The sequence below is a fragment of the Cupriavidus sp. H39 genome (genome assembly GCF_050271075.1).
Classification (GTDB): domain Bacteria; phylum Pseudomonadota; class Gammaproteobacteria; order Burkholderiales; family Burkholderiaceae; genus Cupriavidus; species Cupriavidus necator_B.
The window spans coordinates 2,818,171-3,043,024 of sequence record NZ_CP189848.1; the positions used below are offsets into that span (position 1 = coordinate 2,818,171).

At 67.7% G+C, this 224,854-nt stretch carries 202 protein-coding genes, 2 tRNA genes and 1 riboswitch (2 of these 205 running past the window's edge); of the genes, 107 read left to right on the top strand and 97 right to left on the bottom strand.

The window, feature by feature from the left end; translation table 11 throughout:
* The 3 genes from ACOCMH_RS28435 to ACOCMH_RS28445 form a co-directional block, all read left to right on the top strand.
* Nucleotides 1-760, top strand: partial view of an aromatic ring-hydroxylating oxygenase subunit alpha gene (locus ACOCMH_RS28435; protein ID WP_427310625.1) — the 3' portion only. 344 nt of this gene lie to the left of the window's left edge; 760 of the gene's 1,104 nt are visible here — the last part of the coding sequence; the start codon falls outside the window, past its left edge; its stop codon occupies nt 758-760.
* Between the two features lie 174 nt (nt 761-934).
* Nucleotides 935-1,858: a DMT family transporter gene (locus ACOCMH_RS28440; protein WP_427310627.1), complete on the top strand. Its 924-nt coding sequence runs from the start codon at nt 935-937 to the stop codon at nt 1,856-1,858.
* Between the two features lie 65 nt (nt 1,859-1,923).
* On the top strand, nt 1,924-2,781 hold the full coding sequence (locus ACOCMH_RS28445; protein WP_427310629.1) for a sulfurtransferase: 858 nt from the start codon (nt 1,924-1,926) through the stop codon (nt 2,779-2,781).
* A gap of 5 nt (nt 2,782-2,786) precedes the next feature.
* On the opposite strand, the gene ACOCMH_RS28450 is transcribed toward ACOCMH_RS28445, so the two are convergent.
* From ACOCMH_RS28450 to polA, 4 genes are all read right to left on the bottom strand, one after another.
* Nucleotides 2,787-3,668, bottom strand: a complete 882-nt coding sequence (locus ACOCMH_RS28450) for a ZIP family metal transporter (protein WP_427313388.1) — start codon at nt 3,666-3,668, stop codon at nt 2,787-2,789.
* Between the two features lie 120 nt (nt 3,669-3,788).
* Nucleotides 3,789-4,667 carry a dienelactone hydrolase family protein gene (locus tag ACOCMH_RS28455; protein ID WP_427310631.1) on the bottom strand — a complete coding sequence of 293 codons (879 nt, stop codon included), beginning with the start codon at nt 4,665-4,667 and terminating at the stop codon, nt 3,789-3,791.
* Between the two features lie 117 nt (nt 4,668-4,784).
* Complete coding sequence (locus ACOCMH_RS28460; protein WP_427310633.1) at nt 4,785-6,110, bottom strand: NAD(P)/FAD-dependent oxidoreductase; 1,326 nt, start codon at nt 6,108-6,110, stop codon at nt 4,785-4,787.
* Nucleotides 6,111-6,279: 169 nt separating this feature from the next.
* Complete coding sequence (polA, locus tag ACOCMH_RS28465) at nt 6,280-9,108, bottom strand: DNA polymerase I (protein ID WP_427310634.1); 2,829 nt, start codon at nt 9,106-9,108, stop codon at nt 6,280-6,282.
* A gap of 4 nt (nt 9,109-9,112) precedes the next feature.
* On the opposite strand from polA, the gene ACOCMH_RS28470 reads away from it, so the two are divergent.
* The 4 genes from ACOCMH_RS28470 (at nt 9,113) to ACOCMH_RS28485 (ending at nt 12,654) form a co-directional block, all read left to right on the top strand.
* Nucleotides 9,113-10,060, top strand: a complete 948-nt coding sequence (locus ACOCMH_RS28470; RefSeq protein ID WP_252675780.1) for a TIGR00730 family Rossman fold protein — start codon at nt 9,113-9,115, stop codon at nt 10,058-10,060.
* A 207-nt stretch (nt 10,061-10,267) separates the two neighbouring features.
* Nucleotides 10,268-10,702 carry a hypothetical protein gene (locus tag ACOCMH_RS28475; protein ID WP_427310637.1) on the top strand — a complete coding sequence of 145 codons (435 nt, stop codon included), beginning with the start codon at nt 10,268-10,270 and terminating at the stop codon, nt 10,700-10,702.
* Nucleotides 10,703-10,831: 129 nt separating this feature from the next.
* Nucleotides 10,832-11,836 (top strand): homoserine kinase, encoded by a 1,005-nt coding sequence (locus ACOCMH_RS28480; RefSeq protein WP_427310639.1) that lies wholly within the window; start codon nt 10,832-10,834, stop codon nt 11,834-11,836.
* Nucleotides 11,837-11,841: 5 nt separating this feature from the next.
* Nucleotides 11,842-12,654, top strand: a complete 813-nt coding sequence (locus ACOCMH_RS28485; protein WP_171516017.1) for a BPSS1780 family membrane protein — start codon at nt 11,842-11,844, stop codon at nt 12,652-12,654.
* Nucleotides 12,655-12,724: 70 nt separating this feature from the next.
* Here ACOCMH_RS28485 and ACOCMH_RS28490 read toward each other — a convergent pair whose 3' ends face one another.
* The gene (locus ACOCMH_RS28490; RefSeq protein WP_427310641.1) at nt 12,725-13,483 is read right to left on the bottom strand and encodes an IclR family transcriptional regulator; all 759 of its coding nucleotides are present in this window, start codon (nt 13,481-13,483) and stop codon (nt 12,725-12,727) included.
* Nucleotides 13,484-13,691: 208 nt separating this feature from the next.
* On the opposite strand from ACOCMH_RS28490, the gene sauS reads away from it, so the two are divergent.
* The 3 genes from sauS (at nt 13,692) to ACOCMH_RS28505 (ending at nt 18,201) form a co-directional block, all read left to right on the top strand.
* A complete protein-coding gene (gene sauS / locus ACOCMH_RS28495; protein ID WP_427310643.1) occupies nt 13,692-15,176 on the top strand; it encodes an acylating sulfoacetaldehyde dehydrogenase in 1,485 nt (494 codons plus the stop codon).
* A complete protein-coding gene (locus ACOCMH_RS28500) occupies nt 15,173-16,699 on the top strand; it encodes an acyl--CoA ligase (protein WP_427310645.1) in 1,527 nt (508 codons plus the stop codon). Before sauS ends, ACOCMH_RS28500 begins: the two co-directional genes overlap by 4 nt.
* A gap of 209 nt (nt 16,700-16,908) precedes the next feature.
* The gene (locus tag ACOCMH_RS28505) at nt 16,909-18,201 is read left to right on the top strand and encodes an MFS transporter (RefSeq protein ID WP_427310647.1); all 1,293 of its coding nucleotides are present in this window, start codon (nt 16,909-16,911) and stop codon (nt 18,199-18,201) included.
* Nucleotides 18,202-18,243: 42 nt separating this feature from the next.
* Here the strand turns inward: ACOCMH_RS28505 and ACOCMH_RS28510 are convergent, their stop codons facing one another.
* Nucleotides 18,244-20,592: a UvrD-helicase domain-containing protein gene (locus ACOCMH_RS28510; protein ID WP_427310649.1), complete on the bottom strand. Its 2,349-nt coding sequence runs from the start codon at nt 20,590-20,592 to the stop codon at nt 18,244-18,246.
* 253 nt (nt 20,593-20,845) lie between these two features.
* Here ACOCMH_RS28510 and ACOCMH_RS28515 point away from each other — a divergent pair, with 253 nt between their 5' ends.
* Nucleotides 20,846-23,713: a valine--tRNA ligase gene (locus ACOCMH_RS28515; RefSeq protein ID WP_427310651.1), complete on the top strand. Its 2,868-nt coding sequence runs from the start codon at nt 20,846-20,848 to the stop codon at nt 23,711-23,713.
* A gap of 138 nt (nt 23,714-23,851) precedes the next feature.
* Nucleotides 23,852-24,742, top strand: coding sequence for a UTP--glucose-1-phosphate uridylyltransferase GalU (gene galU / locus ACOCMH_RS28520; RefSeq protein WP_171516024.1), 891 nt, complete (start codon nt 23,852-23,854; stop codon nt 24,740-24,742).
* Between the two features lie 98 nt (nt 24,743-24,840).
* On the opposite strand, the gene ACOCMH_RS28525 is transcribed toward galU, so the two are convergent.
* From ACOCMH_RS28525 to ACOCMH_RS28550, 6 genes are all read right to left on the bottom strand, one after another.
* Entirely contained in the window at nt 24,841-25,068 is a 228-nt protein-coding gene (locus ACOCMH_RS28525; RefSeq protein ID WP_010813669.1) for a sulfurtransferase TusA family protein, read from the bottom strand.
* 51 nt (nt 25,069-25,119) lie between these two features.
* A complete protein-coding gene (locus tag ACOCMH_RS28530) occupies nt 25,120-25,704 on the bottom strand; it encodes an NUDIX domain-containing protein (RefSeq protein WP_427310654.1) in 585 nt (194 codons plus the stop codon).
* 57 nt (nt 25,705-25,761) lie between these two features.
* Complete coding sequence (locus tag ACOCMH_RS28535; RefSeq protein WP_115704169.1) at nt 25,762-26,793, bottom strand: threonine aldolase family protein; 1,032 nt, start codon at nt 26,791-26,793, stop codon at nt 25,762-25,764.
* Between the two features lie 28 nt (nt 26,794-26,821).
* Entirely contained in the window at nt 26,822-27,010 is a 189-nt protein-coding gene (locus ACOCMH_RS28540; RefSeq protein WP_111521985.1) for a 4-oxalocrotonate tautomerase, read from the bottom strand.
* A 57-nt stretch (nt 27,011-27,067) separates the two neighbouring features.
* Entirely contained in the window at nt 27,068-27,841 is a 774-nt protein-coding gene (locus ACOCMH_RS28545; protein WP_427310657.1) for a class II aldolase/adducin family protein, read from the bottom strand.
* Nucleotides 27,842-27,998: 157 nt separating this feature from the next.
* Nucleotides 27,999-29,246, bottom strand: a complete 1,248-nt coding sequence (locus ACOCMH_RS28550) for a YbfB/YjiJ family MFS transporter (RefSeq protein WP_427310659.1) — start codon at nt 29,244-29,246, stop codon at nt 27,999-28,001.
* Between the two features lie 130 nt (nt 29,247-29,376).
* Between ACOCMH_RS28550 and ACOCMH_RS28555 the strand changes: the two genes are divergently transcribed.
* The 3 genes from ACOCMH_RS28555 to ACOCMH_RS28565 all read left to right on the top strand — a co-directional run bounded on the left by ACOCMH_RS28555 (nt 29,377) and on the right by ACOCMH_RS28565 (nt 32,591).
* On the top strand, nt 29,377-30,276 hold the full coding sequence (locus ACOCMH_RS28555) for a LysR substrate-binding domain-containing protein (RefSeq protein WP_427310661.1): 900 nt from the start codon (nt 29,377-29,379) through the stop codon (nt 30,274-30,276).
* A gap of 90 nt (nt 30,277-30,366) precedes the next feature.
* On the top strand, nt 30,367-31,824 hold the full coding sequence (locus ACOCMH_RS28560) for an NfeD family protein (protein ID WP_427310663.1): 1,458 nt from the start codon (nt 30,367-30,369) through the stop codon (nt 31,822-31,824).
* 2 nt (nt 31,825-31,826) lie between these two features.
* The gene (locus ACOCMH_RS28565; RefSeq protein WP_427310664.1) at nt 31,827-32,591 is read left to right on the top strand and encodes a slipin family protein; all 765 of its coding nucleotides are present in this window, start codon (nt 31,827-31,829) and stop codon (nt 32,589-32,591) included.
* 70 nt (nt 32,592-32,661) lie between these two features.
* Here ACOCMH_RS28565 and alaS read toward each other — a convergent pair whose 3' ends face one another.
* The gene (alaS, locus tag ACOCMH_RS28570) at nt 32,662-35,286 is read right to left on the bottom strand and encodes an alanine--tRNA ligase (RefSeq protein WP_427310666.1); all 2,625 of its coding nucleotides are present in this window, start codon (nt 35,284-35,286) and stop codon (nt 32,662-32,664) included.
* Between the two features lie 293 nt (nt 35,287-35,579).
* Here alaS and ACOCMH_RS28575 point away from each other — a divergent pair, with 293 nt between their 5' ends.
* The 3 genes from ACOCMH_RS28575 to ACOCMH_RS28585 all read left to right on the top strand — a co-directional run bounded on the left by ACOCMH_RS28575 (nt 35,580) and on the right by ACOCMH_RS28585 (nt 38,397).
* Entirely contained in the window at nt 35,580-36,800 is a 1,221-nt protein-coding gene (locus ACOCMH_RS28575; protein WP_427310668.1) for a CaiB/BaiF CoA transferase family protein, read from the top strand.
* Nucleotides 36,801-36,920: 120 nt separating this feature from the next.
* The gene (locus ACOCMH_RS28580) at nt 36,921-37,376 is read left to right on the top strand and encodes a DUF2214 family protein (RefSeq protein ID WP_171516034.1); all 456 of its coding nucleotides are present in this window, start codon (nt 36,921-36,923) and stop codon (nt 37,374-37,376) included.
* A 25-nt stretch (nt 37,377-37,401) separates the two neighbouring features.
* A complete protein-coding gene (locus ACOCMH_RS28585; RefSeq protein WP_427310671.1) occupies nt 37,402-38,397 on the top strand; it encodes a tripartite tricarboxylate transporter substrate binding protein in 996 nt (331 codons plus the stop codon).
* A 53-nt stretch (nt 38,398-38,450) separates the two neighbouring features.
* Here ACOCMH_RS28585 and ACOCMH_RS28590 read toward each other — a convergent pair whose 3' ends face one another.
* Nucleotides 38,451-40,232, bottom strand: coding sequence for a potassium/proton antiporter (locus tag ACOCMH_RS28590; protein WP_427310673.1), 1,782 nt, complete (start codon nt 40,230-40,232; stop codon nt 38,451-38,453).
* Nucleotides 40,233-40,610: 378 nt separating this feature from the next.
* On the opposite strand from ACOCMH_RS28590, the gene ACOCMH_RS28595 reads away from it, so the two are divergent.
* Both ACOCMH_RS28595 and ACOCMH_RS28600 read left to right on the top strand, forming a co-directional pair.
* Complete coding sequence (locus ACOCMH_RS28595) at nt 40,611-41,072, top strand: tripartite tricarboxylate transporter TctB family protein (RefSeq protein WP_171516037.1); 462 nt, start codon at nt 40,611-40,613, stop codon at nt 41,070-41,072.
* Nucleotides 41,073-41,085: 13 nt separating this feature from the next.
* Nucleotides 41,086-42,588 (top strand): tripartite tricarboxylate transporter permease, encoded by a 1,503-nt coding sequence (locus ACOCMH_RS28600; RefSeq protein ID WP_427310675.1) that lies wholly within the window; start codon nt 41,086-41,088, stop codon nt 42,586-42,588.
* An 89-nt stretch (nt 42,589-42,677) separates the two neighbouring features.
* On the opposite strand, the gene ACOCMH_RS28605 is transcribed toward ACOCMH_RS28600, so the two are convergent.
* A complete protein-coding gene (locus ACOCMH_RS28605) occupies nt 42,678-43,562 on the bottom strand; it encodes a LysR substrate-binding domain-containing protein (RefSeq protein ID WP_427310677.1) in 885 nt (294 codons plus the stop codon).
* Nucleotides 43,563-43,724: 162 nt separating this feature from the next.
* On the opposite strand from ACOCMH_RS28605, the gene ACOCMH_RS28610 reads away from it, so the two are divergent.
* The 4 genes from ACOCMH_RS28610 to ACOCMH_RS28625 all read left to right on the top strand — a co-directional run bounded on the left by ACOCMH_RS28610 (nt 43,725) and on the right by ACOCMH_RS28625 (nt 48,232).
* Nucleotides 43,725-44,702 (top strand): Bug family tripartite tricarboxylate transporter substrate binding protein, encoded by a 978-nt coding sequence (locus ACOCMH_RS28610; protein WP_427310679.1) that lies wholly within the window; start codon nt 43,725-43,727, stop codon nt 44,700-44,702.
* Nucleotides 44,703-44,736: 34 nt separating this feature from the next.
* Entirely contained in the window at nt 44,737-46,362 is a 1,626-nt protein-coding gene (gene ggt / locus ACOCMH_RS28615) for a gamma-glutamyltransferase (protein ID WP_427310681.1), read from the top strand.
* Between the two features lie 333 nt (nt 46,363-46,695).
* Entirely contained in the window at nt 46,696-47,556 is an 861-nt protein-coding gene (locus ACOCMH_RS28620) for a PhzF family phenazine biosynthesis protein (RefSeq protein ID WP_427310683.1), read from the top strand.
* Nucleotides 47,557-47,614: 58 nt separating this feature from the next.
* Nucleotides 47,615-48,232 (top strand): pyridoxamine 5'-phosphate oxidase family protein, encoded by a 618-nt coding sequence (locus ACOCMH_RS28625; protein WP_427310685.1) that lies wholly within the window; start codon nt 47,615-47,617, stop codon nt 48,230-48,232.
* On the opposite strand, the gene ACOCMH_RS28630 is transcribed toward ACOCMH_RS28625, so the two are convergent.
* Complete coding sequence (locus tag ACOCMH_RS28630; RefSeq protein ID WP_427310687.1) at nt 48,229-49,665, bottom strand: CoA transferase; 1,437 nt, start codon at nt 49,663-49,665, stop codon at nt 48,229-48,231. The two genes, ACOCMH_RS28625 and ACOCMH_RS28630, sit on opposite strands and share 4 nt — an antisense overlap.
* A 245-nt stretch (nt 49,666-49,910) precedes the next feature.
* Between ACOCMH_RS28630 and ACOCMH_RS28635 the strand changes: the two genes are divergently transcribed.
* The 7 genes from ACOCMH_RS28635 to ACOCMH_RS28665 all read left to right on the top strand — a co-directional run bounded on the left by ACOCMH_RS28635 (nt 49,911) and on the right by ACOCMH_RS28665 (nt 54,438).
* Nucleotides 49,911-51,668 carry a glutamine--tRNA ligase/YqeY domain fusion protein gene (locus ACOCMH_RS28635; RefSeq protein ID WP_427310689.1) on the top strand — a complete coding sequence of 586 codons (1,758 nt, stop codon included), beginning with the start codon at nt 49,911-49,913 and terminating at the stop codon, nt 51,666-51,668.
* On the top strand, nt 51,668-51,910 hold the full coding sequence (locus ACOCMH_RS28640) for an RNA-binding S4 domain-containing protein (protein WP_427310691.1): 243 nt from the start codon (nt 51,668-51,670) through the stop codon (nt 51,908-51,910). The genes ACOCMH_RS28635 and ACOCMH_RS28640 overlap by 1 nt, the downstream gene beginning before the upstream one ends.
* Nucleotides 51,911-51,973: 63 nt before the next feature.
* Nucleotides 51,974-52,357 (top strand): MAPEG family protein, encoded by a 384-nt coding sequence (locus ACOCMH_RS28645; RefSeq protein ID WP_427310693.1) that lies wholly within the window; start codon nt 51,974-51,976, stop codon nt 52,355-52,357.
* Between the two features lie 5 nt (nt 52,358-52,362).
* Complete coding sequence (locus ACOCMH_RS28650; RefSeq protein ID WP_427310695.1) at nt 52,363-52,950, top strand: YceI family protein; 588 nt, start codon at nt 52,363-52,365, stop codon at nt 52,948-52,950.
* 112 nt (nt 52,951-53,062) lie between these two features.
* Entirely contained in the window at nt 53,063-53,371 is a 309-nt protein-coding gene (locus tag ACOCMH_RS28655; protein ID WP_427310697.1) for a hypothetical protein, read from the top strand.
* Nucleotides 53,372-53,482: 111 nt separating this feature from the next.
* Nucleotides 53,483-54,031, top strand: coding sequence for a YaeQ family protein (locus ACOCMH_RS28660; protein ID WP_427310699.1), 549 nt, complete (start codon nt 53,483-53,485; stop codon nt 54,029-54,031).
* 59 nt (nt 54,032-54,090) lie between these two features.
* Nucleotides 54,091-54,438, top strand: coding sequence for an FKBP-type peptidyl-prolyl cis-trans isomerase (locus ACOCMH_RS28665; protein ID WP_010813699.1), 348 nt, complete (start codon nt 54,091-54,093; stop codon nt 54,436-54,438).
* A gap of 81 nt (nt 54,439-54,519) precedes the next feature.
* On the opposite strand, the gene ACOCMH_RS28670 is transcribed toward ACOCMH_RS28665, so the two are convergent.
* Nucleotides 54,520-54,840 (bottom strand): hypothetical protein, encoded by a 321-nt coding sequence (locus ACOCMH_RS28670; protein ID WP_171516049.1) that lies wholly within the window; start codon nt 54,838-54,840, stop codon nt 54,520-54,522.
* Between the two features lie 255 nt (nt 54,841-55,095).
* On the opposite strand from ACOCMH_RS28670, the gene ACOCMH_RS28675 reads away from it, so the two are divergent.
* Together ACOCMH_RS28675 and ACOCMH_RS28680 are read left to right on the top strand one after the other, a co-directional pair.
* Entirely contained in the window at nt 55,096-55,824 is a 729-nt protein-coding gene (locus ACOCMH_RS28675) for a gamma-glutamylcyclotransferase (RefSeq protein ID WP_427310701.1), read from the top strand.
* A 17-nt stretch (nt 55,825-55,841) separates the two neighbouring features.
* A complete protein-coding gene (locus ACOCMH_RS28680; RefSeq protein WP_427310703.1) occupies nt 55,842-56,642 on the top strand; it encodes an ankyrin repeat domain-containing protein in 801 nt (266 codons plus the stop codon).
* Between the two features lie 71 nt (nt 56,643-56,713).
* Here the strand turns inward: ACOCMH_RS28680 and ACOCMH_RS28685 are convergent, their stop codons facing one another.
* Nucleotides 56,714-58,429, bottom strand: coding sequence for a long-chain fatty acid--CoA ligase (locus ACOCMH_RS28685; RefSeq protein WP_427310705.1), 1,716 nt, complete (start codon nt 58,427-58,429; stop codon nt 56,714-56,716).
* 195 nt (nt 58,430-58,624) lie between these two features.
* On the opposite strand from ACOCMH_RS28685, the gene trxA reads away from it, so the two are divergent.
* A complete protein-coding gene (gene trxA / locus ACOCMH_RS28690) occupies nt 58,625-59,470 on the top strand; it encodes a thioredoxin (protein WP_427310707.1) in 846 nt (281 codons plus the stop codon).
* Nucleotides 59,471-59,487: 17 nt separating this feature from the next.
* Nucleotides 59,488-59,865: a cupin domain-containing protein gene (locus ACOCMH_RS28695; RefSeq protein ID WP_427310709.1), complete on the top strand. Its 378-nt coding sequence runs from the start codon at nt 59,488-59,490 to the stop codon at nt 59,863-59,865.
* Between the two features lie 27 nt (nt 59,866-59,892).
* Here the strand turns inward: ACOCMH_RS28695 and ACOCMH_RS28700 are convergent, their stop codons facing one another.
* Nucleotides 59,893-60,333, bottom strand: coding sequence for a bacteriohemerythrin (locus ACOCMH_RS28700; RefSeq protein ID WP_427310711.1), 441 nt, complete (start codon nt 60,331-60,333; stop codon nt 59,893-59,895).
* A gap of 138 nt (nt 60,334-60,471) precedes the next feature.
* Between ACOCMH_RS28700 and ACOCMH_RS28705 the strand changes: the two genes are divergently transcribed.
* Nucleotides 60,472-61,050 (top strand): AAA family ATPase, encoded by a 579-nt coding sequence (locus tag ACOCMH_RS28705; RefSeq protein WP_427310713.1) that lies wholly within the window; start codon nt 60,472-60,474, stop codon nt 61,048-61,050.
* Nucleotides 61,051-61,071: 21 nt separating this feature from the next.
* On the opposite strand, the gene tcdA is transcribed toward ACOCMH_RS28705, so the two are convergent.
* Entirely contained in the window at nt 61,072-61,938 is an 867-nt protein-coding gene (gene tcdA / locus ACOCMH_RS28710; RefSeq protein ID WP_427310714.1) for a tRNA cyclic N6-threonylcarbamoyladenosine(37) synthase TcdA, read from the bottom strand.
* A 180-nt stretch (nt 61,939-62,118) separates the two neighbouring features.
* Between tcdA and ACOCMH_RS28715 the strand changes: the two genes are divergently transcribed.
* From ACOCMH_RS28715 to ACOCMH_RS28735, 5 genes are all read left to right on the top strand, one after another.
* Nucleotides 62,119-64,458, top strand: coding sequence for an AsmA family protein (locus ACOCMH_RS28715; protein ID WP_427310716.1), 2,340 nt, complete (start codon nt 62,119-62,121; stop codon nt 64,456-64,458).
* A 359-nt stretch (nt 64,459-64,817) separates the two neighbouring features.
* The gene (locus tag ACOCMH_RS28720) at nt 64,818-66,029 is read left to right on the top strand and encodes an MFS transporter (RefSeq protein ID WP_427310718.1); all 1,212 of its coding nucleotides are present in this window, start codon (nt 64,818-64,820) and stop codon (nt 66,027-66,029) included.
* Nucleotides 66,030-66,173: 144 nt separating this feature from the next.
* Nucleotides 66,174-66,812 carry a pyridoxamine 5'-phosphate oxidase gene (pdxH, locus tag ACOCMH_RS28725; RefSeq protein WP_427310720.1) on the top strand — a complete coding sequence of 213 codons (639 nt, stop codon included), beginning with the start codon at nt 66,174-66,176 and terminating at the stop codon, nt 66,810-66,812.
* 233 nt (nt 66,813-67,045) lie between these two features.
* The gene (locus ACOCMH_RS28730; protein WP_427310722.1) at nt 67,046-68,287 is read left to right on the top strand and encodes a class I SAM-dependent methyltransferase; all 1,242 of its coding nucleotides are present in this window, start codon (nt 67,046-67,048) and stop codon (nt 68,285-68,287) included.
* A 15-nt stretch (nt 68,288-68,302) separates the two neighbouring features.
* Complete coding sequence (locus ACOCMH_RS28735; RefSeq protein ID WP_427310723.1) at nt 68,303-69,367, top strand: DUF72 domain-containing protein; 1,065 nt, start codon at nt 68,303-68,305, stop codon at nt 69,365-69,367.
* Nucleotides 69,368-69,400: 33 nt separating this feature from the next.
* Here ACOCMH_RS28735 and msrA read toward each other — a convergent pair whose 3' ends face one another.
* The 5 genes from msrA to ACOCMH_RS28760 all read right to left on the bottom strand — a co-directional run bounded on the left by msrA (nt 69,401) and on the right by ACOCMH_RS28760 (nt 74,780).
* Nucleotides 69,401-69,943, bottom strand: a complete 543-nt coding sequence (msrA, locus tag ACOCMH_RS28740) for a peptide-methionine (S)-S-oxide reductase MsrA (protein WP_427310725.1) — start codon at nt 69,941-69,943, stop codon at nt 69,401-69,403.
* Between the two features lie 78 nt (nt 69,944-70,021).
* Nucleotides 70,022-71,554: a class I adenylate-forming enzyme family protein gene (locus ACOCMH_RS28745; RefSeq protein WP_427310727.1), complete on the bottom strand. Its 1,533-nt coding sequence runs from the start codon at nt 71,552-71,554 to the stop codon at nt 70,022-70,024.
* Entirely contained in the window at nt 71,551-72,804 is a 1,254-nt protein-coding gene (locus ACOCMH_RS28750) for an acyl-CoA dehydrogenase family protein (RefSeq protein WP_427310729.1), read from the bottom strand. Before ACOCMH_RS28750 ends, ACOCMH_RS28745 begins: the two co-directional genes overlap by 4 nt.
* A gap of 87 nt (nt 72,805-72,891) precedes the next feature.
* Nucleotides 72,892-73,713, bottom strand: a complete 822-nt coding sequence (locus ACOCMH_RS28755) for an alpha/beta fold hydrolase (RefSeq protein WP_427310731.1) — start codon at nt 73,711-73,713, stop codon at nt 72,892-72,894.
* Nucleotides 73,710-74,780 (bottom strand): peptidase M29, encoded by a 1,071-nt coding sequence (locus ACOCMH_RS28760; RefSeq protein ID WP_427310732.1) that lies wholly within the window; start codon nt 74,778-74,780, stop codon nt 73,710-73,712. The genes ACOCMH_RS28755 and ACOCMH_RS28760 overlap by 4 nt, the downstream gene beginning before the upstream one ends.
* A gap of 172 nt (nt 74,781-74,952) precedes the next feature.
* On the opposite strand from ACOCMH_RS28760, the gene ACOCMH_RS28765 reads away from it, so the two are divergent.
* Both ACOCMH_RS28765 and ACOCMH_RS28770 read left to right on the top strand, forming a co-directional pair.
* Nucleotides 74,953-75,513: a flavin reductase family protein gene (locus ACOCMH_RS28765; protein ID WP_427310734.1), complete on the top strand. Its 561-nt coding sequence runs from the start codon at nt 74,953-74,955 to the stop codon at nt 75,511-75,513.
* 17 nt (nt 75,514-75,530) lie between these two features.
* A complete protein-coding gene (locus ACOCMH_RS28770) occupies nt 75,531-75,989 on the top strand; it encodes a MarR family winged helix-turn-helix transcriptional regulator (RefSeq protein WP_427310736.1) in 459 nt (152 codons plus the stop codon).
* On the opposite strand, the gene ACOCMH_RS28775 is transcribed toward ACOCMH_RS28770, so the two are convergent.
* Nucleotides 75,986-76,462, bottom strand: coding sequence for an Lrp/AsnC family transcriptional regulator (locus ACOCMH_RS28775; protein WP_427310738.1), 477 nt, complete (start codon nt 76,460-76,462; stop codon nt 75,986-75,988). The genes ACOCMH_RS28770 and ACOCMH_RS28775 overlap by 4 nt on opposite strands.
* A gap of 156 nt (nt 76,463-76,618) precedes the next feature.
* Here ACOCMH_RS28775 and kynB point away from each other — a divergent pair, with 156 nt between their 5' ends.
* From kynB to kynA, 3 genes are read left to right on the top strand one after another with little or no spacing between them, the layout of a single operon-like run.
* Entirely contained in the window at nt 76,619-77,269 is a 651-nt protein-coding gene (kynB, locus tag ACOCMH_RS28780; RefSeq protein ID WP_427310740.1) for an arylformamidase, read from the top strand.
* Nucleotides 77,270-77,304: 35 nt separating this feature from the next.
* The gene (gene kynU, locus ACOCMH_RS28785; RefSeq protein WP_427310742.1) at nt 77,305-78,561 is read left to right on the top strand and encodes a kynureninase; all 1,257 of its coding nucleotides are present in this window, start codon (nt 77,305-77,307) and stop codon (nt 78,559-78,561) included.
* A 13-nt stretch (nt 78,562-78,574) separates the two neighbouring features.
* Complete coding sequence (gene kynA, locus ACOCMH_RS28790) at nt 78,575-79,453, top strand: tryptophan 2,3-dioxygenase (protein ID WP_427310744.1); 879 nt, start codon at nt 78,575-78,577, stop codon at nt 79,451-79,453.
* A gap of 37 nt (nt 79,454-79,490) precedes the next feature.
* Here the strand turns inward: kynA and ACOCMH_RS28795 are convergent, their stop codons facing one another.
* Nucleotides 79,491-80,345 carry an IclR family transcriptional regulator gene (locus ACOCMH_RS28795; RefSeq protein ID WP_427310746.1) on the bottom strand — a complete coding sequence of 285 codons (855 nt, stop codon included), beginning with the start codon at nt 80,343-80,345 and terminating at the stop codon, nt 79,491-79,493.
* A 223-nt stretch (nt 80,346-80,568) separates the two neighbouring features.
* On the opposite strand from ACOCMH_RS28795, the gene ACOCMH_RS28800 reads away from it, so the two are divergent.
* The 4 genes from ACOCMH_RS28800 (at nt 80,569) to ACOCMH_RS28815 (ending at nt 83,531) form a co-directional block, all read left to right on the top strand.
* On the top strand, nt 80,569-81,762 hold the full coding sequence (locus tag ACOCMH_RS28800) for an acyl-CoA dehydrogenase (protein WP_427310748.1): 1,194 nt from the start codon (nt 80,569-80,571) through the stop codon (nt 81,760-81,762).
* A gap of 366 nt (nt 81,763-82,128) precedes the next feature.
* Nucleotides 82,129-82,455: a DUF883 family protein gene (locus ACOCMH_RS28805; protein WP_010813729.1), complete on the top strand. Its 327-nt coding sequence runs from the start codon at nt 82,129-82,131 to the stop codon at nt 82,453-82,455.
* A 192-nt stretch (nt 82,456-82,647) separates the two neighbouring features.
* Nucleotides 82,648-83,028 (top strand): phage holin family protein, encoded by a 381-nt coding sequence (locus ACOCMH_RS28810; RefSeq protein WP_427310750.1) that lies wholly within the window; start codon nt 82,648-82,650, stop codon nt 83,026-83,028.
* On the top strand, nt 83,025-83,531 hold the full coding sequence (locus tag ACOCMH_RS28815) for a DUF3318 domain-containing protein (RefSeq protein ID WP_171516077.1): 507 nt from the start codon (nt 83,025-83,027) through the stop codon (nt 83,529-83,531). Before ACOCMH_RS28810 ends, ACOCMH_RS28815 begins: the two co-directional genes overlap by 4 nt.
* Before the next feature lie 31 nt (nt 83,532-83,562).
* Here the strand turns inward: ACOCMH_RS28815 and ACOCMH_RS28820 are convergent, their stop codons facing one another.
* From ACOCMH_RS28820 to ybgC, 11 genes are all read right to left on the bottom strand, one after another.
* On the bottom strand, nt 83,563-86,463 hold the full coding sequence (locus tag ACOCMH_RS28820; protein ID WP_427310752.1) for an EAL domain-containing protein: 2,901 nt from the start codon (nt 86,461-86,463) through the stop codon (nt 83,563-83,565).
* A gap of 118 nt (nt 86,464-86,581) precedes the next feature.
* Nucleotides 86,582-86,657: transfer RNA gene (locus ACOCMH_RS28825), tRNA-Lys, on the bottom strand.
* A gap of 70 nt (nt 86,658-86,727) precedes the next feature.
* Complete coding sequence (locus ACOCMH_RS28830) at nt 86,728-87,843, bottom strand: YeeE/YedE family protein (RefSeq protein ID WP_427310754.1); 1,116 nt, start codon at nt 87,841-87,843, stop codon at nt 86,728-86,730.
* A 25-nt stretch (nt 87,844-87,868) separates the two neighbouring features.
* Complete coding sequence (gene queC / locus ACOCMH_RS28835) at nt 87,869-88,552, bottom strand: 7-cyano-7-deazaguanine synthase QueC (RefSeq protein WP_427310756.1); 684 nt, start codon at nt 88,550-88,552, stop codon at nt 87,869-87,871.
* A gap of 122 nt (nt 88,553-88,674) precedes the next feature.
* A complete protein-coding gene (gene ybgF, locus ACOCMH_RS28840; protein ID WP_427310758.1) occupies nt 88,675-89,433 on the bottom strand; it encodes a tol-pal system protein YbgF in 759 nt (252 codons plus the stop codon).
* A gap of 15 nt (nt 89,434-89,448) precedes the next feature.
* The gene (gene pal, locus ACOCMH_RS28845) at nt 89,449-89,958 is read right to left on the bottom strand and encodes a peptidoglycan-associated lipoprotein Pal (protein ID WP_427310760.1); all 510 of its coding nucleotides are present in this window, start codon (nt 89,956-89,958) and stop codon (nt 89,449-89,451) included.
* Nucleotides 89,959-89,973: 15 nt separating this feature from the next.
* Complete coding sequence (gene tolB, locus ACOCMH_RS28850; RefSeq protein ID WP_427310762.1) at nt 89,974-91,347, bottom strand: Tol-Pal system beta propeller repeat protein TolB; 1,374 nt, start codon at nt 91,345-91,347, stop codon at nt 89,974-89,976.
* Between the two features lie 205 nt (nt 91,348-91,552).
* The gene (tolA, locus tag ACOCMH_RS28855; protein WP_427310764.1) at nt 91,553-92,641 is read right to left on the bottom strand and encodes a cell envelope integrity protein TolA; all 1,089 of its coding nucleotides are present in this window, start codon (nt 92,639-92,641) and stop codon (nt 91,553-91,555) included.
* Between the two features lie 36 nt (nt 92,642-92,677).
* Nucleotides 92,678-93,121, bottom strand: coding sequence for a protein TolR (gene tolR / locus ACOCMH_RS28860; protein ID WP_427310766.1), 444 nt, complete (start codon nt 93,119-93,121; stop codon nt 92,678-92,680).
* 60 nt (nt 93,122-93,181) lie between these two features.
* Entirely contained in the window at nt 93,182-93,865 is a 684-nt protein-coding gene (gene tolQ / locus ACOCMH_RS28865) for a protein TolQ (protein WP_012353556.1), read from the bottom strand.
* A complete protein-coding gene (ybgC, locus tag ACOCMH_RS28870; RefSeq protein WP_427310769.1) occupies nt 93,862-94,266 on the bottom strand; it encodes a tol-pal system-associated acyl-CoA thioesterase in 405 nt (134 codons plus the stop codon). The genes tolQ and ybgC overlap by 4 nt, the downstream gene beginning before the upstream one ends.
* A 165-nt stretch (nt 94,267-94,431) precedes the next feature.
* Nucleotides 94,432-94,555: riboswitch (ZMP/ZTP riboswitch) on the top strand.
* A gap of 126 nt (nt 94,556-94,681) precedes the next feature.
* On the opposite strand from ybgC, the gene glyA reads away from it, so the two are divergent.
* Both glyA and nrdR read left to right on the top strand, forming a co-directional pair.
* The gene (glyA, locus tag ACOCMH_RS28875; RefSeq protein ID WP_427310771.1) at nt 94,682-95,929 is read left to right on the top strand and encodes a serine hydroxymethyltransferase; all 1,248 of its coding nucleotides are present in this window, start codon (nt 94,682-94,684) and stop codon (nt 95,927-95,929) included.
* A 150-nt stretch (nt 95,930-96,079) separates the two neighbouring features.
* Nucleotides 96,080-96,544 carry a transcriptional regulator NrdR gene (gene nrdR, locus ACOCMH_RS28880; protein ID WP_012353559.1) on the top strand — a complete coding sequence of 155 codons (465 nt, stop codon included), beginning with the start codon at nt 96,080-96,082 and terminating at the stop codon, nt 96,542-96,544.
* 21 nt (nt 96,545-96,565) lie between these two features.
* On the opposite strand, the gene ACOCMH_RS28885 is transcribed toward nrdR, so the two are convergent.
* From ACOCMH_RS28885 to ACOCMH_RS28910, 6 genes are read right to left on the bottom strand one after another with little or no spacing between them, the layout of a single operon-like run.
* Entirely contained in the window at nt 96,566-97,036 is a 471-nt protein-coding gene (locus ACOCMH_RS28885; RefSeq protein WP_427310773.1) for a type IV pilin protein, read from the bottom strand.
* The gene (locus ACOCMH_RS28890) at nt 97,036-100,413 is read right to left on the bottom strand and encodes a pilus assembly protein (RefSeq protein ID WP_427310775.1); all 3,378 of its coding nucleotides are present in this window, start codon (nt 100,411-100,413) and stop codon (nt 97,036-97,038) included. Before ACOCMH_RS28890 ends, ACOCMH_RS28885 begins: the two co-directional genes overlap by 1 nt.
* The gene (locus tag ACOCMH_RS28895) at nt 100,410-100,997 is read right to left on the bottom strand and encodes a pilus assembly PilX family protein (protein WP_427310777.1); all 588 of its coding nucleotides are present in this window, start codon (nt 100,995-100,997) and stop codon (nt 100,410-100,412) included. Before ACOCMH_RS28895 ends, ACOCMH_RS28890 begins: the two co-directional genes overlap by 4 nt.
* On the bottom strand, nt 100,994-101,728 hold the full coding sequence (locus ACOCMH_RS28900) for a PilW family protein (protein WP_427310779.1): 735 nt from the start codon (nt 101,726-101,728) through the stop codon (nt 100,994-100,996). Before ACOCMH_RS28900 ends, ACOCMH_RS28895 begins: the two co-directional genes overlap by 4 nt.
* Nucleotides 101,729-101,733: 5 nt before the next feature.
* Nucleotides 101,734-102,294 (bottom strand): type IV pilus modification protein PilV, encoded by a 561-nt coding sequence (pilV, locus tag ACOCMH_RS28905; protein WP_427310781.1) that lies wholly within the window; start codon nt 102,292-102,294, stop codon nt 101,734-101,736.
* On the bottom strand, nt 102,285-102,929 hold the full coding sequence (locus ACOCMH_RS28910; RefSeq protein ID WP_427310783.1) for a GspH/FimT family pseudopilin: 645 nt from the start codon (nt 102,927-102,929) through the stop codon (nt 102,285-102,287). The genes pilV and ACOCMH_RS28910 overlap by 10 nt, the downstream gene beginning before the upstream one ends.
* 514 nt (nt 102,930-103,443) lie before the next feature.
* Here ACOCMH_RS28910 and ACOCMH_RS28915 point away from each other — a divergent pair.
* The 8 genes from ACOCMH_RS28915 to ACOCMH_RS28950 are packed head-to-tail and all read left to right on the top strand — an operon-like array spanning nt 103,444 to nt 110,029.
* Nucleotides 103,444-103,764: a hypothetical protein gene (locus ACOCMH_RS28915; protein WP_427310785.1), complete on the top strand. Its 321-nt coding sequence runs from the start codon at nt 103,444-103,446 to the stop codon at nt 103,762-103,764.
* Complete coding sequence (locus ACOCMH_RS28920) at nt 103,761-104,699, top strand: PilW family protein (protein WP_427310787.1); 939 nt, start codon at nt 103,761-103,763, stop codon at nt 104,697-104,699. The genes ACOCMH_RS28915 and ACOCMH_RS28920 overlap by 4 nt, the downstream gene beginning before the upstream one ends.
* Nucleotides 104,693-105,298, top strand: a complete 606-nt coding sequence (locus ACOCMH_RS28925) for a pilus assembly PilX family protein (RefSeq protein ID WP_427310789.1) — start codon at nt 104,693-104,695, stop codon at nt 105,296-105,298. The genes ACOCMH_RS28920 and ACOCMH_RS28925 overlap by 7 nt, the downstream gene beginning before the upstream one ends.
* Entirely contained in the window at nt 105,295-107,160 is a 1,866-nt protein-coding gene (locus tag ACOCMH_RS28930; protein ID WP_427310790.1) for a pilus assembly protein PilY, read from the top strand. The genes ACOCMH_RS28925 and ACOCMH_RS28930 overlap by 4 nt, the downstream gene beginning before the upstream one ends.
* On the top strand, nt 107,160-107,612 hold the full coding sequence (locus tag ACOCMH_RS28935; RefSeq protein ID WP_427313389.1) for a type IV pilin protein: 453 nt from the start codon (nt 107,160-107,162) through the stop codon (nt 107,610-107,612). Before ACOCMH_RS28930 ends, ACOCMH_RS28935 begins: the two co-directional genes overlap by 1 nt.
* Nucleotides 107,613-107,625: 13 nt before the next feature.
* Nucleotides 107,626-108,180 (top strand): GspH/FimT family pseudopilin, encoded by a 555-nt coding sequence (locus tag ACOCMH_RS28940; protein ID WP_427310792.1) that lies wholly within the window; start codon nt 107,626-107,628, stop codon nt 108,178-108,180.
* A gap of 52 nt (nt 108,181-108,232) precedes the next feature.
* Nucleotides 108,233-109,348 carry a bifunctional diaminohydroxyphosphoribosylaminopyrimidine deaminase/5-amino-6-(5-phosphoribosylamino)uracil reductase RibD gene (gene ribD / locus ACOCMH_RS28945; protein ID WP_427310793.1) on the top strand — a complete coding sequence of 372 codons (1,116 nt, stop codon included), beginning with the start codon at nt 108,233-108,235 and terminating at the stop codon, nt 109,346-109,348.
* A 57-nt stretch (nt 109,349-109,405) separates the two neighbouring features.
* Nucleotides 109,406-110,029, top strand: coding sequence for a riboflavin synthase (locus ACOCMH_RS28950; protein ID WP_427310795.1), 624 nt, complete (start codon nt 109,406-109,408; stop codon nt 110,027-110,029).
* Nucleotides 110,030-110,038: 9 nt separating this feature from the next.
* Here the strand turns inward: ACOCMH_RS28950 and ACOCMH_RS28955 are convergent, their stop codons facing one another.
* Nucleotides 110,039-110,281: a hypothetical protein gene (locus ACOCMH_RS28955; RefSeq protein WP_427310797.1), complete on the bottom strand. Its 243-nt coding sequence runs from the start codon at nt 110,279-110,281 to the stop codon at nt 110,039-110,041.
* 394 nt (nt 110,282-110,675) lie between these two features.
* Between ACOCMH_RS28955 and ACOCMH_RS28960 the strand changes: the two genes are divergently transcribed.
* The 6 genes from ACOCMH_RS28960 (at nt 110,676) to ACOCMH_RS28985 (ending at nt 115,098) form a co-directional block, all read left to right on the top strand.
* Nucleotides 110,676-110,954 carry a hypothetical protein gene (locus ACOCMH_RS28960; RefSeq protein ID WP_427310798.1) on the top strand — a complete coding sequence of 93 codons (279 nt, stop codon included), beginning with the start codon at nt 110,676-110,678 and terminating at the stop codon, nt 110,952-110,954.
* A 69-nt stretch (nt 110,955-111,023) separates the two neighbouring features.
* Nucleotides 111,024-111,275 carry a hypothetical protein gene (locus ACOCMH_RS28965; protein ID WP_427310799.1) on the top strand — a complete coding sequence of 84 codons (252 nt, stop codon included), beginning with the start codon at nt 111,024-111,026 and terminating at the stop codon, nt 111,273-111,275.
* Between the two features lie 304 nt (nt 111,276-111,579).
* Nucleotides 111,580-112,689, top strand: a complete 1,110-nt coding sequence (gene ribBA, locus ACOCMH_RS28970; RefSeq protein ID WP_427310801.1) for a bifunctional 3,4-dihydroxy-2-butanone-4-phosphate synthase/GTP cyclohydrolase II — start codon at nt 111,580-111,582, stop codon at nt 112,687-112,689.
* A gap of 67 nt (nt 112,690-112,756) precedes the next feature.
* Nucleotides 112,757-113,257, top strand: a complete 501-nt coding sequence (gene ribH, locus ACOCMH_RS28975) for a 6,7-dimethyl-8-ribityllumazine synthase (RefSeq protein ID WP_171516103.1) — start codon at nt 112,757-112,759, stop codon at nt 113,255-113,257.
* Entirely contained in the window at nt 113,250-113,780 is a 531-nt protein-coding gene (gene nusB, locus ACOCMH_RS28980; protein ID WP_427310803.1) for a transcription antitermination factor NusB, read from the top strand. The genes ribH and nusB overlap by 8 nt, the downstream gene beginning before the upstream one ends.
* 136 nt (nt 113,781-113,916) lie before the next feature.
* Entirely contained in the window at nt 113,917-115,098 is a 1,182-nt protein-coding gene (locus ACOCMH_RS28985) for a pyridoxal phosphate-dependent aminotransferase (protein ID WP_427310804.1), read from the top strand.
* Between the two features lie 80 nt (nt 115,099-115,178).
* Here the strand turns inward: ACOCMH_RS28985 and ACOCMH_RS28990 are convergent, their stop codons facing one another.
* Nucleotides 115,179-116,279: a transglycosylase SLT domain-containing protein gene (locus ACOCMH_RS28990; protein ID WP_427310806.1), complete on the bottom strand. Its 1,101-nt coding sequence runs from the start codon at nt 116,277-116,279 to the stop codon at nt 115,179-115,181.
* 650 nt (nt 116,280-116,929) lie between these two features.
* On the opposite strand from ACOCMH_RS28990, the gene ubiD reads away from it, so the two are divergent.
* The 3 genes from ubiD (at nt 116,930) to ACOCMH_RS29005 (ending at nt 121,538) form a co-directional block, all read left to right on the top strand.
* Entirely contained in the window at nt 116,930-118,456 is a 1,527-nt protein-coding gene (ubiD, locus tag ACOCMH_RS28995) for a 4-hydroxy-3-polyprenylbenzoate decarboxylase (protein ID WP_427310808.1), read from the top strand.
* A gap of 128 nt (nt 118,457-118,584) precedes the next feature.
* The gene (locus tag ACOCMH_RS29000; protein ID WP_427310810.1) at nt 118,585-120,609 is read left to right on the top strand and encodes an acetoacetate--CoA ligase; all 2,025 of its coding nucleotides are present in this window, start codon (nt 118,585-118,587) and stop codon (nt 120,607-120,609) included.
* A 26-nt stretch (nt 120,610-120,635) separates the two neighbouring features.
* Nucleotides 120,636-121,538, top strand: coding sequence for an aldose epimerase (locus ACOCMH_RS29005; RefSeq protein ID WP_427310811.1), 903 nt, complete (start codon nt 120,636-120,638; stop codon nt 121,536-121,538).
* Between the two features lie 36 nt (nt 121,539-121,574).
* Here ACOCMH_RS29005 and ACOCMH_RS29010 read toward each other — a convergent pair whose 3' ends face one another.
* The gene (locus ACOCMH_RS29010) at nt 121,575-121,952 is read right to left on the bottom strand and encodes a DUF5594 family protein (RefSeq protein WP_427310813.1); all 378 of its coding nucleotides are present in this window, start codon (nt 121,950-121,952) and stop codon (nt 121,575-121,577) included.
* Here ACOCMH_RS29010 and ACOCMH_RS29015 point away from each other — a divergent pair.
* The 3 genes from ACOCMH_RS29015 to trmB all read left to right on the top strand — a co-directional run bounded on the left by ACOCMH_RS29015 (nt 121,881) and on the right by trmB (nt 123,353).
* Entirely contained in the window at nt 121,881-122,369 is a 489-nt protein-coding gene (locus ACOCMH_RS29015) for a hypothetical protein (RefSeq protein WP_427313409.1), read from the top strand. The two genes, ACOCMH_RS29010 and ACOCMH_RS29015, sit on opposite strands and share 72 nt — an antisense overlap.
* A 60-nt stretch (nt 122,370-122,429) precedes the next feature.
* Nucleotides 122,430-122,504: transfer RNA gene (locus ACOCMH_RS29020), tRNA-Gly, on the top strand.
* A 66-nt stretch (nt 122,505-122,570) separates the two neighbouring features.
* Entirely contained in the window at nt 122,571-123,353 is a 783-nt protein-coding gene (gene trmB, locus ACOCMH_RS29025; protein ID WP_427310815.1) for a tRNA (guanosine(46)-N7)-methyltransferase TrmB, read from the top strand.
* A gap of 70 nt (nt 123,354-123,423) precedes the next feature.
* Here trmB and ACOCMH_RS29030 read toward each other — a convergent pair whose 3' ends face one another.
* The 3 genes from ACOCMH_RS29030 to ACOCMH_RS29040 all read right to left on the bottom strand — a co-directional run bounded on the left by ACOCMH_RS29030 (nt 123,424) and on the right by ACOCMH_RS29040 (nt 125,282).
* The gene (locus ACOCMH_RS29030) at nt 123,424-124,305 is read right to left on the bottom strand and encodes an undecaprenyl-diphosphate phosphatase (protein ID WP_427313390.1); all 882 of its coding nucleotides are present in this window, start codon (nt 124,303-124,305) and stop codon (nt 123,424-123,426) included.
* Nucleotides 124,306-124,384: 79 nt separating this feature from the next.
* Nucleotides 124,385-124,945, bottom strand: a complete 561-nt coding sequence (locus ACOCMH_RS29035; protein WP_427310817.1) for a DUF1439 domain-containing protein — start codon at nt 124,943-124,945, stop codon at nt 124,385-124,387.
* A 40-nt stretch (nt 124,946-124,985) separates the two neighbouring features.
* On the bottom strand, nt 124,986-125,282 hold the full coding sequence (locus ACOCMH_RS29040; protein ID WP_427310819.1) for a YkgJ family cysteine cluster protein: 297 nt from the start codon (nt 125,280-125,282) through the stop codon (nt 124,986-124,988).
* A 260-nt stretch (nt 125,283-125,542) separates the two neighbouring features.
* Here ACOCMH_RS29040 and ACOCMH_RS29045 point away from each other — a divergent pair, with 260 nt between their 5' ends.
* The 6 genes from ACOCMH_RS29045 (at nt 125,543) to ACOCMH_RS29070 (ending at nt 133,415) form a co-directional block, all read left to right on the top strand.
* Entirely contained in the window at nt 125,543-126,367 is an 825-nt protein-coding gene (locus ACOCMH_RS29045) for a TetR/AcrR family transcriptional regulator (RefSeq protein ID WP_427310820.1), read from the top strand.
* Nucleotides 126,364-127,473, top strand: a complete 1,110-nt coding sequence (locus ACOCMH_RS29050) for an efflux RND transporter periplasmic adaptor subunit (RefSeq protein WP_427310822.1) — start codon at nt 126,364-126,366, stop codon at nt 127,471-127,473. Before ACOCMH_RS29045 ends, ACOCMH_RS29050 begins: the two co-directional genes overlap by 4 nt.
* A 20-nt stretch (nt 127,474-127,493) precedes the next feature.
* Nucleotides 127,494-130,730 (top strand): efflux RND transporter permease subunit, encoded by a 3,237-nt coding sequence (locus tag ACOCMH_RS29055; RefSeq protein WP_427310824.1) that lies wholly within the window; start codon nt 127,494-127,496, stop codon nt 130,728-130,730.
* 113 nt (nt 130,731-130,843) lie between these two features.
* On the top strand, nt 130,844-131,497 hold the full coding sequence (locus ACOCMH_RS29060) for a protein-L-isoaspartate O-methyltransferase family protein (protein WP_427310826.1): 654 nt from the start codon (nt 130,844-130,846) through the stop codon (nt 131,495-131,497).
* 12 nt (nt 131,498-131,509) lie between these two features.
* Entirely contained in the window at nt 131,510-131,833 is a 324-nt protein-coding gene (locus ACOCMH_RS29065) for a rhodanese-like domain-containing protein (protein ID WP_306853572.1), read from the top strand.
* A 76-nt stretch (nt 131,834-131,909) separates the two neighbouring features.
* A complete protein-coding gene (locus ACOCMH_RS29070) occupies nt 131,910-133,415 on the top strand; it encodes a TolC family outer membrane protein (RefSeq protein ID WP_427310827.1) in 1,506 nt (501 codons plus the stop codon).
* A gap of 77 nt (nt 133,416-133,492) precedes the next feature.
* On the opposite strand, the gene ACOCMH_RS29075 is transcribed toward ACOCMH_RS29070, so the two are convergent.
* A complete protein-coding gene (locus ACOCMH_RS29075) occupies nt 133,493-134,317 on the bottom strand; it encodes a DUF4377 domain-containing protein (protein ID WP_427310829.1) in 825 nt (274 codons plus the stop codon).
* A gap of 398 nt (nt 134,318-134,715) precedes the next feature.
* On the opposite strand from ACOCMH_RS29075, the gene ACOCMH_RS29080 reads away from it, so the two are divergent.
* Nucleotides 134,716-136,005, top strand: coding sequence for an O-antigen ligase family protein (locus ACOCMH_RS29080; protein ID WP_427310831.1), 1,290 nt, complete (start codon nt 134,716-134,718; stop codon nt 136,003-136,005).
* A gap of 50 nt (nt 136,006-136,055) precedes the next feature.
* Nucleotides 136,056-137,093 carry a glycosyltransferase family 4 protein gene (locus ACOCMH_RS29085; RefSeq protein ID WP_427313391.1) on the top strand — a complete coding sequence of 346 codons (1,038 nt, stop codon included), beginning with the start codon at nt 136,056-136,058 and terminating at the stop codon, nt 137,091-137,093.
* An 8-nt stretch (nt 137,094-137,101) separates the two neighbouring features.
* On the opposite strand, the gene waaA is transcribed toward ACOCMH_RS29085, so the two are convergent.
* Genes waaA through ACOCMH_RS29100 form a run of 3 tightly spaced genes read right to left on the bottom strand, consistent with a single transcriptional unit; the run spans nt 137,102 to nt 140,863 of the window.
* Nucleotides 137,102-138,391: a lipid IV(A) 3-deoxy-D-manno-octulosonic acid transferase gene (waaA, locus tag ACOCMH_RS29090; RefSeq protein WP_427310832.1), complete on the bottom strand. Its 1,290-nt coding sequence runs from the start codon at nt 138,389-138,391 to the stop codon at nt 137,102-137,104.
* Entirely contained in the window at nt 138,391-139,497 is a 1,107-nt protein-coding gene (gene waaC / locus ACOCMH_RS29095) for a lipopolysaccharide heptosyltransferase I (protein WP_427310833.1), read from the bottom strand. The genes waaA and waaC overlap by 1 nt, the downstream gene beginning before the upstream one ends.
* Nucleotides 139,478-140,863, bottom strand: coding sequence for a phosphomannomutase/phosphoglucomutase (locus ACOCMH_RS29100; protein ID WP_427310835.1), 1,386 nt, complete (start codon nt 140,861-140,863; stop codon nt 139,478-139,480). The genes waaC and ACOCMH_RS29100 overlap by 20 nt, the downstream gene beginning before the upstream one ends.
* Before the next feature lie 334 nt (nt 140,864-141,197).
* Between ACOCMH_RS29100 and ACOCMH_RS29105 the strand changes: the two genes are divergently transcribed.
* The 4 genes from ACOCMH_RS29105 to ACOCMH_RS29120 are packed head-to-tail and all read left to right on the top strand — an operon-like array spanning nt 141,198 to nt 145,940.
* Nucleotides 141,198-142,232 (top strand): glycosyltransferase family 4 protein, encoded by a 1,035-nt coding sequence (locus tag ACOCMH_RS29105; RefSeq protein ID WP_427310837.1) that lies wholly within the window; start codon nt 141,198-141,200, stop codon nt 142,230-142,232.
* A complete protein-coding gene (locus tag ACOCMH_RS29110; protein WP_427313392.1) occupies nt 142,232-143,551 on the top strand; it encodes a sugar transferase in 1,320 nt (439 codons plus the stop codon). The genes ACOCMH_RS29105 and ACOCMH_RS29110 overlap by 1 nt, the downstream gene beginning before the upstream one ends.
* Nucleotides 143,551-144,684 carry a glycosyltransferase gene (locus ACOCMH_RS29115; protein ID WP_427310839.1) on the top strand — a complete coding sequence of 378 codons (1,134 nt, stop codon included), beginning with the start codon at nt 143,551-143,553 and terminating at the stop codon, nt 144,682-144,684. Before ACOCMH_RS29110 ends, ACOCMH_RS29115 begins: the two co-directional genes overlap by 1 nt.
* Nucleotides 144,684-145,940, top strand: a complete 1,257-nt coding sequence (locus ACOCMH_RS29120; protein WP_427310840.1) for a lipopolysaccharide biosynthesis protein — start codon at nt 144,684-144,686, stop codon at nt 145,938-145,940. Before ACOCMH_RS29115 ends, ACOCMH_RS29120 begins: the two co-directional genes overlap by 1 nt.
* A 19-nt stretch (nt 145,941-145,959) precedes the next feature.
* On the opposite strand, the gene ACOCMH_RS29125 is transcribed toward ACOCMH_RS29120, so the two are convergent.
* Genes ACOCMH_RS29125 through rfbB form a run of 13 tightly spaced genes read right to left on the bottom strand, consistent with a single transcriptional unit; the run spans nt 145,960 to nt 159,453 of the window.
* On the bottom strand, nt 145,960-147,063 hold the full coding sequence (locus tag ACOCMH_RS29125; protein WP_427310841.1) for an MraY family glycosyltransferase: 1,104 nt from the start codon (nt 147,061-147,063) through the stop codon (nt 145,960-145,962).
* A gap of 19 nt (nt 147,064-147,082) precedes the next feature.
* Entirely contained in the window at nt 147,083-147,865 is a 783-nt protein-coding gene (locus ACOCMH_RS29130) for a glycosyltransferase (protein WP_427310843.1), read from the bottom strand.
* Nucleotides 147,849-148,841 (bottom strand): glycosyltransferase family 2 protein, encoded by a 993-nt coding sequence (locus ACOCMH_RS29135; protein WP_427310845.1) that lies wholly within the window; start codon nt 148,839-148,841, stop codon nt 147,849-147,851. Before ACOCMH_RS29135 ends, ACOCMH_RS29130 begins: the two co-directional genes overlap by 17 nt.
* Entirely contained in the window at nt 148,838-150,073 is a 1,236-nt protein-coding gene (locus ACOCMH_RS29140) for a glycosyltransferase (protein ID WP_427310847.1), read from the bottom strand. Before ACOCMH_RS29140 ends, ACOCMH_RS29135 begins: the two co-directional genes overlap by 4 nt.
* A 50-nt stretch (nt 150,074-150,123) precedes the next feature.
* Nucleotides 150,124-152,763, bottom strand: coding sequence for a glycosyltransferase family 4 protein (locus ACOCMH_RS29145; RefSeq protein ID WP_427310849.1), 2,640 nt, complete (start codon nt 152,761-152,763; stop codon nt 150,124-150,126).
* Nucleotides 152,764-152,798: 35 nt separating this feature from the next.
* Complete coding sequence (locus ACOCMH_RS29150) at nt 152,799-153,533, bottom strand: ABC transporter ATP-binding protein (protein ID WP_427310851.1); 735 nt, start codon at nt 153,531-153,533, stop codon at nt 152,799-152,801.
* Between the two features lie 8 nt (nt 153,534-153,541).
* Nucleotides 153,542-154,351: an ABC transporter permease gene (locus ACOCMH_RS29155; RefSeq protein ID WP_427310853.1), complete on the bottom strand. Its 810-nt coding sequence runs from the start codon at nt 154,349-154,351 to the stop codon at nt 153,542-153,544.
* Nucleotides 154,338-154,847, bottom strand: a complete 510-nt coding sequence (locus ACOCMH_RS29160; RefSeq protein WP_427310855.1) for a GNAT family N-acetyltransferase — start codon at nt 154,845-154,847, stop codon at nt 154,338-154,340. The genes ACOCMH_RS29155 and ACOCMH_RS29160 overlap by 14 nt, the downstream gene beginning before the upstream one ends.
* Nucleotides 154,844-155,971 (bottom strand): DegT/DnrJ/EryC1/StrS family aminotransferase, encoded by a 1,128-nt coding sequence (locus ACOCMH_RS29165; RefSeq protein ID WP_116600699.1) that lies wholly within the window; start codon nt 155,969-155,971, stop codon nt 154,844-154,846. Before ACOCMH_RS29165 ends, ACOCMH_RS29160 begins: the two co-directional genes overlap by 4 nt.
* A 33-nt stretch (nt 155,972-156,004) precedes the next feature.
* Entirely contained in the window at nt 156,005-156,556 is a 552-nt protein-coding gene (rfbC, locus tag ACOCMH_RS29170) for a dTDP-4-dehydrorhamnose 3,5-epimerase (protein ID WP_427310856.1), read from the bottom strand.
* Nucleotides 156,553-157,434: a glucose-1-phosphate thymidylyltransferase RfbA gene (gene rfbA, locus ACOCMH_RS29175; RefSeq protein ID WP_427310858.1), complete on the bottom strand. Its 882-nt coding sequence runs from the start codon at nt 157,432-157,434 to the stop codon at nt 156,553-156,555. The genes rfbC and rfbA overlap by 4 nt, the downstream gene beginning before the upstream one ends.
* 2 nt (nt 157,435-157,436) lie before the next feature.
* Nucleotides 157,437-158,399 (bottom strand): dTDP-4-dehydrorhamnose reductase, encoded by a 963-nt coding sequence (gene rfbD, locus ACOCMH_RS29180; protein WP_427310860.1) that lies wholly within the window; start codon nt 158,397-158,399, stop codon nt 157,437-157,439.
* The gene (rfbB, locus tag ACOCMH_RS29185) at nt 158,389-159,453 is read right to left on the bottom strand and encodes a dTDP-glucose 4,6-dehydratase (protein WP_427310862.1); all 1,065 of its coding nucleotides are present in this window, start codon (nt 159,451-159,453) and stop codon (nt 158,389-158,391) included. The genes rfbD and rfbB overlap by 11 nt, the downstream gene beginning before the upstream one ends.
* 231 nt (nt 159,454-159,684) lie before the next feature.
* Between rfbB and ACOCMH_RS29190 the strand changes: the two genes are divergently transcribed.
* Nucleotides 159,685-160,533 (top strand): symmetrical bis(5'-nucleosyl)-tetraphosphatase, encoded by an 849-nt coding sequence (locus tag ACOCMH_RS29190; protein ID WP_427310863.1) that lies wholly within the window; start codon nt 159,685-159,687, stop codon nt 160,531-160,533.
* Between the two features lie 35 nt (nt 160,534-160,568).
* Here the strand turns inward: ACOCMH_RS29190 and ACOCMH_RS29195 are convergent, their stop codons facing one another.
* The 7 genes from ACOCMH_RS29195 to ACOCMH_RS29225 form a co-directional block, all read right to left on the bottom strand.
* Complete coding sequence (locus ACOCMH_RS29195; RefSeq protein WP_427310864.1) at nt 160,569-161,402, bottom strand: lysophospholipid acyltransferase family protein; 834 nt, start codon at nt 161,400-161,402, stop codon at nt 160,569-160,571.
* Nucleotides 161,399-162,682 carry a dihydroorotase gene (locus tag ACOCMH_RS29200; protein WP_427310866.1) on the bottom strand — a complete coding sequence of 428 codons (1,284 nt, stop codon included), beginning with the start codon at nt 162,680-162,682 and terminating at the stop codon, nt 161,399-161,401. Before ACOCMH_RS29200 ends, ACOCMH_RS29195 begins: the two co-directional genes overlap by 4 nt.
* Before the next feature lie 67 nt (nt 162,683-162,749).
* Complete coding sequence (locus ACOCMH_RS29205) at nt 162,750-163,724, bottom strand: aspartate carbamoyltransferase catalytic subunit (protein WP_427310867.1); 975 nt, start codon at nt 163,722-163,724, stop codon at nt 162,750-162,752.
* Nucleotides 163,725-163,810: 86 nt separating this feature from the next.
* Nucleotides 163,811-164,347, bottom strand: coding sequence for a bifunctional pyr operon transcriptional regulator/uracil phosphoribosyltransferase PyrR (gene pyrR, locus ACOCMH_RS29210; RefSeq protein ID WP_427310869.1), 537 nt, complete (start codon nt 164,345-164,347; stop codon nt 163,811-163,813).
* Nucleotides 164,344-164,769, bottom strand: coding sequence for a Holliday junction resolvase RuvX (ruvX, locus tag ACOCMH_RS29215; RefSeq protein ID WP_012353630.1), 426 nt, complete (start codon nt 164,767-164,769; stop codon nt 164,344-164,346). Before ruvX ends, pyrR begins: the two co-directional genes overlap by 4 nt.
* Entirely contained in the window at nt 164,762-165,334 is a 573-nt protein-coding gene (locus ACOCMH_RS29220) for a YqgE/AlgH family protein (protein ID WP_171515699.1), read from the bottom strand. Before ACOCMH_RS29220 ends, ruvX begins: the two co-directional genes overlap by 8 nt.
* 102 nt (nt 165,335-165,436) lie before the next feature.
* Nucleotides 165,437-166,144, bottom strand: a complete 708-nt coding sequence (locus tag ACOCMH_RS29225; RefSeq protein ID WP_427310871.1) for a pseudouridine synthase — start codon at nt 166,142-166,144, stop codon at nt 165,437-165,439.
* Nucleotides 166,145-166,284: 140 nt separating this feature from the next.
* On the opposite strand from ACOCMH_RS29225, the gene ACOCMH_RS29230 reads away from it, so the two are divergent.
* Nucleotides 166,285-167,847, top strand: a complete 1,563-nt coding sequence (locus ACOCMH_RS29230; RefSeq protein WP_427310873.1) for a cryptochrome/photolyase family protein — start codon at nt 166,285-166,287, stop codon at nt 167,845-167,847.
* 9 nt (nt 167,848-167,856) lie between these two features.
* Here the strand turns inward: ACOCMH_RS29230 and ACOCMH_RS29235 are convergent, their stop codons facing one another.
* From ACOCMH_RS29235 to hemC, 3 genes are read right to left on the bottom strand one after another with little or no spacing between them, the layout of a single operon-like run.
* On the bottom strand, nt 167,857-169,047 hold the full coding sequence (locus ACOCMH_RS29235; protein ID WP_427310875.1) for a heme biosynthesis protein HemY: 1,191 nt from the start codon (nt 169,045-169,047) through the stop codon (nt 167,857-167,859).
* Between the two features lie 4 nt (nt 169,048-169,051).
* Nucleotides 169,052-171,193 (bottom strand): fused uroporphyrinogen-III synthase HemD/membrane protein HemX, encoded by a 2,142-nt coding sequence (hemDX, locus tag ACOCMH_RS29240; RefSeq protein ID WP_427310877.1) that lies wholly within the window; start codon nt 171,191-171,193, stop codon nt 169,052-169,054.
* A 9-nt stretch (nt 171,194-171,202) separates the two neighbouring features.
* A complete protein-coding gene (gene hemC / locus ACOCMH_RS29245; protein WP_427310879.1) occupies nt 171,203-172,216 on the bottom strand; it encodes a hydroxymethylbilane synthase in 1,014 nt (337 codons plus the stop codon).
* Between the two features lie 75 nt (nt 172,217-172,291).
* Between hemC and ppc the strand changes: the two genes are divergently transcribed.
* Nucleotides 172,292-175,318, top strand: coding sequence for a phosphoenolpyruvate carboxylase (gene ppc / locus ACOCMH_RS29250; protein WP_427310881.1), 3,027 nt, complete (start codon nt 172,292-172,294; stop codon nt 175,316-175,318).
* 264 nt (nt 175,319-175,582) lie between these two features.
* On the opposite strand, the gene ACOCMH_RS29255 is transcribed toward ppc, so the two are convergent.
* Entirely contained in the window at nt 175,583-176,194 is a 612-nt protein-coding gene (locus ACOCMH_RS29255; RefSeq protein WP_427310883.1) for a ferritin-like domain-containing protein, read from the bottom strand.
* Between the two features lie 144 nt (nt 176,195-176,338).
* On the opposite strand from ACOCMH_RS29255, the gene ACOCMH_RS29260 reads away from it, so the two are divergent.
* The 7 genes from ACOCMH_RS29260 to ACOCMH_RS29290 all read left to right on the top strand — a co-directional run bounded on the left by ACOCMH_RS29260 (nt 176,339) and on the right by ACOCMH_RS29290 (nt 182,809).
* Entirely contained in the window at nt 176,339-176,938 is a 600-nt protein-coding gene (locus ACOCMH_RS29260; RefSeq protein ID WP_427310885.1) for a sigma-70 family RNA polymerase sigma factor, read from the top strand.
* Nucleotides 176,935-177,687, top strand: coding sequence for an anti-sigma factor (locus tag ACOCMH_RS29265; RefSeq protein WP_427310887.1), 753 nt, complete (start codon nt 176,935-176,937; stop codon nt 177,685-177,687). Before ACOCMH_RS29260 ends, ACOCMH_RS29265 begins: the two co-directional genes overlap by 4 nt.
* Nucleotides 177,688-177,820: 133 nt before the next feature.
* Nucleotides 177,821-179,239 carry an argininosuccinate lyase gene (gene argH, locus ACOCMH_RS29270; protein WP_427310889.1) on the top strand — a complete coding sequence of 473 codons (1,419 nt, stop codon included), beginning with the start codon at nt 177,821-177,823 and terminating at the stop codon, nt 179,237-179,239.
* Between the two features lie 293 nt (nt 179,240-179,532).
* A complete protein-coding gene (locus ACOCMH_RS29275; RefSeq protein WP_427310891.1) occupies nt 179,533-180,132 on the top strand; it encodes a TRAP transporter small permease subunit in 600 nt (199 codons plus the stop codon).
* Nucleotides 180,133-180,144: 12 nt separating this feature from the next.
* Complete coding sequence (locus ACOCMH_RS29280) at nt 180,145-181,863, top strand: TRAP transporter large permease (RefSeq protein ID WP_427310893.1); 1,719 nt, start codon at nt 180,145-180,147, stop codon at nt 181,861-181,863.
* A gap of 306 nt (nt 181,864-182,169) precedes the next feature.
* A complete protein-coding gene (locus ACOCMH_RS29285) occupies nt 182,170-182,406 on the top strand; it encodes a FitA-like ribbon-helix-helix domain-containing protein (protein ID WP_427310895.1) in 237 nt (78 codons plus the stop codon).
* A complete protein-coding gene (locus ACOCMH_RS29290; protein ID WP_427310897.1) occupies nt 182,393-182,809 on the top strand; it encodes a type II toxin-antitoxin system VapC family toxin in 417 nt (138 codons plus the stop codon). Before ACOCMH_RS29285 ends, ACOCMH_RS29290 begins: the two co-directional genes overlap by 14 nt.
* Before the next feature lie 64 nt (nt 182,810-182,873).
* Here the strand turns inward: ACOCMH_RS29290 and ACOCMH_RS29295 are convergent, their stop codons facing one another.
* The 14 genes from ACOCMH_RS29295 to apbC all read right to left on the bottom strand — a co-directional run bounded on the left by ACOCMH_RS29295 (nt 182,874) and on the right by apbC (nt 198,146).
* Nucleotides 182,874-185,144 (bottom strand): arginine/lysine/ornithine decarboxylase, encoded by a 2,271-nt coding sequence (locus ACOCMH_RS29295; protein WP_171515714.1) that lies wholly within the window; start codon nt 185,142-185,144, stop codon nt 182,874-182,876.
* Nucleotides 185,145-185,292: 148 nt separating this feature from the next.
* Nucleotides 185,293-185,859 carry a dCTP deaminase gene (gene dcd / locus ACOCMH_RS29300; RefSeq protein ID WP_018008077.1) on the bottom strand — a complete coding sequence of 189 codons (567 nt, stop codon included), beginning with the start codon at nt 185,857-185,859 and terminating at the stop codon, nt 185,293-185,295.
* A gap of 92 nt (nt 185,860-185,951) precedes the next feature.
* Complete coding sequence (locus tag ACOCMH_RS29305) at nt 185,952-186,782, bottom strand: formate dehydrogenase accessory sulfurtransferase FdhD (protein WP_427310900.1); 831 nt, start codon at nt 186,780-186,782, stop codon at nt 185,952-185,954.
* A gap of 55 nt (nt 186,783-186,837) precedes the next feature.
* Nucleotides 186,838-187,197: a hypothetical protein gene (locus ACOCMH_RS29310; RefSeq protein WP_427310902.1), complete on the bottom strand. Its 360-nt coding sequence runs from the start codon at nt 187,195-187,197 to the stop codon at nt 186,838-186,840.
* Nucleotides 187,198-187,230: 33 nt separating this feature from the next.
* On the bottom strand, nt 187,231-188,451 hold the full coding sequence (locus ACOCMH_RS29315) for a formate dehydrogenase subunit gamma (RefSeq protein WP_427310904.1): 1,221 nt from the start codon (nt 188,449-188,451) through the stop codon (nt 187,231-187,233).
* 49 nt (nt 188,452-188,500) lie between these two features.
* Nucleotides 188,501-188,737 carry a hypothetical protein gene (locus tag ACOCMH_RS29320; RefSeq protein ID WP_427310906.1) on the bottom strand — a complete coding sequence of 79 codons (237 nt, stop codon included), beginning with the start codon at nt 188,735-188,737 and terminating at the stop codon, nt 188,501-188,503.
* The gene (fdh3B, locus tag ACOCMH_RS29325; protein ID WP_427310908.1) at nt 188,734-189,417 is read right to left on the bottom strand and encodes a formate dehydrogenase FDH3 subunit beta; all 684 of its coding nucleotides are present in this window, start codon (nt 189,415-189,417) and stop codon (nt 188,734-188,736) included. The genes ACOCMH_RS29320 and fdh3B overlap by 4 nt, the downstream gene beginning before the upstream one ends.
* A gap of 15 nt (nt 189,418-189,432) precedes the next feature.
* Nucleotides 189,433-192,465, bottom strand: coding sequence for a molybdopterin-dependent oxidoreductase (locus ACOCMH_RS29330; protein ID WP_427310910.1), 3,033 nt, complete (start codon nt 192,463-192,465; stop codon nt 189,433-189,435).
* 73 nt (nt 192,466-192,538) lie between these two features.
* Nucleotides 192,539-192,754, bottom strand: coding sequence for a formate dehydrogenase (locus tag ACOCMH_RS29335; protein WP_427310912.1), 216 nt, complete (start codon nt 192,752-192,754; stop codon nt 192,539-192,541).
* A 178-nt stretch (nt 192,755-192,932) separates the two neighbouring features.
* On the bottom strand, nt 192,933-193,565 hold the full coding sequence (locus ACOCMH_RS29340) for a TorD/DmsD family molecular chaperone (protein ID WP_427310914.1): 633 nt from the start codon (nt 193,563-193,565) through the stop codon (nt 192,933-192,935).
* Between the two features lie 37 nt (nt 193,566-193,602).
* Entirely contained in the window at nt 193,603-195,768 is a 2,166-nt protein-coding gene (locus tag ACOCMH_RS29345) for a 4Fe-4S binding protein (RefSeq protein ID WP_427310916.1), read from the bottom strand.
* A 100-nt stretch (nt 195,769-195,868) separates the two neighbouring features.
* Nucleotides 195,869-196,477 carry a DUF3306 domain-containing protein gene (locus tag ACOCMH_RS29350; protein ID WP_427310918.1) on the bottom strand — a complete coding sequence of 203 codons (609 nt, stop codon included), beginning with the start codon at nt 196,475-196,477 and terminating at the stop codon, nt 195,869-195,871.
* A 30-nt stretch (nt 196,478-196,507) separates the two neighbouring features.
* Nucleotides 196,508-197,041, bottom strand: coding sequence for a DUF3305 domain-containing protein (locus ACOCMH_RS29355; protein ID WP_427310920.1), 534 nt, complete (start codon nt 197,039-197,041; stop codon nt 196,508-196,510).
* Between the two features lie 16 nt (nt 197,042-197,057).
* Entirely contained in the window at nt 197,058-198,146 is a 1,089-nt protein-coding gene (apbC, locus tag ACOCMH_RS29360; protein ID WP_427310922.1) for an iron-sulfur cluster carrier protein ApbC, read from the bottom strand.
* A 328-nt stretch (nt 198,147-198,474) separates the two neighbouring features.
* Here apbC and ACOCMH_RS29365 point away from each other — a divergent pair, with 328 nt between their 5' ends.
* The 10 genes from ACOCMH_RS29365 to ACOCMH_RS29410 all read left to right on the top strand — a co-directional run bounded on the left by ACOCMH_RS29365 (nt 198,475) and on the right by ACOCMH_RS29410 (nt 213,424).
* Nucleotides 198,475-199,113: an OmpA family protein gene (locus ACOCMH_RS29365; protein WP_427310924.1), complete on the top strand. Its 639-nt coding sequence runs from the start codon at nt 198,475-198,477 to the stop codon at nt 199,111-199,113.
* A 287-nt stretch (nt 199,114-199,400) separates the two neighbouring features.
* Nucleotides 199,401-201,461 (top strand): methionine--tRNA ligase, encoded by a 2,061-nt coding sequence (gene metG, locus ACOCMH_RS29370; RefSeq protein ID WP_427310926.1) that lies wholly within the window; start codon nt 199,401-199,403, stop codon nt 201,459-201,461.
* A gap of 358 nt (nt 201,462-201,819) precedes the next feature.
* A complete protein-coding gene (locus ACOCMH_RS29375) occupies nt 201,820-205,161 on the top strand; it encodes a carboxyl transferase domain-containing protein (protein ID WP_427310928.1) in 3,342 nt (1,113 codons plus the stop codon).
* Between the two features lie 48 nt (nt 205,162-205,209).
* Nucleotides 205,210-206,943 (top strand): AMP-binding protein, encoded by a 1,734-nt coding sequence (locus ACOCMH_RS29380; protein ID WP_427310929.1) that lies wholly within the window; start codon nt 205,210-205,212, stop codon nt 206,941-206,943.
* 112 nt (nt 206,944-207,055) lie between these two features.
* Nucleotides 207,056-207,844, top strand: a complete 789-nt coding sequence (locus tag ACOCMH_RS29385; protein ID WP_427310931.1) for an IclR family transcriptional regulator — start codon at nt 207,056-207,058, stop codon at nt 207,842-207,844.
* Nucleotides 207,845-207,902: 58 nt separating this feature from the next.
* Nucleotides 207,903-209,516, top strand: coding sequence for an ABC transporter substrate-binding protein (locus ACOCMH_RS29390; RefSeq protein WP_427310932.1), 1,614 nt, complete (start codon nt 207,903-207,905; stop codon nt 209,514-209,516).
* A gap of 78 nt (nt 209,517-209,594) precedes the next feature.
* Nucleotides 209,595-210,506 (top strand): ABC transporter permease, encoded by a 912-nt coding sequence (locus ACOCMH_RS29395; protein ID WP_427310934.1) that lies wholly within the window; start codon nt 209,595-209,597, stop codon nt 210,504-210,506.
* Nucleotides 210,499-211,392, top strand: coding sequence for an ABC transporter permease (locus ACOCMH_RS29400; RefSeq protein ID WP_427310936.1), 894 nt, complete (start codon nt 210,499-210,501; stop codon nt 211,390-211,392). The genes ACOCMH_RS29395 and ACOCMH_RS29400 overlap by 8 nt, the downstream gene beginning before the upstream one ends.
* The gene (locus ACOCMH_RS29405; protein ID WP_427310937.1) at nt 211,389-212,435 is read left to right on the top strand and encodes an ABC transporter ATP-binding protein; all 1,047 of its coding nucleotides are present in this window, start codon (nt 211,389-211,391) and stop codon (nt 212,433-212,435) included. Before ACOCMH_RS29400 ends, ACOCMH_RS29405 begins: the two co-directional genes overlap by 4 nt.
* Before the next feature lie 23 nt (nt 212,436-212,458).
* Nucleotides 212,459-213,424 (top strand): ABC transporter ATP-binding protein, encoded by a 966-nt coding sequence (locus ACOCMH_RS29410; RefSeq protein WP_427310938.1) that lies wholly within the window; start codon nt 212,459-212,461, stop codon nt 213,422-213,424.
* Nucleotides 213,425-213,445: 21 nt separating this feature from the next.
* On the opposite strand, the gene bamE is transcribed toward ACOCMH_RS29410, so the two are convergent.
* From bamE to ACOCMH_RS29425, 3 genes are read right to left on the bottom strand one after another with little or no spacing between them, the layout of a single operon-like run.
* Nucleotides 213,446-213,994, bottom strand: coding sequence for an outer membrane protein assembly factor BamE domain-containing protein (bamE, locus tag ACOCMH_RS29415; protein ID WP_427310940.1), 549 nt, complete (start codon nt 213,992-213,994; stop codon nt 213,446-213,448).
* 43 nt (nt 213,995-214,037) lie between these two features.
* Nucleotides 214,038-218,156, bottom strand: a complete 4,119-nt coding sequence (locus tag ACOCMH_RS29420; protein WP_427310942.1) for a translocation/assembly module TamB domain-containing protein — start codon at nt 218,154-218,156, stop codon at nt 214,038-214,040.
* A complete protein-coding gene (locus tag ACOCMH_RS29425) occupies nt 218,156-219,967 on the bottom strand; it encodes an autotransporter assembly complex protein TamA (RefSeq protein ID WP_427310944.1) in 1,812 nt (603 codons plus the stop codon). Before ACOCMH_RS29425 ends, ACOCMH_RS29420 begins: the two co-directional genes overlap by 1 nt.
* A gap of 189 nt (nt 219,968-220,156) precedes the next feature.
* Between ACOCMH_RS29425 and ACOCMH_RS29430 the strand changes: the two genes are divergently transcribed.
* The 3 genes from ACOCMH_RS29430 (at nt 220,157) to panC (ending at nt 222,260) form a co-directional block, all read left to right on the top strand.
* Nucleotides 220,157-220,348: a DUF3460 family protein gene (locus ACOCMH_RS29430; RefSeq protein ID WP_427310946.1), complete on the top strand. Its 192-nt coding sequence runs from the start codon at nt 220,157-220,159 to the stop codon at nt 220,346-220,348.
* A gap of 31 nt (nt 220,349-220,379) precedes the next feature.
* The gene (locus ACOCMH_RS29435; protein WP_427310947.1) at nt 220,380-221,273 is read left to right on the top strand and encodes a segregation and condensation protein A; all 894 of its coding nucleotides are present in this window, start codon (nt 220,380-220,382) and stop codon (nt 221,271-221,273) included.
* A 138-nt stretch (nt 221,274-221,411) separates the two neighbouring features.
* Entirely contained in the window at nt 221,412-222,260 is an 849-nt protein-coding gene (gene panC / locus ACOCMH_RS29440; RefSeq protein WP_427310949.1) for a pantoate--beta-alanine ligase, read from the top strand.
* Between the two features lie 63 nt (nt 222,261-222,323).
* Here the strand turns inward: panC and ACOCMH_RS29445 are convergent, their stop codons facing one another.
* On the bottom strand, nt 222,324-223,517 hold the full coding sequence (locus tag ACOCMH_RS29445; protein ID WP_427310951.1) for a PepSY-associated TM helix domain-containing protein: 1,194 nt from the start codon (nt 223,515-223,517) through the stop codon (nt 222,324-222,326).
* A gap of 140 nt (nt 223,518-223,657) precedes the next feature.
* A protein-coding gene (locus ACOCMH_RS29450; RefSeq protein ID WP_427310953.1) for a cobyric acid synthase crosses the window boundary here: on the bottom strand, nt 223,658-224,854 show its 3' portion. 327 nt of this gene lie beyond the right edge of the window; 1,197 of the gene's 1,524 nt are visible here — the last part of the coding sequence; its start codon lies beyond the right edge, outside the window; it ends in the stop codon at nt 223,658-223,660.

Below are 224,854 nucleotides of genomic sequence, written 5' to 3' on the forward strand. Positions count from 1 at the left end.
CGCGCCGCATTTCGACCAGCAACCCTGCCTGCACCTGAAGCGCTCGCCGCTGCAGAACTGGAACGGCCTGCTGTTTGAGGGCCCGCGCGACGTGCGCGCCGACCTGGCCCGGCTGGGGGTGGCCAGGGACCTGAACTTCGACGGCTACATGCTCGACCACGTCGAGGTGCACGAGTGCGACTACAACTGGAAGACCTTCATCGAGGTCTACCTCGAGGACTACCACGTCGTGCCGTTCCACCCGGGGCTGGGCAGCTTCGTCTCGTGCGACGACCTCAAGTGGGAGTTCGGCGAATGGCACAGCGTGCAGACCGTTGGCCTGCACGCCGGCCTGAAGCGCCCCGGCAGCCCGACGTACCAGAAATGGCACGACGCCGTGCTGCGCTTCAACAACGGCGTGCTGCCCAAGCACGGCGCGATCTGGCTGACCTACTACCCCAACATCATGGTGGAGTGGTACCCCAACGTGCTGGTGATCTCGACGCTGCACCCGGTGGGGCCGCGCAAGACGCGCAATGTGGTGGAGTTCTACTACCCCGAGGAAATCGCGCTGTTCGAGCGCGAGTTCGTCGAGGCCGAGCGCGCCGCCTACATGGAAACCTGCATCGAGGACGACGAGATCGCCGAGCGCATGGATGCCGGCCGGCTGGCGCTGCTCAAGCGCGGCACCAGCGAGGTCGGCCCGTACCAATCGCCGATGGAAGACGGCATGCAGCACTTCCATGAGTGGTACCGCCGGGCCATGGCCTACGGCGGGTAAACCGCGACGCGTGCGATCACCGCACAGCGCCAGCCGCAACGGACCGCCACTGCGGTCCGTTTTGTTTTGGGACGCGATGTGCGCTGCTAGAATCATTGTCCGGTGCCGGCAGCGCATGCCGCCGCGCGCCGCCCCCCTCTTTTCGCTCCCTGCCCGCTTCACCGCGCCCTCGCCATGCAATCGCTCTGGATGCTGTTCGCCGCCTTCGCTTTTTCGCTGATGGGGGTTGGCGTCAAGCTGGCGTCCGATCTCTACACCACCGGCGAGATCGTGTTCTACCGCGGCCTGATCAGTGTGGTGATCATGGGGGTGCTGTTGTCCTCGCGCGGGATCCCGGTGCGCACGCCGTACATGCTGTCGCATATCAAGCGCAGCGTCTTTGGCGTGACCTCGCTGATGCTCTGGTTCACCTCGATCTCGCTGCTGCCGCTGGCCACCGCGATGACGCTGAACTACATGTCGCCGGTGTGGATCGCGCTGATCCTGGGCGCCAGCGCGGCGCTGGCCGGCACCGGCGGCAACGCCGACCGCCGGCTGGTGCTGGCCATCCTGCTGTCGTTTGCCGGGGTGATCTGCCTGCTGCAGCCGTCGGTGGGCAAGGACCAGCTGACCGGCGGCCTGGTCGGGCTGATCTCGGGCATGTTCACCGCGCTGGCCTATGTCGAGGTACGCCAGCTGGGCCAGCTGGGCGAGCCCGAGGGCCGCATCGTTTTTTATTTCTCGCTGGTCGGCATGATCGCCGGGCTGGTCTGGATGCTGCTGGGCGGCACCAGCCCGCACACCTGGTACGGCGCCGGCCTGCTGCTGGCGATCGGCATCCTGGCCACGCTGGGCCAGACCGCGATGACGCGCGCGTACAAGCGCGGCAACACCCTGCTGACGGCCAACCTGCAATACGCCGGCATCGTCTTTTCCAGCGTGTGGGGCATGATGATCTGGTCGGATCGGCTGAACTGGCTGTCGTGGCTGGGCATGGGGCTGATCATCGCCAGCGGCATCGCCACCACGCTGATGCGCGCGCGCCAGGGCACCGACGCCAAGCCCACGCCCGCCACGCCGGTCAAGTCGCCGGAGGCGGAAGTCCACCCGGAGGTGTAGCCGCGGTGTAGCATTCTGAAAGCCGAACTGCCTTAGATTTCTTCCTCCGATCGCACAGGATTCCCATGCAGAAACCGCTGATTTCCGTCACCGCACTGCAGTCTCTGCTGGCCGGGCCCGGCCGCTGCGTCGTCATCGACTGCGGCTTCGACCTGGCCGACCCGGCGGCCGGCCGCGAGGCGTACCGCACCGGCCACCTGCCCGGCGCCTTCTACCTGCACCTGGACAACGAGTTGTCCGGCCCCACGACCGGTCGCAACGGCCGCCATCCGCTGCCGGACGCCGACGACCTGGTCGCGCGCCTGCAGGCACTTGGCATCGACGATGACACCCTCGTAGTCGCCTACGACGCCCAGGGCGGCATGTTCGCCGCGCGGCTGTGGTGGCTGCTGCGCTGGATCGGCCACGACGCGGTGGCGGTGCTCGATGGCGGCAAGGAGGCCTGGGTCAAGGCCGGCCTGCCGCTGGAGCACGATGCAGCCGAAGAGCCGGAATTCCCGGGCAAGATCCGCCGCGGCAAGTCGCTGGTCCCGACCGTCGATGCGGACGCGCTGGTCGCCAATCTCGACAGCGGGCGGCTGCTGGTAGTGGATGCGCGCGCGCCCGACCGCTTCCGCGGCGAGAACGAGACGCTGGACCCCGTCGGCGGCCATATCCCGGGCGCGGTCAACCGTTTCTTCAAGGACAACCTGGACACCGATGGCCGCTTCAAGCCGGCCGAGACCCTGCGCGCGGAATTCGGCGCCGTGCTGGGCCCGCACGCCGCGGGCCAGGCGGTGATGCAGTGCGGCTCGGGTGTGACAGCGTGCCACAACCTGCTGGCGCTGGAAGTGGCCGGCCTGGGCGGCGCGGCGCTGTATCCGGGGTCGTGGAGCGAGTGGTGCGCCGACCCGGCACGGCCGGTGGCCACCGGCGCGGCCTGAGCCGGCTAGTGTGACGCGGCGACGGGCGCGGCGTGGCCGTGCCCGCGGTGGCTGTGCTGCTCGTGCACGCCGTTGGTGATGAAGACGATGGCCGCGATGCCCGCCGCCACCAGCACCACCTGGATCGCTGATTCGCGCCAGCGCGGCTTGCGCTGCATCTGCGGCATCAGGTCGCTGACGGCGATATAGACGAAGCTGCTGGCAGCGATCACCAGCACGTAAGGAATCCAGCCGCTCAGCTGGTCCAGCAAGAAGTAGCCGACCACCCCGCCGGCAATCGCCGCCAGGCTTGACAGCAGGTTGAAGGCGAAGGCGCGCGCCTTGGAAAAGCCGGCGTTGAGCAGCACGATAAAGTCGCCCACCTCTTGCGGGATCTCGTGCGCCGCGATCGCCAGCGCGGTGACCACGCCGATATGCGGGTCCGCCAGGAAGGCCGCCGCGATCACGATGCCGTCAGCGAAGTTGTGGAAGGTATCGCCGACCAGGATGGTCAGGCCGCTGCGGCCCGCTTCCTCGCGGTCATGGCCGTGGTGGTGGTGGTGCCCGTCACCTTCGTGATGGTGCGAATGGCGCAGCAGCGACAGCTTTTCCAGCAGGAAGAACCCCAGCAGCCCCGCCAGCAAGGTGCCGAACAGCGCGCGCGGATCGGCGCCGGACTCGAACGCCTCGGGCAGCGAATGCAGCAGCGCGGTGGCCAGCAGCACGCCCACCGAGAAGCTCACCATGCGCTCGACCACGCGGGACGCCACCGTCAGCGACAGCAGCGCCGCCCCGAAGATGCTGCCCACCCCCGAGATCGTGGCGGCGAGCAGGATGTACAAAAGCGTCGAATGGATGATGGGCTCCCGGGGTGGCGGTGCCGGGCGGCGCCGCCGTTCCGCCCGCATCGCGCCGGGCGGCAAACGCAACAATGTTGCAATAAGTCAAAGGCCGCATTGTACGTATCCGCCGGGACTTTGCAATCCTGCCATGGGGAGGCAGGCACCGCGAAGATGGCGCTGCCGGTCTCAGGCCACGCCGTGCTGCCGCAACCAGTCCAGGCATTTCTGCCAGCCGTCCTTCGCATCGGCCTCGCGGTAGCTGGGCCGGTAGTCCGCATGGAAGGCGTGGCCGGACTCGGGATAGACGATGAAGCGCGAGCCCCTGGCGTTGGCATTGGCCGCCGCCGCCAGCGCCGCCTTCATCTTCTCGACGTGCTCGTGCGTGATGCCGGTGTCCTTGCCGCCGTAGAGTCCCAGCACCGGCGCCTTCAGCTGGCCGGCGAGATCCAGCGGGTTCGTCGGCTTGAGCGGGGTCGGCTCGCCCACCAGCTGCCCGTACCACGCCACCGCCGCCTTCAGCCGCTTGCTGTGCGCGGCGTAGAGCCAGGCCATGCGCCCGCCCCAGCAAAAGCCGGTGACCGCCAGCCGCGACAGGTCGCCGCCGTTGGCGCCGGCCCAGGCTGCGGCGGCATCCAGGTCGCCCATCACCTGCGCGTCGGGCACCTTGTTGACGACTTCGCGCTGCAGTTCCTGGATCGAGCCGAAGCTCTGCGGATCGCCCTGGCGCGCGAACAGTTCCGGCGCGATCGCCAGGTAGCCCAGCTTGGCAAAGCGCCGGCACACGTCGGCGATATACTCGTGCACGCCGAAGATCTCGCTGACCACCAGCACCACCGGCAGGTTCTTCTTGCCTTCGGGCTGGGCACGGTAGGCCGGCATGCTGAAGCCGCCCGAGGGGATGGTGACCTCGCCCGCGCTCAGGCCGGCAAAATCGGTCTTGATGGCCTGCTGCGCCATCACCGGCAGCGCCGCCGCCGCAAAGGCGGAACCCAGCGCCGTCTTGACAAAGCCGCGGCGGTCAAAGGTCTGGCCGGGGACCAGGCTATCCACTTCTGGTTTGAGCATGCGCATGTCTCCAGGATCGTTGGTGGCTGGGCCGCCACGCGGCGCCAGCGCAGATTTTAAGCAGACATGGAGGAAACATGCGCGCCGACGCCCCGACCGGAGCGGGCGGGCGGTGCGTCAGTGCAGCTTGACGCGCGGACTGGTCTTGCTGCGCAGCCAGTGCGAGACGGTATCCAGCGCCATCCCCACCGCGCCGTGCAGCGCCATCACGTGCATCCGGTACAGCGAGGTGTACATGAAGCGCGCCATCAGCCCTTCGATAAACATCGAGCCGCCGATCAGCCCGCCCATCAGGCTGCCCACCGCGCTGAAATGCCCCAGCGACACCAGCGAGCCGAAATCCTTGAAGCCGAACCGGGGTAGCGGCCGTCCCGCCAGCCGCGCGCACAGCGCCTCGAAGAGGAAGGTGGCCTGCTGGTGCGCGGCCTGCGCGCGCGGCGGCACCGAGGTCTGCTTCTCCGGCCACGGGCAGCTGGCGCAATCGCCAAAGGCGAAGATGTCCGGGTCGCCCTCGCTCTGCAGCGTCGGGCCGACCACGATCTGGCCCTGGCGGCTGACCGGCAGGTCCAGGCTGGCCAGCACCGCGGGCGCGGTGATGCCGGCGGCCCACACCGTCAGGTCGGCATCGATGGTCTTGCCGCTGGCGGTCAGCACGGCCTGCGGCGTGACCTCGGTCACGCGCTCGCTGGTGAAGACGTCGACGTCCAGCTTGCTGAGCAGCTTGGCGGTCTCGGCCGAGACCCGCTCGGACAGCGCCGGCAGGATGCGCGGACCGGCCTCGATCACGTGAATGCGCACGTCGCGGCGCGGGTCGAGGCGGTGCAGGCCATAGGCGCTGAGCACGTGCGCGGTGTTGCGCAGTTCCGCCGATAGTTCGACGCCGGTGGCGCCCGCGCCGATGATGGCCACGTCCACGCGCGGACGGCCGTCCCCGTCCACCCGGCCACGCCCGTTCTGGGCGCGCACGCAGGCCGCGATCAGCCGCTTGCGGAAGCGCTCGGCCTGGGCCACGGTGTCGAGCGCGATGGCGTGCTCGGCGGCGCCCGGCACGCCAAAGAAATGCGTGACGCAGCCGATCGCCAGCACCAGCGTGTCATACGGCAGTTCGCGCGCGGGCAGCAGCTCGGCGCCGTCCTGGTCCAGGCAGGCCGATACCGAAATGGTCTTGCGGGTGCGGTCGACCCCGGTCAGCTCGCCCTGCTGGAATTCGAAATGATGCCAGCGCGCCTGCGCCGCGTATTCCAGCTGGTGGGTGTTGGGATCCATGCTGCCGGCTGCCACCTCGTGCAGCAGCGGCTTCCAGATATGGGTGGGCAGGCGGTCCACCAGCACCACCTGCGCCGCGCCCTTGCGGCCGAGCTTGTCGCCCAGCTTCGTTACCAGTTCCAGGCCCCCTGCCCCTCCGCCGACGACGACGATGCGGTGCGTCCTTGTTTCTGTCATGGTCTACCTGATGCGTTTTTGTGAATGCTTGCCTGAGGCGTTTGCCACAGTCTGCTGCATTGCAGCATGACTGGCAAGCGGGGCACGCTGACTCAGCAGTCGCTTCATTCGATACCCCCACGCAGGGGCTACGAGCCGGAGGGGGCGCCGGCTCGTCATGGCAAAGGCTTCAGTGGGCCTCTTCCCAGTTGGCGCCGCTGCCCACCTCGGCCACCAGCGGCACGCGCAACTGCGCCACGGTGCACATGAGCTCGGGCAGGCGCGCCTTGACCAGGTCCAGCTCATGCTCTGGCACCTCGAGCACCAGTTCATCGTGCACCTGCATGATCTGGCGGGTCTGCAGGGCGTCGCGCTCCAGCCAGTCCTGCACCGCGATCATCGACAGCTTGATCAGGTCGGCCGCGGTGCCCTGCATCGGCGCGTTGATGGCGGCGCGCTCGGCGGCCTGGCGGCGCGGGCCGCTGCCGCCATTGATATCGGGCAGCCACAGCCGCCGGCCGAACACGGTCTCGACATAGCCCTGCTCGCGCGCGGTCTGCCGGGTTTCTTCCATGTAATGGGCCACGCCCGGATAGCGCATGAAATAGCGGTCGATGTAGTGCCTGGCGGCGTCGCGCTCGATGCCCAGGTTGCTGGCCAGCCCGAACGCGCTCATGCCGTAGATCAGGCCGAAGTTGATCACCTTGGCGTAGCGGCGCTGCTCGCTGCTGACGGCCTCGCGCTCGACGCCGAATATCTCAGCGGCGGTGGCGCGGTGGATGTCCTCGCCGTTGGCAAAGGCGCGCAGCAGGTTCTCGTCGCCCGAGATATGGGCCATGATGCGCAGCTCGATCTGCGAATAGTCCGCCGACACGATCACGCTGCCGGGCTCGGCGATAAAGGCCTCGCGGATACGCCGGCCTTCCTCGGTGCGCACCGGGATGTTCTGCAGATTGGGCTCGGTCGACGCCAGCCGCCCGGTCACCGCGGTGGCCTGGCCGTAGCTGGTGTGCACGCGGCCGGTGCGCGGGTTGACCATCTTCGGCAGCTTGTCGGTGTAGGTGGACTTGAGCTTGGACAGGCCGCGGTAGTCCAGCAGCAGCTTGGGCAGCGGGTAGTCCTCGGCCAGCTTCTGCAGCACCTCTTCGTCGGTCGAGGGCGCGCCGCTGGCAGTCTTCTTCACCACCGGCAGCTTCATCTGGTTGAACAGGATCTCGCCGATCTGCTTGGGCGAGCCCAGGTTGAAGGGCTGGCCCGCGGCTTCGTAGGCGGACTGCTCCAGCGCCAGCATGCGCTGGCCCAGCTCGGCGCTCTGCGCGGCCAGGCGCTCGGCGTCGATCAGCACGCCGTTGCGCTCGACTTTCTGCAGCACCACCGAGACCGGCATCTCGATCTCTTCATAGACGCGGCGCAGCCCCGCCGCGGCCTCGACCTGCGCAAACATCTTGCGATGCAGGCGCAGCGTCACGTCGGCATCCTCGGCGGCGTACTCGGTGGCGCGGGCCAGGTCGATCTGGTCGAAGCCGATCTGGCTGGCACCCTTGCCGCACACTTCCTCATAGGTGATGGTCTTCAGGCTCAGCAGGCGCTCGGCCAGGCTGTCCATGCCATGGTTGCGGTGCGAGGCCAGCACGTAGCTCTGCAGCATGGTGTCATGCGCCACGCCGCGCAGCTGGACGCCGTGGTTGGCGAACACGTGGACATCGTACTTCAGGTTCTGGCCCAGCTTGGCGCGGCTGGCATCTTCCAGCCAGGCGCGCATCCGTTCCAGCACGAACTCGCGCGACAGCTGGCCGTGGTCGGGCAGGCCGGCCACGTCGGGACCGCGGTGCGCCACCGGGATGTAGCAGGCCTCGCCCGGCGCCGCCGACAGCGAAATGCCGACCAGTTGCGCCTGCATCGGATCCAGCGAGGTGGTCTCGGTGTCGATCGCCACCAGCGGCGCGGCTTCGATACGCCGCAGCCAGTCTTCCAGCATGCCCTCGGTGGTGACGGTCTCGTAGCGGATTTCGGTGGGCGCCACGTCCTCGGGCGCCGCACCGGCGCCCGGCGCGGTGGCAGGCGCGGCGGCAGGCGCATCGAACAGGCCGCCCTGCGCGGGCGCGCTGGCCGCGGCGCGGGCGCGGGCCTGGGCGCGCGCATCGGGCAGGCTTTCGCCGGTGGCCTCGCGCAGCCAGGTCTTGAAGCCATAGCGCTGGAAGAACGCCACCAGCTGGTCCTTGTCCTCGCCGGTCTCGCGCAGCGCGTGGAAATCGGCCACCGACTTGCTCAGGTCGCAGTCGGTCTTGACCGTTACCAGCCGGCGCGCCATCGGCAGCCATTCCAGCGTGTTGCGCAGGTTCTCGCCGACCACGCCCTTGATGCCTGGCGCGGCCGCCATCACGCCGTCGAGCGAGCCATGCTCTGCCAGCCATTTGACGGCGGTCTTGGGGCCGACCTTGGGCACGCCGGGCACGTTGTCCACGGCATCGCCGATCAGCGACAGATAGTCGATGATGCGCTCCGGCGGCACGCCGAACTTGGCCACCACGCCGGGCGGATCGAGCACCTCGCCGCTCATGGTATTGACCAGCGTGACCTGCTCGTTGACCAGTTGCGCCAGGTCCTTGTCGCCGGTGGACACCACCGTGCGCACGCCCTGCGCCATGGCCTGGCGCGACAAGGTGCCGATCACGTCGTCGGCTTCGACGCCGTCGACCACCACGATCGGCCAGCCCAGCGCGCGCACGGCCTCGTGGATCGGCTCGATCTGGCGCGCCAGGTCCTCGGGCATCGACGGCCGGTGTTCCTTGTACGCCGGATACAGGTCGTCGCGGAAGGTCTTGCCCTTGGCGTCGAATACGCACGCGCTATACTCTGCCGGGTAGTCGTTGCGCAACTTGCGCAGCATGTTGATCATGCCGTAGATTGCCCCTGTGGGCAGACCCTCCCCATTCCTCAGGTCCGGCAAAGCGTGATAAGCGCGATACAGATAGCTCGATCCATCGACGAGCAAGAGTGTTTTTGGACTATCCGACATTCCCATGGACTCAAAATTGACTGGTGCCGCTGCAGGCGGTGCCTCGACCGCCCCCCTTGCTGACCCGGATGTTGCTGATATCTCCGGCGATACCGTACAACCCCCGCCGGAGGCTGCCGCCGAGCACGCCGCGGCGATCGCCGCCGCGGCCGATGCCGCCGCCGCGGGCAATCCACCAGAAGTTGCTGCTGAAAAGGCTGCTGCGGCGGCGGCGCGCGCCAATCCGCGCAAGATGATCCCCAGCCTGCGTGCGCTGGCCGACGAAGACCGCGCTACCGCTAAGAAGGCGCGCGCCTCGTGGCAAATGTTCACGATTATGGCAGAGTTCATCGAGGCCACCGAGTACCTGTCCGAGATCCGCCCGGCGGTGTCGATCTACGGCAGCGCGCGCCTGCGCGAGGATTCGCCGTACTACCAGCGCACCATCGAGATCGCCCGGCTGTTCTCGGACGCCGGCTTTGCCGTGATCTCCGGCGGCGGCCCCGGCATCATGGAAGCGGCCAACAAGGGCGCGCACGCCGGCAAGTCGGCCAGCGTCGGCCTGAACATCGAACTGCCGCACGAGCAGCAGGGCAATCCGTACCAGGACATTGCCATGCGCTTTCGCCACTTCTTCACGCGCAAGGTCACCTTCGTCAAGAATTCGGACGCCTTTATCGTGATGCCGGGCGGTTTCGGCACGCTCGACGAGCTGGCCGAGGTGCTGACACTGGTGCAGACCGGCAAGTCGCGCTCGGTGCCGGTGATCATGTTCGGCAGCCGCTTCTGGAAGGGCCTGCTGGACTGGTTCCGCTTCACGCTGCTGCCGATGGGCCTGATCGCCGAGCACGACCTGGACCTGATGAAGATCGTCGACGAGCCGCACGAAGTGCTGGAAGCGGTCTACGACTACTATGAGCAGCGCGGCGGCGACAAGCCGATTCCGCCAAAGGAAGAGATGTTCTACCTGTAAGGCCGCCGGGGCACCGTGGCAACGCATGCGCCACCTGGCACCGTCGCGCAGGTGCCCCCCGGGGCACGGCGGCGGCCTGTGCGGGGCAGGAATTGCTAGAATGGAACCTGTCCGTCTGCCAAGCCCGGCGCCGCCGGGTTGCAGTCCAACCGCCGCACGCCGCGGCGCTGCGCGCCTGTCATGCCGCAGCCCGCACAGGAGCACCTGATGACCTCCCCCTCTTCCGTCCGCCCGGTCCGGTCCACGCGGTCAGCCGCCGTGGCCGGCGAGCCTGAACTGCCTGCCAGGCGCTCCGTGTCCGGCCTTGCCGCGGCAGTGGCGGCGGCGCTGGCGCTGGCATCCGGCTGGGCCCTTGCGCAGGAAAGCAGCGCGCTGACCCAGCAGGAGCTGAACCAGATCAACAACCGGCCGATCGCCCCGGCCGCCAAGTCGCAACTGAACCAGCCGCGCGAGCCGAGCTTCCAGCTCAATGAACGCGATGGCACCCAGGTGCGCGAGTACCGCGACAAGGGCCGGGCCACAGATATCCAAGTCCGGTCCGGCTTCGGCACCAGGTACGAGATGAGCAAGCCGGAAGACAGCTCGCCCAAGATCCGCGAGCACGACGTCAACCGCGTGCCTTCGGTCAACCTGAAGTTCTGAGCCCGCTTGCCCACGGCCTGGCATGAGCGCCAGGCCGCGCCGGCCCTCCGGCAGTCATGCCGCGGCGGCGGCCCGGACTTTGTCCGAAACCGGCCCCCGCCGCTTTCCGATTCGCTTCACACAACGAGTATGGCCGTATTCACCACGGTCTCGCAGGACGAGATCGCCCGCTGGCTGCTGGATTTCGACCTTGGCGAAGTGCGCGAACTGCGCGGCATCGCCTCGGGCATCGAGAACAGCAATTTCTTCCTCACCACGGAGCACGAGGGCCAGACGCGCCAGTACGTGCTGACCATCTTCGAGCGGCTCTCGTTCGCGCAGCTGCCCTATTACCTGCACCTGATGGCGCACCTGGCCGGGCGCGGCATCCGCGTGCCCGCGCCGATCCCGGCGCGCGACGGCGAGATCCTGCGCCCGCTCAAGGGCAAGCCCGCCACCATCGTCACGCGCCTGCCCGGCGCGTCGCAGCTGGCGCCCGACGCGCAGCACTGCGCCGAGGTCGGCGACATGCTGGCGCGCATGCACCTGGCGGGCGTCGATTACCCGCGCCGCCAGCCCAACCTGCGCAGCCTGCCCTGGTGGCAGCAGACCGAGCGCGAGATCCTGCCGTTCCTCGATGCCGGCCAACGCGCGCTGCTGCAACGGGAACTCGCGCACCAGGCAGCGTTCTTCGCCAGCCCGGCGTACGCCAGCCTGGGCGAAGGCCCGTGCCACTGCGACCTGTTCCGCGACAACGCGCTGTTCGAGGAAGACGGCAGCGGACGCCACCGGCTGGGCGGCTTTTTCGATTTCTACTTTGCCGGCCACGACAAGTGGCTGTTCGACGTGGCGGTCACTGTCAACGACTGGTGCATCGACCTGGCCAGCGGCGAACTGGATCCGGCGCGCGCGCAGGCGCTGCTGCGGGCTTATCATGCGGTCAGGCCGCTGACCGGTACCGAGGCCGCGCACTGGCAGGACATGCTGCGCGCTGGCGCGCTGCGCTTCTGGGTGTCGCGACTGTGGGACTTCTACCTGCCGCGCGAGGCCGACATGCTGCAACCGCACGATCCGACCCATTTCGAACGCATCCTGCGCCGGCGCCTTGACGCCCACCCCGCGAACCCCGAGAGCGCCCCGCTCCCCTGGATCTGACCCGTATGCAACTACTGGAAGTCCCCGCCAAGGAAGGCTACACCTGGTTCCGCCAGGGCATCTGGCTGTTTCGCAAGAACCCGCTGACCTTCCTGATGCTGCTGTTCGTCTACCTGATCGCCGCGCAGCTGGCCATCGTGGTGCCGCTGATCGGCATCATCGCGCTGCTGGTGGTCACCCCGGGCCTGTCGGTCGGCGTGATGACCGCCTGCCGCGACGTGATCCAGAACAAGCGGGTGCTGCCCACCGTGCTGCTGGCAGGCTTTCGCGCCAACGGCAAGGAAGCCACGCGCAACCTGCTGGTGCTGGGCGGCATCTACGCCGGGCTGGTGTTCGTGCTGGGGCTGATCGCCGGCGCGGTGGTCGACATGAGCGCGCTGGTGCCGATCGTGCTGAAAGAAGAGGCGCCGACCGCCGAGGCGGTGCGCCAGCTGTACTACGCCATGCTGATCGGCGCGCTGCTGTACACGCCGATCGCGATGATGTTCTGGTTCGCACCGTTGCTGGCAGCCTGGCACGGCGTGCCACCGGTCAAGGCGCTGTTCTTCAGCTGGACCGCATGCTGGCGCAACCGCGGCGCCTTCTTCACCTATGCGGTGCTGTTCGCGATGCTGCTGGTGGCGATCCCGTTCTTCCTGGAAGCGGTGTTCAGCGCCTTCGGCGCCGAGACGGTTCTGTCGTTCCTGGTGACGCCGTATTCGCTGCTGATGCTGGCGATCCTTTACTGTTCGTTCTATGCCACCTATCGCGGCTGCTTCAACGTGACGCCGCCGGGGGTGGAGCCGGCCGCGCCGATGGCGCCGGGCGCTGGCACCTGAGAGCCTCCCGAACGCCGATTGTGTGCTCCCACTCCCGCAAGCGGGAGTGGGAGCACACCGCCCTCACGGGTTATTCGCAGAACGTCTTCACCATCTCTGCCGCGGCCAGGCGCAGGTCCGGCACGAACGCCATCAGCTGCGCCATCGTCATGCGCGCCATCGGCACCTGCACGGCAATCGCCGCGCAGGCGCGGCTGCGGTTGCGCATCACCGGCACCGCGAGCGCGATCATCCCCTCAAGGTTTTCCTGATTATTCACGCCCAGGCGCCGCCGCCGCGTCTCGGCCAGCTCCGCATCCAACGCCTCGGCGCTGGTGATGGTATGCGCGGAATGCGCGCGCAGCGGCAGGCTCGCCACCAGGCGCTGGCGCTGCGCGCTCGGCAGGAACGCCAGCAGCAGCTTGCCGCTGGCGGTGCAATGCAGCGGTACCCGCGAACCTGGCTGCAGATGCATGCGCAGCGGCCATTGCGTCTCCACCCGGTCCAGGTAGACCACGTCGTCGCCGGACAGCATGGTCAGGTTGCAGGTCTCGCCGACCTTGTCGACCAGTTGCTGCAGGATCGCGTGCCGCGCCGCCGCCGGCCCCGCCTGCATCAGCACATTGACCGCCAGTTGCCGCACGCGCGATGAGCACTCGTAATGGCGGTTGCCGGCCGTGCGCGACACCAGCCACGTGCTTTCCAGCTGCTTGAGGATCCGATGCACGGTCTGCTTCGGCAGCTCGATCGCCTCCACGATGGCCGCCAGCGACAAGGGCCCGTCGGCCGCCGACAGGATCTCGAGAATGCGGAAGGCGCGCACCGCGGCGGCATTCGAGTGATTGCTCATGGATCAAATTTAAGGGATTCCGGGACGCCTGGGCGTCCCGAAAACTGAATTCTGATTCGCACCCGCGCGGTGCGCTCGCGAAAGCGCACAAATTGGGACGGAGCGCCTGCCCCGCTTCACTAGATTCGATCCAGGGCCGCCGGCCGGTGCCGCGAAGTGCACGGCAAAGCGCGGCGGCCCCCACCGTTCAAACCGCGGAGTCGAATTCATGAGTGTGCAATTACTGCATCGCCGGCAGTCCAACAATTCCGATTTGTCCCTAGCGGCGCCGTCGCTGCCCACGCAGGCACCCGACCCTTGCGCCAGCGCAGCCGTGGCCGCGGTGGTGGCCCGGGCCAGGCAGGCGCAACACGACTTTGCGCGCGCCGGACAGGCCACCGTGGACATGGCGGCCGCCGCCGCCGCGTGGGCCATCATGGAGCCCGCGCGCAACCGCCAGCTGGCCGAGCGTGCCGTCGCCGACACCGGCCTGGGCAATGTCGACGACAAGATCCGCAAGAACTACCGCAAGACGCTGGGCCTGCTGCGCGACCTGCACGGCCGCAACACCGTGGGCGTGATCGCGCACGACGCGGCAACCGGCATCACCGAGATCGCGCGGCCGGTGGGCGTGGTGGCGGCGATTACGCCGTCGACCAATCCGGCGGCGACGCCGGCCAACAAGATCATCAACGCGCTCAAGTGCGGCAACAGCGTGGTCGTGGCGCCGTCGCCGAAGGGACAGGACACGTGCGCGCTGCTGCTGTCGTTCATCCACGCCGAGCTGGCCCGCGCCGGCCTGCGTGCGGACCTGGTGCAGATGCTGCCCGCGCCGGTCTCGAAAGCCGCGACCGCCGCGCTGATGCAGCAGGCCGACCTGGTGGTCGCGACCGGCTCGCAAGCCAATGTCCGCATGGCCTATACCTGCGGCACGCCGGCCTTTGGCGTGGGCGCCGGTAATGTCGCCTCCATCATCGACGCCAGCGCCGCGCTGGCTGACGCGGCGGCCAAGGTCGCGCGCTCCAAGACCTTCGACAACGCCACCAGTTGCTCGTCGGAAAACAGCCTGGTCGTGCTCGACGCCGTCTACCTGCCGATGCTCGACGCGCTGGCGTCGGTCGGAGGCGTGCTGCTCACGGCTGCGGAGAAGGCGCGCCTGCAGGCGCTGATGTGGCACGACGGCAAGCTCGCCGGCACCTTCACCGGGCAGAACGCGACGCGCATTGCCGAACTCGCCGGGCTGGAACGTGTGCGCGCGCTGCGGCCCGCCATGCTGCTGGTGGAAGAAACCGGCGTCGGCAGCGACTACCCCTTCTCCGGAGAAAAACTCTCGCCGGTGCTGACGCTGTACCGCGCCGCCGACTTCGCGGCGGCGCTCGAGCGGGTTGCGGGCCTGTACGCCTATATGGGCGCCGGGCATTCGGTCGGCCTGCATTCATCCGATCCGCGCCAGGCGCTGCAGCTCGGGCAGGAACTGCCGGTGGCGCGGGTGATCGTGAACCAGGCGCACTGTTTCGCCACCGGCGGCAATTTCGACAACGGCCTGCCGTTCTCGCTGTCGATGGGCTGCGGCACCTGGGGCGGCAACAACTTCTCGGACAACCTCGGCTGGCGCCAGTACCTCAACATCACCCGCATCGCCGTGCCCATCGCCGAACACGTGCCCGACGAAGCGGAGCTGCTGGGCGACTACTTTGCGAGGGTCGGCCGATGAACGCGCGCACCGAACCCCAGGTGTTCGACACCCTCGCCGCGCTGGTGGCCGTGCGCGCGGCGCAGTGGCCCGACAAACCCTACCTGCTGTCCCCGGACAGCGGCAATGTGCTGTCCTTCGGCGCACTGGCGGCCGATGCCGACCGGCTGGCGCGCCGCTATGCGGCCGCCGGGCTGGACAGCGGGCAGACGGTCTCGGTGTACCTGCCCAACGGCGAGCAGACCGCGCGGCTGCTGCTCGGCACCATGGCCTGCGGGCTGTTGGTCAACCCGATCAACCTGCTGTGCCAGCCGGCGCAGCTGCGCTACATCGTCGCGCATTCGGATACGCGGCTGGTGTTCACCTGGCCGGACGGCGAAGCGGCCATCCGCGCGGCACTGCGCGAAGCCGGACGGGACGTGCCGGTGATCGTCACCACGCCCGACGCCAGCAGCGTGCCGGCGCTGCCCGTGCTGCGGGAAGCGGCGCCATGGCCCGCGCCGCGCCCGGACGCGCCCGCGCTGCTGATGTACACGTCCGGCACCACCGGCACGCCCAAGGGCGTGCTGCTGACGCAGCGCAACCTGGTAGCCAATGGCACCAACGTCAGCCGCGAGCATGCGCTGGGGCCGGCCGACCGGGTGCTGGCGACGCTGCCGCTTTATCACATCAATGGGCTGGTCGTGACCGCTATCGCGCCGCTGGTGCACGGCGGCTCGGTGGTGATGCCAATGCGCTTCTCGGCCAGCGCCTTCTGGCACGACAGCGCGCGTTACGGCTGCACCTGGCTGAACGTGGTGCCGACCATCATCGCCTACCTGCTGAACGACCCGCACGGCCAGGCGCCCGCCGGCGTGCGCTTCTGCCGCTCGGCTTCGGCCGCGCTGCCGCCGGAGCATCACCGCGCCTTCGAAGCGCGCTTCGGCATCGGCGTGATCGAGACCATGGGCATGACCGAGACCGCCGCCCCCGCCTTCAGCAATCCGCTCGATCCCGGCCGGCGGCGCATCGGCAGCATCGGCCGGCCCTCGGGCACGCGCGCCCGCGTGCTCGGGCGCGACGGCAAGCCGGTGTCCGACGGACAGGTCGGCGAAATCGTGCTGCAGGGCGAGAACGTCATGGCCGGCTACTACAAGGCCCCGGACGTCACGCGCGAGGCCTTTACGGAGGACGGCTGGCTGCGCACGGGCGACCTTGGCTACCGCGACGCCGATGGCTATTTCTACATCACCGGGCGCGCCAAGGAACTGATCATCAAGGGCGGCGAGAACATTGCCCCGCGCGAGATCGACGAGGCGCTGCTGCGCCACCCGGCCGTGCTCGAGGCCGCGGCGGTCGGCGTGCCCGACCCCGCCTACGGGCAGGAGATCGTCGCCTACGTGGTCATGCGCGAGGCGGCGCGCTGCGATGACGCCGCGCTGCGCGCGCATTGCCTGCGCGAGCTGGGCCGCTACAAGACGCCCAAGGAGTTCCGCTTTATCGCCGAGCTGCCGCGCGGCCCGTCGGGCAAGGTGCAGCGGCTCAAGCTGCTCGACCACGCCTGACGCTTCGCCCTTCTTCCACCACGATCGCCAAGGAGCCTGCCCGACCCGCATTCACGACACCTGGAGACACGATTCGACAGACAGATGCTCAAGGACGGGGCAGCGCGGCCGGTGCCGCGCCCCGGCGCGCCGCAAGCGCATGGCGACAGACCATGCGCCGGCCGCCGCCCCGTCGACGCCACGCGCGCTCGCCGCGCACAGGAGGTGGTATGAAGCAACGCATCAAGACCCGGCACATGATCCTCGGCGTCATGTGCCTGATGTATTTCATCGCCTATATCGACCGCGTCAACATCTCGGTCGCCGCGCCCCTGATCCGCGAAGAAATGGGGCTCACCGCATCGCAACTGGGGCTGGTGTTCTCGGCCTTTGCCTACCCCTATGCCGCCATGCAGATCCTCGGCGGCTGGATGTCGGACAAGTTCGGGCCCAAGCGGGTGCTGATTGTGCTGTCGCTGATCTGGGGCGTGGCCACGGTGCTGACCGGCTTCGCCGGCAGCGTGCTGATGCTGGTAGCGTTGCGCTTCGCGCTGGGGATCGGCGAAGGCGGGGCATTCCCGACCGCCACGCGCGCCTTCACCTACTGGATGCCGGTGGCGGAGCGCGGCTTCGCGCAGGGCATCACCCACAGTTTCGCGCGGCTGGGCGGCGCGATCACGCCGCCGATCGTGCTGGCCATCGTCGCCACCGCCGGCTGGCGCGAGGCCTTTATCGTGCTGGGCGCGGTCAGCCTGGGCTGGACCTTGCTGTACGCCTTCGTGTTCAAGGACTCGCCCGACCAGCACCGTCGCGTCAGCGCGGCGGAACTGCAGGAGATCGGCTACCGGCGCGGTGATTGCCAGCAGGCCGCGAAAGCGCCCACGCCCTGGCGCCGTCTGTTCCGGCGCATGTGGCTGGTGACCTTCGTGGACTTCTGCTATGGCTGGTCGCTGTGGGTCTACCTGACCTGGCTGCCGTCGTACCTGAAGGAAGCGCGCGGCTTCGACCTGAAGCAGCTGGCGCTGTTCACCGCGCTGCCGCTGATGGCGGGCGTGGTCGGCGACACGCTCGGCGGCGTGCTGTCGGACCGGATCTACCGCCGCACCGGCAACCTGCGCCTGGCGCGCGGCGCAATCCTGTTCGTCGGGCTGGCCGGATCGCTGATGTTCATCGTGCCGATGACCTACACCGCCGATGCCGTCAACGCCGTGATCCTGCTGTCGCTGTCGTTCTTCTTCCTGGAGCTGACCAACGCCGTGCTGTGGAGCCTGCCGCTGGACATCGCCGGCAAGTACGCCGGCACCGCGGGCGGCATGATGAACACCGGCTTCGGGCTGGCCGGCATGGTCTCGCCGGTGGTGTTCGGCTACCTGATCGAGCGGACCGGCAGCTATGACCTGCCGTTCATGATCTCGGCGGCACTGCTCGGGGTTGGCGCGCTGGCTTCGCTGTTCATCAATCCGCTGCTGACGGTGGACAGCCCGGACCCGAAGCCCGGCGAGGTGCGGCACGCCTTGTCCTGAGCCAGGCCTGGCCGCCTGGCGGCGGGCGCAGCCGGACCGCGCTCAGTCGATCGTGTCCAGCTTCGCCACCGACAGCGCCAGCCACTTGGCCCCGTGGCGCTTGAAGTTGATGTTGGCGCGCGCATCGGCGCCCTCGCCTTCCAGCGCCGTGATCACGCCTTCGCCGAACTTGTTGTGGAACACCGACTGGCCGACGCGGAAGCCGGTGCCGGCCTCGCGTTTGGCATCGGCATAGCCGTTGCCGTTGTCCATGCCGCCGGTAGGCTTGGTACCGGTATAGGGCACGTCCTCGGGCTTGCGGAACCAGTCGCGGCCCCAGGCGTTGTCGCGCTCCTGGCGGCGCACGCCGCCGTAGCTCTGCGCCGGCGGGGTCAGCCACTTGAGCGAGGGCTCGGGCAGTTCCTCGAAGAAGCGCGAGCGCACGTGGTAGCGGGTCTGGCCGTGCAGCATGCGGCTTTGCGCGAACGACATGTAGAGCCGCTTGCGCGCGCGCGTAATGGCCACGTACATCAGCCGGCGTTCTTCCTCCAGGCCGTCGGGATCCATCATGCTGTTCTCGTGCGGGAACAGCCCTTCTTCCATCCCGCTGATGAAGACCACGTCGAACTCCAGCCCCTTGGCCGCGTGCACGGTCATCATCTGCACCGCGTCCTGGCCGGCCTGGGCCTGGTTGTCGCCGGCCTCGAGCGAGGCGTGGGTCAGGAACGCGACCAGCGGCGTCATCACCACCGGCAACGCCTCGGGGTCGAGCAGTTGCTGGGCCTGGTCGCCCGCGGCCAGCGCCGGCGCGGCGGGCGTGCGGTCGGCCGGAATCACCGCGGCGAGCGCGTCGAGCCCGTAGCCCTCTTCCGTCACGAAGGCCTGCGCGGCGGTCACCAGTTCCTGCAAGTTCTCGATGCGGTCCTGGCCTTCCTTCTCGCCCTGGTAGTAGGTGATCAGGCCGCTGTTGTTGATCACGTACTCGACGGTCTCGGGCAGCGTCAGGCGGCGCGTTTCTTCGCGCATCGCGTCGATCAGGCGCGCGAACGCCGCCAGCTTGCTGCCGGCCGCGCCGGGCACGTACGCCACCGCCTCGGACAAGGCGCAGTCGTACTGGCGCGCCATGTCCTGCAGCACTTCGAGCGAGCGCGCGCCGATGCCGCGCGCCGGGAAATTGACCACGCGGCCGAAGGCGGCGTCGTTGCGGGGGTTTTCCAGCAACTGCATGTAGGCCAGCGCGTGCTTGATTTCGGCGCGCTCGAAGAAGCGCAGGCCGCCATAGACGCGGTACGGGATGCCGGCCGAGAACAGCGCGTGCTCGATCACGCGCGACTGCGCGTTGCTGCGGTACAGGATGGCGATCTCGGCGCGGCTCGCGCCCTGCGCGATCTGGTCGCGGATCTCTTCGATGATCCAGGCCGCTTCCTGGCCGTCGGTGCCGCCCTGGAACACCCGCACCGGTTCGCCGTGGCCGGCGTCGGTGCGCAGGTTCTTGCCCAGGCGGCGCGCGTTGTGCGAGATCAGGTGGTTGGCCGAATCGAGGATATGCCCGTGCGAGCGGTAGTTCTGCTCCAGCTTGATCATCCGGCGCACGCGGAACTCATGCTCGAAGTCGCGCATGTTGCCGACGTTGGCGCCGCGGAAGGCATAGATGCTCTGGTCGTCGTCGCCCACGGCAAACACCGCCGCCGGGTTCTGCGTGCCGTGGCCGGCCAGCAGCTTGAGCCACTGGTACTGCAGCACGTTGGTGTCCTGGAACTCGTCGACCAGCACATGGCGGAAGCGGTGCTGGTAGTGCTGGCGGATGGCGTCGTTGTAGCGCAGCAGTTCGTAGCAGCGCAGCAGCAGCTCGGCGAAGTCGACCACGCCCTCGCGCTGGCACTGCATGTCGTAGGCGGCGTAGAGGTCGACGAAACGCTTGTTGAAGTCGTCGTTGGCCTCGACATCGGCCGGGCGCAGGCCCTGCTCCTTGGCGTTGTTGATGAAGTACTGCAGGTTCTTGGCCGGGTACTTCTCGTCGTCGACGTTGAGCGACTTGAGCAGCCGCTTGAGCGCCGAGAGCTGGTCCTGGCTGTCCAGGATGGCAAAGGTTTGCGGCAGCCCGGCGTCGCGGAAATGCGCGCGCAGCATGCGGTTGCACAGGCCGTGGAAGGTGCCGATCCACATGCCGCGGGTGTTGATCGGCAGCATCGACGACAGCCGCGACTGCATCTCCTTGGCGGCCTTGTTGGTAAAGGTCACCGCCAGGATGCCCGCGGGCGAGACACGGCCGTTCTGGATCAGCCAGGCGATGCGCGTGGTCAGCACGCGCGTCTTGCCGCTGCCCGCGCCCGCCAGGATCAGCGCCGGTTCGTCAGGCAGGGTGACGGCGGCTAGTTGTTCGGCGTTCAGGTTGGCGAGCAGGTCGGACATCGGAAGGGCCTAGTGGAGTCGCCGCAATTATACCGGGGGGCCCTGTTCCATCAGTCACATCCGGCGCGCCGCCGACGGTCCCCTCGCCGCTCGCGCGCGGCGGCGGCCGGCCACGAAATAGGCACCGGCCGCCCGCCCCCGTATAATTTGGCGTTTCACTGGCGCCAGGCCGGCCATCGTCGGCTGCAAGCGGCAGCCAGGCGCAGGCCACCGCACCTGCGACGCATCCAGACGCCAACCTCGACATCCCAGCATGACCGCCCAAGACCAATCGCTTGCCAAGAGCTTCGAACCCGCCGCCATCGAGGCGAAATGGGGCCCCGAGTGGGAGAAGCGCGGCATCGCCCAGCCGACCTTCGACCCCGCCCGCCCGGACTTCGCGATCCAGCTGCCGCCGCCCAATGTGACCGGCACGCTGCATATGGGCCATGCCTTCAACCAGACCATCATGGATGGCCTGGCGCGCCATGCGCGCATGGCCGGCGCCAACACGCTGTGGGTGCCGGGCACCGACCACGCCGGCATCGCCACGCAGATCGTGGTGGAGCGCCAGCTGGAGGGCCAGGGCGTGTCGCGCCATGACCTGGGCCGGGAAAAGTTTACCGAGAAGGTGTGGGCCTGGAAGGAAGAGTCGGGCTCGACCATCACTCGCCAGGTGCGGCGCATGGGCGCGTCGATCGACTGGAGCCGCGAGTACTTCACGATGTCGCCGGAGATGTCGACGGCGGTCACCGAAGTGTTCGTGCGGCTGTACGAACAGGGGCTGATCTACCGCGGCAAGCGCCTGGTCAACTGGGATCCGGTGCTGGGCACCGCGGTGTCCGATCTGGAAGTCGACAGCGTCGAGGAAGAAGGCTCGCTGTGGCACATCCGCTATCCGCTGGTCGAGGCTGACGCCAAAGGCGGCCTGACCCACCTGACCGTGGCCACCACCCGTCCCGAGACCATGCTGGGCGACGTCGCGGTGATGGTGCATCCGGAAGACGAGCGCTATGCGCACCTGATCGGCAAGTCGGTGCACCTGCCGCTGACCGGCCGCCAGATCCCGGTGATTGCCGACGAGTACGTCGACCGCGAGTTCGGCACCGGCGTGGTCAAGGTGACGCCGGGCCATGACTTCAACGACTATGCGGTGGGCCTGCGCCACGACCTGCCGCAGCTGTCTATCCTCACGCTGGACGCGAAGATCGTTGCCGACGCCCCGGCCGCCTATGCCGGCCTGGACCGCTTCGAGGCGCGCAAGGCCATCGTCGACGACCTCGACAAGCAGGGCCTGCTGGAAGACGTCAAGAAGCACAAGCTGATGACCCCGCGCAGCGAGCGCACCGGCAGCGCGATCGAGCCGATGCTGACCGACCAGTGGTTTGTCGCGATGAGCAAGCCGGCGCCGGAAGGCACCTTCTACCCCGGCCGCTCGATCGCCGAGGTGGCGCTCGAAGCCGTGCAGAGCGGCGAGATCAAGCTGGTGCCGGAGAACTGGATCAGCACCTACAACCAGTGGCTGGGCAATATCCAGGACTGGTGCATCTCGCGCCAGCTGTGGTGGGGCCACCAGATCCCGGCATGGTACGACGACGCCGGCAACTGCTTCGTCGGCCGCACCGAAGAGGAAGTGCTCGCCAAGGCCCGCGCCGCCGGCAGCACCGGCGCGCTGCGCCGCGAGGAAGACGTGCTCGACACCTGGTTCTCGTCGGCGCTGGTGCCGTTCTCGTCGCTGGGCTGGCCCGCGGAGACGCCGGAGCTGAAGCACTTCCTGCCGTCGTCGGTGCTGGTCACCGGCTACGACATCATCTTCTTCTGGGTGGCGCGCATGGTCATGATGACCAAGCACTTCACCGGCAAGGTGCCGTTCCATACCGTCTACGTGCACGGCCTGGTGCGCGATTCGGAAGGCAAGAAGATGAGCAAGTCCGAGGGCAACACGCTCGACCCGGTCGACCTGATCGACGGCATCGACCTCGACACGCTGCTGAAGAAGCGCACCACTGGCCTGCGCCGGCCCAAGGACGCGCCCAAGATCGAGAAGAAGACGAAGAAGGAATTCCCCGACGGCATTCCGGCCTTCGGCGCCGACGCGCTGCGCTTTACCTTTGCGTCGCTGGCCACGCTCGGCCGCAACATCAATTTCGATACCGGCCGCTGCGAGGGCTACCGCAACTTCTGCAACAAGCTGTGGAACGCCACCCGCTTCGTGCTGATGAACACCGAGGGCCATGACTGCGGCATGGGCCCGTGCAACCAGGACTGCGGCCCGGACGGCTACCTCGATTTCTCGCAGGCCGACCGCTGGATCGTGTCGCTGCTGCAACGCGTGGAGGCGGACGTCGAAAAGGGCTTTGCCGAGTACCGCTTCGACAATATCGCCAACGCCATCTACAAGTTTGTCTGGGACGAGTACTGCGACTGGTACCTGGAACTGGCCAAGGTGCAGATCCAGAACGGCACCCCGGCCCAGCAGCGCGCCACCCGCCGCACGCTGCTGCGCGTGCTCGAGACCGTGCTGCGCCTGGCGCATCCGATCATCCCGTTCATCACCGAGGAACTGTGGCAGAAGGTGGCCCCGCTGGCCGGCCGCGCCAGCGCCGATGGTGCGGAAACGATCGCATTGCAGCCGTATCCGCTGCCCGCCGTTGCCAAGATCGACGAGAATGCGGAGCAATGGGTCGCGCGCCTGAAGGAAGTCATCGACGCCTGCCGCAACCTGCGCGGCGAAATGAACATCTCGCCGGCGCAGCGCATTCCGCTGTACGCGCAGGGCGACAGCGCCTTCCTGAAGGCGGCCAGCGCACATATCCAGGCGCTGGCGAAACTTTCAGAGGTGCGCGTCTTCGAAGATGAAGCCACCCTGCAAGCGGAAGGCGCCGGTGCGCCGGTCGCCATTGCCGGGGGCAACCACCTGCTGCTGAAGATCGAGATCGATATCGCCGCCGAGCGCGCGCGCCTGTCGAAGGAAGTCGAACGCATCGGTGGCGAAATCGGCAAGTGCCGCGCCAAGCTGTCGAACGAGAGTTTTGTCGCCAAGGCACCGCCCGCGGTAGTGGCGCAAGAGACGCAGCGCCTGTCCGATTTCGAGCAGACGCTGGCCAAGCTGCAGGGCCAGTTGCAGCGGCTGCCGGCCTGACCAAAGGTCAGTCAGGCGGCCTGCATCACGTCCCCGCCAGCCGTGGGGTTCTGTGCGACATCGTCGGACAGAACCGGACAGACGGCGCCCACGCTGGCTGGCAGGGTTATGGACTGGAATCTGAGAGGTACACCTGATATGGAAAATCGCGTCACCAAGGCTGTGTTCCCGGTTGCGGGCCTGGGCACCCGCTTCCTGCCAGCCACCAAGGCCAGCCCCAAGGAAATGCTTCCGGTGGTGGACAAGCCGCTGATCCAGTACGCCGTGGAAGAAGCCATGGCCGCCGGCATCACCGAGATGATCTTTGTCACCGGCCGCTCCAAGCGCGCGATCGAGGACCATTTCGACAAGGCCTTCGAACTGGAGGTCGAGCTCGAAGCCAAGAACAAGCAGGCGCTGCTGGACGTGGTGCGCTCGATCAAGCCGGCCAACGTGGAGTGCTACTACGTGCGCCAGCCTGAAGCGCTGGGCCTCGGCCACGCGGTGCTGTGCGCGGCCAAGCTGGTGGGCGACACCCCGTTCGCGGTGATGCTGGCCGATGACCTGATCGACGGCAAGCCGCCGGTGATGAAGCAGATGGTCGATGCCTTCAACCACTACAACTGCTCGGTGCTGGGCGTCGAGGAAATCACCCCCGACCAGAGCCGGTCCTACGGCGTGATCGACGGCCGCGAGTGGGACGAGGATGTGATCAAGGTTTCGGGCATCGTCGAGAAGCCGGCACCGGAAGACGCGCCGTCCAACCTCGGCGTGGTCGGGCGCTACATCCTGACGCCGCGCATCTTCGACCACCTGCGCGAACTGAAGCCCGGCGCCGGCGGCGAGCTGCAGCTGACCGACGCGATCCAGTCGCTGCTCGGCCAGGAACAGGTGCTGGCGTACCGCTACCAGGGCCGCCGCTATGACTGCGGCAGCAAGCTGGGCTACCTGAAGGCGACCGTGGAGTTCGCGCTGAAGCACCCCGAAGTCGGCACCGATTTCAGCGCCTACCTGGAATCACGCGAGCACCTGACCGGCATTGGCCGCTGACCGCCCTGCCGACCGGCACAGGCCGGACGAAGAAAAAGCCGCTTCAAGCGGCTTTTTCTTCGTCCAGGCCCGCCCGGTGCGGACCCACCTGCCGCCGGTCAGCGGCGGCGCATGTAAAACACGAACACCTTGTCGACTTCCGAGTGCGACAGCAGCTCATTGCCGGTCTGCTTGGCAAAGGCCTGGAAATCGCGCGTGGCGCCGGGATCGGTGGCCAGCACCTTGAGCACGTCGCCGCTGGCCATGTCGGCCAGGGCTTTCTTGGTGCGCAGGATCGGCAGCGGGCAGTTCAGGCCGCGCGCATCCACTTCTTTCTGGAACTCCATTCGTCTCTTCCTTTGATGCCTGGGGGCGGGGGGCCGGCGGGAACACCGGCCTTACCAGCGGTATTGTAGCGAAGCCCCGACCTGGCTGAAGTCGTGGGGGCGGCGCGGGTCCGGAATGTCAGCGCCGCTCTGGCGGTCAAAGAAGCGCACCGGGTAGCCGCGCGCGGCCAGCCAGTCGGCCACCGCAAAGCCGGTCCCGGCCGTCCATACGCGCACGTCCTCGGGCGCCACCAGCTTGTATTCGGCCAGTTCCTCGGACAGTTCGACGGTGCCGGTGGCCTTGACGTGATAGGCGATGATCAGCTCGTTCTTGCGCATGAACTCGTAGACCCCGATCAGCGCAACCGACTCGGTATCGAGGTTGGTTTCTTCCTTCAGTTCGCGCGCCACGCCCAGCTCGGGCGGCTCGTCGCGCTCCAGGAAGCCCGTCACCAGCGCAAACATCTTCTCGGGCCACGCCGCGTTGCGCGCCAGCAGCAGCTTGTCCTGGTACTCGACCACCGCTGCCAGCACCGGGAGCGGGTTATTCCAGTGCACGAAGCCGCATTCCTGCTGCACGCAGGCATGGCGTTCGCGCCCGGACAGCGGCAGCACCTCCAGCGGCGCGCCGCACTGCGGGCAGAATCGGTATTGCATGGGGGGCTCCTGAAGATGTCTCGTCGTTATAGGTTGGGCGCAGGTATGGTGCGCCAGTCAGGCGCCGCACGCCGCGCGCATGTCGGCCGCCAGCGCCTCGACCGTCTGCGGCTGCAGGTCCCAGGCGCACATGAAGCGGCAGCCGCCGGCGCCGATAAAGGTGTAGAAGCGCCAGCCCTTGGCGCGCAGCGCCTCGATCGCGGGCAGTGGCAGTTCGGCGAACACGGCATTGGACTGCGTCGGGAACATGATGCGAACGCCCGGAATCTCGCGGATGCGCTGCTGCAGCAGCTGCGCCATCGCATTGGCATGGCGCGCGTTGGCGAGCCACACGTCGTTCTCGAGCAAACCCAGCCACGGCGCCGAGATAAAGCGCATCTTCGACGCCAGTTGCCCGGCCTGCTTGACGCGGTAGGCAAAGTCCTCGGCCAGGCGGCGGTCGAAGAACACCACCGCCTCGCCCACCGGCAGCCCGTTCTTGGTGCCGCCGAAGCACAGCACGTCGACGCCCGCGCGCCAGGTAATTTCCGAAGGATGCACGCCCAGCGACGCCACCGCGTTGGCAAAGCGCGCGCCGTCCATATGCACGCGCAACTGCCGGCGCTTGGCGATGGCGGCGATCGCGCGCACCTCTTCCACGCTGTAGACGGTGCCAACTTCAGTCGACTGCGTCAGCGACACCACCTTGGGCTTGGGGTAATGGATGTCGGCGCGGCGCGTGACCAGCGCCTCGACCGCGTCGGGCGTGAGCTTGCCGTGCTCGCCGGGCGCGGTCAGCAGCTTGGAGCCGTTGGAGAAGAACTCCGGCCCGCCGCATTCGTCGGTCTCGATATGCGCCAGCTCGTGGCAGATCACCGAGTGGTATGACTGGCACAGCGCCGACAGCGCCAGCGAGTTGGCCGCCGTGCCGTTGAACACGAAGAACACTTCGCAATCGGTCTGGAACAGGTCGCGGATGCGGTCGCACACCTTCTGCGTCCAGCTATCGTCGCCGTAGGCCTGCTCATGGCCGCTGCCGTTGGCTTCCAGGAAATACTTGAGCGATTCCGGGCAGAAGCCGGCGTAGTTGTCGGAGGCGAAGTGCTGCATGGGGTTCAGTGTGAGGCGGCCGGGCGCTTTACTTCTTGTCGGCCCACAGCTCGCCGCCGGTGGCCCAGTTTTCGCGCTTGATGTCGGTGATGATGATGTCGACCGCCGACGGAGAGCAGCCCAGCGTTTCGCAGCTGACGCGGGTCACTGCCTCGACAAACTTGCGCTTCTGCTCGATGGTGCGGCCTTCAAACATTTCGACGTGGAAAGTCGGCATACATTGCTCCTGTGCTGTGTTGATTGTTGTCGTCCGGTGGGGATACCTTTGCCCCGTTCAGTCCCGGTAGGAAGGATCGATTCTATCCAGTTTGCGCAGCAGCGCGGGCCATTCCAGCACGCCCTCGAGGGCGCCATCGTCGTACAGCTGCGCCGAGGTCTTGTCCGCCACGGCGGCATCGGGCTGCACCAGCGCGCCGCCCGCCTGCGCCGCGATCTGGACTTCGCAGGCCTTGATCAGCGTCGCCATCAGCACATAGGCTTCGGCCACGGTGCGGCCCACGGTCAGCGTTCCGTGGTTGCGCAACAGCATGGCCGGATGCGTGCCCAGCGATGCGGTCAGCCGCGCACCCTCGGCCGGGGTGAAGGCCAGGCCCTCATAATCGTGGTAGGCGATGCGCCCATGGAAACGCATGGCGTGCTGCGACAGCGGCAGCAGCCCTGCCGCCTGCGCCGACACGGCGATGCCGGCGGTGTTATGCAGGTGCATCACGCACATCGCGTCGGCGCGCGCGGCATGCACCGCGGCGTGCAGCGCAAAGCCGGTCACGTTGACCGGGTGCACGGTTTCGCCGACCACTTCGCCGCGGCCGTTGATCTTGACCAGGTCGCTGGCCCGGATCTCGTCGAAGGCAAAGCCGAACGGATTGATCAGGAAGTGATCGGGCTCGCCCGGCACCGTGGCCGAGATATGGGTGTAGATCAGGTCATCCCACCCCTCGCGCGCGGCCAGGCGATAGGCGGCCGCCAGGTCGACGCGCACGCGCTGCTCTTCGGCTGAGACGGGATGGGAAGCGCCCGCGGCGCGCGCGGGCTGCAAGGCAAAAGACATGGGGTCGCTCCTGCGCCGCCCGGTCTGGCGTGCCGGGTACGGCCCCGGCCTTCTGTGCGGCGCCGCGGGCTGCACGGAGGGCGCGCAACCGCTCGCGTGGCGCCGGGCGGCAAAGGCAATACTTTAGCGCACCTTGACGCCTGGGCTCCGGTGGCTCTCAGGGTGCTGCCAGCGGCCAGGCCCGGCGCATCCACGCGAACACCAGCGCGCCCAGCGCCAGCGCCGCCGCGGCGCATGCCAGGGATGCGGCAAAGCCGCCGGTGCGCGCCACCAGCGCGGTCGCCAGCGGCGGGCCGGCGATCTGGCCCAGGCCGTAGGACGCGGTCATCAGGCCCATCAGCCGTGGTGCGTGCGGTCCCCACAGCCGTCGCGCTTCGCGCATCGCAAACGCCACCAGCGCGGTGAAGGGCAGCCCCGCCAGCAGGCTGCTGAGGGCGAAGCCGGCCACGCTCGGGAACACCACCGCGATCGCCACGCCCAGCGCCTGCATGCCGTACAGCAGCGCCAGCAATTTGCGGTTGTCGTGCGCCATGCCGATCCGCGTCGCCAGGAACGCGCCCACCGCCACGCCCGCGCCGAAGATCGGCCAGAACAGGTCGGCCCACACCGTGCCGGGCAGCGCTTCACGCGCGATCACAGGCAGGAAGGTCGCCGTGATGATGTAGCCGAAGCCGGCCAGGCCGTAGGCAAGGGTCAGCACCCAGGTCTGGGCGTCGAGCCGCGCGGCGCCGGCAGCGGCGGCGTCCGGGGACGGTGCCGATGCCGAAGCCGCCACGGCGGCCGGCGCGATGAAGATGCGCCAGACCGCAGCCACCAGCACCACCGCCAGCGCCGTGAATGCCAGCCAGCCATGGTCCGCATGCCAGCCCGCGCCGACCATGCCGGATGCGCCCAGCCCGGTGACCACGATGCCCAGGCCCGGGCCGCAGAAGATCAGCCCGGCCAGTTCGGGCTGGCCCAGCTCGGCCAGCCGCTGCAGGCACCAGCCGGCGGTGTAGACCATCACCACGGCGCTGGCCACGCCCGCCGCGGCGCGCCACAGCGACCATGCCTGCATGCCACCGGGCATGGCCATGCCGAGCGTCAGCAGCACCGTGGCCACCAGGCCCCAGCGCACCATGCGTACCGGATCCGGCCGGATAAACAGGCACACCGCGGCGCCGACGAAATAGCCGATGTAGTTCACCGTGGCCAGCCAGCCGCCCTGGTCCAGCGTGACGATGCCGTCATGCAACATCATCGGCAGCAGCGGCGTGAAGGCGAAGCGGCCGATGCCCATCACCACCGCCAGCGATACCAGTCCGGCGAGCGCCACCGCTACCGGGCCGGCTTCCCGGCGCGCCGGCGTGGCGGCCGCCACTGGCGCGGCAGGGTGCTGGGACTCGAGGCGGTGCGGCGTCGGCATGAGCGAGGGCTGTGGGGGGCAGCGGTTGCATTGCGATCCCTGTATGCTACGCTGCCATCAGCATCCCGAAAAATGAATTATCGAGATGCCAGGCATCTTGATTTCAGATGGATAACCCGGAGCCCCCGCCATGGACCTTGCCGCGCTCGAGATTTTCCGCGCCGTCGTCGAAGCCGGCGGCATCACTCGCGCGGCCGAGCGGCTGCACCGGGTGCAGTCCAATGTCACCACCCGCATCCGCCAGCTGGAACAGTCGCTGGGCGTCGAGCTGTTCGTGCGCGATGGGCGGCGCATGGTGCTGACCCCGCCGGGGCAGACCTTGTTCGACTACGCCTGCCGCATCCTGACCCTGACCGACGAGGCGCGCCAGGCGGTGTTGCCGGCCCGTCCGCACGGCCGGCTGCGCATCGCCTCGATGGAAAGCACCGCCGCCAGCCGCCTGCCCCAGGTGCTGGCCGCATATCACCAGGCCTGGCCCGAGGTGCAGCTGGAACTGGTGACGCTGGCCACGCGGCAGGCGTTCGATGCGCTGGCGCGCTTTGAGGTGGACTGTGCCTTCGTGGCCGAGCCGCTGGCCGACCCGGCACTGCGCGCGGTGCCGGTGTTCGAGGAAGAACTGGTGGTGATCACGCGCGCCCACCATGGCCCGGTGCGCAGCGCTGCGGACCTCGAGGTGCCGACGCTGCTGGCGTTCGAGCCCGGCTGCAACTACCGCGCGCGGCTTGAGACCTGGTATGTGGGGGCCGAGGTGCCGACGCCGCGCGTGCTGCAGCTCAGCTCCTACCATGCCATCGTCGCTTGCGTGGCGGCCGGCATCGGCGCGGCGATCGTGCCGTGCTCCGTGCTGGGCCTGTACCGCGACCTGCCGGCCATCCGGCAGCACAGCCTGGGCGCGGCGGGCCGCGTGCGCACGCTGCTGGCCTGGCAGCCGTCGATGGCCAGCGCCGCGCTGCATGCCCTGGTCGACGCCCTGCCCAACTTGTCGCCCGGGTCTCCCGGTACGGCCGGCCCCGCGCTGGCGGCGGCCTGAGCCGCGGGCCGGGACCCGGCGTGCAAGATGTGCCCGGTGGCCTACACTTGAAGTGGCGCCACCACGGCACCCTGCGTGCCTCGCCCTGCCATGAACCCTGCCACCGCGTTGCTGCGGGCCTTCCGGCTGCTGTCCAGCCTGGCGCTGGCATGCTGCGCGCTTGCCTTCGGCGGCAGCGGCATGGCGGCGCCGCCCAAGGGCACCGCCACTGCCACCGCGCCGGTGTACGTGATCCCCTTGCAGGGTGCGGTCGGCCCCGCCAGCGCCAGCTTTATCCTGCGCGGCATGGCGCGGGCCCACGAGGCCGGCGCGCAGCTGGTGGTGCTCGAGATGGACACCCCCGGCGGGCTCGACGCGTCGATGCGCGAGATCATCCAGGCGATCCTGGCCTCGCCGGTGCCGGTGGCCAGCTATGTCTATCCCGGCGGTGCGCGCGCGGCCAGCGCGGGCACCTACATCCTCTACGCCAGCCATATCGCGGCGATGGCGCCGGGCACCAATCTGGGCGCGGCCACGCCGGTGCAGGTCGGGATTGGGGGGCCGCAGAAGCCTGAGTCCCTGCCCGGCGCCCGCCCCGCCTCGGCGCCGGCCAGCGAGCCCGCGTCGGGCGACACCATGGCGCGCAAGCAGATGCACGATGCCTCGGCCTATATCCGGGGGCTGGCGCAGCTGCGCGGACGCAATGCCGAATGGGCCGAGCGCGCGGTACGCGAGTCGGTCAGCCTGTCGGCGGACGAAGCGCTGGCCCAGCGCGTGGTCGACCTGGTCGCCCCCGACCTGCCCGCGCTGCTGCGGCAGGCCGATGGCCGCAAGCTCACCGCCGCCGGCGGAAAGGCCAACGTGCTGCATACCGCCAATGCCCCGGTAGTGACGCTGGAGCCCGACTGGCGCAGCCGTTTCCTGGCCGTGATCACCGAGCCCAGCGTGGCGCTGCTGCTGATGATGATCGGCATCTACGGGCTGATCTTCGAGTTCTCCACGCCGGGCATGGTGGTGCCCGGCATTGCCGGCGCGATCTGCCTGCTGGTGGCGCTGTTCGCGCTGCACATGCTGCCGGTGAACTACGCCGGGCTGGCGCTGGTGGCGCTCGGCATCGGCTGCATGGTGGCGGAACTGTTCCTGCCGACCTTCGGCGCGCTCGGTGTCGGCGGCATCATCGCCTTCGCCTTCGGCGCGGTGATGCTGATCGACACCGACGTGCCCGGCTTCGGCGTGCCGCTGCCGATGGTGGCGGCGATGTCGGCGCTGTCGGCGGTGTTCGTGTTCGGCATGTCGGCGATGCTGGTGCGCTCGCGCAGGCGCCCGGTGGTCAGCGGTGCCGACACGCTGGTCGGCGCCCGCGGCGAACTGCTGGACGACCTGCGCGAGGAAGGCTGGGCCACGTTGCGCGGCGAAACCTGGCGCGTGCGCAGCGCCACCCCGCTGGCACGCGGCACGCCGGTGGTGGTTACCGCCCGCCATGGGCTGGTGCTTGACGTGGTCGCCGCCGGCAGCGCGCCGCTGGTTCCGGCCTCTCCATCCCAACCGACTCCAGACAAGGGAGCCTGACCATGGTCTACGGATTCAGCTTCGGCGGCGTGATCTTCCTGCTGGCACTGCTGGTGATCATGTCGTTCCGCGTGTTGCGCGAATACGAACGCGGCGTGGTGTTCATGCTCGGGCGCTTCTGGCGGGTCAAGGGCCCGGGCCTGGTGCTGCTGATCCCGGCGGTGCAGCAGATGGTCAGGGTCGACCTGCGCACGGTGGTGATGGACGTGCCGCCGCAGGACGTGATCTCGCGCGACAACGTCTCGGTCAAGGTCAATGCGGTGGTGTATTTCCGCGTGGTCGATCCCGAGCGCGCCATCATCCAGGTGGCGAACTTCCTCGAAGCCACCAGCCAGCTGGCGCAAACCACGCTGCGCTCGGTGCTGGGCAAGCATGAACTGGACGAGATGCTGGCCGAGCGCGAGAAGCTCAACCTCGACATCCAGCAGGCGCTGGACGCGCAGACCGACGGCTGGGGCATCAAGGTCTCCAACGTCGAGATCAAGCACGTCGACCTGAACGAGACCATGATCCGCGCCATTGCCCGCCAGGCCGAGGCCGAACGCGAGCGGCGCGCCAAGGTGATCCATGCCGAAGGCGAACTGCAGGCTTCCGAGAAACTGCTGGAAGCCGCGCAGATGCTGGCGCGGCAGCCGCAGGCGATGCAGTTGCGCTATATGCAGACGCTGACGCAGATCGCCGGGGACAAGAGTTCGACGATCGTGTTTCCGCTGCCGATGGAATTGCTGACCGTGTTGGGCAGCGGCAAGGGCACGCAGGAAAAGTAAAAAGCAGGAAGGGCGCCGCGGCGCCCTTCCTGCTCTGGTGACTACGTCAGGCCGGCAAACCCTCAGCCGATCAGACCTTGCCTGCCACCCACTCGCTGACACCCGCCAGCGCCTGCGGCAGCTTGGCCGGCTCGGTGCCGCCGGCCTGTGCCATGTCGGGACGGCCGCCACCCTTGCCGCCCACCTGCTGGGCGACAAAGTTGACCAGCTCGCCGGCCTTGACCTTGGCCGTGGCATCGGCGGTGACGCCGGCGATCAGGCTGACCTTGCCGTCGGCCACCGCGCCCAGCACGATGGCAGCGCTCTGCAGCTTGTCCTTGAGCTTGTCCATGGTCTCGCGCAGGGTCTTCACGTCGGCGCCATCCAGCTGCGCGGCCAGCACCTTCAGGCCCTTCACGTCGACCGCCTGCGCCGCCAGCTCGTCGCCCTGCGAGGCGGCCAGCTTGCTCTTCAGGCGCTCCAGTTCCTTCTCCAGCGCGCGCACCTGGTCCTGCACCTGGCCGATGCGCGGCACCAGTTCCGAAGGCTGCGCTTTGAGCACGGCGGCGGCTTCGTTCAGCTTTGCATCGAGGCCCTGCAGGTAGTGCAGCGCGTTGTCGCCGGTGATGGCCTCGACGCGGCGGATGCCGGCGGCGACGCCGCCCTCCACCACGATCTTGAACAGGCCGATATCGCCGGTGCGGTGCACATGGGTGCCGCCGCACAGTTCCTTCGAGGTGCCGATCGACAGCACGCGCACGTCATCGGCGTACTTCTCGCCGAACAGCGCCATCGCGCCGCTCTTGACCGCGTCGTCGAAGGGCATGACTTCCGCGTGCGTGTCTTCGTTGCGCAGGATCTCGGCGTTGACGATCTCTTCGACCTGGCGAATCTGTGCGTCGGTCAGCGCGGCGTTGTGCGAGAAGTCGAAGCGGGTCTTGTCCGCATCGACCAGCGAGCCCTTCTGCTGCACGTGGCTGCCCAGCACTTCGCGCAGCGCCTTGTGCATCAGGTGGGTGGCCGAGTGGTTGCGCACCGTGCGCGCACGGCGCAGCGCATCGACCTGCGCCGAAACCGCATCGCCGACCTTGAGCGCGCCGCCCTGCAGCGTGCCCTGGTGGCCGAACACGTCGGCCTGGATCTTGGTGGTGTCGGCCACGGCAAACACCGCGCTGCCAGACTTCAGCACGCCCTGGTCGCCGGCCTGGCCGCCGGACTCGGCGTAGAACGGGGTGTTGTCGAGCACCACCACGCCGGTCTGGCCCGGCTGCATGGCGTCGACCGCGGCACCGTCGACATACAGCGCGGTGACCTTGGCCTGCGGCAGTTCGAGCTTCTCATAGCCGTGGAACACGGTCTTGTCGCCCGAGTATTCCAGGCCGGCAGCCATCTTGAACTTGCCGGCGGCGCGCGCCTGCTCGCGCTGGCGGTTCATGGCGGCGTCGAAGGCGGCCTCGTCGACGGCGATTTCCTGCTCGCGGCACACGTCCTGGGTCAGGTCCAGCGGGAAGCCGAAGGTATCGTGCAGCTTGAACGCGAGCTCGCCATCCAGCGTCTTGCCGCCCTTGAGCTTGAGCTCGGCCAGCGCGGCATCGAGGATCGACATGCCGTTCTCGATGGTTTCGAAGAAGCGCTCTTCCTCGGCCTTCAGCACTTCGGTCACGCGCGACTGGGCTTCGGCCAGTTCCGGATAGGCCTGGCCCATCTGCGCCACCAGGTCCGGCACCAGCTTGTGGAAGAACGGGGTCTTCTGGCCCAGCTTGTAGCCGTGGCGGATGGCGCGGCGGATGATCCGGCGCAGCACATAGCCGCGGCCTTCGTTGCCGGGGATCACGCCGTCGACGATCAGGAACGCGCACGCGCGGATATGGTCGGCAATGACCTTCAGCGAGTTCTGGTTCAGGTTGTCGATATGCGTTTCGCGCGCGGCCGCCTTGATCAGCGCCTGGAACAGGTCGATCTCATAGTTGCTGTGCACGTGCTGCAGCACCGCGGCGATGCGCTCCAGGCCCATGCCAGTGTCCACGCACGGCTTGGGCAGCGGCGTCATGTTGCCCTGCTCGTCGCGGTTGAACTGCATGAACACCAGGTTCCAGATCTCGATGTAGCGGTCGCCGTCTTCCTCCGGCGATCCCGGCGGGCCGCCCCACACGTCCGGGCCGTGGTCGTAGAAGATTTCCGAGCACGGGCCGCACGGGCCGGTGTCGGCCATCTGCCAGAAGTTGTCCGAGGCGTAGCGCGCGCCCTTGTTGTCGCCGATGCGCACGATGCGCTCGGCCGGCACGCCCACTTCCTTCGCCCAGATGTCGTAGGCCTCGTCGTCTTCCGCGTAGACCGTCACCCACAGTTTCTCGGCCGGCAGCTGGTAGGTCTTGGTCAGCAGTTCCCATGCGTACTGGATCGCCTCGCGCTTGAAGTAGTCGCCAAACGAGAAGTTGCCCAGCATCTCGAAGAACGTATGGTGGCGCGCGGTGTAGCCGACGTTCTCCAGGTCATTGTGCTTGCCGCCGGCGCGCACCGAGCGCTGCGCCGAAGTGGCGCGGCTGTACGGGCGCTTGTCGGTGCCCAGGAACACGTCCTTGAACTGCACCATGCCGGAATTGGTGAACAGCAGCGTCGGGTCGTTCGCCGGCACCAGGCTGGACGAGCGGACCACGGTATGGCCCTTCGATTCGAAGAACTGCAGGAACTTGCTGCGAATGTCTGAGACTTTCATGGGATGGCGGACGCTTGCCCTGGCGTGGCCGGGCGCGACGAATCAGTATGGGATTTGCAAACCGTTGATTATACGGGCAAGGCAGGCCGCCGGGCAGGTCAGGCAAGGCGCCCGGGAAGCGGCCGGCTATCGCCCTGAATTCCATCACTACGAGAGCAGCATAAAGCACTTATAACAGCGCCGGCGCTTTGCCGGTGGTACAGTGCAGCCAACCCGCGCCCCCCTTTCCGGGGCGCCCCGACGCCCGCATTCCGGACCCGATCCCCGCCTTACCCTCTGCCTCGAATACCGCCATGGGAGCCTTAAGCCATCTCCGCGTCCTCGACCTGACCCGCGTTCTCGCCGGGCCGTGGTGCGCCCAGAACCTTGCCGACTTCGGCGCCGACGTGATCAAGATCGAGCGTCCCGGCGCCGGCGACGACACCCGCACCTGGGGTCCGCCCTGGCTCAAGGACGAAGACGGCCGCGACACCGCCGAGGCCGCCTATTACCTGGCCGCCAACCGCAACAAGCGCTCGGTCACGTGCGACATCAGCACGCCGGAAGGCCAGCAGATCGTGCGCGACCTGGCCGCGCAGAGCGACGTGGTGCTGGAAAACTACAAGGTCGGCCAATTGAAGAAATATGGCCTGGACTACGACTCGCTCAGGCAGGTCAGGCCCGACCTGATCTACTGCTCGGTGACCGGCTTCGGCCAGACCGGCCCGTACGCCGCGCGCCCCGGCTATGACTTCATCATCCAGGGCATGGGCGGCTTCATGAGCCTGACCGGCGAGCGCGACGACCTGCCCGGCGGTGGCCCGCAGAAGGCCGGCGTGGCGATTTCCGACCTGATGACCGGCCAGTACGCCACCATTGCCGTGCTGGCAGCGCTGGCGCACCGCGACCGCACCGGCGAGGGCCAGTACATCGACATGGCGCTGCTCGACGTGCAGGTGGCGATGCTGGCCAACATGAACACCAACTACCTGGCCAGCGGCGAGGCGCCGCGCCGCTGGGGCAATGCGCACCCCAACATCGTGCCGTACCAGACCTTCCAGGCCGCCGACGGCTGGATCATCGTCGCGGTGGGCAACGACGGGCAGTTCCGCAAGTTCGTCACCGACGGTGGCAAGCCCGAGCTGGCTGACGACCCGCGCTTTGCCAAAAACTCGCAGCGCGTGGCCAACCGCGACGTGCTGGTACCGATTCTGGCCGAGATGGTGCGCCCGCGCACCCGCGCGCAATGGATCCGCGACCTGGAAGCGGCCGGCGTGCCGTGCGGACCGATCAACACGCTGGACGACGTGTTCGAGGACGACCAGGTCAAGGCGCGCGGGCTGCGCGTGGACCTGCCGCACCCGAGCGCCGGCGAAGTCAAGCTGGTCGGCAGCCCGATCAAGATGAGCGCGACGCCGCCGCAGGCGCTGCGCCACCCGCCGCTGCTGGGCGAGCACACCGACACGGTGTTGACCGAGGCCCTCGGCTACAGCGCCGCGCAGATCGCCGCACTTCGTGCAAAGGGTGTGCTGTAAGATTCTCCTCCTGCCTGCGGACCCGTCTGCCACAGGTGCTTTCCGAAGTTCAGTCCCGACTGAAGTACTTTCCCGGGCCCGCGCCACCCGCGCGGGCCTGCGCAAAGCAAAGGAGAACCCATGCTGACCGACGCCATCCTGGCCTTCCTGCATTTCCTTGCGATCTTTGTCCTGATCACGCTGATGGCCGCCGAGGCCGTGGCGCTGCGCCCGGACCTCAACCCGGCCACCGTGCGGCGCCTGTCGCTGTATGACCTGTTTTATTTCCTGTCGGCGATGCTGGCGCTGGCGACCGGCCTGCTGCGCCTGTTCTACGGCGCCAAGGGCGTCGACTTTTACCTGCACAACCCGTGGTTCCACGCCAAGATGGGCGTGTTCGTGCTGATTGCGCTGTGCTCGCTGCCGCCGACCTTTGCCATCACGCGCTGGCGCAAGCAGGCGCGCAAGCTGCCCGATTACGTGCCGCCGCCGTCCGAGATCAAGGCGGCGCGGCGCTGGGTCATGATCGAATCGCACCTGGTGATCCTGCTGCCGCTGTGCGCCGTGATGATGGCGCGCGGCATCGGGGCCCGCTAATCCCAATCCCTCTGCCATCCGCAACATGCTGAAGAAACTGCTTGCCGCCGCGCTGACCGCGGCGCTGATGCCCGCCGCCGCACTGGCGGCCACCCCTGGCTACCCGACCAAGCCCATCCGCTTCGTGGTGCCCTATCCGGCTGGCGGCCCGCTCGATACCGTGGCGCGCGCCATCGGCGACAAGCTGCGCGACAGCCTGGGCCAGCCCGTGGTGGTGGAGAACAAGCCGGGCGCCGGCGGCAACCTGGGCGCCGACTATGTCGCCAAGCAGCCCGCCGACGGCTACACCATCGTCATGGGCGCGGTGGCCACGCATGCCATCAACCCGACGCTGTTCAGCAAGATGCCGTACGACCCCGTGAAAGACTTCGCGCCGGTCACCCTGGTTGCGGACGTGCCCAACGTGCTGGTGATGCACCCGGGCAAGGCGGCCGAGCTGCATATCAACAACGTGCGCGACCTGGTCGCGTACGCGCGCAAGAACCCGGGCAAGCTGGACTACGCCTCGGGCGGCAACGGCAGCGCCGGCCACCTGTCGGGCGAGCTGTTCAAGAGCATGGCGAAGGTCAGCATGGTCCATATCCCCTACAACGGCGCGTCGCCGGCGCAGCTGTCGGTGCTGTCGGGCCAGACCGACCTGATCTTCGACAACCTGGCCTCGGCGTCGGCCAATATCAAGGCGGGCAAGCTCAAGGCCTTCGCCGTCACCACCGCCGGCCGCGCCGCGTCCTTCCCGGACCTGCCGACCATTGCCGAGGCTGGCAAGGGGCTGGGACTGGAAGGCTTCGACATCTCGACGTGGTTCGGCGTATTCGCGCCAGCCAACACCCCGCGCGAGATCGTGGAGAAACTGAACCACGAGATCGTGGCGATCCTGAAGACCGACGACATGAAGGCCCGCCTGGCCCGCATCGGCGCGCAGCCGGCGCCAACCACGCCGGAGCAGTTCGCGGCGCTGATCCAGAAGGAACTGAAGAAGTATGCGCAGATCGTGAAGGTGTCGGGAGCAAAGGTCGACTAACCACAAACCCACACCGCTCCCGCAACCGGCAGCGGGGCGCAAACCGGCGCGGATCAAACGCGCTCGCGGCGCGCTTCCTCCCGGCGCCGCCGCACCCACAACTTCCCGCCCGAATCCCCCTCCAGCCGCGGCAGCAGCAGTCCCACCTGCAGGATCTGCGCGCCTTCCATGCGCGTCACCGTCAGAGGCAGGCCGGCGATCTCGACGCTGTCGCCCTCCACCGGCGGCGACGTGAACACCCGCTGCATCGCGCTTTCCAGCGTCAAGGGCGCCTCCTCCGGGGTCAGCTCGCGCGTGCCGTAGAGCGCGGCCACGTCGCGCAGCGGCGCGTCGCCCGACAGCAGGAAATCGTGCGAGGCCTGTTCCCAGGTGGGCGCCCGGCCCGGCGTCTGGAACAACGCCGACAGCACCGCCAAGGAGGTGGTCGGCCCCAGCACGCAGACCGTGTCGCCTGCGCGCAATACGGTCTGGCCGGGGTCGGCCAGCGCGTCGTCGCGCGCCACCGTCATCAGCCGGCAGCGCGGCGGCAGTTCCAGCTGGTCGGCGCGCACGTTCTCGACCGGCGCATTGGGGCCGACCTCGAACTGCATCACCTCCAGGATCGGTGCGCGCGTGCCGCGCAGGCGCGAACGCGCCAGCGGCTCGGGGTAGCCGGGGCGCAGCACACGCGCCAGCCGTGCCGCCACCGACACGGTGGTGCCCTGGAACAGCAGGCTGGCCAGCACCACCGCAAAGGCAATGCGGAACAGCAGGCCTGACTGCGGCACCTCGCGCAGCAGCGGGAACAGCGCCAGCACGATCGGCACCGCGCCGCGCAGGCCCATCCAGGCGATAAAGCCGGTCTCGCGCGCGTTGAAGCGGAACGGCAGCAGCGCCAGCCACACCGCCACCGGCCGCGCCACCAGCATCAGGAACGCTGCCACCGCCACCCCGGGGCCGGCGACTTCCCAGATCCGGTGCGGCGCCACCAGCAGCCCCAGCAACAGAAACATGGCCGACTGCGCCAGCCACGCCATGCCGTCCATGGCGCGCATGGTGTCCGCGGTGACGGCGCGCTCGCGGTTGCCGATCAGCATGCCGGTCAGGTACACCGCCAGGAAGCCGCTGCCCCCGGCGGTCTGCACGATCGCAAACACCATCGCGCCGCCCGAGCACAGCAGGATCGACTGCAGCCCCTCGGCCACCCGCGTGCGCTCCAGCACATTGGCCAGGCAATAGCCGAGCGCCAGGCCCAGCACGCCACCCACGCCGAACTGCACCAGCAGGCGCAGCACCAGCCCCAGCGGCGTCAGGCCGCCGGGCGCGGTCAGCCATTCGATCAGCGTCAGCGTCAGGAAGATGGCCATCGGGTCGTTGATGCCGGATTCGATCTCGAGCACGCTGGCGACCCGGTCCTTGAGCCGGATGCCGCTGCTATTGAGCGTCGAGAACACCGCGGCGGCATCGGTCGAGCCGACGATGGCGCCCAGCAGCAGCCCCAGCCGCCAGTCGATGCCGAGCAGCCAGGCGGCGAATATCCCCACCAGCGCGGCGGTCACCAGCACCCCGACCGTGGCCAGCGACAGCGAAGGCTTGAGCGCCACGCGGAAGGTAGCCAGGCGCGTGCGCAGCCCGCCGTCGAGCAGGATGATGGCCAGCGCCAGGTTGCCCACCAGGAAGCTGAGCCAGGTATCGGAAAAGCGGATGCCGCCCGGGCCGTCCACGCCGGCCAGCATGCCCACCGCCAGGAACACCAGCAGGAACGGCACGCCGAAGCGCGCCGAGAACGCGCCCAGCACGATGCCCAGCGACATCACGACGGCGCCAAGCAGGATGACATGGTCGATGCTTTCCAAACCGCTCCTTGTGTGGCCTCGGAATTCGCTTGCGGAAGCTTTCGTTCTCGGAAGCTTTCGGAACCTTTCAGGCCCCTTGGGCCGCGGCGGTCGCTGCCGCGCGCAAGACGGTTCCCGATGATAGCGCACGGCCCCGGGCTGCTACCCGCCAGCCCGCTTGCAGCCTGGCACAGCGGCACTTTTAAGCGCACTCTCACTAGGGGATACCCGAACCATGACCCCATTTGCAGACATCTGAAAGGTAGCTGAAAGGTCGCACCCTTACCTTCCACCCTGCCCGCCGGAAGGCCTTCGGAAAACGCCGTAATGTTGCTCCGCAACAGAGGCAACAAAGGGGCCTGCCGCAGATTTCAAGCTGTCTTATCGAGGAGATTCACTTTGCGCATACGTAGCCAAAAGGACTTTGCCTCCGGCCTGATGTTCATCCTGGTCGGATTCGGCTTTTCCTGGGTCGCACGCGGTTATTCCATGGGAACCGCCGCAAAAATGGGACCGGGATACTTCCCGTTCTGGCTCGGCATCGTGCTCGCCCTGCTGGGCGCGCTGGTGCTGTTTGGCTCGCTGTCTTCCAAAGCGGAAGAAGACAGCCTGGCCCGCTGGGACATCAAGACGCTGCTGTGGATCCTCGGTTCGGTGGTCCTGTTCGGCCTGCTGCTCAAGCCGCTGGGCATGGTGCTGTCGGTGCTGGTGCTGGTGCTGGTGTCGTCGATGGCCAGCCATGAATTCAGCTGGAAGGGTGCCATCCTGAACTCGATCATCCTGGTGCTGATCAGCCTGGGCGCGTTCGTGTACGGCATCAACCTGCAGATGCCGGTGTGGCCGGCTTTCCTGGCAAGCTAAGGAGGCCGCCAACATGGAACTACTCGCCAACCTGGGCCTGGGCTTCTCCACCGCCCTGACCTTCCAGAACCTCGCGTACGCCTTCCTCGGCTGCGTGCTGGGTACCCTGATCGGCGTGCTGCCGGGCCTGGGGCCGCTGGCCACCATCGCCATGCTGCTGCCGGTGACCTACACGCTGCCGCCGGTCGCCGCGCTGATCATGCTTGCCGGTATCTACTACGGCGCCCAGTACGGCGGCTCGACCACCGCCATCCTGGTGAACCTGCCCGGTGAATCGTCGTCGGTGGTGACCACCATCGATGGCTACCAGATGGCAAGACGAGGGCGAGCGGGGGTGGCGCTGGCGACAGCGGGCCTGGGCTCGTTCTTCGCCGGCTGCGTCGCCACCATGATCCTGGCCGCGTTTGCCGCGCCGCTGTCGGAACTCGCGTTCAAGTTCGGTCCCGCCGAGTACTTCTCGCTGATGGTGCTGGGCCTGATCGGCGCCGTGGTGCTGGCTTCGGGTTCGCTGGTCAAGGCCATCGCCATGATCGTGCTGGGCCTGCTGCTGGGCCTGGTCGGCACCGACGTGAACTCGGGCGCCGCGCGCTTCTCGTTCGACGTCCCGGAACTGACCGACGGCCTGAACTTCGTCTCGGTGGCAATGGGTGTGTTCGGCTTTGCTGAAATCATCGCCAACCTGGAGCAGAAGGAACACCGCGAGACCTTCACCGACCACATCACCAACCTGTTCCCAACCAAGGAAGACTTCAAGCGCATGATCCCCGCGGTGCTGCGTGGCACCCTGCTGGGCTCGGCGCTGGGCATCCTGCCGGGCGGCGGCGCGTCGCTGGCCTCGTTTGCTGCGTATTCGCTGGAGAAGAAGACCTCCAAGTATTCGCATGAATTCGGCAAGGGCGCGATCGAAGGCGTGGCGGGTCCGGAGTCGGCCAACAACGCGGCCTCGCAGACCTCGTTCATCCCGCTGCTGACGCTGGGCATTCCGCCCAATGCGGTGATGGCGCTGATGGTCGGTGCCATGACCATCCACAACATCCAGCCCGGCCCGCAGGTGATGACCAGCAACCCGGCGCTGTTCTGGGGCCTGATCGCCTCGATGTGGATCGGCAACCTGATGCTGGTGGTGCTGAACCTGCCGCTGATCGGCATCTGGGTGAAGCTGCTGAAGGTGCCCTACCGCTACCTGTACCCGGCCATCCTGACGTTCTGCTGCATCGGCGTGTACTCGGTCCAGAACACCACCTTCGACGTGTTCCAGACCGCGGCCTTCGGCGTGATCGGCTACCTGTTCATCAAGCTGCGCTGCGAACCGGCACCGCTGCTGCTCGGCTTCGTGCTGGGGCCGATGATGGAAGAGAACTTCCGCCGTTCGCTGCTGCTGTCGCGCGGTGACTTCAGCGTGTTCGTGACGCGGCCGCTGTCGATGGGCCTGCTGATCGCCGCCGCGGTGCTGGTGGTGATCGTGGCGCTGCCGTCGATCAAGGCCAAGCGCGAAGAAGCATTCCAGGAAGAATAAGCAGGAAATATCGCCGGCCTTGCGCCGGCAGGCAACCCGTACAAAGGGCACCGCAAGGTGCCCTTTTTTTCGTCCGGCGCCGGGACCAGTCAGGCCCCGAACAGTTCGCCGCAGGCCGCCCGCACTGCCGCCGTCACCTGGCCACGCCCGTGGTCGCGCCGCTCCAGCATGCCGATCTGGCGCTGCACCGGCTCGCCGTTGACCAGCAGGGGCAGCACGCGCAAGGCGTCGTCGTCGCGCCAGCGCGCGCGCCGCAGCAGCGGCACCACGGTCACCCCCACTTCCTGGCGCACCAACTCGACCAGCGCCTCGATCGCGTTCAATTCCAGGAATTCATTGACCTTCAGGTGCGCGCGGCGCAGCGCGCGCACCACCAGCACGCCGGTGCGCTGGCTGCGGTCGAAGCGCAGGTAGGGGTTGGCCGCCAGCGCCTCGCGTGCATCGCGGCCGGGGCTGCCGCGCGCGGCGATGGCCACCAGCGGCTCCTGGTACAGCGGCGTCCAGCGCAGCGTGCCCGGCACGCGCGCCGCGCCCTCCACCAGGATGGCAGCGTCGAGTTCGCCGGCCTCCACCTGCGCCGCCAGCTCGATCGACTTGGCCCCGACCAGCCGCACATCCAGCGCCGGATAGGTGCGCTTCATGCGCGCCACCGCGTGCGACAGCCCGCCCATCACCGACACCACCGCGCCGACCGCGACCGCGCCCGCCATGGCTTCGGCCGACGCCAGCGGCAGCCGCATCTCTTCATACAGCGCCAGCAGCTTGCGCGCCTGCGGCAGCAGCGCGCGGCCGTCCGCATTGAGCACCGCCACGCGGCCATTGCGGTCGAACAGCGCGCGGCGCAGCTCGGTCTCCAGCGCGCGCATCTGCAGGCTGACCGCGGCCTGGGTCAGCGCCACCTGCCCCGCGGCGGCGGCAAACGAACCGTGCTCGGCCACGGCGACAAAGGTACGAAGAAAGCGGACAGTGCTCATGGTGCACCCACAGTAGGAAAAAGCGCCCGTTGGCAGGGCGCCGACACTTAAGGATTTCTTGTGACATTGGCAAGAAATATTAGCTTTCTTTGTGACCGGCGGCACGGAATAATGAAAGCCGATCATCAATCGGGGCCCTGCGCCTGCTATCCGGAGACACGTATGACATCCTGGCTGCGCCGCGTCGGCACCGGCCTTGGCATCGGCCTGTGCCTGGCCGCCACCACCGCCCTGGCCGACACCTACCCCAGCAAGCCGATCCGCCTGATCGTGCCCTTCCCCGCCAGCGGCGCAACCGACCTGCTGGCCCGCGCCATCGCGCAGAAGGTGGGCAGCAACCTGGGCCAGCAGATCGTGGTCGACAACCGCCCCGGCGCGGGCGGCGCGATCGGCTCCGACATGGCCGCCAAGGCCGCGCCCGACGGCTATACGCTGCTGATCGCGACCACCAGCACGCATTCGATCGGGCCGCATATCAACACCCGACTGCCGTACAACACCGAGACCGATTTCACGCCCGTGGGGCAGGTTGCGATCGCGACCAACCTGCTGGTGGTGCCCAACAGCCTGCCGGTTAAAAACGTACGCGAGCTGATCGACTACGCCAAGAAGCATCCCGGCGAGCTGAACTACGCCTCGAGCGGCAACGGCACCGTGGTGCACCTGACCGCCGAGGCCTTCAAGGCGCAGGCAGGCGTGTTCATCACCCACATCCCCTACCGGGGCACCGCGCTGGCCGTGCCGGACCTGATCTCGGGCAAGGTGCAGGTGCTGTTCGACAGCATCGTCTCGGGCCTGCCGCATGTGAAGGACGGCAAGCTGAAGGCGCTGGCGGTGACCAGCGCGAAGCGCTCGCCGCTGGCGCCAGAAATTCCCACCGCCAGCGAATCGGGCCTGCCGGGCTTCGTCTCCGATACCTGGTTCGGCATCTATGGTCCCAAGGGCCTGCCGGCCGATATCGTCAACCGCCTCAATGCCGAGTTCAACAAGGCCATCCAGTCGCCCGAGGTCAGGGAACGGCTGGGCAAGCTGGGGGCCGAACCGGTTGGCGGCACGCCCGCCCAGTTCGCCGCCATGGTGAAGCAGGACAGCGCGCGCTGGGGCAAGCTGATCAAGGATCGCAAGATCACGGCAGAATAAGCGCCACAGGCGCACCGAACACAAAGGACACCCCATGCAGAACTTCAACTGGACCAACCCCTATCCGTCCGTGCGCATTCCGCTGTTTGCGCGCAACGTGGTGTCGACCTCGCACCCGCTGGCCGCGCAGGCCGGCCTGCGCATGCTGCTCAAGGGCGGCAATGCCGTCGACGCCGCCATCGCCGCGGCCGCCGCGATCACCATCGTCGAGCCGGTGTCGTGCGGCCTGGGCAGCGATGCCTTTGCCATCCTGTGGGACGGCAAGTCCCTGCACGGCCTGAACTCGTCGGGCGTGGCGCCGGCCGCATGGAGCCCGGAATACTTCAAGGCAAAATATGGCACCGACGCGAACGGCCTCGCCAACCGGCCGGTCCGCGGCTGGGATTCGGTCACCGTCCCCGGCGTGGTCGCCGGCTGGGCCGCGCTGCATGAGCGCTTCGGCAAGCTGCCGTTCGCCGACCTGATGGAGCCGGCGATCGAGATCGCCGAGCGCGGCTATGCCGTGCCGCCGGTGGTGGCGCACAAGTGGGCCGCCGCCGTGCCGGAACTGAAGGACCAGCCCGGCTACGCCGAGACCTTCATGCCCAACGGCCGCGCCCCGGCAGTCGGCGAGAAGTTCACCATGAAGGACGCCGCCGAGACCCTGCGCCAGATCGGCGCCACGCGTGGCCGCGCGTACTACGAAGGCGCGATCGCCGAGAAGATCGCCGCCTTCAGCCAGCAGTGCGGCGGCGCGATGACGCTCGACGACCTGCGCAACTACCGTCCCGACTGGGTCAAGCCGATCAGCAAGTCCTACCGCGGCTATGAACTGCACGAGATCCCGCCCAATGGCCAGGGCATCGCCGCGCTGATCGCGCTGGGCATCCTCGACCAGTTCGACCTGGCCTCGATCCCGGTGGATTCGGTCGATTCGCAGCACCTGCAGATCGAGGCGATGAAGCTGGCCTTCGCCGATCTCTACCAGTACGTGGCCGACCCGCGCAGCATGGCGGTCACGCCCGAGCAGATGCTGGACGACGCCTACCTGAAGTCACGGGCGAAGCTGATCGACATGCAGCACGCCACCCATTTCAATTTCGGCATGCCCAAGGTCGGCGGCACCATCTACCTGACCGCGGCGGACGAGAACGGCATGATGATCTCGTTCATCCAGTCCAACTACATGGGCTTCGGCTCCGGCGTGGTGGTGCCGGGCACCGGCATCAGCCTGCAGAACCGCGGCGTGGGCTTCTCGATGGACCCCAGGTCCGCCAACGTGGTTGCCGGCGGCAAGCGGCCATTCCACACCATCATCCCGGCCTTCCTGACCAGGAACGGCGAGCCGGTGATGAGCTTCGGCGTGATGGGCGGCGACATGCAGCCGCAGGGCCATGTGCAGACCGTGGTGCGCATGCTCGACTACAACCAGCAGCCGCAGGCCGCCTGCTGCGCGCCGCGCTGGAAGGTCAACCGCGACTTCACGCTGGACGTCGAAGGCACCATGGACCCCGCCACGGTGGCGGGCCTGAAGGCGCGCGGCCACCAGCTCAAGTCGGTGGACGATCCGTACATGGACTTCGGCTCCGGGCAATTCATCTGGCGCCTGTCGGATGATCCGGAACAGGGCTACGTCGCGGCCAGCGACAGCCGGCGCGACGGGCAGGCGGTGGGGTTCTGAAGCCTAAAAAAGGAACGCGGTTTTGGATGCACCAAAGCCGCCCGAGCTAGCCCAAGCAAGGTGTTCTCCCTCTCCCCTCATGGGGAGAGGGCCGGGGTGAGGGGTGGTCTGGCCAGGCGCCACATCAAGCGGAGCCACCGGTTTTCACCCCCGCCCCTCAGCCTTTGACGCCCCCGCCCTCACCCCCTGCCCTTCTCCCGCAAGCGGGAGAGGGGAGCAAACCGGCAGAAGCGGATACTCAACTGGCCCGCCCGCGATCGGCCCAAGTGTGCATGGCGTGTGCGCCCCCGCTCCGTACACTGGTGATCAACCAGCCTCCCAAGCCCGCGCGCCATGACCACCTACGCCTTTCGCCTGCTCAACGTCTTTGCCGAATCCACCTTCGGCGGCAATCCCCTGTGCGTGTTCGACGACGCGCGCGGCATGGACGACGCCACCATGCAGGCGCTGGCGCTGCAGTTCAACCTGTCGGAAACCACTTTTATCCTGCCGTCGGAACAGGCCAGCGCGCGCGTGCGCATCTTCACGCCGGGTTATGAGATGCGCTTCGCCGGCCATCCGACGCTGGGCACGGCGCACGTGGTGCGCGAACTGGCCGGCACCGGCGATGCGCTGACGCTGGAGTTCCTTGCGGGCGTGGTGCCCGTAACCGCGCAGGGCGATGTCTGGACCTTCACCGCGCCCCACCGCGGCAAGCCTAAGACTGCGCCGGCCGGCCTGCCCGACGCCGACATGGCCAGCCTGCTCGGCCTGCGGGATCACGACCTGCTGATGCCGCCGATGTGGGTCGATACCGGGGCCGACCAGCTGCTGGTGCCGGTGCGCAGCGCCGACGCCGTGCGCCGCGCCCATCCGGACAGCGCGCGGCTCGAGCTCTGGCCGCAAAGCAGCCTGGGCCGCAAGACCGCCTACGTCTTTGCCTTCGATCCCGAACAGCCCGGGCGCGTGCTGTCGCGTTACTTCTTCACCAAGCAGGGCGGCGGCGTGGCCGAGGACCCCGGCACCGGCTCGGCCTGCGCCAACCTGGGCGGCTGGCTGCTGGCCAGCGGCCATGCGCTGCCGGCCGCCTATGCGATCGAGCAGGGCGACGCCGTCGGCCGCCCCTGCCGGCTGCGCCTTGCCGTCGACGCCGACGGCGCGATCCGCGTGGGCGGGCGCGTGCTGGAGATCGGCCGGGGGACAGTGACGGTGTAAGCCCCCCGCTGCGCTTGTGCGCTACATTGACGTTTTCGCCCCCAACGCCCAGCCTGCCATGACCCCGCACGCCATCACCACGCTGGCCGAACTGGAAGCGCTCTACGCGCAACCGGCGGCGCCCTCGCTATCCAAGGAAGTCGATTACCTGCATCCGCATTACCGGGCCTTTATCGAGGCGGCGCCGTTCTGCCTGCTATCGACGGTGGGCCAGGACTGGGCCGAATGCTCGCCGCGCGGCGATGCGCCGGGCTTCGTGCAGGTGCTGGACCACCGCACGCTGCTGCTGCCGGACCGGCGCGGCAACAACCGCATCGACAGCCTGCGCAATATCGTCGCCGATCCGCGCGTGGGCCTGCTGTTCGTGATCCCCGGCATCAACGAGACCATCCGTGTCAACGGCACCGCGCAGATCAGCGTCGATCCCGCGCTGGTCGCGCGCTGCGTGGTCGAGGGCAAGGCCCCGACCACGGTACTGGTGATCACGGTGCAGGCGGTGTTCTTCCAATGCGCCCGCGCATTGATCCGCTCGCGCCTGTGGGACGCGCAGGCGCAGGTCGCGCGGCAGACGCTGCCGAGCAACGGCGAGATCCTGGCCACGCTGAGCCAGAACGCCATCGACGGCGCCGCCTATGACCGCGAGCTGCCCGAGCGGCAGCGCAACACGCTCTACTAGCGCGGCAGCCACGCCGGCGCGTGGGTGCCGAGCGGCTCGGACGGAAGCGTCCAGCGCGCCGGCGTTGCCGACAGCCGCGCCGCATGGCGCACCACGGTCAGCATGCCGAAGCCCGACGGCACCGCCTCCAGCAAGTCCGCCACGTCGTCGATCTTCTGCTCGGGCGCCTTGAGCCCGTCGGGGACGCGCCCCAGCCCGCGCAGCCACTGCCCCACCTGCGCCAGCGACACGCGCACGTGCCAGCTGCCGCCTTCCACCGCGCGCCGGTGCAGCGCTGCCATCGCGCCGAACGCCAGCAGGTAGCCCGCGGCGTGATCCAGTACCTGGGCCGGCAATGGGCGCGGTGTGTCAGTGCCCGCCGCTTGCGCCTCGGCGGCGTTGAAGCCGGTGGCGGTCTGCACCAGCGAATCGAAGCCGCGCTTGGCCGACCATGGCCCGACATGGCCATAAGCGGTCAGCGACACATAGACGATGCCGGGACGGGCGCGCGCCGCGGCCTCAGGACCCACGCCAAGATCCGACAGGCCACCGGGGCGGTAGCCTTGCAGCAGCACGTCCGCGCCGTGCAGCAGCTTGTGCAGCGTGCGCTTGTCGTCGGAATCGCGCAGGTCCAGCTGGCAGCTGCGCTTGCCGCGGCCGGTGTCGATCACCAGCGGTGCGATCGAGGGCAGGTGCGGCGCGGTGACCAGCAGCACGTCGGCGCCATGCGCGGCCAGCGTGCGGCCCGCCACCGGGCCGGCGATGATGCGGGTGAAATCGAGCACGCGCACGCCCGACAACGGCTGCGCCTGCGCGGACACCGGCGCCGGCAGCGGCTGCGGCGGGGCGTCGCCGATCCGCTCCAGCGTTACCGGCGGCAGGCCGCGCAGCGCCGCGGCGTGCGGATGGCGGTCCCATTCGTCGAAGCTGCGCAGCGCGGCCACCACCAGGCCGGCGTCGGACGCCGCCGTTTCGAACGCCTCGGCCTCCCATTTTTCCAGCGCCGCCTGCACCGCCGTTTTGTCATAGGCGCATCCCAGCAGGCGCAGCACGCCGTCGCGGTGATGCGGGAAATTGGTGTGCAGGCGGACCCAGCGGCCGTCGCCGCAACGGTAGATGCCGGCGATCTGGTCCCACAGCTCGGGCGCCGGGCCGCCGTCGACGCGCAGGTAGCGCTCGCTGCGGAACTCGGTGATGGCGTGGCGCATGTCGACGCTGACCTCCTGCCAGGCGCCGCCGCGCGCTTGCCACAGCGTGGCAGCGGCCAGCGCCGATGCGGCCAGGCTGGCCTGCGCCGCGGTGCCCACGGCAAAGCTCGACGGCAGTACCGGTTCGGCACCGTCCAGGCGCAGGTGGGCCAGCGCCTCGGCCGGCAGGCCGGCATCGCGCCACAGCGCGGCAACGACATCGTGGGGCATGGGCGGCACTTGTGCCGCATCGGGGGAGGCGTTCATGGCGTTCCTGCTGCGATGGGTGACGCGCCGCCGTGGCTGGCCGGCACGGGCCTCCATGCTACTCCGACACATCACTTTCCGCTGCGTCCGACCGCGCGCGCAACGGGCAAGTCCACAAATGCGCCGATGCGCACGGCGTGCGGCGCCGCAGGCACGGTAAAATCCCGCTATTGGCATTCCGCCACGCAATCTGACGACCCGGCCCGACGCCTCCAGGCGCTTGCGGCCGGCCAACCGGCGCCATCATGAGCCACGACAACAAGCCTACCGACAGCACCCCCGCCGCCTCCAACTTCCTGCGCAGCATCATCGACCAGGATCTCGCCGCCGGCACCTACGCCGGCCGCCAGGACAAGGACGGCGAGCCGCTGCCGACCGTCATCACCCGCTTCCCGCCGGAGCCCAACGGCTATCTGCATATCGGCCATGCCAAGAGCATCTGCCTGAACTTCGGGCTCGCGCGCGACTACGGCGGCCGCTGCCACCTGCGCTTCGACGACACCAACCCGGTCAAGGAAGACACCGAATACGTCGATTCCATCATCGACGCGGTGCACTGGCTCGGCTTCTCCTGGGACAGCGCGGGCAAGGACGGCCAGAAGCAGCCGCACCTGTACTACGCCAGCGACTACTTCGACCAGCTCTACGCCTTTGCCGAAACCCTGATCGAGCGCGGCGCGGCCTATGTCGACAGCCAGTCGGCCGAGCAGATCGCCGCCACCCGCGGCAACTTCTCCGAGCTGGGCAAGCCGTCGCCGTACCGCGACCGTACTGTCGAGGAAAACCTGCAGCTGTTCCGCGACATGCGCGCCGGCAAGTACGCCGACGGCGAGCACGTGCTGCGCGCGAAGATCGACATGGCCGCGCCCAACATCGTTATGCGCGACCCGGTGCTCTACCGCATCCGCCACGCGCACCATCACCGCACCGGCGACAAGTGGTGCATCTACCCGATGTACGACTTCACGCACTGCATCTCGGACGCGCTGGAGAACATCACCCACTCGCTGTGCACGCTGGAGTTCGAGAACAACCGCCCGCTGTACGACTGGGTGCTGGAGCACCTGCGCGACAGCGGCGTGTTCCGCGACCCGCTGCCGCACCAGTATGAGTTCGCGCGGCTGAACCTGACCTACGCCATCACCAGCAAGCGCAAGCTCAAGCAACTGGTCGCCGAACAGCGTGTCGACGGCTGGGACGATCCGCGCATGCCCACGCTGGTGGGCGTGCGCCGCCGCGGCTACACCCCGGAATCGATCCAGCTGTTCTGCGACCGCGTCGGCGTGGCCAAGGCCGACAGCTGGATCGACATGAGCACGCTCGAAGGCTCGGTGCGCGACGACCTCGACGGCCGCGCCGCGCGTGGCGTGGCGGTGCTGGACCCGCTCAAGCTGATCCTCGACAACTACCCCGAAGGCCAGAGCGAGGAATGCTCGGCCCCGGTCCATCCGAAGAAGCCGGAACTGGGCAAGCGGGTGTTCCCGTTGTCGCGCGAGCTGTGGATCGAGCGCGAGGACTTCAACGAGACCCCGCCCAAGGGCTATTTCCGCCTGTTCCCGGGCAACAAGGTGCGGCTCAAGTACGGCTATGTGATCGAGTGCACCGGCGTGGACAAGGATGCCGACGGCAATGTGGTGGCCGTGCATGCCAGCTACCTGCCCGACACCAAGAGCGGCACGCCAGGCGCCGACAGCGTCAAGGTCAAGGGCGTGATCCACTGGGTCAGCGCGGCGCATGCGTATGAAGCCGAGGTGCGCCTGTACGACCGCCTGTTCAACGATCCCAATCCGGATGCCGGCGGCAAGAACTTCCTCGATGCGCTCAACCCGAACTCCAAGCAGGTGATCACCGCCTACCTGGAGCCGGGCCTGCGCGAAGCGCAGCCGGAAGACCGCTTCCAGTTCGAGCGCCATGGCTACTTTGTCGCCGACCGCAGCGATTCGACGCCGGGCAAGCCGGTGTTCAACCGCACCGTCGGCCTGAAAGACAGCTGGGGCAAGTGATGGCCAGACCTGGCAAGACAGCCGTGCAGACCATCACCTTCCCGCTCGAGGGCGAGTTCATCGCCCTCAATGACCTGCTCAAGCTGGCGGGCGTGTGCGACAGCGGCGGCGCCGGCAAGGCGCTGGTCGCCGCCGGCGAAGTGTCGGTGGACGGCGCGCCCGAATCGCGCAAGACTGCGAAGATCCGCGCCGGGCAGGTGGTGGGCCTGGCGGGCATCGAGATCCGCGTGGTCGCGGCCTGACCATGCGGTCCGGCCGGCGCAGCCCGTGTGGCGTGCGCCGGCACTGCAACCGAAAGGAAAACCATGCCGATCGCTTTCTGGTGCGTGCTGCTGGCCGGCATCCTGCCGCTGGCGACGGTGGCCATTGCCAAGGCCGGTGCGCCGGGCTTCGACAACCATGACCCGCGCGGCTGGCTGGATCGGCAATCCGGCCGCCCGCGCCGCGCCGACATGGCGCACCGCAACCATTTCGAGGCTTTTCCCTTCTTTGCCGCCGCGGTGCTGAGCGCCACCCACCTGCAGGCGCCGCAGGCCCGCATTGACGAACTGGCGCTGGCCTTTATCGCGGTACGCCTGCTCTACACCCTGTGCTACATCACCGACCGCGCCACGCTGCGCACGCTGTGCTGGACCATCGGCTACCTGACGGTGGTGGGGATCTTCCTGCTGCCGGTGTTTATCCCCTGAAACCCATGGCCCTGCGCGCGCTGGTTCTCCTGGCCGCCACCGGCATGGCCGGCGCCCATGCGGCTCCGGTCGAGTACATCCTCGATCCGGCCCATACCACCGTCTATTTTTCGGCCAGCCATTTCGAGCGCAGTTCGGTGCGCGGGCGCTTCGGCAAGATCGACGGGCGCCTGCTCTATGACGCGGACAGCGGCGCCGGCGCGCTCGACGTGACCGTCGACCTGGGCTCCGTCGATACCGGCAACCGCACGCTGGACGGCGTGCTGCGCTCGGCACAGTTCTTCGATATTGCCCAGCACCCGTTGGCGCGGCTGCGGGCGGACCGGTTCTCGATGGAAGCCGGCCGCCTTGCCGCCGTGGAGGGCGAGCTGACGCTGCACGGCGCGACCCGGCCCGTGCGCCTGGTGGCCGAGCGCTTCCGCTGCGGCGAGGTCACGCTGTTCGGGGTGCGCCGGCAGGTCTGCGGCGGCGACTTCCGCGCCGAAGTGCCGCGCAGTGCCTTTGGCATGACCCGCTTCCTGCCTGAGGTCGGCGACACCGTGACGCTGCAAGTGGCGGTCGAGGCATCGCCCGCCGAGAGCGCCCCGCGCTAACCCCGCGCTTACCCTACTCGTCACCTGCGGCACAAATTTCTCTTGTAGAATCAGCGCTTTGCCAAATTCCTGCCACGCCCGTCCGCGTGTGCGGCGACGCGAGACAGAGACCATGTTCGAGATTCATTCCGGCGACATCGTGGCCGCCGCGCTGGCGGCTGCGGGGGCCTGCCTGGCCTGCAGCATTCCGGGCGACTTCCTGCGCCGCTTCCCGCTGTGGGCCGTGCGTAGCTACGGGCGCGGCGCGCTGCTGATGCCGTTTTTGGCGATGATGGTCGCCACCTGGCTGTTCCGCCTCGGCCTGGCGGGCCAGCTCGATACCGCGCCGGGCCAGGCGCTGCTGGTGGCGGCGGCCTTCCTCGGCACCCTTCTGGTCTCGGCGCTGCTGCGCTTCTACCTGAAGGAATACCGCAAGCGCTGAGCCGCCGGCTTTGCATGGCGTGCTTTGAATCGCTCGCTTTGAATCGCGTATGATGCGGCCTTTTGCGTCGTACGCACCCCAGCCCGGGGCGCCTGCCGCTCACTTCACCTCATGGCGCTCAAATCCACCATCTTCAAGGCCGACCTGTCCGTCTCGGACATGGACCGCCCCTACTACGGCAGCCACAGCCTGACCATCGCCCAGCACCCGTCCGAGAACGATGCGCGCATGATGGTGCGCCTGCTGGCCTTTGCCTGCGAAGCCACTGAAACCCTGGCCTTCACCCGCGGCCTGGACGAGCCCGACGAGCCCGACCTGTGGGACAAGCGCCTGACCGGCGACATCGCCCATTGGGTCGAACTGGGCCAGCCCGACGAAGCCCGCCTGAAACGCGCCGCGTCCCGTGCCGAGCGCGTGACCGTCTACACCTACAACGCCGCCAGCGCGCGCGAATGGTGGAAGGGCATGGCGGGCAAGGCCGGCAAGCTGCGCAACGTCACCGTCTACAATGTCCCGGCAGAGGCCGTCGACGCGCTGGCCGCGCTGGCGCAGCGGGCCATGCGCCTGTCGGTGACCATCCAGGACGGCGATATCTGGGTGGCCGACGACGACCATAACGTGCAACTGACGCTGGATGTGCTCCAGCGCGCCCAAGCCTGAACGCAGCCGCGCTGCGTTCATCTCTCTTCACGTCTGTTCCCATCGGAAGGAAATACGCCATGCAAACCACGCCCTCTGGCCTGCAATACGAAGACACCACCGTCGGCGCCGGCGCCGAAGCCACCGCCGGCAAGCACGTCACCGTGCACTACACCGGCTGGCTGTACGAGAACGGCCAGGCTGGCCGCAAGTTCGATTCGAGCAAGGACCGCAACGACCCGTTCGTGTTCCCGCTGGGTGCCGGCCATGTGATTCGCGGCTGGGACGAGGGCGTGCAGGGCATGAAGGTGGGCGGCGTGCGCCGCCTGGTGATCCCGGCCGACCTGGGCTACGGCGCGCGCGGCGCCGGCGGCGTGATTCCGCCGAACGCCACGCTGCTGTTTGAAGTGGAACTGCTGGCGGTCTAAAACGGCGCGACGCTGCTCCCGTACGCGCGGGGGCAGCGTCCGGCCGAAGTCTTCAGTGCGGGCGCCCTGCGCCGGGGCGCCTCAGAAGCCGATGGCGGCGTTGCCGACATCGACGCGGACCTTGTCGCGGTCCAGCAGCCGCGCCGCATGGCGCGCATAATCCTGCGCCCAGGCAGCATCGCCGGAAAAGCGTGCTTCTCCCGAAAACTTGGCGACATTCAGGATCTTGTCGATCACCAGCACCTTGCCCACCGGGCTCGATGCCTGACAGTCCAGCTCCGTGTATTCCCGGTCGAACCAGCGCCAGGCGGCATCCTCGGTGACCGCGGCCAGCTCGTCCGTGCCGATCGTGAAGTCAAACGCCTTGCCGCTGCCGAACACCACCGTAAGCGTACGTGCCATCGCGGGTTCCCCCTGGTTGGATTGAGGTCCCATTGTAAGGACTCGGCGCTGCCAGCGGCGCGCATTTCGCGCCGGCCTGACCGCCGACAAAGGGCGGCGCAGCCCGGCCATGGCGCGTGGCAGCGGCGGCACACGGCCATGACCGTTGTCAGGCGCCCACACCTGCCCCGCTGACTCAGACATTTCCGAGCCAAACTGCCACTTGTGGCATTTCCCCTGCCCGCCCGGGACGCTGCTTTGATTTATGCTTGCAGCATGGCCATCACGCGACAGGACCTCGAATCCGACCGGCTGCGCACCTCGCTGTGCAGCACCCCGGTCGCGTCCTCGCTGTTGCCCGAGGCGGCGCTGGAACAGTCGCTGGCCGATACGCTGGCGCGTCGCCCCGACGATCCGGCGCTGGGCGGCGATGTCTGGGTTTTCGGCTACGGCTCGCTGATCTGGAACCCGATGGTGGTGCATACCGAGCGCCAGCGCGCCACGGTGCACGGCTATCACCGCGGCTTCTATCTCTATTCCCGCATCAATCGCGGCACGTGGGACAATCCCGGCCTGGTGCTGGGCCTGGACCGCGGCGGCTGCTGCCATGGCATGGTGTTCCGCGTGCCCAGCCACGTGGTCGAGCAGGAGTTCCGCGTGCTGTGGCGCCGCGAGATGCTGACCGGCGCCTACCATCCGCGCTGGCTGCGCCTGCGCGTCGGCGCGGCCGGCGCGCCCGAGCAGCGCGCGCTGGCCTTCGTCATGAACCGTTCCCACGAGGCCTACGCCGGCCGGCTGCCAGACGCCAGCGTGGTGGAACGGCTGCGCCATGCCGCCGGGCTTTACGGCCCGGCGCGCGAATACCTCCAGCAAACCCTGCTGGGGCTGGCCACCAACGGCGTCGACGATCCCTACCTCGGGCGGCTGTGGCGCCAGTTGCAGGCCGATGATGCCGCCGACGCCGAACGCGCCGCGCGGCTGGCCAGCCCTCACGAAACCGTCTGAGCCCAGGAGCTGCCGCCATGACGCGCCCCGCCGCCCGCACCCGCAGACAGGCACTCAATGAGTTGCTGGGCCTGGTGGGCTTGCTGATGGGCGGCGGCCTGCTGGCGGCGCAAGGCGGCCAGACGCTGGCGGCACGGCCCGCCAGCGGTGCCGCCAGCCAGCCCGCCACGCGCCCGGCGCACGGCACGGCCAACCACGCCTCGGCACGCCGCGATGCCATCGGCACCCTCGACCGCAACCTGATCACCGCCGCCAGCGCCGGCGACCAGGAACTGGTGGCGCGCCTGCTGGCTGCCGGCGCCTCGGCCCGCGCGGCCGATGAACGGGGCCGCAGCGCGCTGCTGGCGGCGGTGCAGAACCGCCGCACCGAGGTCGCGCGCACGCTGCTGCTGGCCGGCGCCGACGTCAACCTGAAGGATGCCGATGCCAACAGCCCGTTCCTGCTGGCCGCCGCCACCGGCCAGGCCGACGTGGTGCGGCTGGCGCTGGCGCATGGCGCCGACCTCGCCAGCACCGACCGCTACGACGGCACCGCGCTGATCGTCGCCAGCCAGCACGGCCATGTCGAAGTGGTGAAGCTGCTGCTGAAGGCCGGCATCGCCGTCGACCACGTCAACGACCTGGGCTGGACCGCCCTGCTCGAGGCGGTGATCCTCGGCGACGGCAGCGCGCGCTACGAGGATATCGTGCAGCTGCTGCTGGATGCGGGCGCGGACGCCAACCTGGCCGACCGCGAAGGCGTGACGCCCACGCGCCATGCGCGCGAGCGCGGCTACAAGACCATGGTGAAGATGCTGATGCGGGTGCGCGGGCACTGAGCACGGCACCGCGCGCATACAAAAAAAGGCTGGTCGCCCGACCAGCCTTTTTCACGCCCGCCTGCGCTGCCTCAGGCCGCCGGCGCCGCGCCTGTGGCAGGGTTGCGCGCGTTCTCGCTTTCCTGCAGATGGCGCCACATCACCTTGCCCGTGCCCGACTTGGGCAGCGCGTCGACGAACTCCACCACGCGCGGATACTTGTAGGCGGCCATGTTGTCCTTGGCCCATTCGATGATCTGCTCGGGCGTGGTCTTGCCTTTGGCATGGGCGCGCAGCACCACCACCGCCTTGACGGTTTCGCCGCGGTACGGGTCGCGCGTGCCGATGATGCAGGCCTCCTGCACGTCCGGGTGCTTGTACAGCAGGTTCTCCACCTCGGCCGGCCAGACTTTGAAGCCCGACGCGTTGATCATGCGCTTGAGGCGGTCGGTGATGAAGTAATAGCCCTCCTCGTCCATGCGGCCGAGGTCGCCGGTGCGGAAGAAGGTCTTGCCCTCGAACTTGATGAAGGCGTCGCGGGTGGCATCTTCCTTGCCCCAGTAGCCCTTGAATACCTGCGGACCGCTGACGATGATCTCGCCGATCTCGTTGGGCGGCAGCTCCTTCAGCGTGACCGGGTCGACCACGCGCGCGTCGGTGTTGAAAGTCGGCACGCCCAGGCACTGCAGCTTGGGCCGGTCTGACGGGTTGCTGTGGGTCGGTGCCATGGTCTCGGACAGGCCGTAGCCTTCCAGGTAGTTCAGCCCGAACTGCTCGCGCAGGCGCTCGGCCACCGCCTGCGGCATGGCCGCGCCGCCGCCGCCGATATAGCGCAGGCTCGACAGGTCGAATTCGGCCAGGTTGGGGCTGGCCAGGAAGTCGATCACCATGGTCGGGATATTGGTCCAGTGCGTGACCTGGTAGCGCGAGATCAGGCGCCCCGCCACTTCGCGGTCCCAGCGCGGCAGCATCACCACGGTGGCGCCGCTGTAGATCGGGCCGTTCATGCCGTATTGCATGCCGGTGACATGGAACAGCGGCAGCACCGACAGCACCACCGATTCCGCGCCCGAACCCGACCAGGTCGCGCCGCCGACAACGTTGTGCATCACCGAGCGGTGGGTATGGATGCAACCCTTGGGGAAGCCGGTGGTGCCCGAGGTGTACGGCATCACCGCCATGTCGTCGGGGCCGGCGGTATGCGGGCCGGGCTGCAGGCCAGCGCCCAGCGCGTCGGCCCATGCGGTGGCGCCGGCCGGCAACGGATGCGGCGTGGTCAGCCACGCCGGCGGCGCGTCTTCGGGATGTTCGTGGGCCGGCGGCAGCGCGTCGGCATATTGCGTCACCAGCAGGTGCTGCAGGCGCTCCGCCGGCGCCAGCTCGGCATGAGCCTGCTCGACCCCGGCGGCAAGGTCGGCGGTGAAGATCGCCACGCGCGCCTGGGCATCGGTGACGTAGTGCTTGAATTCCTCGGCGCGGTTCATCGGGTTGACCGGCACCACCACCGCGTCGGCGCGCAGGATGGCGTAGTAGCTGACGATGAACTGCGGGCAGTTCTGCATGTACAGCAGCACCCGGTCGCCCTTCTTAACGCCCGCCTTTTGCTGCAGCCAGCCCGCCAGCGCGGTGGCCTGGTCGTGCAGCGCGCGGAAGCTGGTGGCGTTTCCGAAATAGCGGATTGCGGCCTTGTCGGCATAGCGCAGCGCCGACACCTCCAGGTTGGCCCACAGCGACGTTTCCGGCAGCACGATGGCGGTCGGCAGGCGCTTTGGCCAGAACTGGAAATGCGGGCGGGCGGGGGTCGGCATGGATGGTCTCCTGTGCGGTCTCGCGGACCGGTGTTTCGGTATGGTCAAGGACTATAACCGAACGATCGTTCTATTTTCAACCGGGGACTTCCCGAACCAACGCGACCCGCCCATGGCAACGGGCGTTGCATTCGGCGCCTTCGCCCTCACAATAGGGGTATCGATTCCCCACCTTTCTCCCGTCCAGGACTCCCCATGAGCGACGTCACCCTGCAGAATTTCGAAACCGAAGTGATGGACGCCTCGCGCCAGGCCCCGGTGCTGGTCGATTTCTGGGCCCCGTGGTGCGGCCCCTGCCGCACGCTGGGCCCGATGCTGGAACGCCTGGAAGCCGAGGCGGACGGCCAGTGGAAGCTGGTCAAGGTCAATGTCGACGAGAACCAGGAGCTGGCCGCGCACTTCGGCGTGCGCAGCATTCCGCATGTGGTGGCGATTGCCGACGGCCAGGCGGTGGACCAGTTCGTCGGCGTGCTGCCGGAGTCGGGCCTGCGCGAGTTCCTGGGCCGGCTGGCGCCGGGCCAGGCCCCCTCGCCGCTGGCCGAGGCACAGGCACTGGCCGCCGCCGGCAACCGCGACGGCGCCGAGACCCTGTTCGCCGATGCGATCGCGGCCGATCCGGAATCCGACGTGGCGCGGCTGGCCTATATCGGCTTCCTGCTGGACGGCAACGCCATCGACCGGGCCACGGCCGAATTCGCCGCGCTGTCGCCGCGCGCCGAGCAGGAAGATGGCTACGGCGCGCTGCGCACCCGCATCGAAGCCATGGAGAATGCCGCCGGCCTGCCCGACGAGGCCACCCTGGCCGGCCGCATCGACAATGATCCGCGCGACCTCGCCGCGCGCAGGGACCTGGCGCGGCTGATGATCGCGCGCCAGCAATATGAGCCCGCGCTGGCGCAATTGCTGGAAATCGTGCGCGCCGACCGCGGCTTCGAGGACGATATCGGCCGCAAGACCATGCTGTCGGTGTTCGAGATGCTGGCCGACCAGCCGGAGGTGGTGTCGCGCTGGCGCCGGCAACTCAGCACGTCGCTGAACTGAGCGGGGAGCCGATCGCCATGTCTGCGCCCCGCCTGATCGATTTCAAGTCAGAGCCCGCCCCGAGCCACGACCGTCCGCGCGCCGACCGGCTGGTGTCGGGCAATCCGGACCGCACCACCTGGACCCACTACAGCGCGCAGCACGGCGATTTCGATTGCGGCATCTGGGCGTGCGAGCCGGGCACCTGGCGCATCGCCTTCCCGGTCGGCAAGGAAGAGTTCTTCCACGTGCTCAGCGGCCGCATCCGCATCAGCGACGACAGCGGCGAGGCCAGTGAATTCGGCCCCGGCGATGCCTGCGTGATACCGGGCGGTTTTACGGGGTTGTTCGAAGTGCTGGCCCCGGTGCGCAAATACTTCGTGGTGATCGACCGCGACGCGGCGCGCCCGGCCTGAGCGCTGCGCCCGCCGCGCCCGCCACGATCACGCCGCCGTGGCGGGGCCCTCGACCAGCGTGAAGCCGTGCTCGCGCATATGCTCCACCATCATCGCGTCCATCGACTTGACGTGATGGTCGAACCAGCCTGACAGCTCGGCCACCAGCCGGCGGCCAAGCTGGAACTCGGCGTCGCTGTGCACCTTGTCGCGCACCGCCACGGCGACCGCCAGCACCTGCTGGTGCTCGCCCGCGTGGCAATGGCGCGGCCCGAAGCCCATGGCCTCCATCCATTGCTCTTCCTGGGCGAAATGATGGCGGGTGTGGTCGATCCAGGCGTCCATCGCCGGCAGGAAAGCGTCATCGCTGGCGCCGGCCACCGCGGCCAGCAGCTGCACGAACTCGGCGTGGGTGGCATCGGTGACCGGTTCGCCCAGATGCAGGTGATCCGGCAGGCCGGCGGAGGAAAGCTGGTCTTTGGCGTCCATGGGAGGCGGCGGCAAGCGTGGGAGAAAAACGGCAAGGATACCCAATCAGCGCGGCCCGGGCCTGATCTGGCGCAAGCGAGGGGGTATGCTGTGGACCATGCGCCCCGTCCATCACCCGTAGCGCCACCGCTTTCGCTCATGCCACGACTGATCTTCTTCTGCGGCCACGCCGGCACCGGCAAGACCACCCTCGCCCATCGCCTGATCGGCCCGCTGATGCAGGCCACCGGCGAGCCGTTTTGCCTGCTCGACAAGGACACGCTGTACGGCCGCTACAGCGCCGCGGCCATGGCCGCCATCACCGGCGACCCCAACGACCGCGACAGTCCGGCCTACCTGGACCACCTGCGCGACCCCGAATACCAGGGCCTGCTCGACACCGCGCGCGAGAACCTGGCGCTGGGCATCAGCGCGATCGTGATCGGCCCGCTGTCGCGCGAGATCCGGGCCCACCTGCTGAACGACCCGGACTGGCTGCACGTCCCCGCCGGCACCACCGTGCGCACGGTCTGGGTCCACCTGCCCGAGGACGAGGCCCACGCGCGCATCATCCGGCGCGGCAACCCCAACGACGCGTACAAGCTGGCCCACTGGGACGCGTACCGGACCCGGCGCTTCATGCCCACGCCCGATGACTATCCGGAACTGATCTTTTTCGACAACCAGGCACCTGGGGATGCCCAGGTCGACGCGCTGCTGCGCGCGCTGAGCGCCTGAACGGCCCGGCGGCGCAAGGCCTCAGCCGCGCGCGATCGCGCCGATCACCGCCGACGCCGCGACAAAGCCGAACACCGCCGTCACCGCCACCGACGAGCCGAAGCCCGCGCAGGCCAGCCCGTGAGGGCCGCGCGCGGCGGGCTGGCCAGCCGGGGCCTCCGGCGGCGCCTCGTCGATCTCGCAGGCCTGCTGCTCCGGCTCCGGGTATTGCAGCGGCTCATCCGAATAGACCGACGCGATGCCAAACTTCTTTTTCGGGTCGCGGGTAAAGCCCCATTGCTTGCGCAGGCCGGCGCGCACCTTGGACAGCAGCGGATCCTGGATCGTGCGCGCGAGGTCGTCGATGCGCACGCGGGTCGGGTCGAGCTGGCCACCGGCGCCGCCGCAGGTGATCACCGGCACGCCCTGGCGCCGGGCCCAGCCGAGCATGGCGATCTTGACCCGCACCGCGTCGATGGCGTCGATCACATAGTCATAGCCGGCGCCGAGCAGCTGCGGCACGTTGTCGGCGGTGACGAAATCGTCAACCTGGGTCACGCGGCAACGCGGGTTGATGGCAACGATGCGCTCGGCCATGGCCTCGACCTTGGCACGCCCGTAGGCGTCGCCCAGGGCATGGATCTGGCGATTGGTGTTGGACAGCGCGATATGGTCCAGGTCGATCAGCGCGATGCGGCCCACCGCATTGCGCGCCAGCGCCTCGGCGGCCCAGCTGCCGACCCCGCCGATGCCGACCACGCACACGCTCGCCGCCTCCAGCCGGGCCAGGCCAGCGGCGCCGTACAGCCGCGCCACGCCGCCGAAGCGGCGGTGGTAATCGTCGTCGGCCGGGCTTTCATGGGTCAGCGGCTCTGGCAGGCCGGCCAGCTCGTGTGCGGCATCGTTCATAAGGGAAAGCTGGTATCGCGGGACGCCGGCCGCGCCGGGCACGGCCACGCCAGGGCAAAAAATCCGGCGTTTTCCGGCGGCGATGTCAGCCAGTCCCCGACAAGGACGGGAAGCGCGCAACTATACAATAGACCTGCAGTGGTCCGTTCGCCGCCCCGCCCAGCCAGGAGAGCCCGACTCATGCCCGTGCGCCGCAAGGTCGTTCTGTGGAGTGTGCTGACACCGGTTGCGCTGATCGCGCTGCTGGTGATCGTGATCCTGACCTTCGACTGGAACCGGATCAAGCCTTGGCTCAACGACCGTGTCTCCGAAGCCATCGGCCGTCCCTTTGCCATCAATGGCGACCTGACCGTGACCTGGCGCCGCGGCGAGGGCGAGAAGGGCTGGCGCACGCTGGTGCCGTGGCCGCGGCTGTCGGCGCGCGACATCACCGTCGGCAACCCGGACTGGGCCGCGCAGCCCAATATGGCGACCGTGCGCGAGCTGATCTTTGTGCTGCGCCCGCTGCCGCTGCTGGCCAACGAAATCGCGGTGCCGACCATCGTCATCGACAGCCCGGCGGTCTGGCTCGAGCGCCTGGCCGACAGCCGCAACAACTGGACCTTCGAGACCGGCCCGAAGAAGGGCACTTCCAAATGGCACCTGGATATCGGCGAGGTGGTGCTGGCACGCGGCAACCTGGCGCTGACCGACCAGCTCAAGAAGATCTCGCTGCAGGCGGAACTCGACACCATCGGCAATGCGCCGCTCTATGACAAGGCGCGCGACGGTGCTCTGATCGAGCCGCAGGCGTCCGCCGTGCCGCCCGGCCCGCCGGCCAGCGCGCCCCAGGCGGCATCGTCGCCACGGGCCGGGGGTCCGGCCTCCGCCGCGCCCGCCAATGGCGGCGACGGCCGCTATGGCGTGCGCTGGAAGGCGACCGGACGCTACAACGACGCCACCATCAACGCCAACGGCCGCGCCGGCACGGTGCTGAGCCTGCGCAATACCGACGTGCCGTTCCCGATCCAGGCCGATGTGCGCGTGGGCAGCACGCGCGCGCAGATCGAAGGCACGGTCACCAACCCGGCACACCTCGCCGCGCTGGACGTACACCTGACGCTTGCCGGCGACAGCATGGCCAAGCTCTACGCGCTGACCGGCGTGGTGCTGCCGTCGACGCCGCCGTACCAGACCCGCGGGCGGCTGATGGCGACGCTGCGCAAGGAAGGCTCGATCTACGAGTACCAGAAGTTCACCGGCCGCGTCGGCGGCAGCGACCTGTCCGGCACGCTGACCTTCACCAAGCGCGAGCCGCGCCCGCTGCTGGCGGGCAACCTGGTGTCGAACCAGCTGCGCTTTGTCGACCTGGCCCCGCTGATCGGCGCTGACGCCGAGCCCGGCCGCCCGGCCAAGGACAGCCCCGTGGCCCAGCCGGCGGACAAGGCGCTGCCGGTGGCACCGTTCCGCACCGAGCGCTGGGATGAAATCGACGCCGACGTGCATTTCACCGGCAAGCGCATCATCCGCGATGCCGACCTGCCGATCACCGACCTGGTCACCCACCTGAAGCTGCAGGACGGCGTGCTGCTGCTCGACCCGCTCAACTTCGGCGTGGCGGGCGGCAACCTGGTCTCGACCGTGCGCCTCGACGGCAAGCGCGAGCCGATGGGCGCGATGGTCGACATGACCGCGCGGCGCATGAAGCTCAAGCAACTGTTCCCGACCGTCGACCTGATGCGCGCCAGCATCGGCGAGCTTAACGGCAGCGCCAAGCTGTCGGCCACCGGCAATTCGGTGGCGGCGCTGCTGGGCTCGTCCAACGGCGAGGCGCGGCTGCTGGTCGAGAACGGCACGGTCAGCAAGTTCCTGCTCGAGGCGATCGGCCTGAATGTCGGCAGCGTGGTGGTCTCGAAGCTGTTCGGCGACAAGCCGGTCCAGATCAACTGCGGCGTCAGCGACTTCGCCATGACCGACGGCGTGGCGCGCGCGCGCACCTTCGTGCTGGACACGCACGACGCGGTGATCGAGACCACCGGCGGCATCGACCTGCGCAGCGAGCGGCTGGCGCTGACCATCCATCCCGATTCCAAGGGCCTGCGCATCTTCTCGCTGCGCTCGCCGCTGTATGTCGGTGGCACCATGAAGCACCCGCGGGTCAGCCCCGATATCGGCGTGCTGGCGCTGCGCGCCGGCGGCGCGCTGTCGCTGGCGCTGCTGGCCCCGGTGGCCACCGCGGTGCAGCCGCTGCTTGACATCTCCCCGGGCGGCGACGACTCGCAGTGCGCCAGGCTGCTGGCCGACCTGCGCAAGCGCCCGACCGCGCCGCCGCCGGGCAAGACCTACCAGGATCCGAAGGCAGCGGCGGCGCCTGCCGACACCCGCGGCGCAGCGGCCGCGGCCAGCCGGCCCGGTGCGCCGGCCGCCGCGGCCGGCACCGGCAAGCCTGCCACCACCGGCCAGCGCGAGCCGACCCGGCCGGCGGGCCAGCGCCCGCCACAGCGCCCGGCCAACGACCGGTCGTTCTACCAGGGCGGATAAATCCCCTCGCCACGCCCCCCGCGCAAAGGCGCGCACGCCATCCCGGGGCTGCCATGTCCGACCGGCGGCCCCGGGATTAAACAAAATCGCAACACTTCGCCCTGCTGCGACAAGTTGACGCACGTTGCCGTTGTACCGCGCCGCGCTCAGGCGCATAATTAAACGGCCATTTACAAGAAGTTAAGCATGGCAAGCATTGGACGCGGCGCGGGCTCGCCCGTGGGCGTCCTTCGAAAGGCGCGGCTGCGGCCGCCCTTTGTTTTCGCCGCAGGTCTGCGGCCATTTTCCTGATTCGCCGCCTTGGCACGGCGCTCCGCCGGCACCGAGAACGGTCCCACCAACGTCCTTCACCCCGCCCCATGACGCTGACGCATGCCGCCGTCCCGCCGATCACCTGGCTGATCGCACTGACGGTGTGCAACCACGTGGCTTTCAATGCCAGCCGCGTGGTGGTGTCGCTGTTCGCGATTTCCCTCAAGGCTTCCACCATCACGCTGGGCGTGCTGATGTCGCTGTACGCGCTGCTGCCGATGCTGCTGGCGATCCGCGCCGGCAAGCGCATCGACCAGATCGGCCCGCGCAAGCCGATGACGGCGGGCTCGCTGATGGTGGTGGCAGGCACGCTGCTGCCGGCGCTGTGGCACCAGCTGGGCGCGCTGTACCTGTCGTGCGCGCTGATCGGGGTCGGCTTCATGCTGGTCCAGGTGGCGATGCAGCTGCTGATCGGGCAGGTCTCGACCGATGCCACCCGGCTGCGCAACTACACCTGGCATGCGCTGGGGCTGTCGGTGTCCGGCACGCTCGGGCCGGTGGCCATGGGCTACATGATCGAGCATGCGGGCTTCCGCCCTGCCTTCGCGGTGCTGGCGGCGGTGGCGCTGGCCGGGCAGGCGGGCCTGCAATGGGTGCGGCCGCGGCTGCCCGCGCACGGCGGCAACGCCGGACGCATCGCCATCGAGGACGGCACCCGCCACTCCACCCTGGACCTGCTGCAGCATCCCGAACTGCGCGCGGTCTTCATCGCCAGCGCGGTGCTGTCGGCCGCATGGGACCTGCACGCGTTCCTGATCCCGATCCAGGGCTCGCGCATCGGGCTGTCGCCGTCTTCGATCGGCTGGGTGCTGGGCGCCTTCGCCATCGCCACCTTCGCCATCCGGGTGGCGATGCCGGCGGTGTCGCGCCGGCTGTCGGAATGGAAGATCATCCGCGCCGCCTTGCTGGTCGGCGCGCTGGCCTACCTGACCTACCCCTTTGTCGCGCACTTCTGGCTGATGTGCGCACTGGCCTTCGTGCTTGGCCTGGCGCTGGGCAGCGCCCAGCCCAATGTCATGAATATCCTGCACAGTGCGTCGCCGCACGGCCGCGCGGGCGAGGCGCTGGGCCTGCGCTCGGCGGTGCTGAACACCAGCCAGGTGGTCTGGCCGCTTACCTTCGGCGTGGTCGGCACGGCGCTGGGCATGCTGCCGATTTTCCTGTCGATGGCGGGCGCGATGGGCGCGGCCGGCTACTATTCGCGGCGCCAGGGACGCAAGGCGCTGGCGCCGCCGGCACAGCCGAGCGCGGGCGGGTGATACCTGCGGGTGCTGCGCCCGATACCGCTTGTCGCTGCGCAAATGCGGCCCCCGGCGCATTCGCTATACTCGAATCAGCCGGACCTGCGGCCCCCGCCCCCCGGGCGCACCGCGCTTCCGGACCGATTCCCAGATGATTGCGACATGACCCAACTTGCCGACCTGCGCCGCACCTATGTGCTGGGCGCCCTGTCCGAATCCGACGTGGCCCCCGACCCGATGAGCCAGTTCAAACGCTGGTTTGACGAAGCGGTCACGGCCAAGCTGCCCGAACCCAATGCCATGACCCTGGCCACGGTCGACGCCGACGGCCAGCCTTCGGCGCGCATCGTGCTGCTCAAGGGCATCGACGAGCGCGGCTTCACCTTCTTCACCAACTATGAAAGCCGCAAGGGCCTGGACCTGGCGGCTAACCCGCGCGCCGCGCTGCTGTTCCACTGGGTGCAGCTGGAACGCCAGGTGCGCGTCGAAGGTCGCGTCGAAAAGGTCTCCGAGGACGAAAGCGACGCCTATTTCGCCACGCGCCCGCTGGGCTCGCGGGTGGGCGCCTGGGCTTCCGCGCAGAGCCGGGAAGTGCCCGGCCGCGACGTGCTGGAACAGCGCGAACAGGAATACCGCAGCAAGTTCGGCGAAAACCCGCCGCGACCGCCCCACTGGGGCGGCTACCGCCTGGTACCGACCGCACTGGAATTCTGGCAGGGCCGGCCGTCGCGACTGCACGACCGCATCGCCTACCGGATCCAGCCGGGCGCGGACTGGCAGATCGTGCGGCTGTCGCCCTGAGCCAGCCGGCGGACGCATCGCGCGTCCGCGCTACCGCCTTGCCGGGACGCCGGCAGGGTCTTCCGGACGGTGCGCTGCACAGGCTGCGGAATTGGATTAAAGTGAGACAGGCGTCGCTTGGCTACTCTTTTCTTGCAGCGCTCGCGACGGATCGTGCAAGGTTTGCGCGCAGTTCCCGCCTTGCCTGATGCGTCCGCCGAAGCGTGTGCCGCAACCATCGGGAGGTAAAGCGCATGTTTTTCAAGCAAACCCTGGAAAAGCAACTCGACAACTGGATCGCCGACCTGCGAGAGAACGCCAATCTCCCGGTCAGCCTGCGGCTGTGGAATGGCGCCGAATACCCGCTCGGGCAATTCGACAAGCCGGTGGTGACGCTGACCGTGCGCGAAGCGGCGGCCCTGCCGCTGTTGCTGACACCAAGCCTGGACAACCTGGGCGAAGCCTACGTCCAGGGCAAGATCGACTTCGAGGGCCGGCTGGCGGACATCATCAAGGTGGGCTACGGCTTCTCGGCCGCGGCCACGCGGCGCGCCGGCGGGGCGCTGTACAAGGTGGCGCAGCACTTCACCCATACCAAGCAGGAAGACAAGGAGTCGATCCAGTACCACTACGACGTCTCCAACGACTTCTACCAGCTCTGGCTCGATCCCAACATGGTCTACTCCTGTGCCTACTTCGAGCACGGCGACGAAGACCTGGCCACCGCGCAGATCAAGAAGATCGACCACATCCTGACCAAGATCCGGCTGCAGCCGGGCCAGACGCTGCTCGACATCGGCTGCGGCTGGGGCGCGCTGGTGATGCGCGCCGCGCAGAAGTTCGGCGCGCGCTGCGTCGGCATCACGCTGTCGCAGAACCAGTTTGACCTGGCCACCGAGCGCGTCCGGGCCGCGGGCCTGTCCGACCGCATCGAGATCCGGCTGCAGGACTACCGCGACACCGCCGGCACCTTCGACCGCATCACCAGCGTCGGCATGTTCGAGCATGTGGGCAAGGACAACCTGCCGGGCTATTTCAGCCGCATCCGCGAGCTGCTGGCCGACGACGGCTTTGCCATGAACCACGGCATCACCTCGCCCGACCCGGACAACGGCGCGACGCCGATGGATGGCGCCGAGTTCATGGACCGCTACGTGTTCCCGCAGGGCGAACTGCCGCATATCGGGCTGGTGCTGCGCACGCTGCAGCAGGGCGGCCTGGAAGCCTTCGACGTCGAGCTGCTGCGCCGCCACTACGCGCGCACGCTGCACCACTGGGCCGACAACTTCGAAGCGCGCGGCGACACCATCCGCAGCCTGGTCGGCGAGAAGAAATACCGCATCTGGCGCGTCTACCTGGCCGGCTGCGCGCACGCCTTCGAGACCGAGAAGATGTCGATCTACCAGGTGGTATGCCACAAGTCCGGGCTGCAGGCCGACTCGCTGCCATGGTCGCGCCGTTATATCTACGAGCAGCCCATCGGCCGGACCGACTGAAGGCAACCCAGGCGCTTGACTGAAGATCTCTTTGGCGGGCTGCCCCTGCCCGCCCCGGCCGCCACACCAGCTCGCGGCGTGGCCGCTCCGCCCGACTCGCCGGGCAAGCCCGCGCGCGGCAAGAGCGTGCAGCCGTTGCCGGCATCGCCGGCGCTGCAGGCACTCGCCGCGCGGCTGCCGACGCATCTGTATTTCGGCACCTCGTCATGGGCCTATCCCGGCTGGAACGGGCTGGTCTATGACGGCGAGTACGGCGACAGCCTGCTCTCGCGCAAGGGCCTGGCCGCCTATTCGCGCCACCCGCTGCTGCGCGCCGCCGGCATCGACCGCGGCTTCTACGGGCCGATCCCGCTGGCCGACTACCTGTCCTATGCGGCGCAGGTGCCGGAGGGCTTCCGTTTCCTGGTCAAGGCCCCGGCCAGCGTCTGCGACGCCTGGCTGCGCGGCCCCGACGGCGAAGGCCGGCTGGCCAACGCCGCCTTCCTGGACGCAGAGATCGCGGCACACGACTTCATCGTGCCGGCTACCAGAGGCTTGGGGCACAAGTGCGGGCCGTTGCTGTTCCAGCTGTCGCCGATGGGCCCGCTGGCCGACAGCGCGGTATTCCTGGAGCGGCTCGACGCCTTCCTGGGCGCGCTGCCGGCGCTGGATCCCGCGCTGACCCCGCACGCCGCCTATGCCGTCGAGCTGCGCGATCCGGCCCTGCTGACGCCGCGCTACATCCGCTTGTTGCGCCGCCACGGCGTGCGCTTCTGCCTGTCGGCGCGCGACCGGCTGCCGCCGGTGCCGCGCCAGGCGGCGGCGCAGGCCCTGATGGACGAAGCCGCGGCGGGTCCGCTGGTGCTGCGCTGGATGCTGCATGCGGGCCGCCCCTACGCCTACGCGGAGAAGCGCTATGCGCCCTTCGACCGCATCGTCGACGACGATCCCGATACCCGCCACGCCATCGCAGACGTGGTGGCGCGTACGCTGCGCGCGGGGCAGCCCGCCATCGTCATCGTCAGCAACAACGCCGAAGGCTGCGCACCGCTGAGCTGCGTGCGGCTGGCCGAGGCTATCGCGGCGCGGCTGGAGCGCTGACCGCGCCGCCGCGCCGGCGCCCGCCCTTGTCCCTTACTTGCGCAGCTTCGCGCCGAACTGCTTGCGAAACTTGGCCAGCTTGGGCGAAATCACGAACGCGCAGTAGCCCTGGCTGGGATGGTCCTGGTAGTAGTTCTGGTGGCTGGCCTCGGCGCGCCAGTAAGGCTGCTCCGGCTCGACCTGCGTCACGATCGGCGCATCGAACACCTTGGCGGCGGCCAGTTCGCGCATCACGTACTCGGCCGTCGCGCGCTGCGCCTCCGAATGCGTAAAGATGGCCGAGCGGTATTGCGGCCCCACGTCGTTGCCCTGCCGGTCCGGCGTGGTCGGGTCGTGGATGGCGAAGAAGATCTCGAGGATCTCGCGGTAGTTGATCACCGACGGATCGAAGCTGACGCGCACCACTTCGACATGGCCGGTAGCGCCTTCGCAGACCTGCTGGTAGGTCGGGTGGTCGACATGCCCGCCGGTGTACCCGGACTCGACCGCGACGACCCCGTCGACCTGCTGGTAAACCGCTTCCAGGCACCAGAAGCACCCGCCGCCCAGCGTGGCGGTTTCCAATCCATGTTCCATTTGCGCCGCTCCCTTGGGTTGTGGTCTGTCGTGCCACGGCCTCAAGCATAAGCGCAGATCGGCGCATTTGCAGCGGATTCAGCCGGACTGGCGCCAGGCCTCGAGCATGGCACGCAATTGCGGCTTGAGCACCTTGCCCAGCGCGCTGCGCGGCAGGTCGTCCATCAGCACCACCTCGCGCGGCAGCTTGAAGCGGGCGATGCGCGCGGCCAGCAGCTCGCGCAGCGGTTCGGCCGCCAGCGCACCGTGCGGCGCCCCCGGCGCCGGCACGATCACCGCCACCGGCACTTCGCCCCAGCGCGCATCGGCCACGCCGACCACCGCGCATTCCTGCACGCCGGGCAGGCCGACCAGCACGTTCTCGATCTCGGCCGGGTAGATGTTCTCGCCGCCGGAGATGATCATGTCCTTGCTGCGGCCGACCACCTCGATGCAGCCGTCGGCATCGCGGTGCGCGAGGTCGCCGGAATGGAACCAGCCGCCAGGCAGCCCGTGGTCGGGCTGGTTCCAGTAGCCCGCCATGAGATTGGCGCCGCGCACCCATAGCTCGCCGACCGCGCCCGGCGGCACCTCGGCGCCGTCGGGGCCGGCCAGGCGCACGTCGGCCTCGGGCTGCGGCCAGCCGGCATAGCCGGGACGCGCCATGGCCTCTTCCAGCTTCAGCACCACCGACACCGGGCCGGTCTCGGTGGCGCCATAAACCTGCCCCAGCGGCACGCCACGGGCGTGGAACGCCTCGATATACGAGCGCGGGATGGTCGACGATCCCGCCATCACGCCGCGCAGCGCCGACAGATCGGCATCGGCCCAGCCCGGATGCTCCAGCACCGCGCGCAGCGTCGCCGGCACCATCAGCGACAGGCTCGGCCGCACCCGGGCCACCGCCTCCAGCCACGCCTGCGGCGCGAAGCGGTCATGCAGCGTGACCTGCGCGCCGGCCAGCAGCGCCGGCAGCGTCTGGATACACAGCCCGCCGACATGGAACAGCGGCAGCACCGACAGCACGTGGTCGTCCGGCGTCATGCCGTGCGCCCACCAGCTGGCGCGCGCATTGGCCAGCAAGCCGGCCTGGGTATGCACCGCGCCCTTGGGCTTGCCGGTGGTGCCGGAGGTATAGGCCAGCAGCAGCGGCGCATGGTCCGGCACGGTGGCATGGCTCACGCCGAGCGGCGCCGGATCATCAATCAACCGCTCTAGCGGCACCACCAGGCCAGCGCCGGCGTCGCGCGCCAGCGCTTCATGGGCCGCATCATGGAACAGCGCGGCCAGTTGCGCGTGGGCGGCAATCGCCCGCAACTCGGCCGGCGCCAGCCGGTAGTTCAGCGGCGCAAACATCGCCCCGACACGGGCGCAGGCGAACAGCAGCACCAGTTGCAGTTCGTGGTTCAGGCACAGCGTGCCGACGCGGTCGCCGGCGCGGATGCCCCAGGTGGCGGCCAGGTGGGCGCTGGCGCGCTCGACGCGTTGCCACAGCTTGCCGTAGGTGAAGGTCCGGCCTAGATAGTGCAGCGCCGGCCGGTCAGGCGCCGCGGCGGCATGGCCATGGAGCATGGCCGGCAGCGCGCCCAGCCCGGTTGCTCCGGGCCGCGTGGCACGAGGCGGCGTGCTCATTCGTCGCGCTCGCCGGATTCGTACAAGGTTTCGCGGCCCATGCGGTCGAGGATCAGCTCGGCGGTCCAGGGCAGCATCAGCGCGCCGCAGCGCGAATCGCGGTAGAGCCGTTCCAGCGGCAGGTCCTTGAGCATCGACTGGCCGCCGCAGGTGCGGATTGCCAGCCGGGCGATATCGTTGGCGCCTTCCATCACGGTGTAGTGCGCGGCGTACAGGCGCAGGCGCTCGTCCTTGGACGGATTGGGCCTGGCCTCGTGGATTGCGCGCCAGAACAGCGAGCGCATGGCCTCCAGCTGGATCCGCATCTGCGCCACCGCAATCTGCTTGGTCGGGTACATGCGGCGCTTGACCGGCGGCTGGCCCGGCACCTCGCCGCGCAGGTACTGCACGGTAAAGTCGTACGCCGCCTGCGCCACGCCAAGGTAGGTCGGCGACAGCGTGAAGAACATCGCCGGCCAGGTCTGCGCGGCGCGGTAGTAGACCCCGCGCGGCATCAGCTGCTCGTGGTCGGGCACGAATACGTCCTGGAGCAGCAGCGTGCGCGACACCGTGCCGCGCATGCCCATGGGGTCCCAGTCGCCGGTCACGGTCAGGCCATCCGCCTGGCCGGGCACGGCAATGTAGAGCGTGTCGCGCATGTCCGGATGCTGGTCGCCGCGGTCCTCGGTGCACAGGATGCCGTAATAGTCGGCCGCGCCGGACAGCGAGGCAAAGATCTTGCGCCCGTTCAGCACCCAGCCGCCCTCGACCTTGCGCGCCGTGGTGCCGAATGGCGCCTTGCCCGCCGCGGCGGCCGAGCCTTCGGAGAATGGCTGCGCGTACACCGCGCCCTCACGCACCACGCGCGCGAAGTGCAGTTCGCGGCGGGCCTGGTGCTCGGCGCGCTGTGCCGGCGTCATGTCGATGCCGTCGGACAGCACGCCGGTCCACATGGTCGAGCAGATGTGCATGTTGTACGTGAGCGCAGTGGCGCCGCAGAAGCGGCCGATCTCGGCGCCGACCATGCAGTAGGTGGCAAAGTCCGCGCCCGCGCCGCCGAACGCCTGCGGTACGCACAGCGCCAGCAGGCCGGCCTCGCGCAGGTCATCGTAGTTGGCAAACGGGAAGCTGGCCTCGCGGTCCCAGGTGGCCGCGCGGGGCGCGAAGCGCTCGCGGCCGAGGCGGTTGGCCAGCGTCAGCAGGCGCGCCTGTTCCGGGGTGAAGGCCGCCGTACCGACGGCGGGAATGAAATCGAGCTGGCCGGATGGCATGTCGCGGTCTCCTGTTTTGCTGCTCGCGCCGGTATGGTGCGGCGCGGCTGTGGTTCTTATGCCGGCGTTGCCGGAACGCCGCGCGCGTCAGTGCACGGGAAAGTGCCGGCGCAGGAAGTCCAGCACCGCCTGGTTGAACGGCCCGGGTCGCTCCATGCAGGCCAGATGGCCCACGTCGGGCAGGCAGCGGTACTCGGCGCCGGCAATGCGTTGCGCCATGCGCTGCATCACCTCGGGCGCGGCATTGGTGTCGTGCTGGCCGGCCAGCGCCAGCACCGGCACCGCGATACGGGGCAGCGCGTCGCGCTGGTTGAAGCGCACCAGCGCAGCCAGCGCGGCGCGGTAGGTGGGCGCCGGCACCGCCGCCATCACCGCCGTGGCGAAGGCCACCGCCTGCGCGTCGGCAGCGGGCGCGACCATGGTGCGCACCAGCCCGGCCGCCATCTGCGCCATGGTCTTGCCCGCATCCAGCGGCGCGGTGCGCGCCGCGACGAACTCGCGTTGCCAAGGGCCATCACCCTTGCCGAAGGCGGGCGAGGTGCCGGACAGCACCATGCCGTCGATCAGCGCGGGCGTCGCCGCGCAGGCCTGCTGCGCGACCATGCCGCCCATGCTGTGGCCCAGCAGCACCACGCGCCGGCCGTCGCCGCGCTCGGCCAGCAGCACCGGTGCCAGCGCCCGGGCCAGGCCGTCGAAGTCATAGGGATCGATCATGGCGCTGTCGCCATAGCCGGGCATGTCCCACGCCACCGCGCGGTATCCGGCCTGCGCCAGCGCCTCGCCTTGCGCGGGCCAGGCGGCCTTGCCGCCGCCGATGCCATGCAGCATCACCACCGCCACCGGTCCGTCGCCCCAGGCCAGCGTGGCGATGCCGTTGGCGTGGCGCTGGTTGATCGCGGTTGCGCTCATGCCGCTACCTCCACCAGCGTGCCCGCCTCGACCTCGTTGCGGCCATCGAGCGAAATCGTGCAGTTCCGCAGCGGCAGGTCGAAGTGGCCCAGCGTATGCCGCCCGGCGACCTCGTTGGCGCCGGTCGAAAACAGGAAGTTGCCGGCGAACGCGCGCAGTTCGGTGCCGTTGCAATCGCGTTTGTCGTAGAACGTCATCGCGTCCCAGCGCGCCAGCCGGTTCAGGCCCCAGCCCACGTGCGAGACCGCGTAGGCGTCGCGCGTGCCCTCGCGGTCGGCCCAGGCCTGGTAGTAGCCGCGCATCATGTCGGCGTCGACGCCCTGCCCCTCGACGGCGACGATGTAGTCGTCCTCGATATGGCAGACCACGGTATCGCGCAGGTAGGTCTTGAAGGTCAGGTTGACGTCGCCCGGCGCCAGCACCAGCGTGCCGTTGACCTGGCGCCCTGCCGGGAACGCCAGGCACAGCCCCCCGGGCCAGTGCGAGACCTGGCCAGGCTTGTTGCAGAAGCCCCAGACGCCGCCAACGCGCGCCTCGGCCAGGCCGATGCGCAGCTCGGTGCCGGCGGCCGAATGCACGCGCATTTCGCGCGCGCCGCGCAGGCGCTTCATCGCCGCGCGCACGGTGGTCTCCAGCGACGGGTCGGGCTGGCAGCGCTCCAGGATTTCGGGGTGCTCGTTGCTGACCATCAGCATGCGCGGCACCACGCCGTCAGCGCCGCGCAGGATCTGCGGCAATTCCGGTGCGTGCAGCAGGCCTTCGACGGTGCAGTCGAGCACCAGTTGGCAGCGCGACAGCGCCGCCAGCACTGGAGCGAGTTGCTGCAGGGCATCACTGGCGCCGGTGGAGCGCACCGGCGCCGGGGCGGCAAGCGCCGGGGTCGGCACCTGGATACGCACCGGCGTGGCGCCGAGCGACTGCACCGCCAGTTCGGCCAAGGCCACGTTGACGGGGCGGGATTGGGACTCCGTTACAATTCCGACGACATCCCCGTGCCGCAGGGCACAGAGTTCCAGCGTGCGGCGGAACGCCGCCAGCCAGCGGTGTTCGATCTGCTCGATGAGCATGCGCTTGTCTCCTGCTGCTTGTTATTGGCTGCTGGTGCTATTGGGGGCGGGCCACCCGGGTTTTGTGGGCCAGCCCTCATCTGCGGCGTGTCATGCGCGGCGCCGGACTTGAACTCGCCGCCCCTGGCGCGAATAATATATATGAAATTTCATGAACTCCAGTGGAGCCCCCATGGGCATGCCTGAGGCCCGGCCACGGATCGCCAGCGTAGCCGCCGCCCCCGACTTCGACGCGATGCACTTCCGCCATACCCTGTCGCAGTTCGCGACCGGGGTCACGGTCATCACCACGCGTGCCAGCAACGAGTCGGTTGCCGCCGGCGCGCCGCCGTTCATCGGCATTACCGCCAGCTCGTTCAACTCGGTGTCGCTGGAGCCGCCGCTGGTGCTGTGGAGCATGGCCTCGCGCGCCAACAGCCTGCCGATGTTCCGCGACGGCACCCACTACATCATCAACGTGCTGTCGGCCTCGCAGCTGGACCTGTGCCAGCGCTTCGCCACGCTCAAGGGCGACCGCTTCGCCGGCGTGGACTACCGGCTCTCGGCCACCGGCCTGCCGATCCTGTCGAATGCGCTGGCCTGGTTCGAATGCCACAACCGCAGCCGCTACGACGAGGGCGACCACGTCATCTTTGTCGGCGAAGTGGAGCGCTGCGGCGTGCTCGGGGGCAAGGACGGACCGCTGGTGTTCCAGGGCGGCCAGTTCACCACCACCGCGCCGATCGATCTCTGAGCAGCCTCTGGCCCATCATGGCGGATCTGCCGGCAGCCCCCTCTCCCCAGCCGTTCGTCGACGGCTACCTGGCCTACCTGCTGGCCCGCGCCAGTCATTTGATCTCGGGCGAATTCCATCGCGAGGTAGAAGCCAGCGGCCTTTCCGTGCAGGAATGGCGCGTGCTGGCCACGCTGGCCGACCGTCCCGACTGCACCATCGGCGCGCTCGCGGAAATCACGCTGACCAAACAGCCCACGCTGACCAAGCTGGTCGATCGCATGGCGCAAGACGGCCTGGTCCGGCGCCGTGCCAGCAGGACTGACCGCCGCCAGGCCCTGATCTCGATCACGCCGCGCGGCCTTGCCCTGGCCCGGCCGCTGCTGGAGCGCGCCGCGCAACACGAACGCGCCGTGTTGGATGACTTCGGCGTGCGGCAGGGCGCGCAGCTGAAGGAAACCCTGCGGCAACTGATCGCGCTGCACACGCAGCGCTAGGCGTCGGACTTCAGGATCGCCAGCGGCGAGCTGTCCACCTTGATCCGCTGCAGCACGATATTCGAGCGGATGTCCATCACGCCCGGGGTGCGATACAGCCGGTTCACGATGAAATCGGAGTAGTGCTTCAGGTTGCGCGCCTGCACGCGCAGGATGTAGTTGCTGTCGCCGGTGATGATGTACGCCGACAGCACTTCCGGCCACGACTGCACCGCGGCGATAAAGGTGTCGTGCCAGCCCTCCACGTCATGGCGCATCGACACCTGCACGATCGCCTCCAGCTCCAGCCCCAGCTGCTCGGCGTCGAACCAGGCGCGATAACCGCCGATTACCCCTGACTCTTCCAGCAGCCGCACCCGGCGCAGGCACGCCGACGGCGACAGCGCCACGCGGTCGGCCAGGTCCTGGTTGCTGATGCGGCCGTTCTCCTGCAGGCAGGTCAGGATACGCAGATCGGTGGGATCGAGGTTCATTCGAATTTCCTTCGAGAAATCGGCATTTTTTCGCATTCTATGCGAAAGACAGCCCGGATGACGGGCCATTTAGCAAGCCTCTTGCCACCGATTTTGACTATGATTCCCGACATCGAGGCACACAGAAACGGCGCCCGCAGACGGCGCCGGGCACCCATGACCGCCCCCAATCCCGACCCGCGCCAGCTGTGGGACATCAGCCCGCCGCTGTCGCCCGCCACCCCGGTGTGGCCTGGCGATACGCCGTTCCAGCAGCAGCCGGCGTGGCAGATCGACGCGCATTGCCCGGTCAATGTCGGCCGCATCACGCTGTCGCCGCACACCGGCGCGCACGCAGACGCGCCGCTGCACTACGCCGCCGACGGCGCGCCGATCGGCGCCGTGCCGCTGGCGCCCTACCTGGGCCCCTGCCGGGTGATCCACTGCATCGGCGCCGCGCCGCTGGTGCAGCCGCGCCATGTCGAGCACGCGCTGGCCGGCCTGCCGCCGCGGGTGCTGCTGCGCACCTACCGGCAGGCGCCGCTGGCGCAGTGGGATCCCGCTTTTTGTGCGGTGGCGCCCGACACCATCGCGCTGCTGGCCGCGCACGGCGTGCAGCTGGTCGGCATCGACACGCCGTCGCTCGATCCGCAGGACTCCAAGACCATGGACGCGCACAACGCCGTGCGCCGCCATGGCCTGGCGATCCTGGAAGGCATCGTGCTGGATCAGGTCGATGCCGGCGACTATGAGCTGATCGCGCTGCCGCTGCGCTTTGCCGCGCTGGATGCCAGCCCGGTGCGCGCGGTGCTGCGCAGCCTCGACTAAACCTATTCCGAACCCGCCTGGCCATACTGCACGACATGACGACCATTGACCGCGAGCACTGTATCCGGCTCGACCAGCAAGACCCGCTGCGCCCGCTGCGCGACCAGTTCGCGCTGCCCCAGGGCGTGATTTACCTCGACGGCAACTCGCTCGGCGCGCGCCCCCGCGCCGCCGCCGCGCGCGCCGCCCAGGTGGTGGCCGAGGAATGGGGCGACGGCCTGATCCGCAGCTGGAACACCGCCGGCTGGTTCGACCTGCCGCAGCGCCTGGGCAACAAGCTGGCGCCGCTGGTCGGCGCGGGCGACGATGAAGTGGTAGTCACCGACACCACCTCGATCAACCTGTTCAAGGTGCTGGCCGCGGCGCTGCGCGTGCAGCAGACGCGCGACCCGGCGCGCAAGGTGATCGTGTCCGAGGCCAGCAACTTCCCCACTGACCTGTATATCGCCCAGGGCCTGGCCGACCTGCTGCAGCAAGGCTATTCGCTGCGCCTGGTGAACTCGCCGGCTGAGCTCGACGCCGCCGTGGGCGCCGACACCGCGGTGCTGATGCTGACCCACGTCAACTACAAGACCGGCGAGATGCTGGACATGGCCGCGCTGACCGAGCTGGCCCATGCCCGCGGCGCGCTGACGGTGTGGGACCTGTGCCATTCGGCCGGCGCCGTGCCGGTCGGCCTGAAGGCGGCCGGCGCCGACTACGCCATCGGCTGCACCTACAAGTACCTGAACGGCGGCCCGGGCTCGCCCGCCTTCGTCTGGGTCGCGCCCGCGCTGCGCGACGCCTTCTGGCAGCCGCTGTCGGGCTGGTGGGGCCACGCCGCGCCGTTCGCGATGGAGCCGCAGTACCGGCCGGTCGACGGCGTGCGCCGCTTCCTGTGCGGCACCCAGCCGGTCACGTCGCTGGCGATGGTGGAGTGCGGCCTGGATGTGTTCGCGCAGACCGACATGCAGGCGCTGCGCGCCAAGTCGCTGCAGCTGACCGACCTGTTCATCCAGCTGGTGGAAGCCCGCTGCGGCCAACACCCGCTGACGCTGGTGACGCCACGCGAGCACGCGCGCCGCGGCAGCCAGGTCAGCCTGGAGCACCCCGAAGGCTATGCCCTGGTGCAGGCCCTGATCGAGCGCGGCGTGATCGGCGACTACCGCGAGCCGCGCATCGCCCGCTTCGGCTTCACGCCGCTCTACACCAGCTTCGCCGAGGTGTGGGATGCTGTGGAAATCCTGCGCGACGTGCTGGACAGTGGCGCCTATCGCGACGCGCGCTTGCACACGCGCGGCCAGGTGACCTGAGCGGGAGCGCATCATGAGCGAATTCAAGGGATGCCCGTTTTCCGGCGCCGCGCCGGCCGCCACGCCGCAAGGCGACGACTGGCATGGCGCGCAGATGGATTTCGCGCGGGACATGAGCTATGGCGACTACCTCGGCCTGGACCAGATCCTGAGCGCGCAGCATCCGCTGTCGCCGGACCACAACGAGATGCTGTTTATCGTGCAGCACCAGACCACCGAGCTGTGGATGAAGCTGATGCTGCACGAGCTGCGCGCCGCACGCGAGTCGGTCAAGGGCGACAGCCTGCCGCCGGCGTTCAAGATGCTGACCCGCGTGTCGCGCATCATGGACCAGCTGGTGCAGGCGTGGAACGTGCTGGCCACCATGACGCCGCCGGAATACTCGGCGATGCGGCCCTACCTGGGCATGTCGTCGGGCTTCCAGTCCTACCAGTACCGCGAGATCGAGTTCATCCTGGGCAACAAGAACGCCGCCATGCTCAGGCCGCATGCGCACCGGCCCGAGCACCTGGCGCTGGTCGAGACCGCGCTGAAGACCCCGTCGCTGTACGACGAGGCGATCCGGCTGATGGCGCGGCGCGGCTTTGCCATCGACGCGGATTGCGTCGAGCGCGACTGGACCCAGCCCACCGCGTACAACGCATCGGTCGAGGCGGCGTGGCTGGAGGTCTATCGCAACCCCGGCGCGCACTGGGAACTGTATGAACTGGGCGAGAAGTTCGTCGACCTGGAAGACGCGTTCCGGCAATGGCGCTTCCGCCATGTGACCACGGTCGAGCGGGTGATCGGCTTCAAGCGCGGGACGGGCGGCACCGAAGGGGTCAGCTATCTGCGCCGGATGCTGGACGTGGTGCTGTTCCCCGAACTGTGGAAATTGCGCACCGACCTGTGATCCGCGCCGTCCCTGCGCGCAGGGCCGGCGGGTGGCCTCAACCCGCCGGCTCGGACAACCTTGCCGCCAGCGCCCGCAACGCCGGCGCCAGCGTCTGGTGGAACACCGCCTCGTCCACCGCCCCGTAGGAAGCGCTGCAGCTCAGCATGTGCAGTTCCTTTTCGCCCACCGGCCGGAACGCCACCGCGCAGGCATGGATGGCCGGATGCCAGTCGCGGAACGATGCCGCATAGCCGCGCTGCTGCGCCTCGGCCAGCGCGGCGCGGGTGGCGGCCTCCTGCTGCTTCCATTGCTCGGGGAAAGCCTGGCTGAATTCCGCCATCACGCGCTCGCGGCGCGCCGGCGGCAAGGCCGCCAGGTAGGCCCGCCCCATCGAACTGGACACCAGCGACAGCCGCGAACCAACCCCCAGCCCGAGCATCACGCCGGCGTCGTTGCGGATCGATTCCAGGTAGATCACCTCCATGCGCTCGCGCTTGCCGAGCGACACCGAGACCCCGTACGACTGCGCGAACGCCAGCATATGCGGGCGCGCCAGCGACACCACGTCCGACGCCGACAGATAGGCGTAGCCCAGCGCCAGCACGCCGGCATCGAGCGCGTACTTGCCCAGGCTCTCGTCATAGCGCAGGTAGCCCAGCTGCACCAGCGTGCCCGCCAGCCGGCTCACCGTGGCCTTGGGAAACCCGGTGCGGCGCACGAACTCCTGGTTGCCGAGCATGGCCTCGCCGGTGCGGAAGCAACGCAGCAGCTCCAGGCCGCGCGCCAGCGCGGTGACGAAGTTCGGATCGCTGTCGCGCACGGGCGCCGTTGCGGCAGGTTCTTGAGGAAGTGACGGATTGGTGTTCGTGTGGGCCAAGGTTCGCTGCTCCAGTCGCGCTTGTCCGCTCATCGCACAAAGGCGCGGAGGTTCAGGGTTTTGCCTGTTGCGTGGCAAGACCATTGCGATATACTAATTCAACGGAACACAGTTCCGCAATGCGGAACTTCCAGGATCTCTAAAAAAATCCTCCGCACGATCACCGAACCTGTTACGAATCATGGATCCGCCAGCGCGGACAGCGGCACACAGCCGCCCGCCCGGCGCTTCCCCTGTGCTACCGAAGGAGACCTGCATGGCTGCCAACGCCGAATTCCACTGGGCCGACCCCCTGCTGCTCGACCAGCAACTGAGCGCCGACGAGCGCATGGTGCGTGACGCCGCCGCCGCGTACTGCCAGGACAAGCTGATGCCGCGGGTGCTGCAGTCGTTCCGCAACGAGAAGACCGACGTCGAGATCTTCCGCGAGATGGGCGAACTGGGCCTGCTCGGCCCGACCATCCCGGAGCAATACGGCGGCCCGGGCCTGAACTACGTCAGCTACGGCCTGATCGCGCGCGAGGTGGAGCGCGTCGATTCGGGCTACCGCTCGATGATGAGCGTGCAGTCGTCGCTGGTGATGGTTCCCATCTATGAATTCGGCACCGAGGCGCAAAAGCAGAAGTACCTGCCCAAGCTGGCCACGGGCGAGTGGATCGGCTGCTTCGGCCTGACCGAGCCGAACCACGGCTCCGACCCGGGCTCGATGGTCACCCGCGCCAAGAAGGTCGACGGCGGCTACGAGCTGAGCGGCGCCAAGATGTGGATCACCAACTCGCCGATCGCCGATGTGTTCGTGGTCTGGGCCAAGCTGGCGGGCGAGAACGGCAAGGAAGACATCCGCGGCTTCATCCTGGAAAAGGGCTGGAAGGGCCTGAGCGCCCCGGCCATCCATGGCAAGGTGGGCCTGCGCACCTCGATCACCGGCGAAATCGTGCTGGACCAGGTGTTCGTGCCGGAAGAGAACATCATGCCGGGCGTGAAGGGCCTGAAAGGTCCGTTCACCTGCCTGAACTCGGCACGCTACGGCATCGCCTGGGGCGCGCTGGGCGCCGCCGAATTCTGCTGGCACACCGCGCGCCAGTACACGCTGGACCGCAAGCAGTTCGGCCGCCCGCTGGCGCAGACGCAGTTGGTGCAGAAGAAGCTGGCCGACATGCAGACCGAGATCACGCTGGGCCTGCAGGGCTGCCTGCGCCTGGGCCGGATGAAGGACGAAGGCACCGCGGCAGTGGAGATCACCTCGATCATGAAGCGCAACTCGTGCGGCAAGTCGCTCGACATCGCCCGCGTGGCGCGCGACATGCTGGGCGGCAACGGCATCTCGGACGAGTTCGGCGTGATCCGCCATGTGGTGAACCTGGAGGTGGTCAACACCTATGAAGGCACCCATGACATCCACGCACTCATCCTCGGTCGCGCCCAGACCGGCCTGCAGGCCTTCTTCTGAACGCAATCCAGCGCTAGCGCACAGGCGTCGATACGACACCTGTCTTGCAAACGGCCCCGCCCTGGCGGGGCCGTTTGCATTGGTCCGGTGAGTTAAAGCGGGCCGGTTGTCCAGATTTCACGGCGGAACCGGTGTCACTGGATTGATATCCAACCCAAACGAATATAAAGTCACCACAAAATCACTCGCAGTCATATAGACATTCTCTGACATTCATCACGCCTGCTTTCGTGCATGCTGGCAATACTTGGGCGTCCGACCCGGCAGCGCGATCAGCTTCCGGCCGCGTTGCCTTGAAAGGGCGACGTGTCGCCACATATGCTAAGTATCAGACCGACAAATGCCGTTAGCCTCGGAGCGAAGAAAATGTCAGAATCCGCACAAACCGAACCAACCGCCCGCAAACAGGAGAAACTGATGAGCGATGTCAAGACCGTTCTGTCCGACGCCGAGGAACTGCTGAAGCAAGCCGCCTCGACCACCGGGGAAAAGGCCGCCGAACTGCGCGAGCGTGGCATGGGCCTGCTCAAGCAAGCCAAGGAAAAGGCCCAGGACCTGCAAGACGCCGTCGTAACCAAGAGCAAGGCCGCCGCGCGCGCCACCGACGACTACGTGCACGACCACCCGTGGCGCGCCGTGGGCGTGGCGGCCGGCGTGGGCCTGCTGATCGGTCTGCTGCTGAATCGCAAGTAAGCGGTTGCAATCCGGCGCGGCACGCCCATGCCGCGCCATCGCGGCAACCCGGTAGGCGGGTTGCCAATGGCCGGGGCGCCCGGGTGTCGTTGACACGATCGTTGTTGACACATTCTGGCGCCGCATCCGGCCCGCCCGCTGGATAGGTGCGTACGGCCATGCCGGCGCACCGCTCTTTCACGCCGGAGCCGCATGAGCGAAGCCACCCCTTCCCCCAAGTTCCTCGACGCCGTGCGCAACCTGGCCGGCTCGCTCGTGGCGATGGTCCAGACCCGCCTGGAGCTTGCCAGCGTGGAGTTGGCCGAGGAGCGCACGCGCTTGCTGAAGGTCGCCCTGCTGGCCTTGTTCGGGCTGGCGTTCTTCGGGCTCGGCATGGTCACCCTGACCGCCCTCATCGCGATCCTGTTCTGGGACACGTACCGCTGGCAGGCGCTGGGCGCGCTGACCGTGCTCTACCTGGTGCTGTGCGCGATCTGCCTCGGGTACGCCCGCAGCGTGCTGCGCGACGCGCCGCCGATGCTGGAAGCCACGCTCGCCGAAATCGACAAAGACCGGGAGATCCTGCGCCGATGAGCACACTCGACCCTGACGACAGCACGCCCGCACGCGAACGGGGCGAATACCCCCGCGCGCCCCGGTTCACGCAAGAGGTGCGCCTGCCGCTGGCGGTGCGCAAGGAACTGTTGCTGACCCGCGCCGCCCTCGAACGCCACGATTGCCTGCAGGCGCTGCACGCGGTGCGCGGCGGCGTGCACCGCCTGAGCACCCTCAGTGCCTGGCTGCCGCGCATCGCGCGGCCGGGCTCGTGGATGAAGGTGGTCGGCCTGACCAAGGACTACCCGCTGCTGAGCACCGCGGTGACGCTGGCGCTGCCGCTGGTCAAGCGCGCGCCGGTGCTGCGCTGGACCTGGAAACTGTCCAAGCTCGGCATGGTTGCCGGCGCGGCCTACTGGGCCTACAACACCTGGCGTGACGCCAAGGGCCAGGCGGTGCCCCCCGCAAACGTCCCGACGCCGGCCCCGGCAGGCACCCCCCCTGTCGCCGACACCGGCTTCCGCGATCCGCTGATCCCCTGACGGCGCCGGCGCCAACCTTGCCGGCGCTGATTCAGCCGGCGAGCGCAAGCGCCGGCCGCGCCCCGGCATCCGGGCCGGCGGGTGCGAACGGTATCGGCGGCGCTATGTGATAGCCCTGGGCAAAGTCCACGCCCAGCTCTCGCAGCCGCTCGAGCATCGCCTCGTTCTCGACAAATTCCGCAATGGTCTGCTTGCCCATGGCGTGGCCGATGCGCTGGATCACCTCCACCATCACCAGGTTGACCGGGTCGGCCAGCATGTCGCGCACGAAGCTGCCGTCGATCTTCAGGTAGGTCGCAGGCAGGTGCTTCAGGTAGGTGAACGACGACATGCCGGCGCCAAAGTCGTCCAGCGCGAACCGGCAGCCCAGTTGCTGCAGCTGCATGATGAACGCGCCCGCCTGCGCCAGGTTGGCAATGGCTGCGGTCTCGGTGATCTCGAAGCAGATGCCGTCCAGCGCAATGCCGAAGCGCTGCGCCTGCTCGCGCACGAAGGCCGGGAACTGGATGTCCGCCAGCGACGAGCCTGACAGGTTGATCGCGCAGGTGGCGATCTCGGCCTGACGCCCCGCCAGCGTGGCAAACGCGGTCTCGACCACCCAGCGGTCGATCATCGGCATCAGGTTGTAGCGCTCGCAGGCGGGCACGAACGCCATCGGCGGCACCAGCCGGCCGCGCTCGTCGACCATGCGCAGCAACAGTTCCACGTGGCGTCCGGCCGGGGGCAACGCAACCGGCTGCACCGGCACGATCTCCTGAGAAAACAGGCAGAAGCGACCAGCGGCCAGCGCCGCGTGCACGCGGCTGACCCATTCCATCTCGCCATGGCGGGCCTGCACCACGCTGTCCAGCGGATGGTAGACCTGCACGCGATTACGCCCGCCCTCCTTGGCCACGTAGCAAGCCGCATCGGCCGCGCTCAGCGCCTCGGCCACGCTGCCGGTGTGCCGGTCCAGCGTGACCAGGCCGATGCTGACCCCGACCGCGAAGGTGCGCTGCCGGTGCGCAAAGCGGAAGCTCGCAATGGCGTGGCGCAAGCCCTCGGCCACGCGCTCGCCGTCGGCCGTGCCGCAATGCTCGAGCAGCACGCCGAACTCGTCGCCCCCCAGCCGCGCCAGCGTGTCGCTGCGGCGCAACTGGCCGCGCATGATCTCGGCCATCTGCCGGATCAGCTCGTCGCCGGCGGCGTGGCCGCAGGTGTCGTTCACCACCTTGAACTGGTCCAGGTCCAGGTACATCAAGGTGTGGGGAGTGCCTTGCGCGCGCGCGCGCTCGATCGCCGCGGCCAGCCGGCGCTCGAACTCGGCGCGGTTGACCAGGCCGGTCAGCGCGTCATGGCTGGCCTCGTACGCCAGCCGCGCGGCATGCGCGCGTTCCTGGGTGATGTCGTGCAGCACCACCACCACGCCGATGGCCTGCGCGGTACGATCGCGGATCAGCGCCACCGATGGCTTGACCGCCAGCGCCGGTCCGGGCTGCCCGGCGCCGTCACGCTGCACCAGTTGCGCCGAGCGGCTGTGCCAGCGCTGGCGCAGCGCCAGCGTCACGATATCGGGCAGCGGCGCCAGGCTGTCCTCGTCGCGCAGCACGCAGACCTCGCTCAGCGGCAGGCCCCGGGCTTCGGCTTCGCGCCATCCCGTGAGAGCTTCTGCCGCGGGATTGAGCGATTGCACGCGCCCCCACACATCGGCCGTCACCACCGCGTCGCCGATGGCCTGCAGCGTGACCTGGGCACGCTCCTTTTCCGCAAACAGCTGGGTCTCGTAGCGCTTGTGCTCCGAAATATCGGTCAGCGAGCCCGCCATGCGCGCGCGCCGGCGCCCGGCGCCGCGCACCAGCCGGCCGCGGGCCCGCACCCAGAGGTAGTCGCCGGCCCGGTTGCGCAGGCGGAATTCGGCATCGTAGGGTTCGCCGCTGCGCAGGTGGTGGGCCAGCTTGGCCTCGAACGCCGACAGTTCGGACGGATGCAGCAGGCCCAGCACGGTTTCGCGCGCATGCGGCAGCTCGTCGCCGCCGTAGCCCAGCATCTGCGCGCAGCGCGGCGAGAAATACAGTTCGCCGCGGCCAAGGTGCCAGTCCCACAGGCCGTCATTGCTGCCTTCGACCGCCAGCTGCAGTTGCTCTTCGCGCTGCGCGAGGGCCTCGCGCAGCCGGCGCTCGCGCCGCAGCGGCCCCACCGACAGCAGGATCGCCGACATCAGCAGCGCCGCTGCCATCACCGCGCTGCCGGTGGTTAGCAGCCGCGTGACCCGGCGCGACGCCTGGCCCAGGTGGCCCGAAAAGGCGCGTTCAAGCGGCGTCAGCCTGGCGTCGATCCGCGCAATATTGCGCAGCACCGGCGCGACACAGGCGTCATCGCAGCCGGGCTGGCTGGCCAGCCGCCGAAGCGCCAGCGCCTGCTCATGCAAGGCAAAGATGTCGAGATCCCCCTGCGCCCACACGCGAATGGCGGCGTCGACCTCATGGATACGGCGGAAATTCCGGTACAGGCGCACCATCCGCGGGATGTCTTCCGCATGGTTGCCGCCTGCCAGCAGGCCCTCGTGCACGCGTTCCAGGTCGGGCTCGGCGCGGTCCAGTTCCAGGCGCGCGCGGTGGTCTCCCAGCGGGATGGCGATGGACGCCAGGTAGGCGTCGAAGTCCGCCGGATCGCGGTCGGCGCCGTAGCGCAGCAGGTGCAGAACGGCGTTCTTCTGGCCCTTGGACCACTGGCTCTCGCCGGCGACAAAGGCACGCGCGGCCGACAACAGGTCCAGGCTGGCGATGCTAAACAACGCCAGCGCAACGACCACCGGTACGAACGGCCAGATGATGCGCAGCACGTGCCCGCTGGCCGGCAAGGAAACGCCTGCTCGCCGCATAGGGTCGGGTTCGAAGGCCGTGTCTCGCGGCCGTTCCGTAGGCCCGCGGTCCACACGCCGCGGTTGAGCCATTGTGCTGCCCGCGCCGGCCCCAAGTCTCTACCTCGAACTAGTTAAACCACCCCCTACCATCGGGGCATGCCAGACGCAAAAAGGGCCTGTGACGTGCGCCACAGGCCCTTCGTAATACTGGTGGGTCGTGCGTGACTCGAACACGCGACCAACGGATTAAAAGTCCGCTGCTCTACCGACTGAGCTAACGACCCGAAAAAACAGAACCGCGATTATAGTGACGCGATTCTCGATGTGTCAAGGACGCAGGGCGCGCCATCACCATCAGACCATGCGTTCGAGGCGCCACATCTGGTAGCGGAATGCCAGCACGGCCCCGGCCAGGATACCCGCCAGCGCGATAAACGAGCCGAGCGCCAGTGTCGACACGCCCGACAGCCCCTGCCCCACCGTGCAACCCAGCGCGGTGACCCCGCCCGCGCCCATCAGCATGCCGCCGACCATATGGTTGGCCACGTCCTCGGCATTGCCGAAGCCTTCCCAGCGGAACGTGCGCGTGGCCAGCGCGTAGGCCGCCGCGCCGGCGATCACGCCGAACACGCTGACGATGCCGATGGTCAGCACCTTGCTCTTGTCGCTGAACAGCATCAGCCAGTCGAGCGTGTAGGCATAGGGCGCGACAAAACTCAGGCTTTCCATGCGCCCGCTGTTGGTCGAGACGAACAGTTCTTCCAGCGTGTTGGGGTCTTCGGCAACGTAGCCCAGGTGGCCGGACACGTACCACATCGCCACGATGATCAGGCCCACGCCGACGCCGCCCAGCAGGTTGTCGAAGGTACGGAAGCCGCGCCCCGCCAGTGCCCACGCGGCCAGCACGCCGCCCAGCGCCAGGCCCAGGCCCAGCTGCAGCGCGCCGCGCGCGGCGCCGGTGCCTTGCGCCAGCACCGACGGCAGGTCCTGCGTGGTGGGCAGTGCCAGCGCCACCGCATCGACGGTATTGACGCGCACCACGCCGAACAGCCCGCGCAGCGTCATGTAGGCCGACAGCCCCAGGAACACGAACACCACCAGCGACTTCAGGTTGCCCGCGCCGATGCGTACCAGCGTCTTGCTGCCGCAGCCGGACGCCAGCACCATGCCGAAGCCGAACATCAGCCCGCCGGCCAGCGCCGACAGCCAGGCCAGCTTGCTGGCGGCATAGATGGTCTTGGTCGGGTCGATCGCGCCGCTCCACGCCAGCACGCCGGTGCCGATCATGGCCACGCCGATCGCCAGCACCCACATGCGCATGCGGCTCCAGTCGCCCATGTTGACGATGTCCGAGACCGCCCCCATGGTGCAGAAGTGGGTGCGTTGCAGCACGGCTCCGAACAGGAAGGTCAGGACAAAGGTGCTCAGCAGCACCGAACGCGACAGCGCGGCAAGATCGATTTCAGGCATGGGGGCGGGAACGGCGGACTCAGGATCAGGCGGCGGCCTGGTAGCGGGTCGGGTCGGGCACGCCGGCGGCTTCGAAGCCGGCACGGCGGATGCGGCAGGAGTCGCACACGCCGCAGGCGCGGCCTTCGTCGTCGGCCTGGTAGCACGACACCGTCAGGCTGTAGTCCACGCCCAGCGCGATGCCGGCGCGGATGATCTCGCCCTTGGTCATGTCGATGATGGGCGCATGCACGCTGAAGCGGTCGCCCTCGACACCGGCCTTGGTGGCCAGGTTGGCCAGGGTCTCGTAGGCCGCGACGTATTCCGGGCGGCAATCCGGGTAGCCGGAATAGTCGACCGCGTTGGCGCCGAAGAACAGGTCGCGCCCGCCCACCGCCTCGGCCCAGCCGAGCGCCAGCGACAGCATGATGGTGTTGCGCGCCGGCACATAGGTGACGGGGATGCCGCCGGTGGCGCCGTCGGTCGGTACTTCCAGCGCGTCGTCGGTCAGCGCCGAGCCGCCGAAGCGGCGCAGGTCGAGATCAACGATCTCGTGGCGGACGGCGCCGAGGGCGGCGGCCACGCGTTTGGCGGCTTCCAGTTCCGAGGAATGGCGCTGGCCATAGCGCATCGACAGCGCATAGGTCTCGAAGCCTTGGGCGCGGGCCATGGCAAGTACGGTGGCGGAGTCGAGTCCGCCGGACAGCAGGACGATGGCGCGTGGGGTCATGGTGGGGGGCGTGCCGGGGCGGCGCGCAAGAACATTCAGGCGAATCTCATATTCTAGCGCGACAAACGAGAAAGGCCCGCCGAAGCGGGCCTTGACCTGGCGGGCAGTGTCGCCGCCGACGCTTACTTCAGCGTCTTGAGCCGGTTGCTCGCCGCCTGCGCGCCTTCGGTGCCCGGATACTTGGCCACCACCTGCTCCAGCGTCTTGCGCGCGGCCGCCTTCTGGCCGGACTCGAGCTGGTTGTTGGCGATGGCGATCATCGCGTCCGGCACCTTGGGGTGGGTCGGGTTGGCGTTGACCATGTTCTGCAGCACGAAGGTAGAGCCCTTGTAATCGCGCTGCGCGTACAGCGAGTTGCCCAGCCAGTACTGGGCCAGCGGCAGGTACGGGCTCTGCGGGTATTTCTTCACGAACGCCGAGAACGAACTCCCCGCGCTCTTGAAGTCGCCCGCCTGGAACTGCTTGAGCGCGGCATCGTATTCGGGCTTTTCGCCCGGCTGCGACACGCCTTCGCGGCCTTCGACCGTGACCTGCTGCGGCTCGAATTTCTTCAGGCGCGCATCCAGGTCGGCGTAGTAGTCCTTCTGCTGCTTCTGCAGCGTGTCCACCGTGTTCTGCAGCACTTCGTTCTGGCCGCGCAGCCGCGCCACTTCCTGGCGCAGGCCTTCGAGCTGGTTCTGCATCTCGAGCGTGGTGCGGCTGTTCTGCTCGATGCGCTGGGTCGCGGTCGCCTGGAAACCGTTGAACTGGTCGCGCAGGCCGATGACGGCCTTGCGGGCCTCGTCATCGTCGAACACTCCGGCATGCGCCTGCGACAGCGGCAGCATGCCGCCGCCGGCCACGGCGGCGAGCCACAACAGGGTGGAAACGCGTGCTTTCATGGAAGGCGGTCCAGATCAGTAGTTGATGTCCGCGCGGCGATTTTCGGCCCACGAGGCTTCATCATGGCCGGTGGCCTTTGGCTTTTCCTTGCCCAGGCTGACGGCTTCCATCTGTGCGTCGGGCACGCCCATCGAGGCCAGCGAGCGGCGCACGGCTTCGGCGCGCTTCTGCCCCAGCGCGAGGTTGTACTCGCTGGTGCCGCGCTCGTCGGTGTTGCCCTGGATCAGGATCTTGCGGCCCTGGTTGGTGCCCAGGTACTTGGCGTGCGCGCCCAGCATGCCCTGGTAGTCGGCCTTGACGCTGTAGCTGTCGAAGTCGAAGTAGACGCTGCGCTTGGCCAGCGGGCCGTTCGGGTCGTTCAGCGGATCGGCGGCGGTCACCGGGGTGACGGCGCGCGGATCGGCACCCGTGCCGCCGGTGCCGGCGCCGGCGTTGGCGGTATCGTCAAGCTTGACGCCGGAGCTGCACGCGCCAAGGGCAAGTAGTGCGGCAATGGCAAGGGTTTTGGTCATCAGTTGAGGCATGGTGAATGACTCCTGTTATTGCATGAAAGGACCCCAGGACGGCTCGCGAACATCGCCGGACTGGAGGGACAGAACCTGCCGGGTACGCCCGTCAGTGGACACCGCCGCCAGCACCGCGCGACCGCCCACGCGGGTGGCATAAAGGATGTACTTGCCGTTGGCGGCGAAGCTCGGCGCTTCGTCGTTGGCGGTATCGGTCAGCGACGTCACGTCGCCGTTGGTCAGGTCCTGCAGCTGCAGCTTGAAGCCGCCCGCGCGCGAGATGTACGCCAGGTACTTGCCGTCCGGCGAAATGCGCGGGCTTACGTTGTAGCTGCCCTTGAAGGTGACGCGTTGCGCGCCGCCGCCTTCCTCGCCGGAGGCGGGCATGCGGTAGACCTGCGGCGCACCGCCGCGGTCGCTGGTGAAGTAGATGCTCTTGCCGTCGGGTGAATACTGCGGTTCGGTGTCGATGGCGCTGCTGCGCGACAGGCGGCGGATGCCCGAGCCATCGGCGTTGACCTGGTAGACCTGGGTATTGCCGTCGCGCGACAGCGCCAGCGCCAGGTGCCGGCCGTCCGGGGACCACGACGGCGCGCTGTTGTTGCCCTTCTGGTTCGACACCAGCGTGCGCTTGCCGCTGGCCAGGTCATGCACATACACCACCGGCTTCTTGGCCTCGAACGAGACGTAGGCCACGCGCGCGCCGTCCGGCGACCACGACGGCGAGATGATGGGCTCGTTGCTGGTCAGCGCCACCTGCGCGTTCTGGCCGTCCGAATCGGAGATCAGCAGCTGGTAGCGGCCGCCCACCTTCGACACGTAGGACAGGCGCGTGGCAAATACGCCGCGCTCGCCCAGCAGCTTCTCATAGATGTAGTCGGCGATCTTGTGCGCGGTCACGCGCAGCTGCGACTGGGTGACGGTGAAGGCGAGCCCGCCCAGGCTCTGGCCCTTGACGGTGTCATACAGGCGGAAGCGCACTTCGTACTTGCCGCCCGCGGCCGGGGTCACGCTGCCGGCGACGAAGGCGTCGGCGCCGCGGCTCTTCCAGCTGCCCAGGTCGACATTGGCGGACTCCGCCACGGTGGCGCCGCCGGGGTCGACATTGCGAAGACGCCCGCTGCGCGCCAGGTCCGCGCGGATGATCGCGGTCAGGTTCTGCGGGGCCTGGGCCTCGCCCTGGAAGTTGGCGGTGGCCACCGGGATCTGGCTGGCGCCGACCCCGGAGATCTCAACGTTGAGCTGCGCGTGCGCGGCGCCGGCTGCCATGGTCATGGCCGCGGCCAGCCACGCCATCAGCGCGCGCCGGCCCGCCAGCGGCACCGGCCGGCTGGCACGGGGGGATGCGGGTGAATTTGCGTTGTGCCGCCTCGCGGACAGCCAGTTGGGGGCCCAAAGCTTTCGCATGCTGCTCCTCAGTCGATTTCAAGTTTCGTCGGGCACGACAGGCAATCGGCAACACGGGAAATGCGGCATTGCAGCGCGTGGCGCATGCCCCGTCCGCGTGCGTACCGCACCGTCGGCTGCGTCAGGCAACCTGTCATGCTAGCGCTGGGACCGGAACCCGGCGATGAAGGTTGCATTATGTTGCAAATCATGCCGTGCCGGTCACTCAGTCCTTCGGCCGGAAGGTAATGGTGAAGCTGGCCGGCGCCTTGCCGTTCTCGTCGCGCGGCAGCGGATCGGAACGCTCAACCGCGCGCAGCACGGCATTATCCCAGCCGGAGTTGCCGCTGGACTTGGACAGCCGCGCCGACAGCAGCGAACCGTCCGGCGCCAGCTGCACCGATACCACCGCGGTGGGGTTGCCCGGCACGTCCTCGGTAAAGACGATGTTCGGCTTGACCCGGCGGCGCACGCGGTCGGCATAGCCAGGCGAAGCCTTGCCGCCACCGCCGGCACCGGCGCCGGCCGCATTGCCGACCCCGCCACCGCCAGCGCCAGAGCCGCCGGCCAGCGCCTGCAGGCGCGCCAGCTCGCTCTTGCGCTGGGCATTGGCGGCGGCTTCGCGCTTGGCCTTGGCATCGGCATCCGCCTTGGCCTTGGCATCGGCCTGGGCCTTCGCCTTGGCATCGGCCTGAGCCTTCGCCTTGGCATCCGCCTGGGCCTTGGCTTTGGCCTCGGCGGCTTCCTTGCGCTCTCGCTCGGCCTGTTCCTTACGATCCTGCTCCTGCTGCGCGGCCTTCTTCTTCGCTTCTTCCTTGCGCTGCGCTTCCTTGCGCTCAACTTCGCGCCGCTCGGCTTCCTTGCGGTCAGCGTCCTTGCGCAGGGCTTCCTTACGCGCTTCTTCCTTGCGCGCCTCTTCCTTGCCCGCTTCTTCCTTGCGTTCGGCTTCCTTGCGTGCCGCTTCCTTGCGCTCGGCTTCTTCACGCGCGGCCGCTTCGGCCCGGCGCTTCTTCTGCTCCAGCGCGATATCGGCGTCGTCCTCGACCTTGCTCTTCACCTGAGGCGGCGGCGGCGCCGGACGCGGCTGCACCACCGGCTCCGGCTCCGGCTCAGGGCGCGGCGGCGGGGGTGCGGTAGCGGCAGGGATTTCCTCCCACAGTTCGGCCTCGGCCCCGACCGGGGTGCTGCTCTGCCAGCTCACGCCGTAGTACAGCACGATCGCCAGCATCAGGTGCATGAGGAGCGCGAGCAGGAAGGAACGCAGGGTTCCCCGCTCCTTGACCGGCTGGTAGGGATAGGCGGCGGCGGTCGTCATCAGGCGCAACGGCAATCGGATAGGCGCTTCAACGCGTCAGGAGGTCTTGGACTTGACCATCAGGCCCACGCGCTTGACGCCATCGGCCTTGAGGATGGACATCACGTCCAGCACCGCTTCGTACTTGACCGCGCGGTCGGCGGCGATCACCACCGGCTGGTCCGGGTTCTCGTTCTGGCGCTGGTGGACAAAGTCCAGCAGGCCCTGCTTGTCGAGCTTGCGTTCGAAGGTATTGCCGGCGTTGTCCTTGCCGCGCGCGGTCAGCTGGCCGCTTTCATGCACGGTGACGACGATCGGCGGCGCCTTCTGCTGCGGCGTGGCATTGGCCACGGTGGGCAAGTCGACGGTAGCGGGGCTCACGATCGGCGCGGCCACCATGAAGATGACCAGCAGCACGAGCATGACGTCGATATACGGCACGACGTTGATCTCGGCGCTGGCCCGGCGGCGCGAGCCGCCGCGGCGCTGAATGGCTGCCATTGCAGGACTCCTGGAGACGCCGGCCCGGGCGTGCGCCCGGACCGTTGATAGGGGATACGGTTAGCGGGTCTGCCGCTGCAGGATGTTCAGGAACTCTTCCATGAAGCTCTCGAAGCGGATCGCCAGGCGATCGATTTCGGTCGCATAGCGGTTGTAGGCGATCACCGCCGGGATCGCCGCGAACAGGCCGATCGCGGTCGCCACCAGCGCTTCGGCAATCCCCGGCGCTACCGATGCAAGCGTCGCCTGCTGCACATTCGACAGCCCGCGGAAGGCGTTCATGATCCCCCACACCGTGCCGAACAGGCCGATATACGGGCTCACCGAGCCGACCGACGCCAGGAACGGCAGGTGCGACTCGAGCACGTCCATCTCGCGCTGGTAGGCCGCGCGCATGGCGCGGCGGGCGGCGTCGAGCAGCGCGCCGGCCTCGTTGCCGCGCTCGCGCGCCTTCAGGAATTCACCCATGCCGGATTCGAAGATCCGTTCCAGCGCACCGGTGTTGTGGCGGTTGTTGACGGCACTGTTATATAGCGCCTGCAGGTCGCCGCCCGCCCAGAAGTCGCGCTCGAAGCCTTCGGTCTGGGTGCGCGCCGAACGCACCGCCAGGTGCTTGCGGAAGATATAGGTCCACGAAAACAGCGACATGACGAGCAACAGCGCCATGACGGCCTGTGCCAGCACGCTGGCGTGGAGCACCAGCGTTACGATCGACATGTCTTGCGTGACGGTCACGGGATTCATCGTGCTGACTTGATGGTGGCTAGAACGGGGTCGGGGATCGGGGCGGGACGGAAAGTGCTTTGGTCGACGCAGCCAACGCGGATCGCGCCGGTCGCGAGCAGCAGCTCGCCACGCCAGGCTTCCTGGGTGAACTGCACCGAAGCCGGGCCGACCCGGTCGATGCGCGTGCGGATCTCAAGCTGGTCGTCCAGCCGGGCGGGCGCATTGTAGTCGACCGCCGTGCTGCGGACGATAAAGACCACGCCGGCCTGGTCGGCGAGCGCCTGCTGTTCGATGCCGAGCGAGCGCAGCCACTCGGTGCGGGCACGCTCGAAGAACTTGAGGTAGTTGGCGTAGAACACTACGCCGCCTGCATCGGTGTCTTCCCAGTACACCCGCAGGGTCCAGACAAAGTTTGTCATGGCCGCGATTGTAACGGAGAGCGATACCCGTTTCGTGTAAACCCGCAGGACGACTTTGCAACAGCAAGTTGCTGGCCAGGGCCGCGCCAGCCCTTGCCAGGGCTTGGCTGGCGGGTCCACGGCTTGCGGCGGGCGGCCGCCTCGCGCTACACTGCGCGCAACCATTCCATCTTGCGCGACTGGCGAAGTCAGTGGGTACTACCACGAGGAAGCGCAAGTTCTCTGGCGTGATTTCCTCACGCCATGGCGTTGACGCGAGTCATGCCTGCCGCTCGCCTGGGCAGCGAATGGGAAGCAGGGTGCGCCCTGCGCCGACGGCTCTTACCCGCCGCCGGTGCCGGTCGCCGCTAGCCTTCCCCGCGCGCCCTACCCCCGATGCCCGCATCGGATTCCCTTTTTTCAGACGAGTTTCGCCATGTTCGAACGCAGCCGTTTTACGATCGACCAGATCGACCCCGAGGTCTTTGCCGCCATCCAGCAGGAAAACCAGCGCCAGGAAGACCACATCGAGCTGATCGCCTCCGAGAACTACACCTCGCCGGCCGTGATGGCCGCGCAGGGTTCGCAACTGACCAACAAGTACGCCGAGGGCTATCCCGGCAAGCGCTACTACGGCGGTTGCGAGTATGTCGACATCGTCGAGCAACTGGCCATTGACCGCGTCAAGCAGCTGTTCGGCGCCGAAGCCGCCAACGTGCAGCCCAACTCGGGCTCGCAGGCCAACCAGGGCGTGTACTTCGCCGTGCTCAAGCCGGGCGACACCATCATGGGCATGAGCCTGGCCGAAGGCGGCCACCTGACCCACGGCATGGCGCTGAACATGAGCGGCAAGTGGTTCAACGTGGTCAGCTACGGCCTGAACGCGCAGGAAGACATCGACTACGACGCACTGGAAAAGCTGGCGCAAGAGAAGAAGCCCAAGCTGATCATCGCCGGCGCCTCGGCGTTCGCGCTGCGCATCGACTTCGAGCGCATCGGCAAGGTCGCCAAGTCGATCGGTGCCTATTTCATGGTCGACATGGCCCACTACGCCGGCCTGATCGCCGCGGGCGTCTACCCGAACCCGGTGCCGCACGCCGACTTCGTCACCACCACCACGCACAAGAGCCTGCGCGGCCCGCGCGGCGGCGTGATCCTGATGAAGGCCGAGCACGAGAAGGCGATCAACTCGTCGATCTTCCCGGGCATCCAGGGCGGTCCGCTGATGCACGTGATCGCCGGCAAGGCCGTGGCGTTCAAGGAAGCGCTGACGCCCGAGTTCAAGGAATACCAGCAGCAAGTGGTGAAGAACGCCGCCGTGCTGGCCCAGACCCTGATCGCGCGCGGCCTGCGCATCGTCTCGGGTCGTACCGAGAGCCACGTGATGCTGGTCGACCTGCGCGCCAAGAACATCACCGGCAAGGAAGCCGAGCGCATCCTGGGCGAGGCGCACCTGACCGTGAACAAGAACGCGATCCCGAACGACCCGGAAAAGCCGTTCGTCACCTCCGGCATCCGCGTCGGCTCGCCGGCCATGACCACGCGCGGCTTCAAGGAAGAAGAAGCCCGCATCGTCGGCAACCTGATCGCCGACGTGCTGGACAACCCGCACGACGCCGCCAACATCGCCGCGGTGCGCGAGCAGGTGTCGGCCCTGACCAAGCGTTTCCCGGTCTACGGCTGATGGTACGAGGCCGCCCGTGCGCGTGCATGGGCGGCCGGCGGCTGCGCTTGCCAGCGCCTCGGCGCGGGCTGCGGGCCTCGCCAACCCGCCCCGCCGCCGCAGAACCACAACACGGACAAGGCGATGGGGTTCAACTGAAGGTGGTCCGGCATGAAATGCCCCTTTTGCGGTCATTCCAATACCCAGGTGCTCGATACGCGCATGTCGGAAGACGGCGACGCCGTGCGCCGGCGCCGCCGCTGCGAAGCCTGCGACCGCCGCTTTACCACCTATGAGCGGATCGAGCTGTTCTTCCCCGCCATCGTCAAGAAAAACGGCTCGCGCGTGGACTACGCTCGCGCCAAGCTGAAGGATTCGATGCGCCTGGCGCTGCGCAAACGCCCGGTCTCGGCCGAAGCCATCGACGAAGCCATCACCCGCATCGAAGAAAAGCTGCTGGCCCTGGGCGAGAAGGAAATTCCCAGCAGCCAGGTCGGCGAACTGGTGATGCGCGAGCTGCGCAAGCTCGACAAGATCGCCTATATCCGCTTTGCCTCGGTGTACCGCAGCTTTGAGGACGTGTCCGAATTCTCGGACGTGCTCGCGGAAGTCACCGCGGGCAGCGGCAAGCGCTGACGCTCTGGCGCCAGCCCTGCGCTACCAGCACTGCGCCGACGCCACGCCGGCGCGCATCCCGGTGTTTCCCTGCACCCCCAGGTGGTTGATGGTGTAGCTGCCGCAGTCGTCTCCCAGCTGCACGCCGACCGGCGTCGCCGTCGCGGTATAGCTGGTCGCCGGATTGCCCGCCACCACGGTCAGCTGGTAGTACGCCTGGCCGCCTGACTGGATCGCCACGGGGAACGCCGCGCCGGCATAGCCCAGCGCCGCGGGCGTGCCGCCATACACGTTCTGCGTGCTAAACAATCGCTCCTGGCGCGCCGCCAGGTCGAGCAACGCCGTCTTGGCGTCGGTGCGGCGCGACTTGCGCACATGCTCGGTGTATGACGGATAGGCAATCGCCGCCAGCACCGCGGCGATCGCCACCGTGATCATCAGCTCGATCAGCGTAAAGCCGGCGGCGGCACGCCGGGTGCGGGCAAAGGCAGGCAGAGGCAGGTTCATGGTCATCAGCGCAGGCGTATCCAGTTGAGGCGGGCGCCGGCGCCGTTGGCGCCGGGGTTGATCTGCGTGATGGCGCCGCTGCCGACCACGGTCTGCTGCACCAGGTAGGGCCGCTTCTTCGCCGTCACCACCGACGGCGTGCCGGTGCCACTCAGGCCGATGCCGCTGACGATGCCGTTGTTCAGCAGCGGGAAGGTGCTGCTGTTGGTGCTGCTGAAGAACGACTGCGCGGCCGCGCCGCCCGAGGCCATCGACACGCCCATGGTGAAGCCGAACGGCACCTCGGCATTGCACGACAGTGCCTGCGATAGGGCCGAACCGGGCGGGATGGTGGTGTTCACGATCACCATGCCGTAGGCGACCACCGGGTTGTAGATCACCTGCTCGCGCGTGGCCGACGGCAGCGGCAATTGCCAGCCGTACTTGTTGTTGCCGCTCGCGCAGGCGTTCGAACCCTGCCAGCACACCTTGTTCGCGCTGACCGTGCGCACCGTCACCGTGCCGCCAGCCGCGCGCCCTTCGGCGGTAATCGATTGCTGCGTCAGGTTGGCGCCGGCAAGCGGCCGCGTGGCGCTGGCCAGCGACGCATAGCGGGCCTGGGCGCCGGCGATCGCGTTCCACCCCGCCATGTCCCAGTCCCACACGCCATACAGCGCCTGCCCGCCCGGCTCGAACACTGCTTCGCTGCCCTGGGTCTGCTCCAGCCGGCGGCCCGTGCCGAACGCCACCACCACGCGCGGCATCGCCGCAGCGCCGGTGCCGGTGCCCGGCACCGAGCCCACCGCCACCTTCGTCGAGATGGGCTTGCCACCGGTCTGCATCAGCGGGCGGCTCCCGGCGCGCCAGTGGTCCGGATTGTCCGAGGTCAGGTCGAAGCGCCACAGGTTGCCGAACACGTCGCCGGCGTAGACATAGTCGGTGATGTGGTCGCCGTCGAGGTCTGCCGGCGTGACATAGGCAATGCCGTTCTTGCTGCTGGCGCCCGCGGGATCCTCCTGGGGGCCGTAGCCGGTGCCAAGATAGCGGAAGGTGCGCGAGCCGTCGGCCGGGTTGACCAGCATGATGAACAGGCCGGCCGAACCGCTCTTGCTGCCCAGCCCGTTGCCGAACAGCACGGCCCACTGGCCGTTGTGCAGGCGGCGGATCACGGGCGTGCCATAGGTGTTGCCAAGGTTGTCGCCGCAGGCGGTATCGCCGGCGCACTGCAGCGTGTTGTTCCACTCGCCGATCACCGTGGCGCTGGCCGCTGCCGGGGTATCGCTGAAGCGCTCCGGCTCGGTCACGTCCAGCGCGTAGAGTGCGCCGCCGGTCGCCGTCGCGGTCTTGCTGGCGAGCGGGCCGCCGCGGTTCGCCCCCGGGCCGAGGCCGCCGACGAGCCAGGTATGCCAGGCGTCGGCGTAATAGAGATCGCCGGTGCCGGGCGTGGCATCGACAAACAGGTTGTGCACGTATTGCGGCGAACTGTAGGCGAGCGCCGCATTGGTCGAATGGATGGTGTCGAGCACCGCGCCGGGCATGTACGCCAGCACCTCGCGGCCGTCGTTGGGCTTGCTGGCGTCGTTGCCGACGAAGGCGCCCGCGGCGTTGTAGTAGCCGGAACGAAAGCCGTGCAGCAGCCCGTCGTTGGCGCCGACATAGACCACGTTCAGCCGCTGCGCCCTGGCTTGCCGGAAGGCGTCATAGCTGCCGGCCGGCTCGGGCGGGCTGGCGCTCTTGTACAACGCATCGGTCCAGGGCCCGCTGTAAGGCGATGACGGTGCGCCCACCCAGGCCGGGCTGGAATCGATGATGTCGCCCAGCACGCCGGTGCGCTTGCGGAACAGGCCGGCACCGGATGCGGTCAGCTCCTTGCTGCGGTCCCCGCGCAGGTAGTCGAGGCGGTCGCCGGTCGGCGTGGCATCGCCCGCGGTCAGCCGGGACTTCAGCGCGGCGGGCAGGTTGGCATCCCAGCGCAGCGGGATGCCGGTGCTGCCGCTCCAGGTCAGGATCCTGCGGCTGTCCGGCGCCTGCGCCACAACCGAGGTGCCGGTCGCCGCGCAGCTGCCACCGGTTAGGGTGCAATGGGCGTTCCAGTTGGCCACGGTAGCAATCGACACCGAATCGGTGGCGGGATCGTAGAGCAGGTTCTGCGCGCTCAGCTCGCCCCACCAATTGGTCGGATGGTAGTAGGCCAGGTACACCTGCGAGCCCGCTTCGACCCGCGCGGACTGCTGCACGTTGGTGCCGGCCGAACTGCTGGACTGGCCCACCGGCTCGGCCTTGAAGCAGGTGATCTCGTGCACGTTGCTGCCGCTGCCGGTGCCGGCCGCGAAGCCGAAGCGCAGCGATGCCGGCACCGGTCCGTTGGCCTGGGTGATGTCCTGGTCGGTGATCACCGGCGTGGCCGCGCCGCCGTTATAGCTGTAGGACATGCTCAGCAGCCCGTTCTGGGTCAGCTTGAGCGAATAGACGATGGGGATGCCCTTGGCCCGCGTTGGCCTGGACACCGCCTGCTGGTTGGCGATCTTGTCCGGCAGGTCGCTGATGCCGAGGATGCGGTAGTTGTAGGCCAGCCGCCGCGCCTTGATATCGCCGCCGTCCTTGCCGTTGCTCCAGTCCTGCACGTAGCCGCGCGCACAGGTGTTTTGCACGGCCTGCGCTCGCTTGCTGAGGCTCAGGTTGTCCGGGTAATAGGCCGGATAGGCGGCGCGCAGGCCGGCCCAGTTGGTGTCGCCCGAGCCGCGCACGCTGATGCGGTTGGCCTGGAATGCCGGGCCCGAGTCGGTGTTGTCCGCCTTGTTCGAGAAATTGCCGAACTCGTCGATGCCGATGCCGATATAGCCGCCCGCCACCCCATCGTACGCGGCATTGGCGTTCGAGCAGCTGTAGCCCAGGCTGCCGCCCAGTCCGCCCACGGTGGGGCTCCGGCTGCCATCGGCCAGGTAAAAGCTGATGCCGTCGGCGCCGGTGCCGCGCAGGTTGTCGCCGCCGTAGGTGACGGTGGAAAACGTCACCTGCAGCCCTTCCTGCATGCCGAAGGTGAACCTCGACACCACCGCGCCGGTCTGGTTGTCGCCGTTGGCGCCCTCGGCCGTGTCGCCATTGGTCAGGCGCAGCGCGCCGTAACCCGCGGCGTCCGGCACGGTGCCGCTTGCACCGCCGACCAGCTTCGAGTTGCGGTCCCGATAGTAGGTGAAACTCGACGTGGCGCAGCCCGGAATCGAGCCAGTGCCGTTGCCTGCGGTCAGGCACGCGCCATTCAGCGCCACCCAGTCATACGAGGACGAAGCCCCGTTCAGGTTGTCCTGGATCACCAGTGCATGCGCCTGCCCGGCCAGAACCGCGTTCACGACGGCGCTTACGGCGGCGGCAAGGCAGGCGAGGCGTGGAGGTCGGCTCATCATTCTTTCCCGAGGTCTTTGGTGCCCGCGCCAAGCTGGTAGGTGCTCTGCACCACCGCCGCGGTGCCGTCGCTGCCGCCATAGCCGGCGCCGGTCACGCGGAACAGCATCGACAGCCCATCCGGCGACAGGCCCAGATAGTGGATGTAGAGGCTGGGCGCGCGCGCGTAATTGACATCATCGCCGGTCATGCCGCCCGGGCGGCCGGCGCTCGCCAGGTTCATCGACGGCGGCACATAGTCGGCCCGGGCCGGCATCCACGGCAGGTTGGCCGGGTCTGCCAGCGCATTGGCGCAGACCTGCAGATTGGCCGGATCGTTGGCGTCGATCACCGTGTTGCAGGCGGCGCCGGCCGAGCCGTTGCCCTGCCCCAGCCACCACTCGCCGTACTGCAGCGCGCCCTGCGCGGCTTCGAACGCACGCTGCTTCTCGCGCGTGTTGCCGGCGATCTTCTCCTGCAGGCCGAAGCTGCGGAACATCGTCACCGACAGCAGCGACAGGATCAGCAGAAACAGCAGGCCGATGATCAGGACATAGCCGCGCGGCGCGGCGCCGGCGCGGCAACGGGCTGGCATGGCGCGGGTCATGGGCGGTTCATCAGGCTGATGGTCTGGGTCCAGCCGAGCGTGGCCGGCTGGCCGGGCTGGCCGGCAAAGGGATTGGCAAACGTCAGCGTCACGCGCGCGGTGCGCACCTGGCCCCACAGTGCGCCGGCGGCGACCGCGCTGGCGCTCAAGTAGGTGTCGACGTTGCCGCCGTTGCCGGTGTCGGTGCCGTAGCGCACCCGCAGCGCCGTGATGCCGCCGGCCAGCGGCACCGCCGCGCCGCCGTTGACCGCGCAGGTCAGCTCGTTGGCGGCATTGACGGCAAAGGTATTGAGGTAGGAGACGCTGGCCCCCGAGGCATTGGCCGCGCCCTGGCAGTTCATGATGCCGTCGCCGCTGGCGGTGACGAAGCGCGCCGTCAGCGTATCGCTCGCACCGTCGGCGCCGGACTGCCCGACGATGGCCTGGCCCCCGGCGAAATCGCCAAAGGCATTGCCCGCCAGCGCCGGCAAAGCGTCCGCCGCCACCTGGTTCAGCGGATCGGGGAAGTACCCCGCCGACTGCACCGTGTTGGCCAGCATCGTCATCACCAGGCGCTCGCTGTCCTGCAGCGCGGCCAGCCGCTCCTGGTCGCGCACGGTGCCGCGCAGGTTGAGGAACACCGTCATCAGCGCCGCCAGCATGAACAGCGCGATGACCATCGCCACCAGCACCTCGACCAGCGAGACACCGGCCTGCCTGCGGCGAGGCAAGCCGCGCGGGATTCGAAGCATGGATCTCATGGCTGGACGTGCAGCGTCAGGCTTTGCGTGGCGGCCATGGCTTCGGTCTGCGCCGCGGTGGTCTGGTTGTAGGCCACGTAATGCTCGCTCCAGGTCGCGGTCAGGCTGCAACGGATCGGGCGGCTGATGTCGTTGGTGCAGTTGACCGTGGCCGCGTAGGTGGGAAAGTGCGCCGCCATATCCGCGGCCCAGTGCTGTACGTCGTAGGCGGCCATCTGGATCGGCGTGCAGGCTACGCTGGCGCAGTCGGGTGCAGGGGTGCTAAGCGCGCCGGTGCTGTCCGTCACCGTGGCGCCGGACAGCGTGAACCTCGCCGGCGCCGTGCCCGCCGCCCAGAAGCCGCGGTTGCCGTGCATCGCCGCGGCCAGGCTTTCCAGTTGCAGCGCCACCAGCGAACGCCCGCGCGCAATCTGCGTGTTGGCCAGCGCCGCCGCCTGCATCTTGGCCAGGCCGAGCAGCCCCACCGAGGTGATGACCAGCGTGATCAGCACCTCGATCAGCGAAAATCCGCGTGCCACGCGTCGCAAGCGCAGGCCTTGGTGACGGGTCACTGGCATGCGCCCTCCCCCGCGCGCTGTATCGTCTGCCGGCCGGCAATGTTGATGGCGATGCAGCGCGTGGCTTCGGCCGCCACCGGACTGGTGTGCAAGGTCATGGTCAGCGCGCCGCCGGGCAGCACGGCGAAGCCATCGCGGTTGTATGTCAGGAAGGCCGCGTTGGCGGCCGTGGTGAAGGTGTCGGTGGCGGACCAGCCGGCGCGGTAGTGCAGCACCTCGTCGGCCGGCGCCGCCGCGTCCACCGTTCCCGACGCATTGCGGTCGACGAACGCGATCCAGCCGCGCGCCCAGTTGCCGGCCCCCAGGCAGGCGGTGCCATTGACGGACGGGCACACGCTGACCGGCAAGCCGCGCTTGATGGCCTCGCTGCGCGCAAGCTGCAGGCTGCCGACCATCGACTGGATTTCGCTGTCCACCCGGCTGGTGCGCAGCAGCGAGACGAACGAAGGCGTGCCGATCGCGGCGAGGATCGCCACCATCACCACCACCGCCATCAGCTCGACCAGCGTCAGCCCGCGGCAGCGCCGGCGCGATGCCCAAGGGCTGACGCCAGCGCCGCGCCGGGCCCGATGCAGGTTGCCGCGAATGCCGCTGCCGCTGCAAGCCACGCGCACAGGCATGCCCGGGCCGTACATGGCCATATCGTGGTGAAGGCGGGGGGGCGCGGTTTCGCGAAGGCGAACCGTCGCCGGCATGTCAGCGCGCGGGCAGAGGTGCCGCCGCCGATGGACAAGGAACTGCCAGGATGACCCGATGCATGTTGACCCCCGATAAATGGCTTTGTTACCTGGGCAAGGCACCCCGCTCTGACGGCGGAAAGGCCAGCCCGCACCCGAAAATTCTTGTTCTATGCCTCGCTGCCGCCTGAGAGGACTGGCAACGGGATGCCGCGAATAGCGAAATCGTTACGACTTTGCAACACCCGAGATAGTGGGGAATTTGATAATTCCTGTCAATTGCATCGCGCAGGGTTCGGCGGTCAGGCGGCGCTGCGTTGGGCCGCCGCAACTGCCCGGAAGCAAGCGTAGCAATTGGGCGCGGCATGCCCGTGCTTAACACAATGGTGCGGATTTCCCCGCTTTACGTTTCGGCACGTTCGCGGCCCGGACGGCTCGCTAACCTTGGTCCGTCGCCTTCACAGCCCGTGCCATGCCCTCACCTGCAACCCCGCGCCGAACGCCGCCGCCAACCACCCCGCAACCCCGGCTCCAGCGCGCCTACGCCTTGATCGAGGCGCTCGGCGCCTTGTCGATCGTGCTTGCCGGACTGCTCCCGATGACGGTGATCGGCACCACCGGCCTGGGCTGGCTGCGCCAGCTGGAGCGCCTGGCGCAAGCCACGCGCAGCGCGGCCGACGATGCCGAACTGGCCGGCTGCGCGGCGCCCCTGGCACCCGTGGTCTCCGCCATGGTGCGGATGCCGGATGCCGGCCGCTGCCCGCCGGCCGGCGCAACCGGGGGTGCCCTATGAACGCGCCCATTGGCAAACGGATCTCGCGGACCCGCACGCGCGGCTTCTCGCTGGTCGAGTTGATGGTCGGCATGACGCTGGGCCTGATCGCCGCTGCCGCGGCCGGCGCCGCCTTGCTGGCCGCGCACGCAGCGTATCTGGCCACCACCGACCGCGTGCTGATCGAAGAACGCGGCCAGCGCGCGCTTACCATCGTCGCCACGCTGCTGCGGCAGGCCGGATGGCCGGGCGAGCCGGCGTCCGGCAGCGCCAACACCGCCCTGCCCGCGGTCAGCGGCGCGGACAATTGCGGGCAAGCCGCCGTGGCGGCCGTGCCTGCCTGCGCAAAGGCTGCGGTCGGCCAAAGCGACGCGCTGCTGGTCCGCTTCAGCGGCAGCGGCCGACCCGCCGCGCCGGCGCAGCCGGACGACACCATGACCGATTGCAGCGGCTATCCGGTCGCGGCGCGGCTGGCGGGCGCCGAGGCAACCGCCGGCTATGTCGCGGAGAACCTGCTCTATGTGGCGGCTGGCGCCGATGGCGTGCCGCAACTGCTGTGCCGTTACCCGACCCGCCGCAATGGCCTCATCGACGGCGGCGGCTGGACCTCGGGCGCGCTGGTGCGCGGCGTGGAATCGCTGCAATTGCGCTATGGGCTGGATCTGGACCAGGACGGCCGGCCCGAACGCTTCGAGACGGCATCGGCCCTCCCTGCGCTGGGCGAAGCCGCCTGGCAACGCGTGGTGGCGGTCCAGATCGCCATTGCCGTGCGGGGCGACCGGCCGGGCTCGGCCACGCCAGTCCAGGGCGGCGGCATGGGCACGGCGTGGCCGGCCGGCACCGCGGCGGGGGACCTGCCGCCCGCCGCGGCAGCGAAGGCCAGCACGGCACATCGCGTGTTCGCCGCCACGATACGGCTGCGCAATGCGCCCCGCTGCCAGGAGACGCTGTGTTAGCGCGCTGCCTGACACGCCCGCGCCAGGCCGGCGCGGTCACGCTGCTGCTATGCGGCACCATGCTGCTGATGGTGGTGCTGATCGCGGCCGCCACGCTGCATATGCTGCTGTCCGGCCGGCAGCTTGCCGTCATGCAGCGCGAGCGCGAACTCGCCTTCCGCGCCGCCGAGGCGGCCCTGCGCGATGGCGAGGCCGAACTGCTGGCCGCCGCGGCATCGCTCGACAAGCAGGATCGCCTGGGCCAGTGGCCGCCGCCGGGCCGCTGCGGCAGCGGCCAGCAGGCTGGCATCTGCCGGCCCGCGGTGTCCGGGCCGCCCGTGTGGCAACCGTGGCTGCGCGCCGATGCCGGCGTCGACGCCATCGGCGTGCCACTGGGGCGCTTTACCGGCGCTGCCCTGCCGGCGCCGCCAGCAGACGCCGCCGCAACGCAGGCGCCGCCGCGCTATGTCGCGGAGATCCTGGACGAAGCGCCGGCCGGCTACAGCGCGCCGGATCCGGCTGCCGCCCTCGCCCCGGCACCGCGGATCCGGGTCACCGCCATCGGCTTCGGCCACACCCGCGCCGTACGCGCCCTGTTGCAAAGCGTGATCCAGCCATGACCGGCCTCGCCGCTCGCTACGCCCTCGTCTGCCTTGCCCTCGTCTGCCTTGCCCTCGTCTGCCTTGCCCTCGTCCTGGCCCCGGCATGCCACGCCGCCGGGTCTGAAGCGGGGCGGCTGCCGCTGGCCTACCGCACCACGAACGGCGCCTATCCGTGGACCGGGCGTTTGTTCGCGGTCGGCTGGCAGGATCCCGCCCAGGCACCCTCGCCGGACCTGTGGGAAGCCGGCGACCGCCTAGACCGCCGGACGGCGCCATCGCGGTGGATATTCACATATGCGGCACCGGCCGGCGAGACGGCACGCGCCATGCCGCTGCAATGGGATGCCGTGGCCCGCGTCTTGCCCGATGTGGACCGCGCCGCGGTGGACTGGCTGCGCGGTGACCAGCCCCACGCCGGCCTGCGCCCGCGCGACACGCGCCTGGGCCATGCGGCAGGCGCACGGGTGCGGGTGGTGGCACCGCCGGCCTGGTCGCCCGGCAAGTCGGGCCACGCGGGCTTTCGCCTGCGCTACGGCCTGCGGCCGCACATGGCCTGGCTGGGCACCAGCGACGGCCTGCTGCATGCATTCGATGCCGCGACCGGCGAGGAGCGTGCCGCGTACCTGCCAGGCGCGCTGCTGCCCTATGCCGTTTCCATGACGGCGGCGGGTGCGCCGACGGTGCCGTCGCCATGTCCGCGCCCTGAAGCGCAGGATGTGGCCATCCGCGGCGAATGGCGCACGGTCTTGCTGTGCGGCATCCCGGCCAGTGCCGGAGCTGGCAACCCCCCGGCGGCTTTTGTGCTCGACGTGTCCGATCCCGACGGGCAGATGCCATTCGTGCCGATATGGGAAGTCGCCGCGACCGAGGCCCTGCCACTGGCCGGGCGCGGGCCGGTACGTGCCGCCGGCATCCATGGCGCGGATGGGTTGCGCTGGTTCGCGGTGGTGATCCTTGGCGCCAGCGCCAAGGGCGCGGCAGGCGCTGTCCGTGCCGGACTTGCGTTGCTGCCATTGGACAAGCCAGCCGGCGCCGCATGGGCCGGCCAGTACGCCATTCGCACCTTGCCCTTGCCGGAACGCGATTGCCTGGGCGAACCCGCGGCCAGCCAGCTCGTGGCGGTCAGCGTGCTGTCCGATCTCACCGGCGCCGCGCTCGCTGCCTACGCCACCGACGATGCCGGCCAGCTCTGGCGCTTTCCGCTCGCCGACGCGCCGCAGGCCGGGCCCAGCCCTGCCGCGGCATGCGTGCACCGGATGCGCCAGTTTGCGCAGCCGGCCAGCGACGAAGCCCCCGTGCTGCTCGGATCGCCGACGGCGCCCATGGTGGTCTACGGCGCCGGCAACGAACTGGCCGCGGTGCCCGATGACCTTGCCGCACGCAGCGCCACATCGCGCACGACTCGGCAGGTCACGACCGAGGCCACAGACAACGGCCATATCCTGCGTGCGATACCGGGCGGCGCGGAGGATGCCGGCTGGCGCCTGAGCCTGCCCCATGCCGGCGAACAACTGGTCGAGAGCCAGCCGCTATTCCCCGGCTATCTGCTGTTCGTGACACGCACGCCCGATGGCGCGCAGCGCAGCTACCTGGTGCTGGCGGCAACCGGGGAATCCTTCGTCCAGCGCAGCACCGGCGAGCGCCTGCTCGTCGCCACCGGCCAGTGGCTGCCGCCCGAGGCGAGCGTGTTCGCGACCCGCATCGAATTGCCGGGCACGCCTGCACAACCGGGCGAGGCCGGGCGCCAGGCGTATTCGCTCTCGGTGTGGTCCGCTACCGGCAACGCCGTCACGCGCGTCGCGCAAACGCTGGCCACGCGCCGCACCGGGCGCCTGCGCTGGCGCGAGCTCGTCGGCCCGGCACGAGAGGATTCACCATGATGACCGTGGCCTCGACTTGCCGGCGCAGGCGCGGCTTCAGCCTGATCGAGCTGGCGGCTGCGCTGGCCGTGCTGGCGATCCTCACGGCCATTGCCGTGCCCGCGTGGCAACGCCATCTGGCGCGAGGCTGGCGCGCGCAGGCCCGCGCCGCGCTGACCGGCGCGATGCTGCAACGGGAACGGCACGCGCTCGAGGCCATGACCTTTGCCGCCGCGCCGGGGTCTGACGTGGTTGCCGGCGAGTGGCCGCTGCGCGTACCGGCCAGCGGCCCCGTGCGCCATCTGGTGAGCGCCGGCGCTTGTCCGCAAGCCACGCTGGACACCTGCGTCGAACTCCGTGCGACGCCGCAAGCCGCCGATCCCGAATGTGGAACGCTGATCCTGCGCAGCACCGGCCAGTGGCTGGCGCAGCCCGAAGGCACGGTGCCGCAGCCGTTGCCGCCCCATTGCTGAGGCCATGATGGACATGTCACGGGATGCCGGCAGGCACCGCCGCCCTGATGGCCTGACGCTGGTCGAACTGGCCGCCGGCCTGGCCATTCTTGGCCTGCTCTCGGCCGCCGCCTATCCGCTCTTCAGCGGCATGCTCGCGCGCCAGCAGGTCACGCTCGCGGCCGACCGGCTGGCGATGTCGCTGGCGCTGGCTCGCGCCACCGCGCTGTCACGCCGCATCGAGGTGACGCTGCAGCCGCTGCCGGGCGAGGCCACGCTGAGTCCGGGCTGGCAACTGGTGACGGACGGCGCCGGCCCGGACCGGCAGGTGGTGCTGTCCGTGGTCGAGCCGGGCATGCCGTGCCTGTCCGTGACGCTGCGGCAAACCGTGCGCGGCGCCAATGTGCTGAAATTCCTGCCTGTGGGATACTCTCGTTCTGAGCAGGGCGGTTTTCAGGCCGCCACCTTCACGCTTGGCTGCCGTGGCGAGCAGCGGCAAGTCAGGTTGGGCGCGCAGGGACGTATCCGACTCTGCACACCCGGCCGCGACGCTGACTGCGAGGCGGCGGAATCCTCCGAGCCGCCATGACCCGGCTGCCCTGTCACCCCAATCGCAGCGCCAAGGCCCACCCGATCGCCGAATGTTTTCCGATACCGACCACGCCGCCATGCAACAGGCGCTCGCGCTCGCCGCGCGGGGCATGTTCAACACCACGCCCAACCCTCGCGTCGGCTGCGTGCTGATCAAGGCTGGCCAGGTCATCGGACAGGGCTTCACCCAACCGGCCGGCCAGGACCACGCCGAGATCCAGGCGATGAAAGACGCGTTGTCACGGGGGCTCGATCCGGCCGGCGCCACCGCCTATGTCACGCTGGAGCCGTGCAGCCATTTCGGGCGCACGCCGCCATGCGCCGACGCGCTGGTGCGCGCTGGCGTGACGCGCGTGGTGGCAGCGATGGAAGATCCCAATCCGTCGGTCTCCGGGCGCGGCCTGCAGCGCCTGCGCGATGCCGGCATCGACGTGCGCTGCGGCCTGCTGGAAAAAGAGGCGCGCGACCTGAATATCGGCTTCGTCTCGCGCATGACGCGCGGGCTGCCGTGGGTGCGCGTCAAGGTGGCGGCCTCGCTGGACGGCGCCACCGCGCTGCATGACGGCACCAGCCAGTGGATCACCGGCCAGGCCGCGCGCGACGACGGGCACGCCTGGCGCGCGCGCGCCTGCGCCATCCTGACCGGGATCGGCACCGTGCGCGACGACAATCCCGCCCTGACCGTGCGGGCCATCGCCACGCCGCGCCAGCCGCAGCGGGTGCTGGTCGATTCCCGGCTCGAAGTGCCGCTCGACGCCCAGATATTGGCGCCTGACACCGGCGAGTTCGCCAAGCCCGTGCTGGTGTTCTGCGCCGTGGAAGACCGCCAGCGCCAGCGCGCGCTGGAGGGCCGCGGCGCTGAAGTCGTGGTGCTGCCCAACCCGCACGGCAAGGTCGAATTGCGCCGCATGCTGGAAGAGCTCGGCCGCCGTGGCATCAACGAATTGCACGTCGAGGCGGGCTTCAAGCTCAACGGTTCACTGGTGCGCGAGCATTGCGCCGACGAATTGCTGATCTACCTCGCGCCCAAGCTGCTCGGCGATGCCCAGGGCATGTTCAACCTGCCGCCGCTGGCACGGCTGCAGGATGCCGAGCAGTTCCACTGGCATGAAGTCCGGCAGATTGGCGACGACCTGCGCCTGATCGCCCGGCGCAATGACGCGTAGCGCCAGCCGCGCCAGCGCATCCCCCAGATCCCAAAACCTCAAGCACAAGACTCCACCATGTTTACTGGCATTGTCGCGGCGGTCGGCCGCATTGAATCCGTTACCCCGCTCGGCGCCGCCGCCGACGCCGGCGTGCGCCTGCGCATCGCCGCGGGCGGGCTGGACCTGTCGGACGTCATCATCGGCGACAGCATCGCCATCCAGGGCGCCTGCATGACCGTGATCGCCATGGCGCCCGACGCGTTCGACGTCGAAGTCTCGCGCGAATCGCTTGACAAGACCGTGGGGCTGGACCGCCCCGGCCGCGTCAATCTGGAAAAGGCGCTGCGCCTGGCCGACCGGCTCGGCGGCCACCTGGTATCGGGGCACGTCGACGGCCTGGGTGAAGTGGTGCATTTCGCCCCCGTGGGCGAGTCGCATGAGCTGCGCCTCCGCGCGCCGCGCGAACTGGCCCGCTACCTGGCCTACAAGGGCTCGGTGGTGGTCAACGGCGTGTCGCTGACCGTCAACCGCGTCAGCGACGAAGCCGACGGCTGCGTGTTCTCGATCAACCTGATCCCGCACACCGTCGAAGTCACCACGCTGCAGGAACTCAAGCCGGGCGCGCGCGTGAACCTCGAGATCGACCTGATCGCGCGCTATGTGGAACGGATGCTGTCGACCGCGCAGGCTCCCGCGTAAGCGCCGCGGCTACTTGCCCTCGTCGGGCACGTTGTAAGCCTGGCGCAGCTGGTCCGTGAAGGGGCGCAGCGCTTCCACGCACGCGGCGCTGTCGCCGCCTTCCATGGTCGACAGGCTCCAGTTGCAGCCGCTGGCATCCGGCGCGTGCCAGACGATATCGCCAAAGCAGGCGCCCTCGCAGGCCGGCACCCTGGCCTGCTGTGCCCGGACCATCGCTCGCAGTTCGGCCTTGTTCTTGATCTGTCTCGGCATGGCTGTCTCCCTGAGTTTGAGCAAACTGAGTGTGCAAAGCGTGCGGACGCGATCGGACTGGGCCGGATCCGCAGTCCGGCGGGCACTTCTGCTCCGCCATCAGTGCAGCTTACGCTGCCTCCCCGCTTTCGGGGCGGATTTCTTGCCGCGATGCCTATGTTGTAAGCGAGCTGGGATGGATCGCGCGACGCGCCTAGAATAAAAGGGCTGTGCGCAGGGCAGGTCTGGCCCGCGGCGCACGCCCCGCATTTCGGCTTCCCTCGTCTACGCCTCTTCGGACGCTGCCCTCCCGGCGATCACGTCCTGCTCACTGGCGTTCCATACATCCGCCACCCCGTGCGCAAGCGCCGTGGCCGCCGTGCCGGCTTTCGCCCGGCAATCAAGAGGACTTCGCATGCCCGCGCCTGCTTCCCGAATGACTTACCGCTGGATTGCCGCCATGCCGCAGCCGTCGCGCCATGCCGCCCACGTGCCGCATCGCATGGGCCTGCTGCGGCTCAGTTCGACGCCACTGCGGCGCGCCGTCACGCTGCTGATCGACTGGGATCGCGCCGTCGGCGACGGCTGGCCGCGCTTGCAGCCGCCGTCATGGCCGTTGTTCAGGCCATTCCGGCGTGCCGGCACGCGGCGCTATGCCGGCTTTCCGTGGTGCCATGGCCGGCCTCCTGGCTGAGGGGATGCCGCGTATCGCCATCTCGCCGTATCTCACGCGCCTGCGCAGCGCCAACCAACTGGAACCACCATGGGCGAAAGCTTCTTCTATCAGCACTGCCACGTTGTCGTAACGCTGGCCGAAGTGAGCTTCGGCAAATGGGAATGGGCATATGCGCTCGATGCGCATGCCAGCTTCGCCCAGCCCAACGCCGGCCTCCCCACCCGCGAACTCGCGCTGGCTGACGCAACGCGCGCAGCCCGGGCACGCATCGCCAGGACCTCGCGCCTGCGCACCGCGGCAGAGGCCGCCTCGCGGACGCCGCTGGCCCAGGCCGCGTAAGGCCGACGCATTCCGGCCAAGCGCCGCAGTCGGCTCCCGGCCGGCCCGGCGCCTCGCCGCGGCGCCCGCCCCTCCACACCGCTACCACAGTCGGCGCACTTTCCGCTGCCGCCGCCTCCCGCATGGCTTGCCTTGGCGTACAATACCCGGCTTGACTGGGCAACCCGCCGGGCGTATATGGCCAGGCGGTCCTGGCCCCATGCCCCGCCTCAGTCCGGCCGCTTTCAACCGCGGCCATGGTTCCTCCCGCAGCTAATCGCCGGTTTTTCGCCCGACTTCGCCCCAACTTGCCGTTCAGCACGCCATGACAATCGCCAGTACTGAAGACATCATTGCCGACATTCGCGCCGGCCGCATGGTCATCCTTGTCGACGAGGAAGACCGCGAAAATGAGGGCGACCTGGTCCTGGCTGCCGATTTCGTCACGCCGGAAGCCATCAACTTCATGGCCAAGCATGGCCGCGGCCTGATCTGCCTGACACTGACCGCCGAGCGCTGCCGCCAGCTGGACCTGCATCCGATGGTGAGCCGCAACGGCACCCAGCACGGCACCAACTTCACCGTGTCGATCGAGGCCGCCGAGGGTGTGACCACCGGCATCTCCGCCGCCGACCGCGCCCGCACTGTGCAGGCCGCCGTCGCGCGCGACGCCAAGCCGGCCGACCTGGTCCAGCCGGGCCATATCTTCCCGCTGACGGCGCAGCCCGGCGGCGTGCTGATCCGCGCCGGCCATACCGAGGCCGGCTGCGACCTGGGGGCGCTGGCCGGACTGACGCCCGCGGCCGTGATCTGCGAGATCATGAAGGACGACGGCACCATGGCGCGCCTGCCCGACCTGGTCGAGTTCGCGCAGGAGCACGGCCTGAAGATCGGCACCATCGCCGACCTGATCCACTACCGCAGCCGCACCGAGAGCATTATCGAGCGCGTCGGCGAGCGCGCCATGCAAACCCCGTACGGCACCTTCCACAGCATCGCCTACCGCGACAAGCCGACCGGCCAGGCCCACCTGGCGCTGGTCAAGGGCCAGCCCACCCCGGAACAGGAAACGCTGGTGCGCGTGCATGAGCCGTTCTCGGTGCTGGACCTGCTGGAAGTGAAATGCACCACGCACTCGTGGAGCATCCCGGCGGCCATGCACGCTATCGCCGAGGCTGACAACGGCGTGATCGTGCTGCTGAACTGCGGCGACACGGTGGAACAGCTGTTCACGCAGTTCGGCGCGCTCGACGCCCCGCAATCGCGGCCCCGCCGCAAGCCGGACCTGCGCACCTATGGCATGGGCGCGCAGATCCTGAAGGATGTCGGCGTCGGCAAGATGCGCGTGCTGGCGGCCCGCCAGCGCATGCCCAGCATGACCGGCTTCGATCTGGAAGTGACCGGCTACCAGCCGATGAACGGCCAGGCCGACTGAGCCAGCCCCACATACCCGGGCCGCGGCGCATGCCGCCGCGCCCTCCCGAAAACTGGAGAATTGAACAATGGATCACGGCTTCTACCCCAGCAACCTCGACGGTGAAGGCCTGCGTATCGGCATCGTGCAGGCACGCTTCAACGAGCCGGTCTGCGCCGAGCTGCTCGAGGCCTGCGTGGCCGAGCTGGAAAAGCTCGGCGTCGAGGGCGAAGACACCCTGGTGGTGACCGTCCCCGGCGCACTGGAAGTCCCGCTGGCGCTGCAGAAGATGTGCGAGAGCGGCCAGTTCGACGCGCTGGTCGCGCTGGGCGCGGTGGTGCGCGGTGAGACCTATCATTTCGAGCTGGTCTCGAATGAGTCGGGCGCCGGCATCACCCGCGTCGGCCTGGACTTCAATGTGCCGATCGCCAACGGCATCCTGACCGTCGACTCCGACGAGCAGGCCCACGCCCGCACCCGCGAAAAGGGCCGCGACTGCGCCCGCGCCGCGGTGGAGATGGCCAACCTGGTGGCGGCGCTCGATTCGCTGCGCGGCCAGGAAGACGAAGACGAGGACGACGATGAGTGATACGTCGAAACATCCCGACCAGCAGGCCGGCGCCGAAGCCGGCAAGGCAGCTGGCGGCAAGTCCGGCGCGGCCCGCACCGAAGCCAAGGCCCCGCCCAAGAGCGCGCGCCGCCGCTCGCGCGAGCTGGCCCTGCAGGGCCTGTACCAGTGGCTGCTGAACCGCAACGACATCGGCGCGATCCAGGCCCACCTGCACGACGCGCAAGGCTTCAACAAGGCCGACCGCGAGCACTTCGACGCGCTGCTCAACGGCGCCGTGCGCGAAGAAACCCGCCTGACCGCCGCGTTCGAGCCGTTCCTGGACCGTTCCGTCGACGAGCTCTCGCCGGTCGAGCGCGCCGCGCTGCTGGTCGGCAGCTATGAGTTGGTGCACTGCCTCGACATCCCGTACAAGGTGGTCATCAACGAAGCCGTCGAGCTGACCAAGACCTTCGGCGGCGTCGAGGGTTACAAGTATGTCAACGGCGTGCTGGACAAGCTGGCCGCCCAGGTGCGCGCCCCCGAGGTGGCTGCGCGCCGCTGAGCCCTGCCCCGCGGCCTTGCCGTGCCGTCACGTTGGCCCTGGCGCCGGCGCCGATGAAGACGACACCCGCCGCGGCGGGTGTTTTCGTTCCCCTACCCCTTCTTGCTGAATGGGCGCCTGCCCGCCCTGGAACACCATGGACTTGCAACGCCTGGCCACCGCCTCCCGCCTCGCCAACATCGACGCCTTCCATGTGATGGAGCTGGCCAAGCAGGCCGCCGCGCTGGAGCGCGCCGGCCGCCATATCGTGCACATGGGCATCGGCGAGCCGGACTTCACCGCGGCCGAGCCGGTGGTGCGCGCGGCGGAAGCCGCGATGCGCCGCGGCGTCACGCAGTACACCGGCGCGCTTGGCATCCACCCGTTGCGCGAGGCCATTGCCGGCTATTACCAGACGGCCTACGGGCTGGATATCCCGGCGCGGCGCGTGATCGTCACCGCCGGCGCCTCGGGCGCGCTGCTGCTGGCGTGCGCGGTGCTGGTGGAGATCGGCGCCGAGGTGCTGATGCCCGACCCCAGCTACCCGTGCAACCGCCACTTCGTCGCCGCCTTCGACGGCGCCGCGCGCATGATCCCGAGCGGCCCGGCCGAGCGCTTCCAGCTGACCGCGGCGCAAGTCGAGGCCAACTGGGGCGAACAGACCCGGGGGGTGCTGCTGGCCTCGCCGTCCAACCCGACCGGCACCTCGATCCTGCCCGACGAACTTGCCCGGATCCTGCAAGCGGTGCGAGCGCGCAACGGCTTTGCCATCCTCGACGAGATCTACCAGGGCCTGTCCTATGACGCCCCGCCGGTGTCGGCGCTGAGCCTGGACCCTGACGTGGTCACGGTAAACAGCTTCTCGAAGTACTTCAACATGACCGGCTGGCGCCTGGGCTGGCTGGTGGTGCCCGAGGCGCTGGTCGAGGCTTTCGAGAAAGTCGCGCAAAACCTGTTCATCTGCGCCTCCGCGGTGGCGCAATACGCCGCGTTGGCGTGCTTTACGCCCGAGGCGCTTGCCATCTACGACGAACGCAAGGCCGAATTCCGCCGCCGCCGCGACCTGATCGTGCCGGCGCTGGAGTCACTGGGCCTGCGCGTGCCGGTGCGCCCCGACGGCGCCTTCTATGTGTATGCGGACTGCCGGGGCGTCAACCACCCGGCCGCCGGCGACGCCGACCGGCTGACGCAGTCGATGCTGCACGATGCGGGCGTGGTGATGGTGCCGGGGCAGGATTTCGGCCCGCATACGGCCAGGGACTACATCCGGATCTCATACGCGACCTCGCGCGAAAATATCGAAGAGGCGATGGCGCGGCTGGGCAAGCTGTTCCGCTGAGCGCGCCCGGTCGCTGGCGCGGCGGGCAAAAAAAAGCACCCCGTGGGGTGCTTTTCTTCTTGGCGATGCCGCAGCCCGGCTCAGGCGTTGTGCGGCCCGGTGTTGGCTTCCAGCTTCTCGGTCGGCGCGTGCTCGGCCGGGGCCTTGTCCTCGGCCGGCTTGTCGGCGTTGGCGGGCGCGCTGCGCACGCCGATCAGCTGGCGCAGGCGGGCACGCTCGGCCAGTACCTTGGCGCCGTAGCCGCCGTCGGTGGCCGTGGTGGCGCCGACGTAGTACTTCAGGCCGCCCTCGAGCGAGCCGGCGCGGGCGATGCAGTCCTTGAGCACCAGCGCGCCGATCTTGATGTTGGCGTACGGGTTCAGCGCCGCGGACACGCCGCCGACGGCTTCGTACTTGTCCTGGTGGACCTTGGTCATCACCTGCATCAGCCCCTGCGCACCCACGCCGCTTTCGGCGTACGGGTTGAAGCTGGACTCGATCGCGATCACGCCCAGGATCAGCAGCGGATCGATGCCGACCTCACGGCCGGTCAGGTAGGCCGCCTTGACCAGTTGCGCGGTGGCCTGGGCCGCCACGCGGTACTTGCGGGCGATATAGTCGGCTACGGCGGCCTGCTCGCGCGCGCTGCCGAGCGTGCCGCTGGTGCTGCGGGCGTCCATCGCCACGCGCGTCACCGGAATCTGCGCGGCCAGGTGCGCGACCGACGGCACCTTGGTATTGGCAGCCAGGGTCCATTCGTCGACGCCCGACACGGTCGGCAGACCAAGCTTGCCACCGCGGCCGTTGCCGGCGCCATAGCCCAGCTTGGCCGCCGCGACGTCCGCCGTGCTGGGCGGAACGGGGCTGGCGACGGCTGCGCTGTTGGCCGTGCCGGCATGCGCCTGCGGTGCCACGGCTGCGCTCACCAGCACCGCGGGTGCTTCGTCGCCGGCCAGCAAGGCGGCCAGCGTGGTGCGCCATTCCTGGCTCACCGACAGCGACACCGCCGAAACCACCGCCACCACGCCCAGGCTGTTCAGGGCGTACTTCAGCGTTGCACGGCCCCCGCGCAACGCGCGGCCCGCGACCGGATGCGCGAGACGGACCTGCAATGCCCGACTCACTCCGGGTACCGGCTGTCGGAGGCGGACCTGCAAGGCCCGCCCGATGCCGGGAAGATGAAGGGTTTTCCAACCGCTCATGCTTACCTCCATCCGTTGCCCGCTTCGCGTGCCAAACTGCGGCGCGCGCCCGATCTCAACGTACTCAAGTAAGGATGCCGCGCCGTCTAGCAGAGACGACCAAGCACCTGTTGGCAGGGCGCTCCCCATGCGCCCAACTGGAAACAGGTTGCACTCTGGGGGAGCACCACCTGCCACGACTTAACTCTCTACACTCCGGCATGTCGCCGGAGGCGACCGGTCATCCCGCCATTCGCGCGGGACCTTGACCATCGGTCCTTGCTGGAGGGACTTTCTGGCACGTTCTTTTGATGTGCACCCCTTGACACAGGGGGAAAATCCATGTTGCGACGCAACACTCCATAGAGCAGACCGGATTGTAGGAACGGTGTTATATCACGTCAAGAATAAAGATTGTGAAATACAAAACTTTCAGTTATTTGTAACAAGCCGACACGCGTCGATCCGGCATCACTCGCCCGCCCGCAAACGCAGGCGTGGCCTTGGCTAGCCGCGACAAGTCCCGCCCACGGACGGACAAAAAACTTACAATTTCCGCGGCACCGGCCTGGCGATTTTTTTGCCGGTGCCCGGGGGAATGTGTATCGTCACCGACTTGACCGCTGCCTCCCCGGAACCCGTGCGGATGCCGCACCACAACAGAATTCATCATGCAATACAAAGACTTGCGCGATTTCATCGGCCAGCTGGAAGGTATCGGCGAGCTGCGGCGCATCGCGCGGCCGGTGTCGCCCAACCTGGAAATGACCGAAATCTGCGACCGCCTGCTGCGTGCCGGCGGCCCCGCGGTTGTCTTCGAGCAGCCTGCGGGCGCCCCCCATGGCGACATCTATAGCGTGCCGGTGCTGGCCAATCTGTTCGGCACGACACGCAGAGTCGCATTTGGCATGGGCGCCGAATCGATGGAAGACCTGCGCGACATCGGCCGGGTCCTGTCGGCGCTGAAGGAACCGGAGCCGCCGCGCGGGCTTCGCGAGGCCGGCAAGCTCTTCACGCTGGCCAAATCCGTGTGGGACATGGCACCGAAGCGCGTCAGCAGCCCGGCCTGCCAGGAGGTGGTGTGGGAAGGCAACGACGTCGACCTGGCGCGCCTGCCGATCCAGACCTGCTGGCCGGGCGACGCCGCGCCGCTGATCACCTGGGGCCTGGTGGTGACCAAGGGCCCGCACAAAAAGCGGCAGAACCTGGGCATCTACCGCCAGCAGGTGATCGGCCGCAACCAGGTCATCATGCGCTGGCTGGCGCACCGCGGCGGCGCGCTCGACTTCCGCGAGCATGCACTGGCCAACCCGGGCAAGCCGTTCCCGATCGCGGTAGCGCTGGGCGCCGACCCCGCCACCATCCTGGGCGCGGTGACGCCGGTGCCCGATACGCTGTCCGAATACCAATTCGCCGGCCTGCTGCGCGGCAGCCGCACCGCGCTGGCGGGCTGCCTGACGCCGACGCTGTCCGAACTGAGCGTGCCGGCCTCGGCGGAGATCGTGCTGGAAGGCCATATCCAGCCCGACCCCGACCACCCGTCCGGCTACCAGCATGCGCTGGAAGGCCCGTTCGGCGACCACACCGGCTATTACAACGAGCAGGACTGGTTCCCGGTGTTCACCATCGACCGCATCACCATGCGGCGCGACCCGATCTACCACTCCACCTACACCGGCAAGCCGCCCGACGAGCCGGCCGTGCTGGGCGTGGCGCTGAACGAGGTGTTCGTGCCGCTGCTGCAGAAGCAGTTCCCCGAAATCACCGACTTCTACCTGCCGCCCGAGGGCTGCAGCTACCGCATGGCGCTGGTGCGGATGAAAAAGCAGTACGCCGGGCATGCCAAGCGCGTGATGTTCGGCGTGTGGAGCTTCCTGCGGCAGTTCATGTATACGAAGATCATCGTGGTGGTCGACGACGATGTCGACGTGCGCGACTGGAAGGAAGTGATCTGGGCCATCACCACCCGCGTCGACCCCAGCCGCGACACCGTGCTGGTCGACAACACGCCGATCGATTACCTCGATTTCGCCTCGCCGGTGTCGGGCCTGGGCTCCAAGATGGGCATCGACGCCACCGACAAGTGGCCGGGCGAAACCACCCGCGAATGGGGCACGCCGATCGCCATGGATGCGGCGGTCAAGGCCAAGGTCGACAGCCTGTGGGAAACGCTGTTCGAGCACCCAGGCAAGCGCTGACGGCCGCAGGCAGGCGCCTGAATCCAACCGCCGTTATCATGTCACGCTGATGCCGGGCGCCCGCAAGGCGCTCGCAGCCAACCATCGCACCATCCGATGCCCGCGGCAGACGGGCGCAAGGAGGAGACATGACGACCGCCGCCCCGCTCGCCGAAGGCAACCTGATGTGGACGCCGTCCGAGGCGTTCCGCGACAGCAGCCAGATCGCGCGCTTCATGCGCTGGCTGCGTGACGAACGCGGCCTGGCCTTTGACGACTACGACAGCCTGTGGCAGTGGTCGGTCACCGAGCTGGAAGCGTTCTGGGACGCCGTGCGCGCCTACTTCGACGTGCACTTCGACACCCCGGCCACGCAAGTGCTGGACCGGCGCACCATGCCCGGCGCACGCTGGTTCGACGGCGCCACGCTGAACTACGTGCAGCAGGTGTTCCGCCACGCCGGCACCGGCAGCGAGCGCCAGCGTACCGCCATCCGCCATGCCGGCGAGGCGCAGCCGCTGGCCGATATCAGCTGGCACGCGCTCGAGGCGCAAGTGGCGTCGCTGGCGCATGCGCTGCGCCAGATGGGCGTGCAGCGCGGCGACCGCATCGCCGGTTATCTCCCGAATATCCCCGCCACCGTGGTCGCCTTCCTGGGCACCGCCAGCGTGGGCGCGGTCTGGTCCGGCTGCGCGCCGGACATGGGCCAGGTGGCGGTGGCCGACCGTTTCCGCCAGATCGAGCCCAAGGTGCTGATCGCCGTCGACGGCTACCGCTACGGCGGCAAGGTCTACGACCGTGCGCCGGTGCTGGCCGAGCTGGTCGCTGCCCTGCCCTCGCTGACCGACCTGGTGCTGGTGCCGCAAACCGGCAGCATCGCCGCGCCGCCCGCCGGCGTGCGCGTCCACGCCTGGCAGGAAGTGCTGGCGCACGACGTGCCGCTGGCGATCGAACCGGTGCCGTTCGACCATCCGCTGTGGATCGTCTACTCGTCCGGCACCACCGGCATGCCCAAGCCGATCGTGCATGGCCATGGCGGCATCGTCATCGAGCAGCTCAAGCTGATGGCGTTCCACAACAACCTGGGCCCGGACGATGTATTCCACTGGTACAGCAGCAGCGGCTGGATCATGTGGAACGCGCAGGTGGCGGGGCTGCTGCTGGGCACCACCATCGCGCTCTACGATGGCAACCCGGCCTGGCCGGACGCGGGCGTGCTGTGGCGCTTTGTCGACGATGCCGGCGTGACGCTGTTCGGCGCCGGCGCGGCCTTCTTCACCAACTGCATGAAGGCCGGCATCGAGCCGGCGCGCATCGCCGACGTGTCGCGCCTGCGCGGGCTGGGCTCGACCGGCTCGCCGCTGCCCGTCGAGGCTTACGATTGGGTCTACCGCCATGTGCGCGAATACCTCTGGCTGGTGCCAATGTCCGGCGGCACCGACTTCGCCGGCTCTTTCGTCGCCGGCTGCCCGCTGCTGCCGGTCTACTCTGGCGAGATGCAGTGCCGCTGCCTGGGCGCCAAGGTGGAAGCCTTCGACGACCACGGCCAGCCGCTGCTCGATGCGGTCGGCGAACTGGTCTGCACCGAGCCGATGCCGTCGATGCCGCTCTACCTGTGGGGCGACACCGACGGCAAGCGCTACCGCGACAGCTATTTCGACACCTACCCGGACGTATGGCGGCATGGCGACTGGATCAAGATCACCAGGCGCGGCGGCGCGGTGATCTACGGGCGTTCCGATGCCACCATCAACCGCCACGGCATCCGCATGGGCACCAGCGAGCTGTACCGCGTGGTCGAAGACCTGCCTGAGGTGCTCGACAGCATGGTGGTCGACCTGGAATACCTGGGCCGCGAATCGTACATGCCGCTGTTCGTGGTGCTGCGCGAAGGTGTGGTGCTGGATGACGCGCTGCGCGACTCGCTGCGCGCGCGCATCCGCAGCGCGCTGTCGTCGCGCCACGTGCCCAACGAGATCGTGCAGGCACCGGGCGTGCCGCGCACGCTGTCGGGCAAGAAGATGGAGGTGCCGATCAAGAAGCTGCTGCTGGGCCATGCGCCGCAGAGCATCGCCAACCGTGACGCCATGGCCAATCCCGACACGCTCGACTGGTATTTCGACTACGCCGCGCGCTTCCTCAAGGCGCGCCAGGCCGAATCGGCCACAACCTGAACGCAGGCGCTTACACCCTCCACGCCATGCAAAACCAACCAACCGAAGACTTCCAGGGCCAGCCGCTGGTGCGGATAGGCCACGCCGATTCCTATCTGCTGCTGGCTCCCCAACACGGCGGGCGCCTGGTCCGCTGGGTGCACCACGGCCAGGACATCCTGTACTGGCCCGAGGCCGCCGACTGGAGCCGCCCGGCCAAGGTCCGCGGCGGCAACCCGCTGCTGTTCCCGTTTATCGGCCGGCATTTTGCCGAGGGCAAGCCCGGACAGTGGCAAGACGAGCAAGGGACGGTGCATACCCTCTCGCAGCATGGCTTTGCGCGCGACCTGCCCTTCGACGTCAGCGCCCTCGACCCACAGTCCACCATCACGATGACGCTGCGCGACAGCGCGGCCACCCGCGCCGGTTTCCCGTTTGCCTTCGCCTTCGATGCCGTCTACGCGTTGCTGCCCGACGGTTTGGAAGTCACGCTGCGCACCACCAATACTGGTACGCAGCGCCTGCCGTGCTATCCCGGCCACCACTTCTATTTCGCCCTGCCGTACGCACAGCGCGCCGCGGCGACGCTGGCGCTGCCGCGCGCGGAGCGCCTGCGCCAGCTGCCGGATGGCAGGCCGGGCCCCGCGGAGCCGGGCGAGTCGACATACCGGCTGGACGATCCACGGCTGCAGGACACGTTCCACGTCTTCCGCGACAGCCCGTCCGCCATGCTGTCCATGCCAGGGCGCGAGATCCGCTTCGAGCTCGACCTGCCCGGCAGCGTGCCCTGGCATGCCGTGACCACCTGGTCTGAGAGCGAGACCTCCGACTTCTATTGCGTGGAACCGTGGGTGGGCCTGCCCGACGCCATCCATCACGGCCAGGGGTTGCGCTGGGTCGCGCCCGGCCAGACCGAAAGCGCGGTATGCCGGCTGCGCGTGGCGGGCTGATTCTGCCGTGGCCCTTGCCGTTGGCCAGAGGTCGGCTCAGTGCTCGAAATCGAGCCCGCCGATCAGGATCTGCGGATCGGCCTGCGACAGCGAGCGGAAATCGATGCCGCGCGGCTCCTGCCACGCCCGCAGCTTGGACGGCAGCGCCGACAGGTAGCCGGCAAAGCGGGCCTCGCCGCCGGCCGCGAACAGGCGCTGCACTTCCAGCCCGTCCCATGCCAGCGTGACATCGAGCGCATACGGGTGACGCCGCAGCTCCGGCGGGCCGTCTCCGGTCACGCGCAAGCGCGGCGCCAGCCCCGGCGCTTCGCCAGGCAGGGGTTGAAGTTGCACGCGCCGGAGTTGCTGGCCGATCGCATCGGCGATACGCGGCAGACATTCGGCGGCAAAGCGGGCAAAGAAGTCGGTGGTCAAGGTGGCGGCGTCCTGACGTGGCGGGAGGGGTGGCGGCGCACACAGGCGTACGCCATCGTGCCGGCCACTATACGCCGCGCCTCAAGCTGCGCGGTAGACGCGGAAACCCAGGCCCGGCGACGCGTCAACGCGACCGGTTCCGCCGCCAGCAGCGAGCGCAAACCCGACCTATCATTGCCAGCTATGGAGCCCTACAGGAACCTCAGCGGCGAATCAGGCGCCGTCGCCTACGAACTCGGCCCGGACTATATCCGGGTCCAGTTTGCCGACGGCCGCGTCTACACCTATGACTACCGCAGCACCGGCCGCGGCGAGGTTGAACAGATGAAGCGCCTTGCCCAAGCCGGACGCGGACTGTGCAGCTTTATCAGCCAGGTGGTCGGCAAGCATTTCGCCTACAAGGCCCCCAGGCGCTGATTAGGCCCCATAGGGCACTCGCTTGCGCTCCCCTGGGATCCCGCATAGAATGGCGGGTTCGCGGGCGTCGTATAATGGCTATTACCTTAGCTTCCCAAGCTAAAGACGTGGGTTCGATTCCCATCGCCCGCTCCACTTCCCGTCGAGACAAGCCGCCCTTGCCACCCTTACGGTGATCCGCCCGGCGGCTTTTTTGTTGCCATGCTTCCCCAAGACCCCAGCACCGGGCCGGCCGACGACGCCGCGCCCGCAGACAGCGCCGCACCGGCGCCCGCCCCCTCACCTGCCGATCCTGAAGGCGTTGCGCATCCACGCCGGATCCGTTCGTTCGTGCGCCGCGCCGGACGGACCTCGACCGGGCAGCAGCGCGCCATCGACGAAGTCGGGCCGCGCATGCTGGTGCCGTACGCGCCGCAACCGCTGGACTGGGAGGCGACCTTTGGCCGCCCGGCGCCGTCGATCCTGGAGATCGGCTTCGGCATGGGCGAGACCACCGCGCATATCGCCGGGCTGCGGCCGCAGGACAACTTCCTGGGCTGCGAGGTGCATGAGCCGGGCGTGGGCGCGCTGCTCAAGCTGATCGACGAGCGCGGCCTGTCCAATGTGCGGATCCTGCAGCACGATGCGGTCGAGGTGATCGCGCATATGCTGACCGACAACAGCCTCGACGGCGTGCACATCTACTTTCCGGACCCCTGGCACAAGAAGCGCCACAACAAGCGCCGGCTGGTGCAGCCGCCGCTGGTGAAGGTGCTGGCCGCGCGCCTGAAGCCGGGCGGCTATATCCACTGCGCGACCGACTGGGAAGAGTACGCTCACCAGATGGTCGAAGTGCTGTCGGCCGAGCCGCTGCTGGAGAACACTTCGGCGGCGCCGGATGGTTTCGCCGAGCGGCCCGATTACCGGCCGGTGACCAAGTTCGAGCGGCGCGGCGTGCGGCTGGGGCACGGCGTGTGGGACGTGGTGTTCCGCAAGCGCGCCTGAACGCCGACGGCGGAAAAACAAAAAGCGTGGCATCTGCCACGCTTTTTTATTGCCTGTGCCAACGCCCCGGTCAGGCGTGCCAGGACACCAGGCCGGTGTACGCGGTCACCAGCACCACGATGCCGAAGGCGATGCGGTACCACGCAAACGGCTTGAAGTCATGCGTGGCGACGAAACGCAGCAGCCAGCGCACGCACAGGAACGCGGACAGGAAGGCAAAGACAAAGCCGACCGCGAAAATGCCGAGGTCATCGGCGCTCAGCAGCCCGCGCGCCTTGTACAGTTCGTAGACCGTGGCGCCGAAGATCACCGGGATCGCCAGGAAGAAAGAAAACTCGGTGGCCACCTGCCGCGACAAGCCGAACAGCATGCCGCCGATGATGGTGGCACCAGAGCGCGAGGTCCCCGGCACCAGCGCGAAGCACTGCGCCAGCCCCACCTTGAGCGCGTCGCGCCAGTTCAGGTCATCGACCGACTCGATGCGCGGCGCGCCGGCCTTGGCGGCTTCCAGCAGCGCATTGCCCTGCGGATGCGAAACCGTGCCGCGGCGCGCGTCGCGCCATTCGGCCAGCAGGATCACCACGCCGCCAACGATAAAGGCCAGCGCCACCGAGATCGGGTTGAACAGATGGGCCTTGATCCATTTGCCGAAAATCAGCGCCAGCACGATGGCGGGTACTGAGGCGACGATCACGTTGACGGCAAAGCGCTGCGACAGCGGGTCGTCGCGCAGGCCGCGCACCACCTTGCCGATGCGCGCGCGGAACTCCCAGCAAACCGCCAGGATGGCGCCGAACTGGATCACGATCTCGAAGATCTTGCCCTTCTCGTCGTTGAAGTCGAGCAGCTGGCCGGCCAGGATCAGGTGGCCCGTGCTCGAAATGGGGAGAAACTCGGTCAGGCCTTCGACGATGCCGAGGATCACGGCCTTCAGGGCAAGTGCGATTTCCATGCGGAACGAAAGAAACGTAGTCACGGGCGTTGTCCGGCTGCGTGCTGGACCGCCTGCATTGTTGTTCGAGGCGCCCCGGTCAGGGGCGGTTGATCTTGACGTTGATACCGTCAGGCAAAACGGTGATTGTACCGGGCTCTACCTGCGTGCCGGCAAGGCGCAACTGGTCTTCGCGGAAGGTATAGAGCGGATAGCCCTGCAACAGCTGCTCGGCGAGGATGCCGCCCAGCGCGTTGAGCTGGCGCGCAAACTGCGCCGGCATGCCCTGTACGTCGAAGCGCTTCACCTCGGGATCCTGCAGCACCACCGAGCGGGTCGGCTCGTCATAGCGCAGCCCGCTGTCCAGCGCGAAGCGCCCGGTCAGGGCCTGGCTGAAGAACAGCTTGTTGTCGATGGTGGCGTCGAACTGCACGTTGACGCGGTTGCGCACAGAATCCAGCGTCAGCTGCGGATTGGCCAGCTGGATATCGAACAACTCCAGGTAGCGCTTGTTGAACGGAAACTTGCGTTCGAGCGCCGCCTGCAGCTGGCTTTGCGAAAAGGTGTATTCGCTGCGGAAGGCGCCGCAGGCAGCCAGCCCCACGGCCAGCGTGGCCGCGGCAGCCGCGGCGAGCCAGCGCCGTCGGGAAGTCCGGATCATATTGCCTCCGATTGCGGGATATCAGGAACCACTGCGGGCGTCATGCCGCGCCCTGGCCTATCACTGACGGCGCGGTCAGGATCTCGAGCCGGGCCAGCCATTGCAGCGCCGCTTCGCGGGAATCGCCGCACATCTCGGCCGACGGCTTCAAGCCGCCGCAGAATGCGGGCCGGTCGGGGCTGCCGAACACGGCGCAGCGCATGTCCGGCAGCAACTGCGCGCATGGCACACCCGCCGGCTTGCCGCCCGGCATGCCGGGCAGCGCCGAGGCGATCGACGGGGCGATACAGCAGGCGCCGCAGCCCGCGCGGCAGGAAAGGTCTGACCGGCAACTCATGACGAAGGTTCGGGATCGGTAACGGCCGAGGGCCGCCAGCACAAAGGCGACATTGTGCCCGAAGGGTTGATGGCGGCCTGTAAGAAAAGGAAAACGCCGTAAGCACGGCGGGGCGCCTATGCGCCATATCAATCACATTGAGACGGCGGCTCTGTTGCTTTCCTCCTGGCGCCGTCTGACTAATTGGCTGCGCTTGACCCCCTGTGAGGCCTCCTCTACATTACTGACCCACAAGTTATTAATTTTTTCGACGCCCCCTCGTGCCCCGCAGTCTTCGCAAACCCGCCGTGACCAAGCCAACCGCCGATCCGCACAAGGACGCCGACAGCCCGCGCTGGAGCCGGCGCAAGGCGGCGCGGCCCCACGAGTTGGTAGCGGCGGCGCTCGACCTGTTCGTCGAGCGTGGCTATGCCGCCACGCGGCTGGAAGACGTGGCCGCGGCGGCCGGCGTGTCCAAGGGCACGGTCTATCTCTACTTCGCCAACAAGGAAGAGCTGTTCAAGTCCGTGGTGCGCGAGAACCTGGTGCCAGCCCTGGCGCGCGGCGCCGACCTGGTCGATGCCTACCAGGGCAGCACGCCCGAGCTGTTGCGCGAACTGCTGCGCGGCTGGTGGGGAATGATCGGCGCCACGCCGGTGGCGGGGCTGACCAAGCTGATCATGGCGGAGTCGGCTAACTTTCCCGACATCGCCCGCTTCTATAACCAGGAAGTGATGGTGCCGGGCGACGAGCTGTTCGCCAAAGTGCTGGCGCGCGGCGTGGCGCGCGGCGAATTCCGCCCGCTGCCGGCCAATCCCACCACCACGCTGATCTGCGCGCCGCTGGTATTCCTGATGATGTGGCAGCGCGCACTGCGCGCCACCGCCGAGAAGGACATCGACCCCGAGGCCTTCCTCGATGGCCTGCTCGACACGCTGCTGTTCGGACTGACCGCCGGCGAAGCCCGCAACCGGCCGCTGCCGCCGCAGCACGGTCCTTATATCTGGGAAGTGATCCGCGACGATATGCTGGCGCAACGCGCCGCCGCGATGGCCGCCGAGGCCGGGCCCGCCCCCTCCGCGCCGCAACCCGGCACCCCGACATGAAGCGAAAGACCCTGCTGATCGGCGCCGCCTGCCTGGCCCTGGCGCTGAGCGCCACGGTCGCGGTGCGCAAGGCCGGCAGCGCGCGCCAGCCGCAAGCGGCGGCACCGGCCGCCAATATCGTGGAGTTCCTGCAGACCGACCTGGTCCGCGTGGCACGCCAGGACCTGCAGTTGTCGCTGCCGCTGTCGGGCAGCCTGCGTGCGCTGAACCAGGCCTCGGTCAAGGCCAAGGTCTCGGGCGAGGTAAAGCAGGTGCTGGTACGCGAAGGCGAGCCGGTACGCGCCGGCCAGGTGATCGTGCGCATCGACCCGGCCGAATACGAGGCCCGCGTCGCGCAGGCGCGCGGGCAGATGCTGGCCGCGCGCGGCCAGTTCGAGAATTCGCGCCAGACCTGGGAACGCAACCGCGAGCTGGTCGACAAGGGCTTTATTTCGAAGACCGCCTTCGACAAGTACCAGTCCGACCTGGCGGTCGCCCGCGCCAACCTTGACGCCGCCGAAGGCGGGCTGGCGGTGGCGCAGAAGGCGCTGGCCGACACCGTGGTCAAGGCGCCGCTCGACGGCATGGTGGCCGCGCGCAAAGCGCAGCCGGGTGAGAAAGTCTCGCCCGATACGCGCCTGGTCGATGTGGTCGACCTGCGCGTGCTGGAGCTGGAAGCGCCGATCCCGATGGCGGACGTGGCGCGCGCCGCGGTGGGCCAGCCGGTGGCGCTGGAAGTGGAAGGCGCCGGCCGCTTTACCGGCAAGCTGGTGCGTATCAATCCGGCCGTCAGCGAGGGCACGCGCAGCATCATGGTCTACATCCGGGTCGAGAATGCCGACCAGCTGCTGCGCGCGGGCATGTTCGCGCGCGGCGCGCTGGTGCTGGGCCAACGCGCCGGCGTGGTCGCGGTGCCGGCCTCGGCGGTGCGCACCGAGGGCGAACGCGCCTTCGTCTATGCGATCGAGCGCGACACGCTGGCGGAACGCCCGGTGCAGCTTGGCCTGCGCGACGAAGCCGGCGGCATGGTGGAAATCGTCTCCGGGCTGGACGCCGGCGCCGAGATCGTGCGCAACAACCTCGGCACGCTGCGCAGCGGCAGCCAGGTCAGGCGCGTCAAGGCCTGACGGTGTAAAGGACGCACGCCATGTGGTTCACCCGCCTGTCGATCCGCAACCCGGTGCTGGCCACCATGATGATGATGGCCTTCATCGTGGTGGGGCTGTTCTCTTACCAGCGGCTGCCGGTCGACCAGTTTCCCGACATCACCTTCCCGGTCGTGGTGGTGCAGACCGAATACCCGGGCGCCGCGCCGGAGTCGGTGGAGTCCGACGTCACGCGCAAGGTCGAGGAGATCGTCAACACCATCTCCGGCATCGACGAGATCTTTTCGCACTCCTACCAGGGCACCTCGGTCGTCGTGATCAAGTTCGACCTGAGCGTCGATGTCGGCCAGGCCGCGCAGGACGTGCGCGACAAGATTGCGCTGATCCGCCCGCAGTTCCGCGACGAGGTCAAGGAACCGCGCGTGCTGCGCTATGACCCGTCGGACGCGCCAATCTTCTATCTGTCCGTTTCCAACGCGCCGGGCGCCAGCCGCAGCCAGCGCGAGCTGACCACCATCGCCGACCAGATCGTGCGCAAGCGGCTGGAAACCGTGCGCGGCGTGGGCGCCATCAATATTGTGGGCGGCACCAGGCGCGAGGTCGAGATCCGCATCCGGCCGGCGCAACTGGAAGCGCTGGGCATCGGCGTCGACCAGGTGATGAACGCGATCCGCAACGAGAACCAGGAGCTGCCCGCGGGCGAACTGCGTTCCTCGGCGACGGAAACCGTGGTGCAGATCAAGGGCCGCGTGCCCACGCCGGATGCGTTCCGCCAGATCATCGTGGCGCGCCGCGCCGGCCAGCCGGTGACGCTGGGCGAGATCGCCGACGTGCGCGACGGCGAGGAAGAGCAGGAAAGCCTGGCGCTGCTCGACGGCAAGCGCGCGCTGTTCCTGTCGGTGGTGAAGGCGCAGGGCCAGAACACCGTCGACACCGTCGACGGCCTGGTGCGCATGACCGAGGAAACACGCAAGCTGGTGCCGGCCGGCGTGCAGCTGAACGTGGTCAATGACACCGCGCGCGGCATCCGCAGCAGCGTGAAGGAAGTGCGCTCGACGCTGCTGGAAGGCGCCTTCCTGACCGTGGCGATCGTGTTCCTGTTTCTCGGCTCGTGGCGCAGCACGGTGATTACCGGGCTGACGCTGCCGATCGCGCTGATCGGCACCTTCGGCGTGATGTACCTGTGCGGGTTCACCCTGAACGTGATCACGCTGATGGCGCTGTCGCTGTGCGTGGGCCTGCTGATCGACGATGCCATCGTGGTGCGCGAGAACATCGTGCGCCACAACCTGATGGGCAAGGACCACCGCAGCGCGGCGCTGGACGGCACCAACGAGATCGGGCTGGCGGTGCTGGCCACCACCTTCTCGATCGTCGCGGTGTTCCTGCCGGTCGGCTTCATGGGCGGCATCATCGGGCGCTTCTTCCACCAGTTCGGCATCACCGTGGTGGCGGCGGTGCTGATCTCGATGTTCGTCTCGTTCACGCTGGATCCGATGCTGTCATCGGTCTGGCATGACCCGGACCTGCACGGCACCGGCAACAAGACCAGCTGGTACGGGCGCACCGTGGGGCGGCTGCTGGACTGGTTCTCGGCAAAAATGGACAAGCTCGGCGACGGCTATGCCGGCATGCTGGGCTGGGCGCTGAAGCATCGGCTGGCGACCGCCATCATCGCCGCCGCGACCTTCTTCGGCAGCTTTGCGCTGGTGCCGCTGATCGGCACGGAGTTCGTCCCCAATGCGGACCTCGGCGAGACCCAGGTCGGTTTCACCACGCCGGTCGGCACCTCGCTCGACGTCACCGAAGCCAAGGTGCGGCAGGTGGAAGCCGCGCTGAAGGCCTTTCCCGAAGTGGCCTACACCTACGCCACCATCAACTCGGGCAATGCCTCGGGCCGCAACAACGCGCTGGTGTCGGTGCGACTGACCGAGCGGCGGGCGCGCGCGCTGTCCACCGCGCAGCTCAACCCGCTGATCCGCCAGCGCCTGGCCGGCATTGCCGGCATCACGCTGACCATGGTGGGCATGCCCGACGGCGCCGGCAGCCAGAAGGCGATCCAGGTGTCGATCCAGGGCGACGACCTGGACGAGCTGCGGCGCCTGTCGCGCGAAGCCAGCGCGCGCATGGCGGCGATCCGCGGCCTGACCGACCTGGATTCGAGCATGAAGGACGACCGCCCCACCATCGAGGTCCGGATCCGGCGCGAGCTGGCGTCGGACCTGGGCGTGGGCGTGGCGCAGATCGGCAATGCCCTGCGTCCGCTGCTGGCCGGCGACGCCATCAGCTCCTGGCGCGCGCCGGACGACGAGAACTATGACGTGCGCGTGCGCCTGCCCAAGGACGCGCGCACCGGCATGGCCGACCTCAGCGCGCTGATGATCGCCAGCAGCCACGCCAATGCCGACGGCTCGCCGAAGATGGTGCCGTTGCGCCAGATCGCCGAGCTGGTGCCGACCACCGGCGCCAACCAGATCAGCCGGCGCGACCTGAACCGCGAAGTCGAGCTGACCGCCAACGTGGCCGGACGCTCGGCCGGCGAAGTCGCGCGCGACGTCAAGGCCGCGCTCGACGGCGTGAACTGGCCCGCCGGCTACAAGTACCGCTTCGGCGGCTCGACCAAATCGATGAACGAGTCGTTCGGCTACGCCGTGTCGGCGCTGGCGCTGGCGGTGATCTTCATCTACATGATCCTGGCCTCGCAGTTCGGCAGCTTCTTCCAGCCGGTCGCCATCATGACCTCGCTGCCGCTGACGCTGGCCGGCGTGTTCGCCGCGCTGCTGCTGTTCGGCTCGACCCTGAACATGTTCTCGATCATCGGCTTCATCATGCTGATGGGGCTGGTGACAAAGAATGCGATCCTGCTGGTGGACTTCGCCAACCAGGCGCGGCAGGGCCATGTGGACGGCGGGGACGGCCGCCAGCCGCTGTCGCGCGAGGCGGCCCTGGTCGAAGCCGCGCGCGTGCGGCTGCGCCCGATCCTGATGACGACGCTGGCGATGATCTTCGGCATGGTGCCGCTCGCCTTCAGCCTGGGCGAAGGCGCCGAGCAGCGCGCGCCGATGGGGCAGACCGTGATCGGCGGGATCATCACCTCGTCGATCCTGACGCTGGTGGTGGTGCCGGTGATCTATACGTATCTTGATGATTTCGGCGCATGGCTGCGCCGGCTGTGCCAGGGCCAGCCCGCCGCCACGCCGGCAGCCCCCGCGCAGGCCGGGCCCGGCCGGCCCGCGGCATCCGACCGTCCGGCCCCGGCTGAGGCCAGCGCGGAATGAGCCCGCGGGCGCCTGCAAGGTTAAAATAACGGGTTTGATAAGACTGTCCGGCCGTGGCACCGCGCGGCCGGCGCACAGACCGACAGCGGTTGGCATTGGTAAGGAATGGCAAGATGGATCTCGAAAAAGCCCGATTCAACATGATCGAACAGCAAATCCGCCCGTGGGACGTGCTGGACCAGGAAATCCTGGACCTGCTGGCGGTGGTCAAGCGGGAGCAGTTCGTCCCACCCGCGTACGCCTCGCTGGCGTTCGTCGACATGGAGATTCCGCTGCCCGCCGGGCAGAACATGCTGGCGCCGCGCGTCGAGGCCCGCATCCTGCAGGACCTGGCGGTGCGCAAGCATGAAACCGTGCTGGAAATCGGCGCCGGCTCCGGCTACATGGCCGCGCTGCTGGCCAACCGCGCCCGCCACGTGCTGACCGTCGACATCGTGCCCGAGCTGGTCGAGCTGGCCCGCACCAACCTGGCCAATGCCGGCGTCACCAACGTCGACGTCGCCGAAGGCAATGCCGCCGACGGCTGGGGCGCCGCCGCGCCGTACGACGTGATCTGCATCTCGGGCTCGCTGCCGGCGATCCCGCCGTCGATCCTGGCGCAGGTGAAGGTGGGCGGGCGCATCGCCGCCTTTGTCGGCGAACTGCCGGTGATGGAGGCACGCCTGGTCACGCGCGTGTCCGAGACCGAATACCAGGTCGTCAACCTGTTCGAAACCGCGATCAAGCCCCTGCAGGGCGCGGCGCGGCCGTCGCAGTTCCAGTTCTGAGGACACATCACCATGCAGGTCATCCAAGCGACCGAACTGGCCCAGTGGCTGGCCGATGCCAGCCGCGCCAAGCCGGTCCTGCTCGACGTGCGTGAAGGCTGGGAGGTGCAGACCTGCGCCCTGCCCGGCATCACCCACATCCCGATGCGCGACATCCCGGCGCGCGCGGCCGAACTCGACGAAGACGCCGACATTGTCTGCATCTGCCATCACGGCGCACGCAGCATGCAGGTGGCGGCCTACCTGGAGCGCCAGGGCTACGCCAGGGTCTACAACCTGACCGGCGGCGTCGACGCCTGGGCCAGCCAGGTCGACCCCGCCATGCCGAAGTACTGAAGCGGCAGGCCAGCACAGCAACACGAAAAAAAAACGACTGTCGGCCGCGGCACCGCCGCGCCCACCTGGAGGTGTCATGACGTTTGCGCCCAACGCCCAGCCCGGAGCGACCCGGACGCGCCTGGCGATCGCGGTTTCCCTGCTGGCCCCGCTGCTGGCCGTGCTGCCCGCGGCGCCGGCCGGCGCGGCCGACCTGCTGCAGGTCTACCGCGACGCGCAAGCCAACGACGCCCAGTTCGCCAGCGCGCGCGCGCAGCTGCTGGCCACGCGCGAGAAGCTGCCGCAGGGCCGCGCGGGCTTGCTGCCGCAGGTGGTCGGCACTGCGGGCGCCAATCGCACCAAGCTGGACCAGACCGCGTCGCTGCCGATCGGCGGCGCGCCCAGCGCCTCCGGCACGCGTTTCTTCAATAACAACAACTGGCAGCTGCAGCTGAGCCAGCCGCTGTTCCGCTGGGACCGCTGGGAAACCTACAAGCAGGGCGAGCTGGCCGCGCTGGCGGGCGAAGTCAGCTTCCACCAGGCCGAGCTCGACCTGATCACGCGCAGCGCGCAGGCCTACTTCGACGTGCTGGCGGCGCAGGACAACCTCTACCTCGCGCGCGCGCAGAAGAAAGCCATCTCCGAGCAGCTGGAACAGGCCAAACGCAATTTCGAGGTCGGCACCGCCACCATCGTCGACGCCAACGACGCCCAGGCCCGCTTCGACCTGGCCACCTCGACCGAGATCGCCGCGCAGAGCGACCTGGAAATCAAGCGCGCCACGCTGCAGCAGGTCACCGGCAAACCGGTCGACGAACTGCTGGGCCTGCGCCCGGAAGCCCCCATCCCCGGCCCGCAGCCGCCCGACGTCAACGCCTGGGCCGCGCAGGCCGAGACCAGCAACCTGCAGGTCAACCTGGCCAGCTACAACCTCGAGACCGCGCAGCGCGAAACCAACAAGGCCAAGGCGGGACACCTGCCGTCGGTCGACCTGGTGGCCTCGTACGGCTTCAACAACCAGACCGGCAGCGCCACGCAGGCGATCTCGACGCACTACAACGCCTCGCAGATCGGCGTGCAGCTGACCATGCCGATTTTCTCCGGCGGCCAGATCCAGTCGCGCGTGCGCGAGACCATCGCCCTGGCCGACAAGGCCGCCAGCGACCTGGAATTCGCCCGCCGCACCGCCGCGCAAACCGCGCGCCAGACCTACTCCGGCGTCTCCAACGGCCTGGCCCAGGTCAAGGCGCTGGAAGCGGCCGAACGCTCGGCCACCAGCGCGGTGGAATCCAACCAGCTTGGCTATGACGTGGGCGTGCGCATCAATATCGACGTGCTGAACGCCGAAGCGCAACTGTTCTCCACCCGCCGCGACCTGGCCAAGGCCCGCTACGACACCATCATGAACGGGCTGCGGCTGAAGGCCTCCACCGGCGTGCTGCAGGAAGCGGACGTGGTGCAGATCAACACCCTGCTGACTTCGTCGCCGGGCGCGCTGTACAAGCTGCCGGTGCCGGCGCAGGCTGGCGCGAAGGCCCAGGCAAACCCGCGCGCGACGGCGGACCGGCGCGACGCTGCGGCGAGCCGCAAGCCCCGCTCCTGAGCGAAGACGCAGACTGCCGGCCTTTGAATCCCCGCTTGGGTGCTCCCCTCTCCCGCCTGCGGGAGAGGGAGCACTGCCTACTTCGCGCGAGTGCGCGACTCCACGTTCAGCAACTGCCAGCGGATCGCCGACGCATCCGCCGGCGGATTCGGCACCTGGTATTCGCGCACGCGGAGCCTGTACGACACGCCCGGCTCGAAATCCAGCCCCTCGATCGGCCCATACCAAAGCTGCCACGGCGCCTCCGGCGACTCGCGCCAGCGGTAGCACGTCATCTTGCCCACGCCCGAGCACTCCACGCGCTGCGCGTCGATATAGACCGTCTTCTCCACGCCCGCGGCCTCCACGCGCGCGCCACGCTTGCCCACGCCTTCGCGCTCGACAAACTGCAGCAGATCGCCGTCCACGGTCTTCCAGATGATCTGCCGGCCGGTACTGCCCGCCGACGGCTGCGTGCCCACGGTGGCAAACGGCGTTTGCATCGCCTTCAGCAGCGCCGACTCCAGCGCCATGCGCGGCGGCGGGCAAGCCATGCGCGTGCCGGCGATGCGGTCGAAGCGGATGCCGGTATCGGTCTTGCCATAGCTGCCGGTAAAGCGATTGCAGCCACTGGTGCCGCTGACCGTGCCCTGTGCGGCATCGATGCCCTCGTTGAACTCGAAGATGATCGGCTGGCCGTTGTCACCGTGCGGGATCTCGCGCTGGGAGCCATCAGGCAGCTGCCAGCGCACTAGCTCCCAGCGGCTTGGGCCGGAGGGCTGGGTCTGGTTCAGGTTGGTGCCGGCCGAGGGAAGATTGGGTGCGGTCGCGGTGGTGCAGGCGCCCAGCATGGCTGCGACCAGCAAGGCGGCCGCGCCGCGGCCAACTGGCGCGAAGGAAATCAGGCGGTTACGGCTCTGCATGAAAACTCCTGTAGGGGCTGCCCAGGGGCAGCCGTATCGAGGCAAATTGGTGCGTCTGAATTCATGGATCTGAATTCATCGGTCTGAGTTCATGGGTCTGACAAACGGCATGCCGGAAAACGCACCCGCCATAGACCCTCAGTTTAACAAGCCGCCCCTGCCAAACCGCGGCCAAAGCGCCCTACACGGCACATACATCCTGTAACGGGCCGATACGCGCCTCCGGCTAGGATGCGGAACGTCAAAGAAATGCCACCGTGGCCATCCGATATAATCGCTTCGCCCCGCGCAGCAATGCCAGCACAGGGCACCGCTCCTCAGGAGGCGGCGACAATAATAAGACGGATGGAATGGCACGCATCGCAAGTGCACCAACCTTCCTCCGGAAACCTTTCTCCATGCTCTTGATGACGAGATTGCAAGGGTCCCTATGGTTGGGGATCGACAAAGCTCTGTACCTGAGCGCGTGTGTAGTCCTGGCGGCATTTCCCGCGCTGATGTTTGTCAAGCCGTCGCTCAGCAACACCTGCTTCGGACTGTTGCTGGGGTGGAGCGCTATCGCGCTGGCTTCCAGCGGGCGCGCGGGCGTGGCCGAATATGGCGCGATCCTGCGCCGGTACTGGCCCTTCATGCTGGCCATGGCGGCCCTGCCGCTGGCAGTGCTGATCCAGCAACTGGTGACCGGGGTCGATATCCCGCATGTTCCCTATCTTTACCTGCGTTTCGCGCTGTTCATCCCCCTGGTCATCGGCATGGTGCGCCTGGGCCGGCCCGGCATGCGGAGCATCCAGTGGGGGTTTGTTGCCTGTGCCCTGGTATCCGCCTTGTGGCTGCACGAAGTCGCCGCAGCCGGGCGCCCCAGCCACGTCGGCTTTTCCAATGTCATTCCTTTCGGCAACCTGGCCCTGCTGATGGGCATGCTCGCGGTGATTTCGATTGGATGGAACCGTCCCGGCGAGTATTTGCAAGCGGGCCTGAAACTGCTGGCTGGGTTCGCCGGCCTGTACGCCTCTTACATGAGCGGCACACGCGGCGGCTGGCTGGCCATTCCGGTGCTGGCTCTGATCGCGCTGGCGGCTTCGCGCAGATTGAAGCGGTGGCACAAGGCAGGGGTGCTGGCGGGATTGCTCGGGCTGATGGTGCTAGGCTGGTACAGCAGTGCGATGGTTCAGCAGCGGACGGCTGCGGTTGTATCGGAACTGTCTCAATCTGTTCAGCATGTAACTTCGGATACCTCGATCGGGGTCCGGTTGCAGCTCTGGCGGGCATCGCTCGAATTGATCCAGGCACACCCGTGGACCGGCGTAGGGCCGGAACACTTCGAGGCAGCCCTGCAGACCTTTGCCGCCCGGCACGTCATCACGCCGCTGGCCGCCACCATGCCGCATTCGCACAATGAGCTATTGCATGCGACAGCGACGCTTGGCATTCCAGGACTGCTGGCGATTCTTGCGCTTTACCTCGTGCCCGCCGCTTTCTTTCTGCGCCACCTTCGCGGAACCGATCGGGGCACGCGGGTCGCCAGCGCCATGGGCCTGGCGCTGTGCTGCGGCTTCATGGTGTTCGGGCTGACCGAGGTCATGTTCGCCACGACGCTGGTCAATGCTTTTTATAGCCTGGTCATGGCGTTTTGCTTCGCCTATGTTGTCGCGCGCCAGGCCAAGATGCCGGCGCCCATGGCGCCTTGAACCCGGGCGCGCAGCGTCATATCTGCTTCCTGACCGGCACCCTGAACGCGATGGCCGGCGCGGAACGGATGACCGCCACCATCGGGAACTCGCTGGCTGCGCTCGGACATCACGTCACCATCCTGAGCCTGTGGGACACCGCCAGCCAGTTTCCGTTGCACCCCGCGGTGCGGCATGAAGCGGTATTCGACCGGCGTCCGTCTTTCAAGCGCGCCTATTTCGCCACGCTGGCCGGCATCCGCAGGCACTGCATCGCGCATCGCATCGATGTACTGGTGCAGGTGGACACCATGCTGGAACTGTTCGTGCGACCCGCCACGCTCGGCCTGGGCCTGCACCATATCGCCTGGGAGCATTGCCACTTCGACGAGGACCTGGGCAAGCCGGCACGCAGGCTGGCGCGCCGGTTGGCGGCGCGATTCTGCCGGCAGGTCGTCGTGCTGACCGAGCGGGACCGCCACCGCTGGCTTGAAGCCCTGCGGCCGCGCAGCGAAGTCGTCTGCCTGCCAAATCCCCTGCCCTTTCCCATGCCGGCTGCACCGGCGCCGCGCGCGCACAAGACGGTGCTTGCAATGGGGCGGCTGGTGCCGGCCAAGGGATTCGACGTCCTGCTGCGCGCATGGCAGACCGTGGCAGCGGAAGAGCCGGAATGGCAACTGGTCGTCCATGGGGAAGGCGAGGAGCGTCCCGACCTGATGGCGTTGATCCGGGAGCTCGGGCTGCAAGGCAGCGCCAGCTTGCCGGGCGTTTGCCATGATCCGTTGCAGACCTATGGCCAGGCATCGGTCTTCTGCCTGAGTTCGCGCTATGAGGGATTCGGGCTGGTGCTGATCGAAGCCATGGCTTTCGGACTGCCGATCGTCTCGACCGATTGCGACACCGGACCGCGTGAGTTGCTCAGTCCGGGCGACGACGCACTGGTGGTCGCCACGGACAACGCCGATGCGTTGGCCGGTGCGTTGCTGACCGTGATCCGGCAACCCGAACTGGCGGCAAGTCTTGGCGCGAGCGGCCGCCACAAGGCCAGCGCGTTTGCGCTGGAACGCATTGCCCTGCAGTGGGATGGGCTGGTCAGGGCGCCGGGATAAGCGCCGAATCAGCGTTCCAGCGCCGGCGCCACGGCGGCAAGCGTGCGTACCGTGGCGCCCCGATGCAGCCCCGCGAAGGTCTGCGCATGCGCGCGCATATCCGCAAGCCGAGCCCGATCGGCAAGCACGCTTGCCGCAGTACGCATTAGCGCGTCGGCATTGTCCACGCGCAGGCACGCTCCCGCGGCAATCGCATCGTCGGTCGCCTGCGCAAAGTTGAAGGTATGCGGGCCGATCAGCACCGGGGTGCCGACAGCGCAGGCTTCAATCAGGTTCTGCCCGCCCAGCGGCAACAGGCTGCCGCCGATAAACGCGAGGTCCGACGCAGCAAAGTACATCGCCATCTCACCCATCGAATCGCCAAGCAACAGGTCGGCAGCCAGTGGCGACCGCACGCCATCAAGATCCAGTTTGCTGCGACGCTCGACCGAGAAACCCGCACGCACCGCCATGGCGGCCACCTCATCGAAGCGCTGTGGGTGACGCGGAATCAGCAGCAGGGCCGGCCGAGGCACGCCTGGCGCCAACGACTCCCAGCGCGAGAAGGCATCGAGCAGCATGGCCTCTTCCCCCTCGCGCGTACTGGCCGCCGCCAGCACCGCGCGTGCGCCGAAGACTTTGCGCAGTTGCCCGCCCAGCGCCACACCGGTCGGCGCTGGCTGCATGTCGAACTTGAGGTTGCCGGTGATCTGCACCGCCCGCACACCCAGTGCGCGAAAGCGCTCGGCATCGCCGGCGGTCTGCGCCAGCACGCCGGCAAAGTCGCCATACATCGCCGCGGCGGCGCGACCGAAGCGCGCCGTGCGCCGATAACTGCGCGGCGACAAGCGCGCGTTGACCAGGTACAGCGGCACGCCTGCCTTGCGCGCGCCATGGACCAGGTTCGGCCAGACCTCGGTCTCCATCAGCATGCCCGCCTGCGGCCGGAAATACCGCACGAACCGCCGCACCAGCCACGGCAGGTCATACGGCAGGTAGCACTGGAGAATGCGCGACTCCTGGCCGAACAACTGGGCGCCGGTCTGGCGGCCGGTCGGCGTCATATGCGTCAACAGCAAGCGGTGATGCGGATGCGCGGCGAGCAGCGCTTCGACCAGCGGCTGGGCCGCCCTGGTCTCGCCCACCGACACGGCGTGAACCCATAACCACGGCCCTTGCTTCGGCAGGCTGCCATACGCGCCGAGACGCTCGCCGACATGCTGCAGGTAGCCGGGCTCCTTGCGGGCACGCCAGGCCAGGCGCAGCAGCGCCAGCGGCAACACCAGCACCCACAACCAGCTATAGAGAACACGCAGCATCAGGCAGGCACTCCGCGCACGCGGCAAGCTGCCTCGTAGACTTCTTCCACCGAAGGCACCACGCCGTCGTCGCCGACATTGGCAATGCGTTCCGACCAATAGCCTTCAGTCTTCCAGCGCCACGTGGCGGTATAGATTTCCACGGTGGGCCGGCACAGCGCCGCGGCGATATGAACCAGGCCGGTATCGACGCCGATCACGACTTCCGCGCGGTTGATCAGGCCAAAGCCCTGCATGACCGAGAAGCGTGGCAACACCTGTGCTCGCGGCACGCCGGCAGCGATGGCTTCGGCAGCCTGGCGTTCCTTGTCATTGCCCCACGGCAACAGCATTACCAGGTCCGCTTCATTCAGGCGCTTGCCCAGCGCGTGCCAGTTCTGCAGCGCCCATTTCTTGCGCGCTCCAGCGGTCGCATGGAAGCACACCGCATAGCGAGGCGGCAGGCCTGCCCACAGCGGATCATCGACCGACAACGTCTGCGCCGCCGGCCCGAAGAACAATGGAGGCTCTGCCGGCGCGGCACCCGTCAGCGCTGCGCCCAGCAGGCGCGAGCGGCGCACCGAATGGGTCTGGCGCGGCACGGCCACCGGGGCGGTATAGAGCAGCCGCGCCGCCGGCTCATAGCCCGAGCCCTGCGTGGCATTGCCGAGCCCGATGATCGGCGCGCCCGGCGCGCGCGCGGCGACACGTGCGACTACCGCGGTTTTCAGCAAGCCCTGGCTTTCGATCACGGCGTCATAACGCTCCTGCCGCAAGGCGTCGCGCACCGCGCCGATCTCGCGCCAGGTACCACCCTGCAGCAGGCGCTTGCGCCAGCGCCGCAGCGCGAACGGGATGACCCGGCGCACCTCGGGCAGCAGGCGAACCAGTTCCACGTAACCCTCTTCCACGACCCAGTCGATCTCGGCACCGGGCCAGCGCGCGCGCAAATCATGCACCAGCGGCATGTTGTGCACTACATCGCCAAGCGACGATACCTTGACCAGCAGAATGCGCGGCCGCTCCGGCAGCGCAAATGGCACCGCGGCCGGCATGGGCTGTGCCACACCGGCCGCGTCAGACGATGCCGCAGGCACCGTCGTGCGCTCAGAACGGGAGCTGAGCATCCGGCTTCTCGGCGAGAATCACGCGCTTGAACTCGGCCTGGATGCGCGCCAGTGCGGCGTCGTTGTCGGCTTCGAAGCGCATCACCACCACCGGCGTGGTATTGGACGGACGCGCCAGGCCAAAGCCGTCGGCGTATTCCACCCGCACGCCGTCGATGGTGATCACTTCGCGCGCACCGTCGAATTTGGCGTTTGCGCGGATCTTGTCGAGCAGCGTGAAGGGCTCGCCCTCGGCGCACTTGAGCTGCAGTTCCGGCGTGTTGTTCGCGTTCGGCAAGGCATTCAGCACCGCGCTGGGATCCGCATGGCGCGACAGGATTTCCAGCAGCCGCGCGCCGGTGTACAGGCCGTCGTCAAACCCGTACCAGCGGTCCTTGAAGAACACATGGCCGCTCATCTCGCCGGCAATCGGCGCGCCCGTTTCCTTCAGCTTGGCTTTCACCAGCGAATGGCCCGTCTTCCACATCAGCGGCTCGCCGCCATGCTGGCGGATCCACGGTGCCAGCTTGCCGGTACATTTGACGTCGTAGATCACCTGCGCACCAGGGTTGCGCGACAGGATTTCTTCAGCAAACAGCATCAGCTGGCGGTCCGGGAAGATCACCTGCCCGTCCTTGGTCACCACGCCAAGGCGATCACCGTCGCCGTCGAAGGCCAGGCCCAGCTCGCAGTCGGTCTCGCGCAGGGTCTTCATCAGGTCCTGCAGATTTTCGATATGCGCGGGATCGGGATGGTGGTTGGGGAAGTTGCCATCGACCTCGCAGAACAGTTCGACTACTTCACAGCCCAGACCGCGGAACAGGTCGCCGACGAAGGCGCCCGCCACCCCATTGCCGGCATCGAGCGCAATCTTCATCGGCCGGGACAGCTTGACGTCGCCAAGGATACGCGCGAGATACTTTTCGCGCACATCGACTTCTTTGTACGCGCCTGCGCCCTGGGTGAACGCGCCGGCCTCGATGCGCTTACGCAAGTCCTGGATCTGCTCGCCGTAGATCGCCCGCCCCGCCAGCACCATCTTGAAGCCGTTGTAGTCGGGCGGGTTATGGCTGCCGGTGACCATGATGCCGGAGGTCGGACGCACTCCATCGATTTCGATATTGGTAGCGAAATAGACCATCGGCGTTGCCACCATGCCGAGATCGAGCACGTCCAGACCGGTGGCGCGCAGCCCCTCGACCAGGCCACCAATCAGGTCCGGGCCGGAAAGACGGCCGTCACGGCCGACGGCGATCGAGGTCTCGCCAAGCTCCACGGCGGCGGAGCCGAACGACAAGCCGATCTGGCGCGCGACGTCGCGGGTGAGCGTTTTGCCCACGATGCCGCGAATGTCATAGGCTTTGAAGATGGAGGGATCGATTTGCATGTAGGGTCCTGAGTTGCTTGTCGTCCGCGCCGCACTTGCCAGTTGGTCAATGCGGCGCCCCAAAGGCAGCTATTTTGCCGGATTGCGGCTGGCCCGGGCGGTATAATCGCCGCATTATCACGGATGGACACAAATTTCGGAGTCTGTCCTACATCCTGCGGTGTCCTGCCGTGCGCTCAGGGGTATTGGGACTCTGCGGCGGCGGATCCGCCACCAAATCTACAGAGCCTTGAAACTACCCGCGCAGCCGTCGCCCCGACCTCGCATTGCCTACCTGATCACCAATGCGGAGATCGGCGGGGCGCAGTCGCATGTCGCCGACCTGCTGCGGTCGATGGCCGGCAAGGCCGACACCGTCCTGCTGGCGGGCGGCGAAGGGCCCCTCTTAGAGATCGCGCAACGCAACGGCGCGCGGACCATCAGGTTGAAGCGGCTGGACAATGCCTTGTCGCCCTGGCGCGCCATCCTTGCCTTGCGTGAACTGGTCGTCGCACTGAAACAAGCCGCGCCGGACCTGATCCATACGCACAGCGCCAAGGCGGGAGCCCTGGGCCGCATCGCCGGGCTGGCACTCGGCATACCCGTGGTCTATACCGTCCACGGTTTTGCCTTCAAGCCCGAAGCCCCATCGCGCCAGCGCATCGCCGCACGCGTGGCGGAATGGTTGCTGGCACCGCTGGCGGCGCGCGTGATCTGCGTCGCGGACGCCGAACGACGGCTGGCCCAGTCGCTCCCCCTTCCCGCCGAACGCATTTCGGTCATTCCAAACGGCATCCCCGATACGCCCCATCGTGCCGAGCCGCAGGCCCCCTTGCGAAGAATCGTGATGGTCGCACGCTTTGCCGCACCCAAGCGCCAGGACGCGGCGATTCGCGCCTTCGCGCGCGCAGGGCTGGAGTCATGTGTATTGACCCTGGTCGGAGACGGTCCGCAACGGCACGCCATGCAGCAACTGGCGCAACAGCTTGCCCCCGGACGCGTGGAATTTCCCGGCAACGTCACGCAAGTGCCCGCGCTGCTGGCTTCGGCCCAGGCCTTTGTGCTGGCGTCGGACCACGAAGGCTTCCCGCTGTCGGTGCTGGAAGCGATGCGGGCCGGACTGCCGGTCGTCGCCTCCGACCTGCCTGGCATTCGCGAGCAACTCGACGGCAACCGGTACGGGCTGCTGGTCAATCACGATGACGAACATGCGTTCTCCGAAGCGCTGCGCCGCCTTGCCGGCGACAGCGCCCTGCGCGCGGCGCTCGGCCACGGCGCGCGCCAACGGTGGGAGCAATGCTATGGGCTGGAGCGCATGACTGGCGCGACCTGGTCCGTCTACTGCGCTGCCCTCGCCCAGACGCCCCGCGCCGCGCGGGTGCCGACGTGATGACCATCAAGGCCGACAGCATGCGGCACCGCGCCCTGCGCATGCGCACCGGCGGTTCCGAGACCGTGCGCCGTATCAGCCGGATGGTGGCGTGGGCGGTGCTGGGCCTGGCGCTCTTCGCGCTCAGCGCAGTCGGCGCCGAAATGGCGCACCGCGCCGGCATTGTGACCTACGTATTCACACGCACGTTGCTATGGTCAGTGCTGCCATACCTGGTCGCGTTCATGTTGCTGCATCGCTCGCTGCACCTGCCGGCGATGGAAGGCAACAGCCTGGCAGGACTTGCCGCGACGTTGCCGTTCGGCGGCCTGCTCTTTGTGTTTGCCGCCTTCCATATCGAATATTCTCGCGGCGCCCTGCTGCTGTCCTACCTGATCACGCTGGCGTGGCTCTGGACCGGCTATCGACGCTTCGTGCAGAACTACGTGCCGCTGTTCGGCTATACCGATCCGGGTACCCTGGCACAGCTGGAAACCATTCTCGCCATGCCGGGTGCCGCGGCGCCGGCGCGCATCCGCTTCGAACCGGTGGGATCGCTGGAAGACGCCAGGCACTTTGATGGCCTGATGGTCGAGCGCAGCGCCACTGGCGACCCCGAACGCACGCGGCTGCTCGCGCATTACAAGATGAGCCACGTCCGCATGTACTCGGTGGAGCGTGTCGGCGAAATGCTGACCGGCCGCGTCGGGCTGGCGCACATCGACGAGAACTTCCTGGACGACTACGCTGCGCACTACCTCTACGGCTACCTGAAGCGCGCCATCGATATCGTGGCCGTCGCCTGCCTCGCCCCTCTGGCCGTGCCGCTGGGACTTGCCGTGGCGCTGGCTATCCGGCTGGAAACTCCCGGTGGTGCCATCTTCCGACAGGAACGCGTGGGCCTGTTCGGCAAGCCCTTTGTCATGCTCAAGTTCCGCAGCATGGGCGTCGACGCCAGCGCCCCGGCCCTGTTCGCGTCACGCCGCGATCCGCGCGTGACGCGGGTTGGACGCATTATCCGCAAGTACCGTCTGGACGAAATCCCGCAACTGTGGAATGTGCTGCTCGGGCATATGAGCCTGATCGGCCCGCGGCCGGAACAGGCACCGATGGTTGATCGCTTTTCGGCAACCATCCCCTATTACCCGTACCGCCACCTGGTGCGGCCCGGCCTTTCCGGCTGGGCCCAGGTACAGCAGGGTTACGCCGGCAGCCATGAAGAAACCGTTACCAAGCTGAGCTATGACCTGTATTACGTCAAGCACTGTTCGCTGGCACTGGACCTGCTGATCGGGGTGAAGACGCTCAGGACGCTCGCGACCGGTTACGGAGCCCGCTGATGGGCAGCGCCGATGAGACTGCCGCGCAAGCGCCGTTGCGCATCCTTGTCATCACCACCGGTCTCAAGCTGGGCGGCGCCGAGCAGCAGATTGCAGCGCTGGCGCGCGCCTTCCTGGCACTGGGCAACGAGGTCGCCATCCTCAGCCTGACGCAAGGCCAGGAGATCGACTTGCCGGCAAAGATCCACGTGACCGAACTGGCCATGCGCAAGACACCGCTGTCGATACTGGCCGCCCTGCGCCACGCGCGCGGACTTGTGCAGCAGTGGCGCCCGGACGTCATCCATGCCCATATGGTCCACGCCAATCTCTTCGCACGGGTGCTGGCCAGGACGGGGCGCATGCCGCCGGTCATTTGCTCCGCGCACAGCGCCCGCGAGGGCGGTCGCCTGCGCGCCCTCGCCTACCGCATCACTGACCGCTGGTGCGCCATGACGACCCACGTCAGCAACGCCGGCCGCGTGGCGATGGTGGCGAGCGGCGCCGTGCCGGAGGGACGCGTGATCGTGATGCCCAACGGCATCGATACCAGCCGCTTTCGCCCGGACCCGGCTTCGCGTGAACAGACCCGGCGCGACCTTGGCCTGGGACCCGACGACCGGCTTGTCCTCAACGTCGGCAGGCTGGTACCGGAGAAGGACCAGGCCATGCTGATCGAGGCGTTCAGCGTAGTCAGCCACGGCATGCCAAGAGCACGGCTCATGATTGCCGGGGATGGCCCGTTGCGCGACACACTGGCGCAGGAGGTCGCCCGGCACGGGCTGAATCATGTCGTACTGTTGGCCGGAGCAAGGAAAGACATCCCGGAGCTGCTGCGCGCCGCCGATGTCTTCGTGTTGTCTTCGCGCATCGAAGGCATGCCGCTGGCGGTGGGTGAAGCGTTGGCGAGCGGACTGCCGGTCGTGGCAACCGCCGCGGCAGGCGTATCCGAACTAGCCGGCGACACCGCTACGCTAACCCCTACCGGCAATCCACAGGCTCTGGCGAGCGCCTTGCGCGACGCCATCGCCAGCCTGCCCGGCACCGAGTCCGAACGCGACCGTCGCCGCCAGCGGATTGTCGGCCGTTTCGACGTGAACGGTGTGGCGCGGCAATGGCTGGCGCAATATCGCCGCCTGAGGAAACTACCCTGATGCGCCGCAAAGTCGCAAGCAACTTGCTGTGGATGCTGGCCGACCGTGGCCTGCAGGTGATCGTGGGGATCGGCGTCGTGGCCATGCTGGCACGGGCGCTGGGTACGGAGGGGTTTGCGCATTTCCAGTATGCACAGTCGCTAGTGTTTATTGCCGCGTCGATACCGCTGATCTGTTCGGCGGAAGTGGTGGTGCCGCGGTTGGTGGGGATGGCGACGCCAGAAGCGAGACATATTCTCGTCGCACACGTCTTCGCCATTCGGCTGAGCGCGGGCATCGCTGGCTATGTGCTGATGTGCCTTTGGCTGGCCGCCACGCGACAGCCCGCCGATACATGGATTCCCGCAGCAATCCTCGGGACAGCGGTCATGATGCGAGAGCCGTTCGGTGTCGCCATCGCGTGGATGCAGGCACGCACCCACAATCGTCCCAATGTTGTGTTCAACCTGATAGCCCTCGCCGCCAAGGCCGGCCTGATCACGGCCCTGTATTTTGCCGGCATCGAACTTGTGTCGGCGTACGCAGGCGCTTTTGCGATCGAGCCCTTGATCGCCGCGGTGCTGCTTACCTGGTACTACCTCGCGCGCGCCCCGAAAACGGTGCCAACGCATGACCCCGTCCTCACGCGCGAATTGATGTACGACGGTGCGTTGTTCTGGGTCAGCTTCATGCTGATGGTCGCCGCTCGCCGCGCCGATCAGTTGATACTGAAGCCAGCTGTGCCGCTGGCCGAACTGGGTACTTACGCGGCTACCATGCAAATACTGGACAACTTCACCACCCTCGCCACCATACTGGCAGCAGGCGTAGCCCCCTTCTATGTTTTTGCGCAGCGGTCGGGCATGGCGGCACGCCGCAACGTCCTTCGCGTTGCCGCGGGCATGTCCGTCCTGGGTGCGGCAGGCGCCATCGTTCTGGCACTCTGCGCGGAACCAGTCGTCCACTTGCTTTACGGCAAAGCATTCGGTGAAACCGTCGACCTGTTGCGGTTGGCGGCGCTGGCTTCAATCCTGGTGTTTGCGGACGTGGGATTGAGTCTGTTGCCCATATATCTGCGCAGGCCACGCTGGGTAGCCATCAAATGGGGACTGGTTCTTGCCACCACGGTAGCGGTCGACCTAGTTGCGATCCCTCATCTTGGCACCCGCGGTGCCGTGGCCGGTTACGCGGCCGCCAATGCCGTCGCCGTTGGGTTTGGCCTGATCCTGGTCTTTCGCGTTCGCGCCACCGCTGTCGACGCAGCAATATCCGCCTGACGGTAGGCCCGAGATGGCCTTACTCCCCGTTATTGCTCGGATTGAGACTGCGTTTGCCTCGCAACACGATCCGGCGTCCAACGCGCAGGCAGCGCCATGCGTTTCGCATCAGCAACAGATGAAGGCCGGTGACACCAAGGAACGAGAGAAATAGCACCTGCTCGGAGACCCCTTGCTTCCAGCCGTAAACGCCGGCGAAGCCCAGCAAGGCATTGCTGACGAGGATGACCCAGACAATGGCATCTGGGCTGAGGCCAAGGCGAAGCAGCACGTGATGCAAATGGGTACGGTCAGCGGAGAGCGGGTTGCGGCGCTTCAATGCGCGGCGAATGACCACCACTAGCAAGTCGATCAACACAAAGCCCAGCACCCAAAGCATCACGACCGGCGGCACATGACGTCCGTTGTTGTATGTCGGCTGTGACAGTTCCACCGCAAACCAGACGATGCCATATCCGAGCATCAGACTGCCCGCGTCGCCGAGAAACACGCGCAACTTGCCCCGGAAAGGGTTGCGCATGTTGAAGATCAAGAAGCCGAGGATCGCCCCGCAGAAAATCACGCTTACGCGCTGTGCAGCCAGATTGCCCAGTTCGCCGGCCAAATAAGCGTACCAGCCGAACACGATGAGCGAAAGCCCGCCCGCCAGGCCATCAAGCCCATCGCTCATATTCATGGCGTTGATGACGGCGACCACGGCAAAAAGCGTCAGCGGGATGGCCCAGTTCGCCAGTTCGATCTCGCGCCGGCCAAAGATATCGCCCAGTGACATCAGATAGACGCCGCCCCATGACGTCATCAGGATGGCCGCAAAGATCTGGGCGCCCAGTTTGGCTACCGGAGACATGCCCTGCATGTCGTCGATGAGGCCGACAAAGGCAAGCAATGTCAGTCCACCCAACAGGGCGACGTAGTAGCCCTGGTTGCGCATGAATAACAAGCAACCGGCCCAGATGGCCAGCGTTACGGCAATGCCGCCGACCAGAGGCACCGCTCCATGGTGCCGCTTGCGGTTGTCGGGGCGATCCAGCAGGCCGCCGACCATAGCGACTGGCCGCAGCAGCAAAACGCTCAGCGCGGAAACCAGGAAGGCGAAAGCTGGAACCCAAAAAAAATCGAACATGGAATCGTTCTAATAATGTTCAATTGCCGGCCGCGACATGGCGCAAGCGAAACCGCCAATAGGCGGAGGACGTAAACAGTCTCATCATGCTTGCCAGATGCCACCGGAGGTAGCGAAGCCGGCGGTGGCTATCACGGCGGGCATCGTGCATCACGATGACATCGTTGGCCAGGTGGACGCTGCCTCCATTCAGCCATGTACGCAGGCAAACGTCCACATCCTCGCAATAGAGATGGTACCGGTCGTCGAAGCCGCCCAATCGCTGAAATACGCCAGCGTCAAAAAGAAGAAACATGCCGGCAGCCCAGTCAACCGGAACCGTGCCTTCGCCGGCGTAATCCGGAGGCATCCGCCGATTGGCTAATCGGGTCAGCGCCCGTCGCATCAAAACCAATGGTCTCGGCACTTTCCGCGCACTGTCCTCGACCGCGCCGTCGTTGGCGACCACACGCGGTGCCACAACCCCCGGTCGCGCCCGGGCTTGTGCCAATAGCGCAGGAAAGGGATTTTCGATCAACCGGACATCGGGATTGACGACGCAAAAATACGGCGTATCGCAAAAAGCAAAAGCTGCGTTGTGGTTGGCTCCGAAACCCTTGGGTTCGGCATTCTGGATGTAGCGGATGTCGAGACGGCCGAACGTGTCGTCAGCGTTGCGGCGTTCGGGCAGGTTCTCGGTAACAACGACTTTCAGAGGGAGTTCATGGGCAATCGCCGACAATTGCCTGAGCAGCGGTCGCATCAGTTCCCCCTGGCCGTGGCTCACCAAGGAAACCGTCAGCAGCTTAGCGGTTGCTTCCACGGCCCGGCCTCGCATCCATCAACGCACCATCACGGCCCTTTATGCCGTCGACGATGCCTCGGGTCATCAATCGGATTCGCTTCAGCCGAGGCGACATGCCGAGTCCGAAGAACACTGCAAACTGCGACAGACGGAACACATGCGTAATCCGCCATGCAAGGCTCATCGGCGTCGTCAGCAGCATGCGAACGGTATTTCGGAACATGTAGTAATCGCGCGCCGGGGAATGCACGGGCACCTCGCGCCAGCGGCCCAGCCAGACCCGCACGACATGGTCGCCCAGCGCGTGCTCCAGCCGCGCGCGCGGAATTGCAAAGAGTCGCATGCCCCGCGCCTTTACGCGCAGGCACCATTCCGTGTCGACGTGATCGATAAAGTAGCCCTCGTTCATCATGCCGTGGCGCTCCAGGACCGAGATGGCAATCATGGTGCCAGAGGCGATCAGGAAATCGGCCTCGATATACGGCTCCGAGGTCTGGCTGGCGAGCCGCTGCACGCGGCCGCGTACCATGCGCACCACCTTGGATGTCGTGCCGGTGCGGCGGTCGTGCGCCACCGCGCCCACCGCGCCGACCTCGACACCGGCGTCGCGCAGTTGCCGGTCGGCTTGCCGCAGCGCGGCGACCATGTTGTCGGCCGGCACACTGTCGTGGTCCAGCAAGAGCACGTACTCTGCACCGGCGGCCTTTGCTGCTTCGATACCGCGGTTTTGGGCGGCGGCGATGCCGAGGTTGGTGCCTAGTGGTACGTAACGAATACGTCCAGCCCCGGCATCTTCGGAACTGCACATGGCGGCGACATCGATTCCCACGGATCCGTTGTCGACGACCACAACAGTCCCGACCTGCCGCAGGGTAGCCTGCAACAGCCGCCGGAAAACAGGCTCGTCGGGATTGAAGGTCACGACGACGGCAGCGGTGCTACCAGCTTCGACGGACGCGGCGCCGGGTGGCATGGCAAATTGTGCTTCGCTCATGCCGCCCCCTTCATCCGACTTTGTACAGTGCGGACCATGCGGGCAAGCAGGGACCTGGCCCGGACATAGCGCAGGTGTACCCTCAGCTTCTGCCGCGCCAGCCATCCAGCCCCGCGAATCCAGCACGTATCGGCGCTGAGTGCCACACGACTCAAACGTGGCATCCGTACGGAGCGCTGGAATTCCTCCAGCAAGCTCCGCCACTGCATGGCCACCACATCCTGCGCATAGTGCTTGCGTACATCCTCGTATGCGGCTGCTGCCATCGCTGCACGCTGCTGCGGGTTGTCCACCAACTCGACAATTGCCCGGTACCAGGCCTCCGCATCCTGCTGCACAAGCAGGCCAGTAACGCCGTTCTTCACTGAGTCACGGTAGGGCGGACTGTCGGCATATATGCCGGCGATGCGCAGTGCGCCGTATTCGCGGTACTTGTTGTTGGTCTTGTATCGGTTCGACTCCGTATCGGCCATGGGGGCCAGTCCGATATCCAAGGCGCTAGCATGCTTGAACCTGATGAAGTCCTCGTAACTGCCCATGTGGGCGTGATAGACGACTCGGTCCTTGCCATGTAGCGACGGAGGGCAATAACCAAAGAAGTGCATCGTCACCTGCGGCCTTTCAGCCAGCACTCGCTCCAGCGCAGGGAGAATAGCGATGAAGTCCCTTTCACGCGTAGCGCTACCCGCAAATCCAATCCGAACCTCATGCTCGTGCGCAGGCGGCTGCTCCAGCCCTGACAAGAGGCTGAAGTCGAAAGGCGCAGGCAGCACGATGACCGGCGCCGCAAAACGATCCCGCAAATATTTACCAAGGTGGGGCGAGTTGACGATAACCGTATGGGCGTTGCGAACCACAAGTTCGAGCGTCTCACGCACCTCCTTTGCCTGATAATAGACAATCAACGGCCCCTCGCCCTGCAGCTCCCAAAAGTTATCATCGATATAGTACAGATACTGGACCTTGCGCCGCAGCATCCATTTCACCATCGGCGCAGCAGAGGGATCGCCCACCCGGATGAGCAAGGGAATGGCGTTATTCTGCATTCGACTCGGCAGGAAATTGGATACGAGTAACTTGTAGACCCCCGCCGCATTACCGGCCGCCTCGCCAATAAGTCGGCCGATAATATGAGTGGTCGGAATTTCGCCCTCAATAACAAGACGTGCCTGCAGGTTGGGCGCGGCTTCGGCAGCGCCATTAATGGCGTCATGGCTACCGTTATCGCTCATACGAACCTCGTCCGACATTGTCGTAAAGAGTCGCACCGGCATACGCCGATTCAGCATTCATCAGACAACTCAAGGCCGATAGCCGGGACTATACGGCGGCGGATGCCGCTAATACGAGCTGCTCCAGCCAGCGAAATACGGCTGGTCGCACCACGCGTAAAGATACGTATTTCGACATGGTCAGTGCCTTCGACCTCGATGCGCTTCCCGAAGCTGAGTCGGAGGAAGGATTTATTTTTGACGTGATTAATCGGAATAACTGATTGTGCCGCAATCTCATTATTAACGACGATTTCCGCGCCGATCACGCCATCGCCATCTGCGAAATCCATCATGGGAATGGTGGACACACCTGCCACCATACCTGCCAACCCACTGAACGCAGCAGCCACGAAATCCTTTCCATCCAGATCCAGGCGTGAGCGGAGGTTGAGCGGCGTCGGAACACTCCACACCGTCTTCTGGCTCATGGAGCGAATATCGGCACGCGCACGCCTGTCATCAACAAGCTGGTAGATCAACCCCTTCTTGTTTATGCAGTGGTCTTCAAACGAGAAGCTGCGCGCAATGTCGTCATAGGCAGCGGACACGATCCGCTTCGCAAGATCCTCATCGTAGAGAAGCTTGCGGATGGCGCGATACCAGCCTTCTTCATCGTTGGCAGCCAGGCAACCAGTCACCTCATGCTTGACATAGTTCCGATAGGTTTCAACATCCGAATAGACACCCGGAAAACCCGCCGCAGCGTATTCCCGATATTTATTATTTGTCTTACTACGATTGAACTCGGTATCCGCGAGAGGCGCCAGTGCAACGGCCCACTGCCTGGAGCGGAAAAAAGAGATGAATTGATCATAGTCGGGATTAAACGGATGCGACACCACTCGTTCATTCCGTTCAAATTCCGCCGGCACGAAGCCGAAGAACTCCAGCGAGACATTGGGATCTTCTGCCAGAACCCTTTGCAGCGCAGGTATCACACACTCAAAATCCACGTCCTTCTTCAAACTGCCCATGAAGCCGATTACCGAGGTGGGCTTGTACCTCGGTTTTTCCGCGGGGAGCAACTGATAGGGGCGGAAGACCTCCACGCGATCGCTGTGCTCAACGGCGGCATGGCGCATCGCCGCTGAGTACACTGCCGTCCGGTCGGCCAACGAGATCAAGTCAGCCAGGTCCTGGTTCTCAAACTGGCCATGACTTGGCTCGCCGTTGTGAAACTGAAGCGCGAAATAATTGTCATCGGTCTCAAAAGCCACAGGAATACCTATAGCTTTGGCACCGCGAACAATCTCGATTACAGGAGCGGTGTATATACGCAACACGTACACCAACTCAACCTCTTCCAGCTTAATCTTATGAAGCTCGGAAAGATCATATACAGTGTATTCAAAGCCTTTGTCCTCGCGCCGCAGCTGGTCAAACGGCTTTTCCACCAGCAACGCAAAAGACGTCTGCGAACGGTCAGGGACGATAACCGCAACCCTTACCCGCTCGCGACGGGACGGCACGCGGAAGAAGACTTCCCGCATCCATCGATCGTCCGGCTGTTGGCTTTGCGTGGCAGCCCGCTCCAAAACCTTCTCAAACTCATCCACGTATACCCGACTGGAGAAGCGCGCTTCAATGTTGGCTCGCGCGTGCTTGCCCATTTCCGCAACCTTAGGCGCGTCCGACATCAGCTCGCAGAGCTTTGCCGCCATATCGATAGCACTCGATACGAGATATCCATCTTCCCCATCGCGGATAATCTCCCGCGCGCCGATAGTCGGCGTTGCCACCACCGGTAGACCGCAAGCTTGTGCCTCAAGCAGCGATACCGGAAACGTCTCCGTGGTGGAGGTATTCACATAAATGTCTGACGAGCCGAGACAATCCAGCGGATCATCTACCTGCTTGCGCAAATCGAAATACTTGGCAAGATCATTCCGCATGATTTTCTCATGCAGAGCATCATAATACTGAGGCTCGCTGGGCCCGACCAAAGCGAATTGAAAGCCCGTACAACCCCGGCGTAGCATGTCCATGGCCACATCCGGCAGCATCATCTGATTCTTGTTGTCGTTGAAATGACCGAGCTGCAAGATGCGGAACATTCCGTCTGCGTCGCGTCGGGCAACCGGCGGTGAAAACCGCTTGATATCAACGCCATTATGAACCACCGATACACTGCGACCCAATCCCAGTTCACTCAGCGATTCGCGTAATGACTGCGCGGGCACGACAATGTGACTACCACCGCTGGCCAGCAAGCGATAGATCGATTCCTTAAACTCCCCGGACATCGCGGTATAGATGTTATCGACGAATAAGGCATGAATATGAGCAACGTGGGGGCGACCAGTAATTCGGGCGGCAAAATAACCATCCAGGAATACGCTGGTGTTACTGACAATCACGTCAGGATTGGTACGCCTGATCAACCGCACCAGAAAATCGATACTCTCGCGCGAGCGATCCAGGCAGTAGCTAATATTGTCGTCTGAAAATCCTGGATTAAACCACCATTTCAGATAACTCGAGCGGGTCACCTGAACGCCACCAAAATTAAGCTGCGGGGCAATTTTCGCCTCAGGTGGCAGCACCGCGACCACGTGATGTCCCTTCTCCGCGAAACCAAGGCAGAGCGCCCGAAACGTCTGATCGATACCCGCCAAGCCGGCTGTCGGGCTGATTGCCAAAACACGCATCTTAATTTCCGCTTTTATCCAATCTCAGTTCAAGACTACTGCCCGCCGCGCCGTGTATATTCGGCCAGAACTTCGGTGGTGGGGCCATCCATCGCCACCTCTCCCTTGCGCAACCAGATCACGCGTTCACAGAAGTCCTCAACGAGGGGCAAGCTATGGCTTGAAAAGACCAGAATCTTGCCTTGCTCCATGAACTCGTACATCCGGCGTTTGGCCTTGTCAGCAAACACCAAATCCCCGGCCCCCATGACCTCATCCAACAACAATATCTCCGGATTGATGGCAGTTGATACCGAGAATGCAAGCCGGATAAACATGCCCGCTGAATAGGTCTTGACCGGATAATCCAGAAAATGACCCAGCTCCGAGAACTCTGCGATGCTATGGATGCGCGCCTCCACTTCATCCGGAGCCAACCCCAACAGCATCGCCCGAATCCGGATGTTATCCCAGCCCGTTTGAGTCATCTCAAAACCTGTCGCCAATTCAAACATTGGCGAAACATGGCCAACAATCTCCGTCTCACCCGAAGTCGGCGGGTAAATGCCAGCCATCACCTTGAGAATGGTACTTTTGCCGGCACCATTCAGACCAACCAACCCTACACGTTCCCCGTGAGCGATTTCGAGGTTAATTCCCTTCAGTGCATCCACGTATTCGACCCGTTCCTTGGCCTTGGGACGGAAAGCATTCAGCAACGCCCCCTTCAGGCTATCCTGCCGCATGGATACATCAAAGCGAACGCGTACATCGCGCAAACTGATCTTCAACTCAGGGATCATAGAACGTAGACGATGCGATGAGACATACGCTTCATCACTGCAAACGCGACGGCACCAATCAGAACGGCGTAGCCGATGGCAACCAGCCATACTTCATCGGAAGGCGAGGCGTTATTGAGCAGCGGATACCTGACGATTTCGATCAGATAATAAAGCGGATTGTATTGATAGATAAAACCGAGACCGCGATCCTTCAGCATGGTAACGGTGTACATCACCGGCGTCACGTAAAAGCCAATCTGGATCAACCCACTCAACAGGTGCGGTAAATCGCGGTACCTGGCGCCAAGGTGGGAAACGATAACCAAGTGAAAAAAATTGATGACGATAAACAGCAAGAAGCCGGGGAAAAACCAGAGCGCACCGGTTTCGAATTTTCGCCCATAGGCAAGAGCTACCACCAAGAACACCAGCATGCCCACACAGAAGACCACAATGTAGGGCACCATGGCCCTATACAGGTAGGTTACCTTGGGGAAGGAAAATTGCTTAATATAACCTTCGGCGTTGACGAAGGCGGAGCCGCCCTCTGTCAACGCGGAGGTCATGAAACCCCAAATAGCGAGACCCAGCGTCAGAAATGGCAGGAACTCTTCCATCGGCTGATGAAACAGCTTCCCGAAGATAAGCCCGACCGCCCCCATGGTGGCCGAAAGGTTAATAAGAATCCAGAGCGGCCCCAACATTGAATTCCGAAACCGCCCCTTGACGTCCTGCACCCCCATATGGAGCCACACACGCCACAGTTTGGCTGCAGCAGCGTATTCCGTCAGCGGATGTTTGCGGCTGCTGTTATAGACTGTCATCTAGTACACGCTCCATTACGACCCGCCCATCCTGGCGACCTGTTTCCACGAAGCCCAGCCTCTCGTAAATGCGAGCGGCATGGAGGTTCGATTCCAGTACCTCGAGGTAAGCATTGGACAAACCGAGCTTGTCGCGCGCGAACACCAGCAGCGCCTCGATCGCCCGACGCATCTTCCCTTGGCCGGCAGCCTCCGGCGACACAACGAAGCGGCCGATCTCGGCGCGGCCGGTCGACGTGTTTACGTCATAGATCGCAACCTGGCCAACCAATACGCCGTTCGCCGGGTCCTGCACTACGAACACGAAATCGTCGGGCTTCTCGGAATACTTTCGAAACCAGCCCTGGTGGCTTTCCAGGGTCAGGACGTCGGAGAAGATAAATTGCTGCCTGACGCCCTCGCGGTTGCGCCAGGCCAGCGTCAGCGGAAGGTCTTCCGTCGCTAGGGGGCGCAGACGCACCCCCTTGGCTTCGAAGGGCTCGAAGATCGGCTTCATGCAGCGTACTTGCGAACCAGTTCGCAGACGAATTCGACGTCGTTGCGGGTGATACCCATGTGCATGGGCAGCGACAGCACTTCGTTGCTGGCGGCATGTGCACGCGGGCACTTGCCCTTGCCGCTGGCGTACATCCGGTATTCGGTATTGTCGCGGTAGTGGACGCCCGGATACACCTCATGCTCGTGCAGCGCCAGCATGAGTTCGTCGCGATTCTTCACACGGATCTGGAACAGGTGACGCGACGAATCACAGCCTTCAGTGATCGTCGTCAGGCGGATATTGTCATGGCCCGACAGCAGTTCCTCATACCAGTTTGCCAGTTGGCGGCGGTACGCGTTGTCATTGTCCAGGTACTTGAGCTGGACCAGGCCGATCGCTGCCATGATGGAGTTGCCGTGGTACTTATAGCCGACCTCTTCCACGTCGTACATCCACTTGTAGGCACCTTGCGTCGTAGTACGCGCAAACGTGTCCTTGTTGATGCCCAGCCACGTCATTTTGCGAACGCGCTCGTCATCTTCGGCTTCCTGGAAGCAGATCATGCCCGAATCGGCGGTCGGCAGGTTCTTCACGGCCTGGAAGCTGAACACCGTGACATCGGCGTCGTGCCCGACGTGGCGTCCGTGATAGCGGGTACCGGACATATGGGCCGCGTCTAGTACCAGCTTGATGCCCTTTTCCTTGCACAGCGCGACCACCTTGTCGTACTGGCCAACATTGCCACCCAAACCAACGAAGATCACGGCGCGGGTGCGATCCGTGATGCGCTCGGCAATGCTGTCCGGGTCCAGGCACAGCGAGTCGTCGACATCGGCGAAGACCGGCGTCAGCCCGGAATACAAGATGGCGTGGTTGGTGGAAACAAAGGTCAGCGGCGTGGTGATGACCTCATCGCCGTCCGCCCAGCCATACTTGGTCTTAAAGAGTTCGAAAGCAAGGTGCAGCCCAACGGTATTGGAGCCGAGGAAATGCGCATACGGCAGACCCGTGTAGGACTTCCAGGCTTCCTCCATTGCATTGGTCTTGAAGCCGAGCCCAGTCCAGCCTTTTTCCAGGCATTCCTGGATTTCTTTCAGGCATTCTTGGACACGGAAATTGGGTACGAACAATTGGATTGCCATTTATTTCTCCCAGGAATTCAAAGATCTATTTAATCATTCAAACAATTCAGCAACTGCAAAAGCCGGTGCGTCCTCGTCCTTCTTAGAGAGCACTGGCGCTCCGTCGATTGGCCATTGGATGCCCAATGCTGGATCATCCCAGCGCAGCGATCGCTCGAACTGCGGGGCATAGTAGTCGGTGGTCTTGTAGAGGAACTCCGCGCTCTCCGACAGCACCACAAAGCCATGCGCGAAGCCTTCGGGCACCCACAGCTGGCGCTTGTTTTCGGCTGAAAGCTCCACGCCAACCCACCTGCCGAAATTCGGCGAACTCCGGCGGATATCCACTGCCACATCGAACACGGAACCCGCTACCACGCGCACCAGCTTCCCTTGGGGCTGCTGGATCTGGTAGTGCAAGCCGCGCAGGACATTCTTCGCCGAGCGCGAATGATTGTCCTGTACAAAGTCCCGCTTTAATCCCGTAGCATCCTCGAACTGGCGCGCATTGAAGCTTTCAAAGAAAAAACCCCTGTCGTCGCCAAACACCTTGGGCTCGAGAATAAGCACCTCGGGCAAAGCCGTCTTGACAATATTCATGCTCATGCAATCGACTCCTTCAATACCTGCTGGAGGTACTGGCCATAACCGTTCTTCGCCAATTCCGACGCAATCTTCTGCATCGTATCTGCCGAGATCCATTGATTGCGGAAGGCAATCTCTTCCGGACACGCCACCATCAGCCCCTGCCGCTTCTGCAGTGTCGCGATGAACGTGGCGGCCTCCTGCAGCGAATCGTGAGTACCGGTGTCCAACCAAGCATAGCCGCGGCCCATGATCTCGACTTCCAGCTGGGCGGCTTCCAGGTAGCGCTTGTTCACATCCGTAATTTCGAGTTCACCACGGGCCGAAGGCTTGATATCCGCCGCGATGTCGCAGACCTGATTGTCATAGAAATACAGGCCAGTCACGGCATAGTTGGAGCGAGGCTGAGCCGGCTTCTCTTCCAGCGACAAGGCACGGAAATTTGCATCGAATTCGACCACCCCATAACGCTCCGGGTCGTGCACATGATAGGCAAACACGGTGGCGCCCGCCTCGCGCGCCGCCGCGCGCTGCAATTGCTTGGCCAGATCGTGACCGTGAAAAATGTTGTCGCCAAGAATCAGCGCAGACGGATCGGAGCCAACGAAGGACTTGCCAATAACAAAGGCCTGGGCCAGTCCATCCGGGGATGGTTGCACCGCATACTCGATGTTCAGGCCCCACTGGCTGCCGTCACCCAGCATGTCGGTAAAGCGGGGGGTGTCCTGCGGCGTCGAAATCACCAGGATGTCACGAATACCTGCGAGCATCAGCGTGCTCAGCGGGTAATAGATCATCGGTTTGTCGTAAACGGGAAGCAGCTGCTTGGACACCGATCGCGTGATGGGATACAGACGGGTGCCAGAGCCACCCGCCAGAATTATGCCTTTACGTTTCATGTCTACTCTTTCGATGTCTTGCAGGCATCCGTTACCAGTGCGAACTCCGCGATATCGATGAATTCGCGTAAAGTACGCTCCACGTCGCGGTGCCACTCGGGTATCGCAATGCCAAACCCGTCCCGCACCTTTGATGTATCGAGACGAGAATTTGCCGGCCTCGGTGCGGGGCTGCCGTATTCCTCTGCAGTGATCGCGCGGATATTTTCTGCGCCAAGTGACAGAGGCACGCCATTGTCCGTGAGATACCGGACAATCAGTTTTGCATAGTCGCACCAATTGGTTTCGCCCAGCGCAGCCAGGTGATAAACCCCTGGAACGAAATCCTGCTTCGCCCGGTTCAGGTACCGGCCCACGGCTACAGCCGTGACGTCCGCGACCAGCGAGGCCGGGGTTGGGGCACCCCACTGATCCGACACCACGCTCAGCGATTCGCGAGTCGTTGCAGCACGGACAATGCTTTTCAGGAAATTGCCGCCGTGCAAGCCGTAGACCCAGCTCGTACGGAAAATCAAGTGATTCGCCGTCGCAGCCTGGATCATGCGCTCGCCGCCGAGCTTCGACTTGCCATAAGCGGACAACGGATTGGGCGCGTCGGTCTCGACATATGGGCCCGGCTTCTCGCCGTCGAAAACGTAGTCAGTTGAATAATGAACGACCAGTGCGCCCAGATGCGCTGCTTCCTCTGCCAGAATCCCCGGCGCGTCCACATTGACAGCATTGGCCAGGTCGATCTCCCGCTCCGCGAGATCGACAGCGGTGTAGGCTGCGGCATTGACGACGATGTCCGGTCGCGCCGCCTGGACGGCACCTCGCACACTGTCGGCATCGGTCAGATCGCATTGACGGCGGTCCACCGCCACCACGGTTCCGTGCAGCGCGAGGCTGCGTGTCAGCTCGAAACCCAGTTGCCCATTGGCGCCGATGAGCAGGATCCTTGGAAACATGCCGTCCTCAAGCGGCATATTGCTTCGCCACCCAATTCCGATACTCCCCCGACATCACGTCCTGGACCCACGCCTGGTTATCCAGGTACCACTGCACGGTCTTGCGCAGGCCAGTCTCAAACGTCTCGGCCGGCTTCCAGCCCAGCTCGCGCTCCAGCTTGCGTGCATCGATCGCATAGCGGCGATCATGCCCCGGACGATCCTTGACGAAGGTAATCTGGTCACGGTACGAGCCGGTGGCCTTGGGCGACAGTTCGTCAAGCAGGTCGCACAGGGTATGCACAACGTCCAAATTCGTCTTCTCGTTCCAGCCGCCCACGTTATAGGTTTCGCCAAGGCGGCCGCGCGACAGCACCTCGCGGATGGCCGAGCAGTGGTCGCGCACGTACAGCCAGTCACGCACGTTCTTCCCATCGCCATAGATGGGCAGCGGTTTGCCGGCCAGGGCGTTGGCGATCACCAGCGGGATCAGCTTTTCCGGGAAATGATAGGGCCCGTAGTTGTTCGAGCAGTTCGTCGTCAGAACCGGCAAGCCGTAGGTATGGTGATACGCTCGCACCAGGTGGTCCGAGGCGGCCTTGGAGGCCGAGTACGGACTGTTGGGCGCGTATGGAGTCGTTTCCGAGAACTGCGGATCGGTTTCGCTCAACGAGCCAAACACTTCGTCGGTCGACACATGGAGGAAGCGGAAGTCGGATTTGACGGGTTCTGCCAGCCCGCTCCAATAGGCGCGCGCGGCTTCGAGCAGCGTAAACGTGCCAACAATATTGGTCTGGATAAACTCGCCGGGCCCATGAATGGACCGATCCACATGACTTTCGGCCGCGAAGTGCACCACAGCACGAGGCTTGTAAGTGGCGAAGAGCTTGTCCAGTGCCTCACGATCACAAATATCCGTTTGCGAGAACACGTGCCGTGGATCGTCCTCTACCGACGTCAGCGTCTTCCGATTGCCCGCATAGGTGAGCTTGTCGACGTTGACGACCCCATCCGCCGATTTGTCGCTCAGCCATGCCAGAACGAAATTGGCGCCAATGAACCCGGCGCCCCCAGTGACCAAAATATGGGACAAAACTTGCTCCTTGCCTCGATATGTTTCGATGACCCGACAAAAGCCGAGCGCCCACCTTGTCCTCTTCCTGGACGGCGGGGCCTTAAGTGCCTGCAGAAGTGGCGGTATTCTATCTGACTGAATGCCTCAGCTTAGGGGCGGACGTCCACTTTTTGTAGCCTCATGTAACCGTGTCACGGTATATCGGTCACAAAACTACAAATAGAAGCGAATTTTTTCTCCCTGGAACCGATGCCACACAACGACGTTACACATACATCACTTTACGCTGTCGGTGACCTGCAAGGTTGCGCGCCTTCCCTCGACGCCTTGCTAGCTTGCATGCCCGCGCAGCCGGGCATGCGCTTCGTCGGCGACCTCGTCAACCGCGGCCCCGCTTCCCTCCGAACCCTCCGCACCATCCGCGCCATGGGAGACCGCGCCGAAACCGTCCTCGGCAACCACGACATCCACCTTCTCGCCGTCGCGTCCGGTGTCCGCAAAATCGGCCGCCACGACACGCTGGACGACATCCTCGCCGCCCCCGACCGTGAGGACCTCCTCACCTGGCTCCGCCACCGCCCCCTGGCCCTGCTGGAAAACAACTTCCTGCTGGTCCACGCCGGCGTCCTCCCCCAATGGTCGGCCCCCCAGGTGATCGACCTTGCCCACGAGGTCGAAGAACAACTGCAGGGCCCCAACTGGCAAGGCTTCCTCGCCGACATCTTCGGCAACACCCCCGACCGCTGGCACGATGGCCTGCGCGGCATAGACCGTCACCGCGTGGTGGTCAATGCCCTCACCCGCCTGCGCTACTGCACTCTCGACGGTGTGATGGACTTCAAGACCAAGGATGGCCCGGGCAAGGCGCCGGATGGGTTCCTGCCATGGTTCGACGTGCCTGGCCGGCGTACAGAGGACGTGACGGTGGTCTGCGGGCACTGGTCGACGCTAGGCCTGGTTATGCGGCCGAACCTGATGGCGCTGGATACGGGCTGCGTCTGGGGTGGCAAGCTGACGGCGGCGCGTCTGACGCAGGATCCTGCCGAGCGGACTGTCATCCAGGTGGATTGCCCGCAATATTGTGACCCGCTGGCCTGACTCGCAATCCTGCGTTGGCAGGGACGACAGAATGGCTAGCCGATGGCAGCGGACGCTGGCTGCGGCGCGCCGGCGGGTGCCGGCGCTTGATTGAGCCGGCCAGCCACGGTGGCGGCGTGCTCCGCGGCGCCCTGGCTGAGATGAGCGACGACTTCCCTGGCGGAAGCCGCCAGTTCACGGCGATCGCCTGAGGCCGGCACCAGCGCCGGCCCGACCACCAGCCGGGCCTTGATCCGTGGCGCGCGCAGGACCGCCTCCAGCGATTGCAGCAGCGTGGTGTCGCCGATATAGGCGGCGGCCAGCGTCGGCTGATCCGTGGCGGCGTCGAGGTAGTTCAATCCCAGCGGCTGCACCGGCAGTCCGCCCGAGATCGGCGCCTGCATCAGGTTGGCATGGAACGGCAGCACGGCCGTTCCGTCAGTGGTCGTCCCCTCCGGAAACACCCCCACCAGATCCCCCTGCAACATCACATCCGTAATGTCATGCAGCACCCGATGCGCATCTCGCTTGCGCCCGCGTTCGATGAAGATGGTGCCGGTCTTCTCGCACAGCCATCCGACCAGTGGCCAGCTGCGGATCTCCGATTTGGCGACAAACCGCACCGGCTGCCAGCTGTGGATCACATAGATATCCAGCCAGGAGATGTGGTTTGACACCACCATCGCCCCCTGCCGCGCCGCACCGGTGTGCGCAGCGCCGGTGGCGTCGACCACCTCGACTTCCACCCCGCAGATGCGCAACAGCCGCCGCGACCAGCGGCGGATATGCCATTCGCGCGAGCGCACGCCCAGCCACGGGAACAGCAAGGCGCAAGTCAGCAGCCCGCGCAGCAGGTGCAGGACCAGTGCGGTCTTGCGCAGCCAGATCATGCCTGGGCGTGGTTGCCATAGACGACTTGCCCGCCGACCAGGGTCATGCGGACCTTGCCTTCCATTTCGTAGCCGAGCCACGGCGAGTTCTTGCCCTGGCTCTTGAGGGAGCGGCGGTCGACTTTCCAGACCTGCTTCGGATCGAACACGCACACGTCGGCGGCGCTGCCGACGGCCAGCGTGCCGGCCTTGAGGCCGATGACGCGGGCGGGTTCGACGGTGATGCGGCCCAGGGCCTGGGCGAGCGGGACCTTGTGCTCGCTGGCCCAGCGCAGCGTCAGCGGCAGCAGCAGTTCCAGGCCGGTTGCGCCCGGCGATGCCTCGGCGAAGGGCAGCAGTTTTTCGTCGTCGTCCACCGGCGTGTGGTCCGAGCACAGGGCGTCGATGGTGCCGTCGGCCAGCGCGGCGACGATGGCGTCGCGGTCGCGCGGGCTGCGCAGCGGCGGCGAGAAGCGCATTTGCGAGTTGAAGTAGCCGATATCCATGTCGGTCAGCGAGACGTGGTGAATATTGACGTCGCAGGTCACATTCAGGCCTTCGCGCTTGGCCTGGCGCACCAGTTCCAGGCCGGCGGCGGACGACAGCCGGCACAGGTGGACGCGGGCGCCGGTGCTGCGCATCAGTTCGAAGATGGTGTGCAGGCGCACGGTCTCGGCGATCACGGACACGCCGGACAGGCCCAGGCGCGAGGCCACGGCGCCGCTGGCGGCGACGCCGCCGCCCAGGAACGGGTCTTCCGGGCGCAGCCAGACGGTGAAGCCGAAGGTCTGCGCGTATTGCAGCGAGCGCAGCAGCACCTGGGTATTGCGCACCGGCGCCTCGGCCTGGCTGAAGCCGACACAGCCGGCTTCGGTCAGCTGGCCCATCTCGGTCAGGGTTTCGCCCTTCAGGCCCAGCGTCAGCGCGCCGAGCGGGTAGACGTGGGTCTGATTGAGGGTGCGGGCGCGGAACTTCAGCATTTCGACCAGGCCGGGCTCGTCGAGCACGGGGTCGGTGTCGGGCGGGCAGACCAGGCTGGTCACGCCGCCGGCGGTGGCGGCCGCCACTTCGGATTCCAGCGTGGCCTTGTATTCGTAGCCGGGCTCGCGCAGGCGTGCGGACAGGTCGACCAGGCCGGGGCACACGATCAGGCCCCGGGCGTCGATGGTCTTGTTGGCGGTGAAGTCCGCCGGGGCGCTGCCGACGCCGACGATCTTGCCGGCGGCGATAAAGAGGTCCTGCGCGGCGTCGGTGTTGCTGGCCGGATCGATCAGGCGGCCGCCCTGGATGTGAATCTTCATAGCTTGGCTTGTCGTGTCGCTTGGCTGGTTCGGTGTGTTGTGGCTCGACTGCGTCATTCGTAACCGCTCATTCGTCGCCATTGCCCGCCACGATGCCCATCACCGCCATGCGCACGGCGATGCCGAAGGTCACCTGGTTCAGGATCACCGACTGCGGGCCGTCGGCCACGGCGGAGTCGATCTCAACGCCGCGGTTCATCGGGCCCGGGTGCATCACGATGGCATCGGGCCGGGCCAGCGCCAGCCGCTCCGGCGTGAGGCCGTAGGCCTTGAAATATTCCTGCGCGGAGGGCAGCAGCGCCCCGCTCATGCGCTCGTTCTGCAGCCGCAGCATGATGACCACGTCCACGCCCTTGAGGCCCTCTTCCATGTTGTGGAACACGCGCACGCCCATCTGCTCCAGCCCGGACGGCAGCAGCGTGCGCGGGCCGATGGCGCGCACTTCGGGCACGCCCAGCGTGGTCAGCGCGTGGATGTCGGAGCGGGCCACGCGCGAGTGCAGGATGTCGCCGACGATGGCCACCGTCAGGTTGGTGAAGTCCTTCTTGAAATGCCGGATGGTGTACATGTCCAGCAGGCCCTGCGTCGGATGCGCATGGCGGCCGTCGCCGGCGTTGATCACGTGCACGTGCGGGGCGACGTGCTCGGCGATCAGGTACGGTGCGCCCGAGCTGGCATGGCGCACCACGAACATGTCGGCGGACATGGCCGACAGGTTGTTGATGGTGTCCAGCAGCGACTCGCCCTTGCTGGTCGACGAGGCGTTGATGTTCAGGTTCAGCACGTCCGCCGACAGCCGCTTGGCGGCGATTTCGAAGGTGGTGCGGGTGCGGGTGGAGTTCTCGAAGAACAGGTTGAACACGCTCTTGCCGCGCAGCAGCGGCACCTTCTTGACATCGCGGTCGGAGTCGGACAGCGAGACGAACTGGCTGGCGGTGTCGAGGATGTGCGTGATCATGTCACGCGACAACCCCTCGATCGAGAGCAGGTGCTTCAGTTCGCCGTTCTTGGTGAGCTGCGGGTTGCGGAACGTCTTGGTCATGGCTGGTCGGGCGCGGGCAAAAAACGGGAGGTGATCTGGTCTCGGGGCGGGGTCTCGGGCGCGCTGGGCGCCCCCACGGTGCCGGTTCAGCCAGGGGCGGAATCGGTAGGTTCGGTCGCGAAGGCGAATCGGGCGGCGGCGCCTTCGCCCTGGCGCGACAGCACCAGGGTCGTGCCGGGCGGCAGCGTCATCTCGGCGGCGCACAGGTCGGCGGCGATCGGCAGCTGGCGGCCGCCGCGGTCGACCAGCACGCCCAGCGCCACGCGCGCGGGGCGGCCATAGTCGAACAGCTCGTTGACGGCGGCGCGGATGGTGCGGCCGGTGGCCAGCACGTCGTCGATCAGCAGGATGTTGCGGTCATCGACGGCAAACGGCAGCGTGGTCGGCTCGGCCTGGCTATGCAGCCCCTTCTTGGCATAGTCGTCGCGATGGAAGGCCACGTTGATCACACCATGATCGGGCAACTGCAAGTCCGCCGCCAGTCGCGCAGCAATCCATGCCCCGCCGGAATGGATGCCGGCCACCGACCAGCGCGCGCGCTCGGCCTCGGCGATCAGGGCCTTGGCCTGGTCCAGCAGCTTGCGGTACAGCGACTCGGCGTCGGGAACGGAGATCTGCGTCATAGCGGGAATTGGTCGAAATACTGTTGCAGGATGATGCGGGCGGCCTCGGCATCGAGCTCGCCGCGGCGGGCGCCGGCCATCGACGCGGCGCGCGAGGTATAGCGCTCGTCCACCCACTCCACCGGCAGGCCGAAGCGGCCATTGAGCTGGTTGCCGAAGCGCCGCGCCAGCTTCATCGACGGCTGCTCGCCGCCTTCGGGATTGACCGGCATGCCGACAATCAGCTGCACCGGGTTCCATGCCTGGATCAGCGCCGCCACGGCTTCGAAGCGGCCTTCCACGGTGATATTGGGCAGGATGGTCAGGGCACGCGCCTCGCGCGTGATGAAGTTGCCCAGCGCAACGCCGATCTTTTTTTCGCCGTAGTCAAATGCCAGGACCGTGCCGTCGCGGGGCAGTTCACGCCCCACGGCGTCAGGCATGCCCGGCCTCGCCGGACAGCATGGTGAAGTCGATGCCGAGCAGCCGGATGGCGGCGGCGAAGCGCTCGTCGGGCGGGACGCTGAAGATGATCTCGGGATCGGCCTGGACGGTCAGCCAGCCGTTGCGGCTGAGTTCTTCCTCCAGCTGGCCGGCGCCCCAGCCGGAATAGCCCAGCGTCAGCAGGAAGCGGTGCGGGCCGCTGCCGTTGGCCACTGCCTCGAGCACGTCCTTGGAAGTGGTCATCTCCAGCCCGCCCGGAACGGCCAGCGACGAGACATAGACACCCACCGGGTCGTGCAGCACGAAGCCGCGCTCGGTCTGCACCGGGCCGCCGAAATAGACCGGCTGGTGCGCCACGGGCTGGATCTCGAGCTTGAGGTCGATCTTGTCGAACAGCGTGGCCATGTCGATGTCGATGGGCCGGTTGATCACCAGCCCCAGCGCGCCACGCTCATTGTGTTCGCAGAGATAGACGACGGAACCCGAAAAGGTCGGATCGGCCATGCCGGGCATGGCAATCAGGAACTGATTGGTCAGATTGATGGGTGCTTCGGGCTTCGCCATGCCTTGCATTTTATCAAATCGCCGGGGGTCTTCCGGAAAAGATTGGCGGGCGTTCCAGTGCAGCAATGGGCGCTCCGCCACCCGCCGCCGCCGCCGCGAGGCTCAGGCCTTGCTCGTCAGCGCGGCCAGTTCGTCCGCCGTCAGCCAGCGCCACTCGCCTTCGGCCAGTGCCGGATCGAGCTGCAGGCTGCCGATGGCGCTGCGGTGCAGTGCGTCGACGTGGTTGCCCGCGGCCGCGACCATGCGCTTGACCTGGTGGTACTTGCCTTGCACCAGGGTCAGCCGCAGGCTGCGTTCGCCGGTGATCTCGCAGGCTTCCGCCGCGATCGGCGCCGGTTCATCCAGCAGTTGCACGCCGCTGCGCAGCGCCTCGGCCTGCTCTGGGGTGACCGCCTCGGCAGTGGTCACTTCGTAGACCTTGGGCACCTTGCGCTTGGGCGAAGTCTGGGCATGGATGAACTGGCCATCGTCGGTCAGCAGCAGCAGGCCGGTGGTGTCGTGGTCGAGCCGCCCCACGGCCTGCACCTCGCGCTGGCGCAGCGGCACCGGCAGCAGGTTGTAGACGCTGGGGTGGTGGCGCGGGCGCTGCGAGCACTCATAGCCGGTCGGCTTGTTCAGCATCAGGTAGGCCTTGGTGCAGGCCAGCCATGCCTCGCCGTCGACGGTCAGGCGCAGGCCATCCACGTCGAATTGCGCGCGCGGGTCTTCGCATAGTTCGCCGTTGACCTCGACCAGCCCGGCGGCGATCAGGTCGCCGCAGTACCGGCGCGTGCCAAAGCCTTGGGATTGAAGAATGCGGTCGAGAGTCATGAGCTTCTGTAGAAAATGGGATTGCGGCGTGGCGGCCGGCGGCGTGCCGGCTCCGTACCGCTATGTTAGGGTATCGGCGCGATCGATCCGGCGTTCCACCACGTTCCGCGCCGGCCAACCCGTCAGACAGGCACGCGAACATGCAGGCAGCAGCCAACCCGGCTACGTCCCGGCCACCGTACCGGATCGGCAAGACCTTTGCGCGCGGGCTGGTCTGGTTCCGGCGCGACCTGCGCGCCACCGACCACGCGGCGCTGCATTATGCCCTCAGGCACTGCGCGCAGGTGTGGTGCGTGTTCGTGTTCGACCGCGACATTCTCGATCCGCTGCTGGCGCACGGACTGCAGGCCGACCGCCGGGTCGAGTTCATCCGCCAATCGCTGCTGGAGCTGGCGCAGGTGCTGGCCGGGGCCGGCGGCGGCCTGATCGTGCTGCACGACCGCGCGCAGAACGCCATCCCGCTGCTGGCACGCAAACTGGAAGCCGAGGCGGTCTTCGCCAACCACGATTACGAGCCCGCCGCCAACGCCCGCGACGAAGCGGTGCGCCAGGCGCTGTCGGCGCAGACCTGCGCGCTCTTTACCTTCAAGGATCAGGCAGTCTTCGAGCGCGACGAGATCCTGAACGGCCAGGGCAAGCCCTTCGCGGTGTTCACCCCGTACAAGAATGCCTGGCTCAGGACCGTACAGCCGTTCGACCTGCGTCCTTATCCTGTCGACCCATACCTGCCGGCGCTGGCGCCTGTGCCCGCCGCGTACAGCCAGCCCGTGCCGACGCTCGAACAGCTGGGCTTTCGCGCCAGCAACCTCGCCGAGATCGCGATGCCCGCCGGCGCCGCCGGTGCACAGGCGCTGTTCGACGAATTCACCGGGCGCATGGGTGACTACGGCCGCCGCCGCGACTACCCTGCCCTGCGCGGCCCCAGCTACCTGTCGGTGCACCTGCGCTTCGGCACCATCTCGATCCGCACGCTGGCACGCGCCGCACACGAGGCCATGCTGCGCGGCGGCGCCGACAGCGCCGGCGCCGCGGTGTGGCTGTCGGAACTGATCTGGCGCGATTTCTACTTCATGATCCTGCATCACCATCCACGCGTGGCCGCGGGCGCGGCGTTCCAACCGGCCTACGACGCGATCCGCTGGCAGGATGGCGACACCGCCGAGCGCTATTTCCGCGCCTGGTGCGACGCCGCCACCGGCTACCCGCTGATCGACGCAGCGATGCTGCAGATCCGGCAAAGCGGCTATATGCACAACCGCCTGCGCATGGTCACCGCCAGCTTCCTGGCCAAGGACCTTGGCGTCGACTGGCGCCGCGGCGAGCAGTACTTTGCCGACCAGCTCAATGACTTCGACCTGGCCGCCAACAACGGCGGCTGGCAATGGGCCGCATCCACCGGCTGCGATGCACAGCCGTGGTTCCGCATCTTCAATCCGGTGACGCAATCGCAGAAGTTTGATCCGCAGGGCCGCTTTATCCGCAAATACCTGCCGCAACTGGCGGCCTTGCCGGACAAGTACCTGCATGCGCCGTGGACCGCGCCCGCGTCGGTACTGGCCGATGCCGGCGTGCGCCTGGGCGACAACTACCCGCGCCCGCTGGTGCAGCACGACGTCGCGCGCCAGCAAACGCTGCGACGCTATGAGGTGGTGAAGCGTGCCGGCAGCGCGCAGGTTGCCGGCACGGATACTGAACCCGCCTGAGGCGCGGGTTCAGGCGGCCAGCATCGCGCTTTCGCGATAGTGCCGCTGCGCATCCTCGAAGCGTTCGGTTTCCTCGAACAGCCGCGCCAGCGCCAGGTGCGTGCGCACGCGCAGGCGGCGCTGCTGGGCGGGATCGGCATATTTCAGCGCGCGTTCGAAGCTGGATTGCGCCTTGCCCCACAGCTTCTCGCCCAGGCACAGCACGCCCAGCGTGTAATAGAGATCGGCGTCGGCGGGATGCGCCGCCAGCCATTTCTCGGCTTGCTGGATTTGCGGCAGGGCGTGGCCCGGCACGGCGCAATCGGCATAGCGCAGCACCAGCCGGCTGTCCCAGTTGACCTTGAGTGCGTCTTCGATGATGCGGCGGGCGTCGTTCTGCCGGCCCAGTGCCGCGAAGTAGCGCGCCGCCGGTTCGGCTATGCGGGTGGCGCGGCGCTCATCGGCGGACAATGAGCGCCAGAACTCCGACAGCGCGTCGGCATCGTGGCGGCGCTCATCCAGCATGGCCTCGACCGCCATCTGCTTGAGCCGCAGCGCCAGCACCGGATGCAGCGCGTTGCGCTTCTCCAGCGAGCGCGCCAGGCGCAGCACTTCGGACCAGTTCTTCAAGTGCTGGTGCGCGCGCAGCGCGATGCGCTGCACGTGGATCTGGCGCGCGCCCTGCGACTGCAGCTGGGCGATGGTTTCCAGCGCGCCGTCGGCGTCGCGGGCGTCGACCAGCAGTTCGGCCATCGACACCAGCCGCGCCTGCTCGCGCTCGGGGTCGGTCACCTGCGCCATCCACGCATCGCGCCGACCGGTTTCCTGCATGCGGTGGGCAGCGCGCGCGCCGATCAGCGCGGCGGTCTGGGCCTGGTCGTCCCATGACTGGGCTTCGCGCGCGCACCGCTCGGCCCGCGCGAAACGGCCGGCGAACAGGTTTTCGATCGACTCGCGCAGTGCCGCCTGGGCCTTGCTCATGCGGCTGCGCTCGCGGTAGGCGGCGGCGCGGCGCGGCATCTCGGCCAGATGGCGGATGGTGGACATCACCGTCCACACCACGAAGAAGATCAGCAGCAGCAAGGCCAGCGCCAGGTTCAGCGACAGCTCGACGCGGTACGGCGGATAGAACAGCACCACATTGCTGTGGTTGAACTGCGTGAACAGAGCCAGCCCGACGGCGCCGCCAAACAGGACCGCAACCCAGAACAGAAGGCGCATGGGCTTACTCCTTCTTCAGGGCTTGTAGCGCGCCCAGGCTTTCGGCCATGGTCGGCAGCTGCACCGTGACCGCGCCGGCCTGCGCCTGCCGCAGCAGCGTCAGCACACCCTGCACACGGCGCGACTTGGTATCGAAATAGCGGCCGATCATCGCCTGCGCGGCGGCCAGGTCGTTGCGAAACACGGGCTCGTTGCGCGACAGCAGCGCCAGGCGCGCATTGAGCAGGCGCAGCTTGACGTTCTCGCGCAGGAACCAGCCCTGGTCACCCGACAGCAGCAGTGCCTCGGCATCGTCAACCTTGCGGATGCGGATCACCTGCGCCAGTTCTTCGCGCAGGTAGTCCCAGAAGCGGGTGAACCAGCCCGGCCCGGTGCCATTGGCGGCCGGCGCGCTGGTGCCATTGCCGGCATTGCCGCCGTTGGTGGCGGCGCCCTTGCGGGCATCGGCCTCGCTGCGCTCGAGCATGCGTTCGCTGGACAGCAGCGGCAGCGCGTCGACCTGGTTGATGGCTTCGTCCAGCTTGATCGCGGCGCCGGTCAGGTCGGTGTCGGGCACGGCCTTCATGCGCGCCACATCGCGGGCGATGGCGCGGCGCAGCAGGTTGTATTGCGGCTTGTCGGCGCGCGCCAGGCGCGCGTCGGCGCTTTGCAGCGCGGCCAGCGCGACCTGCACGTTGCCGGTCAGCTGCAGTTGCTGGCCGGCACTGGTCAGCAGTTGCTGGATCTCGGCGATTTCCCAGTCGTCGCGGTTGCGCATCAGGTCCTGGTAGACCTGTTCCAGCGCCACCTGCTTGTCGCGGGTCTCGCCGACCTGGTTTTCCAGCGCGCCGACCTTGGCTTGCAGTTCCTTGACGGTGTCCTGCGCGTTGCGCGTCAGCACGCGCGACTCCTGCACCAGCGCGTCGTTGCTTTGCTGGCGGCGCGCCAGCTCGCCGGTCAGGTGGTCGACGCGCTGCTGCAGCCACCAGAAGCCGCCGGCGGTCGCCACCACCAGCACGGCAACCAGCGCCCATAGCGCCGCGGAGCGGCGTGCGGCCGGACGGGCGGCACCGGCATTGCCGGCGCCATGAGGCGGCGCGGACTGCGCCGAGTGCGCCGGGTGGGCAGAGGCCGCGCCAGGCGGCATGGCGGAGGAGGACGTGGTTTCTTGCGTCACGCGTTCGACCTTCGTTGACGTTGCAGGAACTGCGGCAGGCGGGCTGACGGCCGGCGGCACCGTGGCCTGGGGCGGCGCGGCGGACGCCAGGCCGGACGGCGCCGGCGTGCTCGATGGCGCGGGGCCGGCATGCCCATCGGCCCACTGCAGGCAGGCTGCCAGCAGGCCGGCATCGCCGGGCGCGGCGCGCTGGATATGGGCAAAGCCCAGCGCCAGCGCCTGTTCGGCGATTCTCGCATGCGGTGCGATGCACTGCACCTGCCGCAGCGAAGCGTCTTCCTGGGGCGACAGATGCTGGCGCGCCAGCACGTCGAGGTTGCGCACCGCCTCGGAACTGGTTAGCAGCCAGGCGTGCGGTGCGGCGCCGGGACGCAGGTTGTCGCGCACTGCCTGCCATTGCATGGCGGTGGGTTCGGGCAGCGTGCGCTGGTAAGCCTCGACCGCTTCGACCCGGGCGCCCGCTTCACGCAGGCGGTCGCCCAGCCAGTCGCGGCCGCCGTTGCCGCGGATGATCAGCACCGGTTTGCCGGCCAGCGCGGCGGGATCGAGCTGTGCCCACAGGGCTTCGGAGTCGAAGCGCAGCGCCTCGGCATCCGGGCCCGGCTCGTCATGGCCTGGCCCGCTGGCGTTGGCGCCGGTAGGTGCGATCACGCGATACGCCGGTGCGGCGATGCCACGCTCGGCCAGCGCGGCGACGCTGGCCGGGCCGACCACCGCCACCGCGACCTGCGCTGGCCAGCGAGCCACGGCCGTGCCTTGCACGCCGGCCAGCGCGTCCAGGGCAAAGGCAATCGCATTGGGACTGACAAAGACCACCAGCGCAAACGTGTCCAGCCGTGCCAGTGCCGCGCGCAGCGGCGCGTCGTCAGCGGCCGGGCCGATCGCCAGCAGCGGAAAGCTGAGTACATCCAGACCGGCGCCCTGCAGGGCCTCGGTCAGTTGCCGGGACTGCCCGGCGGGTCGTGTCACAACGACGGTCGGGCGGGGCATCGGGCAGCCTCAGGCGGGAGCTTGGGAAGCGGCGGGATCGCCGGGATCGGCCAGCGCGGCCAGGATCGACTCGGCGCCCTGCGCCAGCAGATCGCGCGCGCAGGCCTGGCCGAGCGCTTCGGCGGCGGCCAGGTCGGCGGCCGGCCCGGCTGCCGCGGCGCGGATGGCGCGAGTGCCGTCGGGCAGCGCGACGAAGGCCTCTAGCTGCAACTGGTCGCCGTCCCAGCGCGCATGCGCCGCCAGCGGGACCTGGCACGAGCCGCCCAGCCGGCGCGACACGGCGCGCTCGGCGCTGACGGCCAGCGCGGTCGGCTGGTGGTTCAGCGGCGCCAGCCATTCCGCCAGTTCCGGGCGGCTGGCCAGCGTTTCGATGCCCAGCGCGCCCTGCCCCGCGGCCGGCAGCGACACCTCGACCGGGATCAGCGCGCGGATGCGGTCGCCCAGGCCAAGCCGCTTGAGGCCCGCGGCAGCCAGGATGATGGCGCCATATTCGCCGCGATCGAGCTTGCCCAGCCGGGTGTCGAGGTTGCCGCGCAGCGGCTTGATCACCAGGTGCGGGTAGCGGCTGCGCAACGCGGCTTCGCGGCGCAGGCTGGAAGTGCCGACCACGGTGCCGGGCGGCATCTCGTCCAGCGATGCATAAGTGGAAGACACCAGCGCGTCGCGCGGATCCTCGCGCTCCATCACCGCGGCCAGCGCGAAGCCGGGGGGCAGCTCCATCGGCACATCCTTGAGCGAATGCACCGCGAGGTCGGCCCGGCCTTCGTCCATCGCGAACTCCAGTTCTTTGACAAACAGACCCTTGCCGCCGACTTTGGACAGCGTACGGTCTAGAATCTGGTCTCCGCGCGTGGTCATGCCAAGAATGGACACGTCGCACGCGGGATAGTATTGTTGCAATGCAGCACGCACATGTTCTGCCTGCCACAGGGCCAGACGGCTTTCCCGGGAGGCAATGACGAGCTTTTGCGGAAGGTTGCGAGACACGACAGCGGCAGAGGAAGACGGGGTGGCGGACGACATGCGCCAATGGTAGCACGCGCCCCAAGGGCCCCTCCCGCACCATTAGATAAGCTTAGAGAAGCAAGAGGAGATTGCATGACGCAGCATGCTGCGCGCCCCAATGGTCGGAAGACCGCTGCGGCCGCCAAGGATTCTTCCGCCGCAAAAGGTGACGTAGTCGGCGCAACCAGCGCCAAGACGCCCCGCTCCGCCCCCCGCGCAGCCAAGCGCTCGCCCAAGCCCATACTTTCGATCGTGTCGAGCAACGGAACCACCATCGCCGCCGCCCCCGCCCGCCGCACTGCCGACAAGGACATGCCGCTGCGCGAGGACATCCGCTTCCTGGGCCGCCTGCTGGGCGACTGCCTGCGCGAGCAGGAAGGCGACGCCGCCTTCGAGGTGGTCGAGACCATCCGCCAGACCGCGGTGCGCTTCCGCCGCGAGAACGACCGCGCCGCCGGCGCGGAGCTGGACCGCCTGCTCAAGCGCCTGTCGCGCGACCAGACCAACCAGGTGGTGCGCGCGTTCAGCTATTTCTCGCACCTGGCCAATATCGCCGAGGACCAGCACCACAACCGCCGCCGCCGCGTGCATGCGCTGGCCGGATCGCCGCCGCAGGACGGCAGCCTGCAGCATGCGCTGGAAAAGATCGATGCCGCCGGCGTCACCGGCAAGCAGCTGCGCAAGTTCCTGGACGAGGCGCTGATCGTGCCGGTGCTGACCGCGCACCCGACTGAAGTCCAGCGCAAGAGCATCCTGGATGCCGAACGCGAGATCGCCCGGCTGCTGGCCGAGCGCGACCTGCCGATGACCGCGCGCGAACGTGAGCACAACACCGCGCAGCTGCGCGCCAAGGTCACCACGCTGTGGCAGACCCGCATGCTGCGCGACGCGCGCCTTACGGTGGCGGACGAAATCGAGAACGCGCTGTCGTACTACCGCACCACCTTCCTGCGCGGCATCCCGCAGCTGATGAGCGAACTGGAAGAAGACATCGCCGCGGTGTTTCCGGCCACGCGCAAGCGCAAGGGCACCCCGGGCGCCCAGCCGGCGCCGCTGTCGCCGTTCCTGCAGATGGGCTCCTGGATCGGCGGCGATCGCGACGGCAACCCCAACGTCACCGCCGAGACGCTCGAGCATGCCGCCGGCCAGCAGGCACAGCTGATCCTGGACTGGTACCTCGACGAAGTCCACGCGCTGGGCGCCGAGCTGTCGATGTCGACGCTGATGGTCGATGCCAGCCCGGAACTGCTGGCACTGGCCGAGCGCTCGCCCGACCATTCCGAGCACCGCGCCGACGAGCCCTACCGGCGCGCGCTGATCGGCATCTACGCGCGCCTGGCCGCCACCTGCAAGACGCTGAGCGGCCATGCCGCGACGCGCCGCCCGGTGGCGCCGGCCGAGCCTTATGACAGTGCCGAGGCCTTCGGCGCCGACGTGCAAATCGTGATCGACTCGCTGCGCGCGCACCACGGCCAGGCGCTGGCCAGCCACCGCATCGACGCGCTGGCGCGCGCCATCGCCGTGTTCGGCTTCCACCTGGCCTCGGTCGACATGCGCCAGGTCTCGGACGTGCACGAGGCGGTGATCGCCGAACTGTTCGCCGCCGCCGGCATCGCCCCCGACTACGCCGCGCTGCCGGAGGCGCGCAAGCTGGAACTGCTGCTGGCCGAACTGCGCCAGCCGCGGCTGCTGACGCTGCCGTGGCATGAGTATTCGGAGCAGACCCGCAAGGAACTGGCGATCTTCGCCGCCGCGCGCGAACTGCGCGCGCGCTATGGCAAGCGCGTCGCGCGCAACTACATCATCTCGCACACCGAGACGCTGTCGGACCTGGTCGAGGTGATGCTGCTGCAGAAGGAATCGGGCATGCTGCAGGGCACGCTCGGCAGCAAGACCGACCCGGCGCGCATGGAACTGATGGTGATCCCGCTGTTCGAGACCATCGAAGACTTGCGCAATGCCGCCGGCATCATGCAGTCCCTCCTGGACCTGCCCGGCTTCGATTCGGTGATCGCCCACCATGGCGTCGAGCAGGAAGTGATGCTCGGCTACTCGGACTCGAACAAGGACGGCGGCTTCCTGACCTCGACCTGGGAGCTGTACAAGACCGAGCTGGAGCTGGTGCAGCTGTTCGAGCAGCGCAACATCAAGCTGCGCCTGTTCCATGGCCGCGGCGGCACCGTCGGCCGCGGCGGCGGCCCGACCTACCAGGCCATCCTGTCGCAGCCGCCGGGCACCGTGAACGGCCAGATCCGGCTGACCGAGCAGGGCGAAATCATCAACAGCAAGTTCGCCAATGCCGAGATCGGCCGGCGCAACCTGGAAACGGTGGTCGCGGCCACGCTGGAGGCGTCGCTGCTGCCGCAGCAGAACGCGCCGAAGGACCTGGATACCTTCGAGGCCGTCATGCAGCAGCTGTCGGACCGCGCCTTCACCGCCTACCGCGACCTGGTCTACGAGACCCCCGGCTTCAAGGACTACTTCTTCGCCACCACTCCGATCACCGAGATCGCGGACCTGAACCTGGGTTCGCGCCCGGCCTCGCGCAAGCTGATGGACAAGAAGAACCGCCGCATCGAAGACCTGCGCGCGATCCCGTGGGGCTTCTCCTGGGGCCAGTGCCGGCTGCTGCTGCCGGGCTGGTACGGCTTCGGCAGCGCGGTGCGCTCGCTGCTGGACAGCGCACCGGACGACAAGGCCCGCAAGCAGGCTGTGTCCACGCTGCGTCGCATGGTCAAGACGTGGCCGTTCTTCTCGACGCTGCTGTCCAACATGGACATGGTGCTGGCCAAGACCGACCTGGCCGTGGCCTCGCGCTACGCCCAGCTGTGCGACGACGCCACGCTGCGCCGCAATGTGTTCAACCGCATCAGCAAGGAATGGCACCTGACCTGCGACATGCTGGCGCTGATCACCGGCCACCAGGAACGGCTGGCGGACAACCCGCTGCTGGCGCGTTCGATCAAGAACCGCTTCGCGTATCTCGATCCGCTGAACCACTTGCAGGTCGAGTTGCTCAAGCGCTTCCGCTCGGGCAAGGATGGCGATGACATCCGCGTACGGCGCGGGATCCACCTGACCATCAATGGGGTGGCGGCGGGGCTGCGCAATACGGGTTGATTGGTTATCCCACACCTCGGAAAAGGAGAGCGGCTTTGGGTGCTCCCAAGCCGCCCGACCTGGCCCAGGCAAGGTGTCCTCCCTCTCCCCTCACGGGAAGAGGGCCGGGGTGAGGGGCGGTTTGATCAGGAACCACACCAAGCAATGCCAACGGTGTTAACCCACCGCCCTCAGCTGTTGACACGCCTGCCCTCACCCCCTGCCCCTCTCCCGCGCACGGGAGAGGGGAGCACCCAGTCGGCAAGCTTCAGCCGATCTTTCGCTTCAGCCAACAAACGCCCCCGGCACCGGATCCTCCCCTAACGCATGCAGCAGCACCGCCCAGTGCATCGCCTCGTCGCCGAGGATGCTGCCGGCGGCGCGCGTCAGTTCGCGGTTGTGGAAATTCGGCAGCACGCCCAGGTAAGCCGCGGTGGCGCCCTTCTCCAGCCCGGCGGCAAAGCGCAGCACATCGGCCTGCGTCTTCAGCTTGTCGGTCGGGAACTCATAGGCCGACGCCCTCTTCGCCACCACCGGTGTCCCGCCGAGCTTCGACACCGTCCCGGCCAGCACCTGCGCATGGGCCTTGTGGTGGTCCTGGAACTTGACCGCGGTGGCCAGCACCGGCTTTTGCAGCAGCCCGCTTTCGGCGCCGACCTGGTACGCGGCGATCGCCTGGTATTCGAGGCCGAGCGCGGTGTTGAGGATATTGATGTCGTCCTTGGTGCTGCCCGACTGCGTCTGCGCCCAGGCCGGCATCGACTCGCCGAGCGTGACGACGGCCAGCGAGCCCAGCGCGAACAGGCCGGGCGCCTTGAGCAGCCCGCGCCGCCGTGAATCGGGCAACGTGACGATGACTTCGGACTTGCGCGCGGTCCTCTGTGACATGCGGTCCATGGTGTTCTCCAGTGAGGGATGACAACGTGGCGCCCCTGGAACGGGGTGCCTGGCTTGCGCCTGCCAACATCTACGCAGGCGCCGGGCGTTTGGATGCGGCGCTACCTATAATCCGGCAAAGCTTCCGTGCAAGGAGCCGTCCCGGTGTCCCCCTCCCCGCAGCCGTCCTATGCCGCGCCCGCCAGTCCCGACCGGCTGGAGGAACTGTTGCAGGCCGTGGCCGTGGGCGAGCGCCAGGCGCTGCGCGCGCTCTACGACCTCACCGCGACGAAACTGTTTGGCCTTGCGCTGCGTATTACGGGCAGGCGCGATTGGGCGGAGGATGTCGTGCAGGAGAGCTTTGTCAGCATCTGGCACCACGCCGGCGACTACCGGCCGCAGTTGGCCGCGCCGATGACGTGGATGACCGCGATCGTGCGTAACCGCGCGCTGGACTGCCTGCGCCGGGCGTCTGCGGCGCGCGTGCCGCAGACGGTCGAACTGGAGGACGGCCTGGGCGAATGGCTGGCCGACGACGCGGCCGGGCCCGCCGAACTGGTCGAGGCCAGCCAGCAGGCACGCGCGCTCAACCGCTGCCTGCAGCGGCTGGAGCAGCCGCAGCGCCAGGCCATCATGCTGGCCTACCTGCAGGACCTGAGCCACGCCGAACTCGCTGCGCGCCTGCGCGCGCCGCTGGGGACGGTCAAGTCCTGGATCCGGCGCGGACTGGAGCGGCTGCGCCACTGCATGGAGGGCGCGGCATGAAGCTGGCCAGCCATCCCGACCTGCTCGACCGGATTGCCGCCCAGTACGCGCTGGGCGTGCTGCGGGGCGGCGCGCGCCGGCGCCTGGAGCGGCTGGCGCATGACGAGCCGGCGGTGCGCGCGGCGATTCACCGCTGGCAGGCGCGGCTGGCCGGGGTAGCCGAACTGCAGGCGGCGGCCGAGCCGGTCGACAAGGTCTGGTGCGGGATCGAGGAACGGCTTGGCTGGAAGGCGGCCGAGGCCCGTACGCGACCCGCCGCGGCCACCGCTTCCGGGGTCGGCGGCGACCGCTGGTGGCAGCGCCTGTGGTCGGCCCCGGTGTTCTGGCGCGGCGCCGCGGCGACCATGGCGCTGGTGGCGGTACTGGCCATCGGCCTCGGCCTGCGGCTGGCGCAGCAGGGCAAGGCGGCGCCGGCCGAACTCGTCGCCGTGCTGAACGACGACCGCGCCCAGCCAGCGATGCTGGTGTCGTGGGACGCAGGCGCACGACACCTGGTGGTGCGTCGCCTCGATCACCTGGCCTTGAGCGATCGGCAGGTGTTGCAGCTGTGGGCGCTGCCGGAAGGCGGCCAGCCGCGGTCCCTCGGCGTAATCGGTCGCGGGCCGCAAGCGCGTCTGGCGCTGGCACAACGGCCGGCCGCCGTGCCGGCGCTGGCCGTCAGCATCGAGCCGCCCGGCGGCTCGCCCAGGTCTGACGGGCCGAGCGGCCCGGTGGTGTTCAAGGGGCCCGTGATCCACAGCCGGCCCTGACTGACCGCGCCGCCGTGGCGGCCAGCGCCGCCAGTGGGCCGGCGGGCGATATAATCGCCGTTTCCCAATTTTTCGCGCCCGCCGCCGTTCCCACGCCGGCCGCCTTCCGCGCGAGCCACTGCAGCCGACGTCCATGTCCACCTCCCAACTTGCCAAGAAAGGCGAAGCCTGGTCCGCCCGCTTCTCCGAACCGATGTCCGACCTGGTGAAGCGCTACACCGCCTCGGTGTTCTTCGACAAGCGCCTGGCCCTGTTCGACATCCAGGGCTCGCTGGCCCACGCGGCCATGCTGGCGAAGCAGGGCATCATCGCCGAGGCCGACCGCGCCGAGATCGAGCGCGGCATGGCGCAGATCCGCGGCGAGATCGAGGCCGGCAACTTCGAGTGGAAGCTGGACCTGGAAGACGTCCACCTGAATATCGAGGCGCGCCTGACCGCGCTGGTCGGCGATGCCGGCAAGCGCCTGCACACCGGCCGCTCGCGCAACGACCAGGTCGCCACCGACATCCGCCTGTGGCTGCGCAGCGAGATCGACAACATCATCGTGCTGCTCGGCGCGCTGCGCGGCGCGCTGCTGGACCTGGCCGAACAGAACGCCGACACCATCCTGCCGGGCTTCACCCACCTGCAGGTGGCGCAGCCGGTGACCTTCGGCCACCATCTGCTGGCGTACAACGAAATGTTCACGCGCGACGCCGAGCGCATGGCCGACTGCCGCAAGCGCGTCAACCGCCTGCCGCTGGGCGCCGCCGCGCTGGCCGGCACCAGCTATCCGATCGACCGCGAATTCGTCGCGCAGCAGCTCGGCTTTGACGGCGTCTGCCGCAATTCGCTCGACGCCGTCTCGGACCGCGACTTCGCCATCGAGTTCTGCGCCGCCGCCGCGCTGGTGATGACCCACGTGTCGCGCTTCTCGGAAGAGCTGGTGCTGTGGATGAGCCCGCGCGTAGGCTTTATCGACATCGCCGACCGCTTCTGCACCGGCAGCTCGATCATGCCGCAGAAGAAGAACCCGGACGTACCCGAACTGGCGCGCGGCAAGACCGGCCGCGTCAACGGCCACCTGATCGGCCTGCTGACGCTGATGAAGGGCCAGCCGCTGGCGTACAACAAGGACAACCAGGAAGACAAGGAGCCGCTGTTCGACACGGTCGATACCGTGGTCGACACGCTGCGCATCTTCGCCGACATGGTGCCGGGCATCAGCGTCAAGCCGGAAGCGATGCGCGCCGCCGCGCTGCAGGGCTACGCCACTGCCACCGACCTGGCCGACTACCTGGTCAAGAAGGGCCTGCCCTTCCGCGATGCCCACGAAGCCGTGGCCCACGCCGTGCGCGCCTGCGACAGCCGCCAGTGCGACCTGGCCGACCTGAGCGTGGCCGAGCTGCGCGAGGTTTCGGGCCTCGGCGACCAGGCCGCGCTGATCGGCGACGACGTGCACACCGTGCTGACGCTGGAAGGCTCGGTCGCGGCGCGCAACCATATCGGCGGCACCGCGCCGGACCAGGTGCGCGCGGCGATTGCCGCGGCACGCCAGACGCTGAACGGCTGAGCCTGCGTCAGCGGCACCCTGAAAGGCCAGCAACGGGAGCGCAAGCTCCCGTTTTTTCTGTCCGCGCGCCGGCACCGACAACTGTTGCGAATTGCATGAACGGCGGCGAACCGTGCCGCCATTCGATCCGGGGAATATCGAATCCGGCCGGAATCAGCCCGGAATTAGCGCATGACCGGTGCGAATGGGCCGGAAAATGTGACGAACTGGGGATTCACCCTAAAGATGCAGGGCGTGCGACGCCGTAGACTAACGCGCCACCCCTGTATCCCCCCAATCCCTAGGACGATCACATGTCTTCCCTTATGAGGATCTCGCGGCTTATCGACGCCGTGAATGCTTTCATCGGGCAGTGGGCGAAATGGCTGGTCCTGCTGGCCGTGCTGGTCTGCGCAGGCAACGCCATCATTCGCTACACCTTCAGCGTCAGTTCCAACGCCTGGCTGGAACTGCAGTGGTATATGTTCGCCGGCGTGTTCCTGCTTGGCGCGCCGTACACCCTGCGCCGCGACGAGCATGTGCGCATCGACGTCATCGCCGGCCGCTTCTCCGAGCGCACCCAGGTCTGGATCGATGTATTCGGCATCCTGTTCTTCCTGCTGCCGATTTCCGCGATCATCCTGTGGCTGTCGATCCCCTACTTCTGGCTGTCCTACGCCGGCCATGAAATGTCCGGCAATGCCGGCGGCCTGATCCGCTGGCCGGCCAAGTTCCTGATCGTGGCCGGCTTTTTGCTGATGATCCTGCAAGGCCTGTCCGAACTGATCAAGCGCTTCGCCTACCTGAAGGGAGAACTGCCGTTCTCGGCCTTCCGCAAGCACGCGGTCGATCCGGCGCTGGAAATCGCCGCGATCGCGCAGGCCAACCAGACTCCCCCGTCTGAAAAACAATAAGAGGCGCGCACGATGACGCAATTCCTGATTGCGAACATGGCACCGATCATGTTCGCCTCGCTGGTCGTATTCCTGCTGTCGGGCTTCCCGATCGCCTTTGCGCTGGCGGCCAACGGGCTGCTGTTCGCCTTCATCGGCATCGAGCTGGGGATGCTGCCGCCCGAGCTGCTGCAGGCGCTGCCGAGCCGGCTGTTCGGCATCATCGAGAACGACACGCTGCTGGCGATCCCGTTCTTCACCTTCATGGGCCTGATCCTGGAACGCTCGGGCATGGCCGAGGACCTGCTCGACACCATCGGCCAGCTGTTCGGCCCGATCCGCGGCGGCCTGGCCTATGCGGTGATCTTCGTCGGCGCGCTGCTGGCGGCGACCACCGGCGTGGTGGCGGCTTCGGTGATCTCGATGGGGCTGATCTCGCTGCCGCTGATGCTCAAGTACAAGTACGACAAGCGCCTGGCCTCGGGCGTGATTGCGGCATCCGGCACGCTGGCGCAGATCATTCCGCCGTCGCTGGTGCTGATCGTGCTGGCCGACCAGCTCGGCCGCTCGGTCGGCGACATGTACAAGGGCGCGTTCGTGCCGGGGCTGGTGCTGACCGGCATGTACATGCTCTACGTGATGCTGGTCACGATCATCAAGCCGGTCGCCGCACCGGCGCTGCCAATCGAGGCCCGCACCTTCCGCGAGCCCAGCGGCAAGAGCGGCGCCGCCTCGGTGCTGGTGCTGACCGCCATGTCGATCGCGGTGGGCGTGGCGGTGGACAAGCTCTACAAGCCGGAAGCGCCGCTGGATGAGCGCCTGGTGGTTTCGGTGGGCGCGGCGATCCTGTTCGCCTTCGTGCTGGCGGTGATCAACAAGACGCTGAAGCTCGGCCTGCTATCGCAGATGGCGGAAAAGGTCACCTTCGTGCTGATCCCGCCGCTGGCGCTGATCTTCCTGGTGCTTGGCACCATTTTCGTCGGCGTGGCCACGCCGACCGAAGGCGGCGGCATGGGAGCGCTCGGCGCCCTGATCCTGGCCATGGTGAAGCGCCGCCTCGACCTCGGCCTGACCCGGCAGGCGATGGAGGCGACGCTCAAGCTGTCGGCCTTCGTGATCTTCATCCTGATCGGCGCGCGCGTGTTCTCGCTGACGTTCTATGGCGTAGACGGCCATATCTGGGTCGAGCACCTGCTGACCGCGCTGCCCGGCGGCCAGACCGGCTTCCTGGTGGCGGTGAACGTGCTGTTCTTCCTGCTGGCGTTCTTCCTGGACTTTTTCGAGCTGGCCTTTATCCTGGTGCCGCTGGTGGGGCCGGTGGCGGACAAGCTCGGCATCGACCTGATCTGGTTCGGCGTGCTGCTGGCGGTGAACATGCAGACCTCGTTCATGCACCCGCCGTTCGGCTTCTCGCTGTTCTACCTGCGCTCGGTGGCGCCGCGCGAAGTCAAGACCTCGGACATCTACTGGGGCGCAGTGCCCTTCGTGGGGATCCAGCTGGTGATGGTGGCGCTGATCATCGTCTTCCCGGGCCTGGTCAGCACCGGCACGCAGAAGGCGCAGGACCGCAGCATCACGCGCGACCTCAACATCGACCTGGAAGGCAGCAGACCCAAACCAGCCGCCCCCAACCTGTCGGTGCCGGGGCCGGGCTCGGCGCCAGCCGAATCCGGCTCGCTCCAGTTGCCGACGCAGCCGCCCGCGGAAAGTGAATCGGCGGCGCCGCAGTTCGAGTTCGAGAAGAAAAAATAACACTGCCCGGCGGCAGTCTCCGGCAAACCCGCCCGGCCCCGCAGCGATGCGGGGCTTTTTCATTGGGCCACGCCCGTGACCGCGGCAAGGCAGTCCGCGCAATTGCGAATCGGCTCATCGACCAGCGCAGCGGCAGGGCCCAGACTGACTCCTGCATCCAGCCCACGATCCAAGGAGAACACCATGCCGAGCACCAAATGCGCGGGCCACCCCGCCGCCACCCCGATCTACTGCCTGCCATCGATGCGTGACCGCCGTAATGATAACAATGCTATCATGACGCCATCCAACGGAGAGGAGCTCAAGATGGCAACCCTACTGGTTCGTGGCATCGATGAAGCGCTGGTCCAGCGCCTGCGCGAGCAGGCCGTCGCCAACGGCCGCAGCGCCGAGGCCGAACACCGCGCCATCCTGGCGCAGGCGCTGGGCGGCACGGCCCGGCGCAGCTTTGCCGAAGTGCTCTCCAGCATGCCGGACGTCGGCCAGGACGCCGACTTCGAGCGCATCCAGGATACGGGCGAGGCGCCGCGTGTATTTGATTGATACCAACGTCATCAGCGAGACGCGCAAGCGGGAGCGCGCCAATCCCGGCGTGCGTGCATTCTTTCGGCAGGCGGCGCGCGAAGGCGCCGCGCTCTACCTCTCGGCGCTGACCGTGGGCGAACTCCAGCGCGGCGTGGCACTGATCCGCCATCGCGGCGACGCGGTGCAGGCGACGCTGCTGGAACTTTGGCTGGCCAATGTGCTGGCGGACTTCGGCCGGCAGGTGTTGCCGGTCGATGCAGACGTCGCGCAGGTCTGGGGCCAGTTGCGGGCGGCCCGGCCGGAGCACGCGCTGGACAAGCTCATCGCCGCCACCGCGCTGATCCACAACCTCACCGTTGTCACGCGCAATGTCGCCGACTTCCGCGGCACGGGGGCGATGGTGATCAATCCGTTCAGCTAAGGCAAAAACGAAAGAGCCCCGCCTTGGCGGGGCCCTGCTGGCGCGGCGCGATGCCGGCTGGCGCTCAGGCGCCCTGCTTCACGCAATCCACGAAGTACGCCTTCTTGCCGTCGACCTCGTCCTCGACCAGGCCGTGGATGTCGGTCTCGAAGCCGGGGAACAGCTTGTTGAACTCGCGCGCGAACTTCAGGTATTGCACGATGGTGCGGTTGAAGCGCTCGCCCGGGATCAGCAGCGGGATGCCCGGCGGGTACGGCGTCAGCAGGATGGCGGTGACGCGGCCTTCCAGGTCGTCGACCGGCACGCGCTCGATCTCGCGGTGGGCCATCATGGCCCACGCGTCCGACGGCTTCATCGCCGGCTCCATGTCCGACAGGTACATTTCCGTGGTCACGCGCGCCACGTCGTTGGCCTTGTACACGCTGTGGATCGCATCGCACAGGTCACGCAGGCCCATGCGCTCGTACTGCGGATACTTGCCGACGAATTCCGGCAGCACGCGCCACAGCGGCTGGTTCTGGTCGTAGTCATCCTTGAACTGCTGCAGCTCGGTCACCAGCGAGTTCCAGCGGCCCTTGGTGATGCCGATGGTGAACATGATGAAGAACGAGTACAGCCCGGTCTTCTCGATGATGATGCCGTGCTCGGCCAGGTACTTGGTGACGATAGCCGCCGGGATGCCGCGCTCGCTGAACTCGCCGTCGACATCCAGCCCCGGGGTGATGAGGGTGGCCTTGATCGGGTCGAGCAGGTTGAAGCCGTCGGCCAGGTCGCCGAAGCCGTGCCAGCGCTCGTTGGCCTTCAGCATCCACGCTTCGCGGTCGCCGATGCCGTCTTCGATCAGCGCGTCCGGGCCCCACACCTTGAACCACCAGTCGCCGTTGTTGCCGGCATCGTAGTCGCCCTCTACCTTGCGCATGGCGCGGCGGAAGTCCATGGCTTCCTGGATGCTCTCTTCCACCAGCGCGGTGCCGCCCGGCGCTTCCATCATTGCCGCGGCCACGTCGCACGAGGCGATGATCGAGTACTGCGGGCTGGTCGAGGTATGCATCAGGTACGCTTCATTGAAGCGGTAGCGGTCCAGCTTGCGCGTCTCGGAATCCTGCACGAGGATCTGCGAGGCCTGCGACAGGCCCGCCAGCAGCTTGTGCGTGGACTGCGTGGCGAACACCAGCGCGTCCTTGCTGCGCGGGCGGTCCTTGCCGATCGCGTGCATGTTGCGATAGAACTCGTGGAACGCCGCGTGCGGCAGCCACGCCTCGTCGAAGTGCAGCGTGTCGATCTCGGCCGCCAGCATTTCCTTGATCTGCTCGGCGTTGTACAGCACGCCGTCGTAGGTACCCTGGGTGATGGTCAGGATGCGCGGCTTCTGGTTCTTGGCCTTGCTGGCGAACGGGTGGTTGGCGATCTTCTTCCTGATCGTCTGCGGATCGAACTCGCTCTTCGGGATCGGACCGATGATGCCGTAGTGATTGCGCGTCGGCATCAGGAACACCGGGATCGCGCCGGTCATCATGATCGCGTGCAGGATCGACTTGTGGCAGTTGCGGTCCACCACCACGATGTCGCCCGGCGCCACGTTGGCATGCCACACCATCTTGTTCGAGGTGGAGGTGCCGTTGGTGACGAAATACATGTGGTCGGAGTTGAAGATGCGCGCCGCGTTGCGCTCCGACGCCGCCACCGGGCCGGTGTGGTCCAGCAGCTGGCCCAGTTCGTCAACGGCGTTGCAGACGTCGGCGCGCAGCATATTCTCGCCGAAGAACTGGTGGAATACCTGCCCGACCGGGCTCTTCAGGAACGCCACGCCGCCCGAGTGTCCCGGGCAGTGCCAGGAATACGAGCTGTCTTGCGCGTAGTCGATCAGCGCCTTGAAGAACGGCGGCGCCAGCGTGTCGAGGTAGACCTTGGCTTCGCGGATGATGTGGCGCGCCACGAACTCGGGGGTGTCCTCAAACATGTGGATGAAGCCGTGCAGCTCGCGCAGGATATCGTTGGGGATATGGCGCGAGGTGCGGGTCTCGCCGTACAGGAAGATCGGCAGGTCGGAGTTGCGGCGGCGCACTTCGGCGACGAAGGCGCGCAGCTTTTCGATCGCGGCGGCCTCGAGCTCCTCGCTGTCGCTGGCGAACTCGTCGTCGTCGATCGACACGATAAAGGTCGATGCCCGGCTGGACTGCTGGGCGAACGAGGTCAGGTCGCCGTAGCTGGTCAGCCCCATGACTTCCATGCCCTCTTTCTCGATCGCCTCGGCCAGCGCGCGGATGCCCGAGCCGGAGATGTTCTCGGAGCGGAAGTCTTCGTCAATGATGATGACGGGGAAGCGGAATTTCATCGGGCATCCTTGATGGAAAGCAGGACATAAAGGACTTGAGCCACATGGCCGGCAGGGGTTCCCCTGCGACGGCGACATGTGGCTCTCACGTCAGGTTGGGCGGCCCTGGCGGGCGCGCCGTTCCGGCAAACGCCGGATTGTAATGCGCTCAGGTCTTCGGCAGTGTGACACCGTGCTGGCCTTGGTACTTGCCGCCCCGGTCGGCGTACGAGGTCTCGCAGATCTCGTCGCTTTCGAAGAACAATACCTGGGCGCAACCCTCGCCGGCGTAGATTTTGGCCGGCAGCGGCGTGGTGTTGGAGAACTCCAGCGTCACATAGCCTTCCCATTCCGGCTCGAACGGCGTCACGTTGACGATGATGCCGCAGCGGGCGTAGGTGCTCTTGCCCAGGCAGATGGTCAGCACGCTGCGGGGGATGCGGAAGTATTCCATCGTGCGCGCCAGCGCGAACGAATTGGGCGGGATGATGCAGACCTCGCCCTTGAAGTCGACGAACGACTTCTCGTCGAAGTTCTTCGGGTCGACGATGGTGCTGTTGATATTGGTGAAGATCTTGAATTCGTCGGCGCAGCGGATGTCGTAGCCGTAGCTCGAGGTGCCGTACGAGACGATCTTGCGGCCGTCGGCCTCCCGGACCTGGCCTGGCTCGAACGGCTCGATCATGCCGTGCTGTTCCGCCATGCGGCGGATCCATTTGTCAGATTTGATGCTCATAAGGTTGGGAGGATAGACGGCTCGGAGTGCGCCGCATTGTACAACCATTCGGCGCGCGCCCCTTCAAGCCGGCAGCGGTCTGCAAGTGGCGGCTACACCACTACATCTTCGGGCTGACGATGACGGAAGCGCTCGCGCCCGGTATAGAGCAGGAAGTGCTTGCCGGTGCAGCGCGCGAACAGCGTCAGGTTGACGCGCCGGGCCATCTGGTAGCCCATCTGCGTCACGCCCGAGCGCGACAGCAGGAACGGGATGCCCATCTGCGCGCCCTTGATCACCATTTCAGAAGTGAGGCGCCCGGTGGTGTAGAAAATCTTGTCGCCGCCGCTCATGCCTTCCAGCCACATGCGCCCGGCAATGGCGTCGACCGCATTGTGGCGCCCGACGTCTTCGACGAACATCAGCAGTTCGGTGCCCTGGAACAGCGCGCAGCCATGCACCGAGCCGGCCTGCTTGTACACGGACTGCTGCAGCCGGATGGTGTCGATGATGCCGTACAGGGTGTCCTGGTCCAGCGTGGCGCCAACCGGCAGCCGGATGCTGTCGACCTCGTCCAGCAGCGAGCCGAACACGGTGCCCTGGCCGCAGCCCGTGGTCACCACGCGGCGCGCGGTGCGCTCTTCGATGCGGTCCACGCCGTTGCGCGTGGTCACCGCCGCCGATTCGGTTTCCCAGTCGACCTGCACCGCGGCAATGTCCTCGATCGATTCCACCAGGCGCTGGTTGCGCAGGTAGCCTAGCACCAGGTGCTCGGGCGCGCCGCCCAGCGTCATCAGCGTGACCAGCTCGCGCTTGTCGAGATAGACCGTCAGCGGACGCTCGCCCGGCAGGTAGGCCGCGCGCACGCGCCCTTGCTCGTCGACGACTTCAACCTCTTCGATCAGGGGAACGGCTGCCTGGGTAAGCTCGGGACGCAAGGTCATGACGAGGGACTCGGGGCTGCGGGTGAGGCCCCGAGCGGCATGCAGGGGGCGGAAGTTACGGCGCCTTTGCCGGCGATTGTACCGCGCCTGCCGCGGCTGCAGCGGCGGTGCTGGCGATGGCCGCGGCCGGGGCCACGAACGGTCCAGGATCGGCGCAGGCGGCCGTCTGCACCGGCTCGCGCGCCGGCTGCCCGTGTCCCTTGCGGTCGGCCAGGTAACGTTCGGCGATCTTGTCCTGGGTGCGGCACAACTGGTAGGCCGCGACCTTGTCGGACCAGGCGGCGCGCGCCTTGGTCTCGGCGGCCTTGGCCTGCTGGGCTTCGGTTGGCGCGGGCAGCTTGGCCAGCGCGCCGGGGGCAAAGGCCGCGCAGGCGGCACCGGCGGCTACGGCGATCAGCGTCAGGATGCGTGTCATCGTCGAGGATTCCTGCTGTGTCGTAGGCCTGCTTCAGGCTTCGCCGGGACTGTGCCGCGCCGGCCGGGCCGCGGCGGCATCGGGGCTGGCCGAACGCTGGGCCGGGATCTTGCCGGACTTGATGTCGTCGTACCAGAGTTCGTGATGCTCCTTGGCCCAGGCCTCGTCGACCCAGCCATCGCGCATGGCGCGGTACGCGCCTTCCATGCCGATGGTGCCCATGTAGATATGGCCGCACGCCATGGCGATCATCAGCACCGCCGCAATCGCGTGGATCACGTTGGCGATCTGCATGGTGGCGCGGTAGTAGTCCATGCCCGGCACGATCATGTCGAGCACCCAGCCCGATGCCGACAACACCAGCCCCGACACGAACACGCCAAACCAGAACCACATCTTCTCGCCCGCGTTGAAGCGGCCGCTCGGCACATGCCTGCCCGAGGCCAGCCCGCCGAGGCTGGTGACCCAGCGCACGTCGTCGCGGCTGGGCAGGTTGTCGCGCACGAACACCGCGAAGGCGACGATCACCGACAGCGTGAAGATCGGCCCCACCACGTTGTGCAGGTTCTTCAGGATGTAGCTGAGCCAGCCGAACAGCATATGGCCCATCAGCGGCAGCAGGAAATGCTTGCCCAGCAGCATCACGATGCCGGACACCGCCAGCACCACGAAGGAAATCGCCATGGTCCAGTGCACGATGCGCTCGAGCGGGGTAAAGCGCTCGATCAGGCGGCCGGTTTTCGGCGTGCGCAGCGGAATGGTGCCGCGCCACAGGAAGAAGCCCAGGATCGCCACCGGCACGATCAGCAGCAGCCAGCCGCCCCAGACCGTGATGACGCCGTTGCGGAACAGCCGCCATGACTGGCCGGTGCGCTGGATCAGCACCCCGGCTTCCTTGTCGGGCAGGCTGCTGTAGTGGCGCTGGTCGGAATTGACCTCGCGCCACACCGGCGCATTGTTGCCGGGCTGGGTAACGGTGCGCTGCTGCTGCGACCTGGCCTCCGCCGCGATATCGCGCGGCGGGATGTTGAAGATGTTTTCGGAAGCCACGCCGGCCAGCGGCTGCGCCGGATGCGTCGCCGGGTTGTTGGCATCGGCGCTGGCCGATGCGGTCGCCGGCCCGGTCGACGGCCCCGGCGCGGGTGCCGGGGCCTGGGCGGCGGCGTTGCCGGCTACAGCACCCAGCGCGAGCGCGCCGGCCGCCAGCCAGCTGCGCCACCCTCCGGCCCGGCATCGATTGTGCGACGGAGTCATAGCCCCTCCTTCAGCGCCCGGATACCGGGACGTCCCCACAGCGGCGCGGTCATTGCACCCGGTTGTACTCGTTCTGCAACTGGTTGCGCTGGCGGATCTGGTTGTTCCAGCTGGTGCGGTCGCCCGCGGTCCAGCCCTTGGCCACGAACGGATCGTCCGGGGCCCCCTGGAAGGCCTGGGTATCAGCCTTGCGGTGCGACGGGCCGATGGTCTGCGGCTTCTCGCCGCACGCCACCAGCAGCACGCCGCACAGCGACACCAGTGCCACCACGCGGAGTCGATTCATGACGTTTTCCCTCCCGCAGGTACCGTAGCTGCCGGCGCGGCGGGAACCGCCGACGCGGGCGGCGGCGGCGGTGCCGGCTGCGCGCCGGGCTTGGCCCCGCCATAGGCCGTGCCCCAGCCAAACACGTCGCCGCCGGTGCCGCGCTTGATCACGCGGTTGCGCAGGATATCGGCGATGACGTCGCCATCGCCGCCCAGCAGCGCCTTGGTCGAGCACATCTCGGCGCACAGCGGCAGCTTGCCTTCGGCCAGCCGGTTGCGGCCATACTTCTCGAACTCGGCTTCCGAACCGTTCTTCTCCGGGCCGCCCGCGCAGAAGGTGCACTTGTCCATCTTGCCGCGCACGCCGAAGGTGCCGGTCGACGGAAACTGCGGCGCGCCGAACGGGCAGGCATAGGAGCAGTAGCCGCAGCCGATGCAGACGTCCTTGTCGTGCAGCACCACGCCGTCCTCGGTGCGGTAGAAGCAATCGACCGGGCAGACCGCCATGCACGGCGCGTCCGAACAGTGCATGCAGGCCACCGAGATCGATTTCTCGGCGCCGACCATGCCGTCGTTGACAGTGACCACGCGGCGCCGGTTCACTCCCCAGGGCACCTCGTGCTCGTTCTTGCAGGCGGTGACGCAGCTGTTGCACTCGATGCAGCGCTCGGCGTCACAGATAAATTTCATGCGTGCCATGATGTTCCTCTGCGCTTAGGCAAACCGCTCGATCTGGCAAATGGTGGTCTTGGTTTCCTGCATCATCGTCACCGAGTCATAGCCATACGTGGTGGCGGTATTGACCGCTTCGCCACGCACCACCGGCATCGCCCCCTCGGGGTAGTAGTCCTTCAGGTCCTTGCCCTGCCACCAGCCCGAGAAGTGGAACGGGATGAAGGCGGTATCGGGCCCGACCCGCTCGGTGACCAGCGCGCGCACCTTCAGCGTGGCACCGGTGGGGGTCTTGACCCAGCAGAAGTCGCCGTTGCGGATGCCGCGGTCGGACGCCGCGCGCGGGTTGATCTCGACGAAGTTCTCCTGCTGCAGTTCCGCCAGCCACGGATTGGAGCGGGTTTCCTCGCCCCCGCCCTCGTACTCGACCAATCGCCCGGAGGTCAGGATGATCGGGAACTTCTCGGCGACCTTGTTCTGGAGATTGCGCTGCTGCACCGACTTGTACAGCGTCGGCAGCCGCCAGAACGCCATCTTGTCGTCGTGGGTCGGATACTTGACGACCATGTCGGGGCGCGTGGAGTACAGCGGCTCGCGGTGCTGCGGGACCGGGTCCGGGAAGTTCCACACCACCGCGCGCGCCTTGGCGTTGCCAAACGGATGGCAGCCATGGTTCTTCATCACCACGCGCTGGATGCCGCCGGAGAGATCGGTCTTCCAGTTCTTGCCCTCGGCCTTGGCCTTCTCCGCATCGGTCAGGTCGTCCCACCAGCCCAGCTTCTTCAGCAGTACGTGGTCGAACTCGGGATAGCCGGTGGTAATCTCCGCGCCCAGCGAGTACGAGCCATCCTCGGCAAGCAGGTTGACGCCGTCGCGCTCCACGCCGAAGTTGGCGCGGAAGTTGCCGCCGCCCTCCATCACATGCTTGCTGGTGTCGTACAGGTTGGGCGAACCGGGGTGCTTCAGTTCCGGCGTGCCGTAGCAGGGCCACGGCAGCCCGAAGTAGTCGCCGGTCAGGTCATAGCCGGTCACCGGGTCCTTGCCCGACTTGCAGCGCAGCGTCTTGACGTCGAACATCTGCATATTGCGCATGTGCGACTTCAGGCGTTCCGGCGACTGGCCGGTGTAGCCGATGGTCCAGTTGCTGGCGTTGATCTCGCGCAGGATCGATTCCGGCTCCGGCTCCATCCAGGTCCGGCCGGCCCGCTTGACCTCGATCATCTTGTAGTTCTTCGACAGCTCCTTGCCGAAGCCGAGCTTGTCGGCGAACGCCTGCATCAGCGTGTGGTCGGGCATCGATTCGAACAGCGGCTCGATCACCTTCTCGCGCCATTGCAGCGAGCGGTTGGACGCCGTGCACGAGCCCGAGGTCTCGAACTGCGTGCAGGCCGGCAGCAGGTACACCGCGCGGTTGGGGTTGACCTTGTCGCCCTCGGCCGGCGGCATGTTGGCCATGGCCGCGGTTGCCGACGGGTACGGGTCCACCACCACCAGCAGGTCGAGCTTGTCGAGCGCCTTCTTCATCTCCAGGCCGCGCGTCTGCGAGTTCGGGGCATGGCCCCAGAAGAACACGCCGCGCACGTTGTTGTCCTGGTCGATCAGCTCGTTCTTCTCGGTGACGATATCGATCCAGCGCGACACCGTGGTGCCGGACTTCTCCATCAATGCCTGCGAGACGAACTGCTTCTTGATCCATTCGTAGTCGACCCCCCAGACCGCCGCGTAGTGCTTCCATGCGCCGGTGGCCAGGCCGTAGTAGCCCGGCAGCGAATCGGGGTTGGGTCCCACGTCAGTGGCGCCCTGCACGTTATCGTGGCCGCGGAAGATGTTGGCGCCGCCGCCCGACACGCCGATATTGCCCAGCGCCAGCTGCACGATGCACGAGGCGCGCACGATCGCATTGCCGATGGTGTGCTGGGTCTGGCCCATGCACCACACCAGCGTGCTGGGACGGTTCTTGGCCATGGTCTCGGCCACCATGTAGACCTGCGCCTCGGGCACGCCGGTGACTTCCTCGACCTTGTCGGGCGTCCACTTGGCCAGCACTTCCTCCTTGACCTTGTCCATGCCGTAGACCCGGTCATTGATGAACTTCTGGTCTTCCCAGCCGTTCTTGAAGATGTGGTACAGCACGCCGAACAGGAAGGCGATATCGGTGCCGGAGCGGATCCGCACGTAATGGTGCGCCTTGGCCGCGGTACGCGTGAAACGCGGATCGACCACGATCACCTTGCAGCCGCTTTCCTTGGCGTGCAGCAGGTGCAGCATCGACACCGGGTGCGCCTCGGCCGCGTTGGAGCCGATATACAGCGCCGCCTTCGCGTTCTGCATATCGTTGTACGAGTTGGTCATCGCACCGTAGCCCCAGGTGTTGGCCACGCCCGCCACGGTAGTGGAGTGGCAGATGCGCGCCTGGTGGTCGGTGTTGTTGGTGCCGAAGAACGACACCCACTTGCGCAGCAGATAGGACTGCTCATTGCTGTGCTTGGAAGACCCGACGAAGAACATCGAGTCCGGGCCGGTCTTCTGGCGGATGTCTTTCATCCGCGCGGTGATCTCGTCGAGCGCCTGGTCCCAGCCGATGCGCTGGTACTTGCCGTTGACCAGCTTCATCGGGTACTTGAGCCGGTATTCGCCGTGGCCGTGCTCGCGCAGCGCGGCGCCCTTGGCACAGTGCGCGCCCATGTTGATGGGGGAATCGAACACCGGCTCCTGGCGGATCCACACGCCGTTCTGCACCACAGCGTCGACCGCGCAGCCGACCGAGCAGTGGCCGCACACGGTGCGCCGGACCACGATGCCGGTCTTGCCGTCGCCGGCGGCCTTCTTGTCGTCGGCGGCGTCGGCCTTGCGCAGCAGCGTCAGCTGCCCTGCCGCGAGGCCCGCGCCCACGCCGATGCCGGAGCGCTTGAGGAAGCTGCGGCGGTCCATGGTCGGCATGGCGCCGGCCAGGCTGGCCGCGAGTCGTTGGGAAAGCCGGCCTGAACTTGCATCGGCGGATTCGGGCCGGTTGGCGAGGCCGTCAGCGAGGCGGGCGGATGCGCCCTGCGCCGCGCGTTTGCGGGTCAAGATCATGTCTCACCTCAGAATCGGACGATTGGGTAGCGTCCGGTTGCAGGCGGCGCGCCAGACCACGCCGCCGTGGCAGTTACACCAGCGTGGTCCGGTAATACTTGCGGATGTGGTCGGAGACCCGGTAACCCTTGCTGTCCGACGGAGGATCGGCGGGTTCCGGCAGCGTTGCGGCCTGGCCCGGCATGGACGGTGCGCGCGCGCTCAGCGCTGCCGCGCCCGTTGCGGCCGCCACAACTCCGGCGCCTGCGAGAAACGTGCGGCGCCCGACCCTGGTTGGCTTTTCTCTCATGTGGGGGCTCCCTGGTTGTCAAAGCCCGATGGTTGTGCCGTTATGCGTTGTTATGCATATTCTAGAATCAACTGGAAGGAAAGACCATGACAAGCGCGGGTTTTTCCTTACCTTCTGCTCAAGTTTGGCCTAAGCAAAGCACTGCGCGTTGGCGTCCCGAGTCGCATCGGTGCCGCGCTCAGGTCATCTCGAGCGCCACCGCCTCGACGCCGGCAAAGGTGCCCAGCAATCCCGCCACGCTGCGATAGAAGCGGGCCTGCGGGTGCGCCGTCACCGCATCGCACAATGGCTCGATACAGGGCTGCAGGTGCTTCGCATAGAAGCGTTGCTGCTCGCCCAGGTTGGACACCGACAGGTCCTCGCCCGCCACCAGGAAGCGCATCACCTCGCACAGCGTGGCGATATGGTCCTCGGTCTCGCTGACGCCTTCGTGGCGCTCCAGGCCATAGCGGGCCAGGTCTTCGCGCAGCGCCACCAGCGGGCGCTCGTTGAGGAAGCCAGTCATATAGAAAGAGCCATAGAGGAACACGTCCTGGCGGCCCACGCCCACGAACAGCTGCCGGTACTCGTCCTCGGCCTCGGCCGCGGTGGTCTCGGATGCTGCGTCGCACAACGCATTCCACGCCTTGCCGAGCACGGTATTGGCGTCCTCTCCCACGGCGCGGTTGGCGGCGATGTGATGCAGCAATGCGGCGTCGGGCGCGCGGTAGAACAGCGTCGCGAGCAGGCCGTACAGGTCGGCGCGGGCGGTGTCTTCGGCATCGTCAACGGGCGGCGCGGCGGTGAGCTGGATCGGCTGGAAATCTGTCATGTCGTGATGATTTTTGCCTGTGGCCCCGGGGCGGGTCTCAGCGCAGGGTGGCGCCCGTCACGGCGCCGGGATCGCGTTCCATCATGTCTACCACGCGGCAGTCCGGGCACATCCTGAGGCGCTCCGCCGCGGCGCCGGCAAAGGCCGGATGTCCAGCCAGGCGCACCAGCATCGACTCGACCATCTGTGCCGTGCCAAACGGCTTGGCGCAGCGGATGCAATGGAACGGCTGGGCCTCGTTGAGCGTGACCGGGCGGCGTGCCGCATCGCCGGCCAGCAAGCGCGGCACCAGGGTGATGGCGTCTTCAGGGCACGTCTTTTCGCACAGCCCGCACTGCACGCAGTTGCGCTCGATGAAGCTGAGCACGGGACGCTCGGGGTTGTCACGCAGCGCCTGCGACGGGCATGCGCCCACGCAGGCCAGGCACAAGGTGCACTTGCCGGTATCCACCGCAATGGCGCCGACGGGCGCGCCGGCCGGCAGCGGCACGCTCTGCGCCGGTGACGGCGCATGGCGCACCAGGTGGTCGAGCGTAAAGTCGAGCATCTCGCGCTTGGCCGCAACCGGCCCGAACGGCGCGGGCGGCAACGCGTTGCGCGCCGGGCGCAGGGCCGCCAGGCCGGCATCGAGCGCGGCCGTGTCGGCGGCCTCGACCAGCGACAGCACCTCGCCGTCATAGCCCAGCCCGGACAGCAGCGCGCGCCCGACCGCCATCTGCTCCAGCAGCGCGGTACGGTATTGCGGCGCCTCGTCGCCGGTCAGCAGCACGGCAACGCGGCTCGCGCCCCAGCACAGCGCGGCCAGCCACAGCTCCAGCCCGACCGAGGCCGGATGGAACAGCGACAGCGGCATCACCTGCGCGGGCACGCCGCCCGCCTTGCCGCCGCGCGCGGCGCGGCCCAGCGCCAGCAGCGCGGGCGTACCGTATTCCTCGCCGTGCAGCAGCACCACCGGATCGCGCGCGCCGGCCTGCCGGTATGCCGACAGCAGCGTGCGCAGCCGCGCGCCGGTCACCTCCGGCCCGGGATAGCCATAGCTGATGGCGCCGCTCGGGCAGACCGTGGTGCAGGCACCGCAGCCCATGCACAGGTTGGGCGTGACCTCGATGCGCCCCTTGCCGTCATGCCAGCGCGAGGCGATGGCCTCGGTCGAGCAGATGTCGATGCAGGCGGTGCAGCCGGTGGTCTGGTTGCGGCCGTGCGCGCACAGGCTTTCCTTGTAGCGGAAGAACTTGGGCTTCTCGAACTCGCCCACCAGCCCGGCCAGCAGCAGCGCCTGGTCCTGCTGGCGGGCCGGGTCGGCGCCGGCATGCAGGTAGCCCTGCGGCGGCTGGTGCATGGTGAAGGCGGGCGTGTCGCACAGGTCGAAGACCAGGTCGAAGCGGCCCTGCGCGGTGCCCTGCGGGCGGTCGAAGTCGATCGCCGCCGCCGCGCCACAGGCGCGCACGCAATCGCGGTGCGCGCGGCAGCGCGACAGGTCGATCTGATAGCTGAAGTCGATCGCGTTCTCGGGACAGGCCTCGATGCAGGCATTGCAGCGCGTGCACAGGTCCAGGTCGATCGGGTTGCTGCGGCCGGCGCCGGTTTCCCAGCTGGCCTGGAATGCGCCCAGCCAGCCGGTCAGCGTGGCCAGCCGGCCGCTGTGGACCGGATAGGCACGCGCCGCGGGCTGCGCGGCCGCGCCGTGGCGGGCTTCGCTGCCGGTCAGCAGCACCGTCACTTCCAGCTGCATGGCCGCCAGCCGCTCGGCCCATGGCAGCGCGCGCGCGGCCGGGCCCAGTACCAGCACCGCGCCGTCGCAACGGTAGTCCACCACCGGCACCGGCTCGGGTTCGGGCAGCGCGGCCACCGCCAGCAGCGCGGCGATCTTGGCGTTGGCGGTTTTCGGGTCGCGCCGCGCACCCTGCGACCAGCCACCGGTTTCGCGGATATTGACGAAGCGCACCGGCGCGGTCACCACCGGCCGGCCCTCGCCGCCCTGCGCGGCTTGCGCTGCCACCTCGGTAAACAGCTGGCGCTCCTGCGTGCAGGCGACGATCACGTCCTCGGTGCCATCCAGCGCGGCGGTGAAGTCACCGATTTCGCGCCGGCACAGCAGTCGATGGACCTTGAGCGGCCCGGGGCTGGCGTCGCGGGTTGCTTCGGACAGCGCCGCCCCGTCAAGCGGCATGGTGTCGTTGCAATTGCAGATCAGCGTCGGCATGGCGAGTGCGGCTGACCGGTCCGGACGTCCCTTCTTGGCGGGGGTCTGCGGGCCGGCGGATTGTGGGGATGCCTATTGTAGGCTGCGCTGCCGGTCGGGGCTACGCGTGTTTGTGCGGGTCTTGCTGGCCCTGTTGTTCGCTTTGACTGCCTGCTGCCGGCTGCGTTTCGGCGACCACCGGCGCGTCGGCCTGCGCCAGCGGCACGGCGGCTTCTTCGCCCTGCTGTTGCGGCGCTTCATGCGTTGCAGGCGGTACCTGTTCCGCCCCGGACAGCCGGGCCGCGGCTTCGGCCGCGGCGCGTTCCTCGTCGGTCGGCTCGAACAGGCCCAGGGTCTCGGCCTGGCGCAGCTGGCGCAGGATTTCGGGCGGGATCGGGTCCGGCTTGCTGTAGTCGTCGATATAGATATCGAGCCCGTCCATCACATTGAAGTGCGGATCGGCAAACAAGGTCTTGAGCGCGGCGCGCTTGACCGATTCGTCCACGCCGCGCGCGACGAAGCGGGCAATCTCGTCGCCGGGTCGCAGCGCGGCGACATCGGCCAGCGTCGGCGGCGGCTCCTGCGGCGCCTCGCGCAGGGTTTCGACGGTCGCCGGCACTGCCTCCCCCTCGGATGCCGCGGGCGGCGCCGGCTCGGCCGGCACGGCCACGCCCTCGCGCACCGCAGCCTTGCGGCGCGACCAGCGCGACAGGAAGGACGATTCGCTCATGGGCAGGGCCGCTTCGCGGCGGTTCAGTGGTCAGTAGCGGGCGCGCTCTTCCGGCGCCTTGAAGGATTCGGGCCGGCGCCGCTGCTTGGGCTCGGGCCGGTAATGTTCGTTGACGTAAGCCTGCAGCCAGTCGCGCTGCTCCGGCGCCAGCGGCACGTTCTCGACCGTCTCGCCGGCATCCAGCCAGCGCCCGGCCTCGTTGTACGACAGCGCCACGGTAACCGGCACGGGGTGCGCCGCGTCGCCGTCACCTTCGTCCTCGGGCATGCGCCACAGCACGAACCAGCACGGCGTGGCCGAGGTCAGGTTCAGGTAGTAGCCTTCGCCCTGGTCGCGGAACAGTTCCACCTCGAAGCCAGGGTAGAGCCAGCGCGCGCCATGGGCATCGTGCTCCAGGCAAACCGGGTGCGTGCCGAACTCCCCCAGGTCAGGCAGCACCGCGTCCAGCTGCCACTTCCAGGGCTGCCAGCGGTTGGCCAGCGCGACCTTGCGCATCACCACGGCCATGGTGACGGCGGGACGGGTGCCGGGCGGCGGCAGGTCGGGGGTGGGCTGGCTGTCCATGGCGGAAGGCTGGCGCTCAGGTGTTCTGCACCACGATGCTGGGGAACTTGCTGGTCATGTCGCGCGCCTTGTCGGCGACCTTGATCGCCACCTTGCGCGCGATGGCGCGGTACATCTCGGCCACCGGGCTGTCGGGCTCGGCCACCACGGTGGGGCGGCCGGAATCGGCCTGCTCGCGGATCTGCAGGTTCAGCGGCAGGCTGCCGAGCAGGTCCACGCCGTAGTCGGCGCACATCTTCTCGCCGCCGCCCTGGCCGAAGATATGCTCGACATGGCCGCAGTTCGGGCAGCAATAGACCGCCATGTTCTCGACGATGCCCAGGATGGGGATGCCCACCTTCTCGAACATCTTCAGACCCTTCTTGGCGTCCAGCAGCGCGATGTCCTGCGGCGTGGTGACGATCACCGCGCCGGTGACCGGCACTTTTTGCGACAGTGTCAGCTGCACGTCGCCGGTCCCCGGCGGCATATCGACGATCAGGTAATCCAGGTCATGCCAGTTGGTCTGGCGCAGCAGCTGCTCCAGCGCCGAGGTGACCATCGGGCCGCGCCACACCATGGGGTTGTCCTGCTCGATCAGGAAGCCGATCGAGTTGGCCTGCAGGCCATGGCCCTCGAGCGGTTCCATGGTCTGGCCGTCGGCGGATTCCGGGCGGCCGTCGATGCCCAGCATCATCGGCAGGCTGGGGCCGTAGATATCCGCGTCGAGCATGCCCACGCGCGCGCCTTCGGCGGCCAGCGCCAGGGCCAGGTTCACGGCCGTGGTCGACTTGCCCACGCCGCCCTTGCCCGATGCCACCGCAATCACGTTCTTCACGCCAGGCAGCAGCTTCACGCCACGCTGCACCGCGTGGGCGACGATCTTCATATTGACGGCCACGCTGACATTGGTAACGCCCGGCAGTTGCCGGACCGCGGCCACCACCAGCTTGCGGATCGGATCGAACTGGCTCTTCGCGGGGTAGCCCAGTTCAACTTCCAGCGATACCTCGCCGCCATCGACACGGATGTTCCTGGCCGAGCGGGTGGACACCAGGTCCTTGCCCGTATTGGGGTCGATGACGGTGCGCAGGGCTTCGGTAACCTGCTCAGTGCTGACGCTCAAGACAAACTCCGCTTCGCTAGGTGGGGGACGGGCGCATGATGGCCTGCGCCTAATGTATCAAAGTATGCAGCACCGGCCATGAACGGCGGAAATCCGCGCGCAATTCCCTCCGCCAGGTGGGGGATTACAGACATTTACAAATCTCACAAGCTTGCACTTGTGCGCGCGCCGCCATATCCATATTGTAGTGCGGTTGGCGGCCCGGCACCGCGGCACCTCCGCGGTGCCGGGGCGACGCGCACCATGGGTTACCTGCCGCTTGCGCCATGGCGTTACCATCCGCGATGCGGTACCAAGAACATTTACGGGAACATCAGAAGGAGAAAGCATGAACATCAAGCTCGTTACCGTTTCTCTCGCCGCCGCCACGCTGCTGGCCGCTGGCTGCGCCACCGAACAGCAAACCCATACGGCGGTTGGTACCGGCGTCGGCGCCGCGGTCGGCGCGGGGCTGGGCAACCTGATCGGCGGCAACACCACCGGCACGCTGGTGGGCGCCGCGGTCGGCGGTGCCATCGGCGGCGCGACCGGCTACAACTGGAACGCGATCCGCGGCAAGCTGAACAAGGACACCGCGGGCACGGGCACCCAGATCACCGAACAGCCGGACGGCTCGCTCAAGGTGAACATCCCCAGCCAGGTCACCTTCGACACCGACAGCGCCAGCATCAAGCCGTCGTTCCGCTCGGTGCTCGACCAGGTCGCGCAGACCCTGGGCCAGCACCAGGACGTCAGCGCCAACGTGGTGGGCCATACCGACAGCACCGGCAACCCCAACTACAACATGCAGCTGTCGCAACGCCGCGCCCAGAGCGTGGCGGGCTACCTGGGTGATCGCGGCGTCGCTCGCAACCGCCTGTCGGCCGAAGGCCGCGGGCAAAGCCAGCCCGTCGCGGACAACGCGACCGAGGCCGGACGGGCACAAAATCGCCGCGTCGAAATTTATTTGAAACCAATCCAAGGGTGACCCTGTCATAGAAACAGGTGCCGCTTGCCACCGTTGCTGGCTCGCGATGGGTGGCTGACCTCCCGGGCGGTACCTGATTTCTCCTCCTTTTCCGTTGTGGAAAGCTGCGCCGGCTCTGACCGGCGCTTTTTTTTGCCCGCGCGGATTCCGCAAACTCCCCATTCCGCGATGCGGAACCACCGCGCGGCGGCCGGCCACTTGTTAAAATAGCCCCTTCCCGGCACGCGCCCGCTCGTCCTGGCTGACGCCGTCCCTACGTATCCCCCGCTCCTGACCGGCTCCTGTTTATGACCGCACGTCGCATCCTCGTCACATCCGCCCTGCCTTATGCCAACGGCCAGATCCATATCGGCCACCTGGTGGAGTACATCCAGACCGATATCTGGGTGCGGTTCCAGCGCATGATGGGCAACGAGGTTTACTACGTGGGTGCCGACGATACCCACGGCACCCCCGTGATGCTGCGCGCCGAGAAGGAAGGCATCACGCCCAAGGCGCTGATCGACCGCGTCTGGACCGAGCACAAGCGTGATTTCGACAGCTTCCTGGTGTCGTTCGACAATTACTACAGCACCGACGCCGAGGAAAACCGCGAACTGTGCGAAAAGATCTACCTGGCGCTGAAGGCCGAGGACCTGATCGCCGAGCGCGAGGTCGAGCAGTTCTACGACCCGGTCAAGAACATGTTCCTGCCCGACCGCTTCATCAAGGGCGAGTGCCCGAAGTGCGGCGCCAAGGACCAGTACGGCGATTCCTGCGAGGTATGCGGCACTACCTATGTGCCGACCGACCTGAAGAACCCCTATTCAGTGGTGTCGGGCGCCACGCCGGTGCGCAAGTCGTCGGCCCACTACTTCTTCAAGCTGTCCGATCCGCGCTGCGAAAGCTTCCTGCGCGAGTGGGTGGCTGACCTGGCCCAGCCGGAAGCCGCCAACAAGATGCAGGAATGGCTGGGCGCCGAGGGCGAGGCCTCGACCCTGTCCGACTGGGACATTTCGCGCGACGCGCCCTACTTCGGCTTCGAGATCCCTGGCGCGCCGGGCAAGTACTTCTATGTGTGGCTGGACGCCCCGATCGGCTACTACGCCAGCTTCAAGAACCTGGCGCAACAGCGCGGCATCGATTTCGACGCCTGGGTCGGCCCGCACTCGACCGCCGAGCAGTACCACTTCATCGGCAAGGACATCCTGTACTTCCACACCCTGTTCTGGCCGGCGATGCTGCGCTTCTCGGGCTACCGCACCCCGACCAATGTGTTCGCCCACGGCTTCCTGACCGTGGATGGCGCCAAGATGAGCAAGTCGCGCGGCACCTTCATCACCGCGCAGAGCTATATCGACACCGGCATGAACCCGGAATGGCTGCGCTATTACTTCGCCGCCAAGCTCAACGCCAGCATGGAAGACCTCGACCTGAACCTCGATGACTTCATCGCGCGCGTGAACAGCGACCTGATCGGCAAGTACGTGAATATCGCCAGCCGCGCCGCCGGCTTCCTGGTCAAGCGCTTCGAAGGCAAGGTCGACGAAGCCGCGCTGGCCCATCCGCTGCTGGAGCAGCTGCGCCAGGCCGCGCCGCAGGTGGCGCACCTCTATGAAAGCCGCGAGTACAGCAAGGCGTTGCGCCTGGTGATGGAGCTGACCGATGGCGTCAATGCCTTCGTCGACACCGAGAAGCCGTGGGAGCTGGCCAAGGACGACGGCAAGCGCGCCGCGCTGCATGCGGCGTGCTCGGTCTCGCTGGAAGCATTCCGCCTGCTGACGATCTACCTGAAGCCGGTGGTGCCCAACGTGGCCGCGGGCGTGGAGCGCTTCCTGAATGTCGAGCCGCTGGACTGGCGCGCCATCGACAAGCAGCTGTCGGCCGCCAGCCCGGTGCAGCCCTACCAGCACCTGATGACGCGCGTCGATGCCAAGCAGGTCGACGCGCTGCTGGCCGCCAACCGCGAATCGCTGCAGGCGGCCGCGGCACCGGCCCCAGCCGCAACCGCGATCGAGCCGATCGCCGACACCATCACCATCGACGACTTCGCCAGGATCGACCTGCGCGTGGCGAAGATCGTCGAATGCCAGAAGGTGGAAGGCTCGAACAAGCTGCTGCAGCTGACGCTGGACCTGGGCGAAGGCCGCACCCGCAATGTGTTCTCCGGCATCCAGTCGGCCTACACCCCCGAGCAGCTGGTGGGCAAGCTGACCGTGGTGGTGGCCAACCTGGCACCGCGCAAGATGAAGTTCGGCGTGTCCGAAGGCATGGTGCTGGCGGCCTCGGCCGCGGATGAAAAGGCCGCGCCCGGCCTGTACATCCTGGAGCCGCACAGCGGCGCGGTGCCGGGCATGCGCATCGGCTGATCGTTCTATCGCTATCCCCTCTTCCGCAGCGCGGGAGAGGGCTGCCATCCCGCGGCACGCCCGTGGCGTGGGTTCCATCGCGGCGAATCGCCGCCGCGTTCCCCAGGGTGCAACTTCTCGCCCGCCATAGCCACCTGAATTCTGCAATGCAGAACAGGACGGCACCAAATCCCCTCCCGCTCCCCTGCTCTATGCACACGCGGCATGTCATACATGGTTCCGGCGCATCGCGCTTGTGACCCCTTGGCTTGCCGCGTAGATTCCACCTCGCAGAATCACAAACCACAAAAACAAGAAGCCGGCGGCGCAACCCGCTTGCGCGCTTGCGTGCCGCCGCTTCGCATGGAAGGGGACATTTGTGAAGAAGCTCTTGATCGCCAATCGTGGCGAGATCGCGTTGCGCGTGCAGCGCGCCGCCCGCGATCTCGGCATCGCCACCGTGGCCGTCTACGCCGCCGACGATGCCAACAGCCGGCACCGCCTGCTGGCCGACGAAGCCGTCGCGCTGCAGGGCGAGGGGGCGGCGGCCTATCTCGACATCGCCGCCATCATCGCCGCCGCGCGTGCCACCGGCTGCGATGCCATCCACCCCGGTTACGGCTTCCTTAGCGAGCGGGCTGACTTTGCCAGCGCCTGCGCGGCAGCGCAGATCGTCTTTGTTGGCCCCGAGCCCGGACAGTTGGCCCTGTTCGGCGACAAGGGCCGCGCGCTGGCGCTGGCGGCCCGCTGTGGCGTGCCGGTGATGCCGGCCACGCCAGGCGGCGCCACGCTCGATGCGGTGACGGCCTTCTTCGACGAGCAGGACGGCGCCGGCGTGGTACTCAAGGCCGTGGGCGGCGGCGGCGGGCGCGGCATGCGCGTGGTGCGCGAGCGCGACGCCCTGGCTGAAGCCTACGCGCGCTGCCGCTCCGAAGCACGCTCGGCGTTCGGCGTCGATGCCATCTACGCCGAGCGGCTGGTGGCCCGCGCGCGCCATATCGAAGTGCAGATCGCCGGCGACGGCGACAGCGTGATCGCGCTGGGCGAACGCGACTGCACGCTGCAGCGCCGCTTCCAGAAGGTGGTGGAGATCGCGCCCAGCCCGGCGCTCGATGCCGCGCTGCGCCAGCGTATTGTCGACGCCGCCTGCGCGCTGGCGCGCGAGGCGCGCTACCGCAGCCTGGGCACGTTCGAATTCCTGGTCGAAGAACCCGAGGACGGTGCCCGCGTCGCCAGCGATGGCGCAGCCCTCGCCTTTGTCTTTATCGAGGCCAACCCGCGCCTGCAGGTCGAGCACACCGTCACCGAGCAGGTCACCGGGGTCGACCTGGTCGCCATCCAGCTGGGACTGGCCCAGGGCCGGCGCCTGGCCGAGCTGGGGCTGGACCCCGAGCATCCGCCGCGCGTGCGCGGCTATGCCATCCAGGTGCGCGTCAATGCCGAGGCCACCGATGCGCAAGGGCTGGCGCGCCCGGCGCAAGGCCGGCTGGAGCGCTTCGATCCGCCCACCGGGCCGGACGTGCGCGTCGACACCCACGGCTATACCGGCTACGCGCCATCCGCGCATTACGACACGCTGCTGGCCAAGCTGATCGTCACCTCCGCGAGCGACCACTTCGCCGACGCGGTGCGGCGCCTGCAACGCGCGCTGGCTGAATTCAATATCGGCGGCATCGCCACCAACCTGGACCTGCTGCGCGCCCTGGCAGAGCGCGATGACTTTGCCACCCAGCACGTGCATACGCGCTATATGGAAGCCGCGCTGCCCGCGCTGCTGGAACGCGCCGCGCAGATCGGCGCGCAGGACGCGGCACGGCAAGCCTTGTCGGGCGGCAGCGCAGCCCCAGTGGCGGCACCCTCCAGCACCGCCAGCTTCGACGAGCAGCTGGGCGAGGGCCTGTGCGCGGTGCGCGCGCCGATGAACGGCCGCGTGATCGAACTGGCGCGCGAGAACGACGTGGTGCAGGCCGGCCAGACCGTGGCGGTGCTCGATGCAATGAAGATGGAACATGCCATCGTGGCCGAGCGCGCGGGCCGCGTGATCGACCTGCGCAGCGCGTGCGGCGAGCAGGTGGCCGAAGGCCAGGTAATGCTGGTGCTGGAGCCGGCCGACGCCGGCGCGCAGGCCGGCGGCGAAGCCGAATACGCCGACCCCGCGGCGATCCGCCCGGACCTGCAGCGCGTGCTGGACCGCCATGCCTTCCTGTACGACGCCGCCCGCCCGGAGGCGGTGGCGCGCCGCCGTGCGCGCGGCCAGCGCACCGCGCGCGAGAATGTCGACGACCTGTGCGATGCCGGCAGCTTCCGCGAGTACGGCGGCCTGGCGCTGGCGGCGCAGGCCAGCCGGCGCAGCGAGGCCGACCTGATCGCCAACACGCCCGCCGACGGCCTGATCACTGGCACCGGCACGGTCAACGGCAGCCTGTTCGCGCCGGAACGCGCGCGCTGCGCGGTGCTGGCCTACGATGCCACCGTGCTCGCCGGCACCCAGGGCAAGCGTAACCACACCAAGACCGACCGCATCCTGGAAGTGGCGCTGCGCAACCGCCTGCCCACGGTGATCTTTGCCGAAGGCGGCGGCGGCCGTCCCGGCGATGTCGACTTCCCCACCGTGGCGGGCCTGTACCAGCCGTCGTTCGGGGCGTTCGCCGAACTCAGCGGCGAAGTGCCGGTGGTCGGCATCGCGTCCGGGCGCTGCTTTGCCGGCAACGCCGCGCTGCTGGGCTGCTGCGACCTGATCATTGCCACCCGCAACGCCAACATCGGCATGGCCGGTCCCGCCATGATCGAAGGCGGGGGCCTCGGTGTGTTCCGGCCCGAGGACATCGGGCCGGCCGCGGTGCAGTACCACAACGGCGTGGCCGACCTGCTGGTCGACGACGAGGCCGCGGCCGTGGCCGCCGCGAAGCACTACCTGTCGATGTTCCAGGGCCGGGTCGAAGCCTGGCAGGCGCCTGACCCGCTCGCGCTGCGCCACGTGGTGCCCGAAAACCGGCTGCGCGTGTACGACACCCGTGCCGCCATCGCGGCGCTGGCCGACGTAGGCAGCGTGCTGGAGCTGCGCGCGGGCTTCGGCACCGGCATCCACACCGCGCTGGCGCGCATCGAAGGCCGGCCGGTGGGCCTGCTCGCCAACAATCCGCGCCACCTCGGCGGCGCCATCGATGCCGACGCCGCCGACAAGGCCGCGCGCTTCATGCAGCTGTGCAACGCGCACGGGCTGCCGATCGTGTCGCTGATCGACACGCCGGGCTTCATGGTGGGCCCGGAGGTCGAGGCCCGCGCCCAGGTGCGCCACGTGTCGCGCATGTTCGTGATCGGCGCCAAGCTGCGCGTGCCGTTCCTGGCGGTGGTACTGCGCAAGGGCTACGGGCTGGGCGCGATGGCGATGGCCGCGGGCGGCTTCCGCGCGCCGAGCTTCACGGTGTCGTGGCCGACCGGCGAGTTCGGCGGCATGGGGCTGGAGGGCGCGGTGCGGCTGGGCTTCCGCAAGGAACTCGAAGCGCTGCCGGCCGGGCCGCAGCGCGATGCGCTGTACCAGCAACTGGTGGCGCAGATGTACGAACGCGGCCATGCCATCAACGCCGCGGCGGCGCTGGAACTCGATGCGGTGATCGATCCGGCCGCCACGCGGCAGTGGCTGGTCAGCGGGCTCGACGCGGGCGCCGCCGACCCGCAGCGTTCGCAGCGACCGATACGCGCCTTCGTCGACGCCTGGTAGGCGCGGCGGCAAACACCACACCAGAGCGACAGCAAGAGGAGACAGCAGATGAACGAACAGGCGTTCTTCGCGGACCTGGAAGCCCGGCATCGCAAGATCTGGCCCGCCGGCCTGCCCGATGCACCGGTCTATCCCCATGGCGAGGCCCCGCTGGGCGACTACCTGCGCGCCTGGGCGCGCAAGCGCCCAGGCCATGCGGCGCTGGTCTGGTACGGCACTACCATCACCTATGCCGAGCTCGACGACCTGTCCGAGCGCTGTGCCGCGCTGCTCAAGCGCCGCAGCGTGGGCGCGGGCGACCGCGTGGCGGTGATGATGGGCAATTGCCCCCAGTTCCACGTGGTGTTCTACGCCATCCTGAAGCTGGGCGCGGTGTATGTGCCGGTCAACCCGCTCTTCAAGGAGCACGAGCTGGTCTATGAACTGAACGATGCGGGGGCCACCACCATCATCGTGCAGGACCAGCTGGCGCCGCTGCTGATGTCGGTGCGCGCGCAGACGCCAGTGCAAGCCGTCTACACCATCAGCGCCGGCGCGATGCTGCCGGCGCAGCCTGAGCTGCCGCTGCCGGCCGGGCTGGACGCGCCCGCGCTGGCCGTGGAAGGCGCTATCGACCTGCTGCAGGCCCTGCGCGGGACCGAACCGGTGGCGTTGCCGCCGGTCGACCTCGACGCGCTGGCGGCGCTCAACTACACCGGCGGCACCACCGGCCTGCCCAAGGGCTGCATGCACACGCAGCGCGACATGCTGTACACCGCGGCGGCCTCGTATGCGCTGACCGGCGGGGTCGACGCGGCACGCCTGGCCGAGGGCTCGGACGACGTGATGCTGAACTTCCTGCCGATGTTCTGGATCGCCGGCGAAAACCTGGGCCTGATCTACCCGATCTTCAGCGGCGCGACCGTGGTGCTGCTGGCGCGCTGGGACCCGGTCGCGGTGATGGCCGCGATCGAGCGCTATCGCGTCAACCGCACCTTCGTGGTGGTCGACAACGCGGTCGAGCTGATGAACCACCCCGATTGCGGCCGCTACGACCTGCGCTCGCTGCAGCATACGCGCGCGGCCTCGTTCATCCGCAAGATCACGCCGGACATCCGCCAGCGCTGGCATGCGCTGACCGGCAGCATCATCGCCGAAGGCGCGTGGGGCATGACCGAAACCCACACCAGCGACACCTTCACCACCGGCATGCAGGACGGCGACCTCGACCTGCGCGGCCGCCCGGTGTTCGTCGGCCTGCCGGTGCCGGGCACGCGCATCAAGATCTGCGACTTCGACACCGGCGCGGTGCTGCCGATCGGCGAGGAAGGCGAGATCGTGGTCAGCACGCCGTCGCTGTTCAAGGGCTACTGGGGCCGTCCCGAGGTGGATGTCGAGGTGTTCCGCGACGGCTGGTTCCGCACTGGCGATATCGGCGCGTATGACGCGGACGGCTACCTGCATTTCCTGGGACGGCGCAAGGAGATGCTGAAGGTGCGCGGCATGAGCGTGTTCCCGTCGGAGCTGGAAGTGCTGCTGTCGCGCCACCCGGCGGTGCTGGGCTCGGCCGTGGTGGGCCGTCCCGACCCGGACAAGGGCCAGGTGCCGGTGGCCTTTATCCGCCTGCGTCCCGAGCATGCCGACGGCACCACCGCCGCCACGCTGCAGGCCTGGTGCCGCGAGCAGATGGCGGTCTACAAGGTGCCGGAAGTCCGCATCCTGCCGGAGTTCCCGCTGACCGCCACCGGCAAGGTGCGCAAGGTCGAGCTGCAGGCGCTGCTGGACACCGAGGCCGGCGGCTGAGCGCAAGCGCTACCCATCTGTCCCGCGGCACCGGCGAGGACGCCACGCGGCTTGGCGCCAACCCGGCGCCAACCCGGCGCCACCCCACGGAGCCACCACGGAGCCATCGGCCATGCACGATCGATCCACCGGCACCATCAAGGAAGACCGCCACTTCGTCACCGCGCTGGCGCGCGGGCTCGAGGTGCTGGCGTGCTTTCGCACCAGCGACCGCGCGCTGGGCAACCAGGAAATCGCGCGGCGCTGCCAGCTGCCCAAGTCCACCGTATCGCGCCTGACTTCCACGCTGACCCGGCTGGGCTACCTGGCGCGCGCCGAGGGCAGCCAGCAGTACAGCCTGGGCACGGCGTGCCTTCGGCTGGGCAGCGCCATGCTGTCGCGGCTGGATATCCGCAAGGTGGCGCGCCCGCTGATGCAGGAGCTGGCGGATTTCTCCGGCGGCACCGTGTCGCTGGGCACGCGCGACCGCTTCTCGATGATCTATGTCGAGCACTGCCGCAGCAGCGCCGCGATTGCGCTGACGCTCGATACCGGCTCGCGCATTCCGGTGGCGACCTCGGCGATCGGCCGCGCCTGGCTGGCGGTGGTGGCCGACGCCGAGCGGCAAGCCTTCATGGAGCAGGTGCGCGACGTCGACGACGTGGCCTGGCCGCGGCTGCGCCAGGGCATCGAGCAGGCGCTGGCCGATCACCGCAGCCTGGGCGTGACCTGCTCGATGGGCGAGTGGCAGGCCGATGTCAATGGCATCGCGCGCGGCTTCGAGCCCGGCCACGGCATGCCGCCCATGGCCCTCAACGTGGGCGGGCCGTCGTTCCGCCTGTCGCCGGCGTTCCTGCTCGAGGAAGTGCGGCCGCGCCTGCTGGAAGTGGTACGCCAGCTCGAGAGCAGCTTCCCGCGCTGAGCGCATCCGTTGTCCACACCACAGCGCCGCCCCGAGACGGCGCCACAGGAGGAGCACCATGCAAGTGAAACTGACCGTTGCCGCCCGCCACCGCCCGCTGGCCGGCCTCCTTGCCGGCATGCTGGCCGCGGCCATCGTGCCCGTAGCCCACGGCGCCGCGCCGGCGCCCGCCACGGGCAGCCTGACCGTGGCCTTCGGCGCGGAGTCGACCACGCTCGATCCGGTCAAGATCTCGGCCGGCGTCGATCATTACTTTGTCGGCCAGATCTTCGAGATGCTGGTGCGCCGCAACGCCGCACTCAAGGACGAGAACTGGCTGGCGCAAAGCTGGAAGCTCGAGACCGGCAAGGACGGCAAGCCGGTGCTGGACGTGCAGCTGCGCAAGGGCGTGCGCTTCCACAACGGCGACCCGCTGACGTCGGAGGACCTCGAGTTCTCGTGGCAGCGCCAGCGCGATCCCAAGAGCAGCTTCTTCTCGCACTATGTGTCGTCGGTCGAGCGCTTCGAGATCGTCGATGCACACCGCTTCAGGCTGCATTTCAAGGAGCCGGACGCGCAGTTCATCGTCGGCAACATGCAGCTGTGGGCCATGCCCAAGAAGTACATCCAGAAGGTTGGCGAGGAAGAGTTCGCCAGGAAGCCAGTGGGCACCGGGCCATGGAAGTTCGTTTCGCGCACGGTCAAGGACGAGCTGAAGCTGGAAGCCTTCGACGGCTACTGGAACCAGGACAAGCGCCCGGGCATCAAGGACCTGACCATCAAGGTGATTCCCGAGGACCTGACCAGGGTGGCGGCATTCAAGACCGGCAAGGTCGATTTCATCGACAACGTGCCGCCTTCGATGGTCGAGGAATTCAAGAAGATGCCGGGCGTCAAGACCGTCACGCTGGTCAGCGGCAACAACCTGTTCCTTAACTTCAACACGCAGATGCCGAAGTCGCCGTTCCATGACGTGCGGGTGCGGCAGGCGGCCGCGCATGCGATCGACGTCGACGCCATCATCAAGCGCGTGCTGTTCGGCCAGGGCGAGCGCTACGCGCAGGTGGGCAAGGGCTCCAACGGCTACGATCCCGCTCTCAAGCCCTATGCCTTCGACCAGAAGCGCGCGCGCGAACTGCTGAAGCAGGCCGGCTATCCCAACGGCTTCGACACGCCCTGCTACAACCTCACCACGCCGCGCGAGCCGGGCGTGAAGGAAGTGGGCGAAGCCATGTACGCCTACCTGAGCGCCGTGGGCATCCGCTGCCAGGTGCGCAACCTGGAATACGGCGCGTGGATCAGCCTGGGCAAGCGCGGCCGTTCCGGCCCGCCGGAGATGGACGGCGTGCTGAGCTGGATGTGGTCGCAGGGCCTGCCTGGCGATCCGGGGCTGGCGTGGTCCGGCCACCTGCACAGCTACCAGGCCGGCGGCGGCTGGGGCACCTACTCCTATACCAGCGACCCCGAGGTCGACGCGCTGCTGGAGAAGCAGCGCCAGACCATGGACCCCGCCGCGCGCACCGCGCTGCTGCAGCAGATCGCCCGCCTCAAGCAGGAGCGCGTGCTGGGCGGCCTGCCGACCTACCGCCCGCTGGTGACCTTTGCCTGGCGCGACAACAAGATCGACTACGTGCCCTGGCCGATCCGCGACTACTGGCGCTCGTTCCAGGAAGTCAGCTGGAAGCAGCACTGATCCGCCGCCGCGTCCGGCCGCGTGCCACCGTGCGCGCCGGCGCGGCATCCCCGCTGACATTCTCCGATGGAGCCCGCCATGCCCATTGCCAAACGCCTGCTGCACGGCCTGATCAGCATCCTGGGCGCGAGCGTGATCATCTTCCTGATCTCGCGCCTGTCCGGCGACCCCCTCGCGTTGCTGCTGCCCGCCGACGCGCCACCCGAAGTGATCGAGCAGACCCGGCAGCACCTCGGCCTGGACCAGCCGCTGGTGGCGCAGTACCTGGTCTTCCTGCGCAACGCCGTCACCGGCGACTTCGGCAATTCCTACCGCTGGCAGGAGCCGGCGCTCGGCCTGATCCTGGAGCGGCTGCCGGCCACGGTAGAACTGGCGCTGGCGGCGCTGGCGTTCTCGATCGCGATGGCGGTGCCGTTCGGCGTGCTGTCGGCGGTCTGGCGCGGCTCGTGGTTCGACCGCTTTGCCAAGGTCTTCGCCATGGCGGGGCAGGCCATGCCCAACTTCTGGGTCGGCCTGCTGCTGATCCTGTTCTTCGCGGTGCAGCTGAACTGGCTGCCGGCGTTCGGGCGCGAATCGTGGAGCAGCCTGGTGCTGCCCGCGATCGCGCTGGGCTGGTATCCGGTGGCAGCGCAGACCCGCGTGGTGCGCTCGGCCATGCTCGATGTGCTCGACAGCGACTACATCCGCATGGGCCGCGCCATGGGCCTGCCCGAGCGCGTGCTGATCTGGAAGTACGCATTGCGCAACGCGGCGATTCCGCTGGTGACCATCCTCGGCGTGTACTTCGCGGCAATGCTGGGCGGCGCCTTCGTGGTCGAGGTCATCTTCGCCTGGCCCGGCGTCGGCCGCACCGTGGTCGAAGCCGTGTTCGCGCGCGATTTTCCCGTGGTGCAGGCGGGGGTGATGCTCACCTCCGTGCTGTTCGTGCTGTCCAACCTGCTGGTCGACCTGAGCTACGGCCTGATCGACCCGAGGATCCGCCATGCCTGAGATCGCCATCCCTCCCGCCGGCGCCGCCACGGCGCCCGTGCGCAAGCGCCCGCGGCGCAACCTGCGCGGCCTGCCCTGGTTTGCGCTGGCGGTGCTGCCGCTGCTGCTGGCATGCGCCGTGGGCGGCGACGCGCTGCTGCCGCACGACCCCAACGGCCTCGACCTCGGGCTGGCGTTCCAGCCGCCGGCCTGGCTGGCAGGCGGCAGCTGGGCCTATCCGCTCGGCACCGACAACATGGGCCGCGACCTGCTGACGCGCATCATGGCCGGCACCCGCATCTCGCTGGTGGTCGCGCTGTACGCCATCCTGATCTCGGGCGGCATCGGCACCGCCGCGGGCATGCTGGCCGGCTACTTCGGCGGGCGCCTGGACGCGCTCATCATGCGGCTGGTCGACATCCAGATGTCGATCCCGGCGCTGGCACTGGCGCTGGTGCTGGCGGCGGTGCTGGGCCCGGGCTTCGAGACCGTGGTGCTGGTGATCGTGGTCACCTACTGGACCTGGTATGCGCGCATCGTGCGCGGCGAGGTGATGTCGCTCAAGCAGCGCGACTACGTGGCGCTGGCGCGCGTGGCCGGCTGCGGCACGCTCACCATCTTCCGTCGCCACCTGCTGCCCAACCTGTTCAACACGCTGCTGGTGCTGGCCACGCTGCAGGTGGGACAGGTGATCATCTTCGAGGCCTCGCTCAGCTTTCTCGGCCTGGGCATCCAGCAGCCCGACGTGTCGTGGGGGCTGATGCTGGCCGATGCGCGCAACTACATCACCAACGCGTGGTGGGCCATCACCATGCCCGGACTGGCCATCATGGCCACCTGCCTGGCGTCCAACCTGCTGGGCGACTGGCTGCGCGACCACTTCGACCCGAAACGGAGGCAGCTATGACCGGCCCCGATCCGCACGTGGCGCAACGCCCGTTGCCGACGCCCGCCCAGGACGCCCGCCCGCGCGGCACGCCCATGCTGTCAGTGCAGGGCCTGACCACCCACCTCGAACTGCGCCGCGGCATGGTGCGCGCTGTCGACGGCGTCGACCTGCATGTGAACGAGGGCGAGACCCTGGGCGTGGTGGGCGAGTCGGGCTCCGGCAAGTCCATGACCATCCTGTCGATCCTGCGCCTGCTGCCGCGCCAGGGCGGCGTGCACCTCGGCGGCAAGGTGCTGCTCGATGGCGTGGACCTGCTGCAGCTGCCGGAAAAGACCATGAGCACGCAGTACCGCGGCCGCAAGATCGCGATGATCTCGCAGGACCCGCTGACCTCGCTGAACCCGGTGTTCACGGTCGGCGACCAGGTCGGCGCGCCGCTGCACTACCACGGCCGCGCCGACAGTCGCGCGGAGAGGCGGCGCGAGGTGGTGCAGGTGCTGGACAGCGTGCGCATCCCCTCGCCGGAGTCGCGGCTGGACGACTACCCGCACCAGTTCAGCGGCGGCATGCGCCAGCGCGTGGTGACCGGCATGGCCATCGCCAGCGCGCCGCGGCTGCTGGTGGCCGACGAGCCCACCTCGGCGCTGGACGTGACCATCCAGGTGCAGATCATGGCGCTGTTCCGCCGGATCCAGGCCCAGACCGGCGTCGGCATCATCCTGATCACGCATGACCTGGGCGTGGCCGCCAGCATCTGCCACCGGGTCGCGGTGATGTACGCCGGGCGCATTGTCGAGACCGGCGACGTGCGCACGCTGTACCAGCGCCCCGCCCACCCCTACACGCAGGCCTTGCTGCAGGCTCTGCCCCGCCTCGGCGAGCGGCGCGAACGGCTGTACGCGATCCAGGGCAGCCCGCCCAGCCTGGTCGACCCGCCGCACGGCTGCCGCTTCGCGGCGCGCTGTCCGCACCGCAAGCCGCTGTGCGATGACGCCTATCCCCCCGAGATCGAACTCGAATCCGGCCACAAGGTCAGCTGCTGGCTGGCCTCGTCCGGTTGACACCGCGCAAGCCAGGAGGCGCCATGCTGCTTGAAGTGCAAGACCTGAAGAAGCATTTCCCCGCGCGCGGCGGCGGCACCGTGCGCGCCGTCGACGGCGTCAGCTTTGCCGTCGACGCCGGCCAGACCTTTGCGCTGGTGGGCGAGTCCGGGTGCGGCAAGACCACCATCGCGCGCCAGTTGCTGCTGCTCGAGCGGCCCAGCGCCGGCGCGATCCGCTTCGATGGCCAGGACGTGCTGGCGCTGGACCGCAAGGGCGTGCTCGCCTACCGGCGCCAGGTGCAGGCCGTGTTCCAGGACCCGTCGTCGTCGCTCAACCCGCGGCTCAAGGTCAGCATGCTGCTGGCCGAGCCGCTGCTGGCGCATGGCCAGGGCGGCAACCGCGCCGCGCTGCGGGCGCGGCTGCTGGAACTGCTGGAGATCGTCGGCCTGCCGCCCGGCGCGCTCGACCTGTACCCGCACGAGTTCAGCGGCGGCCAGCGCCAGCGCATCGCGGTGGCGCGCGCGCTGGCGCTGCGGCCGCGGCTGATGGTGCTGGACGAGCCGACCTCGGCGCTGGACGTGTCGATCCGCGCGCAGATCATCAACCTGCTGTCGGACATCCAGCGCAGCTTCGGGCTGGCCTACGTGGTGATCGCCCATGACCTGGCGCTGGTCGAGCACTTCAGCTCGGCGGTGGGCGTGATGTACCTGGGCAATATGGCGGAAAGCGGCCCCAGCGCCGCGGTGTTCGGCGCACCGCGCCATCCCTACACGCAGGCCCTGCTGGGCTCGGCGCCGCGGCCCGACCCGGATCACCAGCCCGCCGAAGGCCTGATCCTCGGCGATATCGGCTCGGCGCTGCACCCGCCACCGGGATGCAAGTTCCATCCGCGTTGTCCGCGCGCGTTGCCGGCGTGCGCGGCCGAGGTCCCGCGCATGCGGCGGCTCGACCCGGCCGCCGGCCCCGCCGCGCCGGCGCACGTGGCCGCCTGCCATCTGCTGCAGTGACCACGGGCGCAGGGCCGTGCGTCAGCCGCCCTGCATTTTCGACGGATCGTCGCTGCGCGAGGTGGTGGTGACGGTGCCGTCGCTGTTGAAATGCACGTTGAAGAAGGCCTTGTCGGTCGAGGTCTCCATCCAGCGGTAGCCCCACACTTCTTCCTGCTTCAGCGCGAACGCCTCCACCTTGGTGGGCTTGCCCAGCAGGCGGCGGACGTCGTCCTTGCTCATGCCGGGGCGCACGCGCGCGAAGTGCTCGGCCGATAGCACCTGCTCGATCTTCGCGACCTTGCCGTCGGCGCCGATGGTGACCATCCACGTGGTGGTGCCCTCCGGGCCGCGCGGGTACTCCAGCCGGCGGCCGCCGTCGGCCTCTTCCCAGACGATCTCGGGCTTGCCGGCCTGGCGGCGCAGGTCCTCCTCGGTCGACTGGCCCGGCACGATGCCCTTGAACAGCTCGCTGTCGGGCTTGATCGCGTTCCACGTGTTGCGGGCGGTCTCGCCCGCCTTCTTCATGGCTTCATCGACCTTCCGCTGGTCGCAGCCAAACAGCGCAAGCATCGAGGCAATCAGTCCCATGGCGGCTAGGCGTCGCGGCGACGCGGCAAAGGTCGAAGGGAATTCAGCGGCGCACCGGCTCGGCGATGACGGCCGATGCCGCCTGTGCGGCGCTTTCGGGGTCAAGTGGCTGGCTTTCATCCTGCTGGCTCCTCCTGGTGCCGCGGTTCGGGGCCCCGCTGAACAGGTTGGCCCAGCTGTCGAAGCGGCGGTTGAACAAGACCGACAAACCGTTGATGGAGCCGCCCTTGGCAATCAGCGACCAGCGCCGCGAGAACTGCCAGGTCAGCTTCACCACGTTCGAGGCCGAGGTCAGGCTCTGCTCATAGCCGACCGACATGCGTTCGGTGATGGCCTTGCCCATGCTGACTACCTGCTGGTCGTTCAGGCCCGCGGTGCTGGGTCCGATCGAGAATTCGTCGATGCCGAAATGCGAGACGATGCCCTTGCCGGCCTTGCCGCCGATCAGCCCCAGCGCGGCGCCGCCCAATGCCGAGCCGCTCAGCTGGCGCTGCTGGCCGGCGCCGGCGCTTTCCGCGCCGTAGCCGAACATCAGCCACGACAGCTTGTCCTCATCGGGCACGTTGGGCTCCGACACCAGCCGCACGCGCGGCAGCCGCACCGTGCCGGTGACCTCGACGCCCGCTTCCACTTCCTGGTTGCGGCGCATGGCACGGATGTTCATGTTCGGGTTGTCGATCGGGCCGTTGAAGTTGATGATGCCGCGTTCGATGTCCAGCTTGCGCCCGAAGGCCTCGTAAGTGCCACTGGTGACGCGCACCGTGCCAGTGGCCTTCATCGGCGCCAGCGGTTCGCTCTTCACCCCCATCTGGCCGGCCAGCAGCAGGTCCGCGCCGGCGCCGCGGAAGCGGAAGTTGTTGCCGAGGTCGACGCTCAGGTCGATCACCGGGCTGAAACGGCTGGCAGGCTTGGATTCGGGCATTTGCGTGGCCGCGGTCTTGACCGCGCGCTGGTCCTTGCGCCGGATCACCACGACGTCGTCGCCCAGCACCGGCGCGCCGGCCTTGGGCAGGTCGAACAGCCCGCGGTCGACGCGGAACTTGCCGCGGATCACCACCTGCTTGTTCTCGTTGGCGATGCTGGCGTCGCCAGAGACCACCAGCGTGCGCTCCGGGCTGGCGAACAGCTGCAGCTTGTCGGCGACGATCCTGCCGGTCAGGTTTGGATCGGCCTCGCCCAGCTTGATGTTGCCGGTGGCGGTGAGCTTGCCCTCGCCGCCATGGAATTCCACCTGCCTGAGCTCGACGGTGTTCTGGTCGAGCACCACGCGCACGGTGCCGTCGGTCAGGCGCAGCCCCTGGTCGTACAGCGTGACCGCCAGGTTGTCGCCGTTGATGGTGCCGGTCAGCAGCGGCGCCGCCACGGTGCCCGCCAGGCGCATCGCCGCGGCCAGGCGGCCGTCGAAGGCGTACTGCGGGCCGGTCAGCGCTTCCAGCGACTTCAGCCGCGGCACGTCGACGGTGACGGTGCCGCCCAGCGTCGAGGCCGGGCCCACGGTCTGCAGCCCCTGCTCCTGCACCAGGCCGGCCGAGGCATCGACCACCACCTTGCCGATGCGGCCCGACACCATGCCGCCGCGCAGCGCGATGCGGTTGCCGCCGGCGTCGGCGCGCAGGCTGGTCTCGCCCAGGCCAAGGGTGGTAAAGCCCCGGCCCGCGTTGACCGACAGGTCGCCGCTGCGCCGGCGCAATTCGGCAAACCCGCTGGCGGTCTCGGCCAGCACCAGGTTCCAGCGGCCATCGATAACGAGGTCGGAGCGCACCGGCGGCCGCTCGCCGGTGAGGGTTTCCATCAGTTCCAGCACCCGCCCCACTTGCAGGCCGTCGAGACTGCCCGCGCTGCGGATGCGGCCATGGTCCCAGTCGAGGCTGTCGATCGCCAGCGTGGCCCGGTCCAGCAGCAGGCGCGTGGCGCCCAGGCGCACGCGCTGGTCAGCCACCAGCAGCTGCGCCGGCGCGGCCAGGCGCAGGTTGACGGTGCTGCGCTCTTCCAGCGTGCGGATGGTGCCGTTCCAGCCGTCCTTGCCCTTCCACGCGCCCTGCCCGGCCAGTGCCAGCTGCAACGGCCGCTGGTTCAGGGTGCCGGCCGCCTTGACGTCGAAAACGTGGTTGGCCTGGGTGCCGTTGAGCGTGGCATCGAGCGTGCTCAGGCTGGCATGCGGGCCGCGGTAGCCGCGCGCCGCCAGCTGCACCGACAGCGGGCCGTCCAGCCCGCCGCGGATTTCGGCGCGGCCGCTGGCGCTGGCCACCTTGTGCGGTCCCACTTCCAGCGTTTGCGCGTTGTAGTCGGCCACCACCTCGGGCTTCTTCAGCGTGCCGGTGATGGTGGCATCGAGCTTGAGCTTGCCGGCCACGCCGAACTTCAGCCGGTCCAGCTGCGGCGCATCGACCGCCAGTTTCAGCGCATCGCCGCGCGCGCCGAAGCTGCCGCGCAGGCTGGCCTGGTTGCCGGCCATGCTGAGCGCGGCCTCGCTCGGCAACAGCCGCTCGCCCGCCAGGCGCACCTTGCCGCCGCCGGTCATCGGCAGGCCCGCGTATTCGCTTTCATGCACGGCGAAGTCCAGCGCCACGCCCAGTTGCGGCGCCAGCTCGCCAGTCGCGGTGAAATCGGCGTTGATGCGGCCCGCGGCCACCTTGGCCACACGTGCGGGATCGAACGCCGACAGCTTGCCCTTGAAGCTGAACGGCTGCTTGTCCTTCAGTCCAAGCTTGCCTTCGGCGGTAAGCAGGCCGGTGCCGACCACGGCGCGCAGCGCGGCCAGGGTGACAGTCTCGGCGTCCATGCTGGCGTCGGCGAACAGCTTGAACGGCCCGCCCGACAGGTCCAGCGCCACGCTCTGGCGGCCCGGCTCGATGCGGATCACCACCGGGCCCGACAGGCTGGCGCTGGTCAGCGAGCCGTGCAGCGCCGCCGGGTCCAGCCGGCGTACGTCCAGGTCGAAGCCGCCACGGCCGCCGCGCAGCGCACCGCTGCCGGCGATCTCGGCCTTGCCCGTCAGCGCCACGCGCAGGTCCGACACCGCCTGCGCCATCTCGCTCAGCTCGACCCGGGCGCGCACCGATTGCACCGGCAGCCGCTGCTTGTCCAGCGGGCCGGCCTCCAGGTTGCGGATCTCGATATCGCCGGCGACCGCCAGCGGCGCCGCAGCGGGCGCGGCGGCGGGGGCCGAGGCGGCTGACGCCGCCGGCGCGGAAGCCGCCGCGGGCGCCGACGCGGCGCCCGCCACCGGTCGCAGTTCGGCATGCACGGTCAGGTTGGCCTGCGGCGCCGACGGACTGAACAGGCGCGGGTTGATGCGGTCGCCATCGACCAGCAGGTGCGTAAACGGCACCTTGCCGAACGGCGTCAGGTCCGCGCCGGCACGCAGGTGGATGCGGTCGCCGCTGGCCTGCACCTCGGCGCGCAAGGCATCGAGATTGCCATTGGCGGTGGCATTGACGGCGAAGGCTTCGTCCTGCCAGCTGCTTTCCAGCAAGGCTTCCGCGCTGAGTGCAAAGGGGGCGGCGGCGCCCAGTTGCGCATTGGCCGCCAGCTTGCCGTAAGGCGTTTCCAGCTTGTCGACGCTGACGCGGTGGCGCTGGCCGTCGCTGTGCAGGGCGCCGGCCAGGTTGCTGAACACCATCGGCTCGGCTGTCGGCGCCGGGCCCTGCAATAGCGACAGGCGCTCGAGCGTGAGCGTATCGACATCGATGGCCAGCGGCAGTTCGAGCGAAGCAGGCTTCTGCATCGGCCCGGTGCTGGGCTCGGCAGGGCCGAGCCGCACTTCGGCCTTGCCGATGCGCAGCCACTGCACGTGCAGCCGCCGCGGCCGCCAGCTCAGGTTCCAGCTGCCGTCGACGCGGTCGACCGTCACCCGCGTCTGGCCGCTGGCGAACACCACGTCGCGCAGGCGCAGGCCGTGCGCCACAGTGCCGCCTTCCACGCGGCCGCTGAGCATGCCGGCCGACAGCCGCGTGGCTAGCGTCCACAGGTGCCGCGTACCGGTTTCGGTGCGCAGCGCCGCCACGCCGGTGGCCACCAGCACCACCGCCAGCAACAGCAGGATGCCGGCCAGCCAGCCCAGCGCGCGCCACAGCCGCCGGCGCTTGCGCGGTGCGGGATCGGATGGCGGCGGCGCCGTGTCGCCGCCGCCGGGCACGGCAGGCAGGTCGTGCACGTTCATCAGAACGCCACCCCCAGCGAGATATGCGGCCGGAACTGCTGCTTCTGGATGCCGTAGCCCACGTCCAGCTGCAGCGGGCCCACCGGCGTGCGCCAGCGCACGCCGACGCCCACGCCGTTGTAGATCGTCACGCCGCGCAGGTTGTCGGCGGCGGTGCCGGCGTCCCAGAACACGGCCACGCCCCAGTCCGGCTTGAACCAGTACTGGTATTCCAGGCTGCCGGTGCCGAGGTACTTGGCCGGCAGGATGCTGGCGCCGCTGGGCATGCCGATCGACTGGTAGCTGTAGCCACGGATCGAATCGGTGCCGCCGGCGCGAAAGCGCAGCGTGGCCGGGATCTGGCTGGAGCTGTCGCCGGTCAGGTCGGCGCCCAGCTCGAGGCGGGCCACCACCAGGTCGCGCGTACCGACCGGGATGTACTGGCGGATGCGGCCGTACAGCCGCAGGAAGGTGGCGTCGCTGAGCAAGCCCTTCGCCGCCACACCGATCTGGGTGCTGATCACATTGCCGCGGCGCGGGAACACCGGGTTGTCGACGTCGCGGCGGGTCCAGGCGAAGGCCGGCACCAGCGCCTTGCTGATCTGGGCGGGCTGCCCCACCGGCAGCAGCTTGTCGTAGTAGAAGTCCAGCGACGTGGTCACGTCGTATTTCTCGCGCGAGCGCGAGCGCTTCAGGCCCGTGCGCAGGCTGGTGGTGTCGGTGTTCTCGATGTCGATGGTGCGCTCGTAGCTGCTGTACACGCTGTTGCGGTAGGCACCGCGGGACGGCGGCATCGCCGCCTCGGCGAACAGGTAGGAACGCTTTTGTTCGATGCGCGCCTGCGAGTCGAAGGTCCAGGCGCGGTTGAACAGGTTGTAGTACGAATAACGCCCTTCGACCTGCGCCCCGGTATCGGTGGTAAAGCCGACGCCGCTATTGAGCCGGTGCACCGGATATTCGCGTACGCGCACCGACACCGGCGCGGTGACCACGCCGTCGGGCGCCTTGTCGGCGTCCGCCGGCGGCTCCAGGTCGACCAGCACGTTGGAGAAGTACGGCTGATTCTGGATCGCACGCTGCAGCTCGAGCAGCCGCTCCACCCGGTACGGCTCGCCCTCGCTGAGCGGATTGACGTTGTAGATGATCTGTTCGGGGTAGCGCCGCGTGCCGGTGACCTTGAGCGCGCCCAGTCGGTAGGCCGGGCCGCTGGCATAGTGCGTCGACAGGTCCGCGCGCAGCTCGTCCGGCTCGATCCGCGCCTGCGACGCAGCCAGCCGCGCGCCGTAGTAGGTGTGGCTCTGCAGGGTGACCAGCGCGTCTTCCTTGGCCTTGTCCCAGTCGTTCTGGCGAAACGGCTCGCCGACCGGCAAGCCCCATTTGGCCTTCATTTCCGCCACCTGCGCGGGGGCTTGCGTGGCGGCGGGGCCAGTCACCTGGATGTCGACGTTGCGGATCAGCGTGCGCGCGCCGGGGTCGACCATCACGTGGACCACACGCTTGTCGCCCTCGCCTTCCACGCGCGTGGTGGTGGTGGGATCGAAATAGCCTTCGGTGGAGGTGAAGGCCCGCACCTGCTCGCCGACAGTCTCGACCATATAGTCGAACTGGTCCTGGGACAGGTCGGTGCGCTCCTTGTAGCGGGCCAGGTCGAGGTGCTCTTCGAGCATCTCGCGAATCGGCTTGGGGGCTTCGACCTCGACCTTGTAGGCGGCCCGGGCCGTACCGGCCGCCAAGGCCAGCGCCAGCGCCCCGAGTGCTGCCAAGGCGCGCGCGACCCCGCGCCTGGCGGCGCGGCCAGCCGATTCAGCGGTGTTAGCGGTGTCTTGCGGCATCGCCCGATTGTCCACACATACAAAGTCGGTATTTGACCACACCCGGCCTGGCGCCCGGAACTTTCCTGCGCATGACGGCACTTTGCGGCGCTCCAGCCCCCGGCTGGCGTGCATCCCGGGGTGCCGATACTGTAAAATCATGGCCCACTGTACCTATCTGGCGCCCGCACGGGTGCATCCCGGTTGAACATGGCCCTCTACGAATCCGATATCACCCAGTTCCTGAAGCAGCTCAAGCAAGAGCGCCCGACGCTGGAGGCCGAGCAGCGCGACGGCCGCGCCCTGCTCTGGGACAAGGCCCCGATCGACCTCGAAGAGCGCGCCCGCGCGCAGGCTTCGCGCATAGCGCAAAAGCCTTACGTCTACTCGCAGGACAACTGATTCCCGCCGCCCCCGCGTCCGAGCCGACAGCATGAGCGCAGGCGACCAGGACAAGCTGCCGCTGCCCGTGGAACTGCCGGCCGTGGCGCCCGTTGCCGCGGCGGGTCCGGCCGGACCCGCCGACATGGTCGACGGGATGGCGTTCGCGCGCCTGTACGGCGAGCCGCTGTTCAAGCTGCCGCAGGACCTGTACATCCCGCCGGATGCGCTCGAGATCTTCCTCGAAGCCTTCGAGGGCCCGCTGGACCTGCTGCTGTACCTGATCCGCAAGCAGAACTTCAACGTCCTCGACATCCCGATGTCGCAGGTCACCCGGCAGTACCTGTCCTACATCGAGCAGATCCGCAAGACCAACCTGGAGCTGGCGGCGGAATACCTGCTGATGGCGGCGATGCTGATCGAGATCAAGTCGCGCATGCTGCTGCCGGTCAAGAAGGCCGACAGCGACGATGAGGCCGAGGACCCGCGCGCCGAGCTGGTGCGCCGCCTGCTGGAATACGAGCAGATGAAGCTGGCCGCGCAGCGCCTCGATACCGTGCCGCAGCTCGGCCGCGACTTCCTGCGCTCGCAGGTCTATATCGAGCAGAGCCTGGCGCCGCGCTTTCCCGAGGTGGAAACCGTGGACCTGCAGGCGGCCTGGGCCGACGTGCTCAAGCGCGCCAAGCTCAACCAGCACCACAAGATTTCGCGCGAGGAGCTGTCGGTGCGCGAGCACATGAGCCAGATCCTGCGCCGGCTGCAACATGCGCGCTTCATGGAATTCTCGGAGCTGTTCGAGGATGCGGTGCGCTCGGGCAAGGGCGTGCCGGTGGTGGTGGTCAACTTCATCGCCATGCTGGAGCTGTCGCGCGAAGCGCTGGTCGAGATCACCCAGGCCGAACCGTTCGCGCCAATTTATGTGCGATTGGCGTACAGCCCCAGCTGACCCACCCGCGCCGCGGGGGCCGGCCCCGCGCCAGTTGTTCTACAATCCGCCGACAGCCGGCCCAGACCGGCAAGGCTTGCGCCGTCCGCCAAGGACAGGCGTCCGGGTCACACCTACACGACCAGCACACCAAGGCAGATGAAAGTCATTTCCTCCATCCAAGAGCTGCGGGACCAGCTGCGCGGCCAGAACCGCGCGGCCTTTGTCCCCACCATGGGCAACCTGCACGAAGGGCACCTGTCGCTGATGCGCCTGGCGCGCCAGCATGGCGACCCGGTGGTGGCATCGATCTTCGTGAACCGCCTGCAGTTCGGCCCCAACGAGGATTTCGACAAGTACCCGCGCACGCTGCAGGACGACATTGAAAAGCTGCAGAGCGAAGGCGTCTACGTGCTGTTTGCGCCTTCCGAGCGCGACATGTACCCCGAGCCGCAGGAGTACCGCGTCGAGCCGCCGCACGACCTCGGCGACATCCTGGAGGGGGAATTCCGCCCCGGCTTCTTCAAGGGCGTGTGCACGGTGGTGATGAAGCTGTTCTCGTGCGCGCAGCCGCGCGTGGCGGTGTTCGGCAAGAAGGACTACCAGCAGCTGATGATCGTGCGCCGCATGGTGCAGCAGTTCGCGCTGCCGATCGACATCATTCCCGCCGAGACCGTGCGCGCGGACGACGGCCTGGCGCTGTCGTCGCGCAACCGCTACCTGAGCCCGGACGAGCGCGCCGAGGCGCCGGTGCTGTACCGCACCCTGCATGAGGTGCGCGACACCGTGCTGGGCGGCGACCGCGCCTCGGCCGACCTGCTGGCGGTGGAGGCCAGCGCCCGCGCTGCGCTGGCACAGCGCGGCTGGAAGCCGGACTATGTGGCGATCCGCAAGCGCGTCGACCTGCAAGCGCCGACGCGCGAGGAATTCCTCGCCGGCGAGCCGCTGGTGATCCTGACGGCGGCCAAGCTGGGGGCGACACGGTTGATCGACAACCTGGAAATCTGAGCGGCGCAGCCGCCGTCCTCGGCAGAGGCAGAAGAAAAAGGCAGGCCGGCGGCCTGCCTTTTTTCATGCCCGGCGCATGCCGGTGCGCTGCGCGGCCTTCACCACATGGCGCTGGTGGCCACGCCGCCGCTTCCACCAGATCAGCGTGCCGGTCACGGCAAAGGCCAGCGGTGCCAGCCCGAACAGCGTGATAAAGGTGCGCCCCGGCAGACCAAAGGCTTCGCCGGTATGCAGCGGGAACAGCCAGTTCAGCAGCGTGTCGCCGGCCGGTGCCTGCTGCGGATCGCGCACGCCCAGGCGCGCGCCGGTCCAGGCATCGAGCCACAGCCGCGTGGCGCCGGTGTGCTGGCGCACCTCGCCGGGCTGGCGCAGCCGGATCTCGAAGGCATCGCCGGGCTTGCGCGGGAAGCCGATGCGGGTGACCTGCGCCTGCGGATACTGCGCCTGCGCCGCGGCCATGATCTCGCCCGCCTCTAGCGGCCGCGCCCCGGCCGGCGCGGGGGCCGAGACATGTTTGGCCGGCGGCGTCACGGTCATCACCCCCGCCACGATCGGCGTGACCCACTTGGGCAGGTTCAGGTACCAGCCGGAAAACGCGATGGTGGCCAGCACCGGCGCGGCCAGGATGCCGCCGGCGCGGTGCAGCGAATAATTGAAGCGCGACCAGGAGCCGCCATGCGTGATGCGGAACGCCTGCACCACCGAACGCAGCTTCATCTTGGGCCACCACACCGCCACCCCCACCAGCGTGCTCAGCAACAGCAGCATGCCGGCCACGCCGGTAATGGTCTTGCCAGTCTCGCCCGACAGCAGGTAGCGGTGCAGGTGGAACAGCGTCGGCAGCAGCAGCCGGCGCGACAGCCCGGCCTCGCCCCAGACGCGCTCGCCCTTCACTTCCAGCGTGACCGGGTCGACCATCACCTGGCGCGAACGCCCGGGCACGACGCCGCCGGGCCCCTTGACCGGATACCAGGCGACAAAGACGCCATCGGCATGGTCCGGCAGCATCAGCAGGTTGGGCTTGCCATAAGGCGCCGCCGCCAGCCGCTCGGTCACGGCCTGGACGGTGTCCGGGGTCACCGGCGCGGTCATCGGCGCGGAGGCCACCAGCAGGTCGGGATTGAGCCAGGCATCGAGCTCATCGCGCCAGGCGATAGCCGTGCCGGTCAGTCCCATCAGGACGAACAGCAGGCCAAGACTGAGGCCGATATAGCGATGCAGCTTGACGAGGATGACGCGCGGGCGGCCGGTGACCATGACGGGAGGAGTACGTTGAGCGGACGCCGCAAGGCATGGAATATGGCGTAAAAGCCATCCCCGTGCCGCGTTGCGAATGCGAAGGATTCGCGATTCTAGCAGGGCCGTTGCGCATGGCGGCAGCCCCCACCCGCAGCGTGTCAGCGCCGCAGCGGCGCCAGCAAAGCCCCAAGGTCCAGGTGCGCGGCCATGGTGTCGGCCAGGCGCTCGATCGACGCTTCGCGCAGCGCGTCGAGATCCACCGCCTCGGAGCCGTCTAGTCCGGCCCAGCGCAGCAGCGCCTGGCAGCCGGCGGGTTCGTCGAACAGGCCATGGACATACGTGGCCAGCACCTGCCCGTCGGCCGAGCGCGCACCGTCCGGGCGCATCGTGCCGTCGCCGCGATCGAGCCACAGGGCCGGCTGCTCCAGGCCCTTGCCGGTGGTGACGCCGAGGTGGATCTCGTAGCCGCGCACGGGCGCGCCGGCCGCGTCCAGCGCCAGCCGGCCGGCCACCTGGCGCAACTGCTTCTCGGCGGCCAGCGTGGTTTCGTAGTCGAGCCAGCCCAGGCCCGCACTGCTGCCCGCCGGGCCTTCGCGGCCATCGGGGTCGTGCACCTGCCGCCCCAGCATCTGCATGCCGCCGCAGATCCCGATCAGCTTGCCGCCGTAGCGCAGGTGCCGCGCCAGCGCGGTGTCCCAGCCCTGCGCACGGAGGAAGTCCAGGTCGCCACGCACGTTCTTGCTGCCGGGCAGCACCACCAGGTCGGCGGGCGGCATGGGCCGGCCCGGGCCGACAAACTGCAGGTCGACCTGCGGATGCGCGCGCAGCGCGTCGAAGTCGGTATGGTTGGCGATGCGCGGCAGCACCGGCACGATCACGCGCAGGCGCCGCGCCGCCGTGCCGGCGGCGCCGTCGGCCTGCGCGCCGATGATGGCGTCCTCGGCATCCAGGTGCAGGCCATGCAGGTAGGGCAGCACGCCGAATACTGGCTTGCCGGTGCGCGCCACAAGCCAGTCCAGCCCCGGCTCCAGCAGCCCGATATCGCCGCGGAAGCGGTTGATGATGAAGCCGGTCACGCGCGCGCGTTCGCTGTCGGACAGGCAGTCGAGCGTGCCCACCAGGTGCGCGAACACGCCGCCGCGGTCGATGTCCGCCACCAGCACCACTGGGCAGTCGACCCGCTCGGCAAAGCCCATGTTGGCGATGTCGCGCTCGCGCAGGTTGACTTCGGCGGGGCTGCCGGCGCCCTCCACCAGCACCACGTCATAGGCCCGTGCCAGGCGCGCGTGCGAGGCCAGCACGGCCTTCATCGCCTCCGGCTTGTAGGCGTGGTAGGCGCGCGCGTCGAGGTCCAG

What these genes read in the sequence shown, in the direction of transcription:
- ACOCMH_RS29275 (WP_427310891.1), top strand. Translation starts at nt 179,533, where the DNA reads ATGTCTTCCCTTATGAGGATCTCGCGGCTTATCGACGCCGTGAATGCT.
- ACOCMH_RS28915 (WP_427310785.1), top strand. Translation starts at nt 103,444, where the DNA reads ATGCCCTCACCTGCAACCCCGCGCCGAACGCCGCCGCCAACCACCCCG.
- ACOCMH_RS28830 (WP_427310754.1), bottom strand. Translation starts at nt 87,843, where the DNA reads ATGCCTGAAATCGATCTTGCCGCGCTGTCGCGTTCGGTGCTGCTGAGC.
- ACOCMH_RS28760 (WP_427310732.1), bottom strand. Translation starts at nt 74,780, where the DNA reads ATGCTCATCGAGCAGATCGAACACCGCTGGCTGGCGGCGTTCCGCCGC.
- ACOCMH_RS28965 (WP_427310799.1), top strand. Translation starts at nt 111,024, where the DNA reads ATGGGCGAAAGCTTCTTCTATCAGCACTGCCACGTTGTCGTAACGCTG.
- panC (WP_427310949.1), top strand. Translation starts at nt 221,412, where the DNA reads ATGAAAGTCATTTCCTCCATCCAAGAGCTGCGGGACCAGCTGCGCGGC.
- ACOCMH_RS29035 (WP_427310817.1), bottom strand. Translation starts at nt 124,945, where the DNA reads ATGATCCGGACTTCCCGACGGCGCTGGCTCGCCGCGGCTGCCGCGGCC.
- ACOCMH_RS28580 (WP_171516034.1), top strand. Translation starts at nt 36,921, where the DNA reads ATGCTGACCGACGCCATCCTGGCCTTCCTGCATTTCCTTGCGATCTTT.
- ACOCMH_RS28660 (WP_427310699.1), top strand. Translation starts at nt 53,483, where the DNA reads ATGGCGCTCAAATCCACCATCTTCAAGGCCGACCTGTCCGTCTCGGAC.
- ACOCMH_RS29340 (WP_427310914.1), bottom strand. Translation starts at nt 193,565, where the DNA reads ATGACAGATTTCCAGCCGATCCAGCTCACCGCCGCGCCGCCCGTTGAC.
- ACOCMH_RS28920 (WP_427310787.1), top strand. Translation starts at nt 103,761, where the DNA reads ATGAACGCGCCCATTGGCAAACGGATCTCGCGGACCCGCACGCGCGGC.
- dcd (WP_018008077.1), bottom strand. Translation starts at nt 185,859, where the DNA reads ATGAGCATCAAATCTGACAAATGGATCCGCCGCATGGCGGAACAGCAC.
- ACOCMH_RS28640 (WP_427310691.1), top strand. Translation starts at nt 51,668, where the DNA reads ATGGCCAGACCTGGCAAGACAGCCGTGCAGACCATCACCTTCCCGCTC.
- ACOCMH_RS29405 (WP_427310937.1), top strand. Translation starts at nt 211,389, where the DNA reads ATGACCGGCCCCGATCCGCACGTGGCGCAACGCCCGTTGCCGACGCCC.
- ACOCMH_RS28885 (WP_427310773.1), bottom strand. Translation starts at nt 97,036, where the DNA reads ATGACCATGAACCTGCCTCTGCCTGCCTTTGCCCGCACCCGGCGTGCC.
- ACOCMH_RS28485 (WP_171516017.1), top strand. Translation starts at nt 11,842, where the DNA reads ATGCAACTACTGGAAGTCCCCGCCAAGGAAGGCTACACCTGGTTCCGC.
- ACOCMH_RS28525 (WP_010813669.1), bottom strand. Translation starts at nt 25,068, where the DNA reads ATGGAGTTCCAGAAAGAAGTGGATGCGCGCGGCCTGAACTGCCCGCTG.
- ACOCMH_RS29425 (WP_427310944.1), bottom strand. Translation starts at nt 219,967, where the DNA reads ATGCCGCAAGACACCGCTAACACCGCTGAATCGGCTGGCCGCGCCGCC.
- ACOCMH_RS28565 (WP_427310664.1), top strand. Translation starts at nt 31,827, where the DNA reads ATGGTCTACGGATTCAGCTTCGGCGGCGTGATCTTCCTGCTGGCACTG.
- ACOCMH_RS28765 (WP_427310734.1), top strand. Translation starts at nt 74,953, where the DNA reads ATGGGCATGCCTGAGGCCCGGCCACGGATCGCCAGCGTAGCCGCCGCC.
- ACOCMH_RS28730 (WP_427310722.1), top strand. Translation starts at nt 67,046, where the DNA reads ATGTTTTTCAAGCAAACCCTGGAAAAGCAACTCGACAACTGGATCGCC.
- ribBA (WP_427310801.1), top strand. Translation starts at nt 111,580, where the DNA reads ATGACAATCGCCAGTACTGAAGACATCATTGCCGACATTCGCGCCGGC.
- sauS (WP_427310643.1), top strand. Translation starts at nt 13,692, where the DNA reads ATGAGTGTGCAATTACTGCATCGCCGGCAGTCCAACAATTCCGATTTG.
- ACOCMH_RS28755 (WP_427310731.1), bottom strand. Translation starts at nt 73,713, where the DNA reads ATGAGCGCAACCGCGATCAACCAGCGCCACGCCAACGGCATCGCCACG.
- ACOCMH_RS28700 (WP_427310711.1), bottom strand. Translation starts at nt 60,333, where the DNA reads ATGGACGCCAAAGACCAGCTTTCCTCCGCCGGCCTGCCGGATCACCTG.
- ACOCMH_RS28960 (WP_427310798.1), top strand. Translation starts at nt 110,676, where the DNA reads ATGCCCGCGCCTGCTTCCCGAATGACTTACCGCTGGATTGCCGCCATG.
- ACOCMH_RS28600 (WP_427310675.1), top strand. Translation starts at nt 41,086, where the DNA reads ATGGAACTACTCGCCAACCTGGGCCTGGGCTTCTCCACCGCCCTGACC.
- ACOCMH_RS28705 (WP_427310713.1), top strand. Translation starts at nt 60,472, where the DNA reads ATGCCACGACTGATCTTCTTCTGCGGCCACGCCGGCACCGGCAAGACC.
- ACOCMH_RS28440 (WP_427310627.1), top strand. Translation starts at nt 935, where the DNA reads ATGCAATCGCTCTGGATGCTGTTCGCCGCCTTCGCTTTTTCGCTGATG.
- bamE (WP_427310940.1), bottom strand. Translation starts at nt 213,994, where the DNA reads ATGGGACTGATTGCCTCGATGCTTGCGCTGTTTGGCTGCGACCAGCGG.
- fdh3B (WP_427310908.1), bottom strand. Translation starts at nt 189,417, where the DNA reads ATGGCACGCATGAAATTTATCTGTGACGCCGAGCGCTGCATCGAGTGC.
- ACOCMH_RS29320 (WP_427310906.1), bottom strand. Translation starts at nt 188,737, where the DNA reads ATGAATCGACTCCGCGTGGTGGCACTGGTGTCGCTGTGCGGCGTGCTG.
- ACOCMH_RS28695 (WP_427310709.1), top strand. Translation starts at nt 59,488, where the DNA reads ATGTCTGCGCCCCGCCTGATCGATTTCAAGTCAGAGCCCGCCCCGAGC.
- ACOCMH_RS28550 (WP_427310659.1), bottom strand. Translation starts at nt 29,246, where the DNA reads ATGCCGACGCCGCACCGCCTCGAGTCCCAGCACCCTGCCGCGCCAGTG.
- ACOCMH_RS28630 (WP_427310687.1), bottom strand. Translation starts at nt 49,665, where the DNA reads ATGAACGCCTCCCCCGATGCGGCACAAGTGCCGCCCATGCCCCACGAT.
- ACOCMH_RS29225 (WP_427310871.1), bottom strand. Translation starts at nt 166,144, where the DNA reads ATGACTCTCGACCGCATTCTTCAATCCCAAGGCTTTGGCACGCGCCGG.
- ACOCMH_RS29105 (WP_427310837.1), top strand. Translation starts at nt 141,198, where the DNA reads ATGGCCGGCAAGGCCGACACCGTCCTGCTGGCGGGCGGCGAAGGGCCC.
- ACOCMH_RS28805 (WP_010813729.1), top strand. Translation starts at nt 82,129, where the DNA reads ATGTCAGAATCCGCACAAACCGAACCAACCGCCCGCAAACAGGAGAAA.
- ACOCMH_RS29235 (WP_427310875.1), bottom strand. Translation starts at nt 169,047, where the DNA reads ATGCGCCTTCTGTTCTGGGTTGCGGTCCTGTTTGGCGGCGCCGTCGGG.
- ACOCMH_RS29345 (WP_427310916.1), bottom strand. Translation starts at nt 195,768, where the DNA reads ATGCCGACGCTGATCTGCAATTGCAACGACACCATGCCGCTTGACGGG.
- hemC (WP_427310879.1), bottom strand. Translation starts at nt 172,216, where the DNA reads ATGTCGTCCGCCACCCCGTCTTCCTCTGCCGCTGTCGTGTCTCGCAAC.
- ACOCMH_RS29430 (WP_427310946.1), top strand. Translation starts at nt 220,157, where the DNA reads ATGGCCCTCTACGAATCCGATATCACCCAGTTCCTGAAGCAGCTCAAG.
- ACOCMH_RS28775 (WP_427310738.1), bottom strand. Translation starts at nt 76,462, where the DNA reads ATGAACCTCGATCCCACCGATCTGCGTATCCTGACCTGCCTGCAGGAG.
- pilV (WP_427310781.1), bottom strand. Translation starts at nt 102,294, where the DNA reads ATGCCAGTGACCCGTCACCAAGGCCTGCGCTTGCGACGCGTGGCACGC.
- ACOCMH_RS28665 (WP_010813699.1), top strand. Translation starts at nt 54,091, where the DNA reads ATGCAAACCACGCCCTCTGGCCTGCAATACGAAGACACCACCGTCGGC.
- ACOCMH_RS29070 (WP_427310827.1), top strand. Translation starts at nt 131,910, where the DNA reads ATGACGTTTGCGCCCAACGCCCAGCCCGGAGCGACCCGGACGCGCCTG.
- queC (WP_427310756.1), bottom strand. Translation starts at nt 88,552, where the DNA reads ATGACCCCACGCGCCATCGTCCTGCTGTCCGGCGGACTCGACTCCGCC.
- ACOCMH_RS28585 (WP_427310671.1), top strand. Translation starts at nt 37,402, where the DNA reads ATGCTGAAGAAACTGCTTGCCGCCGCGCTGACCGCGGCGCTGATGCCC.
- ACOCMH_RS29255 (WP_427310883.1), bottom strand. Translation starts at nt 176,194, where the DNA reads ATGGACCGCATGTCACAGAGGACCGCGCGCAAGTCCGAAGTCATCGTC.
- ACOCMH_RS28500 (WP_427310645.1), top strand. Translation starts at nt 15,173, where the DNA reads ATGAACGCGCGCACCGAACCCCAGGTGTTCGACACCCTCGCCGCGCTG.
- ACOCMH_RS28810 (WP_427310750.1), top strand. Translation starts at nt 82,648, where the DNA reads ATGAGCGAAGCCACCCCTTCCCCCAAGTTCCTCGACGCCGTGCGCAAC.
- ACOCMH_RS29190 (WP_427310863.1), top strand. Translation starts at nt 159,685, where the DNA reads ATGCCACACAACGACGTTACACATACATCACTTTACGCTGTCGGTGAC.
- ACOCMH_RS28475 (WP_427310637.1), top strand. Translation starts at nt 10,268, where the DNA reads ATGACCTCCCCCTCTTCCGTCCGCCCGGTCCGGTCCACGCGGTCAGCC.
- ACOCMH_RS29310 (WP_427310902.1), bottom strand. Translation starts at nt 187,197, where the DNA reads ATGACACGCATCCTGACGCTGATCGCCGTAGCCGCCGGTGCCGCCTGC.
- ACOCMH_RS28800 (WP_427310748.1), top strand. Translation starts at nt 80,569, where the DNA reads ATGGCTGCCAACGCCGAATTCCACTGGGCCGACCCCCTGCTGCTCGAC.
- ACOCMH_RS29065 (WP_306853572.1), top strand. Translation starts at nt 131,510, where the DNA reads ATGCAGGTCATCCAAGCGACCGAACTGGCCCAGTGGCTGGCCGATGCC.
- pal (WP_427310760.1), bottom strand. Translation starts at nt 89,958, where the DNA reads ATGCCTCAACTGATGACCAAAACCCTTGCCATTGCCGCACTACTTGCC.
- ACOCMH_RS29420 (WP_427310942.1), bottom strand. Translation starts at nt 218,156, where the DNA reads ATGAACGTGCACGACCTGCCTGCCGTGCCCGGCGGCGGCGACACGGCG.
- nusB (WP_427310803.1), top strand. Translation starts at nt 113,250, where the DNA reads ATGAGTGATACGTCGAAACATCCCGACCAGCAGGCCGGCGCCGAAGCC.
- ACOCMH_RS29125 (WP_427310841.1), bottom strand. Translation starts at nt 147,063, where the DNA reads ATGTTCGATTTTTTTTGGGTTCCAGCTTTCGCCTTCCTGGTTTCCGCG.
- galU (WP_171516024.1), top strand. Translation starts at nt 23,852, where the DNA reads ATGGAAAATCGCGTCACCAAGGCTGTGTTCCCGGTTGCGGGCCTGGGC.
- ACOCMH_RS28610 (WP_427310679.1), top strand. Translation starts at nt 43,725, where the DNA reads ATGACATCCTGGCTGCGCCGCGTCGGCACCGGCCTTGGCATCGGCCTG.
- ACOCMH_RS29390 (WP_427310932.1), top strand. Translation starts at nt 207,903, where the DNA reads ATGCAAGTGAAACTGACCGTTGCCGCCCGCCACCGCCCGCTGGCCGGC.
- tolR (WP_427310766.1), bottom strand. Translation starts at nt 93,121, where the DNA reads ATGGCAGCCATTCAGCGCCGCGGCGGCTCGCGCCGCCGGGCCAGCGCC.
- ACOCMH_RS29335 (WP_427310912.1), bottom strand. Translation starts at nt 192,754, where the DNA reads ATGAGAGAAAAGCCAACCAGGGTCGGGCGCCGCACGTTTCTCGCAGGC.
- pyrR (WP_427310869.1), bottom strand. Translation starts at nt 164,347, where the DNA reads ATGACGCAGATCTCCGTTCCCGACGCCGAGTCGCTGTACCGCAAGCTG.
- hemDX (WP_427310877.1), bottom strand. Translation starts at nt 171,193, where the DNA reads ATGCCCCGCCCGACCGTCGTTGTGACACGACCCGCCGGGCAGTCCCGG.
- ACOCMH_RS29410 (WP_427310938.1), top strand. Translation starts at nt 212,459, where the DNA reads ATGCTGCTTGAAGTGCAAGACCTGAAGAAGCATTTCCCCGCGCGCGGC.
- ACOCMH_RS28680 (WP_427310703.1), top strand. Translation starts at nt 55,842, where the DNA reads ATGACGCGCCCCGCCGCCCGCACCCGCAGACAGGCACTCAATGAGTTG.
- polA (WP_427310634.1), bottom strand. Translation starts at nt 9,108, where the DNA reads ATGTCGGATAGTCCAAAAACACTCTTGCTCGTCGATGGATCGAGCTAT.
- ribH (WP_171516103.1), top strand. Translation starts at nt 112,757, where the DNA reads ATGGATCACGGCTTCTACCCCAGCAACCTCGACGGTGAAGGCCTGCGT.
- ACOCMH_RS29100 (WP_427310835.1), bottom strand. Translation starts at nt 140,863, where the DNA reads ATGCAAATCGATCCCTCCATCTTCAAAGCCTATGACATTCGCGGCATC.
- tolQ (WP_012353556.1), bottom strand. Translation starts at nt 93,865, where the DNA reads ATGAATCCCGTGACCGTCACGCAAGACATGTCGATCGTAACGCTGGTG.
- ACOCMH_RS29155 (WP_427310853.1), bottom strand. Translation starts at nt 154,351, where the DNA reads ATGACAGTCTATAACAGCAGCCGCAAACATCCGCTGACGGAATACGCT.
- ACOCMH_RS28950 (WP_427310795.1), top strand. Translation starts at nt 109,406, where the DNA reads ATGTTTACTGGCATTGTCGCGGCGGTCGGCCGCATTGAATCCGTTACC.
- ACOCMH_RS29085 (WP_427313391.1), top strand. Translation starts at nt 136,056, where the DNA reads ATGGCCGGCGCGGAACGGATGACCGCCACCATCGGGAACTCGCTGGCT.
- ACOCMH_RS28985 (WP_427310804.1), top strand. Translation starts at nt 113,917, where the DNA reads ATGGACTTGCAACGCCTGGCCACCGCCTCCCGCCTCGCCAACATCGAC.
- ggt (WP_427310681.1), top strand. Translation starts at nt 44,737, where the DNA reads ATGCAGAACTTCAACTGGACCAACCCCTATCCGTCCGTGCGCATTCCG.
- ACOCMH_RS28450 (WP_427313388.1), bottom strand. Translation starts at nt 3,668, where the DNA reads ATGCGGGCGGAACGGCGGCGCCGCCCGGCACCGCCACCCCGGGAGCCC.
- rfbC (WP_427310856.1), bottom strand. Translation starts at nt 156,556, where the DNA reads ATGAGCATGAATATTGTCAAGACGGCTTTGCCCGAGGTGCTTATTCTC.
- ACOCMH_RS28535 (WP_115704169.1), bottom strand. Translation starts at nt 26,793, where the DNA reads ATGCAGCACTTCGCCTCCGACAACTACGCCGGCTTCTGCCCGGAATCG.
- pdxH (WP_427310720.1), top strand. Translation starts at nt 66,174, where the DNA reads ATGACCCAACTTGCCGACCTGCGCCGCACCTATGTGCTGGGCGCCCTG.
- ACOCMH_RS28575 (WP_427310668.1), top strand. Translation starts at nt 35,580, where the DNA reads ATGGGAGCCTTAAGCCATCTCCGCGTCCTCGACCTGACCCGCGTTCTC.
- ACOCMH_RS29395 (WP_427310934.1), top strand. Translation starts at nt 209,595, where the DNA reads ATGCCCATTGCCAAACGCCTGCTGCACGGCCTGATCAGCATCCTGGGC.
- ACOCMH_RS29285 (WP_427310895.1), top strand. Translation starts at nt 182,170, where the DNA reads ATGGCAACCCTACTGGTTCGTGGCATCGATGAAGCGCTGGTCCAGCGC.
- ACOCMH_RS29030 (WP_427313390.1), bottom strand. Translation starts at nt 124,305, where the DNA reads ATGGAAATCGCACTTGCCCTGAAGGCCGTGATCCTCGGCATCGTCGAA.
- ACOCMH_RS28955 (WP_427310797.1), bottom strand. Translation starts at nt 110,281, where the DNA reads ATGCCGAGACAGATCAAGAACAAGGCCGAACTGCGAGCGATGGTCCGG.
- ACOCMH_RS29115 (WP_427310839.1), top strand. Translation starts at nt 143,551, where the DNA reads ATGGGCAGCGCCGATGAGACTGCCGCGCAAGCGCCGTTGCGCATCCTT.
- ACOCMH_RS29350 (WP_427310918.1), bottom strand. Translation starts at nt 196,477, where the DNA reads ATGAGCGAATCGTCCTTCCTGTCGCGCTGGTCGCGCCGCAAGGCTGCG.
- ACOCMH_RS28505 (WP_427310647.1), top strand. Translation starts at nt 16,909, where the DNA reads ATGAAGCAACGCATCAAGACCCGGCACATGATCCTCGGCGTCATGTGC.
- kynB (WP_427310740.1), top strand. Translation starts at nt 76,619, where the DNA reads ATGACCGCCCCCAATCCCGACCCGCGCCAGCTGTGGGACATCAGCCCG.
- ACOCMH_RS29050 (WP_427310822.1), top strand. Translation starts at nt 126,364, where the DNA reads ATGAAGCGAAAGACCCTGCTGATCGGCGCCGCCTGCCTGGCCCTGGCG.
- ubiD (WP_427310808.1), top strand. Translation starts at nt 116,930, where the DNA reads ATGCAATACAAAGACTTGCGCGATTTCATCGGCCAGCTGGAAGGTATC.
- ACOCMH_RS29355 (WP_427310920.1), bottom strand. Translation starts at nt 197,041, where the DNA reads ATGGACAGCCAGCCCACCCCCGACCTGCCGCCGCCCGGCACCCGTCCC.
- ybgF (WP_427310758.1), bottom strand. Translation starts at nt 89,433, where the DNA reads ATGAAAGCACGCGTTTCCACCCTGTTGTGGCTCGCCGCCGTGGCCGGC.
- ACOCMH_RS29195 (WP_427310864.1), bottom strand. Translation starts at nt 161,402, where the DNA reads ATGATCTGGCTGCGCAAGACCGCACTGGTCCTGCACCTGCTGCGCGGG.
- ACOCMH_RS29165 (WP_116600699.1), bottom strand. Translation starts at nt 155,971, where the DNA reads ATGGCAATCCAATTGTTCGTACCCAATTTCCGTGTCCAAGAATGCCTG.
- nrdR (WP_012353559.1), top strand. Translation starts at nt 96,080, where the DNA reads ATGAAATGCCCCTTTTGCGGTCATTCCAATACCCAGGTGCTCGATACG.
- ACOCMH_RS28560 (WP_427310663.1), top strand. Translation starts at nt 30,367, where the DNA reads ATGAACCCTGCCACCGCGTTGCTGCGGGCCTTCCGGCTGCTGTCCAGC.
- ACOCMH_RS29265 (WP_427310887.1), top strand. Translation starts at nt 176,935, where the DNA reads ATGAAGCTGGCCAGCCATCCCGACCTGCTCGACCGGATTGCCGCCCAG.
- ACOCMH_RS28645 (WP_427310693.1), top strand. Translation starts at nt 51,974, where the DNA reads ATGCCGATCGCTTTCTGGTGCGTGCTGCTGGCCGGCATCCTGCCGCTG.
- ACOCMH_RS29200 (WP_427310866.1), bottom strand. Translation starts at nt 162,682, where the DNA reads ATGAAGATTCACATCCAGGGCGGCCGCCTGATCGATCCGGCCAGCAAC.
- ACOCMH_RS28720 (WP_427310718.1), top strand. Translation starts at nt 64,818, where the DNA reads ATGACGCTGACGCATGCCGCCGTCCCGCCGATCACCTGGCTGATCGCA.
- rfbA (WP_427310858.1), bottom strand. Translation starts at nt 157,434, where the DNA reads ATGAAACGTAAAGGCATAATTCTGGCGGGTGGCTCTGGCACCCGTCTG.
- ybgC (WP_427310769.1), bottom strand. Translation starts at nt 94,266, where the DNA reads ATGACAAACTTTGTCTGGACCCTGCGGGTGTACTGGGAAGACACCGAT.
- ruvX (WP_012353630.1), bottom strand. Translation starts at nt 164,769, where the DNA reads ATGCCTGACGCCGTGGGGCGTGAACTGCCCCGCGACGGCACGGTCCTG.
- ACOCMH_RS29005 (WP_427310811.1), top strand. Translation starts at nt 120,636, where the DNA reads ATGCAAAACCAACCAACCGAAGACTTCCAGGGCCAGCCGCTGGTGCGG.
- ACOCMH_RS28625 (WP_427310685.1), top strand. Translation starts at nt 47,615, where the DNA reads ATGACCCCGCACGCCATCACCACGCTGGCCGAACTGGAAGCGCTCTAC.
- ACOCMH_RS29140 (WP_427310847.1), bottom strand. Translation starts at nt 150,073, where the DNA reads ATGAGCGATAACGGTAGCCATGACGCCATTAATGGCGCTGCCGAAGCC.
- ACOCMH_RS28770 (WP_427310736.1), top strand. Translation starts at nt 75,531, where the DNA reads ATGGCGGATCTGCCGGCAGCCCCCTCTCCCCAGCCGTTCGTCGACGGC.
- ACOCMH_RS28650 (WP_427310695.1), top strand. Translation starts at nt 52,363, where the DNA reads ATGGCCCTGCGCGCGCTGGTTCTCCTGGCCGCCACCGGCATGGCCGGC.
- ACOCMH_RS28605 (WP_427310677.1), bottom strand. Translation starts at nt 43,562, where the DNA reads ATGAGCACTGTCCGCTTTCTTCGTACCTTTGTCGCCGTGGCCGAGCAC.
- ACOCMH_RS29075 (WP_427310829.1), bottom strand. Translation starts at nt 134,317, where the DNA reads ATGCAGAGCCGTAACCGCCTGATTTCCTTCGCGCCAGTTGGCCGCGGC.
- ACOCMH_RS28910 (WP_427310783.1), bottom strand. Translation starts at nt 102,929, where the DNA reads ATGTACGGCCCGGGCATGCCTGTGCGCGTGGCTTGCAGCGGCAGCGGC.
- ACOCMH_RS29380 (WP_427310929.1), top strand. Translation starts at nt 205,210, where the DNA reads ATGAACGAACAGGCGTTCTTCGCGGACCTGGAAGCCCGGCATCGCAAG.
- ACOCMH_RS28685 (WP_427310705.1), bottom strand. Translation starts at nt 58,429, where the DNA reads ATGCCGACCCCCGCCCGCCCGCATTTCCAGTTCTGGCCAAAGCGCCTG.
- ACOCMH_RS29135 (WP_427310845.1), bottom strand. Translation starts at nt 148,841, where the DNA reads ATGAGCGAAGCACAATTTGCCATGCCACCCGGCGCCGCGTCCGTCGAA.
- ACOCMH_RS28815 (WP_171516077.1), top strand. Translation starts at nt 83,025, where the DNA reads ATGAGCACACTCGACCCTGACGACAGCACGCCCGCACGCGAACGGGGC.
- ACOCMH_RS28935 (WP_427313389.1), top strand. Translation starts at nt 107,160, where the DNA reads ATGACCGTGGCCTCGACTTGCCGGCGCAGGCGCGGCTTCAGCCTGATC.
- kynA (WP_427310744.1), top strand. Translation starts at nt 78,575, where the DNA reads ATGAGCGAATTCAAGGGATGCCCGTTTTCCGGCGCCGCGCCGGCCGCC.
- ACOCMH_RS28795 (WP_427310746.1), bottom strand. Translation starts at nt 80,345, where the DNA reads ATGAGCGGACAAGCGCGACTGGAGCAGCGAACCTTGGCCCACACGAAC.
- tolA (WP_427310764.1), bottom strand. Translation starts at nt 92,641, where the DNA reads ATGACGACCGCCGCCGCCTATCCCTACCAGCCGGTCAAGGAGCGGGGA.
- ACOCMH_RS28480 (WP_427310639.1), top strand. Translation starts at nt 10,832, where the DNA reads ATGGCCGTATTCACCACGGTCTCGCAGGACGAGATCGCCCGCTGGCTG.
- ACOCMH_RS29110 (WP_427313392.1), top strand. Translation starts at nt 142,232, where the DNA reads ATGACCATCAAGGCCGACAGCATGCGGCACCGCGCCCTGCGCATGCGC.
- ACOCMH_RS28940 (WP_427310792.1), top strand. Translation starts at nt 107,626, where the DNA reads ATGTCACGGGATGCCGGCAGGCACCGCCGCCCTGATGGCCTGACGCTG.
- ACOCMH_RS29315 (WP_427310904.1), bottom strand. Translation starts at nt 188,451, where the DNA reads ATGACTCCGTCGCACAATCGATGCCGGGCCGGAGGGTGGCGCAGCTGG.
- ACOCMH_RS28620 (WP_427310683.1), top strand. Translation starts at nt 46,696, where the DNA reads ATGACCACCTACGCCTTTCGCCTGCTCAACGTCTTTGCCGAATCCACC.
- ACOCMH_RS28540 (WP_111521985.1), bottom strand. Translation starts at nt 27,010, where the DNA reads ATGCCGACTTTCCACGTCGAAATGTTTGAAGGCCGCACCATCGAGCAG.
- ACOCMH_RS29400 (WP_427310936.1), top strand. Translation starts at nt 210,499, where the DNA reads ATGCCTGAGATCGCCATCCCTCCCGCCGGCGCCGCCACGGCGCCCGTG.
- ACOCMH_RS29445 (WP_427310951.1), bottom strand. Translation starts at nt 223,517, where the DNA reads ATGGTCACCGGCCGCCCGCGCGTCATCCTCGTCAAGCTGCATCGCTAT.
- ACOCMH_RS28990 (WP_427310806.1), bottom strand. Translation starts at nt 116,279, where the DNA reads ATGAGCGGTTGGAAAACCCTTCATCTTCCCGGCATCGGGCGGGCCTTG.
- ACOCMH_RS28635 (WP_427310689.1), top strand. Translation starts at nt 49,911, where the DNA reads ATGAGCCACGACAACAAGCCTACCGACAGCACCCCCGCCGCCTCCAAC.
- ACOCMH_RS28510 (WP_427310649.1), bottom strand. Translation starts at nt 20,592, where the DNA reads ATGTCCGACCTGCTCGCCAACCTGAACGCCGAACAACTAGCCGCCGTC.
- trxA (WP_427310707.1), top strand. Translation starts at nt 58,625, where the DNA reads ATGAGCGACGTCACCCTGCAGAATTTCGAAACCGAAGTGATGGACGCC.
- ACOCMH_RS28890 (WP_427310775.1), bottom strand. Translation starts at nt 100,413, where the DNA reads ATGATGAGCCGACCTCCACGCCTCGCCTGCCTTGCCGCCGCCGTAAGC.
- ACOCMH_RS29330 (WP_427310910.1), bottom strand. Translation starts at nt 192,465, where the DNA reads ATGATCTTGACCCGCAAACGCGCGGCGCAGGGCGCATCCGCCCGCCTC.
- ACOCMH_RS28470 (WP_252675780.1), top strand. Translation starts at nt 9,113, where the DNA reads ATGGACTCAAAATTGACTGGTGCCGCTGCAGGCGGTGCCTCGACCGCC.
- ACOCMH_RS28745 (WP_427310727.1), bottom strand. Translation starts at nt 71,554, where the DNA reads ATGAGCACGCCGCCTCGTGCCACGCGGCCCGGAGCAACCGGGCTGGGC.
- argH (WP_427310889.1), top strand. Translation starts at nt 177,821, where the DNA reads ATGTCCACCTCCCAACTTGCCAAGAAAGGCGAAGCCTGGTCCGCCCGC.
- waaA (WP_427310832.1), bottom strand. Translation starts at nt 138,391, where the DNA reads ATGCTGCGTGTTCTCTATAGCTGGTTGTGGGTGCTGGTGTTGCCGCTG.
- glyA (WP_427310771.1), top strand. Translation starts at nt 94,682, where the DNA reads ATGTTCGAACGCAGCCGTTTTACGATCGACCAGATCGACCCCGAGGTC.
- ACOCMH_RS28460 (WP_427310633.1), bottom strand. Translation starts at nt 6,110, where the DNA reads ATGACAGAAACAAGGACGCACCGCATCGTCGTCGTCGGCGGAGGGGCA.
- ACOCMH_RS29120 (WP_427310840.1), top strand. Translation starts at nt 144,684, where the DNA reads ATGCGCCGCAAAGTCGCAAGCAACTTGCTGTGGATGCTGGCCGACCGT.
- ACOCMH_RS29055 (WP_427310824.1), top strand. Translation starts at nt 127,494, where the DNA reads ATGTGGTTCACCCGCCTGTCGATCCGCAACCCGGTGCTGGCCACCATG.
- ACOCMH_RS28455 (WP_427310631.1), bottom strand. Translation starts at nt 4,667, where the DNA reads ATGCTCAAACCAGAAGTGGATAGCCTGGTCCCCGGCCAGACCTTTGAC.
- ACOCMH_RS28545 (WP_427310657.1), bottom strand. Translation starts at nt 27,841, where the DNA reads ATGTCTTTTGCCTTGCAGCCCGCGCGCGCCGCGGGCGCTTCCCATCCC.
- msrA (WP_427310725.1), bottom strand. Translation starts at nt 69,943, where the DNA reads ATGGAACATGGATTGGAAACCGCCACGCTGGGCGGCGGGTGCTTCTGG.
- ribD (WP_427310793.1), top strand. Translation starts at nt 108,233, where the DNA reads ATGTTTTCCGATACCGACCACGCCGCCATGCAACAGGCGCTCGCGCTC.
- metG (WP_427310926.1), top strand. Translation starts at nt 199,401, where the DNA reads ATGACCGCACGTCGCATCCTCGTCACATCCGCCCTGCCTTATGCCAAC.
- tolB (WP_427310762.1), bottom strand. Translation starts at nt 91,347, where the DNA reads ATGCGAAAGCTTTGGGCCCCCAACTGGCTGTCCGCGAGGCGGCACAAC.
- ACOCMH_RS28895 (WP_427310777.1), bottom strand. Translation starts at nt 100,997, where the DNA reads ATGACCCGCGCCATGCCAGCCCGTTGCCGCGCCGGCGCCGCGCCGCGC.
- ACOCMH_RS28675 (WP_427310701.1), top strand. Translation starts at nt 55,096, where the DNA reads ATGGCCATCACGCGACAGGACCTCGAATCCGACCGGCTGCGCACCTCG.
- ACOCMH_RS29220 (WP_171515699.1), bottom strand. Translation starts at nt 165,334, where the DNA reads ATGGCGAAGCCCGAAGCACCCATCAATCTGACCAATCAGTTCCTGATT.
- ACOCMH_RS28555 (WP_427310661.1), top strand. Translation starts at nt 29,377, where the DNA reads ATGGACCTTGCCGCGCTCGAGATTTTCCGCGCCGTCGTCGAAGCCGGC.
- ACOCMH_RS29280 (WP_427310893.1), top strand. Translation starts at nt 180,145, where the DNA reads ATGACGCAATTCCTGATTGCGAACATGGCACCGATCATGTTCGCCTCG.
- ACOCMH_RS28930 (WP_427310790.1), top strand. Translation starts at nt 105,295, where the DNA reads ATGACCGGCCTCGCCGCTCGCTACGCCCTCGTCTGCCTTGCCCTCGTC.
- ACOCMH_RS28655 (WP_427310697.1), top strand. Translation starts at nt 53,063, where the DNA reads ATGTTCGAGATTCATTCCGGCGACATCGTGGCCGCCGCGCTGGCGGCT.
- ACOCMH_RS28820 (WP_427310752.1), bottom strand. Translation starts at nt 86,463, where the DNA reads ATGGCTCAACCGCGGCGTGTGGACCGCGGGCCTACGGAACGGCCGCGA.
- ACOCMH_RS28490 (WP_427310641.1), bottom strand. Translation starts at nt 13,483, where the DNA reads ATGAGCAATCACTCGAATGCCGCCGCGGTGCGCGCCTTCCGCATTCTC.
- ACOCMH_RS28445 (WP_427310629.1), top strand. Translation starts at nt 1,924, where the DNA reads ATGCAGAAACCGCTGATTTCCGTCACCGCACTGCAGTCTCTGCTGGCC.
- rfbD (WP_427310860.1), bottom strand. Translation starts at nt 158,399, where the DNA reads ATGCCGCTTGAGGACGGCATGTTTCCAAGGATCCTGCTCATCGGCGCC.
- ACOCMH_RS28515 (WP_427310651.1), top strand. Translation starts at nt 20,846, where the DNA reads ATGACCGCCCAAGACCAATCGCTTGCCAAGAGCTTCGAACCCGCCGCC.
- ACOCMH_RS29145 (WP_427310849.1), bottom strand. Translation starts at nt 152,763, where the DNA reads ATGCGTGTTTTGGCAATCAGCCCGACAGCCGGCTTGGCGGGTATCGAT.
- ACOCMH_RS28900 (WP_427310779.1), bottom strand. Translation starts at nt 101,728, where the DNA reads ATGCTTCGAATCCCGCGCGGCTTGCCTCGCCGCAGGCAGGCCGGTGTC.
- ACOCMH_RS29385 (WP_427310931.1), top strand. Translation starts at nt 207,056, where the DNA reads ATGCACGATCGATCCACCGGCACCATCAAGGAAGACCGCCACTTCGTC.
- ACOCMH_RS29080 (WP_427310831.1), top strand. Translation starts at nt 134,716, where the DNA reads ATGCTCTTGATGACGAGATTGCAAGGGTCCCTATGGTTGGGGATCGAC.
- ACOCMH_RS28715 (WP_427310716.1), top strand. Translation starts at nt 62,119, where the DNA reads ATGCCCGTGCGCCGCAAGGTCGTTCTGTGGAGTGTGCTGACACCGGTT.
- ACOCMH_RS29160 (WP_427310855.1), bottom strand. Translation starts at nt 154,847, where the DNA reads ATGAAGCCGATCTTCGAGCCCTTCGAAGCCAAGGGGGTGCGTCTGCGC.
- ACOCMH_RS29205 (WP_427310867.1), bottom strand. Translation starts at nt 163,724, where the DNA reads ATGACCAAGACGTTCCGCAACCCGCAGCTCACCAAGAACGGCGAACTG.
- trmB (WP_427310815.1), top strand. Translation starts at nt 122,571, where the DNA reads ATGCTTCCCCAAGACCCCAGCACCGGGCCGGCCGACGACGCCGCGCCC.
- alaS (WP_427310666.1), bottom strand. Translation starts at nt 35,286, where the DNA reads ATGAAAGTCTCAGACATTCGCAGCAAGTTCCTGCAGTTCTTCGAATCG.
- ACOCMH_RS29000 (WP_427310810.1), top strand. Translation starts at nt 118,585, where the DNA reads ATGACGACCGCCGCCCCGCTCGCCGAAGGCAACCTGATGTGGACGCCG.
- ACOCMH_RS29230 (WP_427310873.1), top strand. Translation starts at nt 166,285, where the DNA reads ATGCAGGCAGCAGCCAACCCGGCTACGTCCCGGCCACCGTACCGGATC.
- ACOCMH_RS28670 (WP_171516049.1), bottom strand. Translation starts at nt 54,840, where the DNA reads ATGGCACGTACGCTTACGGTGGTGTTCGGCAGCGGCAAGGCGTTTGAC.
- kynU (WP_427310742.1), top strand. Translation starts at nt 77,305, where the DNA reads ATGACGACCATTGACCGCGAGCACTGTATCCGGCTCGACCAGCAAGAC.
- ACOCMH_RS29305 (WP_427310900.1), bottom strand. Translation starts at nt 186,782, where the DNA reads ATGACCTTGCGTCCCGAGCTTACCCAGGCAGCCGTTCCCCTGATCGAA.
- ACOCMH_RS29365 (WP_427310924.1), top strand. Translation starts at nt 198,475, where the DNA reads ATGAACATCAAGCTCGTTACCGTTTCTCTCGCCGCCGCCACGCTGCTG.
- ACOCMH_RS28530 (WP_427310654.1), bottom strand. Translation starts at nt 25,704, where the DNA reads ATGCAATACCGATTCTGCCCGCAGTGCGGCGCGCCGCTGGAGGTGCTG.
- ACOCMH_RS28750 (WP_427310729.1), bottom strand. Translation starts at nt 72,804, where the DNA reads ATGCCATCCGGCCAGCTCGATTTCATTCCCGCCGTCGGTACGGCGGCC.
- ACOCMH_RS29435 (WP_427310947.1), top strand. Translation starts at nt 220,380, where the DNA reads ATGAGCGCAGGCGACCAGGACAAGCTGCCGCTGCCCGTGGAACTGCCG.
- tcdA (WP_427310714.1), bottom strand. Translation starts at nt 61,938, where the DNA reads ATGAACGATGCCGCACACGAGCTGGCCGGCCTGCCAGAGCCGCTGACC.
- ppc (WP_427310881.1), top strand. Translation starts at nt 172,292, where the DNA reads ATGACGCAGCATGCTGCGCGCCCCAATGGTCGGAAGACCGCTGCGGCC.
- ACOCMH_RS29040 (WP_427310819.1), bottom strand. Translation starts at nt 125,282, where the DNA reads ATGAGTTGCCGGTCAGACCTTTCCTGCCGCGCGGGCTGCGGCGCCTGC.
- ACOCMH_RS29060 (WP_427310826.1), top strand. Translation starts at nt 130,844, where the DNA reads ATGGATCTCGAAAAAGCCCGATTCAACATGATCGAACAGCAAATCCGC.
- waaC (WP_427310833.1), bottom strand. Translation starts at nt 139,497, where the DNA reads ATGCTCAGCTCCCGTTCTGAGCGCACGACGGTGCCTGCGGCATCGTCT.
- ACOCMH_RS29295 (WP_171515714.1), bottom strand. Translation starts at nt 185,144, where the DNA reads ATGAAATTCCGCTTCCCCGTCATCATCATTGACGAAGACTTCCGCTCC.